Origin of the sequence: Streptomyces finlayi, from assembly GCF_014216315.1 — a bacterium.
GTDB lineage: Bacteria > Actinomycetota > Actinomycetes > Streptomycetales > Streptomycetaceae > Streptomyces > Streptomyces finlayi_A.
On the sequence record NZ_CP045702.1, the window covers coordinates 396,017 to 620,080 of the forward strand.

The 224,064-nt window shown below is 70.7% G+C and carries 211 protein-coding genes, 2 tRNA genes, 5 pseudogenes and 1 riboswitch (2 of these 219 only partly in view); of the genes and pseudogenes, 84 read left to right on the top strand and 134 right to left on the bottom strand.

The window, feature by feature from the left end; translation table 11 throughout:
* Window positions 1–446 carry the 5' portion of a dihydrolipoyl dehydrogenase family protein gene (locus F0344_RS01970; protein ID WP_185297109.1) on the bottom strand. The gene continues 994 nt to the left of window position 1, outside the view, so only the first 446 of its 1,440 coding nucleotides appear in the window; its start codon is at window positions 444–446; the stop codon falls past the left edge of the window.
* 115 nt (window positions 447–561) lie between these two features.
* Here F0344_RS01970 and trxA point away from each other — a divergent pair, with 115 nt between their 5' ends.
* Window positions 562–951: a thioredoxin gene (trxA, locus tag F0344_RS01975; protein WP_185297110.1), complete on the top strand. Its 390-nt coding sequence runs from the start codon at window positions 562–564 to the stop codon at window positions 949–951.
* A gap of 56 nt (window positions 952–1,007) precedes the next feature.
* On the opposite strand, the gene F0344_RS01980 is transcribed toward trxA, so the two are convergent.
* The 4 genes from F0344_RS01980 to F0344_RS01995 form a co-directional block, all read right to left on the bottom strand.
* On the bottom strand, window positions 1,008–1,430 hold the full coding sequence (locus F0344_RS01980; protein WP_219732102.1) for a helix-turn-helix transcriptional regulator: 423 nt from the start codon (window positions 1,428–1,430) through the stop codon (window positions 1,008–1,010).
* Between the two features lie 54 nt (window positions 1,431–1,484).
* Window positions 1,485–1,751 (bottom strand): hypothetical protein, encoded by a 267-nt coding sequence (locus F0344_RS01985; protein ID WP_185297111.1) that lies wholly within the window; start codon window positions 1,749–1,751, stop codon window positions 1,485–1,487.
* Window positions 1,752–1,812: 61 nt separating this feature from the next.
* Window positions 1,813–2,835 carry a LacI family DNA-binding transcriptional regulator gene (locus tag F0344_RS01990; protein WP_185297112.1) on the bottom strand — a complete coding sequence of 341 codons (1,023 nt, stop codon included), beginning with the start codon at window positions 2,833–2,835 and terminating at the stop codon, window positions 1,813–1,815.
* Window positions 2,836–2,911: 76 nt separating this feature from the next.
* Complete coding sequence (locus tag F0344_RS01995) at window positions 2,912–4,048, bottom strand: glycosyl hydrolase family 18 protein (protein ID WP_185297113.1); 1,137 nt, start codon at window positions 4,046–4,048, stop codon at window positions 2,912–2,914.
* A gap of 71 nt (window positions 4,049–4,119) precedes the next feature.
* Between F0344_RS01995 and F0344_RS02000 the strand changes: the two genes are divergently transcribed.
* On the top strand, window positions 4,120–4,587 hold the full coding sequence (locus F0344_RS02000; protein ID WP_185297114.1) for a type II toxin-antitoxin system PemK/MazF family toxin: 468 nt from the start codon (window positions 4,120–4,122) through the stop codon (window positions 4,585–4,587).
* Here F0344_RS02000 and F0344_RS02005 read toward each other — a convergent pair.
* Entirely contained in the window at window positions 4,572–5,408 is an 837-nt protein-coding gene (locus tag F0344_RS02005) for a TIGR02452 family protein (protein WP_185297115.1), read from the bottom strand. The two genes, F0344_RS02000 and F0344_RS02005, sit on opposite strands and share 16 nt — an antisense overlap.
* Before the next feature lie 148 nt (window positions 5,409–5,556).
* Between F0344_RS02005 and egtA the strand changes: the two genes are divergently transcribed.
* The 4 genes from egtA to egtD are packed head-to-tail and all read left to right on the top strand — an operon-like array spanning window position 5,557 to window position 9,930.
* Window positions 5,557–6,864, top strand: coding sequence for an ergothioneine biosynthesis glutamate--cysteine ligase EgtA (gene egtA, locus F0344_RS02010; protein ID WP_185297116.1), 1,308 nt, complete (start codon window positions 5,557–5,559; stop codon window positions 6,862–6,864).
* Window positions 6,861–8,216 (top strand): ergothioneine biosynthesis protein EgtB, encoded by a 1,356-nt coding sequence (gene egtB, locus F0344_RS02015; protein ID WP_185297117.1) that lies wholly within the window; start codon window positions 6,861–6,863, stop codon window positions 8,214–8,216. The genes egtA and egtB overlap by 4 nt, the downstream gene beginning before the upstream one ends.
* Window positions 8,216–8,971 (top strand): ergothioneine biosynthesis protein EgtC, encoded by a 756-nt coding sequence (egtC, locus tag F0344_RS02020; protein ID WP_185297118.1) that lies wholly within the window; start codon window positions 8,216–8,218, stop codon window positions 8,969–8,971. The genes egtB and egtC overlap by 1 nt, the downstream gene beginning before the upstream one ends.
* A complete protein-coding gene (gene egtD / locus F0344_RS02025) occupies window positions 8,968–9,930 on the top strand; it encodes an L-histidine N(alpha)-methyltransferase (protein WP_185297119.1) in 963 nt (320 codons plus the stop codon). The genes egtC and egtD overlap by 4 nt, the downstream gene beginning before the upstream one ends.
* Here the strand turns inward: egtD and F0344_RS02030 are convergent.
* The 4 genes from F0344_RS02030 to F0344_RS02045 all read right to left on the bottom strand — a co-directional run bounded on the left by F0344_RS02030 (window position 9,873) and on the right by F0344_RS02045 (window position 14,029).
* Entirely contained in the window at window positions 9,873–10,802 is a 930-nt protein-coding gene (locus F0344_RS02030) for a lysophospholipid acyltransferase family protein (RefSeq protein ID WP_185297120.1), read from the bottom strand. The genes egtD and F0344_RS02030 overlap by 58 nt on opposite strands.
* A complete protein-coding gene (locus tag F0344_RS02035; protein ID WP_185297121.1) occupies window positions 10,799–11,626 on the bottom strand; it encodes a GNAT family N-acetyltransferase in 828 nt (275 codons plus the stop codon). The genes F0344_RS02030 and F0344_RS02035 overlap by 4 nt, the downstream gene beginning before the upstream one ends.
* Before the next feature lie 285 nt (window positions 11,627–11,911).
* Entirely contained in the window at window positions 11,912–12,391 is a 480-nt protein-coding gene (locus F0344_RS02040) for a nitroreductase family deazaflavin-dependent oxidoreductase (RefSeq protein WP_185297122.1), read from the bottom strand.
* Window positions 12,392–12,775: 384 nt separating this feature from the next.
* Entirely contained in the window at window positions 12,776–14,029 is a 1,254-nt protein-coding gene (locus F0344_RS02045) for an extracellular solute-binding protein (protein ID WP_185297123.1), read from the bottom strand.
* Window positions 14,030–14,230: 201 nt separating this feature from the next.
* Between F0344_RS02045 and F0344_RS02050 the strand changes: the two genes are divergently transcribed.
* Window positions 14,231–14,446, top strand: coding sequence for a dodecin (locus tag F0344_RS02050; protein ID WP_185297124.1), 216 nt, complete (start codon window positions 14,231–14,233; stop codon window positions 14,444–14,446).
* 17 nt (window positions 14,447–14,463) lie between these two features.
* Here F0344_RS02050 and F0344_RS02055 read toward each other — a convergent pair whose 3' ends face one another.
* Window positions 14,464–14,952 carry a phosphatase domain-containing protein gene (locus F0344_RS02055; RefSeq protein ID WP_185297125.1) on the bottom strand — a complete coding sequence of 163 codons (489 nt, stop codon included), beginning with the start codon at window positions 14,950–14,952 and terminating at the stop codon, window positions 14,464–14,466.
* 103 nt (window positions 14,953–15,055) lie between these two features.
* Between F0344_RS02055 and F0344_RS02060 the strand changes: the two genes are divergently transcribed.
* Both F0344_RS02060 and F0344_RS02065 read left to right on the top strand, forming a co-directional pair.
* On the top strand, window positions 15,056–16,069 hold the full coding sequence (locus tag F0344_RS02060) for an MsnO8 family LLM class oxidoreductase (RefSeq protein WP_185297126.1): 1,014 nt from the start codon (window positions 15,056–15,058) through the stop codon (window positions 16,067–16,069).
* 97 nt (window positions 16,070–16,166) lie between these two features.
* Window positions 16,167–16,679: pseudogene (locus tag F0344_RS02065) on the top strand (ABC transporter); the annotation flags it as partial.
* Window positions 16,680–16,757: 78 nt separating this feature from the next.
* Here the strand turns inward: F0344_RS02065 and F0344_RS02070 are convergent.
* The 3 genes from F0344_RS02070 to F0344_RS02080 are packed head-to-tail and all read right to left on the bottom strand — an operon-like array spanning window position 16,758 to window position 20,159.
* A complete protein-coding gene (locus tag F0344_RS02070) occupies window positions 16,758–17,504 on the bottom strand; it encodes a succinate dehydrogenase/fumarate reductase iron-sulfur subunit (RefSeq protein ID WP_185297127.1) in 747 nt (248 codons plus the stop codon).
* Window positions 17,501–19,450 carry a fumarate reductase/succinate dehydrogenase flavoprotein subunit gene (locus tag F0344_RS02075; protein WP_185297128.1) on the bottom strand — a complete coding sequence of 650 codons (1,950 nt, stop codon included), beginning with the start codon at window positions 19,448–19,450 and terminating at the stop codon, window positions 17,501–17,503. Before F0344_RS02075 ends, F0344_RS02070 begins: the two co-directional genes overlap by 4 nt.
* Window position 19,451: 1 nt before the next feature.
* Window positions 19,452–20,159, bottom strand: coding sequence for a succinate dehydrogenase (locus F0344_RS02080; protein WP_185297129.1), 708 nt, complete (start codon window positions 20,157–20,159; stop codon window positions 19,452–19,454).
* A gap of 96 nt (window positions 20,160–20,255) precedes the next feature.
* On the opposite strand from F0344_RS02080, the gene F0344_RS02085 reads away from it, so the two are divergent.
* Window positions 20,256–21,158: a LysR family transcriptional regulator gene (locus tag F0344_RS02085; RefSeq protein WP_185297130.1), complete on the top strand. Its 903-nt coding sequence runs from the start codon at window positions 20,256–20,258 to the stop codon at window positions 21,156–21,158.
* Window positions 21,159–21,505: 347 nt separating this feature from the next.
* Here F0344_RS02085 and F0344_RS02090 read toward each other — a convergent pair whose 3' ends face one another.
* The 3 genes from F0344_RS02090 to F0344_RS02100 all read right to left on the bottom strand — a co-directional run bounded on the left by F0344_RS02090 (window position 21,506) and on the right by F0344_RS02100 (window position 25,681).
* Complete coding sequence (locus tag F0344_RS02090) at window positions 21,506–23,683, bottom strand: putative bifunctional diguanylate cyclase/phosphodiesterase (RefSeq protein ID WP_185297131.1); 2,178 nt, start codon at window positions 23,681–23,683, stop codon at window positions 21,506–21,508.
* Window positions 23,680–24,498, bottom strand: a complete 819-nt coding sequence (locus F0344_RS02095; protein WP_185297132.1) for an SAM-dependent methyltransferase — start codon at window positions 24,496–24,498, stop codon at window positions 23,680–23,682. The genes F0344_RS02090 and F0344_RS02095 overlap by 4 nt, the downstream gene beginning before the upstream one ends.
* 202 nt (window positions 24,499–24,700) lie before the next feature.
* Entirely contained in the window at window positions 24,701–25,681 is a 981-nt protein-coding gene (locus F0344_RS02100; RefSeq protein WP_185297133.1) for an SCO0930 family lipoprotein, read from the bottom strand.
* 792 nt (window positions 25,682–26,473) lie between these two features.
* Here F0344_RS02100 and F0344_RS02105 point away from each other — a divergent pair.
* Together F0344_RS02105 and F0344_RS02110 are read left to right on the top strand one after the other, a co-directional pair.
* The gene (locus F0344_RS02105) at window positions 26,474–27,241 is read left to right on the top strand and encodes a bestrophin-like domain (protein ID WP_185297134.1); all 768 of its coding nucleotides are present in this window, start codon (window positions 26,474–26,476) and stop codon (window positions 27,239–27,241) included.
* Window positions 27,242–27,595: 354 nt separating this feature from the next.
* Window positions 27,596–28,153, top strand: a complete 558-nt coding sequence (locus F0344_RS02110; protein ID WP_185297135.1) for a hypothetical protein — start codon at window positions 27,596–27,598, stop codon at window positions 28,151–28,153.
* A gap of 97 nt (window positions 28,154–28,250) precedes the next feature.
* Here the strand turns inward: F0344_RS02110 and F0344_RS02115 are convergent, their stop codons facing one another.
* Entirely contained in the window at window positions 28,251–28,730 is a 480-nt protein-coding gene (locus F0344_RS02115) for a hypothetical protein (protein ID WP_185297136.1), read from the bottom strand.
* A 346-nt stretch (window positions 28,731–29,076) separates the two neighbouring features.
* Between F0344_RS02115 and F0344_RS02120 the strand changes: the two genes are divergently transcribed.
* On the top strand, window positions 29,077–29,736 hold the full coding sequence (locus F0344_RS02120) for a class F sortase (RefSeq protein WP_185297137.1): 660 nt from the start codon (window positions 29,077–29,079) through the stop codon (window positions 29,734–29,736).
* Window positions 29,737–29,769: 33 nt separating this feature from the next.
* On the opposite strand, the gene F0344_RS02125 is transcribed toward F0344_RS02120, so the two are convergent.
* Window positions 29,770–30,627, bottom strand: a complete 858-nt coding sequence (locus tag F0344_RS02125) for a polysaccharide deacetylase family protein (RefSeq protein ID WP_185297138.1) — start codon at window positions 30,625–30,627, stop codon at window positions 29,770–29,772.
* 276 nt (window positions 30,628–30,903) lie between these two features.
* Window positions 30,904–32,115: a CapA family protein gene (locus F0344_RS02130; RefSeq protein ID WP_185297139.1), complete on the bottom strand. Its 1,212-nt coding sequence runs from the start codon at window positions 32,113–32,115 to the stop codon at window positions 30,904–30,906.
* Between the two features lie 257 nt (window positions 32,116–32,372).
* Here F0344_RS02130 and F0344_RS02135 point away from each other — a divergent pair, with 257 nt between their 5' ends.
* Entirely contained in the window at window positions 32,373–32,942 is a 570-nt protein-coding gene (locus tag F0344_RS02135) for a sigma-70 family RNA polymerase sigma factor (protein WP_185297140.1), read from the top strand.
* Here F0344_RS02135 and F0344_RS02140 read toward each other — a convergent pair.
* Entirely contained in the window at window positions 32,876–33,073 is a 198-nt protein-coding gene (locus F0344_RS02140; protein ID WP_185297141.1) for a zf-HC2 domain-containing protein, read from the bottom strand. The two genes, F0344_RS02135 and F0344_RS02140, sit on opposite strands and share 67 nt — an antisense overlap.
* A 111-nt stretch (window positions 33,074–33,184) precedes the next feature.
* Here F0344_RS02140 and F0344_RS02145 point away from each other — a divergent pair, with 111 nt between their 5' ends.
* Window positions 33,185–33,694 (top strand): hypothetical protein, encoded by a 510-nt coding sequence (locus tag F0344_RS02145; protein ID WP_185297142.1) that lies wholly within the window; start codon window positions 33,185–33,187, stop codon window positions 33,692–33,694.
* A 16-nt stretch (window positions 33,695–33,710) separates the two neighbouring features.
* Here the strand turns inward: F0344_RS02145 and F0344_RS02150 are convergent, their stop codons facing one another.
* The 11 genes from F0344_RS02150 to F0344_RS02200 form a co-directional block, all read right to left on the bottom strand.
* A complete protein-coding gene (locus F0344_RS02150; RefSeq protein WP_185297143.1) occupies window positions 33,711–34,898 on the bottom strand; it encodes a sensor histidine kinase in 1,188 nt (395 codons plus the stop codon).
* Complete coding sequence (locus F0344_RS02155) at window positions 34,895–36,385, bottom strand: sodium/solute symporter (RefSeq protein ID WP_185297144.1); 1,491 nt, start codon at window positions 36,383–36,385, stop codon at window positions 34,895–34,897. The genes F0344_RS02150 and F0344_RS02155 overlap by 4 nt, the downstream gene beginning before the upstream one ends.
* Entirely contained in the window at window positions 36,382–36,744 is a 363-nt protein-coding gene (locus F0344_RS02160) for a hypothetical protein (protein ID WP_185297145.1), read from the bottom strand. The genes F0344_RS02155 and F0344_RS02160 overlap by 4 nt, the downstream gene beginning before the upstream one ends.
* A gap of 62 nt (window positions 36,745–36,806) precedes the next feature.
* A complete protein-coding gene (locus tag F0344_RS02165; RefSeq protein WP_185297146.1) occupies window positions 36,807–37,559 on the bottom strand; it encodes a LytR/AlgR family response regulator transcription factor in 753 nt (250 codons plus the stop codon).
* A gap of 34 nt (window positions 37,560–37,593) precedes the next feature.
* A complete protein-coding gene (locus F0344_RS02170; RefSeq protein ID WP_185297147.1) occupies window positions 37,594–38,454 on the bottom strand; it encodes an Fpg/Nei family DNA glycosylase in 861 nt (286 codons plus the stop codon).
* A 55-nt stretch (window positions 38,455–38,509) separates the two neighbouring features.
* Entirely contained in the window at window positions 38,510–39,376 is an 867-nt protein-coding gene (locus tag F0344_RS02175; RefSeq protein WP_185297148.1) for an amidohydrolase family protein, read from the bottom strand.
* Window position 39,377: 1 nt separating this feature from the next.
* On the bottom strand, window positions 39,378–39,689 hold the full coding sequence (locus F0344_RS02180; protein ID WP_185297149.1) for an L-rhamnose mutarotase: 312 nt from the start codon (window positions 39,687–39,689) through the stop codon (window positions 39,378–39,380).
* A 1-nt stretch (window position 39,690) separates the two neighbouring features.
* Window positions 39,691–40,710 (bottom strand): aldo/keto reductase, encoded by a 1,020-nt coding sequence (locus F0344_RS02185; protein ID WP_185302470.1) that lies wholly within the window; start codon window positions 40,708–40,710, stop codon window positions 39,691–39,693.
* 203 nt (window positions 40,711–40,913) lie between these two features.
* Window positions 40,914–42,278 carry a wax ester/triacylglycerol synthase family O-acyltransferase gene (locus F0344_RS02190; protein WP_185297150.1) on the bottom strand — a complete coding sequence of 455 codons (1,365 nt, stop codon included), beginning with the start codon at window positions 42,276–42,278 and terminating at the stop codon, window positions 40,914–40,916.
* A 159-nt stretch (window positions 42,279–42,437) separates the two neighbouring features.
* Complete coding sequence (locus F0344_RS02195; protein ID WP_185297151.1) at window positions 42,438–44,507, bottom strand: SpoIIE family protein phosphatase; 2,070 nt, start codon at window positions 44,505–44,507, stop codon at window positions 42,438–42,440.
* Window positions 44,508–44,593: 86 nt separating this feature from the next.
* Complete coding sequence (locus tag F0344_RS02200) at window positions 44,594–45,721, bottom strand: DUF6777 domain-containing protein (RefSeq protein ID WP_185297152.1); 1,128 nt, start codon at window positions 45,719–45,721, stop codon at window positions 44,594–44,596.
* 181 nt (window positions 45,722–45,902) lie between these two features.
* On the opposite strand from F0344_RS02200, the gene F0344_RS02205 reads away from it, so the two are divergent.
* Genes F0344_RS02205 through F0344_RS02215 form a run of 3 tightly spaced genes read left to right on the top strand, consistent with a single transcriptional unit; the run spans window position 45,903 to window position 48,703 of the window.
* Window positions 45,903–46,739, top strand: a complete 837-nt coding sequence (locus tag F0344_RS02205) for a YndJ family protein (protein WP_185297153.1) — start codon at window positions 45,903–45,905, stop codon at window positions 46,737–46,739.
* Window positions 46,736–47,245 (top strand): DUF1990 family protein, encoded by a 510-nt coding sequence (locus tag F0344_RS02210; protein WP_185297154.1) that lies wholly within the window; start codon window positions 46,736–46,738, stop codon window positions 47,243–47,245. The genes F0344_RS02205 and F0344_RS02210 overlap by 4 nt, the downstream gene beginning before the upstream one ends.
* Window positions 47,246–47,272: 27 nt before the next feature.
* Window positions 47,273–48,703, top strand: a complete 1,431-nt coding sequence (locus F0344_RS02215) for a lipase maturation factor family protein (protein WP_185297155.1) — start codon at window positions 47,273–47,275, stop codon at window positions 48,701–48,703.
* A gap of 70 nt (window positions 48,704–48,773) precedes the next feature.
* Here F0344_RS02215 and F0344_RS02220 read toward each other — a convergent pair whose 3' ends face one another.
* Together F0344_RS02220 and F0344_RS02225 are read right to left on the bottom strand one after the other, a co-directional pair.
* The gene (locus F0344_RS02220; RefSeq protein WP_185297156.1) at window positions 48,774–48,947 is read right to left on the bottom strand and encodes a hypothetical protein; all 174 of its coding nucleotides are present in this window, start codon (window positions 48,945–48,947) and stop codon (window positions 48,774–48,776) included.
* A gap of 369 nt (window positions 48,948–49,316) precedes the next feature.
* The gene (locus tag F0344_RS02225) at window positions 49,317–50,813 is read right to left on the bottom strand and encodes an SDR family NAD(P)-dependent oxidoreductase (RefSeq protein WP_185297157.1); all 1,497 of its coding nucleotides are present in this window, start codon (window positions 50,811–50,813) and stop codon (window positions 49,317–49,319) included.
* Window positions 50,814–51,016: 203 nt separating this feature from the next.
* On the opposite strand from F0344_RS02225, the gene F0344_RS02230 reads away from it, so the two are divergent.
* Both F0344_RS02230 and F0344_RS02235 read left to right on the top strand, forming a co-directional pair.
* Window positions 51,017–51,931, top strand: a complete 915-nt coding sequence (locus F0344_RS02230; RefSeq protein ID WP_185297158.1) for an RNA polymerase sigma factor SigF — start codon at window positions 51,017–51,019, stop codon at window positions 51,929–51,931.
* A 126-nt stretch (window positions 51,932–52,057) separates the two neighbouring features.
* A complete protein-coding gene (locus F0344_RS02235) occupies window positions 52,058–52,513 on the top strand; it encodes an ATP-binding protein (RefSeq protein WP_185297159.1) in 456 nt (151 codons plus the stop codon).
* 1 nt (window position 52,514) lies between these two features.
* Here the strand turns inward: F0344_RS02235 and F0344_RS02240 are convergent, their stop codons facing one another.
* Complete coding sequence (locus F0344_RS02240; protein WP_185297160.1) at window positions 52,515–53,234, bottom strand: IucA/IucC family C-terminal-domain containing protein; 720 nt, start codon at window positions 53,232–53,234, stop codon at window positions 52,515–52,517.
* 208 nt (window positions 53,235–53,442) lie between these two features.
* On the opposite strand from F0344_RS02240, the gene F0344_RS02245 reads away from it, so the two are divergent.
* Window positions 53,443–54,630, top strand: a complete 1,188-nt coding sequence (locus F0344_RS02245) for a DMT family transporter (protein WP_374940052.1) — start codon at window positions 53,443–53,445, stop codon at window positions 54,628–54,630.
* Here F0344_RS02245 and F0344_RS02250 read toward each other — a convergent pair.
* The 4 genes from F0344_RS02250 to F0344_RS02265 all read right to left on the bottom strand — a co-directional run bounded on the left by F0344_RS02250 (window position 54,600) and on the right by F0344_RS02265 (window position 59,563).
* Window positions 54,600–55,889: a peptidoglycan DD-metalloendopeptidase family protein gene (locus tag F0344_RS02250; protein WP_185297162.1), complete on the bottom strand. Its 1,290-nt coding sequence runs from the start codon at window positions 55,887–55,889 to the stop codon at window positions 54,600–54,602. The genes F0344_RS02245 and F0344_RS02250 overlap by 31 nt on opposite strands.
* 155 nt (window positions 55,890–56,044) lie before the next feature.
* Window positions 56,045–57,556 carry a carboxylesterase/lipase family protein gene (locus tag F0344_RS02255; protein WP_185297163.1) on the bottom strand — a complete coding sequence of 504 codons (1,512 nt, stop codon included), beginning with the start codon at window positions 57,554–57,556 and terminating at the stop codon, window positions 56,045–56,047.
* Between the two features lie 142 nt (window positions 57,557–57,698).
* Window positions 57,699–59,174 (bottom strand): UDP-N-acetylmuramoyl-L-alanyl-D-glutamate--2,6-diaminopimelate ligase, encoded by a 1,476-nt coding sequence (locus F0344_RS02260; RefSeq protein ID WP_185297164.1) that lies wholly within the window; start codon window positions 59,172–59,174, stop codon window positions 57,699–57,701.
* Between the two features lie 236 nt (window positions 59,175–59,410).
* On the bottom strand, window positions 59,411–59,563 hold the full coding sequence (locus tag F0344_RS02265) for a hypothetical protein (protein ID WP_185297165.1): 153 nt from the start codon (window positions 59,561–59,563) through the stop codon (window positions 59,411–59,413).
* Between the two features lie 159 nt (window positions 59,564–59,722).
* On the opposite strand from F0344_RS02265, the gene F0344_RS02270 reads away from it, so the two are divergent.
* The 8 genes from F0344_RS02270 (at window position 59,723) to F0344_RS02305 (ending at window position 66,694) form a co-directional block, all read left to right on the top strand.
* Entirely contained in the window at window positions 59,723–60,256 is a 534-nt protein-coding gene (locus F0344_RS02270) for a DUF5709 domain-containing protein (RefSeq protein WP_185297166.1), read from the top strand.
* A gap of 99 nt (window positions 60,257–60,355) precedes the next feature.
* Complete coding sequence (gndA, locus tag F0344_RS02275; protein ID WP_185297167.1) at window positions 60,356–61,798, top strand: NADP-dependent phosphogluconate dehydrogenase; 1,443 nt, start codon at window positions 60,356–60,358, stop codon at window positions 61,796–61,798.
* A gap of 112 nt (window positions 61,799–61,910) precedes the next feature.
* Entirely contained in the window at window positions 61,911–62,171 is a 261-nt protein-coding gene (locus F0344_RS02280) for a hypothetical protein (RefSeq protein WP_258049603.1), read from the top strand.
* Window positions 62,172–62,175: 4 nt separating this feature from the next.
* Window positions 62,176–62,475, top strand: coding sequence for a hypothetical protein (locus tag F0344_RS02285; protein ID WP_374940053.1), 300 nt, complete (start codon window positions 62,176–62,178; stop codon window positions 62,473–62,475).
* Window positions 62,472–64,133, top strand: a complete 1,662-nt coding sequence (locus F0344_RS02290; RefSeq protein WP_185297168.1) for a PucR family transcriptional regulator — start codon at window positions 62,472–62,474, stop codon at window positions 64,131–64,133. Before F0344_RS02285 ends, F0344_RS02290 begins: the two co-directional genes overlap by 4 nt.
* A 135-nt stretch (window positions 64,134–64,268) precedes the next feature.
* Window positions 64,269–65,642, top strand: coding sequence for a diaminopimelate decarboxylase (locus F0344_RS02295; protein ID WP_185297169.1), 1,374 nt, complete (start codon window positions 64,269–64,271; stop codon window positions 65,640–65,642).
* 180 nt (window positions 65,643–65,822) lie between these two features.
* Window positions 65,823–66,242 (top strand): MarR family winged helix-turn-helix transcriptional regulator, encoded by a 420-nt coding sequence (locus tag F0344_RS02300; protein ID WP_258050226.1) that lies wholly within the window; start codon window positions 65,823–65,825, stop codon window positions 66,240–66,242.
* 2 nt (window positions 66,243–66,244) lie between these two features.
* Window positions 66,245–66,694 carry a MarR family winged helix-turn-helix transcriptional regulator gene (locus F0344_RS02305; RefSeq protein ID WP_185297171.1) on the top strand — a complete coding sequence of 150 codons (450 nt, stop codon included), beginning with the start codon at window positions 66,245–66,247 and terminating at the stop codon, window positions 66,692–66,694.
* Between the two features lie 427 nt (window positions 66,695–67,121).
* Here the strand turns inward: F0344_RS02305 and F0344_RS02310 are convergent, their stop codons facing one another.
* Together F0344_RS02310 and panD are read right to left on the bottom strand one after the other, a co-directional pair.
* Window positions 67,122–67,475: a GNAT family N-acetyltransferase gene (locus F0344_RS02310; protein ID WP_185297172.1), complete on the bottom strand. Its 354-nt coding sequence runs from the start codon at window positions 67,473–67,475 to the stop codon at window positions 67,122–67,124.
* A gap of 117 nt (window positions 67,476–67,592) precedes the next feature.
* Window positions 67,593–68,018 carry an aspartate 1-decarboxylase gene (panD, locus tag F0344_RS02315; protein ID WP_185297173.1) on the bottom strand — a complete coding sequence of 142 codons (426 nt, stop codon included), beginning with the start codon at window positions 68,016–68,018 and terminating at the stop codon, window positions 67,593–67,595.
* Between the two features lie 219 nt (window positions 68,019–68,237).
* Between panD and F0344_RS02320 the strand changes: the two genes are divergently transcribed.
* On the top strand, window positions 68,238–68,723 hold the full coding sequence (locus F0344_RS02320) for a DUF5753 domain-containing protein (RefSeq protein WP_258050227.1): 486 nt from the start codon (window positions 68,238–68,240) through the stop codon (window positions 68,721–68,723).
* Window positions 68,720–68,926: a DUF397 domain-containing protein gene (locus F0344_RS02325; RefSeq protein ID WP_185297174.1), complete on the top strand. Its 207-nt coding sequence runs from the start codon at window positions 68,720–68,722 to the stop codon at window positions 68,924–68,926. The genes F0344_RS02320 and F0344_RS02325 overlap by 4 nt, the downstream gene beginning before the upstream one ends.
* A gap of 20 nt (window positions 68,927–68,946) precedes the next feature.
* Here F0344_RS02325 and pglZ read toward each other — a convergent pair.
* From pglZ to F0344_RS02350, 5 genes and pseudogenes are all read right to left on the bottom strand, one after another.
* Window positions 68,947–70,549 (bottom strand): annotated as a pseudogene (pglZ, locus tag F0344_RS02330) (BREX-2 system phosphatase PglZ); the annotation flags it as partial.
* Between the two features lie 66 nt (window positions 70,550–70,615).
* Window positions 70,616–72,298, bottom strand: coding sequence for a SulP family inorganic anion transporter (locus F0344_RS02335; protein ID WP_219732103.1), 1,683 nt, complete (start codon window positions 72,296–72,298; stop codon window positions 70,616–70,618).
* A gap of 8 nt (window positions 72,299–72,306) precedes the next feature.
* Complete coding sequence (locus tag F0344_RS02340) at window positions 72,307–72,984, bottom strand: GAP family protein (RefSeq protein ID WP_185297176.1); 678 nt, start codon at window positions 72,982–72,984, stop codon at window positions 72,307–72,309.
* Window positions 72,985–72,995: 11 nt separating this feature from the next.
* On the bottom strand, window positions 72,996–74,432 hold the full coding sequence (locus tag F0344_RS02345; protein ID WP_185297177.1) for a DUF1254 domain-containing protein: 1,437 nt from the start codon (window positions 74,430–74,432) through the stop codon (window positions 72,996–72,998).
* 236 nt (window positions 74,433–74,668) lie between these two features.
* Window positions 74,669–75,847 carry a DUF1214 domain-containing protein gene (locus F0344_RS02350; protein WP_258049605.1) on the bottom strand — a complete coding sequence of 393 codons (1,179 nt, stop codon included), beginning with the start codon at window positions 75,845–75,847 and terminating at the stop codon, window positions 74,669–74,671.
* A gap of 39 nt (window positions 75,848–75,886) precedes the next feature.
* Here F0344_RS02350 and F0344_RS02355 point away from each other — a divergent pair, with 39 nt between their 5' ends.
* A complete protein-coding gene (locus F0344_RS02355) occupies window positions 75,887–77,047 on the top strand; it encodes an IS4 family transposase (protein WP_185297178.1) in 1,161 nt (386 codons plus the stop codon).
* A gap of 192 nt (window positions 77,048–77,239) precedes the next feature.
* Here F0344_RS02355 and F0344_RS02360 read toward each other — a convergent pair whose 3' ends face one another.
* Window positions 77,240–77,650: a DUF1254 domain-containing protein gene (locus F0344_RS02360; RefSeq protein WP_258049606.1), complete on the bottom strand. Its 411-nt coding sequence runs from the start codon at window positions 77,648–77,650 to the stop codon at window positions 77,240–77,242.
* Between the two features lie 535 nt (window positions 77,651–78,185).
* Between F0344_RS02360 and F0344_RS02365 the strand changes: the two genes are divergently transcribed.
* The 3 genes from F0344_RS02365 (at window position 78,186) to F0344_RS02375 (ending at window position 81,176) form a co-directional block, all read left to right on the top strand.
* Window positions 78,186–79,328, top strand: coding sequence for a S1 family peptidase (locus F0344_RS02365; protein ID WP_185297180.1), 1,143 nt, complete (start codon window positions 78,186–78,188; stop codon window positions 79,326–79,328).
* Window positions 79,329–79,361: 33 nt separating this feature from the next.
* Window positions 79,362–79,661 (top strand): DUF4383 domain-containing protein, encoded by a 300-nt coding sequence (locus F0344_RS02370; RefSeq protein WP_258049607.1) that lies wholly within the window; start codon window positions 79,362–79,364, stop codon window positions 79,659–79,661.
* A 678-nt stretch (window positions 79,662–80,339) separates the two neighbouring features.
* Complete coding sequence (locus F0344_RS02375) at window positions 80,340–81,176, top strand: class II fructose-bisphosphate aldolase (protein ID WP_185297181.1); 837 nt, start codon at window positions 80,340–80,342, stop codon at window positions 81,174–81,176.
* A 91-nt stretch (window positions 81,177–81,267) separates the two neighbouring features.
* On the opposite strand, the gene F0344_RS02380 is transcribed toward F0344_RS02375, so the two are convergent.
* On the bottom strand, window positions 81,268–81,792 hold the full coding sequence (locus tag F0344_RS02380; RefSeq protein WP_185297182.1) for a DoxX family protein: 525 nt from the start codon (window positions 81,790–81,792) through the stop codon (window positions 81,268–81,270).
* A 195-nt stretch (window positions 81,793–81,987) separates the two neighbouring features.
* Here F0344_RS02380 and F0344_RS02385 point away from each other — a divergent pair, with 195 nt between their 5' ends.
* Complete coding sequence (locus tag F0344_RS02385; RefSeq protein WP_185297183.1) at window positions 81,988–84,003, top strand: NADPH-dependent 2,4-dienoyl-CoA reductase; 2,016 nt, start codon at window positions 81,988–81,990, stop codon at window positions 84,001–84,003.
* Between the two features lie 34 nt (window positions 84,004–84,037).
* Window positions 84,038–84,601 carry a PadR family transcriptional regulator gene (locus tag F0344_RS02390; protein ID WP_185297184.1) on the top strand — a complete coding sequence of 188 codons (564 nt, stop codon included), beginning with the start codon at window positions 84,038–84,040 and terminating at the stop codon, window positions 84,599–84,601.
* Here the strand turns inward: F0344_RS02390 and F0344_RS02395 are convergent.
* Window positions 84,598–85,584, bottom strand: a complete 987-nt coding sequence (locus F0344_RS02395; RefSeq protein ID WP_185297185.1) for a hypothetical protein — start codon at window positions 85,582–85,584, stop codon at window positions 84,598–84,600. The two genes, F0344_RS02390 and F0344_RS02395, sit on opposite strands and share 4 nt — an antisense overlap.
* The gene (locus F0344_RS02400) at window positions 85,581–86,453 is read right to left on the bottom strand and encodes a phosphatase PAP2 family protein (RefSeq protein ID WP_185297186.1); all 873 of its coding nucleotides are present in this window, start codon (window positions 86,451–86,453) and stop codon (window positions 85,581–85,583) included. Before F0344_RS02400 ends, F0344_RS02395 begins: the two co-directional genes overlap by 4 nt.
* A gap of 164 nt (window positions 86,454–86,617) precedes the next feature.
* Here F0344_RS02400 and F0344_RS02405 point away from each other — a divergent pair, with 164 nt between their 5' ends.
* The 4 genes from F0344_RS02405 (at window position 86,618) to F0344_RS02420 (ending at window position 90,239) form a co-directional block, all read left to right on the top strand.
* Window positions 86,618–87,262, top strand: coding sequence for a TetR/AcrR family transcriptional regulator (locus F0344_RS02405; RefSeq protein ID WP_185297187.1), 645 nt, complete (start codon window positions 86,618–86,620; stop codon window positions 87,260–87,262).
* Between the two features lie 211 nt (window positions 87,263–87,473).
* Complete coding sequence (locus F0344_RS02410) at window positions 87,474–88,271, top strand: SDR family oxidoreductase (protein ID WP_185297188.1); 798 nt, start codon at window positions 87,474–87,476, stop codon at window positions 88,269–88,271.
* Between the two features lie 58 nt (window positions 88,272–88,329).
* Complete coding sequence (locus F0344_RS02415; protein WP_185297189.1) at window positions 88,330–89,343, top strand: SPFH domain-containing protein; 1,014 nt, start codon at window positions 88,330–88,332, stop codon at window positions 89,341–89,343.
* Window positions 89,340–90,239, top strand: a complete 900-nt coding sequence (locus F0344_RS02420) for an NAD(+)/NADH kinase (RefSeq protein ID WP_185297190.1) — start codon at window positions 89,340–89,342, stop codon at window positions 90,237–90,239. The genes F0344_RS02415 and F0344_RS02420 overlap by 4 nt, the downstream gene beginning before the upstream one ends.
* A gap of 103 nt (window positions 90,240–90,342) precedes the next feature.
* Here F0344_RS02420 and F0344_RS02425 read toward each other — a convergent pair whose 3' ends face one another.
* The gene (locus tag F0344_RS02425; RefSeq protein ID WP_185303021.1) at window positions 90,343–90,756 is read right to left on the bottom strand and encodes a hypothetical protein; all 414 of its coding nucleotides are present in this window, start codon (window positions 90,754–90,756) and stop codon (window positions 90,343–90,345) included.
* Between the two features lie 57 nt (window positions 90,757–90,813).
* Between F0344_RS02425 and F0344_RS35355 the strand changes: the two genes are divergently transcribed.
* Entirely contained in the window at window positions 90,814–90,963 is a 150-nt protein-coding gene (locus F0344_RS35355; RefSeq protein WP_374940054.1) for an SHOCT domain-containing protein, read from the top strand.
* Between the two features lie 93 nt (window positions 90,964–91,056).
* On the opposite strand, the gene F0344_RS02435 is transcribed toward F0344_RS35355, so the two are convergent.
* Complete coding sequence (locus tag F0344_RS02435; RefSeq protein ID WP_185297191.1) at window positions 91,057–92,679, bottom strand: cellulase family glycosylhydrolase; 1,623 nt, start codon at window positions 92,677–92,679, stop codon at window positions 91,057–91,059.
* Window positions 92,680–93,274: 595 nt separating this feature from the next.
* Here F0344_RS02435 and F0344_RS02440 point away from each other — a divergent pair.
* Window positions 93,275–93,715 carry a hypothetical protein gene (locus tag F0344_RS02440; protein WP_185297192.1) on the top strand — a complete coding sequence of 147 codons (441 nt, stop codon included), beginning with the start codon at window positions 93,275–93,277 and terminating at the stop codon, window positions 93,713–93,715.
* Between the two features lie 95 nt (window positions 93,716–93,810).
* On the opposite strand, the gene F0344_RS02445 is transcribed toward F0344_RS02440, so the two are convergent.
* From F0344_RS02445 to F0344_RS02455, 3 genes are all read right to left on the bottom strand, one after another.
* Window positions 93,811–93,957: a hypothetical protein gene (locus tag F0344_RS02445; protein ID WP_185297193.1), complete on the bottom strand. Its 147-nt coding sequence runs from the start codon at window positions 93,955–93,957 to the stop codon at window positions 93,811–93,813.
* A 199-nt stretch (window positions 93,958–94,156) separates the two neighbouring features.
* Window positions 94,157–94,230: transfer RNA gene (locus tag F0344_RS02450), tRNA-Pro, on the bottom strand.
* Window positions 94,231–94,280: 50 nt separating this feature from the next.
* On the bottom strand, window positions 94,281–96,932 hold the full coding sequence (locus tag F0344_RS02455; protein WP_185297194.1) for an ATP-binding protein: 2,652 nt from the start codon (window positions 96,930–96,932) through the stop codon (window positions 94,281–94,283).
* A gap of 110 nt (window positions 96,933–97,042) precedes the next feature.
* On the opposite strand from F0344_RS02455, the gene F0344_RS02460 reads away from it, so the two are divergent.
* Both F0344_RS02460 and F0344_RS36705 read left to right on the top strand, forming a co-directional pair.
* Window positions 97,043–97,528, top strand: a complete 486-nt coding sequence (locus tag F0344_RS02460) for a DUF309 domain-containing protein (protein ID WP_185297195.1) — start codon at window positions 97,043–97,045, stop codon at window positions 97,526–97,528.
* Entirely contained in the window at window positions 97,441–97,926 is a 486-nt protein-coding gene (locus F0344_RS36705; RefSeq protein WP_374940055.1) for a hypothetical protein, read from the top strand. Before F0344_RS02460 ends, F0344_RS36705 begins: the two co-directional genes overlap by 88 nt.
* A gap of 27 nt (window positions 97,927–97,953) precedes the next feature.
* On the opposite strand, the gene F0344_RS02470 is transcribed toward F0344_RS36705, so the two are convergent.
* Window positions 97,954–98,301, bottom strand: coding sequence for a hypothetical protein (locus F0344_RS02470; RefSeq protein WP_258049614.1), 348 nt, complete (start codon window positions 98,299–98,301; stop codon window positions 97,954–97,956).
* A gap of 21 nt (window positions 98,302–98,322) precedes the next feature.
* Between F0344_RS02470 and F0344_RS02475 the strand changes: the two genes are divergently transcribed.
* A complete protein-coding gene (locus F0344_RS02475; RefSeq protein ID WP_185303022.1) occupies window positions 98,323–98,559 on the top strand; it encodes a TetR/AcrR family transcriptional regulator C-terminal domain-containing protein in 237 nt (78 codons plus the stop codon).
* Here the strand turns inward: F0344_RS02475 and F0344_RS02480 are convergent.
* From F0344_RS02480 to F0344_RS02490, 3 genes and pseudogenes are all read right to left on the bottom strand, one after another.
* A complete protein-coding gene (locus F0344_RS02480) occupies window positions 98,546–99,805 on the bottom strand; it encodes an NAD(P)/FAD-dependent oxidoreductase (protein ID WP_185297197.1) in 1,260 nt (419 codons plus the stop codon). The two genes, F0344_RS02475 and F0344_RS02480, sit on opposite strands and share 14 nt — an antisense overlap.
* Window positions 99,802–101,254, bottom strand: a pseudogene (locus tag F0344_RS02485) (NAD(P)/FAD-dependent oxidoreductase). Before F0344_RS02485 ends, F0344_RS02480 begins: the two are co-directional and overlap by 4 nt.
* The gene (locus F0344_RS02490) at window positions 101,251–102,684 is read right to left on the bottom strand and encodes an FGGY family carbohydrate kinase (protein ID WP_185297198.1); all 1,434 of its coding nucleotides are present in this window, start codon (window positions 102,682–102,684) and stop codon (window positions 101,251–101,253) included. Before F0344_RS02490 ends, F0344_RS02485 begins: the two are co-directional and overlap by 4 nt.
* Before the next feature lie 361 nt (window positions 102,685–103,045).
* On the opposite strand from F0344_RS02490, the gene F0344_RS02495 reads away from it, so the two are divergent.
* The gene (locus F0344_RS02495) at window positions 103,046–104,053 is read left to right on the top strand and encodes a hypothetical protein (protein ID WP_185297199.1); all 1,008 of its coding nucleotides are present in this window, start codon (window positions 103,046–103,048) and stop codon (window positions 104,051–104,053) included.
* Between the two features lie 71 nt (window positions 104,054–104,124).
* A pseudogene (locus F0344_RS02500) lies at window positions 104,125–105,654 on the top strand (amino acid permease).
* Between the two features lie 30 nt (window positions 105,655–105,684).
* On the opposite strand, the gene F0344_RS02505 reads toward F0344_RS02500, so the two are convergent.
* Entirely contained in the window at window positions 105,685–106,458 is a 774-nt protein-coding gene (locus tag F0344_RS02505; protein WP_185297200.1) for a sulfite exporter TauE/SafE family protein, read from the bottom strand.
* Window positions 106,459–106,512: 54 nt separating this feature from the next.
* On the opposite strand from F0344_RS02505, the pseudogene F0344_RS02510 reads away from it, so the two are divergent.
* Window positions 106,513–106,974: pseudogene (locus tag F0344_RS02510) on the top strand (DUF2264 domain-containing protein); the annotation flags it as partial.
* Here F0344_RS02510 and F0344_RS02515 read toward each other — a convergent pair.
* The 4 genes from F0344_RS02515 to F0344_RS02530 form a co-directional block, all read right to left on the bottom strand.
* Entirely contained in the window at window positions 106,957–107,601 is a 645-nt protein-coding gene (locus F0344_RS02515) for a LutC/YkgG family protein (protein WP_185297201.1), read from the bottom strand. The pseudogene F0344_RS02510 and the gene F0344_RS02515 overlap by 18 nt on opposite strands.
* On the bottom strand, window positions 107,598–109,133 hold the full coding sequence (locus F0344_RS02520; protein ID WP_185297202.1) for a lactate utilization protein B: 1,536 nt from the start codon (window positions 109,131–109,133) through the stop codon (window positions 107,598–107,600). Before F0344_RS02520 ends, F0344_RS02515 begins: the two co-directional genes overlap by 4 nt.
* Window positions 109,130–109,897 (bottom strand): (Fe-S)-binding protein, encoded by a 768-nt coding sequence (locus F0344_RS02525; protein WP_185297203.1) that lies wholly within the window; start codon window positions 109,895–109,897, stop codon window positions 109,130–109,132. The genes F0344_RS02520 and F0344_RS02525 overlap by 4 nt, the downstream gene beginning before the upstream one ends.
* 269 nt (window positions 109,898–110,166) lie before the next feature.
* The gene (locus tag F0344_RS02530; RefSeq protein ID WP_185297204.1) at window positions 110,167–110,916 is read right to left on the bottom strand and encodes a FadR/GntR family transcriptional regulator; all 750 of its coding nucleotides are present in this window, start codon (window positions 110,914–110,916) and stop codon (window positions 110,167–110,169) included.
* Between the two features lie 237 nt (window positions 110,917–111,153).
* Between F0344_RS02530 and F0344_RS02535 the strand changes: the two genes are divergently transcribed.
* On the top strand, window positions 111,154–112,053 hold the full coding sequence (locus tag F0344_RS02535; RefSeq protein WP_258049615.1) for a DUF2510 domain-containing protein: 900 nt from the start codon (window positions 111,154–111,156) through the stop codon (window positions 112,051–112,053).
* Window positions 112,054–112,169: 116 nt separating this feature from the next.
* Here the strand turns inward: F0344_RS02535 and F0344_RS02540 are convergent, their stop codons facing one another.
* Both F0344_RS02540 and F0344_RS02545 read right to left on the bottom strand, forming a co-directional pair.
* Window positions 112,170–113,615: a glyceraldehyde-3-phosphate dehydrogenase gene (locus tag F0344_RS02540; RefSeq protein ID WP_185297205.1), complete on the bottom strand. Its 1,446-nt coding sequence runs from the start codon at window positions 113,613–113,615 to the stop codon at window positions 112,170–112,172.
* A gap of 587 nt (window positions 113,616–114,202) precedes the next feature.
* A tRNA-Pro gene (locus F0344_RS02545) sits at window positions 114,203–114,276 on the bottom strand.
* A gap of 128 nt (window positions 114,277–114,404) precedes the next feature.
* On the opposite strand from F0344_RS02545, the gene F0344_RS02550 reads away from it, so the two are divergent.
* A complete protein-coding gene (locus tag F0344_RS02550; protein ID WP_185297206.1) occupies window positions 114,405–115,103 on the top strand; it encodes a transketolase in 699 nt (232 codons plus the stop codon).
* Window positions 115,104–115,142: 39 nt separating this feature from the next.
* The gene (locus F0344_RS02555) at window positions 115,143–116,042 is read left to right on the top strand and encodes a transketolase family protein (protein ID WP_185297207.1); all 900 of its coding nucleotides are present in this window, start codon (window positions 115,143–115,145) and stop codon (window positions 116,040–116,042) included.
* A gap of 29 nt (window positions 116,043–116,071) precedes the next feature.
* On the opposite strand, the gene F0344_RS02560 is transcribed toward F0344_RS02555, so the two are convergent.
* The 8 genes from F0344_RS02560 to F0344_RS02595 form a co-directional block, all read right to left on the bottom strand.
* The gene (locus F0344_RS02560) at window positions 116,072–116,425 is read right to left on the bottom strand and encodes an MmcQ/YjbR family DNA-binding protein (RefSeq protein WP_185297208.1); all 354 of its coding nucleotides are present in this window, start codon (window positions 116,423–116,425) and stop codon (window positions 116,072–116,074) included.
* A gap of 365 nt (window positions 116,426–116,790) precedes the next feature.
* Window positions 116,791–117,372 carry a GAF domain-containing protein gene (locus tag F0344_RS02565; protein ID WP_185297209.1) on the bottom strand — a complete coding sequence of 194 codons (582 nt, stop codon included), beginning with the start codon at window positions 117,370–117,372 and terminating at the stop codon, window positions 116,791–116,793.
* Window positions 117,369–117,998, bottom strand: a complete 630-nt coding sequence (locus F0344_RS02570; RefSeq protein WP_185297210.1) for a GTP-binding protein — start codon at window positions 117,996–117,998, stop codon at window positions 117,369–117,371. Before F0344_RS02570 ends, F0344_RS02565 begins: the two co-directional genes overlap by 4 nt.
* The gene (locus F0344_RS02575) at window positions 117,976–118,347 is read right to left on the bottom strand and encodes a DUF742 domain-containing protein (protein WP_185302474.1); all 372 of its coding nucleotides are present in this window, start codon (window positions 118,345–118,347) and stop codon (window positions 117,976–117,978) included. Before F0344_RS02575 ends, F0344_RS02570 begins: the two co-directional genes overlap by 23 nt.
* A gap of 2 nt (window positions 118,348–118,349) precedes the next feature.
* On the bottom strand, window positions 118,350–118,784 hold the full coding sequence (locus tag F0344_RS02580; protein WP_185297211.1) for a roadblock/LC7 domain-containing protein: 435 nt from the start codon (window positions 118,782–118,784) through the stop codon (window positions 118,350–118,352).
* Between the two features lie 7 nt (window positions 118,785–118,791).
* Window positions 118,792–120,843 (bottom strand): sensor histidine kinase, encoded by a 2,052-nt coding sequence (locus tag F0344_RS02585; RefSeq protein ID WP_258049617.1) that lies wholly within the window; start codon window positions 120,841–120,843, stop codon window positions 118,792–118,794.
* Between the two features lie 346 nt (window positions 120,844–121,189).
* The gene (locus F0344_RS02590) at window positions 121,190–122,431 is read right to left on the bottom strand and encodes an MBL fold metallo-hydrolase (protein ID WP_185297212.1); all 1,242 of its coding nucleotides are present in this window, start codon (window positions 122,429–122,431) and stop codon (window positions 121,190–121,192) included.
* Between the two features lie 113 nt (window positions 122,432–122,544).
* A complete protein-coding gene (locus F0344_RS02595; protein ID WP_185297213.1) occupies window positions 122,545–122,988 on the bottom strand; it encodes a PPOX class F420-dependent oxidoreductase in 444 nt (147 codons plus the stop codon).
* A 348-nt stretch (window positions 122,989–123,336) separates the two neighbouring features.
* On the opposite strand from F0344_RS02595, the gene F0344_RS02600 reads away from it, so the two are divergent.
* Both F0344_RS02600 and F0344_RS02605 read left to right on the top strand, forming a co-directional pair.
* Window positions 123,337–124,551 carry a Glu/Leu/Phe/Val dehydrogenase dimerization domain-containing protein gene (locus F0344_RS02600; protein WP_185297214.1) on the top strand — a complete coding sequence of 405 codons (1,215 nt, stop codon included), beginning with the start codon at window positions 123,337–123,339 and terminating at the stop codon, window positions 124,549–124,551.
* A 113-nt stretch (window positions 124,552–124,664) separates the two neighbouring features.
* Complete coding sequence (locus F0344_RS02605) at window positions 124,665–125,276, top strand: TetR/AcrR family transcriptional regulator (protein WP_258049618.1); 612 nt, start codon at window positions 124,665–124,667, stop codon at window positions 125,274–125,276.
* A 75-nt stretch (window positions 125,277–125,351) separates the two neighbouring features.
* On the opposite strand, the gene F0344_RS02610 is transcribed toward F0344_RS02605, so the two are convergent.
* Window positions 125,352–126,353 (bottom strand): DUF6745 domain-containing protein, encoded by a 1,002-nt coding sequence (locus F0344_RS02610; protein ID WP_185297215.1) that lies wholly within the window; start codon window positions 126,351–126,353, stop codon window positions 125,352–125,354.
* 109 nt (window positions 126,354–126,462) lie between these two features.
* Complete coding sequence (locus tag F0344_RS02615) at window positions 126,463–126,789, bottom strand: hypothetical protein (protein ID WP_185297216.1); 327 nt, start codon at window positions 126,787–126,789, stop codon at window positions 126,463–126,465.
* A gap of 171 nt (window positions 126,790–126,960) precedes the next feature.
* On the opposite strand from F0344_RS02615, the gene F0344_RS02620 reads away from it, so the two are divergent.
* Genes F0344_RS02620 through F0344_RS02640 form a run of 5 tightly spaced genes read left to right on the top strand, consistent with a single transcriptional unit; the run spans window position 126,961 to window position 132,173 of the window.
* Window positions 126,961–127,911, top strand: a complete 951-nt coding sequence (locus F0344_RS02620) for an STM4015 family protein (RefSeq protein ID WP_185297217.1) — start codon at window positions 126,961–126,963, stop codon at window positions 127,909–127,911.
* 6 nt (window positions 127,912–127,917) lie between these two features.
* Window positions 127,918–129,051: an STM4014 family protein gene (locus tag F0344_RS02625; protein WP_185297218.1), complete on the top strand. Its 1,134-nt coding sequence runs from the start codon at window positions 127,918–127,920 to the stop codon at window positions 129,049–129,051.
* Window positions 129,052–129,085: 34 nt separating this feature from the next.
* A complete protein-coding gene (locus tag F0344_RS02630; RefSeq protein WP_185302476.1) occupies window positions 129,086–129,898 on the top strand; it encodes an STM4013/SEN3800 family hydrolase in 813 nt (270 codons plus the stop codon).
* Window positions 129,895–131,295 carry an STM4012 family radical SAM protein gene (locus F0344_RS02635; protein ID WP_185297219.1) on the top strand — a complete coding sequence of 467 codons (1,401 nt, stop codon included), beginning with the start codon at window positions 129,895–129,897 and terminating at the stop codon, window positions 131,293–131,295. The genes F0344_RS02630 and F0344_RS02635 overlap by 4 nt, the downstream gene beginning before the upstream one ends.
* An 8-nt stretch (window positions 131,296–131,303) precedes the next feature.
* Entirely contained in the window at window positions 131,304–132,173 is an 870-nt protein-coding gene (locus F0344_RS02640; RefSeq protein ID WP_185297220.1) for an STM4011 family radical SAM protein, read from the top strand.
* Window positions 132,174–132,331: 158 nt separating this feature from the next.
* Here F0344_RS02640 and F0344_RS02645 read toward each other — a convergent pair whose 3' ends face one another.
* Both F0344_RS02645 and F0344_RS02650 read right to left on the bottom strand, forming a co-directional pair.
* Window positions 132,332–133,186, bottom strand: coding sequence for an SGNH/GDSL hydrolase family protein (locus F0344_RS02645; RefSeq protein WP_185297221.1), 855 nt, complete (start codon window positions 133,184–133,186; stop codon window positions 132,332–132,334).
* Between the two features lie 185 nt (window positions 133,187–133,371).
* On the bottom strand, window positions 133,372–134,328 hold the full coding sequence (locus F0344_RS02650) for a M23 family metallopeptidase (protein WP_185297222.1): 957 nt from the start codon (window positions 134,326–134,328) through the stop codon (window positions 133,372–133,374).
* Between the two features lie 4 nt (window positions 134,329–134,332).
* Window positions 134,333–134,494, bottom strand: a riboswitch (cyclic di-AMP (ydaO/yuaA leader).
* A 509-nt stretch (window positions 134,495–135,003) separates the two neighbouring features.
* Between F0344_RS02650 and F0344_RS02655 the strand changes: the two genes are divergently transcribed.
* Window positions 135,004–135,816 carry a tyrosine-protein phosphatase gene (locus F0344_RS02655; RefSeq protein ID WP_185297223.1) on the top strand — a complete coding sequence of 271 codons (813 nt, stop codon included), beginning with the start codon at window positions 135,004–135,006 and terminating at the stop codon, window positions 135,814–135,816.
* A gap of 13 nt (window positions 135,817–135,829) precedes the next feature.
* Here F0344_RS02655 and F0344_RS02660 read toward each other — a convergent pair whose 3' ends face one another.
* The 18 genes from F0344_RS02660 to F0344_RS02745 form a co-directional block, all read right to left on the bottom strand.
* On the bottom strand, window positions 135,830–136,003 hold the full coding sequence (locus tag F0344_RS02660; protein WP_185297224.1) for a DUF6126 family protein: 174 nt from the start codon (window positions 136,001–136,003) through the stop codon (window positions 135,830–135,832).
* 65 nt (window positions 136,004–136,068) lie between these two features.
* Window positions 136,069–136,677: a helix-turn-helix domain-containing protein gene (locus F0344_RS02665; RefSeq protein ID WP_185297225.1), complete on the bottom strand. Its 609-nt coding sequence runs from the start codon at window positions 136,675–136,677 to the stop codon at window positions 136,069–136,071.
* Between the two features lie 70 nt (window positions 136,678–136,747).
* Entirely contained in the window at window positions 136,748–138,145 is a 1,398-nt protein-coding gene (locus tag F0344_RS02670) for an aspartate aminotransferase family protein (RefSeq protein ID WP_185297226.1), read from the bottom strand.
* Entirely contained in the window at window positions 138,142–140,052 is a 1,911-nt protein-coding gene (dxs, locus tag F0344_RS02675; protein ID WP_185297227.1) for a 1-deoxy-D-xylulose-5-phosphate synthase, read from the bottom strand. The genes F0344_RS02670 and dxs overlap by 4 nt, the downstream gene beginning before the upstream one ends.
* Before the next feature lie 149 nt (window positions 140,053–140,201).
* Complete coding sequence (gene hpnH / locus F0344_RS02680) at window positions 140,202–141,221, bottom strand: adenosyl-hopene transferase HpnH (protein ID WP_185297228.1); 1,020 nt, start codon at window positions 141,219–141,221, stop codon at window positions 140,202–140,204.
* 6 nt (window positions 141,222–141,227) lie between these two features.
* Window positions 141,228–141,881 carry a phosphorylase family protein gene (locus F0344_RS02685; RefSeq protein ID WP_185297229.1) on the bottom strand — a complete coding sequence of 218 codons (654 nt, stop codon included), beginning with the start codon at window positions 141,879–141,881 and terminating at the stop codon, window positions 141,228–141,230.
* Window positions 141,881–143,881: a squalene--hopene cyclase gene (gene shc / locus F0344_RS02690; RefSeq protein WP_185297230.1), complete on the bottom strand. Its 2,001-nt coding sequence runs from the start codon at window positions 143,879–143,881 to the stop codon at window positions 141,881–141,883. Before shc ends, F0344_RS02685 begins: the two co-directional genes overlap by 1 nt.
* Before the next feature lie 107 nt (window positions 143,882–143,988).
* Window positions 143,989–145,092, bottom strand: a complete 1,104-nt coding sequence (locus F0344_RS02695; RefSeq protein ID WP_185297231.1) for a polyprenyl synthetase family protein — start codon at window positions 145,090–145,092, stop codon at window positions 143,989–143,991.
* The gene (gene hpnE, locus F0344_RS02700; RefSeq protein WP_185297232.1) at window positions 145,089–146,477 is read right to left on the bottom strand and encodes a hydroxysqualene dehydroxylase HpnE; all 1,389 of its coding nucleotides are present in this window, start codon (window positions 146,475–146,477) and stop codon (window positions 145,089–145,091) included. The genes F0344_RS02695 and hpnE overlap by 4 nt, the downstream gene beginning before the upstream one ends.
* A gap of 124 nt (window positions 146,478–146,601) precedes the next feature.
* Complete coding sequence (gene hpnD, locus F0344_RS02705; RefSeq protein WP_185297233.1) at window positions 146,602–147,522, bottom strand: presqualene diphosphate synthase HpnD; 921 nt, start codon at window positions 147,520–147,522, stop codon at window positions 146,602–146,604.
* Between the two features lie 29 nt (window positions 147,523–147,551).
* Window positions 147,552–148,472, bottom strand: coding sequence for a squalene synthase HpnC (hpnC, locus tag F0344_RS02710; protein WP_185297234.1), 921 nt, complete (start codon window positions 148,470–148,472; stop codon window positions 147,552–147,554).
* Between the two features lie 406 nt (window positions 148,473–148,878).
* Window positions 148,879–149,664: an ABC transporter ATP-binding protein gene (locus F0344_RS02715; protein WP_185297235.1), complete on the bottom strand. Its 786-nt coding sequence runs from the start codon at window positions 149,662–149,664 to the stop codon at window positions 148,879–148,881.
* Window positions 149,657–150,586 (bottom strand): ABC transporter permease, encoded by a 930-nt coding sequence (locus F0344_RS02720; protein ID WP_185297236.1) that lies wholly within the window; start codon window positions 150,584–150,586, stop codon window positions 149,657–149,659. Before F0344_RS02720 ends, F0344_RS02715 begins: the two co-directional genes overlap by 8 nt.
* Before the next feature lie 106 nt (window positions 150,587–150,692).
* Window positions 150,693–151,565, bottom strand: coding sequence for a glycosyltransferase family 2 protein (locus F0344_RS02725; protein ID WP_185302477.1), 873 nt, complete (start codon window positions 151,563–151,565; stop codon window positions 150,693–150,695).
* Between the two features lie 20 nt (window positions 151,566–151,585).
* On the bottom strand, window positions 151,586–152,365 hold the full coding sequence (locus tag F0344_RS02730; protein ID WP_185297237.1) for a CDP-alcohol phosphatidyltransferase family protein: 780 nt from the start codon (window positions 152,363–152,365) through the stop codon (window positions 151,586–151,588).
* Complete coding sequence (locus F0344_RS02735) at window positions 152,343–153,404, bottom strand: iron-containing alcohol dehydrogenase family protein (protein ID WP_185297238.1); 1,062 nt, start codon at window positions 153,402–153,404, stop codon at window positions 152,343–152,345. Before F0344_RS02735 ends, F0344_RS02730 begins: the two co-directional genes overlap by 23 nt.
* Window positions 153,392–154,129 (bottom strand): phosphocholine cytidylyltransferase family protein, encoded by a 738-nt coding sequence (locus F0344_RS02740; RefSeq protein WP_185297239.1) that lies wholly within the window; start codon window positions 154,127–154,129, stop codon window positions 153,392–153,394. Before F0344_RS02740 ends, F0344_RS02735 begins: the two co-directional genes overlap by 13 nt.
* Window positions 154,126–155,901 carry a DUF5941 domain-containing protein gene (locus F0344_RS02745; RefSeq protein WP_258050231.1) on the bottom strand — a complete coding sequence of 592 codons (1,776 nt, stop codon included), beginning with the start codon at window positions 155,899–155,901 and terminating at the stop codon, window positions 154,126–154,128. The genes F0344_RS02740 and F0344_RS02745 overlap by 4 nt, the downstream gene beginning before the upstream one ends.
* Before the next feature lie 285 nt (window positions 155,902–156,186).
* On the opposite strand from F0344_RS02745, the gene galE reads away from it, so the two are divergent.
* From galE to idi, 4 genes are all read left to right on the top strand, one after another.
* Window positions 156,187–157,170 carry a UDP-glucose 4-epimerase GalE gene (galE, locus tag F0344_RS02750; protein WP_185297240.1) on the top strand — a complete coding sequence of 328 codons (984 nt, stop codon included), beginning with the start codon at window positions 156,187–156,189 and terminating at the stop codon, window positions 157,168–157,170.
* Between the two features lie 179 nt (window positions 157,171–157,349).
* Window positions 157,350–158,291 (top strand): cation diffusion facilitator family transporter, encoded by a 942-nt coding sequence (locus F0344_RS02755; RefSeq protein WP_185297241.1) that lies wholly within the window; start codon window positions 157,350–157,352, stop codon window positions 158,289–158,291.
* A 240-nt stretch (window positions 158,292–158,531) separates the two neighbouring features.
* Entirely contained in the window at window positions 158,532–159,815 is a 1,284-nt protein-coding gene (locus F0344_RS02760; protein ID WP_374940056.1) for a GNAT family N-acetyltransferase, read from the top strand.
* 168 nt (window positions 159,816–159,983) lie between these two features.
* The gene (gene idi / locus F0344_RS02765) at window positions 159,984–160,577 is read left to right on the top strand and encodes an isopentenyl-diphosphate Delta-isomerase (protein WP_185297242.1); all 594 of its coding nucleotides are present in this window, start codon (window positions 159,984–159,986) and stop codon (window positions 160,575–160,577) included.
* A 21-nt stretch (window positions 160,578–160,598) separates the two neighbouring features.
* Here the strand turns inward: idi and F0344_RS02770 are convergent, their stop codons facing one another.
* Together F0344_RS02770 and F0344_RS02775 are read right to left on the bottom strand one after the other, a co-directional pair.
* On the bottom strand, window positions 160,599–161,054 hold the full coding sequence (locus F0344_RS02770; RefSeq protein ID WP_185302480.1) for an ATP-binding protein: 456 nt from the start codon (window positions 161,052–161,054) through the stop codon (window positions 160,599–160,601).
* A gap of 136 nt (window positions 161,055–161,190) precedes the next feature.
* Window positions 161,191–161,853 (bottom strand): HdeD family acid-resistance protein, encoded by a 663-nt coding sequence (locus F0344_RS02775; protein WP_185297243.1) that lies wholly within the window; start codon window positions 161,851–161,853, stop codon window positions 161,191–161,193.
* An 80-nt stretch (window positions 161,854–161,933) separates the two neighbouring features.
* Between F0344_RS02775 and F0344_RS02780 the strand changes: the two genes are divergently transcribed.
* Entirely contained in the window at window positions 161,934–162,731 is a 798-nt protein-coding gene (locus F0344_RS02780; RefSeq protein WP_185297244.1) for an enoyl-CoA hydratase/isomerase family protein, read from the top strand.
* Here the strand turns inward: F0344_RS02780 and F0344_RS02785 are convergent.
* Window positions 162,718–163,353, bottom strand: a complete 636-nt coding sequence (locus tag F0344_RS02785) for a DJ-1/PfpI family protein (RefSeq protein ID WP_185297245.1) — start codon at window positions 163,351–163,353, stop codon at window positions 162,718–162,720. The two genes, F0344_RS02780 and F0344_RS02785, sit on opposite strands and share 14 nt — an antisense overlap.
* An 84-nt stretch (window positions 163,354–163,437) precedes the next feature.
* On the bottom strand, window positions 163,438–164,400 hold the full coding sequence (locus tag F0344_RS02790) for a GlxA family transcriptional regulator (protein ID WP_185297246.1): 963 nt from the start codon (window positions 164,398–164,400) through the stop codon (window positions 163,438–163,440).
* A 167-nt stretch (window positions 164,401–164,567) separates the two neighbouring features.
* On the opposite strand from F0344_RS02790, the gene F0344_RS02795 reads away from it, so the two are divergent.
* The 3 genes from F0344_RS02795 to F0344_RS02800 all read left to right on the top strand — a co-directional run bounded on the left by F0344_RS02795 (window position 164,568) and on the right by F0344_RS02800 (window position 168,254).
* On the top strand, window positions 164,568–165,431 hold the full coding sequence (locus F0344_RS02795) for an SCO6745 family protein (protein WP_185297247.1): 864 nt from the start codon (window positions 164,568–164,570) through the stop codon (window positions 165,429–165,431).
* Window positions 165,432–165,504: 73 nt separating this feature from the next.
* On the top strand, window positions 165,505–165,633 hold the full coding sequence (locus F0344_RS35360; protein ID WP_258049621.1) for an LPFR motif small protein: 129 nt from the start codon (window positions 165,505–165,507) through the stop codon (window positions 165,631–165,633).
* Between the two features lie 137 nt (window positions 165,634–165,770).
* A complete protein-coding gene (locus F0344_RS02800; RefSeq protein WP_185297248.1) occupies window positions 165,771–168,254 on the top strand; it encodes a Tex family protein in 2,484 nt (827 codons plus the stop codon).
* Between the two features lie 57 nt (window positions 168,255–168,311).
* On the opposite strand, the gene F0344_RS02805 is transcribed toward F0344_RS02800, so the two are convergent.
* On the bottom strand, window positions 168,312–169,949 hold the full coding sequence (locus F0344_RS02805; protein WP_185297249.1) for an ABC-F family ATP-binding cassette domain-containing protein: 1,638 nt from the start codon (window positions 169,947–169,949) through the stop codon (window positions 168,312–168,314).
* A gap of 122 nt (window positions 169,950–170,071) precedes the next feature.
* Here F0344_RS02805 and F0344_RS02810 point away from each other — a divergent pair, with 122 nt between their 5' ends.
* A complete protein-coding gene (locus F0344_RS02810) occupies window positions 170,072–171,004 on the top strand; it encodes an FAD-dependent oxidoreductase (protein WP_185302481.1) in 933 nt (310 codons plus the stop codon).
* Between the two features lie 44 nt (window positions 171,005–171,048).
* Here F0344_RS02810 and F0344_RS02815 read toward each other — a convergent pair whose 3' ends face one another.
* The 5 genes from F0344_RS02815 to F0344_RS02835 form a co-directional block, all read right to left on the bottom strand.
* Window positions 171,049–172,797 carry a BCCT family transporter gene (locus F0344_RS02815; RefSeq protein ID WP_185297250.1) on the bottom strand — a complete coding sequence of 583 codons (1,749 nt, stop codon included), beginning with the start codon at window positions 172,795–172,797 and terminating at the stop codon, window positions 171,049–171,051.
* Between the two features lie 74 nt (window positions 172,798–172,871).
* Window positions 172,872–174,215 carry a M14 family metallopeptidase gene (locus F0344_RS02820; RefSeq protein ID WP_185297251.1) on the bottom strand — a complete coding sequence of 448 codons (1,344 nt, stop codon included), beginning with the start codon at window positions 174,213–174,215 and terminating at the stop codon, window positions 172,872–172,874.
* Window positions 174,216–174,350: 135 nt separating this feature from the next.
* The gene (locus F0344_RS02825) at window positions 174,351–175,241 is read right to left on the bottom strand and encodes an oxygenase MpaB family protein (RefSeq protein ID WP_185297252.1); all 891 of its coding nucleotides are present in this window, start codon (window positions 175,239–175,241) and stop codon (window positions 174,351–174,353) included.
* Window positions 175,242–175,304: 63 nt separating this feature from the next.
* Entirely contained in the window at window positions 175,305–175,934 is a 630-nt protein-coding gene (locus tag F0344_RS02830; protein ID WP_185297253.1) for a TetR/AcrR family transcriptional regulator, read from the bottom strand.
* Between the two features lie 98 nt (window positions 175,935–176,032).
* The gene (locus F0344_RS02835; protein ID WP_185297254.1) at window positions 176,033–176,509 is read right to left on the bottom strand and encodes a macro domain-containing protein; all 477 of its coding nucleotides are present in this window, start codon (window positions 176,507–176,509) and stop codon (window positions 176,033–176,035) included.
* 168 nt (window positions 176,510–176,677) lie between these two features.
* On the opposite strand from F0344_RS02835, the gene F0344_RS02840 reads away from it, so the two are divergent.
* Window positions 176,678–177,409: a MerR family transcriptional regulator gene (locus F0344_RS02840; protein ID WP_185297255.1), complete on the top strand. Its 732-nt coding sequence runs from the start codon at window positions 176,678–176,680 to the stop codon at window positions 177,407–177,409.
* A 75-nt stretch (window positions 177,410–177,484) separates the two neighbouring features.
* Here the strand turns inward: F0344_RS02840 and F0344_RS02845 are convergent, their stop codons facing one another.
* The 4 genes from F0344_RS02845 to F0344_RS02860 are packed head-to-tail and all read right to left on the bottom strand — an operon-like array spanning window position 177,485 to window position 183,252.
* Window positions 177,485–179,656, bottom strand: coding sequence for a 3-hydroxyacyl-CoA dehydrogenase NAD-binding domain-containing protein (locus F0344_RS02845; protein ID WP_185297256.1), 2,172 nt, complete (start codon window positions 179,654–179,656; stop codon window positions 177,485–177,487).
* A 39-nt stretch (window positions 179,657–179,695) separates the two neighbouring features.
* A complete protein-coding gene (locus F0344_RS02850; protein WP_185297257.1) occupies window positions 179,696–180,910 on the bottom strand; it encodes an acetyl-CoA C-acetyltransferase in 1,215 nt (404 codons plus the stop codon).
* A gap of 36 nt (window positions 180,911–180,946) precedes the next feature.
* Entirely contained in the window at window positions 180,947–182,089 is a 1,143-nt protein-coding gene (locus F0344_RS02855) for an acyl-CoA dehydrogenase family protein (RefSeq protein ID WP_185297258.1), read from the bottom strand.
* A gap of 8 nt (window positions 182,090–182,097) precedes the next feature.
* Window positions 182,098–183,252, bottom strand: a complete 1,155-nt coding sequence (locus F0344_RS02860) for a CaiB/BaiF CoA transferase family protein (protein ID WP_185297259.1) — start codon at window positions 183,250–183,252, stop codon at window positions 182,098–182,100.
* 216 nt (window positions 183,253–183,468) lie between these two features.
* Here F0344_RS02860 and F0344_RS02865 point away from each other — a divergent pair, with 216 nt between their 5' ends.
* Complete coding sequence (locus F0344_RS02865; RefSeq protein WP_185297260.1) at window positions 183,469–184,659, top strand: saccharopine dehydrogenase family protein; 1,191 nt, start codon at window positions 183,469–183,471, stop codon at window positions 184,657–184,659.
* 10 nt (window positions 184,660–184,669) lie between these two features.
* Here the strand turns inward: F0344_RS02865 and mmpA are convergent, their stop codons facing one another.
* Both mmpA and F0344_RS02875 read right to left on the bottom strand, forming a co-directional pair.
* Complete coding sequence (gene mmpA, locus F0344_RS02870; protein WP_185297261.1) at window positions 184,670–184,813, bottom strand: morphogenic membrane protein MmpA; 144 nt, start codon at window positions 184,811–184,813, stop codon at window positions 184,670–184,672.
* Window positions 184,814–184,876: 63 nt separating this feature from the next.
* Window positions 184,877–185,554, bottom strand: coding sequence for an endonuclease V (locus tag F0344_RS02875; RefSeq protein WP_258049622.1), 678 nt, complete (start codon window positions 185,552–185,554; stop codon window positions 184,877–184,879).
* A gap of 31 nt (window positions 185,555–185,585) precedes the next feature.
* On the opposite strand from F0344_RS02875, the gene F0344_RS02880 reads away from it, so the two are divergent.
* The gene (locus F0344_RS02880; protein WP_185297262.1) at window positions 185,586–185,873 is read left to right on the top strand and encodes a YciI family protein; all 288 of its coding nucleotides are present in this window, start codon (window positions 185,586–185,588) and stop codon (window positions 185,871–185,873) included.
* A 21-nt stretch (window positions 185,874–185,894) separates the two neighbouring features.
* Here F0344_RS02880 and F0344_RS02885 read toward each other — a convergent pair whose 3' ends face one another.
* The gene (locus tag F0344_RS02885; RefSeq protein ID WP_185297263.1) at window positions 185,895–187,010 is read right to left on the bottom strand and encodes an oxidoreductase; all 1,116 of its coding nucleotides are present in this window, start codon (window positions 187,008–187,010) and stop codon (window positions 185,895–185,897) included.
* A gap of 181 nt (window positions 187,011–187,191) precedes the next feature.
* Between F0344_RS02885 and F0344_RS02890 the strand changes: the two genes are divergently transcribed.
* The 4 genes from F0344_RS02890 (at window position 187,192) to F0344_RS02905 (ending at window position 190,662) form a co-directional block, all read left to right on the top strand.
* Window positions 187,192–187,608: an SsgA family sporulation/cell division regulator gene (locus F0344_RS02890; protein ID WP_185297264.1), complete on the top strand. Its 417-nt coding sequence runs from the start codon at window positions 187,192–187,194 to the stop codon at window positions 187,606–187,608.
* Window positions 187,609–187,698: 90 nt separating this feature from the next.
* Entirely contained in the window at window positions 187,699–188,475 is a 777-nt protein-coding gene (gene ddaH / locus F0344_RS02895) for a dimethylargininase (protein WP_185297265.1), read from the top strand.
* Between the two features lie 116 nt (window positions 188,476–188,591).
* A complete protein-coding gene (locus F0344_RS02900) occupies window positions 188,592–189,563 on the top strand; it encodes an acyl-ACP desaturase (RefSeq protein ID WP_185297266.1) in 972 nt (323 codons plus the stop codon).
* A gap of 229 nt (window positions 189,564–189,792) precedes the next feature.
* A complete protein-coding gene (locus tag F0344_RS02905) occupies window positions 189,793–190,662 on the top strand; it encodes a chitosanase (protein WP_258050232.1) in 870 nt (289 codons plus the stop codon).
* Window positions 190,663–190,728: 66 nt separating this feature from the next.
* Here the strand turns inward: F0344_RS02905 and F0344_RS02910 are convergent, their stop codons facing one another.
* Complete coding sequence (locus tag F0344_RS02910; RefSeq protein WP_185297267.1) at window positions 190,729–190,983, bottom strand: WhiB family transcriptional regulator; 255 nt, start codon at window positions 190,981–190,983, stop codon at window positions 190,729–190,731.
* Between the two features lie 72 nt (window positions 190,984–191,055).
* Window positions 191,056–191,850 (bottom strand): VOC family protein, encoded by a 795-nt coding sequence (locus F0344_RS02915; protein ID WP_185297268.1) that lies wholly within the window; start codon window positions 191,848–191,850, stop codon window positions 191,056–191,058.
* A gap of 192 nt (window positions 191,851–192,042) precedes the next feature.
* On the opposite strand from F0344_RS02915, the gene F0344_RS02920 reads away from it, so the two are divergent.
* Window positions 192,043–194,226, top strand: a complete 2,184-nt coding sequence (locus F0344_RS02920; protein WP_185297269.1) for a DEAD/DEAH box helicase — start codon at window positions 192,043–192,045, stop codon at window positions 194,224–194,226.
* Window positions 194,227–194,233: 7 nt separating this feature from the next.
* On the opposite strand, the gene F0344_RS02925 is transcribed toward F0344_RS02920, so the two are convergent.
* A complete protein-coding gene (locus F0344_RS02925) occupies window positions 194,234–195,271 on the bottom strand; it encodes a multicopper oxidase domain-containing protein (RefSeq protein WP_185297270.1) in 1,038 nt (345 codons plus the stop codon).
* Between the two features lie 251 nt (window positions 195,272–195,522).
* Between F0344_RS02925 and F0344_RS02930 the strand changes: the two genes are divergently transcribed.
* Both F0344_RS02930 and F0344_RS02935 read left to right on the top strand, forming a co-directional pair.
* Window positions 195,523–198,009 carry a ThuA domain-containing protein gene (locus F0344_RS02930; protein ID WP_185297271.1) on the top strand — a complete coding sequence of 829 codons (2,487 nt, stop codon included), beginning with the start codon at window positions 195,523–195,525 and terminating at the stop codon, window positions 198,007–198,009.
* On the top strand, window positions 198,006–200,237 hold the full coding sequence (locus F0344_RS02935; protein ID WP_185297272.1) for an OmpL47-type beta-barrel domain-containing protein: 2,232 nt from the start codon (window positions 198,006–198,008) through the stop codon (window positions 200,235–200,237). Before F0344_RS02930 ends, F0344_RS02935 begins: the two co-directional genes overlap by 4 nt.
* A gap of 166 nt (window positions 200,238–200,403) precedes the next feature.
* Here the strand turns inward: F0344_RS02935 and ligD are convergent, their stop codons facing one another.
* Window positions 200,404–201,423 carry a non-homologous end-joining DNA ligase gene (gene ligD / locus F0344_RS02940; RefSeq protein WP_185302484.1) on the bottom strand — a complete coding sequence of 340 codons (1,020 nt, stop codon included), beginning with the start codon at window positions 201,421–201,423 and terminating at the stop codon, window positions 200,404–200,406.
* Between the two features lie 89 nt (window positions 201,424–201,512).
* On the opposite strand from ligD, the gene F0344_RS02945 reads away from it, so the two are divergent.
* Entirely contained in the window at window positions 201,513–202,574 is a 1,062-nt protein-coding gene (locus F0344_RS02945) for an ATP-dependent DNA ligase (protein ID WP_185297273.1), read from the top strand.
* Here the strand turns inward: F0344_RS02945 and F0344_RS02950 are convergent.
* The 17 genes from F0344_RS02950 to F0344_RS03030 all read right to left on the bottom strand — a co-directional run bounded on the left by F0344_RS02950 (window position 202,563) and on the right by F0344_RS03030 (window position 220,188).
* On the bottom strand, window positions 202,563–203,852 hold the full coding sequence (locus F0344_RS02950; protein ID WP_185297274.1) for a lytic transglycosylase domain-containing protein: 1,290 nt from the start codon (window positions 203,850–203,852) through the stop codon (window positions 202,563–202,565). The genes F0344_RS02945 and F0344_RS02950 overlap by 12 nt on opposite strands.
* Before the next feature lie 22 nt (window positions 203,853–203,874).
* On the bottom strand, window positions 203,875–204,624 hold the full coding sequence (locus F0344_RS02955) for a hypothetical protein (RefSeq protein WP_185297275.1): 750 nt from the start codon (window positions 204,622–204,624) through the stop codon (window positions 203,875–203,877).
* Between the two features lie 41 nt (window positions 204,625–204,665).
* Window positions 204,666–205,196, bottom strand: a complete 531-nt coding sequence (locus F0344_RS02960) for a nuclear transport factor 2 family protein (protein ID WP_219732104.1) — start codon at window positions 205,194–205,196, stop codon at window positions 204,666–204,668.
* A gap of 52 nt (window positions 205,197–205,248) precedes the next feature.
* On the bottom strand, window positions 205,249–205,860 hold the full coding sequence (locus tag F0344_RS02965) for a hypothetical protein (protein ID WP_374940057.1): 612 nt from the start codon (window positions 205,858–205,860) through the stop codon (window positions 205,249–205,251).
* A gap of 35 nt (window positions 205,861–205,895) precedes the next feature.
* Window positions 205,896–206,417, bottom strand: a complete 522-nt coding sequence (locus F0344_RS02970; RefSeq protein WP_185297277.1) for a hypothetical protein — start codon at window positions 206,415–206,417, stop codon at window positions 205,896–205,898.
* On the bottom strand, window positions 206,414–207,667 hold the full coding sequence (locus tag F0344_RS02975; protein WP_185297278.1) for an MCE family protein: 1,254 nt from the start codon (window positions 207,665–207,667) through the stop codon (window positions 206,414–206,416). Before F0344_RS02975 ends, F0344_RS02970 begins: the two co-directional genes overlap by 4 nt.
* The gene (locus F0344_RS02980; protein ID WP_185297279.1) at window positions 207,664–208,833 is read right to left on the bottom strand and encodes an MCE family protein; all 1,170 of its coding nucleotides are present in this window, start codon (window positions 208,831–208,833) and stop codon (window positions 207,664–207,666) included. The genes F0344_RS02975 and F0344_RS02980 overlap by 4 nt, the downstream gene beginning before the upstream one ends.
* On the bottom strand, window positions 208,830–209,996 hold the full coding sequence (locus F0344_RS02985) for an MCE family protein (protein ID WP_185297280.1): 1,167 nt from the start codon (window positions 209,994–209,996) through the stop codon (window positions 208,830–208,832). The genes F0344_RS02980 and F0344_RS02985 overlap by 4 nt, the downstream gene beginning before the upstream one ends.
* Before the next feature lies 1 nt (window position 209,997).
* Window positions 209,998–211,014 carry an MCE family protein gene (locus tag F0344_RS02990; RefSeq protein ID WP_185297281.1) on the bottom strand — a complete coding sequence of 339 codons (1,017 nt, stop codon included), beginning with the start codon at window positions 211,012–211,014 and terminating at the stop codon, window positions 209,998–210,000.
* The gene (locus tag F0344_RS02995; RefSeq protein WP_185297282.1) at window positions 211,011–212,042 is read right to left on the bottom strand and encodes an MCE family protein; all 1,032 of its coding nucleotides are present in this window, start codon (window positions 212,040–212,042) and stop codon (window positions 211,011–211,013) included. The genes F0344_RS02990 and F0344_RS02995 overlap by 4 nt, the downstream gene beginning before the upstream one ends.
* Window positions 212,039–213,349 carry an MCE family protein gene (locus tag F0344_RS03000; RefSeq protein WP_185297283.1) on the bottom strand — a complete coding sequence of 437 codons (1,311 nt, stop codon included), beginning with the start codon at window positions 213,347–213,349 and terminating at the stop codon, window positions 212,039–212,041. The genes F0344_RS02995 and F0344_RS03000 overlap by 4 nt, the downstream gene beginning before the upstream one ends.
* Entirely contained in the window at window positions 213,349–214,152 is an 804-nt protein-coding gene (locus F0344_RS03005; RefSeq protein ID WP_185297284.1) for an MlaE family ABC transporter permease, read from the bottom strand. The genes F0344_RS03000 and F0344_RS03005 overlap by 1 nt, the downstream gene beginning before the upstream one ends.
* A gap of 3 nt (window positions 214,153–214,155) precedes the next feature.
* Window positions 214,156–215,001 carry an MlaE family ABC transporter permease gene (locus tag F0344_RS03010; protein WP_185297285.1) on the bottom strand — a complete coding sequence of 282 codons (846 nt, stop codon included), beginning with the start codon at window positions 214,999–215,001 and terminating at the stop codon, window positions 214,156–214,158.
* Window positions 214,998–215,987 (bottom strand): ABC transporter ATP-binding protein, encoded by a 990-nt coding sequence (locus F0344_RS03015; protein ID WP_185297286.1) that lies wholly within the window; start codon window positions 215,985–215,987, stop codon window positions 214,998–215,000. Before F0344_RS03015 ends, F0344_RS03010 begins: the two co-directional genes overlap by 4 nt.
* A gap of 510 nt (window positions 215,988–216,497) precedes the next feature.
* Entirely contained in the window at window positions 216,498–217,838 is a 1,341-nt protein-coding gene (locus F0344_RS03020) for a DUF6801 domain-containing protein (RefSeq protein WP_374940058.1), read from the bottom strand.
* Between the two features lie 525 nt (window positions 217,839–218,363).
* Window positions 218,364–219,029, bottom strand: a complete 666-nt coding sequence (locus F0344_RS03025; protein WP_185297287.1) for a hypothetical protein — start codon at window positions 219,027–219,029, stop codon at window positions 218,364–218,366.
* 226 nt (window positions 219,030–219,255) lie between these two features.
* Window positions 219,256–220,188 carry a hypothetical protein gene (locus tag F0344_RS03030; RefSeq protein ID WP_185297288.1) on the bottom strand — a complete coding sequence of 311 codons (933 nt, stop codon included), beginning with the start codon at window positions 220,186–220,188 and terminating at the stop codon, window positions 219,256–219,258.
* A 631-nt stretch (window positions 220,189–220,819) separates the two neighbouring features.
* On the opposite strand from F0344_RS03030, the gene F0344_RS03035 reads away from it, so the two are divergent.
* The 4 genes from F0344_RS03035 to F0344_RS03050 form a co-directional block, all read left to right on the top strand.
* Window positions 220,820–222,034, top strand: a complete 1,215-nt coding sequence (locus F0344_RS03035; RefSeq protein ID WP_185297289.1) for a helix-turn-helix domain-containing protein — start codon at window positions 220,820–220,822, stop codon at window positions 222,032–222,034.
* Window positions 222,035–222,231: 197 nt separating this feature from the next.
* The gene (locus F0344_RS03040) at window positions 222,232–222,495 is read left to right on the top strand and encodes a hypothetical protein (RefSeq protein WP_185297290.1); all 264 of its coding nucleotides are present in this window, start codon (window positions 222,232–222,234) and stop codon (window positions 222,493–222,495) included.
* 60 nt (window positions 222,496–222,555) lie between these two features.
* Window positions 222,556–223,392, top strand: coding sequence for a hypothetical protein (locus tag F0344_RS03045; protein WP_185297291.1), 837 nt, complete (start codon window positions 222,556–222,558; stop codon window positions 223,390–223,392).
* Window positions 223,393–223,447: 55 nt separating this feature from the next.
* On the top strand, window positions 223,448–224,064 hold the start of the coding sequence (locus F0344_RS03050) for an MDR family MFS transporter (protein WP_185297292.1). Its footprint extends 1,474 nt past the window's final position; 617 of the gene's 2,091 nt are visible here — the first part of the coding sequence; its start codon is at window positions 223,448–223,450; its stop codon lies off the right edge, out of view.

The following is a 224,064-nucleotide window of genomic DNA, read 5'->3' on the forward strand; positions in this document are numbered from 1 at the left end:
GTGCAGACGGCCACGGCGTGCCGGGCGGTGAGCCGGTGCTCCGTTCCTTCGCTCGTGGTGACGGACACCTGCCTGGCGCCGGTGAGGCGGCCCGTACCCCGGTAGAGGCGCACGCCGATGCCCTCCAGCCACTCGGCCTGCCCGTCGTCCTTCCAGTGGGACGCGCACGCGTCGCGGTGGGCCAGAACCGCGTCCGTGTCGAGCGGCCCCCGCCCGGCGCCGGAGAGGCCCGGAACCCGCCGGGCGTCCGCCCGGGCGACCACCGGGCGCAGCAGGGCCTTGCTCGGCATGCACGCCCAGTAGGAGCATTCGCCGCCGACGAGCTCCGACTCGATCACGGCCGTGCTCAGTCCTGCGGCCCTGGCCCGGTCGGCCACGTTCTCACCGACCGGACCTGCGCCGATCACCACGACGTCGTATTCGGCGTTCTCCACCACATCAGTCATGCGGACAGTCTGGTCGTGGGTGTGCGCGACGGCCACATGGGCAGGCGGAATAGGGCCAGTCCACTCACCGTTGTGCTCGACAGGTCCGAACGGGCCCAGGAAGAGGTATCAGAGTATGAGCACCGTAGAGCTCACCAAGGAAAACTTCGATCAGGTCGTGAGCGACAACGACTTCGTACTGATCGACTTCTGGGCTTCCTGGTGTGGCCCGTGCCGGCAGTTCGCCCCGGTGTACGACTCGGTCTCCGAGCGTCATCCGGACCTGGTGTTCGCCAAGGTCGACACGGAGGCACAGCAGGAGCTGGCGGCGGCTTTCGAGATCCGGTCGATTCCGACGCTGATGATCGTCCGGGAGAACGTCGCGGTCTTCGCGCAGCCCGGCGCGCTTCCCGAGGCGGCCCTCGAGGACGTCATCGGGCAGGCCAGGAACCTGGACATGGACGAGGTACGCAAGTCCGTCGAGGAACAGCAGAAGACGCAGACGCAGGAGCAGAACCAGGCGTAGGCCCGCTCACGCGTCCAGTGCGCCCCGGTCTCCGCCGACCGGGCCGCACGTGCGCGTTACCGGAGGTCCGTGTTGCTGAGCGGTTCCCTGTTTCTGACCGGCCGGGTGTGGATCTTGGAGACGCACGCCGGGACGCCCTCGCCCTGCTCGTGCCCCCGGGCCCGGTACGCGCTGGGGCTCTCGCCCACCAGTTCGGTGAACCGTGTGCTGAACGTCCCCAGCGAGGTGCACCCGACCGCGAAGCAGACGTCTGTCACCGACATGTCGCCGAGGCGCAGCAGCGCCTTCGCCCGCTCGATCCTGCGGGTCATCAGATAGCTGTACGGCGTCTCCCCGAACGCGGCGCGGAAGCTCCGGGAGAAGTGGCCGGGCGACATGTGGGCCGCGAGGGCCAGGGCGGGGACGTTGAGCGGCTCCGCGTAGTCGCGGTCCATCTGGTCGCGTGCCCGGCGGAGCCGGACCAGGTCCGAAAGCGTCACCCGTCCAGGATCGCACGGGCGTCCGTGCGGTGCGGGTCCGTCCGCTGGAAGGCTTCAGTCGTCGCTCTTCTGGGCGATCCGGACCGTGAGCCCGTAGTCCACCTCCGCACCGTCCACCAGCAGGGCTTCCACGGTGTGCGTCGCCGGGTCGATGTCCGCCTCCATGCCGTCCCCGGTGTAGCGGGGGTAGCCGGACGCCCCGGTGTCGCCGGTGGCCGCCACGACCGCCGAGCGGATGGGGGTGCCGGGTTCGGATTCCCCTTCCTCCGACTCGGTGAACTCCGGGACCAACAGGATCTCGTAACTCTGCGGATGGCTCATGCCCAAGACGCTAGACATCCGGTGTGCGTGGCGCACGTCGTCGCGCCGCGGGGAGCACCGTTCAGCTGGACTCGCGGGGTACGGCCGTGGCGCGCAGCAGGTCGTGGCGTTCCGGGGTTCCGCCGGGGTGGCGCACCAGCCGGTCGATCAGTTCGGCGGGGGCCTGCCCTGCCGCCAGTTCCATCCGGACGCTGCTGAGCCGGGGGCGGAGCAGTCTGCCGAGCATGAGATCGTCCGCACCGATCACGGCCGTCTCACCGGGGACCGGGATGCCTGCGTCCTGGAGTGCCCTCATCAGGAGCATGGCGTACTCGTCGTTGTAGGCGAACACGGCGTCCAGGCCCAAGGTCCGCCAGCGGGACGCGAGTTGGGCTGCCGATTCCTCCTCGTACCGCAGGGGCAGCGGCTGTACGTGCGCGCCGGCCGCCTCCGCGGTGCGGCGGGCGCCCACCAGCCGTGGTTCGCCGAAGAGGGCGAGGCCCGGTTCCTGGGGGAGGACCACGCCGATCCGGCGGCGGCCCCGGGCCAGCAGATGGGCGACCGCGCAACTGCCGACCACCCGCTGGTCCATGACCAGGGCGTGCGCTCCGTCGACCGGCTGCGGGCCGAGCGTGATGACGGCCTTGGCACCGGAACGGGTGAGGACGTCTATGCCGTACGGGGTGAGGGCGGGCCCGCCGGGCGAGACGACCGCGACGGGGCGCAGTTCGGCCCACGCCCTGGCCGCCTCGTCCGCGTCGAGGCCCCCGCTGCCGTACTGCACGACGGTGTAGTCGAGGCGGCGCAGATCCGACTGGAGCGCGTGGAAGAACCGCTGGTGGAGCGGGCCCGCCGGGATGTGCCAGGTGGGCAGGAGCACCATCCGGCTGTGCCCGGCGCGCAGGCTTCGGGCTGCCGCGTGCGGAACGTAGCCGAGGTCGGATGCCGCTTCCCTGACCCTGCGGCGGGTCTGTTCGCTGATCCGTACGGTCGCGTTGTTGTTCAGTACGTAGGACACGGTGGCCCGCGAGACTCCGGCCAGGCGCGCCACGTCGGCGCTGGTCGGCACGGAGGTCATGGTGGGCTGCTCGGGTAACTGGCTCATGGCGTCCGGCAGTCTTCCAGACCGGTTCGCCGTGCCCGTGCGCCGGGGCACCTGTCAGGGCGCCGGCCGGCCGGGCTCAGCCCCGGGCCAGTACCGGCCACACGTCGGGGTCCTCGAAGTTCAGGGCCCAGATCGCGGTGTTGCGGACACCGTGGCGGCGCAGCACCGGCATGTGCGCGGCGACTCCGCGGGCGTCCTGGTACCAGACCTCGCGGCGCTCGTCGCCGTCCAGATAGCTGAAGTGGGGTGTTCCGGAAGCCTTGTCGAACTGGTAGGGAGCCCCCTCCTTGCGGCGGAGGGCTTCGGCCGTCTTCCACGTCACGTGTCCGGTCCTGGCCTTGCTGGCGGGATCGGACGGCCAGTCCCAGCCGTAGGCGGGCAGTCCCATCTCCAGCTTCTCCGCGGGGACGAGGGCGGTGGCGCGGGTCAGGATGTCGTCGTACCAGGCGGTGTCGGAGATGGGGCCGGGTGTGCCGCTCGACCAGTGGAGGTTGTAGCCCATGATCCGCATCCGGTCGGCGACGCGGCCGATCGCCTCGTAGTCCCAGATGCGCCCGGTGGTCCTGGTCTTCGGGAACACCGTGATCACGCACTGCTTGCCCAGCTTGTGGAGGCGTGCGCAGAGGTCGGTGGCGAGGGCGGTGAAGCCGTCGCGGACCTGACGGTAGGTGCTCTCACCGGTGGCGGCGATGGACTCGTAGTCGAGGTCGAGGCCGTCGTAGTCGCGTGTGCGGACCGTACGCATCAGGGCGTCGGCGTGTTCCTCGCGCTGTGCGGGGTCGGTGAGGATCGAGGCGAGGGCGCCCTTCTTCATCGTCTCCATGACGGTGGGTACGACCTTCGCCCCGGCGCGGTGCAGTCCGTCGATGACGCGGCGCTCCCCCGCGCCAGGGTGCGGGTCGATCCGGCCGGCCGAAACGGCCTGGTACCAGAAGGGGCTGACGGTGTGCAGTTGCTCCGAGTGGCGCAGTGCGTCCTGGTACGCGCCCTCCTGGTCCCAGTAGGGCAGCCACGCCGACACGGTGCGCGGGAGGGCGGCCCCACCGCCCGCGGGGGGCTCGGGCTCCGGGCCCGGCGCGTTCGCCGGGAGGGACGGGGGCGGTGACTGGGCTGACGCCACGGCAGAGGCCGTGGGGAGCAGGGCCGCTGCGAGCAGCCCGGCGATGGTGAGGGCGACGGTACGGGAGGGATGTGCGAGGACTCCGATGACCATGTGGTCGAGCTTGATGCCCTTTCAGCCGCCCCGCTCCATGGAATGGGCCGTACAGGTTCTACGGTGTCGGGATGACGTTCCTCCACAGCTCAGCCACCACTGACAGCTCGTCCGACTTTCCCGGCCGCAACGGTCCGACCGCCACGGTGGAGGCGGACCCGCGCGACACGGGCCCGGTCCGCACCGCCTACGCGCCCAACCGGGACGGTGATCCCGACCCGGGCGAGATCGTCTGGACCTGGGTGCCGTTCGAGGAGAACAACGGGGAGGGCAAGGACCGGCCCGTGCTCGTGGTGGCGCGCGAGGAGGGCGGGACGCTGCTCGCCGTACAGCTCTCCAGCAAGCAGCACGACCTGGACCGGGAATGGGTCGCGCTCGGCGCGGGGCCCTGGGACAGCTCGGGGCGTCAGTCCTGGGTCGACCTGGACCGGCTGCTGCGGGTGCAGGAGGACGGGATGCGACGGGAGGCCTGTTCGCTGGACCGGGAACGGTTCGACCGTGTGGCCGAGCGGCTGCGGGAGCGTTACGGCTGGCGCTGACCGGCGAACGTCCGGGTGAACGCCGCCCGGGTGGCGGAGTCGGGGCCGCGGTCGAGGATGCCGAAGACGATCTGTTCGAAGTGGCCCGCGAACCGGCCACCGGCGCCGAGCAGTGTGTGGAAGGCGCCGGCCACGTCCGCGGGGTCGTTCTGGAACACGCCGCAGCCCCAGGCGCCGAGCACGAGCCTGCGGTAGCCCCGCACCGCTGCCACTTCGAGGACCCGTTCGGCACGGCGCACGAGGACGGCCGGTATGCGGTCCGCCTCCTCGGGGGCCGTGCGGCGGATCACTCCGGCGTTGGGTGCCGGAGAGGTGAGGAAACCCACGGTGTACGGGGTGTCGAGGAGGTGCCCCCGGTCGTCGCGGAAGACCGGGACGCCGGGTGAGTGAATCACCCGGTCGGTGTAGAAGGTGCTGCGTTCGGCACGGTGGTGCGCGTAGAAATCGGGCACCCGCAGCAGGGTCGCGTAGAGCGCCGAGCCCCGGCACAGGGCTTCTTCCTGGGCCTGTGCGCCGTTCAGGTAGCCGCCGCCGGGATTGCGGGCCGAAGCGTACGTCAGGACGCCGACCTTGCCCCTCGCCTCGCCGGTCAGCCGCTGCGCGGCCTGCAGGCTGCTCTCGGCGGTCACCTCGAAGGCCGTGACACGGTCGGTGTCCAGGACGGCGACGGGGACCGGCTCCGGGCCGTACAGCCGGGTGCCGGAGAGCGCGGCGGTCAGAGCGCGTTCGATGCTCACCTCACGGCCCGCGGGCGTGCGGTAGCGGCCGGCCTCGACGACGGCCTCGGTCTCTCGCGCGATACCGCGCAGTCTCGCGCTCATCGGCGCGTCCCCGTGTGGTGCATACGGGGCATGCTCGGTGTTGCACCGGCATGGGCGCAAGCGGATTCACGAACGCCGGGGGCACTCTTGTGCGATCTCCCGGAAGCGGTTTGGGTGGTACGGAGAGACCCGGACAGGAGGACCGCACATGCCCCCGGAATCCCCCGGAGCAGACCGTCAGGCGGAGCGCGGCGCACCTCTCGGTGAGAGTGAGGCCGAGGATTTACTGCGCGGCATCTGCTTCAAGACAGGCCCCCCGCGCAAGGTCGGCGTGGAACTCGAATGGCTCATTCACGACCGTGAGAATCCCGAAACCCCAGTCGCGGAGGACCGGCTCGGCTCGGCTGCCGACGCCGTACGCGCCCTGCCTCTGAGCGCGTCCCTGACCTTCGAACCGGGCGGCCAGCTGGAGCTCAGCTCCGCCCCCGCCGACTCGCTGATGGAGTGCGTCGACGCCATCAGCGCGGATCTTTCCGCGGTGCGCGCCACACTCGGGCTGGCGGATCTCGTCCCTGTGGGCCTGGGCGTCGATCCCTGGCATCCTCCGCGCCGTCTGCTGCGGGAGCCTCGCTACGCCGCCATGGAACGCGCCCTGGACCGCTCGGGCCCTTCCGGGCGCGCCATGATGTGCACATCCGCGTCCATCCAGGTGTGTCTGGACGCCGGCGAGGAGGAGCCGGGGCCGCTCGGGTACGGGCGCCGCTGGCATCTGGCGCATCTGCTGGGCGCCGTGCTCGTGGCCGCGTTCGCCAACTCGCCGTTCCGGGAGGGACGGGCCTCGGGGTGGCGTTCCGCCCGGCAGGCACTCTGGGCGGATCTCGATCCGGAACGCTCGCTCGCCCCGTCCGGCCGTCTCGCACCGCGCGACGCCTGGACGGCCCACGCACTGGACACCCCCGTGATGTGCGTCCGGAGCGACGAAGGCCCCTGGGAGGTCCCCGACGGACTCACCTTCCGCGCCTGGATGCGCGGCGACGGCCCGCGGCCACCCGTACGGGCCGATCTCGACTACCACCTCACCACCCTCTTTCCGCCGGTCCGCCCGCGCGGACACCTCGAACTGCGCATGATCGACGCGCAGAGCGGTGAGGACGGCTGGCTCGTGCCGCTGGCCGTCACCACGGCCCTGTTCGACGATCCGGAAGCGGCGGAATCCGTGTACCGCACGGTGAAGCCGCTGGCCGAGACGGCGGGCCCGCTGGCCGCTCCCCGCAATCCGCTGTGGACCGGCGCCGCCCGTGACGGTCTGAGCGACCCGGAGCTCGGGGCGACGGCCATCGCCTGCTTCGAGGCGGCTCTGGACGCGCTGCCCCGCATCGGAGCGGGCAAGGCCGTCCAGGACACCGTCGCGGCCTTCCACGACCGGTTCGTCGCCCGGGGACGCTGTCCGGCCGACGACCTGACCGACCGCGCACCCGACGGCACGCCGCTCCAGGGAAGGGGCATCACCTCATGACCGACCTCTCCGCCGACGGCTTCCCGGCCGACGCCGCCGCCGTGGGCCTGGACCCCGAAGCGCTCAGGCAGCGCGCCCTCGCCGCGCTCCTGACGGCCCGCGAGCGCACCGCCCTGCTCACCGACAGCGTGGACGACGGCGAACTGATGGCGCAGCACTCCCCGTTGATGTCTCCGCTGGTCTGGGACCTGGCGCACATCGGAAATCAGGAGGAGCAGTGGCTCCTCCGGGCCGTCGGGGGCCGCGAGGCGATGCGCCCTGAGATCGACGGCTTGTACGACGCCTTCGAGCACTCCCGGGCGAGCCGCCCCTCGCTGCCGCTGCTGCCGCCCGCCGAGGCGCGGGCCTACGCCGCGGACGTACGCGGCCGGGCTCTGGACATCCTCGAGGGGACCCCGCTGCACGAGGGGGGCGGACCGCTCGCACGGGCCGGGTTCGCGTTCGGAATGATCGCGCAGCACGAACAGCAGCACGACGAGACCATGCTGATCACCCACCAGCTGAGGGCGGGCCCGGCCGTGCTCTCCGCGCCCGAGCCGCCCGGGCCCGCCGACCCGACCGGACTGCCTGCCGAGGTCCTCGTGGCCGAGGGGCCGTTCACGATGGGCAGCTCGGCGGACCCCTGGGCGCTGGACAACGAACGGCCCGCACACCGGCGCGAGGTCGCGGGCTTCTTCATCGACACCTCTCCCGTCACCTGTGGTGACTACGAGCGGTTCATCGAGGACGGCGGCTACTCCGAACGTCGCTGGTGGGCACCGGAGGGCTGGGACATGATCCGGGCGAACGGGCTCACGGCACCTCTGTTCTGGCTCCGGGACTCCGGGCAGTGGCTGCGCCGCCGCTTCGGGGTGACCGAGCCGGTACCGCGGGACGAGCCCGTACTGCACGTCAGCTGGTACGAGGCGGACGCGTACGCCCGCTGGACGGGCAGGCGGCTGCCCACGGAGAGCGAGTGGGAGAAGGCGGCTCGTCACGACCCGGCCTCGGGCCGCTCGCTGCGCTATCCGTGGGGCGACGAGGACCCGGCCCCGGACCGCGCCAATCTGGGCCAGCGGCATCTGCGCCCGGCCCGGGCGGGTGCCTATCCGGCGGGCAGGTCGCCGCACGGCGTGGGCCAGTTGATGGGCGACGTGTGGGAGTGGACGTCGAGCGACTTCCTCCCGTACCCCGGTTTCGCGCCCTTCCCGTACCGGGAGTACTCCGATGTGTTCTTCGGCCCGGAGCACAAGGTGCTGCGCGGAGGTTCGTTCGCCGTGGACGCGGTGGCCTGTCGCGGCACTTTCCGCAACTGGGACCTTCCGGTGCGCAGGCAGATCTTCTCCGGCTTCCGCACCGCGAAGGACGCCTGATGTGCCGTCACCTCGCGTACAGCGGGGTGCCGGTGGCTCTCGGCGAGGTCCTGGTGTCGCCCGGACACTCCCTGGTGCGCCAGTCCTGGGAGCCACGCCGGCAGAGGTACGGAACCGTCAACGCGGACGGTTTCGGGGTCGGCTGGTACGCGGAAGGGGACCCGGTGCCGGGTCGCTACCGGCGCCAGGGGCCGGTCTGGGGCGACGAGACCTTCGCCGACCTCGCCCGGGTCGTACGGAGCACGGCGTTCCTCGCCGCTGTCCGCGACGCCACGGCAGCGGGCGCGGACGGCGAGGCGGCTGCCGCGCCGTTCGCCGCGGACGGCCTGCTGTTCAGCCACAACGGAGCGGTGAAGGGCTGGCCGGACTCCTTGGCGGCACCGGCCGGAACCCTGCCCGCCGCCGCACTCCTCACCCTCGCCGCCCGCAGCGACTCGGCACTGGTCTGGGCACTCGTGCGCCACCGGATCGCCGAGGGGGACTCCCTCACCCAGGCCGTATCCGACACCGTCACCGAGGTCGCGGCCTCGGCCCCCGGTTCCCGGCTGAACCTGCTGCTCACCGACGGTTCCACGATCGTGGCGACCGCCTGGGGCGACACCCTTTGGTACCTCACGGAGCCGGGCCGCCGCACGGTGGTGGCCTCGGAGCCGTACGACGACGAGCCGCTGTGGCGCGAGGTTCCCGACCGCACCCTGCTGACCGCGACCCGCAGCGACGTAACTCTGACCCCGCTCAAGGAGCCCACCGCGTGAGTCCCTTTCAACTGACCCGCACCCTGCCGGTGGACGCGACGGACGCGGCACTGCGTGCCGACGTGCTCAGCGGCCTGAACCGGCAGCCGAAGACGCTGCCGCCCAAGTGGTTCTACGACGCGCACGGCAGCGACCTGTTCGAGGAGATCACCCGGCTCCCCGAGTACTACCCGACGCGTGCCGAGCGCGAGATCCTTGTCGCCCGCGCCGCGCAGATCGCGGAGGCGTCGGGGGCCAGGACCCTGATCGAGCTGGGCTCGGGCTCGTCGGAGAAGACCCGGCATCTGCTGGACGCCCTCCCGGGGCTGCACACCTACGTACCCGTCGATGTCAGCGAGAGCGCGCTGCGAGGCGCGGCAGACGTCCTGCTCGCCGAGCGGCCCGGTCTGTCCGTGCACGCGCTCATCGCGGACTTCACCCATGTCCTGCGCCTCCCCGATACGCCGGGGCCCCGGCTGGTCGCGTTCCTCGGCGGGACCATCGGGAACCTGCTGCCGGAGGAAAGGGAGCAGTTCCTCCATTCCGTACGGGAGTTGCTGTCTCCCGGCGACAGTCTGCTGATCGGCACGGATCTGGTGAAGGACGAGGCCACGCTCGTCGCGGCGTACGACGACGCGGCCGGGGTGACGGCGGCCTTCAACAAGAACGTGCTGTCCGTCATGAACCGTGAGCTGGGGGCCGACTTCCCGCCCGGCGACTTCGATCACGTCGCGGTGTGGGACCCGGACACGGAGTGGATCGAGATGCGGCTGCGCGCCCGCCGGGCTCTCACGGTGAAGATCCCGGAGGTGGACCTCGTGGTGACGTTCGCGGCCGGGGAGGAGATGCGCACGGAGGTGTCGGCCAAGTTCCGCGAGGAGCGGGTGCGGAGCGAACTGGCGGATGCGGGGCTGCGGCTCGATCACTGGTGGACCGACGCGGCGGGCCGCTTCGCGCTGTCCCTGGCCACGGCGTTCTGAGCGGCGCGGGCGAGCGCGCGCCTGCCGGGTGCCGCCGCCGCGGGAATCGGCGGGAGCAGGTGGATCTCCGCGGTGAGTCCGGCGGCCGTGACCACCCGCCAGAGGGAAGCGGCGAGGAGATCGTCGCCGACGAACGCGACCGCGCCGGTGTGAACCGGGTCCCCGCCCGCAGAGCCCGCTGACCGGTGCCCGCAGGGCCCGGCCGGGGCCCCGTCCACCAGGGCGGGGCCCCTTCGCACGACGCGGTAGCCGAGGTGCACCGGGCGGACGGTGGCGCCCGCGTCGATCGCCGCCTGGAACACCGCGGGTCCGAACCTCCCGCCGGGACCCCGTCCGCAGCGGGTGGTGCCCTCCGGGAACACCACCACCCGGGACCCGGTCCTCAGCGCCTCCGCCACGGTGCGTACGGCCTCCGGCAGCGCGCGCAGGCGGTCCCTTTCGATGAAGAGCGTGCCTCCGAGGGCGGCGAGGGGGCCGAGCACCGGCCAGTCGCGTATCTCCCTCTTGCCGAGCATCCGGCCGGGGAGCACAGCCGCCACGAGCGGGATGTCCAGCCAGGAGACGTGGTTGGCGACCACCAGTTCGCCCGCCGGGTGCTCCCCCCGTCGGCCTGCCCCGGCCACCGCGGGCTCCCCGGTGATCCGCACCCGCACCCCGAAGGCCCGCACCACGCGGTACGCCCACCAGCGGATCAGCCGCGCACGGTGAGCGGACCGGAGGAGCAGCACGGCCGGGACGCACACCACTCCGCAGAGGGTGAGCAGGCTCCCGGCCAGGAGCAGGACGGTGGCGGGCAGCGGCCCCCGCCTCTCGCCCGGGTGGCCGGCGCAGCCCTGCGGTGTGCAGGGGGCGACGGGCAGCCAGCCGCTCATCGCATCGGGGCGAGCGAGAGGAAGTGGCGCAGATAGCGCGGGTCCGTGCGGCGCAGGGAGAGCAGGACGTAGAGGTCGGCCACGTTGAAGTCGGGGTCGTACGCGGGTGCTCCGCAGACCCAGGCCCCGAGGCGGAGGTAGCCACGGAGCAGCGGCGGCAGGGCGGCGCGCGGCGCCGGAGCTCCGGCGGGTCCGGTGGCGCTCCAGAGGCGGTGCGGGGTGACCCAGTACTCCTGGGGCGCCAGGTGCTTCGTCCGGACGGTGTCCCAGCCGGCGGCGGCCAGCGCGCCGCCGTCGGCGAGGGGTATGGAGCAGCAGCCGGCGATCCAGTTGTGGCCGCCGCGTTCCATGTAGCGGGCCAGTCCGGCCCAGATGAGGGCGATGACGGCGCCGTCCCGGTGCGCGGGGTGGACGCACGACCGGCCGACTTCGACGAGGTCGTCCCGGATGGGCGCCAGCCTGCTGAGGTCGAACTCGCTCTCCGCGTAGAGGCGTCCGGCTGCACGGGCCCGCTCGGGGGGCAGCAGGCGGTAGGTGGCCACGACGTCTCCGGTGGCCGTCTCGCGTACCAGGAGGTGGTCGCAGTAGGCGTCGAAGGCGTCGCTGTCGAGGCCGGGCTCGGGGCTGTCGAGCAGGGCGCCGAGTTCGCCCGCGAAGACCTGGTGACGCAGCCGCTGGGCGGCGCGTACGTCTTCCTGGCCGGCGGCGAGGGACACCCGGTAGGCCGGGACGGGCGGGGGGACGGGGGCGGGTTCGGCGGCCGGGGTCGGGGCCGGGGCGAACGGGGCGCGGGAGGCGAGCGGGGTGAGCGGCAGCGCGGTCATGGCAGTCTCCGGGGACGGATCAGCGAGGGCGGCTGCCGGGCCGCCGCGATGCCGCGACGGCCCGGCCCCTTACTTCTTCCGTGACCGGCTGGAATCGACGTGACCGCAACGGAGAGCGGGGATGTGCGACGGCTGAATCCCGGGCGCGTGCCCCTCCTGCGGAACCGGTGCGGACCAGTGCGGATCGGTGCGGATCGGTGCGGACCAGTGCGGACCAGTGCGGACCAGTGCGTCAACAGAATCCTGGGGGCCGTGGCCGCGTGCCGGACGGGCCCCGGGCCGGTGTCAGTGCTCCTCGGCCACCGGCTCCAGGACGAAGAGCGGGATCTCGCGGTCCGTGTTCTTCTGGTAGTCGTCGTAGTCCGGGTACGCCTCGACCGCCCGTCCCCACCACACGGCCTTCTCTTCCCCGGTCACCTCGCGCGCCAGCATGTCCTGGCGCACCGGTCCGTCCTGGAGTTCCACCCGGGGGTCGGCGACCACGTTGTAGTACCAGACCGGGTGCTTGGGGGCTCCGCCCAAGGAGGCGACCACGGCGTAGTTGCCGTCGTGCTCCACGCGCATGAGCGGGGTCTTGCGGATCTTGCCGCTCTTCGCGCCCCGGGTGGTCAGGAGGACGACGGGCAGGTCCCGCCGCTTCTCGTCGTCCGGACCGACCAGGCTGCCCAGCGTCGTCCCTTTCGTGCCACCGGAGCTTTCGTACAGTGCCACCTGGTCCCTGACCAGTTTGTTCGCGCTGGGCTCGTACTCGCCTTTGAGCGGCATGCTGACTACCTCCGTGCTGTGGGGAATGTACCCCGCGATGGTTCCCGCCCCGGCCGGGTACGAACGTGCTGCTCAGGCGTTCGGTGCCCTCCCGGGCCGGGTTTCCGCCCGGCTCGTGTGAGACCTCGGCCTGGGCCAGGAGTTCCCTGGGCTCGGCTCCGTCAAACTCGGTGGCGGCTAGGTCCTGTCTGGAGTTCCAGCGCGGGAGAAGGAGCGGCGTCCGGTGCCGTCGAATCCAAGGCGGAGGAGGGAGCGATGGCGGAGCCCTCGCGACTGACGACAACGCCGGAGGCGGCGGTGCCGGACGCCGCGACGCCGCGGGGGAACTCCAGACAGGACCTAAACCCGGCCGGGAGGGGGCCGGTCACGCGCGCGAGGAGGTGGTCAGCCGCGCGCGAGGATCGCCGTGATGCGCTCCGAAGCCGCGGTGGCCTCCGCGACCGGGTCGCCGCCTTCGAGTACGGCGGTCATGTACGGCTTGATCGGGTTGGCGGCCTCCACGGCCGCCCACTGGGGTGAATTGGGGGTGGCGCGGCCCCGGGTAGCTCCCTCGGCCATCGCCGCGGTGCCTTCCTGGCCTTCGATGACGGGGGCGAGGCTCGGCTTGTTGGGGACGTAGCTCATGGTCCTGGCCAGTTCCGTCTGCCACTTCCTGCTCGCGAGCACCTTGATCACGTCGATGCCCGCTCTGCGGTGCTCCGCCTTCTTCGGCACGATCAGATCGGAACCGCCGGTGAAGACCGAGCCCGGGGCCCTGGCCGTCTTGCCGGGTATGGGGAAGTAGCCGATTTTTCCCTTGAGTCCGGGATTCTTCTGCTCGATCAGGGCGGCGCTGCCGGGGACCGAGATGATCTGCGCGACATCGCCCCTGGAGAACACCTCGGTCTGCGGGGGCTTCTCCTCGTCGGCGTTCTTGGGTCCGTTGCCGAGGGCCTGGAGTTCCTTGTAGAAGTCCATTCCCTTGAGCGCGGCGGGCGAGTGGAGCGCGCCTTGCCAGTCGCCGCCGTTCTCGTCGGCGAGTTCACCGCCCTCGTCCCAGATGAACCCGGCGAGTACGTACCAGTTCTGTCCGGCGAGATAGATGCCCTGGGTGCCGTAGCTGTTGAGCTCTTGCGTGTCCTCGATCCATTCACGGCGCGTGGTGGGCGGTGTCCTGACACCCGCCCTGGCGAAGAGCTCCTTGTTGTAGACCACCACGCGGTTGGCCGCGTACCAGGGGATCCCGAACTGCACGCCGTTGATGCTTCCGGGTTCGGCGAGGCCGGGCAGCCAGTCCTCGCTGCCGAGGTCACGCATCGATTCGAGGGTCAGATCGCGCAGTCCGCCGCTCTCGGCGTACTGCGCGACCTGCGTGTTGCCCACCTCGATGACGTCCGGCGCGTCGTCGCTGTCGAGGGCCGCCATGACCTTGGGGCCGATACCGCCCCACTCCTGAATCCTGAAGTCCAGCTGGACCGAGGGGTTGTCGCTCTCGTACGACGCCGTGAAGCGGTCCAGGAAATCCTGCGAAACGCTGTCCTTCATCAGCCACACCGTCACCGTGACATCACCTCCGCCCGCACCGGGAAGAAGGCCGCAGCCACTCAGAGCGACGGAGGATGCGAGCGCGACGGCTCCGGCCAGCAAGCGGTTCTTCACGTGGTCACCTTCTGCGAAACGGCACGACGGAACAGAGACCCGGTGTGGGGGACTGCGGGCGGCGCTCGCACGGGCGTGTGGCTGGATTTTGGTATGGACCAATGGGTAGGTCAAGGGCCGGTCAAAGGCGGCTCAGCGGACCCGGCGCCTCGCGCACCGCGCGCCGGTGAGGCACCGTGGAAGCACGAGAGGAGACATTTGATGTCCAATCACACGTATCGGGTCACGGAAATCGTAGGAACCTCCGAGGAAGGTGTGGATGGCGCGATCCGCAACGGCATCGCGAGGGCCTCGGAAACGTTGCACAATCTCGACTGGTTCGAGATGACGCAGGTGCGCGGTCATATCGAGGACGGCCGGATCGCGCATTACCAGGTGGGCCTCAAGGTGGGCTTCCGGCTCGACGAAGGCGCCTGACAGGGACTGCTCCGTGATCAGGTGCGTCCCTCGCGTTCCTGCGCGTCCTCCAGTAGGGGTGAGGGCGTCGCCCAGCGGGCTCTCACCACGTCGAAACCGGCCGCCTCGGCCGCGTCGCAGACCAGTTCGTCGTCGTCGACGAGGACCCGGACGTCACGCTCCCGGCCAAGCCGCTTCAGGATCTCCAGCTTGGTGCGGCGGGCCGGGCGCCGGTCGTCGTTGCGGCGCATGTGGACGCGCCCCTCCGGCAGCCCGTGCCGCGCCAGCCAGGCCAGGGTGTCGCGGCGGCAGCGCTCCGGCCGGCCGGTCAGATACACGACATCGCACTCCCGCGCGCTCGCCACCAGCAGCCGGATGCCCTCCGTCAGAGGAGGGTCGTGGACGGCGGCGGAGAAGAAGCCCTGCCAGTCGCGCCGGGCGCCCTCCAGGAAATGCTGCCGGTGGGCGGTGTCCGCCAGTGTCCCGTCCAGATCGAATACGGCCAGCGGCCGGGCGTCGTCTCTCATCCGGCTGAGCCTAGAAGACCCGGACCGCCCGCGCTCCTGAGCAGGCGCGCGGATCGCTGGGCATCCCCGGGAATCCCCGGGGAGCACACGCGTTGAACGAGACGTGAGCTCTGTGACCGCACGCATCCCTTTCTCCGTCCTGGACCGCTCCCGCACGCGCGAAGGGCACGACGGCGCCGAGGCGCTGCGCGACACCGTACGGCTGGCCGGCACGGCCGAGGCCCTCGGCTATCACCGCTTCTGGGTCTCCGAGCACCACAGCGTGCCCGGCGTCGCGGGTTCGGCGCCGACCGTGCTCGCCGCGGCCGTCGCCGCCGCCACCTCGGTCATCCGGGTGGGCACCGCTGGAGTGATGCTGCCCAATCATCAGCCCCTCGTCGTGGCGGAGCAGTTCGGAGTGCTCGCCTCGCTGTTCCCGGGGCGGATCGACATGGGCCTGGGGCGGTCGGTGGGCTTCACGGACGGCATCCGCAGGGCGCTGGGCCGTGACAAGGAGGACGCCGACGACTTCGCCGTACACCTCACCGAGCTGCTCGGCTGGCTGGACGGCAGCCAGCGGACGTATCCGCAGGTGCACGCCCGCCCGGCCGAGGGGCTGCGCATACCGCCGTACGTCCTGGCGACGGGCGAGGGTGCCACGATCGCCGCGGCGGCCGGTCTCCCCCTGGTCGTGGGCGATCTGCGGGGCCGGGAGAAGCTGGTGCGTGTCATCGAGGACTACCGCAGGGACTTCCGCCCGTCCACCTGGTCACAGACCCCCTATGTCGTCGTGGCCGGCACGGTCGCCGTCGCCGGGACGGAGGCGGACGCCCGGCGGCTGCTCGTCCCGGAGGCCTGGTCCATGGCCTACTCGCGGACTCACGGCTCCTTCCCGCCACTCCTTCCGGCCGAGCGGATCGAGTCGCTGACGATGACCCCGAAGGAAAGGGGCTTCTACGAGAGCGGGCTGCGGGGGCACGTGGCCGGCACCGAGGAGCAGGTCGCCGCGGAACTGGAACTGGTCATCAAGGAGACCGGGGCGGATGAGGTACTGGTCACCACCAGCTCGTACGACCGCGAGGGCCTGGTGGACTCGTTGCACCGGCTCGCACGGGTCGCCGGCCTGCGCGGCATGTGATGCCGCCCGTCCCCGCTCACCTCCCTTACGCCTGGAATCAACCGTTCATGCCGTTTGCCGATCGGTTCGGAGTCGCACCCATGCACACCCCCACGATCCGCAGACCCTGGACGTCACGCTGAACGGCCTGACGATCGCACAGGTGCTGGACCTGACCGTGGAGTCCGCGGCCACGTTCTTCGCCGGGACCCCGGCGGCCGGGCGCAGCCTGCGCACGCTGCTCGATGTGGGCCTCGGCCATCTGCGGCTCGGCCAGCCCGCGACGGAGCTGTCCGGCGGTGCGGCCCAGCCCATCAAGCTCGCCACGGAACTCCAGCGCTCCCGTCGCGGCCACACCCTGTATCTGCTGGACGAGCCGACGACCGGGCTGCATCCCGCCGATGTCGAGGTGCTGATGCGGCAGTTGCACGGCCTGGTCGACGCCTGCAACACGGTGGTGGTCGTCGAGCACGACATGGCCGTGGTGGCGGGGGCCGACTGGGTGATCGACCTGGGCCCCGGCGGTGGCGACCAGGGCGGCCGGATCGTCGCCCTGGGCACGCCGGCGGAGGTCGCAAGGACGCGGGGAAGCCGTACGGCACCGTATCCGGCCCGGGCGCTGGGAGTGTGACCGAGCGCGTCAGGAGAAGACGCGTGTGGGGATCGACGACCGGCTTCCGGCGTCCGATGGCGACGGGGACCGGCGCCGCTACCGCCGGACCTTGCGGGCGGCCCGGAGCCACTCCTTGTTCATCGCGGCGATCGACGGCAGCGGGATGCCCTTGGGGCAGGCCGTGGCGCACTCCCCGGTCAGGGTGCAGCCGCCGAAGCCCTCCTCGTCCATGGTGGCGACCATGTCCAGGACGCGGGTCTCACGGTCGGGCGCGCCCTGGGGCAGCACGTTGAGGTGGTTGACCTTCGCCGAGGTGAAGAGCATCGCCGAGCCGTTGGGGCAGGCCGCCACGCAGGCGCCGCAGCCGATGCACTCGGCGTGTTCGAACGCGAAGTCGGCGTCCGGCTTCGGCACGGGGGTCGCGTGCGCGTCGGGAGCGGTGCCGGTAGGAGCGGAGATGTAGCCGCCGGACTGGATGATCCGGTCGAAGGCCGAGCGGTCGACGACCAGGTCCTTGACGACCGGGAAGGCGGAGGCCCGCCACGGCTCGACGTCGATCGTCTGGCCGTCCTGGAAGGACCTCATGTGGAGCTGGCAGGTGGTGGTGCGCTCCGGGCCGTGCGCGTCACCGTTGATGACGAGACTGCAGGCACCGCAGATGCCCTCGCGGCAGTCGTGGTCGAAGGCGACGGGTTCGTCCCCCTCGACGATGAGCTCCTCGTTGAGGGTGTCGAGCATCTCCAGGAACGACATGTCCGGGGAGATCCCGTCGATCTCGTAGGTGGTCATGGCGCCGGGCGTGTCCGCGTTCTGCTGGCGCCAGACGCGCAGGGTGAGCTTCATGCGTAGCTCCGCTGAGTGGGGTGGACGTACTCGAAGACGAGGTCTTCCTTGTGCAGGACGGGTGCGTCGCCCGTGTCGGAGAACTCCCAGGCGGCGACGTACGAGAACTCCTCGTCCCGGCGGGCAGCCTCGCCCTCGGGGGTCTGTGACTCCTCGCGGAAGTGGCCGCCGCAGGATTCGGCGCGGTGCAGGGCGTCGAGGCACATGAGCTCGGCGAGCTCCAGGTAGTCGACGATGCGGTTGGCCTTCTCCAGCGACTGGTTGAACTGTTCGCCGGTGCCGGGCACCTTGATGCGGCGCCAGAACTCCTCCCGGATCCGCGGGAGCCGGTCGAGGGCCTTGCGCAGGCCTTCCTCGGTGCGGGCCATTCCGCAGAACTCCCACATGAGTTCACCGATCTCCCGGTGGAAGGAGTCGGGGGTGCGGTCGCCGTCGACGGCGAGGAGCAGGTTGATCCGGTCCTCGGTCTCGGCGACCGCCGCGGCGACGTCCGGGTGTGTGGCGTCGACCTCGTCGGTGTGCGGATTGCGGGCCAGGTAGTCGTTGATCGTCGACGGCAGGACGAAGTAGCCGTCGGCGAGCCCCTGCATCAGCGCCGAGGCTCCGAGGCGGTTGGCACCGTGGTCGGAGAAGTTCGCCTCGCCGATCGCGAAGAGGCCGGGAACGGTGGTCTGGAGGTCGTAGTCCACCCAGAGCCCGCCCATCGTGTAGTGCACGGCCGGGTAGATGCGCATGGGTGTCTCGTACGGGTTCTCGGCGGTGATCTGGGCGTACATGTCGAAGAGGTTTCCGTACTTCTCCTGGACCTTCGCCTTTCCCATCCGGGCGATGGCGTCGGCGAAGTCCAGGTAGACGCCCTGCCCGCCGGGGCCGACGCCACGTCCTTCGTCGCAGACGTTCTTCGCGGCCCGTGAGGCGATGTCGCGGGGCACGAGGTTTCCGAAGGCCGGGTAGACGCGCTCCAGGTAGTAGTCGCGCTCGTCCTCGGGGATGTCGTTGGCGGGCCGTTCGTCGCGCTCGGCCTTCGGCACCCAGATGCGTCCGTCGTTGCGCAGTGACTCGCTCATCAGCGTCAGCTTGGACTGGTGCTCGCCGGTGCGCGGGATGCAGGTGGGGTGGATCTGGGTGAAGCAGGGATTGGCGAAGTACGCGCCGCGGCGGTGGGCGCGCCAGACGGCGGTGGCGTTGGAGTTCATGGCGTTCGTCGACAGGTAGAAGACGTTGCCGTATCCGCCGCTGGCCAGGACGACGGCGTCGGCGAAGTACGTGTCGATCCTCCCGGTGATCAGGTCGCGGGCGACGATGCCGCGGGCCTTTCCGTCGACGACGATCAGGTCGAGCATCTCCGTACGGGCGTGGAGTTCGACGTTGCCGGCGGCGATCTGCCGGGCGAGTGCCTGGTAGGCGCCGAGGAGCAGCTGCTGCCCGGTCTGGCCGCGGGCGTAGAAGGTGCGGGAGACCTGGACGCCGCCGAAGGAGCGGTTGTCCAGGAGCCCGCCGTACTCGCGGGCGAAGGGCACACCCTGGGCGACGCACTGGTCGATGATCTCGACGGAGATCTGGGCGAGCCGGTGGACGTTGGACTCACGGGCCCGGAAGTCGCCGCCCTTGACGGTGTCGTAGAAGAGCCGGTGCACGGAGTCGCCGTCGTTGCGGTAGTTCTTCGCGGCGTTGATGCCGCCCTGGGCGGCGACGGAGTGGGCGCGGCGGGGTGAGTCCTGGAAGCAGAACTGCACGACGTGGTAGCCCTGTTCGGCGAGCGTGGCACCGGCCGATCCGCCGGCGAGACCGGTGCCGACGACGATGACGGTGTGCTTGCGGCGGTTGGCCGGGTTGACGAGCTTGGCTTCGAAGCGGCGGGTGTCCCAGCGGTCGGCCACGGGGCCCGTGGGAGCCTTCTCGTCGACGAGCGGCGCGCCCGTCCCGTACTGCGTGTAGTCGCTCATTTCAGCTCACCACTCCGGTCATGACGGCGACGGGCACGGAGACGAATCCGGCAGTCAGCACCAGCGCGAGGGTGTTGGCCGTCGTCTTGAGGATGCGGTCGCGGGTCGCGTTGCCCACGCCGAGGGTCTGTGCGGCGCTCCAGAACCCGTGCCGTACGTGCAGGCCGAGGGCGAGCACCGCGGCGATGTAGATGACGTTGCCGTACCAGGTCGAGAAGGTGTCGATGACGTTCTGGTACGGATGTCCGGACTGGAATCCGCCCGGGTGCACGGTGCCGGTGGTCAGGTCGAGGATGTGCCAGACGATGAACAGCGCCAGGATGATTCCGCCCCAGCGCATGGTGCGCGTGGCGTAGCTCGCGCGCGGCTTCCTGTGGACGTACTTGCTGGGGCGGGCCCTGATGTCGCGGCGGCTCAGCTGGTACGCGGAGACCGCGTGCAGGACGACGGCGGCGACCAGTCCCACGCGGACGAGCCAGAGCGCCCACTCGTGGTGGAGGACGGGCTCCCCCATGGTCCGCAGCCAGTGGGCGTAACGGTTGAACTCCCCGGGCCCGAAGAAGATCTTCAGGTTCCCGATCATGTGGGCGACCAGGTAGAGGAGCATGACCAGGCCGCTCACGGCCATGATCGTTTTTTTGCCGACGGTTGAGTCCCAGAGCGTGCGCGTCATGGACGGCCGCCGGTCCGTCCGTGTTGCCAATGCCATGGACACGACGCTAAGGCCGCAGGGTCTCATCAGTCCAAGACATAGAATGGCTCATTTCCATAGGCTTTCCCTATCGAGCCCGGCTATCGTCGGCTTATGCAGTTCCAGCAGCTCGCCTACTTCGTCGCCGTGGCCGAGGCCAGGCACTTCACCCGCGCCGCCGAGGAGGTACACGTCTCTCAGCCTTCGCTCTCCCAGCAGATCAAGGCGCTGGAGAGCGAGCTGGGCGCCGAACTCTTCAGCCGAGCCCGGGGCAACATCGCCCTGACCGACGCGGGCGAGGCACTGCTTCCGCTGGCCCGCCGGATCCTCGCCGACGCGGATACGGCGCGGCACGAGGTGCAGGAACTGGTCCAGCTGCGCCGGGGCCGCATCAGGCTCGGGGCCACACCCAGTCTCTGCACGGGCCTGCTGCCCGGCGTGCTGCGGGCCTTCCACGATCTGCACCCCGGAATCCAGCTGCTGCTGGAGGAGGGCGGCTCGCACGATCTCGTACGGCAGCTGGCGCGTGGGGCACTGGATCTCGCGCTCGTCGTGCTCCCCCTGCCCGCCGCGTCACCCGCGCTGACGACGGTGGAGCTGCTGCAGGAGGACTTGGTCGTGGTGTCGTCGGCCGCGGGGCCGGCCCCGGGGCGGAAGGGGCGGGTGCGGATCGCCGATCTCCAGGGCGAGCCGCTGGTGATGTTCCGGCACGGCTATGACCTGCGGGAACTGACCGTCGCCGCGTGCCGGGCCGAGGGCTTCGAGCCGTCGTTCACGGTGGAGGGCGGCGAGATGGACGCGGTCCTCGGCTTCGTACGGGCGGGGCTCGGCGTGGCCGTGGTACCGAGCATGGTCGCGAACCAGGCCGGGCACGACCTGCGGACGACACCGTTGGCCTCGCCGGGGCTGCGCCGGACGATCGCGCTGGCCCACCGCAGTGACGTGGCACCGCCGCGGGCTGCGCGGGAGCTGCAGAGGGTGCTGCTGGGGCGGGGGCGTGCGGGCGGTCACGGGTGAGGCTGAGCGTCGGAGGTGCGGGCGCGGGTAGGTGTGTGTTCGCGGCGGCTTCGCCCCCGCCCGCCCGTCCTCGCCCGCCGGACGGGCTTGATACGCGTCGCGGACAGGCTTGATACCGCGTCGCGGACGAGCCTGATACGCGTCGCGGACGAGCCTGGCTTCGCCGTGTGTCAGGGGCGAAACCAGGCCCGCCCGGCGTGTGACGGCAGCCTTCCGGCCCGTCCGGCGTGTGACGGCAGCCTTCCGGTCTGTCCGGCGTGTGAGTGGAGCTTCTCAGGCCGCCCGGAGCTTGAGGACAGTCCGGCCCGCCCGGCAACTGGGGCGGAGCCGTACCGCGCCCCGCCCCCTCACACCGCGTCGGCCAGCAGCAGGGCGTGGATGCGGTCCGGCGCGCCCGGACGGGCGTAGTACCAGCCCTGGGCCGTGTCGCAGCCCAACTGACGTAGCTGCTCCGCCTGGGCGCCGGTCTCCACTCCTTCCACCGTCACGGCCAGATTCAGGCTGTGGGCCAGCGACACGATGCCCTCGACGATCTTCAGGTCGACCGGGTCGGCGGGGTGCTGCTGCATTCCCTGCGTGAACGAACGATCCAGCTTGAGCACGCTCACCGGAAGCCGCCGGAGGTTCGCCAGGTTCGAGTAGCCCGTGCCGAAGTCGTCGAGCGCTATGTCCACGCCCATCTCGGCCAGTTGACGCAACGGCTTGAGCAGATCGTCGTCCGCGCCGATCAGTGCCGACTCGGTGACCTCCAGGCACAGCGCGCCCGGCTCCAGACCTGAACGCTCCAGTACGTCCACGGTCTCGGCGACCAGCCGCGGATGGTGCAGCTGGGTCGGCGAGAGATTGACGTTGATCCTCAGCGGCCCTCCGTCGCTGTGCCGTTCCTTCCAGAAGTTGGCCTGCCGCACGGACTCCTCCAGCACCCAGCGCCCCAACGGCACGATGAGACCGGTGTGTTCGGCGAGCGGGATGAACCGGTCGGGGCCGAGCACGCCGTGCTGCGGATGGCACCACCGCACCAGCGCCTCCGCTCCGTGCACGCTGCCGTCGCCGAGGTGCACCAGGGGCTGGTACTCGATGAAGAACTCGCCCCGGTCCAGCGCCGCAGGCAGCGCCGTGGTCAGCCCGTGCCGGGTGATCGCACGGGCGTCGGCCTCCGCGTCCGCCAGTTCGAAGCGGTTGCCACCGGCCGACTTCGCCCGGTACATCGTGATGTCCGCACTGCGCAGGACCTCTGCGGCGGTACGTGCCCCCGCGGCCGGTCCTTCGACGACGCCGATGGAGCCCCGCACCGTCAGCTCGCGGCCGTCGAGCCGGATCGGCGTGGCGAGCACGCCGAGTATCCGGCAGGCCAGCTCGTCGACCTCGTCCTCGGTGTGCGGCCCGGTGGTCAGGGCGACGAACTCGTCGCCGCCGAGCCGCGCCACCATCTCGCCCGGCGCGGTCGCACAGCTCTGCAGCCGGTCCGCGACCTCGACGAGCAGCCGGTCCCCCGCCGCGTGGCCCAGGCTGTCGTTGATCGCCTTGAAGCCGTCGAGGTCGAGGTAGCAGAGCCCGAAGCGGGTCCCGCCCTTCGCCGCGAGGGTCTTCTCCAGCCGTTCGAAGAACAGGGTGCGGTTCGGTAGCCCGGTGAGCGCGTCGTGGGTGGCCTCGTAGCGCAGCCGCAGGTTGAGCAGGCGGCGCTCGGTGGTGTCCTCCATGAGCGCCAGCTGGTATTCGGGCCGGCCCTCGGAGTCCCGCAGCAGCGAGACCGTGAGGTTGGTCCACAGGACGGTGCCGTCGTTGCGGTAGTAGGGCTTCTCGACGTGGTAGTGCTCGCGTTCGCCCCTGACCAGCTCGTTGTAGTACTTCCACACGTTCGGTGAGTCCTCGGGGTGGACCCACTCGGGCACCTTGTGGCTGCGGACGTGGTGCTCGAGGCCGCCGAACATCCGGGTGAGGGTGTCGTTGACCTCCAGGATGTTGCCCTCCAGGTCCGCGATGCCGATGCCGATCGCGGCGTCCTTGAACACGGCGCGGAACCGTGCCTCGGTCGCGTGCAGGGCGTGTTCGGCATGGGAGCGGGCGGCGAGCGCCGAGCGGGCGATGGCCTCCTGTTCGGCGAGGGTCCGCTCGCGCAGCGCCAGCGAGAATCCGCCGGCGAGCGCGTGCTGCATCCGTGCGCAACGGGCCCGGCTGTCCTCGGTCGAGAACGCCGGCGTTGCGTTGCTTCCGCAGTAGAGCACCAGGTACGAGTCGATGACGCCGAGCGTCGAGCTGAGCGCGTCGGGATCCGTGCAGTGCGCGGCGACCAGCGCGGCCCCGATCCCGTGCGCGGGCGCCGGGTCGAAGGGCCGCGCGTGCAGGATCTCGCTCAGCTCGCGTGCCAGCGGCAGCAGATGCTGTTCGAACTCCTGGCGGGTCATGGAGGTGGCCGTGGACGGAAAGATCGCCCGGCTCCAGATCGTGGCGAATCTCCGGAGCCGGCCCTCGGGACCGTCCGGTTCCGCGTCCGGGGTGCCGGACGCCTGGGCAGGGATGCTCACGCCTTGCGTCCCACTCCTGCGAAGCCCGAGAAGGCGAACGGGTCTTCCTGGCCCTCCGTCACGGGCGCGTCCGGACGCCACTCGGGCATCGAGACGAGGCCGGGGTCGACCAGTTCGTACCCCTCGAAGAACCGGCTCACCTCGGCGCGCGAGCGCATGACGAGCGGGTTGCGGATGTGGCGGTAGACGCCGACCGCGCCGCCGGCCTCTTCCTCGGTGAGCGGTATCCCCTCGTACGAGGCATGGGTCATCACGAGCAGACTGCCGGGGGCCAGCGCCTCGCGCAGTTCGGCGACGGCGGTGTACGGGTCGTCGGCGTCCTCGACGAAGTGCAGTACCGCGACGAGGAGCAGCGCCACCGGACGGTCGAAGTCGAGGAGTCCGGAGATCGCGGGGTTCGTCAGGATGTCCTGAGGGCGGCGCAGGTCGGCTGCGGCGATCACGGTGTTGTCGACGCCCTCCAGCACGGCCTGGCTGTGTGCGACGGCGACCGGGTCGTGATCGACGTACGCCACCTTGGCCGCCGGGTCTCCGGCCAGGGCGACTTCGTGGACATTACCGAACGTCGGAATGCCGGAACCGATGTCCAGAAACTGACTGATGCCCTCGGTTGCGGCGTACTGCACGGCCCGGCGCATAAAGGCGCGATTCGCCTGCATGATCTTGGGAAGGCCCGGCATGAACTCCATGGCCTTACGGGCCGCTTCCCGGTCCACCTCGAAATTGTGCGAGCCGCCCAGATAGAAGTCATACATGCGGGACACGCTCGGCACTGAAATGTCAATGCCTTGCGGTGCCCAGGCGGGACGCTCCATCGATGTCTCCAACAAGTCGCCACGGCGATCCGGCCATGTTCATGGTCAGTGTTGACCAGAGGCTACTGACCGACCGCCAGGAGAGCGAGCGGAAACGGAAATTCGCGGTCCGTTATTGGTCACACTCCAGAGGCATGTGCGGCGGTCCGTCGCTGCGGGTGAACATTCGGCGACGGACCGGCACACCGGCCCTGGGATTCTCCTACTTGGACGCTCCGACCAGTTTGGCGTCGGGTGACACCGCGTACCATGTCCCCCCGACACCCTGCCCGTTGGTGTCTCCGGGCCTGACGTCGCCGGAGAAGGTGTAAATCGGCCAGCAGTCGAGCGTCTGTTGCTTGATACCGTCGGGCCGGTCGAAGGTGACATAACCCTTCGTCGTGATGTCCTCCACCTCATTCTTGGCCACAGGTTCGACCACGGGCCACTTCTTGAGGCAGTCATCGGCGCATGCTGATTTCATCGGCCACGCAGTGTCCTTCTTGAACCGGTACACGGTCATTCCGCGCTTGTCGACGACGATGTCGCCGAGTTTCGGGTCCTTGCGGACCGAAAGTCCCGCGAGGCCGGCCGGCTCCGCGGCGCCGCCCGCTCCGGCGTTCACGGCGGCGGCCTTCTTCCCGTCGGGTGCGGCGGCGAACCACGTGCCGCCGACGCCCTGCCCGTTGACGTCTCCCGGACCGGTGTCCTTGGCGTACCGGTACATCGGCCAGCCCGCGACCGTCAGTTGCCTGCTCCCGTCGGCGCGTACGACCGATCCGAGCAGTGCGGCGTCGGTACCCGCCGCGGCGACCGCGTTGCCCGCGGCCACGACCGGCCAGGTCTTCGCGCACTCGCCCTCGCAGTTCGACGCGGGTGGGTTCGCGGTGTCCTTGTCGAAGCGGTAAAGCGTGAAGCCCGCGCTGTCGGTGAGCACCTTTCCCAGGTTCTTGCTGTTCCGGACGGCGAGCTGCCCGGCTTCCTCGGGCGGGGCCGCCTCTCCTGCGGCGGTGTTCCCTGCGGTGTCCGAGCCGTAGCCGCCGTCGGAGCCGTATCCGCCGTCGGCCGGCTGCTCGGCGGGGACGGCGTTGCCCACGACCTGCCCGTTCGGACCGGCGGTGCCCTTCTCCTGACCGCACGCCGCCGTCAGGGCGAGCAGGGCCGTCGCCGTCACCGCGAGCGAGGCGTTGCGCCAGGTGTTCATGTCGACTCCCGTTGTCCGTATGCCGGTTGCGACGCGAGCCCGCGCCGTTCATGGCCCTAGGTACGGGTGGCCGGCCCCTCCGCGTTCAACGGGACGCCCAGAATGTTTCCCTGCCCGCAAACGCGAACCGAACAAGGTCCACACCATCAGGGGAACCCTCGCCCGTCCGGGCGTGTCCGGCCCGGGCCGGGCCGATGATCCCGCTCGTGTACGGATCTCGCATCGGGCGGCTCTCGGCAGCCGCCGCACTCGTTTGGCTGTGCGCGGTGCCCGTGCCCGCGACCGGTGACAGCTGCGCGGTCGCCTCCACCGGGCAGGACGACGGCAGTTCGTCGGTCGCCGTGGCAGGCGGGGGGAGCTGTAAGCCACCGCCTCCCGAGCCGCCTCCACCCCCGCCTCCGGAGCCTCCGCCGGCTCCCCCTCCACCACCACCCCCTCCGGAGCCACCACAGCCTCCTCCGCCTCCTCCGCCTCCTCCCCCGCCGCCGGCTCCTGAGCCACCACCTCCTCCGCCTCCTCCCACGCCGCCTCCACCTGCCCCCGAGCCACCACCACCGCCGCCGCTCCCAGCCCTCGCTCCGCCGGAACCGAAACCCGCGCCGCCGCCCTCGGCGCGCCCGAAGCCCCCTCCGCCCAGGACCGTGGCCCTTCCCACCTACCGCAATACCGCCCGTAAAGCACCGCGAAGCGGCCCGTCCCTGGTCTCGCTCACCCTGCTGATCACCGCTCCCGCGGTATTCGCAGTCGCCGTTCTGCGGCCGCGCTCGTCCCGTTGATCCACGGAGATACTGCATGTCGGAATGGCTTGTTCTGACCATTGCCATGGCCTCGGCCTGCGCAGTCGTGCTCACCATCGCGGTCCTCAACAACCGGCGCATCGGCGAGGACGACGACCCGTCCGAGACGCCGGACGTCATCGAGTACATGACGATGATGATCGGCGTGGTGTACGCGATCGTCCTCGGCCTCGCCATCGCGGGCGTCTGGGAGGGGCGCAGCGCGGCCCAGGAGTCCGTACGCCTGGAGGCCCAGGCCCTGCACGAGGTGAGCGCACGCTCCTCCGTCTATCCGGTGGAGGTCCGCGACCGTATCCGCGCCGATGTCGATGCCTATGTCGCCTATGTGATCGACGACGAGTGGAAGGCCATGACCGATACCGGGAGCCTCACGGAGCGGGGCACCCGGCTGCTGGACCGCGTCCGGGCCGATGTGACCGAGTACCAGCCGCGGACCGATCACGAGGGGCAGGCGTACCAGCCACTGGTGGACCAGGTGGCCGCGGCCGATGACGCACGCGGCTCCCGGGGGCAGAGCGCGGGGGCCACGATGCCCGGGGTGGTGTGGTTCGGCCTGATCACCGGGGCGATGGTCACGGTGGGGCTGATCTTCACGCTGCAGATCCGCAGAACGTTCCGCGAACTGCTGCTCGCGGGCCTCTTCAGCGTGCTGATCGCCTTCCTGCTCTTCCTGATCTGGGACTTCGACTCACCCTTCGGGCGGGGCATCTCGGCCACCACCGCACCGTTCGTCGATCTGTTTCCGGACGCCGCTCGCGATTAGGTCCTGTCTGGAGTTCCCCCGCGGCGTCGCGGCGTCCGGCACCGCCGCCTCCGGCGTTGTCGTCAGTCGCGAGGGCTCCGCCATCGCTCCCTCCTCCGCCTTGGATTCGACGGCACCGGACGCCGCTCCTTCTCCCGCGCTGGAACTCCAGACAGGACCTAGCCACCGGACCCCCGCCCTCCCCCGGCCGGCACCTCTCCGGTGCGCCCGGCCGGGGGACAAAGGTGCCCCATTCGCCGGACCCCGATCGCGGGTGATATGAGGCACTTCTAGCGTTTCGGGCATCGAGGTGCATTTCTGCTGCTATGTGGAAACCGTTCCGCAACTGCTCCTCGGGGACCCGGAGGATTCACCATGCGCGCGATACGTGTCGCACCCACTGCCCTGCTCGGCTCCGTCGCTCTCGTCCTGACGGCCCCGGCCACGGCCGCATACGCCGCCACGAACGGCCCGGACACGTCGTTCACCCCGTCGGTCACCCCCTCGGTGATAGCGCCGGGCGGCCAGGTCACCCTGGGCGCCATGGGGTGCGACGTGGCCGCCACCGCGTCATCGGGCGTGTTCGACACGACGACGATCCCCAGTGGGCAGTCGGCCACGGCCACGGTCGACTGGGACGCCAAGCGGGGGGCGGTCTACGAAGTGCGGTTCAGCTGCGGCGGCACCGTCCGCATGGTCGACCTGACCATCACGGGCGGTGCTACGAGTACACCCACGAGGACACCCACGAGCACGCCCACCAGGACCGCTCCGGCCAGTCCCACCGCGGTCGCCCCCAGTGGGGTGCAGGGCGGTCTGGGCGGCAGCGTCGACGGCATCGACGCCGGCGAGGTCGCTGCCGGCGGCGCCCTGGTGCTGGCAGCCGCGGGCGGCGCCGTGTATGTCATGCGCAAGCGGCGAGGCAGCCACTGACCGGCCCATGAACCGCCGGACGCACGACAGTCGCCCCGGGTCCTGATCCAGGACCCGGGGCGACGGGCGTATCGGGCCGGGCGGGAGGTTCGACGCCCTAGACGGCCGCATGACCGGTCCGCCGGCGACGGACGATGAAGACGGCGCCACCGATGGCCGACGCGGCCACCAGTCCACCACCGATCTGCATCTCGACCGAGCTCGGGCCCATGGAGCCGCCGAAACCGCCGTTGGCCCCCTGACCGGCGAGCACGGTGAACTTCTGCGTGGCCACCCGGGGGTTGTCGCTGCACTTCACCGAGAGGTTGTAGTGCCCCGGGGTGGCGTTGGCCCGGATCTGGGCGGTGGCGTATCCGGTGGAACCAGCGGACAGGGTCGTCGTCGGGAAGGCGTTCGACCACACCTTGCCGCCGTGGCCACAGCCCATCGCGCTGACCTGCATAGTGGCGCCCTGGTGCACCGAGAACGGGTTGACGGTGACGTTGGTCGGACCGTTGGTCGCGGCAGCCATCGGCGCCGAGAGCCCGACAGCCGCGAAGGCGGTCGCGGTCACCGCGAGAGCGCGTGAAGCACGCATCGTTGAACCTCCAGCGGGAAGCGCCCCGGAGTCATGTCCTCCGGAATGGATCGACGGTTACGCGTCCCATGACGAACACTCACCAGTTCTTCGGGTTGTCGCACTTCGGCACTGCTCCACCCTGGTGAGCCGACACACCGCGCGGAAGCCAATAAATCTGACGGAGCCGCAGGTCACGGGCCGTCAGAAGTTTTATCTGCTCATTACTCCGAAGGGCCCGATCCGAACGCCTCAAGGGTGACGGGCCCGCTGACACCCTGTCCGGCCGCCACCCGTTCGCCCTTCCCTGATCGCCGTCGCCGCGCCCCGCCCTTAGCGTTCCAATCGTCGCGACGAAGGGAGAACCATGGGCCGGGACCAATGGGGAGCCGAGCGGACCAGGCGCGCGCCGTGGGGCGCGATCGCCCTGGTGCTGCTCACGGGCCTCGCCCTCATGCGGAACGGCACCGATATCGCCGCGGGACCACCGCAGCCCGCGGCCGCCGCCTCGCTGAAGGAGCGTCAGGACCCCGCTGCGGCGCCGCTCGCGGGTGAGCCCGTCCAGCCGCTGCCGTACGCGCCCGCGGCCCGCGTGAAGATCGGCTCGATCCGCGTGGACGCACCGATGATCGATGTGAATCTGGACCCGAACGGCTGGATCGAGGCGCCGCCCCCCGAGGACCCCAACCTCGCGGGCTGGTACCAGAACGGCATCTCGCCCGGCCAGCGGGGCACCGCCGTGGTCGTCGGCCACGTCGACAACAAGTCGGGGCCCGCCGTCTTCTACGGTCTGGGCGCCGTGAAGAAGGGGCAGCGCGTCGAGGTCGCCCGGTACGACGGCCGGGTCGCGGTGTTCGAGGTGTACGGGGTCGACGTCTTCGCCAAGAACGACTTTCCCGGTGCCCGGGTGTACGGCGACACGGGTCATGCGGAGCTCCGGGTCATCACCTGTGGCGGCGCCTACTCGAAGGCCGGCGGCTACGACGGGAACGTGGTCGTCTTCGCCCGGATGGTCGCCACACGCTGAACCGTGAGCGCGCGCTCCCCCGCCACCACCTGTTCACATCCTGTGCGGAACGGTGATGCGGTAGCCGTCGGCGAGCAGTTCGGGCAGGTACCGGCGCAGGGCGGCGACACTCTGCGAACGGTCGCCGCCCGCGTCGTGGGAGAGCACGACGACGCCGGGCGCCGCACCGTCCAGGACCCGGCGGACGATGGTGCCGGTGCCCGGGGCCGTCCAGTCCAGGGTGTCGACGGTCCACGCGAGGGGTTCCATGCCAAGCGCGGCCCCGATCTCGAACGAGTTGCGGTTCCACGCCCCGTACGGTGCCCGGTACCAGAGCGGCGCTTCGCCGAGCGTCTTCTCGACGATGTCGCTGGTACGGCCCAACTCGTCGCGGATACCGGCCCGGGACAGCCCGGGGATCAGCGGATGGGACCAGGAGTGGTTGGCGACGACGTGCCCGTCGTCCGCCATCTCGTGCAGCAGGTCCTGGTTGTCGACGGCCATCTCGCCGCAGACGAAGAACATCGCCCGGACCCGGTGCTTGCGAAGGGTGGCCAGGATGCCCGGGGTGTACCGGGGATCGGGGCCGTCGTCGAAGCTGAGCACCATGGAACGCCCGAGGTCCGGCAGCTCCTCCAGCGGCCTGGTGCGTACAGGAGGCGCGGCCCTCCGGAACCGGGGCGGGGTGCGGTCCGTCATGGGCTGGAGGCGGTACGCCGATGGCCTCGCCCCCGCCTGCGCGGGCGGCCCCGCGGCTCCTCCCCCCGCGGGCGGCGCGCCCCCGGGACGGAGGGGGGTGGCAGCGGGGTCCGCGGCGATCAGGTGCACGGTGGCGGCGGCTCCCAGACCGAGGGCCAGCCGGAGCAGTGCACGTCGGTCCGGTCGTTGCTGAGGCTGCTGATCGGATTTCATGACCAACTGCTCGCACGCCCGTCCACCCGCACGCATCCCCGACACCGTGAGCAGGTCGTTTTGCACCCGATGGGACCAGCGAACCGCCGCTGTTTTGGCACCGGGCCCGGTGGGGGCACTCCTGGCTGCGCGGGCAACTGGGCGGCGACCACGTGCCGGGATGGCCGGCGTCGGACGTCGGGGACGTCGCCGTGGTCATCTGGGGCGACTCCCGCCGGCACGACTCCTGTGTGGTATCGACCGGCTGCGGCGCGGGCCGGCTGCTGGCGACGGAGGTCACTTCCCCATGGTGAGTCCGTCCTCGGCGGCGCCGCGGCCGAGGACGATGTCGCGGATGCGGTCGCGCACCTCGCGGTGGTGGCCGGCGCCCTCGTCGATGGCGGCGTTGAGGCTCACGACCCGGCCCGCGGTCGTGTCGTACCACTGGGGGACGAACTCGGCCTTCTTCACGGTCCAGCGCTTCCCCGGCCGGGCGGGCGGTTCGAAGGTGAAGCGGCCGATGGAGCTCTGGTTGCCGCGCGGGTCCTGGGCCCCTTGGTAGTTGATCATCGCACCGGCGATCTGGTCGCCCATGCCGTAGATGACCCAGGTGCCGTTGACCTTCTCGTACGCCTGCGGGACATGGGCGTGAGTGCCCAGGATCAGGTCGATGTCCGGGCGGCCCTCGGACGTGGCGGCGGTGAGCCGGCGGCCGAGCGTGAGCTGCTTCTCATCGGGTTCGTCCTGCCACTCGGTGCCCCAGTGCAGGGACACGGCCACCACGTCCGCGCCCGCCTTCCGGGCCGCCCGGGCATCAGCGACGATCTTCTGTTCGTCGATCAGGTTGACCGCCCAGGGCCGCCCTTCGGGCAGGGGGATGTCGTTGGTTCCGTAGGTGTACGCGAGATGGGCGACCTTGGCGGCGTGCCGGCCCGGGCCCGCCTTCAGGAGGGTGGGCCGGGCGGCCTCGGCGGCGGAGCGGGCCGAGCCGGCGTGTGCGATGCCCTCCTTGTCCAGGGCGGCGAGCGTGCGGTCGATGCCGCCCGCACCGTCGTCCAGCGTGTGGTTCGACGCGGTGGAACAGGAGTCGAAGCCGGTGGCGCGCAGGCCCTGCGCCACCTCGGGCGGCGATTTGAAGGAGGGGTAGCCGGTATACGGGCCGCCGTCCTGCCCGTACACCGTCTCCATGTGACAGATGGCCAGGTCCGCCCGGGAGACGACGGGGGCGGCGCCCTTGAGCATCGGGCCGAAGTCGTAGCCCAGACCGCCGGCGTCCGCCGCGGCCCGGTCGATGACCGAGGAGTGCGGCAGGACGTCGCCGGCGGCCACGAGGGTGAAGGCACGCGCCTTGTCCGCGGCGATGCCACCCGCTCCCCGGCCTGCCTCCCCGGCGGTCGCCCGCAGCCCGGCCGCCTCGCCCGGGGCCGGAGACTGCTGCGCGCTACACGCTGTTGCCGCGAGCAGCACGGTGACGGCGGCCACGGTGCTCTGTCGGATGCGCTTCGTCATCTGCCCGGCTCCCAGCTCGACTCATTTCGGACGATTGACTACATATATAGTCATATCGTCGAGTCAAGGATCAACGACCCGCGTCTCCGTGAATCGGCCTTTTCGCCGTCGTAGGACCGTTCACCGCACCACTCGCCGCTCCGTGCGACCGCTCGTCGCAGACCTCGGTGCGCTGCCTGTTCCTCCTCGCCCGGATGCGTTCGTATACGGCAGGTGGCAGCGAGGCGGCAGAGCCTCTCCGGGAAGGGACGTTCACCATGACCACGACGAAGACGGGCGAGCGTGCCCTCGCGGATCTCCAGCGGGAACACGGCCCCGCACTGTTCCACTTCCTGCTGGGGCTGACCTTCGGCGACCGGCAGCGCGCGGAGGATCTGCTCCAGGAGACGCTGGTTCACGCCTGGCAGCACCCGGAGGCGTTCGACGCCCCCTACGACTCGATGCGCCCCTGGCTGTTCACCGTCGGCCGGCGCCTCGCCATCGACGCCCGCCGGTCGCGCCTGGCCCGTCCGGCGGAAGTGAGCGACGCCGTACTCGAAAGCGCACCGGCGCCGCAGGACACCGCGGACTCGGCGGTCCGCGCGCTCGATGTGCGCGAGGCGGTGAAGACGCTCAGCCCGGAACACCGCGCGGTGCTGGTGCAGATCTACTTCCGTGGGATGAGCGTGGGCGAGACGGCGCGGGAACTCGGCATACCCGCGGGCACCGTCAAGTCCCGTTCCTACTACGCGCTGCGGCTCCTGTCGCGCAGTCTGCCCGGCTACTCCAGCAGGTCCTCCTCGTTGAGCAGGCCCAGGATGGCGGACGCCTCCGCGACCTCCACATAGGCGCCCGCACAGCCGTCGCAGTGCTGAAGATGCCGGGAGACCCGTACGCACTCCCCGGCGGCGAGCGCGTCCAGGACGTACGCGCCGAGCAACTGCCGCACATGCGGGACCTCGGCACGGTCGGCGTCCATCTCAACCTCGCATCCGTTGAACGAACTTGCTCTTCTGCCCACGCGAGGCATGCGCCCCCGGTTCAATGCTCCCTGAAGCCCAGTACAGAGTATGGAAAGAGGCGAGACGGGATGCGTCCGGAACGCACGGATGGGGCAGGCGGGGACGGGCTGCTGATCCCGATGGCCTGGCTGTACGCCGAGTACCTCGCGGACGAACTGCTGGTGACCGGCGACCTCATGGAGCCGACGACGCTGGAGTACCGGGCCGGGCGGGAGGCGCTCGCCCTGACGATCTTCCTGTCGGACGACGCGGTGGACGACGCGCTGCCCGCAGCGCGGGTGGACGAGTTACGCCTGCTGACGGCGTACGGAACGGCCTGGCGGCCGTGGATCTGCGAGCACCTGGGCGAGCTGGACCGCCGGGCGGCTACCGACGGGCCGCCCGATCCCGGGCTCGCGCTGGCGCGCGCGGCCTGGCGGTGGCTGGAGGAGACCGAGCTGCTCGCCGCGGACCTCGACGCGATCGGCGCGCCGTCCTGGGCGCCGACGGGCCGCGCGGAGGAGGAGGCCGCCCAGGTGTGGACCCCGGCGTGGCAGCTGGGACTGCCCCTGGGCCACCTGGCCGTCCACCTCTACTGACATACCGCGGGCGGAATCAGGAACCGTGCACGCCCGCGCGGTACTTGGGCAGCCGCAGCGTGATCTTCATGCCCGCGCCGACGCCGGTCTCGATGACGAGCCCGTAGTCGTCGCCGTACACCTGCCTGAGCCGCTCGTCCACGTTGAGCAGTCCGATGCCGGTCGAGGCGCCGCCCTCGCCACGCAGGATCTGCCGCAGCCGCTCCGGGTCCATCCCGGTGCCGTCGTCCTCGATGACGACCTCCGCCTCCGACCCGGCGTCCAGGGCGCTGATCCTGATGCGGCTGTCGCTCACGGCTCCTTCGAGACCGTGCTTGACCGCGTTCTCGACCAGGGGCTGGAGGCAGAGGAAGGGCAGCGCGACGGGCAGCACCTCGGGGGCGACCTGAAGCGTGACGGACAGCCGTTCGCCGAAGCGGGCCCGTACCAGCGCCAGATACTGGTCGATCGAGTGCAGCTCGTCGGCGAGGGTGGTGAACTCCCCGTGCCGACGGAACGAGTAGCGGGTGAAGTCGGCGAACTCCAGCAGGAGTTCGCGCGCCTGCTCGGGGTCGGTGCGGACGAACGAGGCGATCGCTGCCAGGGAGTTGAAGATGAAGTGCGGGGATATCTGCGCCCGCAGGGCTTTGATCTCGGCCTCGATGAGTTTCGTACGGGAGCGGTCGAGTTCGGCGAGCTCCAGCTGTACGCACACCCAGCGGGCCACCTCTCCCGCCGCCCGCGCCAGCACCGCCGATTCACGCGGGGCGTAGGCGACGAGCGTGCCGAGCACGCGGTGGTCGACGGTCAGCGGGACGGCGACGGCCCAGCGCAGCGGGCAGTCGAGGTCGGCGCAGTCGGTGTGGAACGCGGTGTCCCGGCCGCCGGCGATGAGCCCCTGGAGGTGCTCCATCACCTCCTTGCCGTGATGGTCCCCTTCGCCGTCCCACACCAGGACCCGGTCGCGGTCGGTGAGGCAGAGCGCGTCCGTTCCCAGCAGGGAGCGCAGCCGCCGCGCCGACCGCCGCGCGCTCTCCTCGGTGAGACCGGCGCGCAGGGGAGGTGCCGCTAGGGACGCGGTGTGCAGGGTCTCGAACGTGGCGTGTTCCACCGGTGTGCCGACGTCACTGGTGCGTACGGGGCGGCCCGTGCGGCCGAGCAGGTAGCCCGTGCCGAACAGCAGCAGGGCGATGACGGTGACCACCGCGATTCCGGCTCCGGTCATCGCTCACGTCCCGAGGTCAGGGCTTCCGGCAGATGGAAGCGGGTCATGGCGGCGTTGGTGCCGGGCGGGATGCGGCCGGGGGTGGCCAGCGAGACGAGGATCATCGCGAGGAAGCCGACGGGTACCGACCAGACGGCGGGCCAGGCCAGGAGGGCGTGCGGCCAGCCGGGCGGGCGTACCGCCCCGCTCACCGTGATGCCCACCGACAGGAGCGCCGAGCCGCCGCCGAGCAGCAGTCCGGCGATCGCACCGGGCGGGGTGAGCCGGCGCCACCAGATGCCCAGCACGAGCAGCGGGCAGAAGGACGAGGCGGAGACGGCGAACGCCATCCCCACCGCGTCGGCGACCGGCACGCGGCTGACGAGCAGCGAACCGGCCAGCGGCACGGCCATCGCGAGGAGGGTGGCCAGCCGGAAGTGTCGTACACCGCGCGAGGGGAACACGTCCTGGGTGATCACTCCGGCGACGGCCATCGTCAGCCCGGAGGCGGTCGAGAGGAACGCGGCGAAGGCGCCTCCGGCGATGAGGGCGCCGAGAAGGTCCCCGCCCAGGCCTCCGATGACCCGCGCGGGAAGGAGGAGCACAGCGGCGTCGGCGTCCCCGCCGTGCATCAGTTCGGGGGCGTACAGCCTGCCCAGCGCCCCGTACACCGGCGGCAGCAGATAGAACGCGCCGACCAGGGCGAGGACGGCGACGGTGGTGCGGCGGGCGTCGCGCCCGTTGGGGCTGGTGTAGAAGCGGACGACCACGTGGGGCAGTCCCATGGTGCCCAGGAAGGTGGCCACGATCAGCCCGTAGGTCGCGTACAGCGGATGGTCGGCGCGGAAGACGGAGAGTTGTTCGTCGAACGAGACCCGGGGGCGGCCGTCGCCCTGCCAGGCCAGGACCAGGAAGATCGCCGGCACGAGGAGGGCGGTCAGCTTCAGCCAGTACTGGAAGACCTGGACGAAGGTGATGGAGCGCATGCCGCCCGCGGCGACGGCTATCACCACGACGGAGGCGACGAGCACGTCGCCGAGCCAGCCGGGCGCTCCGGTGAGGATCTGGAGGGTGAGCCCGGCGCCCTGGAGCTGCGGTACGAGATAGAGCCAGCCCGCACCGACGACGAACACGCTGACGAGTCTGCGTACCTGACGGGATTGGAGCCGCCCCTCGGCGAAGTCGGGCAGGGTGTACGCGCCCGAGCGGCGCAGCGGAGCGGCGACGAACACCAGCAGGACCAGATATCCGGCGGTGTAGCCGACCGGATACCAGAGCATGTCCGGCCCGTGGACGAGGACGAGACCCGCGATCCCGAGGAACGAGGCGGCGGAGAGGTACTCGCCGCTGATCGCCGCCGCGTTGAGGCGGGGCCGTACGGTCCTGGAGGCGACGTAGAAGTCGGACGTGGTGCGCGAGATACGGAGTCCGAATCCGCCCACGAGGACGGTGGCGAGCACGACGAGCGCGACCGCCACCACCGACGCCAGATGGTCGGGCCGGCTCACTGTGCGGGGCGGCCTTCCACGAGCCTGGCGAAGTCCCGCTCGTTGCGCTCCGCACGCCGCACGTACCACCAGGCGGTCAGGGTGAGCGGCGGATACGTGGCGAAGCCGAGCACCGCCCAGACGACGGCGGCACTGTCCAGCGCGGCGAAGACGAGGGGCAGCGTGCCGGCGACGAGGGCGAGCACGCCGAAGGCGGTCAGCCCGGCGCGCAGCTGGCTGCGCATCAGCGAGCGCACGTAGGCACCGCCGAGCGCCGTCTGCTCGTCGATCTCCGACTGGGCGCGGTAGCGGGGCAGCGGGCGCACCCGCCGGGACTCCCCCGTCACCACTTCGCGCCGGGGTGTGGGCTCTGCGGACATGGGGCCGGAGTGTAGGCGCCACGGGAGCGCTCTGGGAAGGGCGGACCCGGGGTCGGTGCTGGTCAGCGGCCGATCTGGCGCATCAGGAGGTCTCTCAGGGAGCGGCTGTGGCGGCGGCTCACGGCGAGTTCCGCCTCGCCGACGCGGACGCTCATGGTGCCGGCGTCGAGGCGGAGTTCGTCGATGCGGTTCAGCGCCACGAGATGACGGCGGTGGATGCGTACGAAGCCCCGCGAGCGCCAGCGTTCTTCGAGGGTGGTCAGCGGAATCCGGACGAGATGGCTGCCGGAGACCGTGTGGAGCCGTGCGTAGTCGCCCTGCGCCTCGGCGTACGTGATGTCGTCGATGGGGACGAAGCGGGTGACTCCGCCCAGCTCGACCGGAATCTGGTCGGTGGCGCCGTCGTGGACGGGCGCGGACCGGTCGCCGACCTGCTCGGCGACGCGGCGCACGGCCTCGGCGAGGCGCTCGCGGCGCACGGGCTTGAGGACGTAGTCGACGGCCTTCAGATCGAAGGCGTGCACGGCGAAGCCTTCGTGGGCGGTGACGAAGACGATGAGCGGGGGCGCGGCGAATCCGGCCAGCAGCTGGGCGACGTCGAGCCCGGTGAGGCCCGCCATGTGGATGTCGAGGAAGACCACGTCGATGGCGGACGGGTCGTCGGGCGCAGCGTCGACGGCACCGCCGATACGGCGCAGCGCCTCGGTGGCCCCGGTGGCTCCTTCGGCGCTGCGGATGCGGGGATCGGCGCGCAGGAGGTAGAGGAGTTCCTCCAGAGCGGGTTGTTCGTCGTCGACGGCGAGTACGCGCAGCATGAGGCCGGAGTTTAGGGGGTGCCGGAAGCGGGCCCTACTTCAGCAGGCGCGAGAGGCGGCGGTCGGCGAGCGGTTTGCCGCCGGTCTGGCAGGTGGGGCAGTACTGGAGCGAGGAGTCGCTGAAGGAGACATCCAGGATCGTGTCGCCGCAGACGGGGCACGGCAGACCGGTGCGCCCGTGGACCCTCATTCCGCTCTTCTTCTCGGCCTTGAGCCTGCCCGCTTCGAGTCCGCTGGAACGCGTGACGGCGTCGGTGAGGGTGGCGCGCAGCGCGGTGTGCAGAACGGTGATGTCGTCCTCGCTCAGACTCGTGGTGAGTTTGTAGGGGGACATCCTGGCCACGTGCAGGATCTCGTCGCTGTACGCGTTGCCGATGCCCGCGATGAGCGACTGGTCCCGCAGGGCTCCCTTGATCCGGCGGCGTTCGCCGGCGAGCAGGGCGGCGAACGCCTCACGGTCGAACGAGTCGTCGAGCGGATCGGGCCCGAGGCGCGCGATGCCGGGCACCTCGGCCGGGTCGTGCACCAGATGGACGGAGAGCCGTTTCGTCGTGCCCGTCTCGGTGAGGTCGAAGCCGTCGCCTCCGGCGAGGACCACGCGCAGCGCGAGGGGGCCCTTGCCGGGCCGTGGCGAAGTGGCGGGAAAGCTGTCCTTCCACTGGAGCCACCCCGCCCTCGCGAGGTGCGTGACCAGGTGCAGGGCCCCGGCGGTGATGTCCAGAAACTTGCCGTGCCGGGCCACGCCCGTGACAGTCGTGCCTTCGAGGGCCGACACCGGCGGGTCGTACGTCTTGAGGACACTGATCGCGAGCGGCAGGACCCGGGTGATCTCCTTGCCGACCAGGTGGTCGCCGAGGAAGACCCGCAGCGCTTGGACCTCCGGCAGTTCGGGCATGTCTCCAGCCTGCCGCAGCACCGGGGCGTACGCCTCCCCGCGCGCCGTCGGCGGCTCAGCCCAGGCCGTACACGCGGGTGGCTGTGCCGGCGAAGACGGCCCGTCGTTCAGGGCCCGAGAGGGCGGTGGTCAGGGTGCGGGCGGCATCGGCGACCTCGGCGTAACTCGCCGCCAGCCGGCACACCGGCCAGTCCGAGCCGAACATCAGCCGGCCGGGGCCGAAGGCGTCGATGACCGTCTCCGCGTACGGCCGCAGATCCTCGACGGTCCAGTGGTGCGGGTCGGCTTCGGTGACCAGACCGGAGAGCTTGCAGACGGTGTTGGGCCGGGCCGCCAGCGCCCGCAGACCGTCCGCCCAGGGCTGCGTACGCCGCTCGGCGACGGGTGGCTTGCCGGCGTGGTCGAGTACGAAGGTGAGCCCCGGGAGCAGCGCCGCGGCCTGCGCGGCAGCGGGCAGCTGGTGGGGCCGGACGATCAGGTCGTAGACCAGTCCCGCGTCGGCGACGGCGGACAGACCGCGCTGGACGTCGGGGCGCAGCAGCCACCGGGGGTCTGGCTCGCCCTGCACCTGGTGCCGGATACCGACGAGCCGGTCGCCACCGGGGAGCGCCCGGAGGGCGGCGAGCGTGTCGGTGATCCCGGGTGCGGTGAGGTCGGTCCAGCCGACGACCCCGGCGACCAGGCCGCTGTCCCGCGCGAGTGCGAGGAATTCCGGGGTCTCCTCGGCGACGGTGACGGTCTGGACGAGCACGGTGGCGGTCACACCGGCGGCCCGGGCCTCGGGCTCCAGGTCGGCGAGGGTGAACGTACGCCGGAGGGGAGCTAGTTCCTCTCCCGTGATCCAGTCCTGATCACGTACGGAGAGGTCCCACACGTGGTGGTGGGCGTCGACCACACCCGTGGAGGGCCCGGAGGGTGTCACGTCACAGCTCCCAGGCGATCGGCAGTCCCGCTCCGGCCCCGTCGGACGTGTAGTCGTGAGCGACGTCGAGGAGCTGGTCCATCCGGGCCTGCCAGGCCACGTTGACGGGCAGTTCCTCCAGTTCGGCGAGAAGGCGGGTGTAGTCCTCGCAGTCGATGAGGTGGAAGAGGTCGGTGCCGCTGCGCCAGATCGTCCACGCGGTGGCGCCGGCCGCCCGGATCGCGGTGGTGAGCTCCTCGGGCACCTCGCGGTGTGCCGCCTCGTACTCCGCTGTGCGGTCGGCGCGGACCTTGGTGTGCAGGGCGATCCTCATGTCAGTTCCCTTCCCGGTGGCCGTCGCCGCCCGGTTCGTCGTTCAGGAGTCCTTCGGCGCGCAGCTCGTCCCAGAGCGCGTCCGGGATCTCCGCGCGGAGCAGGGCGGCCGCGTCCCGTACTTCCTCCGGCGAGCGGGTGCCGACGAGCACTCCGGCGACGGCTGGGTGGGCGAGCGGGTAGTGCAGGGCGGCGGCGCGCAGCGGGACTCCGTACCCCTCGACGACGGCCTTCATCCGCAGGGCCCGGTCCAGGAGCTGGAGCGGCGCTGCCGCGTAGTCGTACGTCGCGCCGGGGCGGGGGTCGGCGAGGAGGCCCGAGTTGAAGACACCGCCGACGACGACGCTCCGGCCGCGCGCGGCGGCCTCCGGCAGCAACGCGGTCAGTGCGCTGGGGTCGAGGAGGGTGTAACGGCCCGCGCAGAGCACGGCGTCGACGTCGGTGTCGCGCAGGAAGCGGGTCAGCATCGCGGTCTGGTTCATGCCCGCGCCGATGGCTCCGACGACACCCTCCGCCCGGAGCTTCTCAAGCGCCGGGTACGCCTCACGGAAGGCGGCTTCCCCGTGGTCGTCGGGGTCATGGAGGTAGGCGATGTCGATGCGGTCGAGGCCGAGGCGTTCGAGGCTGTCCTCGATGGAGCGCCGCACGCCGTCGGCGCTGAAGTCCCAGCGGCGCCGGTGCGTGGTGCGTACCGCGAACCCTTCGGAGAGCCCGTCGGAGAGCCCGTCGGCGGCCGGGACCCCACCGGCGGGAACCGGATCGAGTACCCGGCCGACCTTGGTGGACACGACGTAGGCGTCGCGCGGCCTGGACCGCAGAGCCTCGCCGAGCCGCCGCTCGGAGAGACCGAGTCCGTAGTGCGGTGCGGTGTCGAAGTAGCGGATGCCCTCGTCCCAGGCCGCGTCCACGGCCGCTGCCGCCCGCGCGGGGTCGACGGCGGTGAAGAGGTTGCCGATGGCCGCCGCCCCGAAGGAGAGCCGGGTGATCTCGACCGCACTGCGCCCGAGCCTGTGCCGTTGCATGTCGCTGCCCTGCATGTCGCTGCCGTGCATGTGTCTGCCATCCCTGCCGGTGATCGCTGGGCGTTCACAGCGAATATTCATCGGATCACTGGGCCGCGTCAACACCTGGAACATGAGAAGAACCGGACTCCTGCGCCACGTTCCAGGAAATCAGTCCGATCTATCAGCCCTGATCGTCAGGCCTGGCGAACTAGCCGTGGGGATCAAGCCGTGGGATCCGTGGGGATCAGCGAGCGCAGTCCGGTCAGCTCTTCCTCGATCGCTGACGCCAGCCGGTCGAGGTCCGGCAGCGCCTTGCCGTCGGCGACCAGGCCGACCTGGACCCGACCGCCGTAAGAGGACAGGGCCACGGCCAGCGCCTGACCACGGGCCAGGGGCGCCATCGGGTAGACGGCACCGAGGGGGCAGCCACCGAGCGAGAGCGCCGAGCGCGGCAGGGGGACGCTGGTGACCAGGACATCGAACAGGATCCGCGCCGCGTTCCCCGCCAGGGGCGCACCGAACCGGTGGACCAGCGGCGGAAGTTGATCGGCGAGCACGGCGACGGCTCCGGCGCCTCGCAGTGGCCCCGCCGACTTGTTGCGGTCCATGGCGGTCCGCACCGCACGCAGGCGCGCCCGGGCGTCGGGTTCACGGACCGGAAGCCCGAGGAGATAGGCCGACAGCCTGTTCCCGTTGCTCTTCGTCGCACCCGGTCTGCGCCGGGAGACGGGCACCAGGGCGCGGGGGTCCGACCCCGGCAGCTCCTCGCCGCGCGCGAGCATCCACCGCCGCAGCCCTCCGGCGACCACGGCGAGCAGTACGTCGTTGGCGGTGCCACCCTCCGCCCGGCGGATGTCCTGCACCACGTCGGCGTCCAGTTCCGCCGTGGCCAGTCGGCGGGTGCCGCTGGAGCCGGCGGTGAGCGCACTCGACACGTGCAGGTCGAGACGGCTGTTCCGGACGACGGACGCGCCCACCCCGAGCGCCCGCCCGACCTCCCCGATCCGGTCCAGAGCCATGCCGGCCACCTGGCGGGGGCCCGGCATCCAGGACCGCGGCGGCACGGGGACGTGCCGCCGTACCGCGCCACGTCCGGCCGCGGCTCCGGCCGCGGCGATCTGGTCGAAGATCCCGGCCCCGATGGCGACGGCCCGCATCCCGTCGGCGAGGGCATGGTGCAGCTTCACCAGCACGGCGAACGGCCCGTCGTCCGCCCCGCTCAGCAGATACATCTGCCAGGGTGGCAGCCCGCGTTCGAGCGGCTGCTCCATCAGCTCCCCGGCGAGCCGGGTCGCTTCCACCATGAAGTCACCCTCGTCCAGGACCACCCGTACGACATGGCGGTTCACGTCGAAATCCCTGTGCGCCGACCAGGCCGAGCCGCCGACGGGCAGCAGGACGTCCCGCACCCGCATGCGCAGCCGGGGGATCGCGGCGGCGCGGGTGCCGAGGAGGCCGAGGATGTCGTCCGGGCCGACACCGGGCGCCGGGGAGAACACGGCGAGTGCGCCGAGGTGCATCGGGTGCGCGTCGGATTCGAGGTGCCAGAAGGCGAGATCAAGCGGGGCCAGGAGCTCGGTACCCAAGGGGTCCTCATGTCATGGAAGGCAGAACTGCGGGACCGGGAGTCTGAAAGGAGAACGGTGCGCGCAGCCTGCGCGCCCCACCGCACCCTCGCAGTCAACCGCTGGCGAGCGTTTACGGTCAAGTACAGACATGTCACGTAACGTTACATTCGGGTAGGGCTACCGGCGTTCGGGGACGAGGAACTCGCACCACACGCACTTGCCGGTGCCCCGGGACTCCACACCCCAGACATCGGCCAGTCGGTCGACCAGCATGAGCCCACGCCCGGAGACCCCGGACTCCCCCGCGTCCCTGCGCCGGGGCAGCGCGCTGGAGCGGTCCTCGACATCGACCCGCAGCCGCCGCTCGGGGGCCGCGACGACCCGGATCGTCACGATCGCCCCGCCGTCGGTGTGCATCAGCGCGTTGGTCATCAGCTCGTCGGCTGCGAGTTCGATCTCGTCGGCCCGTTCCGCCGCACCCCAGGCCCGCACGGCGGCCCTGATCGTGTGACGGGCGGAACTCAGCGCCTCCGGATCGTTCTGTGCGACGTGCTGCTGGAGCCGGCCGCCGGGCTGCGGCGCGTGAGCCGCCTTGCGGCGCAGCAGGAGTATCGCCACGTCGTCCTCGCCGCCCCGCTCGTCCACGGCGTCGCAGAGACGGTCGGCCAGGGTTTGGAGGTCCCGGGGCCCGTTGGTGACCAGGTCGACCACGAGCTGCATGCCCTCGTCGAGATCGGAGCCCGGCAGTTCCACCAGGCCGTCCGTGTACAACAGCATCGTCTGACCCGGGTCGAGCTCGACGGTGCTGACCGGGTACTCGAGCCGCCCGAACTCCGCCGAGAGGCTGAGCGGCAGCCCGCCCTCGACCGGCAGGCGGCGACAGCTTCCGTCGACGTCCCGGATGAGCGGGTCGACATGTCCGGCACGGACGAGTTGCACCACGCCGGTCCGCAGGTCGACCTCGGCGTAGCTGCACGTCGCGAATCGGTCGGTGTCGAGTTCGTGCAGGAAGACGGAGGCCCTCGCCATGACGGCGGCGGGGCTGTGCCCTTCGGCGGCGTAGGCGCGCAGCACGATCCTGAGCTGCCCCATGACGGCGGCGGCGTGCGTGTCGTGGCCCTGGACGTCTCCGATGACGGCCCCGACCCGGCCGCCCGGCAACGGAATCACGTCGTACCAGTCGCCGCCGATGTCCCGGCCGAGCCGCGCGGAACGGTAGCGGACGGCGACCTGGGCACCCGGCACCTCGGGGATCCTGCGGGGCAGCATCGCCTGCTGGAGACCTTCGGCGAGGTCGTGCTCCTGCTCGTACAGCATGGCGCGCTGGAGGCTCTGGGCGATCGAGCTGCCCAGGGCCACCAGCAGATTTCGCTCGTCGGGGGTGAACCCCGCCTTGTCGTTGTAGAGGAGCCCCAGTGCCCCGATGGGCCGGGCCTGGGCGATCAGTGGCAGATAGGCCGCCGAGGTGATCCCGAGCTGGCTGATGTGCGGCCACAGGACCGGATACGAGGCGGCGAAGTCGGCGGCCGACTCGATGAAGCGGGGTACCAGGGTGCGGACGACCTCACTCATCGGGTACGGCTCGTCCGTACGGGTGTACCGGGTGCCCGGGACGTAGGCACCCTCGGGCCCGTCGGCCACCAGATGGATCCGCCCCGACTCCAGCAGGCCCATGACGAGACTGGCCGCGCCGAGGTTGGCCAGGCCGCCCTGGGAGTTCTTCAGTACGTCGGTGACGTCCTTGACGGTCCGGGCGTGTGCAAGAGCGGCTGTCGTGCCCTCCACCACACTGGTCCGCTTCCGCCGCTCCGCGTCCAGCTCCTGGCGGGCCGTCGAGTCGGAGAGCTCCTGGGTGGCGTCGCGGACGATCCCGATGATGCGGCGGGGCCGCCCGGTGCCGTCCCGGCAGATGAAACCCTGGGTGTGGGTCCAGCGCAGCGTGCCGTCGCGCCGCAGGATACGGAAATACGCACCGTAGTTGCTGCGCCCGCCCTTGAGGGCTTCGGAGACCATCCCGTCGAGGCGTACGCTTTCGTCCGTCGGCACCCGGGTGGAGAGCGTCACGGGCCGGTCGTCGTACTCCTCGGCGGGCATGTCGAACACGTCGAGTGCGGGCTGGTCCATGTGTAGGAGTCCGCTGTCCAGATCCCAGTCGAAGCTGCCCATTCGGTTCAGGGCGAGGCTGAGGTCCGGGTGGGCGGGCCAGTCTTCCGGGAGTGACAGGGCACCCGCTACCCGATCATCCATATAGGCCACTCTGCCATCGATTGTCTGATTCTTCGAGCGATTCGGCCGACGGCGGCCCATAACCCTCCTCACCCTGCCCGCCACCGTCATCCCACGAGGGACGCGGCGGCGTCAGGCCCACCGGACACCGGCGGCGCCTCTCCGTCCGGGCCCTGGTCACCGTCGGAGGGAGCCTCTTGCCACAGGCCGGATCCGCCCGGTTCCCCCGCGGCTCCCGAGTCGCCGGACCGGTCCGGCGGGGCTTCGTACAGCTCGTCGGCAGGCGCCTCCATGACTTCTTCCCGCGGCACGTCCTCGGGTGCTTCACCGACTTCCTCCGTCGGCTCACCGGGAGGCACGGCGGAGGGAGGTTCAGGAGACGCGGGCGCCGAAGGCTCCGGGCTGGCCGTGGAGGTGTCCGGAGAGGGCACGATGCCGTCGCCCGGCTCGAAGGGGGGCGGATCCTCGGGGGTCCTGTCCTGCGCCCCGTCGTCTCCGGCCGGCCGCTCGATCCAGGTGCCGTCGGCGACGTCGACGATGACGAGGTCCCTGATCGCCCGGATGCTGGGCTCGATGACCAGGACACGGTTCGGGTCGTAGTCCGCCCATTCCTTGCCGCGGTACGCCAGGGAACCCTTCATCACGACCGGTGCGCCGAGCGGGTTGCCGCACACGCAGCGGACACGGGGCGTGCCATGGGTGTCGGTCAGCACGGCGGTGCCCGCCTGGAGCACGGACTGGAACGCGGTGGGCGAACCGGCCTCCTTGTCGTAGCCGTGACCGGTCACGCGGATGTCGGTGCGCAGGAGGACGGGAGTGAGCCCGCGCAGGAACGCCGGGATCTCCTTCTGCCGGATTCCCGCGGCCTCGGCGAAGGCGCGGGCCTTGACCGCGTCCCCGGCCAGGAAGCGCACCTGCTGCTCGACGTCGCAGCTCGCCACGGACCTGGTGCCGCCGTACAGCCCGGGGGTGGCCCCGGACACGGCGCGCTCGGTCACTTCGGTGAGGGCGGCGGGCGACGCGGTGGCCGCCGGGGGCGGGGACCCGGCGGTCGATCCGGTGAACGGGGCGGGACCGGGCGACACCGCCGACTGGAGGAAGAGCTCCTTGGCCCCCGCCGTGCCGGGGGTGCCGCTCTCACCGCCCCCCGCACCCTGGCCGCAGCCCGCGACGAGGAGGACACCGACGGACAGGGCTACGGACGCGGTACGTCGCGGACGCTGGGGTGAGCGCACTGAGCTCTCCTGCTTCACCTCGAACCGATGGGTCCCCCTCATCTGTGCCGTACCACGCGCCGGTCCGCAAGCCGAACGACCACCTCCCGCACCCTCACCCACTCGGGGTTGAACGCGTTCAAGAAAGCCTCTAGTCTCAGCATGCCAGTTGAACGCGTTCAAGAAATGGGGTGGGCTGGCCATGTCCGTTCTGGTGAACCTGATAGTGATGCTGGGCATGCTCGTCGTCGTGCCGGCCGGGCTGCGACTGATGGACGCCCCGGAGCTCGACCGGATCCGGCGGCTGTGGCCGTTCCTCGCCGCCCCGGGCGCCCTCGCCCTCTGGCTGCCGCGCGGTCTCCCCGCCGCCGCGCTCGCCACCGTCTACGCCCTGGGGGCCGTGGCCCTCGCACTGCACGCGCCGCTGCGCGCGGCCCGCACCCGCAGCGCACACCCCACGGAGATCGCCCTCTACACCGCACTGGTGACCCCCTCGGTCGCCGCGCTGGCCCTCGTCGCCGAGCGCTCGGGGCACGAACTCTTCGGCTTCGGCCTCGGCATCCTGGCCCTGACCGTGCCGCACTTCCACTTCGCCGGGTTCGCCGCCGCACTGGTCGCCGGACTGCTCTGCCGGACCACCGGCACACCGGCGGGCCGGTTCGCCGCACTGAGCGTGCCGCTGGGCACCCTGCTCGTTCTCATCGGCTACTTCATCGGGGACTGGGCCGAACTGGCCGGGGCAGTCGTCCTGACGGCCGGGATGTGGACGGTCGCCCTGCTGACCCTGCGCACCGTCCGCACCGGCGGCCCGGACCGCACCACCCGGGCACTGCTCCTGACCTCGGCCGCCGTCCTCGTCGCCACCATGGTGCTCGCGCTGAGCTGGGCGCTCGGCGAGGCCACCGGAATCCCCCACCCCTCGCTCACCTGGATGGCCGCTACACACGGCCTCGGCAACGCACTGGGCTTCGCCCTCTGCTCGGTACTCGCCTGGCGCCGGCTCCAGGACCGCACCCTTCCGGAAGGCGGAACCGCATGAACACCTTCACCTACCCCGAAGTCGGCGCCACCCTCCTCGGCCCGCTCCCCGACGGCTACCACCACCTCCACCACCGCACCCGGGTCGGCAGGGGCCGCGCGGACTTCGAAGCGGCGGGAGCCGCCGTCACCGGCTGGCGCATGCACCGTGCGGCGGGAGCGGGGATCAACGCGACAACGGCGCGGGCCGAGGCAGGAACGGGCGTCACGGTCTCACTGGGCATCGGCCCGCTCCGGGTCACCGCCCCCTGCGAGGTGGTCTGGGCGACGTACGGGAGCGAGCGCATCGGTTTCGCCTACGGCACCCGGGGCAGCCATCCGGAGCGCGGCGAGGAGTGCTTCGTGGTGGACCTCGCCGACGACGGAACGGTGTGGTTCACGGTCATGGCCTTCTCCCGCCCGGCCAGTTGGTACACCCGCCTCGCGGGACCCCTCGTCCCGCCCGTCCAGCACTGGTACGCACGCCACCTCGGCCGCAGCCTGGGCCGGATCGTCGCCGCCCGCTGAGCGGGGCCGTGGCCGATACTGGAAGCGATGGAGTGGTTCACCGCAGAGGGGTACTGGCTGAGCCGGCTGATCTTCCAGCGGGCTCTCGCCGTCCTCTACCTGGTCGCGTTCCTCGCCGCGGCGCTCCAGTTCCGGGCGCTGATCGGCGAGCGCGGAATGCTGCCCGTGCCCGCCCTCCTGCGGCGGACCCCGTGGCGGGCCGCCCCCGGCCTCTTCCGGCTCCACTATTCGGACCGCTTCTTCGCCCTCGTGGCCTGGACCGGCTGCGCGGTCGCCCTGGCACTGGTCGTGGGCGTCGACGCCCATCTGCCGCTCTGGGCGGCGATGCTCCTGTGGGCGCTGCCCTGGGTGCTGTATCTGTCGATCGTCCAGGTAGGTCAGGTCTGGTACGGATTCGGCTGGGAGTCGCTGCTCCTGGAGACCGGATTCCTCGCGATCTTCCTGGGCAGTGGTGACACGGCGGCGCCGGTGCTCGTGCTCTGGCTGCTGCGCTGGCTCCTGTTCCGTGTGGAGTTCGGCGCCGGGCTCATCAAGGTCCGCGGTGACTCCTGCTGGCGGCGGCTGACCTGTCTGGAGTTCCATCACGAGACCCAGCCGATGCCGGGCCCGCTGAGCTGGTTCTTCCACCACCTGCCGAGGCCCGTGCACCGGGTGGAGGTGGCCGCGAACCACGTCACCCAGCTCCTGGTCCCGTTCCTGCTCTTCACCCCGCAGCCGGTGGCGAGCGCGGCCGCGGTCCTGATGATCGTCACCCAGCTGTGGCTGGTGCTGTCCGGGAACTTCGCCTGGCTGAACTGGCTCACGATCACGCTCGCCCTGTCGGCCGTCGACTGGTCGTTCGTCGCCGGAGCTCCGCCCGCGCAGTCCGCGCCGCCCCTCTGGTACGAGGTGGTGGTCATCGCCGTCACGGCACTGATCCTGGCCCTCAGTTACCGGCCGGCCCGCAATCTGATCTCCCGCAACCAGGTGATGAACCGGTCCTTCGACCCGCTCCACCTCGTCAACACCTACGGGGCCTTCGGGAGCATCAGCCGGGTGCGCCTGGAAGTCGTCGTCGAGGGAACCGCCGAACGGGTGATCCACGAGGGCACGCGCTGGCAGGAGTACGGCTTCCACGGCAAGCCCGGCGATCCCAGTCGCCTGCCGCGCCAGTTCGCCCCGTACCATCTGCGGCTCGACTGGATGATGTGGTTCGCCGCGCTCTCCCCCGCCTACGCCCGGTCATGGTTCGGGCCGTTCACCGAACGGCTCCTGGAGAACGACCGCGACACCCTGGGCCTGCTGCGGCACAACCCGTTCCCGGACAGCCCGCCCGCACACGTGCGGGCCCGTGTGTACCGCTACCGCTTCACCTCGTGGCGCGAGCTGCGGGAGACCGGATGCTGGTGGCACCGCGACTACGTGCGCGAGTTCATGCGGCCGGTCTCACCTGCGGGCGGGCCGGGCGGACGGCACTGAGTCCCGCCCCTCCCCCGGTGGGAACCGGGGGAGGGGCGGGACTCATGGAAGAGAGCGCCGGTGCGAGCGGTCAGTCGATGCCGGGGAGGATGTGCGGCTCGGCGAGGTCGTCCTCGTAGCCGGCCAGCCGGATCGGTGCGGACCTCGCCCAGACCTCGATGTTCCGGAGTCCTTCGGGCTTGCGGGCCCGCGCTCCGTACCGTTCTTCCGGTCGCTTCTCGTACTTCGTCAGTTCTGGTGTCACCGCGCACTCCTTTGTGTCGCGTAACCCCGGGCAATGGAGAGGCAACGGCCGAAACCATGCGTCGGCCACCCGGGGCAGGGGCAGGAACAGCTCGGTCGCGGTGGCGCCCGTAGGGGGCGGGACGGCGGTCCGGTTGCAGACCTGTCCCAGGACGGCCAAGGAATCTTTGTGGATTCCCCAGTGGCGTCCGTTCACCCCAGACTAACCAAATGAGCGCGACCGCGCTCGACAGAACGTATGGCCTAGGTCACTTTCGGCCAAAGACGCCACCCGATCAGGGGCCCAAGGACGGCATATCCGTTCATACCGTGACAGAAAAAACGGCGGCCCGTGGAGCACGGACCGCCGTCGTCGTCGTTCGCGCCGGGTTCACCAGTTCCCGGGCGCGTAGTCCTTGAGGAAGCAGCCGAACAGGTCCTCGCCGTGCTCACCACGCACGATCGGGTCGTAGACTCGGGCCGCGCCGTCGACCAGGTCGAGCGGGGCGTGGAAGCCCTCCTCGGCGAGACGCAGTTTGTCGAAGTGCGGGCGCTCGTCGGTGATCCAGCCGGTGTCGACCGAGGTCATCAGGATGCCGTCGGTCCGGAACATCTCCTGGGCGCTGGTCCGCGTGACCATGTTCATCGCGGCCTTGGCGGCGTTCGTGTTCGGGTGCCCCGCGCCCTTGTAGCCGCGGCCGAAGACGCCTTCCATCGCGGAGACGTTGACGACGTACGCGCGGCCGCTCGCCGACTTCTTGGCCGCGTCGGCCATCGCCGGGCGGAGCTTGCTGATCAGGATGAACGGCGCCGTGTAGTTGCACAGCTGGGTTTCGAGCAGTTCCACCGGGGAGATCTGCTCGATGGTCTGCACCCAGGTGTTGCTGTCGACGACGTCGGGGAGCAGACCACCCGCGTCGATGGCGCTGCCGTCCAGGTGCCGGGCGACGCTGGCGTTGCCCGCGACCAGTGCGAGATCGGCGACCTGCTGCGCGTCGAGGCCGGAGATCCCCGCGGGCAACGCGGCCAGACCGTCCACCGCGCCGGAGCCGAAAGCGCCGATCACGTGGTGGGCGGGGAGTTCCCCCGCGGGAAGCGGGGCGCTCTCGCCCTCGACCAGCGCGGCGTAGGCGGCGGGCAGGCGGCGCACGGTCTGCGTCGCGTTGTTGATGAGGATGTCCAGCGGCCCCTGCTCCGCGACCTGGTCCGCGACGGCGACCGCCTGTGCGGGGTCGCGCAGGTCCATGCCGACGACCTCCAGCCGGTGCAGCCAGTCCGCCGAGTCGTCCATCGCCTTGAAGCGGCGGACGGCGTCCCTGGGGAAGCGGGTGGTGATGGTCGTGTGCGCGCCGTCGCGCAGCAGCCGCAGCGCGATGTACATGCCGATCTTGGCACGGCCGCCGGTGAGCAGGGCGCGCTTGCCGGTGAGGTCCGCGCGGGCGTCGCGCTTGGCGCGGTTCTCGGCGGCGCAGCTCTGGCAGAGCTGGTGGTAGAAGTAGTCGACCTCGACGTACCGCGTCTTGCAGGTGTAGCAGGAGCGGGGCCGCTCGAGTATCCCGGCGATCCTGCCCGCCTCGGTGACCGACGAGGGCAGGATGCCCTCGGTCTCGTCGTCGATGCGCACGGCGGAGCCGGTGGCGGTGGCCTCGGTGACCGCCTTGTCGTTGGCGGTCTTGGCCGCGCGGCGCTCCTGCCTGCGGCGCTGTTTCACGGTGCGGTAGACACCCGCGGTGGCGCGGCGCACGGCGATCGCGTCCGGATGGTCGACGTCGATGGTGTCGAGCTCGTCGAGCACACTCAGACAGACGGCGAGCCGGTCGGGGTCGATGCCGGGACCGAACTCACCGGCTCCGGGATCGAGCTCCGGGCTGTCAACTGTCACGGTCATGGCCGTTCCTCTGTCACTCGAAGATGCCGGCCACAGGCTGCGCCAGGCCGCGTTGCTACGGGCCGAACGCCCCGCTCAAGTTTGCCACGGCCCGGCACGGCCCGGATTCGGCCTCCGAGGACGTCTTTGAATCCGGAAGGCATGACTTCGCTTGAGCCGGGCATACGAGGTTCCACACCATCGGCAACCAGGAGGACGACACCATGACGGCGATGTCAGTGCGAACCACCGGAGCGACCGGCGCAGCCACGCCGACGCATCACCAGGTAGGTACGCGGACATATGCCTCGACTGCCGCCGGTACGGGCACACTTCCGTGGATCGAGGACACCGGCAAGGTGGCACCGCAGGACGCCCGCGCACTGTCCCGGATGTTCTTCGACGAGTTGCGGACCCTTGATGAGGGGACGCCCGAGTACCAGTACGCGCGCAACACCCTCATCGAGATGAATATCTCCCTGGTGCGCTATGCCGCGTCCCGCTTCCGCAATCGCGGCGGTGACGACGGCGAGGACATCATCCAGGTGGGCACGATCGGTCTGATCAAGGCCATCGACCGGTTCGACCTCTCCCGGGAGGTCGAGTTCGCGACGTTCGCCGTGCCGTACATCGTGGGCGAGATCAAGCGCTTCTTCCGCGACACCACGTGGGCCGTCCATGTGCCGCGCCGCCTGCAGGAGCTGCGGGTCGATCTGGCCAAGGCCAAGGAGCAGCTCGCGGCGGAGCTGGACCGCGATCCCACGGTCGCGGAGCTCGCCGCGCATCTGGACCTTCCGGAGGAGGAGATCATCGAGGGTCTCGTCGCGGCCAACGGCTACTCGGCCGGCTCCCTGGACACCCCGTCGGCGGATGGCGAGTCCGGTCAGGACCAGCGGGCGTACGCCGATCTGCTGGGCGAGACGGACCCCGGCATGGAGACCGTGGAGAACCTCCACGCGCTGGCTCCGCTGCTGGAGAAGCTCGACGACCGTGAGCGCAAGATCGTGCAGATGCGCTTCGGTCAGGAGATGACGCAGTCCCAGATCGGGGAACGTCTGGGGGTTTCCCAGATGCATGTGTCGCGCCTGTTGAACCGGATCGTGCAGCGGCTGCGTACGGGAATGTGCGTGGAAGCCTGAACCGCCACGCGGCGGAGTGAGATGCGTCTAGGATCTGGGGCATCCCCCGGAGTGGGATCTCTCGACGCGGGTAGACGAACGGCGAGAAAAGGTCTCCGACCTCCCTGCGGCGCCTTGGCTGGAGCTATGAATGAACAGGCCACCTCACGGCCGGACGACCCCGGTCAGGGGTTCCGGTGCACTGAGGTACTGCACACCGCCGAGGTGTTCGCGGGCGAGCCGGGCTGCATAGCGCAGGCCCGCGCACTGGCCGACCTGTTCCTGACCCGGCTCGTGGCGGAGTGGCTCGCGGTCCTGCGTGAGCACACCCGCAGCGATCTGATGCTGGCGGTCAGCGAGCTGATCACCAACGCGGAGCGCTACAGCCACGGTCCGTACCTGCTGGAGCTGGAAGGCACCGCGCAGAGCATCAGCGTCACGGTGTACGACAGCAGCACGGCGCTTCCCGTCCTCTACGCCCCCGATCCCGCCCGCCTCGGCGGCCACGGGATGGAGATCGTCGTCGCCCTGTGCGACCGGGTCACCGCCGAGCGCGTTCCCGTCGGCAAGCGCATCCGCGCCGAGTTCCAGCTCAGCACCTGAGTCACCCGCTCCCCGCGCGGGCCGGCCGGCGGTCGAAGACGCAGTCGCCGCAGAGACCGCCGTCCGGGCACCGGTAGTACAGACAGCAGCTGCGCCGCCGGAACGCCGGGCCGTGCGGGGTGCCGGTGGAGGACAGGTCGGGGTGGTCGAAGAGCTCCGCCGCCAGGGCGCGTGCCCGTGCCGCCACATCGGGGCGGCCCTGGGTCCGCGCCCAGGCGACCAGTTCCCGTACGGCGCCGGCGAGCGCCGAGCCCGCGTTGCCCCACAGCAGCCGCGCCGAGATCGTCCCCTCGGCGCGCAGCGCTTCGGCGAGCGGCGCGAGGTGGCCGGCCTGGACGATTTCCCGGATCCGGCGGGCGGTGCCCTCGGGAGTCCCGCTGTTCTCCGCCGGCTCGGCGTCCGACAGCCACAGATCGTCGGGCACGGAGTGCGCCGGGTCCCAGAGGAGCCGGTCGGGCGAGAGGTCGGGCAGCCGGCCGGTCAGGGCGGCGGGGCCCAGTGCGACGGACCAGAGCCGTGCGGCCAGTGCCAGGTGGGCAAGGGAAGCGGCGACTCTGCGTTCGGGGGTACGCAGCCGGCCGGCGACCGTGTCGACACGAGCCGTGAGCGGTGCGAGATGGCCCGCGTAGAGGCGGGCGAGCGGCAGGTGGGAGCCGCCCGGTACGGGCGTGGTGCGCAGGGCGAAGAAGCCACCGGGGCCGGACGCCTCGGTCCGGTCCATGGTCCGCTCCCCCGTCCCGCCCGGCCACCCACCGTGCCGGATCCGGGGCTCACCGTACCCGTCGGACCCGAACTTCTGACGTCCCCGGCCAGGAGGACTACCGTCGGGAGGAGGACACCGGACCTCCTGACGTACTACTGGAGCAGTACGTCGAGTCGCCGCCTCTGGGACGACGACTCGGCGACTCCGACAGGACATCGTGGTCTACATGAGTTTCCTCGCGCTGTCTGTGCTGCTGTCACTGGTCTCCGCGGTCGCCTACGCGGCCGGGGCGATCATCCAGGAGCGCGTCGCCGCGGGCGGTGACGGCCGCTCGTACGCGGCACTCGTGCGCAACGCCGCCTGGTGGGCGGCTGTCGCCCTGAACGGCCTGGGCGCGGTGCTCCACGTGGTGGCCCTCGCCTACGGCCCTCTCAGCCTCGTCCAGCCCCTCGGTGCCCTCACGATCGTCTTCGCCCTGCCCATGGCCGCGCTGTTCGTGGGCCGCAGGGCCGGGTCGACGGCCTGGCGCGGGGCCGTGATGGCCACGGTCGGTCTCGCCGGGCTGCTGGCCCTGACCGGGAGCGCCGAGTCGCGTGCGCTGGGCGCTCCGGAGCAGTTGCTGCTGGCCTCGGTGACGTTCGGCGGGGTGGCGGCGCTCTTCCTCGTCGCGAAGGGGATGCGCCGCCCGATGGCGCGCAGTGTCCTGCTGGCCACCGGCGCCGGGGTCGCGTTCGGCATGGGCTCGGTGTTCACCAAGACCGTGGCAGTGGAATGGACGTCCGGTTCGGTGGGTTCGGGGCTGCCGACCCTTCTGGTGATCGCGGGTCTCGCGGCCGCGGGACTCCTGCTGTCCCAGTCCGCGTACCGGGGCGCCGGTCTGACCGCGCCGCTGGCGATAGTGACGGTGGTGAATCCTGTGGTCGCCGCGGCGGTGGGAATCACGCTGTTCGGCGAGGTCTTCCGCTACGGCATGACGGGGACCCTGCTCGCGCTGGTCTGCGGTGCGGTGACGGCGGGAGGTCTGATCCTGCTCACCACGGGGCGGCTCGGGACGGAACGGACGGACGCGCCGAGGGAAACCGGACGGACAGCGGCGGGGAACGCGGTGCCGGACGAAGGGGGCGATGCGGGCCGGGCACTCCCCACGCCGCGGAGCCGTGCCGGCCTTCTGCCCGCACTCGTGAGCCCGCCCGGACCGTCGTCGCCCGTCGGCGTGCTCGCCACGGCTTCCGACCGTACGTCCGCCGTGCCTGCCGCCACGGCTTCCTTTCCGGCGCCCGGCTCCCTGCCGCCGACCATCACACTGCCGCACGGGGGCAAGGTGGGCGGCGTGGGGTTCACCGGCGCTCCGGCGGCCGACGGCTCGCGGCGGACCGGCTCGGTTCAGATCTTGACGCCGCCCGCCCTGAGGTAGGCCAGCGGGTCGATGTCGGACCCGTAGCCGGCTCCCGTACGGATCTCGAAGTGCAGGTGCGGGCCGGTGCTGTTGCCCGTGGAGCCCGAGCGTGCGACCCGCTGGCCGCTGCTCACCTGCTGGCCGGCACGTACGTGCAGCGCCGACAGATGCGCGTACTGGCTGTACCTGCCGTCGCCGTGCCGGATGACGACCTCGTAGCCGTACGCCCCCGCCCAGCCCGCCGAGACCACCTTCCCGGCGGACACGGCCTTCACCGACGTACCGGTGGGCACGGGGAAGTCGACGCCCGTGTGGTAGCCGCTGGCCCAGGAGCCGGACTGGCGGTACGGAGTGCCCGCGCGGGCCGCCACCGGCGCGCTGAGACCGGACTGCTTCTCGGAGCGCTCCGTGGACCGCTCCGAACGCTCGCTCTTCTTCGGCGCGGGCTTGGCCGCGGGCTTCGGCGTGGACTTCTGCGCGGGCTCGGCCTGCCGCTTCGGTTCCGGCGTGGCGGTCTGCTTCGGTTGCGGCCTGGCTTCCCGCTTCTGCTTCGCTTCCGGCTTCGGCTTCGCCGCGGGGGCCGCCTGCTGCTTCGGGGCGCTGCCCCGCGCCCTGGCCACGTCCAGGCTGAGCCGCTGCCCGGGAAGGATGAGGTCGGGGTCGTCTCCGACGACCTGCCGGTTCGCCGCGTAGAGACGCTGCCAGCCACCGCGGACCTGCTCGGCGGCGGCGATGCCGGACAGCGAGTCACCACCGGCCACCGTGTAGGACTCCCGCTGACCGGGCACGGTCGTCGGTGACGCGGGTGCGGCCTGGGGCCGGGCGTGCGGGGTGGTCTTCCCCGGCGCCTCGACCCGCTTGGTTCCCTGCGACTGCGGGGAGATGCCGGGGGCGTCGCCCCCGCGGGTCAGACCCGCGCGTACGGAACAGGCCGGCCAGGCTCCCGGCCCCTGCCCGTCCAGCACCTTCTCGGCGACCGCGATCTGCTGGTCCTTGGTCGCGAGGTCGGCGCGGGCCGCGTAGGCCGTACCGCCGTACGCGGCCCAGGTGGACCCGCTGAACTGCAGGCCGCCGTAATAGCCGTTGCCCGTGTTGATGTGCCAGTTGCTCGTCGACTCGCAGACGGCGACCTTCTCCCACACGTCGGTCGGCGCGGCACCCGCCGACGCGGCGGTGATGAGCGGGAGCGCGATGCCCGCGCCGCCCGCCGTCACCGTGAGCGAGGCACGGTTGATGCGGCTGGGCTGATATCTACGGTGTCGTCCGTTCGCGGCCATGACGTGGCTCCCCCCACTGCAGTAGGACATGTCGCAATCGGCCAACTTAGGTGCAGCGGGAGGGTGATGACAAGGGATCCAGGGGCGCGCAGGGGGCGTATCGCCGCACGCCCGGCACATCGTCACGTGTGCGGCGCGGCGGTGCGCGCAGGCGTTCACGGCGCCAGCAGCGGATATCCCGCCGTACGCCACAGTTCGCGGAACGCGTCGACGGGAGTTCCGGCCGCGTCCGCTTCGGCGCCCCAGACCATCACCGCACCGGCGGAAGCGCCGGTCCGGGCCCAGCCGGGGTCGCCGGTGGCGGCGAAGTCGGCCCAGGACCGCATCATCCGGGCGGACAGGGTGTGATCGGCAGGTCCCGGGGGGCCGCCGATCAGGAAGTGGACGCTCTTCTCGTCGAGGGTGCCGAAGGCGAAGGGGATGTCCGCGCAGTGCCAGGCGCGGACCGGACCGCCCTCGCCGCCCCGGCGCCGGTCGAAGCGGGCCAGGTACGCCGTGCCGCCCGCGCGGGCGTGGGACTCGGCCAGTCTGCTGCTGTACTCGGCGAACAGCAGATCTCCGTACACCGCGAGGAAGATGTCGAGGACCGGGGCGCCCGGCATCAGCGCGCGGTAGCCGTCGACGAGTTCCGCCGCCAGTCCGAAGTCGGCCGCGAAGGCGGCGAGCCGGCTCTCGCTGGTGATCTCGGCACTGCTGCCCACGGCATCGAGCAGTCGGCACTCCTCCGTGGTGTGACAGACCATCAGGTCCACCTCGCGGCCGGCGCCCGCGGCGATGGCGGTGAGAGGGTCCGCCCGCAGGGTGTCGCCGTCCACGACGGGCCCGTAGATCGCCGGGTCGTAGTGGCGCTGTCCCGAGTCCGGATTCCGGCGGTAGCCGTCGGCGACCTGGTCGGAAGCGGCGACGAGCGTTGCCGGGGAAGCGGAGCGGAGGCCCGCCCGGGTCGGGGGGACTCCCGCCGCCGCGGCGACCTCGGCGGTGGTCCGCGCGGCGGCCGCCACCGGTGCGCAGGCGTTGACGGCGCTGTGGGCGACGGCCCGGCGGAAGAGGCCGCGTGCCCGCTCCGTCACCATCAGACAGGCGACCGCTGTCGCACCCGAGGACTGACCGGCCACGGTGACCCGGCCGGGGTCCCCGCCGAACGCGCCGATGTTGTCACGTACCCACTCCAGTGCGGCGATCTGGTCGAGCAGTCCCCGGTTGTCCGGGCAGACGTCCTCGCCTCCGCTGACCGGGACGTGGCCGAATCCCTCGAAGCCCAGACGGTAGTTGAGGGTGACGACGACCAGTCCCTGCCCGGCGAGCGCGGCGCCGTCGAAGTCGGGCTGCGCGGAGGAGCCGAAGACGTAGGCGCCTCCGTGAATCCACACGAGGACCGGGAGGGCGTCGTGGCCGGCTCCCGGGGTCCAGATGTTGAGGGTGAGGATGTCCTCGTCGCCGGGCGACCATGCGGGCGCGCCGGGAAGTTCGGCCGACTGCGGTGCGACGGGGCCGAACTCCAGACAGTCCCGTACGCCGTTCCAGGCGGGCGCCGGGCGCGGGGCCATGAAGCGGTGGGCGCCGAACGGCGGTGCGGCGTAGGGGATGCCGAGCACGGCGACGGTCCCGCCGTCAGCGGTGACCGGCCTGCCGCGTACCGGTCCGGCCACCGTCGTGAATACCCTCATCGCCACTGCCTCACTCGTGCTGTGCACCCTCCCCGGGCGCCGTTTCAGCATGTCAGGGGGCCGGCCACGGAGGCCAACACCTTGATCGTCGCGATTGACGCATCCGGGGTGTGAGTGAGCGGGCGGTGAGCCGAGCCGGGGGCTACACCTCGGTGAGTTCCCGCACGGTCGCCATGTCACTGAACGGCAGCAGTGCGTCACCGACGATCTGATGCGGCTCGCTCCCCTTGCCGGCGATCAGGACGATGTCGTCCGGGCCCGCGACGGAGAGGGCGAAGGCGATGGCCTCACGCCTGTCCACGAAGCGTTCGAAGGGGGTTCCGGTCGCCGTGAGGGCCGGGGCGATCTGGTCGAGGATGCCTTCGGGGTCCTCGTGGCGGGGGTTGTCCGAGGTGAGGACGCAGAGTTCGGACCCGGCCCCGGCGATCGTTCCCATGTCCGCCCGCTTTGTGGTGTCCCGGTCGCCGCCGCAGCCGAAGACGGTGATGACGCGGGCCTTGGCGAATCCGCGGATCGTCGTCAGGACCTTGCTCAGGGAGTCCGGCGAGTGGGCGTAGTCGACGATCACGGAGGTCCCTGACGAGGTCGTGACCCGCTCGAAGCGGCCCGGGATCTGGGGCATCTGTTCGAGCGCGGCGACCAGTCCGGCCAGGTCGTGGCCGAGGACGTGGCAGGCGGCCACGGTGGCGAGGGCGTTGGCCACCGAGAAGCGGCCCGGCGAGGGGATCGCGGCCGGATACTTGCGGCCGTCGTGGTGCAGGGTGAAGCGCGTACCCGAGGCGTCGACCGTCAGGTCCGTGGCCCGGAAGTCCGCTTCCGCGTCGAGGGCGTACGTGGTCACGGGGCCGGGCGCCGCGTCCCGGATCGCGGCTCCGACCGGGTCGTCGACGTTGATCACGGCATGGCCGCACAGGCCCTGGAACAGCCGCAGTTTGGCGTCCCGGTAGTTGTCCATCGTTCCGTGGTCGTCCAGGTGGTCCTGGGTCAGGTTGGTGAAGACGCCGACGTCGATGAACGTACGGTCCACCCGGTGGGTCAGCAGACCCATCGAGGTGGCTTCCAGCACCACGGTGCCGACCCCCCGGTCGCGCATGCAGCCCAGGAGGTACTGGAGGTCGGGCGTCTCGGGGGTGGTCAGGACCGACTGCGGCATCGGGATCAGCTCGTCACCGATCCGGCTGCCCGCCGTGCCGATGACACCGGCCTTCGCGCCTTCGGCGATGCGGAGCACGGATTCGACCATGTACGAGACCGACGTCTTCCCGTTGGTACCCGTGATCGCGATCATGTCCATCTGCCGGCCCGGCTCACCGAAGTAGCGTGAGGCGACGACCGCCGCCGCCGCCCGGATGTCGGGCACCCGGACCACGCACACGTCCGCCGCGGGCGCCGGGTGCTCGGACACCTCGGGGCCGACGAGGACGGCCGCCGCGCCTCGGGCGACCGCCGGTGCGACGGCTTCGGGGCCCCCGCCCTGGTAGCCGGGTACGGCGACGAACAACGAACCGGGCGCGGCCAGTTCGGCGTCGAAGGTGGTGCCCGCCGTGATCGACGTCCGGGCGGGGTCGCCCTGGAGAATCTGGTGGTCCTGTCCGGCCAGCAGCTCGCTCAGCTTCACAGTGATCCCTTCGAAGTGGCTCGGCCGGTGGTGCGGCCGTCGCCGGACAGCAGCACCGGCGGTGTCCGGGGGCTGCGTGGTGATGTGGAGCCGTAGTGGATCGCGCGTCCGGACGAACGGGACGCGAAAGTTCAGCGGGACAGGACGCCCGCGTGTTCGGGAGAGAGCAGCGGTCAGGCGCGGAGCCCCTGCCGGAACCGCTGGCGGTCACTGACCGTGACCGATGGAGAAGATCGCTAGCCGTGACCGTGCAGAGCGGTACGGCCGGTCCCGGGCGAGCCGGTACCGGCGGTGCTCACCGGCCCGGTGGACACCGGACGGGCCAGGGCCGGGAGCAGCACGGAGGCGGCCTGCGGCAGGCTCTTCCTCGTGGCGCGTGTACGACCCATGAGCCGAGTGTACGTCCGGTCGGACCTTTCCGGTTCCGCTCCCGGGTCCCTCACGGCCGCCTCCCGGGCCAGGGGTGGAGGGCGTTCCGTTGGCGGCTCCTCGCCGACCGGAGTGGAATTGCATACAGGGGACGTCGCCCCGGAGCGAAAGGACATGCCATGACTGACACCGAGCGGGGGGACGATGTCTACCAGCCCCAGGAACCGGAAGCCTCGGACCCGAACGAGCTGCTCAATGTCGAGGACACCCTGGACACCTCGGGCGTCACCGATCTCCTCGACGCGGGGTACTCCCCGCCGGAGCGCCCGTGGGCCGTCGACGACGAGGGCACCACCGCGGCGGAGCAGCACGACGGGCAATCGCTCGACCGGCGGCTCGTCCGGGAGCTTCCCGAAGTCTCCGACGCGGACCGGGGCCCGGGCGACCTGGCCGAGGGTGACGGGGAGCTCTGGGACGCCGAGGTCGGCGTCTTCCGGGCCGGACGGCTCACCCAGCAGGCGGACGGCAGCGTGCCCCACACCCTGACCGCTCAGGACGTGGGAATCGACGGCGCCGCCGCGTCGGCGGAGGAGGCCGCCATGCATGTCGTCGCCGAGGAGGAGGAGGAGGAGGAGGAGGAGGAGGAGGAACCGCTGGACGGAACCCCGCTCGACGACGAGTCCCCACCGGCGGGAGAGATCTCGACGCGCTGAACCCTTCAGTGTCACAACGCGCCGGACCCGTCGGCGTCACTCCGCGTATCCACCGCGCGAACACCGCCTCGGCCCCTCAGAGTTCAGGAGCACTCACAGATGACCGGCACCGCTCAGATCGGCGTCACAGGGCTCGCGGTCATGGGCCGCAACCTCGCCCGCAACTTCGCCAGGAACGGCTTCACCGTCGCCGTGCACAACCGTACGACCGCCCGGACCGATGAGCTGGTCAAGGAGTTCGGGGACGAGGGCGCGTTCGTTCCCGCGCGTACGCCGGAGGAGTTCGTGGCCGCACTGGAGCGCCCGCGCCGCCTCGTCGTCATGGTGAAGGCGGGCGATCCGACCGACGCCGTGATCAAGGAGTTCGCCCCGCTCCTGGACGAGGGCGACGTGGTCATCGACGGGGGCAACGCCCACTTCGAGGACACCCGCCGCCGCGAGAGGGAACTGCGTGAGCGGGGCATCCACTTCGTCGGCGCCGGCATCTCGGGCGGCGAGGAGGGTGCGCTGAACGGGCCGAGCATCATGCCCGGCGGCTCCACGGAGTCGTGCGCGACCCTCGGGCCGATGCTGGAGAAGATCGCCGCCCGTGCCGAGGACGGCACTCCCTGCACCACGCACATCGGTCCCGACGGTGCAGGGCACTTCGTGAAGATGGTCCACAACGGCATCGAGTACGCCGACATGCAGCTGATCGCGGAGGCGTACGACCTGCTGCGGGCCGTAGCGGGCTACTCCTCCGCGCAGATCGCCGAGGTGTTCCGCACCTGGAACACCGGCCGCCTCGACTCGTATCTGATCGAGATCACGGCCGATGTCCTGGCTCACACGGACGAGGCGACCGGTAGGCCGTTCGTCGACATCGTGCAGGACCGGGCGGAGCAGAAGGGCACCGGCCGCTGGACGGTGCAGATCGCGCTCGACCTGGGTGTTCCCGTGTCCGGCATCGCCGAGGCCGTCTTCGCGCGCTCGCTCTCCGGCCACGCGGATCTCCGCGAGGCCGCCCGCGGTCTGACGGGCCCGACGGCCGTGCCGCTCAGCGGGCCGGAGGCCGCCGCCTTCGCCGACCGGGTCGAGCAGGCCCTGTACGCCTCCAAGATCGTTTCCTACACCCAGGGCTTCCACCAGATCCGGGCGGGCAGCGAGGCGTACGGCTGGGGCATCGGCCTCGGGGCCGTGGCGGCTGTCTGGCGGGCGGGGTGCATCATCCGGGCGGCGTTCCTCGACCGGATCAGGTCCGCGTACGACGCGCGGCCCGAGCTGCTGAGCCTGCTCTCGGACGAGCCGTTCGCCCAGGAGATCGGGGCCGCCCAGGACGACTGGCGGACGGTGGTCGCCGAGGCGGTGCGCCAGGGCGTGCCGACGCCGGGATTCGCGGCCGCCCTCTCGTACTACGACGGTCTGCGTGCCGACCGGCTGCCCGCGGCGCTGACCCAGGGGCAGCGGGACTTCTTCGGCGCGCACACCTACCGGCGCACGGACCGGGAGGGCTCCTTCCACACGCTCTGGGGCGGCGACCGCTCCGAGGTGTCCACGGGCTGAGGGGTTCGCCCGGGCGGCCGCCCGGCCGGAGTGCGGGCGGTCCGCGGACGTGCGTGAGTGGCGGTGAGTGCCTGTCGTCCCGCACCGCCGACACCACCCATGGAGTGCGCGCATGCCCGACGCCGTCCCGGGCCCGGTCGCGGTCCAGCCCGTCGTAGCACCGTTGACGCATGCCGCGCTGATCCTGGTGGGCACGATCGAAGCGGGCGGCGGGGACGCCGTGCGCGACATGCTGCCGGATCTCCCACCGGTGGCCCGTTCGCTCGGCTTCCGGTATCCGGACGCGACGCAGGGTTCCGCTACTTCGACCACCGCGATCTGCTCGGTTTCGTGGACGGCACCGACGGACGCGGGCGCAGGGCGGAGAGGGTGACACAGTGGACGAGAATCACACGGAGCAGGCGGGTGAGCTCCGGTACGCCTGCCATCTGCTGGAGAGTGCCATCGACGAGCTCAACCACTCCGGCCTTCAGGACCCCGGCGCCCTTCTGCTGCTCCGCACGGCGGCTATCGCGCCGTACATGGACGTGGGCACCCGCGCCCGTGCCGTCCAGGCGGGTGGACCGGCGCCGGCCCTCGCCCCGCGGGTGTCCGACGCGGAGCTGCCTGGGAGCGCCACTCCGGGCCCCGCACCCGTACGCCTCCAGCAGCCCCGGTCGCACGGCGCCGCGACGTGACAGCCGAACCGCCCCACCACGTACCGGCGCGGGGGAGCACGCTGCGCGACCTTCTCGCATTCGACGACAGCGGGACGCTGCGGCTCCTGCTCGCGCCCGCCGGTCAGGATGTCGCCGTGCGGGGCGTGGTGTTCGGCGACGAGGTGGGCACGCGGTCGGCCGAGGGGTGTGCCGTGCTCGTGGTGGGGCCGCCGGTCTCCTGCGCCGAGGCCGTGGCCGCGGTGCGCGGGGCGGCCGCCCGCGGCGCCTGCGCCGTGGTGCTGCGGGAGTCGCAGGGCGTGCTCCCGGCACCCGACGTGCTGGCGGCGGCCGAGGAGTCGGGGCTCGCACTGCTGTGCCGGGCGCCGTGGGCGGACTGGACCGACACGGCGGCGCTGCTGCGTTCCGCGCTGTCGTACGCGGGGACGGAGCCCTCGGGCGAATCGCCGGAGGAACCGGCGGAGTCCGAGGACACGGTGGGCGGTCTGAGCGCCCTCGCCTCGGCCATCGCCGAGTACACGGGCGGTGCGATCACCATCGAGGACACCCGCTTCCGGGTGCTGGCCCATTCCGCCACCGGGCCCGAAACCGACGGGGTCCGCCGCGCCACGATTCTCGGCGGCCGGGTCCCCGAACGGCGAGTTGCCGAGCTCCGCCGGAGCGGGATCCTGCACGCACTGTGGACCTCCCGTGACGTCATCCACCGCCCCGCGCACGGCGACAGTCCCGAGCGCCTGGTCATCGCCGTACGCAACGGCCTGGAGGTGCTCGGCTCGATCTGGGTGGCCTCCGACGGACGCGGCCTCTCCCCGCACGCGCCGGACGCCCTGCGCCGGGCGGCGGAGGCCGCCGCCCCGCACCTGGTCCGGCACCGGCTGCGCGAGAGCGCGGCCGTACGCCGCCGTGACCACGCCCTGCGCGGACTGCTGTACGGGCTGGGCGACCAGCGCACGCACGCCTGGTCGCTGGGCCTCTCCGCCGACGCGCCCTGTGCGGTGCTGGTCGCCGAGCGGGCCGACGGCGCCCGACCGTCCGCCGACCGCACCCTGGACGTACTGGCTCTGCAGGCGTCCTCGTACCGTTCCACGGTGCTGGTGCTCCGCGAACGGGACCGGTTGCTGATCCTGCTGCCCGTCGGCCAGGCCCAGGACCGCGATGTCGCACGTCTCGCCAGGGAACTCGACACGCTCGCGGTGTCGCTGCCCGCAGGTGTCACCGTCCGGGTCGGGGCGGGCCCGGTCGTCGCGTCCGCCCTCGGCGCGGCCGCTTCGTACGAGGAGGCGGTCCTCGTCGTCCGGGTGCTGCGCGAGCGCCGGAGCCGTGGCGGGACGGAGGGCGAGGCGCGCTGCGCCACAGCGGCCGAAGCCGGCCCCTCACTCGACGTCCTGCGGGTCCTGGACGCCGTACGGCCGCTGTGGGAGGCGGGCGCCGGACCGGTGCACGATCTCGTACGGACGGACCTGGCGGCGGGGGGCGAACTCGTGCGCTCACTCGCCGCCTACCTCGACGCTTCCGGCGATGTCACCCGCGCGGCGCGGCGGCTCGTCCTGCACCCGAACACCCTTCGTTACCGGCTGCGGCGCGCACGGGAGCGCTTCGGCGTGGACATCGACGACCCCGACACGAGGCTGCTCCTCACGCTCGCGGTACGCCTCACGGGTGGTTCACCAAGGCCGTAGACTGAACGTTTCAGTATGTTTCGGTATGTTTCAGTACGTTTCGGTAGGACCGTTGCCCGTACGGCCAAGGTGTCCGCGCAATCCTTGGCCCGCTCGACAAAGACCTGTGGGGCCGCTGTCAACAACTCTCGCGGAATGACACAGATGACTCCCCCGGCTTCCGGCGCTCCGGCCGGTTCCGCCGGTTCCGCCCGCATCGCAGCCGCCGTCCGCCAGGCCGTGGCGGACGGCATCCTGGGCGAGGAGCAGCCCGTCGTCGGCTTCGTCGACACCGACGGAGTACGCGAATCCGTGGCGGCCCTGCGGGACGCCTTTCCCGTCATGCCCGGCACCCTCCACTGCTTCGCCGCGAAGGCCGCCTCGCTCATCCCCGTACTGCGGCTGCTCGCCGACTGCGGCATGGGATGCGAGGTCGCGAGCCCCGGTGAGCTGCGGCTCGCGCTCGACGCGGGATTCGCGCCCGCGGACATCGTGCTCGACTCCCCCGCCAAGACGCGCGAGGAGATCGGGCTCGCGCTCACCCTCGGCGTGGCAGTGAACGCCGACAGTTTCGACGAACTGCGCCGTATCGACGGACTGCGCACCCCCGGCTCGGCCTCCGTCCTGGGGATCCGGGTCAACCCCCAGGTCGGCAGTGGCTCCATCGGTGAGATGAGCACCGCGACAGCGACCTCGAAGTTCGGTGTGGCGCTCCGCGACGAGGGTGCCCGCGAAGCCGTCGTACGGGCCTTCGCCGCACGGCCGTGGCTGACCAGGCTGCACGCCCATGTCGGCTCCCAGGGCTGCTCGTTGGAGCTCATCGCACGGGGCGTCGCGGAGACGTACGAGCTCGCCGAGGAGATCAACGGCTCGCTGCGCAGGCAGCAGGTCACCAGCATCGACATCGGCGGCGGTCTGCCCGTCAACTTCACCGACGACACGGTCCGGCCCTCGTACGCCGCGTACGTGGCCGCACTGCGGGAAGCCGTGCCCGGCCTCTTCGACGGCCGCTATGCCCTGGTGACCGAATTCGGCCGGTCGCTGCTCGCCAAGAACGGCTTCATCGGAGCCCTCGTGGAGTACACGAAGGACGCGGGCGGGCGCAGGATCGCCCTCACCCACGCGGGCGCGCACACCGCCACCCGTACGGTCTTCATGCCCGACGCCTGGCCCCTGCGCGTCGGCGCGTTCGACGCACAGGGGCGCCCAGGCACCGGGCCGCTCATGGTGCAGGACATCGCGGGCCCGTGCTGCTTCGCAGGGGACGTCCTCGCGCACGGCCGGGAACTGCCGGAGCTGCGGGAGGGCGACTTCGTCGTGCTGTACGACACCGGGGCGTACTACTTCTCCACGCCGTGGGCGTACAACAGCCTGCCCAGGCCCGCGGTGTACGGCTTCAGCCACGGGACGGACGGCGAACGGGTGCGGTTCGCCCCGGTGCGCGACGCGCAGTCGCTGGACTCGATCGCGGCGGAGAGCGGCCTGGCCCATGCCGATGCGCTGACGGGACCGGGAGCCACCGCTATTTAGTAGCCATGTACATAGTAGCCATGTACTCTATTTCTCATGAGCAGCACGCACGATGGCGGCACGCACGGCACGCACGGCGACGGCGACGGGCATGATGGCGGCACCCACCGCAACGGCACTCACGGCGCGAGCCGGCCATCCGGTGGGCCGACTCCGGGGTTTCTCGTCTGGCGCCTCTCGATGAAGTGGCGCGTCGCCGTGGACCGCGCCCTGGCACCCCTGGGACTGACCCACGCGCAGTTCTCGCTCCTGGGGTCACTGATGGACCTCCAGCAGGCCGGGACCCGGCCCAGTCAGCGCCGGCTGGCGGACCACACGGGTCTCGAAGCGCTCTACGTCTCGAAGCTGGCCCGGACGCTGGAAGCGGCCGGCCTCCTGGAGCGCACCACCGACCCGGCCGACACCCGGGCGGTGCGGCTGTCACTCACCGAACAGGGACGCACGCTCACCTCGCGCGCGGTCGTTCTCGTACAAACCCTGATGGACCGGCTCCTGGAGCCGCTGGGCGGGCTGGAGGGTCCGGAGGCGGCCGCCTTCGCCCGTGAACTGACCGCGCTGCTCGACGTACCCCTGCACGCACCATCGACGAACGAGGAGTAGCCATGCCCAGCACAGTCACGGTCAACGGCCAGATCATCGGCCAGGCCCACTACGCCACCCGGGCCGTTCTCGAACGGCTGCTGGCCGGGTCCGGGACGACGTTCCACCAGTGCGTGGCCCTCAACGCGACGGCGGGCGACGGCGGCACGACGGGACGAGCGGAACTCGTGGCCCGGCTGACCGGCACGCTCAAGACCGACCGGGCGACGGCCGAGGCCGCACTCGGGGAACTGACCGGGGCCGGGCTGCTCGAAGAGACACCGGGGGACGACGGGGCCCACCTGGCGCTCACCGAGGCCGGCCGCGCACGCCAGGCGGCCATCCGGACGGGCACCGCCGCCATCGCGGAGCGCCTGTACGCCGGTCTTCCGGCGGAGGAGCTGGCGGCGGCGGGCCGCGTGCTCACCGAACTGACGGTCCGGGCGAACGCCGTGCTCGCCGACCCCGTCTGACCGGCCGCTCCCTCAGCGGGTCGGCTGCGGCGAGGGCTCGGGGTTCGGGTCCGGACCCGGTACCGGGTTCGGGTCCGGGTTCGGGTCCGGGTTCGGGTTCGGGTCCGGGTTCGGGTTCGGGTTCGGGTTCGGGTTCGGCGAAGGCGGCTGCGGAATGGGGTCCGGCGCCGGGCCCGGTGGTACGGGGCCGGGCGGCACCGGACCGGGAGCGGGCGGCCCGGGAGCCGGCGGCGCGGGCGGCGGTTCCGGCAGCGGTCCGGGCGGGCCCGGAACGGGGTTGGGCGTGGGTGGGGGTGGCAGCGGGTCGGGGTAGGGGTGTGTCATCTCGGTCCTCCAGCCTCCGGAGTCGTACGGGTGGAACGCGTCTCCACCGTCTCCCGGAGCGGTTGCCCGCGCCTGCCGAGCCCATACCCCCGAACCGGCTCTTTCAGAACATTTCGGGGTGCGACCTGAGCTGCTTCTCAGCTTCCCGTACCAGCTCGGCCGACGCCTCGGGCGCCTCGTCGGGGTGCCGCAACGCCCACTTCGCCGCGTACGGACAGAGGGGTACGACCGGGACGCCCTCACGGGCCGCCATGGTGTAGAACTCCCGGACGAGGGCGCCCGCGATGCCCTTGCCCTCGTGCTCCGGCTCGACCACCGTGTGGACGGCGACGAGGGCTCCGGGAGCGGGGTCCATCACGAAGTACGCGATGACCCCGGCGGCCCTTCCACCCTCGAACCCCACGAGCCTGCCGTGGTCCCGGTCGTCTCGGATGTCGAGTGCGACGTTCTCTGCCATGGCGGCTTGCTCCCTCGTGCGTGCGGATCCGACCCGGACGGATCAGGGCTGTACGGATCAGGGCTGTACGGGTCAGCGCCGTACCGGTCAGCGCTGTGCGGGCCGGAACCGCGATGGTCAGGACCGCGCGGGGACCGAGTGCGGGCTGCGCTGCGTGGGCGTGCCCGGCACCGGCGCCGACGCGTGCGTGCCGAGCGCGACGATGCGGTTGTCCGCGTCCACGTGGACGATGCTCGGAGTCAGTGAGCGGGCCTCGGCGTCGTCGACCTGCGCGTAGCTGATCAGGATGACCAGGTCGCCGGGGTGGACCAGGTGGGCGGCAGCACCGTTGATACCGATGACACCGGAGCCGCGCTCGCCCTCGATGACATACGTCTCCAGGCGGGCCCCGTTGTCGATGTCCACGATATGCACGAGCTCACCGGGCAGCAGATCGGCGGCTTCCATCAACGCGGCATCGACCGTCACGGAGCCGACATAGTGCAGGTCAGCCTGGGTGACGGTGGCGCGGTGGATCTTGGACTTGAACATCGTACGAAGCATGAAGAAACTCCCGGATTGTCTGCTCCCTGCCTGCTTTCCGCAGGTCAAGGGCTATCTCCGGAGCGTACAACGATTCGCATGTTCGGTCAGCTGTCCCCAGGTGTTGCAGGGCTCACGCTGACCCGGTGCTGACTTTCATGACGCAACATCAGGCGGGCTGCGTCGGCTGCGGGTGGACCACGGCCGCGAGGGCTGACCTCGACCTGGCCCTCGGGAGGCCTGCTCCAGACCCAGCAGTACGCGGAGGCCCTGCTTGAAGCACATTTCCCGCCGCTGGACGAAGAGACCATCGAGCAGCGAGTAGCAGCCCGCTTGTCCCGACAGGCGCTGCTGACGCGGAGGAACCCTCCCATCGTCTTCGTGTTCGTCGTGGAGGAGGCTGCGGTACGACGAATGGTGCGCAGCGTCGAAGTGATGCGCGGACAGTTGGAGCACCTGTTGCAGTGCTCGGCCATGCGCAACGTCGAACTACAGATCATGCCCACAGCTCGGGGCGCCCACAGCGGGTTGAACGGCGGGATGGTCCTGCTGGAGTCCGCCGACCGCAAGCAGTACGTGTATGTCGAGACCCAGGACATCGTCAGCGTCAGGTCAGACCGCCACGAGGTGAGCGAGTTCTGGATGCGATATGGAATGCTGCGGACGCAGGCCCTCAGCACCGAGAAGTCCTCACGCCTTATCGAGCGCATGGCAGGGGAGCTATGAGCACTGATCCGCACGCCGACCAGTTCGGCGAACTCGGTTGGTTCAAGAGCAGCTACAGCGGTACGAGTGGCGGCGACTGCGTAGAGGTCGCCACCACACCCGCCGCCATTCACGTCCGGGACTCGAAGAGGCCCCGGGCTGCCTCGCTCACCTTCTCCGCAAAGCAGTGGAGCGCGTTCGCCGCCTACGCCGGGCAGGCGTAGGCGAGCGAGCTGCCTCACCTCTAACGCAGCTCGCACTGGTCTCTCAGCAGGGCCGTGTGCAGCCGTAGCGTGCGGCCGTCGGGGAGGGTTGCCAGGACCTGGACTCCGTCGTAGTTGAGGAGCTGCCGCAGGACGGCCGCGAAGCCGTCGCCACGTGTGGGCGGCAGGCCGACGCGCTGGGCGAGGGCCGTGACCGGGAGGGTGCCCGCGTCGACGAGGGTCGCGAGCGCCTTCCTGATCTGTTCCTGCGGCGGTTTGCGGGCCAGGAGTCCGAGCTGGGCCTGGTAGGTCTCCGAGGCGAGGAGGCCGTTGACCAGGGTCTCGTCCGGAGAGACCAGGGTGGGGGTGACGAGGGTATCGTCGCCGCACGCCGTGACGGCAACCTCGAAGAGGGCTTCGTGCGTCTTCGCGAGTTCGGCCTGTTCCTTCTTCGGCTTGGCCGCTGTTCTCTTCGCCGGAACAGCGGCCGGGGCCACCACATGACGGACTGCGACAGGGTCAGTGGTCCGCGTGCCGGTGGACCACCACTCCGGCCGCTGCTCGCCCAACTCCCGCCACCCCTGAGGTGGTTGCGCGCCGAAGGGCAGGAACGCGAGCACCGGGATGGTGAACTCGGCGAGCGACGTTCCTCCGTGGTAGCCGGCCTTGAGTGAGGTGTAGCGGGAGTCGGCGTCCCACAGGGCGACAATGGTCGCGCCGGGCTCGGGCCAGACGACCCGGGGACCGGACAGCGGGATCTCCTGCTCGGCGAGCAGGCCGCCGTCGGGGAGGCGGTGCCGGGCGGACGGCGGTTCCGCCACCCGCACCCTCACACCATGCCGGTCGACGACGTGCCCGTGGTCGCTGGTGAGGACGACCGCCATGCCCTGGGCGGCAGCCACCCGCAACACGTCACACAGCCCGGCGACATGGTCGACGTGCCAAGCGCCGTCGCCGAGCTTCTGCTCCTTGGCGAGCCGGTCGTCGATGGTGTTCAGGACGACCGCGACGTGCGTCCTGCCGTCGGTGAGCGCGTCGGTCAGGGCGGGACCGAAGGTGTCCCCGTCCTGCTCGGCGCGCAGATCGTCCTTGTGGAAGACGGCGGCCGAAGCACCGCCCCACAGCTTGTGTGTGGGAAACAGCCGCTTCTCGTCGGCCTGGGTGCCCTTCATCAGCCGTCCCGCGAACAGGGAGGTGCGGGACACGGCGGTCAGGGTGGGCAGTGCGGCGGCCATGGCGCGGCGCTGGGGCCCGCCATGGGGCAGCGGGTCGAACTCGGCCCAGGTGCGGCGCAGTTCCTCGCCGAGTTCGTTGGCGATGGCGGCGCTCATGCCGTCGAGGTCGAGGAACAGCACGCGCCGTCCCTCGCCGTGGCGGACGACGGGCTTCACGACCTGGTCGAGGAAAGTCTCTACGGACAGCATCGAACCGGGCTGGGTACCGGCCGTCGATCGCCCGGCGCCGTACACGGACCCGCGTACCGAGAGCGTCGTACGCGGACTTGAGCACCGGGTCGGGGTCGCCGCCGGCCTCGATGTGTTCGAGGGCCAGGTCGGCCCAGCCGGTCTCGGTGCCGAGCCGCTTTATGGCGTCGCCCACGGTGGGTGACTCGGCGGGCGGTTCGGTGGCCAGCCAGCGGGCTGCTTGAACAGCGTGCGGCGCTCGATCTCGTCGTCCTGGTGTTCGCTGACCGGTGATCCGCACGTCGAGTCAGGTGCCGGTCTCGGCCGCGTCGACCGCCGCCCGCACGGTGGGATACACGCGCCTCAACTCCGCCCGTCCTTCGGCCGTGCGCAGCACGTCCCTCACTTGACCCACGTCGCGGGCGAGCAGGAGCCGGACCCCGCGGGCCTCGAGTTCCTCCGCCAGGTCGTCGAGCATGCGCACTGCGCTGACGTCGACGAAGGGAACCGTTTCGGCGTCGATCACGACCGCCGTCACCCCTTCCCGGGCGGCGGTCTCTCGTACCTTGGACTCCACCCGCTCGGCGTTGGCGAAGTAGATGCCCGCCTCGACACGCAGCACGACCACACCCGGGATTCCGCGGCTCTCGGCGTGTCTGTCGAGCGCGGCGAAGTGGCCGTTCCCGGGCATCTGGCCCAGTTCGCTGATGTGCGGGCGCGAGGAGCGGTAGAGGAGCAGAAGGAAGGAGACGCCGATGCCGATGAACAGGCCGGGCAACGTGTCGAAGGCCATCACTCCGAGCATCGCCGCGACCGCGGCGGTGAAATCAGGTCGCGCGGCGACGCCGTAGTCCTGACCGAGCCTGTGGGTGCAGACGCGATAGAGAGAGACCAGTGAGCGGAGGTCGACGAGGTCGATCAGCGCAGCGATCACCACGCCCGCGAGCACTGCCTCGGGAAGCTGCTCGAAGAGGCCGGTGAGGAAGAGGAGCGTGATCACGGTCAGGGCGGCCACGACGATCCCGGACAGCTGGGTGCGTGCGCCGGCCGACCAGTTCACGGCGGTTTTCGAGAGGCTGCCGTTGACGACCATGCCGCTGGAGAGACCGGCGCCCAGGCCGGCAGCCCCGATCCCGATCAGCTCGCGGTTGGCATCGACCTCGTAGTGGCCGCGGGCGGCGTAGGTTCTCGCGGCTCCGAGTCCCTCGGCGAAGGCGACGAGCATCACGCCGACGCTGCCGGCGGCGAGGCCGCCGAGGTCGCCGGCCTGAACGTCGGGAAAGCCGAACGAGGGGAGACCGGTCTCGATGCTGCCGACGACGTCGACACCGTGGTCGTCCAGGTCGAACGCGGCGGCGGCGGCGATTCCCAGCGCCACCACGATCAGTGAGCCTGGCACGACCGGGGCGACACGTCTGAGAACGACGATCAGGACGAGGCTTGCGAGGCCGACCAGGACGGTGAGGCCGCTGGTTCCGCCGAGATCCTCGATCAGGGCCCACACCTTCTCGAAGAAGTTCCCCGAGCCACCCTCCACACCGAACAGCTTCGGCAACTGGCCGGCGATGATCGTCAGTGCCAGGCCGACGATGAAGCCCTTCAGTACGGGCTCCGAGATGAAACTGGCGACGAAGCCCAGGCGCAGGAGGCCGGCGAGGAGCGCCGCGATGCCCACCGTGACGGCCAGGGCCGCTGTCATCGCGACGAAGTCCGCGCTTCCGGCGCCGGCGAACTCGCCGACGACCGCCGCCGAGAGCGCCGCCGTCGCCGCCATCGGCCCGGTGACCATGTGCCTGGAACTGCCGAGGGCCGCGTAGAGGACCAACGCGGCCGGCGCGGCGTAGAGGCCGACCACCGGCGAGACACCCGCGATCGTCGCGTAGGCGAGCGCCTCGGGCACGAGAACCGCCCACACGGTCATCCCGGCCAGCGCGTCCCGCCCCAGCCACTCCCTCCGGTAGCCCCGCAGTGAAGGGAACAGCCAGTGCATGTCCGCCCTCATGAGGAAAGATCACTTATTGCGTCGCCTACCAGCTTCGCGGCGAAGAGCAGGCAGATCACGGCCATGATCGCCATGTTGTTCCGCTCCATCCAGAGCTTGAGACCGTCGAGGATGTGCTTCGAACGCTCCTTGAGGGCGAAGTAGAGCACGACCGGTGTTCCGGGCCCGAGCGCCCCGAGCACCACGTAGACCGCCAGTGCCACGGCCTGTGCGCCGGCGGAAGTGTCCGTGCGCGCGATCGTCGACGCCGCGGCGATCGAGAGCAACAGGTTCTTCGGGTTGAGGGCGGACAGTGCCATCCCCAGTGCCAGCGCCTTGACAGGAGTGAACGAGTCGACCGTCTTCATCCACTTCGGCAACGTCACCTCCTCTTCGCCGCGAGGTCGGCCGCGCCACTCCTTTACCGCCACCCACAGCAGCAGCACGCCGAGCGCCAGGTCGAGCGCGCTGACCCAGTCAGCCGGCTGCCCCTGGTCGCTCGGGCCCGCGCCGCCGGAGACCAGCAGCACGATCGTGCCGACCACGGCCAGGCCCAGTGCCCAGCCCAGAACAAGCGCCGGTCCGTTGGAGCGCGCCTTGGGGGTGGCGAGCATCAGCACCACACCGATGATCGGGAACGCGCTCAGCGCCACGGCGACGCCGTAGGACAGAATCTGACCGATAGCCTCACCCACGGCCGCCTACCTCACGCCGGTTCGATCTCGCCCGGCCGCCAGCTCTTGTCGAACCAGCTTTCGAGTGGGCCGTAGAGGCGGAGGATCATGAACCAGCCCTTGCCGGGTACGGTCTGGACCCAGTTGCCCTCCCGGCCCTGCGGCGCCGTCGGGCCGAAGTGGATGACCGTGTCGCCGTTGTCCTCGGGCCGGACGGCGTCCGAGAGGCTGTTCACGCTCGGGTACGGGCGGTCGGTGCGCAGCATGGAACGGGTCTGTGGGTCGTAGACGTTGACGGCCCAGAAGTTCTTCACCGGGATGCCGCTCGGCAGTCTGAGCGTGTAGGCGTGCCCGCCGTCGAGCCAGGCGCCGGTGGAGTCCTCCGCCGTGTAGGCGTACTGCGATCCGGCCCCGACGGCCGCCGCCGCCATCGCCGGCGAGGTGCCCGCCCCGACGTAGTGGAACACCGCCCGGGCGTCCAGCAACCGGGCACCCTCCGCCGACAGGAACTCGTAGCTGCGCGACGGCCACGGGTTCTTCCACGACGAGCTGCCAGGGTAGTGGTAGAAGCTCGGGTCACGCGGCTTGAAGGCCAGCGTCCTTACCATGCCCGAGGCGATCCGCGCGGCGGTGTCGAGGATCGAGCGCATCCGGTCGTCCGGCTGGAACGGCTTGCCGGGCACGATACCGATCGCGGCGAGCTGACCGGCCCGTTCGGGATCGAGTGCCTCGGGCGGCTCCGACTGAACGAGGGTGTCGATCTCCTCGAAGAACGAGAAGTCGTTCGCGTGGACGGTGTTGAAGTCCGAGTCCGCGAAGTTGACGAAACGCTGCTCGGGCGGGTCCGCCGCGGCGGAGAGCGGGTAGATCCGCGTCCGGAGCAGGCTCTCCTCACCGCCCAGCGCACGCATCAGCACCCAGGAGGAGAAGGTTGCCGGCCGGGTGACGAGGTATCCGTCGGGGACGTCACCATCGTAACCCGGCGGCAGGAAGAGGTACTTGCCTCCCTCTCCCTTGTCGCGTCCGGCGATGCCCATGTCGGTGACGTAGCGCTGCCACAGGTCGTTGACGAAGCACAGCGAGTTCGGCGGCGCCTCGATCACGGTGGGTCCGTCCTGGTCGAGCGCCAGGCAGGTCATCCCGTACGTCGTCTCCGTGTTCGCCGTGAGCACCAACGGTGCCGAACTGCAGCGCGGGGAGGTGAAGCCGATGGTGCGGGAGTCGATGCCGAGGCCGGCGAGGCCGCGCCGCATGGCCACCATGGAGGCGCCGGGTACGCAGTTGAGGAACGCCTCGATCCCGCGCAGCAGATCCAGCGTGTCATAGCTACGGGTGACCGTATCGGGCAACGGCATGCCGTCGAAGAACTGCAGCGCGCCGAAGACCGTCTCCACCTGATCCGGAGTGCTGATCGACGCAAGGGTCTGGGCCGACGTGCCCGGGCTGGGGGCGTCGCTGACTTGGGGCATGGGGTTCCTCCTGTACAGGTCGTTCCTTGAGAACTGCGCACCAGTGGTTCTTCACGCTGTCCCGGTAGGCGAACTCCGGGGCCGGCCGATCACGTTCTCCCGGGCAGGCCGCGGGTCTCCTCGCAGATCACCCCCGCATGAAGTCGCGCGCTCCACCTCGGCCGACGAACAGCCGCCGGCCGCAGGACCGGAGGTGGTCGAACAGCTCCGGCATCGGCCGCAGCCGCACGCCGCGGTCAGTCCACCGCCTCGATCTCGCCCGGCCGCCAGGTCTTGTCGAAGAACGGCTGCAGGGGGCTGTAGAGCCGCAGGACCGTGAACCATCCCTTGCCCGGCGTGGTCTGGATCCAGTTGCCCTCCGGCACGCCGTGGGGCCGGTCGGGCCCGAAGTGCACCGTCGTCGTGCCGTCGGCATCGGCGCTCGCTGCCGGGCTCGGGTAGTCCTGGCTGCCGGCCCGGGGGAACCGTTGCGGCGTGTCGAGCATCGAGCGTGTCTGGTTGTCGTACACGGTGCACGACCAGAATCTGGCGGCGGGGATGTCCGACGGCAGCACCAGACGGTAGTTCCTGCCTCCGTCCAGGGACCGGCCCTCCCGGTCCGCGAAAGCGAACACATACTGTGAGCCGACGCCGGTCAGCGGCGTCGAGAACGCCGGACTGACGCCCACGGCCAAGTACCACCACCAGGAGCGCCGGTTGAGCATCCGGGCACCGTCGCCCTGACGAGGCTGGACACCCTTGTCGGTGACCACGGCGGGCGGGGTCAGGAAGTCATGGCCGGACTCGAGCAGGACGTTGAGCCACTGGGAGGACGCACCGTAGTAGTGCGCCCCCTCGGCCGGGCGCGGGAGGAAGGCGAGCGTGCGGGCCGTGGCGTTACCCACCGCGGCCGCTTCGCTGAGAATCCCCCGCATACGGGTGTCCGGCTGGAAGTCTTTGCCCTTGACGATCCCGATCGCGGCGAGAGCACCGGCGATCTCGGGATCGAGAGCCTCGGCCGGCTGATCATGGACAAGTTCACTCGCGAGGTCGAAGTACGTCGCGTCCGAGGGCGGGATCGTGTTCATGGAGAGCCCGGTGCCTTCGACGAAGCGGGGCGGAGCGGGCTTCTGGAGCGCAGCGGTCCAGGTCTGCGCGGTCCACGGGAGCGGCGGGGCCGTGCCCCCGGTGACGATCTCCGCGAGACTCGTTCCGTACAGTCCCGGGACGTAGCGGTAGAGGCGCAGCCCCTCCTTGACGCGCTCCGCTACCGGCTTCGGGTCGTCGCCCTCCAGGAACGCCCGCCCGCCCAGGAGCAGCCGCGTGGTGCGGGTCCGGCATGTGAAGAAGCCGCTCTCGGGCAACGGGCCTTCATAGCCGGGCGGCACGAAGAGATATCTGCCACCCACCCCGCGATCGGGTCCGGGCAGGCCCAATGGTCCTGAGTTAGCTGCCCGGGGTGCGATGATCTTGGGGTGGAGCGGATTGAGGGTGTGGCCGCGGGGCGGCTGACGGATGACGTGTCGATCGGGTTGCTGGCGGCGGTGTTCCCGGAGGAGGCCGTGCGGGCGGCGATCGATGAGGCGGGGGCGCGTGAGGAGCGAACGCGGTCGTTGCCGGCGAAGTTGATGATGTATTTGTCGCTGGCGTTGTGGTTGGAGCCGGGCAAGGGGTACGTGCGCACCCTGCGGGGCCTGCTGGAGGGGCTGCGGTGGTCGCGGGGCGGCTGGGGCGAATACCGGGTGCCCAGTGACGGGGCGATCTCGCTGGCCCGTTACCGGTTGGGTGAGGCGCCGTTGCGGAACCTGTTCGACGAGGTCGCAGCCCCGGTGGCCGATGAGCGCACCCCGGAGGCGTTCTGGCGGGGGCTGCGGTTGATGGCGGTGGACGGCACGGTCTTCGATGTGCCCTCGGGGAAGCGGAACGAGGCGGCGTTCGCGGTTCCGGCCGGTGGAAGCCGGCCGCAGGTCCGCCTGGTGGCGCTGGCCGAGTGCGGCACGCTGGCCCTGACCGGGGCGGCCTTCGACTCCATCGCGGTCGGTGAACGCACCCTGTTCACCCGCCTGTTGGACCGGTTGGCGCCCGGCATGCTGCTGCTGGCCGACCGCGGCTTCCCCTCGTTCGGCCTGTACCGGGCTGCCGCCGCGACGGGCGCACAACTGCTGTGGCGCGTCTCGGCTTCCTTCACCCTGCCCGTCAAGAAACGGCTGGCCGACGGCACGTACCTGTCCGAACTGCGCGGCGAGCGGAAGTCGCAGCGGGTCACGGTACGAGTCATCGAGTACTCCGTCGCCGACGACGGCGGAATCAGCGAGGTCTTCTGCCTCATCACCACCCTGCTGGACCCTGAGCACGCGCCCGCTTTGGAGCTGGCCCGCAACTACGCCGAACGCTGGTCGGTGGAAGTGCTCTTCAAACTGCTCAAGGTCGACCTGCGGCAAAGTGGCGGCATCCTGCGCTCGGGCAAACCCGAGGGAGTACGACAAGAACTGTGGGCGCTACTCTGCGTCTACCAGGCCCTGCGCACCCTGATCGCCAGGGCCGCCGTGATCGCGGGCATCGACCCCGCCCGCATCAGCTTCCCGCCCGTCCTGGACGCCGTCAAAAGCTCCCTCAGGACGGCTTTTTCCCCCTGACCAGCTCGCGAAGGCCCTGCACTTCCTCATAGCCGACCTCCCCGGCATGCACATCCGAGACCGCCCCACCCGCACCACGCCCCGCACCACGAAACGCCCCCATCTCAGCTACCAAACCCGCAGCTCAACCGACCCCGGAACCCGGCGCGTCACCCGCACCATCGTGCTCCACACACTGACACCCGACCCGATCTAACTCATGGCCATTGCGGGCAGGCCCGCGTCCGTGACCCAGCGGAACCACATGTCGTTGACGAAATTGAGGGTGCCTGGCGGCATTTCGACGACCATGGGTCCCTCGGTCAGGTCGAGGAACGTCACGAAGTAGACGGTGTCCGCGTTTCCGGTCAGCACCAGGCTCTTCGCATCCATGAACTCCGAGCAGATCATGACGTCGTGGTCTCGGATACCCGCATCGAGAAAGCCCTTGCGGAACGCCCACATGTCGACACCGGAATACGCGTTGAGGAATGCGCTGACCGCGTACACATGGTCCAGATGGTCGTAGACGCGATTCGCGGTCTCTTCGGTCGGCATACCGAGTGGGAACTCCAGAGAGCCCAGGTGTGTCTCGACCTGCTCGGGAGTCGAAATCGATTCCATGAACTGTGGTGAGATCCGTGTGGCTTGCTGCAAGGACTCGCTCCTGTCTCGGTTCCCGTGGAAAGGGCGTCTCACCGACCATGATTCCTGCCTGTCGGCGGGACAGCACTTCGCCTGGGCCATTCGAGGGCCTTCGACATCGAGCGGTGTGCCGGTCGGCCTGCGGCGGGGTTCACGGCGAACAGACTGCGGGTGAAACGCCCCCTTCAGACCGACTCGCACTGTTCTCCGCCAGCACGCGACGGGAGGAAGTCGAGGGCGCGACCGGACCGGCCCCGTGAACCACGGCCGACGACCGTCCGTGCCGACCCACCCGGCCGCGTCGCGTGCGGAGTTCCACGTGGGAAGACGCCGGACTCGGACCGGCCGCTCCGTGGCGACACAGAGGGCCGCCGGTCGCACCGGCGAACGCGCCGGAGCAACCGGCCTGCGTCCGGTTTTTGGTATGGACCTGACACCGCATCGCCGCTAGCGTCACCTGCGGCGCTTGGTGAGAGCGCTCTCAGCACGTTCCATCCCCACCTCTGGAGGCCTCGTGAAACGCACGACCCCCCTACGCGCCGCCGCAGCGGCCCTGTTACTGGCCGTCGGACTCGGCGGTGCCCACGCCGGAGCCGCCCACGCCACCCCCGCCGCCGCCCCGCCCCCGGCCTCGGCCGGACTACTGGAAGCCATGAACCAGGACCTCGGACTGACCGCACCGCAGGCACAGGAGCGGCTCCGCGCCGAGAAGGCGGCCGCTGCCGTCGAACAGGCGGCACGGCAGACCGCGGGCGGCGCGTACGGCGGATCGTGGTTCGAACCGGCCACGGGGCGGCTCGTCGTCGCCCTCACCGACCGCGCCGAGGCTGTCGACGTACGCGCGCTGGGCGCCGATACCCGGATCGTCCGCCACAGCGCCGTCGCACTGGACCGTGCCAAGTCCCGGCTGGACGCGCTCCACGCACCCGCGGGCGTGGCCGGCTGGCATGTCGACCCCGAGGCCAACAGCGTTGTCGTCACGGTCGTGCGTGCCGAGCGGAACGCGCCCGCTGTTCGCGCCTTCGTCGAGCAGGCCCGCGTGAAGGGGCCCGTCACCGTGGCCGAAACGGCCGCGGCGCCCCGTACGTACGCGGCGGGCACTGTCGGCGGTGACCCGTACTACACGGGCAACGTCCGCTGCTCGATCGGCTTCTCCGTGCACGGCGGGTTCGTGACGGCCGGTCACTGCGGAGGGGCCGGGGCCGCGGTGCGTGGCTGGGACGGGTCCGCCATGGGTACGTTCCAGGGCTCTTCGTTCCCCGGCAACGACTACGCGTACGTGAGCATCCACAGCGGCTGGTGGACCGTACCGGTCGTCCTCGGCTGGGGCACGGTCCCGGACCGTCTCGTACGCGGCTCCGCCGAGGCCCCGGTCGGCGCCTCGATCTGCCGCTCGGGCTCCACGACGCGCTGGCACTGCGGCACCGTCCTGGCCAAGAACGAGACCGTCAACTACAGCCAGGGCGCCGTCCACCAGATGACGAAGACCAGCGTCTGCGCGGAGGGCGGGGACTCCGGCGGCGCCTTCATCAGCGGTGACCAGGCCCAGGGCGTCACCTCCGGCGGCTGGGGCAACTGCTCCTCCGGCGGCGAGACGTGGTTCCAGCCCGTCAACGAGATCCTCGGCAGGTACGGACTGACCCTCCACACGGCCTGACCGGTCGCCGGTGCACGGCCACGTGTCACGGCCGTGCACCGGGACCCGAGCCGTACCGCCAATCTCATCCATCTCCTCTTCGGTGTGGCGGGCATCGCCATGGCGCGAGCCGCATCCACCGCCCGCACGTTCCTGATCGGCGGCGGTGTGATCTACCTGGCCCTGTGGGTGTACGGCCTCGTCATCGACCAGGACAGCGGCGCCAACTTCGTCCCGTTGAACAACGCGGACAACTGGCTGCACCTGGTACTGGGCCTCGCCATGACCGCCCTGGGCATCAATGCTGACCCGCCGCGTCCGGCCGACCACCGACCGGTGACCGAGGAGACCTAGGAGACCGAAAGCCGATGTCCGCGTCTCCCACGGAGAGCGTGGCACCTGTGCCGGGTATCCGTGCCGGGTGCACCTGATCGTCGGTGACCTGCCTGCCGCCTGCACCTTCTACTCGTCCGCTCATCCGCGTCCACGGTGGCTCGCCGAATTCATGGTCGACGACGTCGAACGCGCCGTCGTCGCCGCGATCGCGGCGGGCGGCAGCAGACCTCTTCCACCGGTCACCACCTGGTCCTCGCAGGGGTTCTCACGCACCCTGCAGAACCCCGATGGAGGACTGTCACCCACCGCACGGACTGACCGCACCGGCCGGTCCTGTTTCTCCGCGCACCCCTCGCGCCTTCTAAGCCTGCTTCGCAGCGGGAACGCGCCTGCTCACAGCGGAAATCCGCGGTTCCCTCGCCCACGTGGTCATCCATGGGCGGGACGTCCCGTCCACGGCCCCGACCGCCTTCCTTGCCCATCCGGGAGGGCCAGCCGTCTGTCGCGCCCAGATCCGGCCATTTACCGCCTCGACGACGGTCCACACCTCTCCACGGACGCTTCAAACTGCTCACACTTGCTTGAAACTAGCTGCAATCGAGCAGATATTGACATCCTGAGTGCAGTGCGGCACCGTACTGACCACGCAGCCGGCCCGTACGAAGAGTGCCGCTCACGCTTCCGTGGAGAAGACCTGTGCCCCTCACCCCGACCGACGCCGTCACCGGCTCCGCCTACGCCCGCCGGTCAGGTGTCGGTGCCTTCAACGTCGTACAGATCGAGCACGCCGAGGCCATCGTCGCCGGGGCCGAGCGCGCCGGTCTGCCCGTCGTCCTCCAGATCAGCGAGAACACGGTGCTCTACCACGGTGCCCTCGCCCCGATCGGTCTCGCGTCCCTCGCGCTCGCCCGGGCGGCAGGCGTGCCCGTGGCGGTGCATCTCGACCATGCGCAATCGCCCGAGCTGGTGCACGAGGCGGTCCGACTGGGCTTCACCTCCGTCATGTTCGACGCCTCCGAGCTCGCCTACGAGCAGAACGTCGCCGCCACCCGGGAGATCACCGACCACTGCCACCGCGCGGACGTCTGGGTCGAGGCCGAGCTGGGTGAGGTCGGGGGCAAGGACGGCGCCCACGCCCCCGGAGTACGTACCGATCCCGACGAGGCGCGCGCGTTCGTGGCAGCGACGGGCGTCGATGCCCTAGCCGTCGCGGTGGGCAGCTCGCACGCCATGCTCACCAGGGACGCCGTACTCGATTTCGCACTCATCGAGCGCCTCCGGGCAGCGGTCGGCGTTCCGCTGGTGCTGCACGGCTCCTCGGGCGTCGGTGACACGGACCTGGTCAAGGCGGTGGCGGCGGGCATGACGAAGGTGAACATATCCACGCACCTGAACAAGCTGTTCACCCGCACCGTGCGCGAGCAGCTTGCCTCGGCGCCGGATGTCGCCGACCCGCGGAAGTACCTCGGCCCGGCCCGTCAGGCCGTGGAGTCCGAGGTGGCCAGGCTGCTGGACGTACTCGCGGCGCGGTGACGAGGCCGCTCCCTCACGGCTCCCCGTCCTCCACGAACACCAACTGCGCCACGGCGAGCGTCACCTCGCCGGTCGCGGTGGGTCCGCCGGCCTACTCCTCCTCGGCCTGCGCCGCCTGCCCCTTGGCGCGCTTGCCGACGACGGCCGCCGCGGCCGCCGCGCTGCCCGCGAAGGCCAGGGCCACCACCCAGGGCCGGTCGAGTACGTGACAGGTCACCTCGTCGAGGGAGTACCGGCCCGGGCCGGTGAGCCCGATCGCCGCGGCGGTGAAGCCGAGGAACGCCGGGTACTCGTATCCGCCGCCCTGCGCGAAGAAGCCCGCCGGAGCGTGCACGGCGACGGCTCCCGCCATGGCGCCGGCAGCGGCGGCGCCCGCCGCGGGTGTCGCGAGGCCGAGGGCGAGCAGGACTCCGCCGCCCGCCTCACCGAGCCCGGCGGCCACCGCGCTGTGCTTGGGCGGATGGAAGCCCATGGCCTCCATGGCGGCCGTGGTCCCCTGGATGCCGCCGCCACCGAACCAGCCGGCCAGCTTCTGTGTGCCGTGGGCGGCGAGGACCGCCCCCGTTCCGACGCGCAGAACGAGCAGGCCGAGGTCTCGCCGGCTGACGCAAACCATGGGTTCTCCCGGAGGTGGGGGACTGACCGGTACCCCTCCACTCTCACCGGACCCGGCCGCCGAGGTGCGGTCCGGCTACGCCGTACGGGCGGCGCGTCCGCCTCCAGTGCGACGTAGGCCATTATGCAACTTGTTGCACAATGCCCGTCGTGTGGTCTACAACTGGCTCGACGACACTGCGCGAGGAGACGCCGGATGAGCCCGTACCCCACTCTGCTGAGCCCGCTGGACCTCGGTTTCACCACCCTCCCCAACCGGGTGCTCATGGGATCGATGCATATCGGTCTGGAGGAGGTGGAGCGCGGTTTCGAGCGCATGGCCGCCTTCTACGCGGCCCGTGCCCGGGGCGGGGTAGGCCTCATGGTGACCGGGGGCATCGCGCCGAGTGCCCGCGCCTGTTCGTTCCCCGGCGGCGCGAAGATGACGACCGAGGCGGAAGCCGACCAGCACCGGCAGGTGACCGATGCCGTGCACGAGGCCGGTGGCCGGATCGCGATGCAGATCCTCCACTTCGGCCGGTACGCCCATCACGCCGACCTGGTCGCACCCAGCGCGCTCAAGGCTCCGATCAGCGGTTTCACCCCGCACGCGCTCACGGACGACGAGGTCGAGGAGACCATCGAGGAGTTCGTCCGGGCAGCCGAACTGGCGCAGCGCGCGGGCTACGACGGTGTCGAGATCATGGGCTCAGAGGGCTACCTGATCAACGAGTTCATCGTCGCCGCCACCAACCGACGCACCGACCGCTGGGGTGGCAGCTACGAGAACCGCATCCGGCTGCCCCTGGAGATCGTGCGCCGCGTCCGCGAGCGCGTCGGCACCGACTTCATCCTCATCTACCGCCTCTCGATGCTGGACCTGGTCCCCGGCGGTTCCACGCTGGAGGAGGTCATCCGGCTGGCCCGCGAGGTGGAGGCGGCCGGCGCCACGATCATCAACACCGGAATCGGCTGGCACGAAGCGCGCATCCCCACCATCGCCACGTCGGTGCCACGCGGCGCCTTCACCTGGGTGACGGAGAAGGTGCGCGGTGCCGTCTCCGTACCTCTGGTGACCAGCAACCGCATCAACACCCCCGAGGTCGCCGAGGAGATCCTGGCGGCCGGCCGCGCGGACATGGTGTCGATGGCCAGGCCGTTCCTCGCCGACCCCGACTTCGTCGCCAAGGCCGCGGCCGGCCGCGCCGACGCGATCAACACCTGCATCGGCTGCAACCAGGCGTGCCTGGACCACATCTTCAGCCTCAAGATCACCTCATGTCTGGTCAATCCGCGCGCCTGTCACGAGACCGAGCTGGTGCTCCTGCCGACCCGGACCCGTAAGAACGTCGCCGTCGTCGGTGCCGGTCCTGCCGGACTGGCCTGTGCGGTCACGGCGTCGGAGCGCGGGCACGCGGTGACGCTGTTCGACCTGGCCGACGAGATCGGCGGCCAGCTCAACGTGGCCCGCCGCGTCCCCGGCAAGGAGGAGTTCAACGAGACCCTGCGCTACTTCCGTACGCGTCTTCGGGAACTGGGCATCGAGGTCAGGCTCGGCACCCGGGCCACGACGGACCTCCTCGAAGGCTTCGACGAGGTCGTCGTAGCGACCGGGGTGGAGCCCCGCTCCCCCGCGATCCCGGGCGTCGAGCACCCGAGTGTGGTCAGCTACCTGGACGTCCTGCGGGACGGGGCGCCGGTCGGCGACCGGGTCGCGATCGTCGGGGCGGGCGGAATCGGATTCGATGTCGCCGAGTTCCTCACGGACGGCGGTGACGCGGCCTCGCTGGACCCGGAGGTGTTCTTCCGGCAGTGGGGCGTCGACACCTCGTACGCGGACCGGGGCGGGCTCCGCGCCCCCGAGCGGCCGAAGCCGCCGCGCACCGTCCACCTCGTCCAGCGCAAGGCGAGCAAGGTCGGCGCCGGTCTCGGCAAGACGACGGGATGGATCCACCGCACCGAACTGCGCCACCGGGGCGTCTCGATGATCGCGGGCGCGTCCTACGACCTCATCGACGACGAGGGTCTCCACCTGACCGTGGACGGCGAACAGCACGTGCTGGCCGTGGACACCGTGGTCCTGTGCGCCGGTCAGGAACCGCGTCGCGGCCTGTACGAGGAACTGGTCGCCGCAGGACGCCCGGTGCACCTCATCGGCGGCGCGGACGTGGCGGCCGAACTGGACGCCAAGCGGGCAATCCGCCAGGGCACGGAGCTCGCGGCGGCCCTGTGACCGGACGGGCCCGCCTCTCCCTAGGATGCACTCCATGTCACTCCCGCACGCGATCCTCACCGCCCTGCTCGAAAAGCCCTCGTCGGGGCTTGAGCTGACGCGCAGGTTCGACCGGTCGATCGGTTACTTCTGGTCGTCCACGCATCAGCAGATCTATCGCGAGCTGGGAAAGCTGGAGCAGTCCGGGCAGATCCGGGCCCTGCGGCCGGCTCAGCCGGCCCGTGGGCAGAAGAAGGAGTACGAGGTCCTGCCCGCGGGCCGCGAGGAGTTGGCGGCCTGGGTCGCCCTCCCCGAGGACCCCCGGCCGGTCCGCGATCCTCTGCTGCTGCGCATGCGGGCGGCAGCGGTGGTCGGGGCCGAGGGCCTCGGGGCGGAGCTGCGCCGCCATCTCGCGCTGCACCGGCACCAGCTGGAGGAGTATCTGCGGATCGAGGAGCGGGACTTCCCGCCCGAGCGGACCGCCGACGAGGACCGGCTGCGACATCTGGTGCTGCGCGGCGGAATCGATATGGAGACTTTCTGGATCGGCTGGCTGACCAGAGCCCTCGCCGACGAGCCGGTGCTCTCGCCGGAAGGCGGTACGCCGGAAGGCGGTTAGGCGCCGCCCACCGAAGAGCTCACCGGCTCGGCGGCCAGCGGTTGCCGGTCCACGGTGCGGGGGCTGGCGATGATCACCCTCGACTGGGTGGGAGCGGGCGGTGACGCGGTGACCCCCGGGGCCGGGGCCGGGTCCGAGGCCGGGGCGGAAACGGCGGCCTCCGCGGTGGCCCGGCTGAGCAGGATCACCCCGCGTACGGCGGCGGCCGAGCCGAGCAGGGCCGGAATCAGGCTGATCGCACCGCCCTGTAGCCGCTCCCCCAGCAGGGTCATGCCGACGGCGGCCGCAGCCACCGGATTGGCCAGCGTGACGACGGCCAGCGGGGCGCCGAGGCCGCTCCGGAACGCGGTCTGGGCCAGCAGCAGACCGCCCATCGCGAAGACCGAGACGAACAGTGCGACCGTCACCAGCCGCCAGCTGATGAGCGGCCCCGCCGTGTGATCCGTGACCGCCACGGTGAGGGTCTGGGTGAGCGCCGAAGCGACCCCCGAGGTGATCCCGGCCGCCGTGGCGTGCCGCAGGCCGGGCCGGGTGCCGGGCCTGCCGAGTACGGCGACGATCACCATCGTCGCCGTACCCACGCCGAGTGCCTCCGGCAGCGTCAGGGTCTGGCGCGCGCCGCCACCGCCCGCGGCGAGCAGCAGCGCGCCGAGGCCGAGCAGCGTGAGGACCGTACCGCGCCATTCGGTCCGGGTGACGCGTCGCCCGGCGGCCCGTGCGCCGAGCGGAACCGCGGCGACGAGTGTGAGCGCACCGAGCGGCTGCACGAGCGTCAGCGGACCGTACTTCAGCGCGACGACATGCAGCAGGGCGCCGCCGGCGTTCAGAGCGACGGCTGACCACCAGGCACCCCGGCCCAGCATGCGCAGCACGCCGTCGGCCGGGGCGGTGCGTCCGGCCAGCCGTGCCTGCGCCACGGCGGCCAGCGCGTAGGCGGCGGCGGAGACGAGGGACAGTCCGACCGCGATGAGCGTGGCGTTCATCGAGGGCCTCCGGACCGGGCGAGCGCTGTCGCCCCATGGCGCGCCGACGCACCGGCCCCGGCCGTTCCCGCCGCAGCCTGCGCGGAAACCCCGGACGCCGTGACGGCGGTGGAGGGCCACGGGATGTGGGCCCCGGCCGGAGTGGCTCGCGGCAGCCGGAGTGCGGCGAAGGCTACGGCGAGCAGGGCCGATACGACGAGGGCATCGAGCCAGTAGTGGTTGGCGGTGCCCACGATGACGAACAGCGTGATGGCGGGATGCAGCAGCCACAGGTGGCGCCACCGGGAACGGGTGGCGGCGATCAGTCCGACGGCGACCATCACGGCCCAGCCGAAGTGCAGCGAGGGCATCGCGGCGAACTGGTTGGCCATGGAGTCGGTCGCGGGCGTGGCTCCGTACACCGTCGGGCCGTACACCTGGCCGGTGTCGACGAGGGCGGCGGCGTCCAGCATCCGGGGCGGGGCGAGCGGAAACAGCAGGTGGAGCGCGAGCGCGGCACCGGTGAGCACGGCAAGGACGCGGCGCGACCAGACGTAATGACGCGGGCGGCGCCAGTACAGCCACACCAGGAACAGCAGCGTGGCGGGGAAGTGGACCGTCGCGTAGTAGGCGTTCGCCGCACGGACCAGTCCGTCGCCGTGCAGCAGCAGACCCTGCACCGCTCCTTCGCCCGGGAGACGCACGAGGCGCTCGAGGTCCCAGACGTGCCCGGCGTTGCGGAACGCTTCCTCGACATGCCCGTTCGCGCCGTGGCGGCCGAGCTTGTAGACGACGAAGAGTCCTACGACGAGAAGAAGCTCGCGGAAGAGGGGCGGTCGGGCAGAAGTGTCCGGCTCCCGTGTCGCAGGCTCGCTGCGGGCGCGTATCACCCGGTGCCCCTTTGCTGACGAAGCGCTGTTACGGCGGCACGCTCCCCCGTTCATGCCGAATCGATACGCCAGCGTACCGATACGTTCGCGTATCGGTACACCACCGTATCGGTACACTGACGTATCGAAGGATCTCGTCGCACGGACGCTGAGAGGGAAAGCACATGCCGTCGCACGACACCGCACAGGAGCCAGCAGCCACATCCCGCCGATCGAAGATCACGCCGGAGCGAGCGCAGGAGCTGTACGCGGCGGTGCTGGATCTCATCCGGGAGAGCGGCTACGAGGCGCTGACCATGGAGGGGGTCGCCTCGCGGACCCGGTGCGGGAAGTCGACGCTCTACCGGCAGTGGGGTTCCAAGCCCGAGCTGGTCGTGGCCGCCCTGCACGGCACCAGGCGCATGCTGCTTCCGCCCATCGACACGGGCTCCCTCGTCGGCGACCTGCGGGAAGCCGCTCGAGCCATCGGCGCGGCCTCGGGTCATGACACCCCGCTGTCGCACGCGCTGAGCCACGCCGCCCTGCAGAGCCCCGAACTGCTGTGCGCCCTGCGCCAAGCGCTGATCCTGCCGCAGATCGCCGCGATCGAGGAGATGGTCGAACGCGGCCGTGCTCGCGGCGAGATCGCCGCCGACTCCCCTGCGGCAGAGTTCGTGGCGGCGCAGCTCCTGGGGGTCATGCGTGCCCGGCCCCTACTGGAGGGCCGGTACGCCGATGAGGCGTATCTCACCCGCTTCGTGGAGAGCTCAGTCCTTCCCGCCCTGGGGATCGACGCCGAGGAGAGCGAGAAGTCCCCGCCCGGGGCCTGATGAACGTGGGTCGTCGCCCCCGGCGGAGGACGACGGCCCGCCCGCGCCGCACCGTGGGGACGGAAGCGGCGCACCGTCCGGCCGGCCGGTGGCCTCGATCGAGGCCACCGGCCGACCGCGCTTCCCCCGCATCGCACCCCCTCCCCAACCAAACAAACAGTTGGTAGATTCGTCGGCCGGGCAGCCCCCTACCCCGAGGCAGAGGCGGATCATGGACTTCGGCAACCCGATCGACTTCACCGGGCGCGCGGTCATCGTGACCGGCGGAACCAAGGGCATCGGCGCGGCCGTCGCCGGGGCCTTTCTCGCCGCGGGCGCGGAGGTCCTCGTATGCGGCCGGAACACGCCGGACACCCTGCCCGGCGGGGACGGGCGGCAGTGCGCGTTCCGGGCGACGGACGTGCGCGACCCGGAGGCGGCGGCGGCGCTCGTGGACGCGGCCCTCGCCCGGTTCGGCAGGCTGGACGTACTGGTCAACAACGCCGGCGGGGCGCCGGCCGCGGACGCGGCGACCGCATCGCCGCGCTTCGTCGAGAAGATCGTCGCCCTCAACCTGCTCGCCCCGTTCTACGTGGCGCAGGCCGCTAACCGGGTCATGCAGAGCCAGGACGGCGGCGGCTGCGTGATCAACATCGGCAGCGTCGCCGCCCGCACCCCACAGCCCGGTACCGCCGCCTACACGGCCGCCAAGGCGGGTCTGCTGGGCCTGACCCGGGCCCTGGCCCTGGAGTGGGCCCCCCGGGTGCGGGTCAACCACATCACCACGGGCCTCATCCGGACCGAGAGCGCGGCGGGCGTGTACGGGGAGGACGGCGGAGCGGCCGTGGCGGCCGTCGTTCCGATGCGACGGATGGCGGTGCCCGATGACGTCGCGCGGGCCTGCCTGTACCTGGCGAGCAGCCTCTCGGCCTACGTCAGCGGTGCCGATCTGGCGGTGCACGGGGGCGGCGAGATCCCCGCCCGCCACCTGGTGGCCGACGCCACCCGACCTCCCTTTTCGTCCTCTTGACGACATGAACGCGTCCCGTTATCGTCTACCTGACGACAACAGAGGGAGCGGAAATCGGATGGCCGACATCACCAGGCGCTTCGGCTGGCGCCACCTGCGCTCCGCGCCGACCGCGCACATCCGCCACCACAAGCGTGGCCGGCTCAGCCACGACGGCACCGGGCTCAGCTTCTGGTACCGGTCGCTGACCGCGGCACTCTCCGAGGTGCCCGTCGACGACCGGGAGCTCGCCATGGCCTTCCACGCCCGCACGGCCGACTTCCAGGACGTCACCGTGCAGGCCACCGTGACCTACCGGATCAGCGACCCCGCCGGAGCGGCGGCCCGGCTGGACTTCTCCGTGGACCCGGACACCGGCGCGTGGCGCAGTGCGCCGCTGGAGCAGATCGGCACCCTGCTCACGGAGACCGCACAGCAGCACACGCTCGACGCCCTGGCCCGTACACCGCTGGCCGCCGCACTCGTCGACGGCGTCGCGGCGGTACGGAAACGGGTCGCCGCCGGCCTCGCCGCCGAGCCCCGCCTGCCCGACACCGGCATCGACGTGGTCGCCGTGCGCGTGGTGGCCATCCGTCCCGAGGCGGAGGTCGAGCGGGCACTGCGGACCCCGGCCCGCGAACAGATCCAGCAGGAGGCCGACCGGGCCACCTACGAGCGCCGGGCCGTCGCGGTCGAGCGCGAACGGGCCATCGCCGAGAACGAGCTCGCCAGCCAGATCGAACTGGCCCGCCGGGAAGAGCGGTTGGTGGACCAACGCGGTATCAACGCACGACGGGAGGCCGAGGAGAAGGCGGCGGCGGACGGGGTACGCACGGAGGCCGAGGCAGCCCGCAAGGTGCGCCTCACCCGCGCGGACGCGGAGGCGGCCCGCGATATCGGTGCGGCCCGAGCCGAGGCGCAGGCCGCCTGGCTGCGCGTGCACGCGGATGTCGACCCCGCCACCCTGCACGCCCTGGCAGCGACCCGGCTGGCGGAGAACCTGCCACGCATCGACAGCCTCACCCTCTCCCCCGACATCCTCACCGGCCTGCTCGCGAAGCTCGGCCGCCCGGAGCCCGGGACCCGGGCGTGAGCCTGGCGCCTCGGGCCGTGCTCGTCCACCGCACCACGGAGTACGAGGAGTTGCTGGCCCGGCACGGCACACACGGCCAGGCCGCCTTCTTCCTGTCCGCGCGCGGCCGGTCCATCGAGGAAGTGACCCTGCGCCACCACCGCACCCAGCAGGCGCTCACGGACGTGTCGGCGGCCGTCCCGCTCCAGTGGCGGCGGTCGCGGGTGGAGCGCAAGGATCTCGACCGATTCCTCTTCGGCCCCGAGGACGTGGTGATCGTGGTCGGCCAGGACGGGCTGGTCGCCAACGCGGCCAAGTACCTGTCCGGCCAGCCGGTGGTGGGGATCGACACCGATCCCGGCCGCAATCCGGGAGTTCTCGTACGCCACCGTGTGCGGGATGCCGCGGCCCTGCTCCGGTCGGCGGCGGCCCCGGGCGCCCAGGTGGACTCGCTCACCATGGTCGAGGCGGTGGCCGACGACACCCAGCGGCTGATCGCGCTGAACGAGATCTACCTCGGGCCGCCCGGCCACCAGACCGCCCGCTACCGTCTGGCCTCCGACGGTGCCCCGCGCGCCGGGGAGGCCCAGGCCTCGTCGGGCGTCCTGGTCGGCACCGGTACGGGCGCGACGGGCTGGCTCCGCTCGCTCTGGCTGGAACGCGGCAGCGAACTGAGCCTGCCGGCCCCCTCGGATCCCCGGCTCCTCTGGTTCGTGCGCGAGGCGTGGCCCTCGCCCGCGACCGGCACCTCGCTCGTTGCGGGGGAACTGGAGCGCGGGCAGGGACTGGAACTGACCGTCGAGTCGGACCGGCTGGTGGTCTTCGGCGACGGGATGGAGGCCGACGCACTGGAGCTGACCTGGGGCCAGACGGTCCGCCTCGGCATCTGCACCACATCGCTGCGCCTCGCCGTCTGAGCCGCCACCCCGGGCCGGGGGGACCCTGAGCGGCCGACAGCGTGTCAGGACCTGGGCGCTCCGAGGAACTGGGCGGCCGTCGCGAAGCGGTGCTCCGTCGGCTTCAGCACTTCGTAGAAGTAGCCGAGCACACCGTGTTCGCCGTCCCCGTGAGCACCGCCGACAGGAAGTCGAGGCACCCCACGTCATGGTGCTCCCGCAGCGGGCCCTGCCCCTCGTTGTAGAGCACGGTCCACTCGTCGGGGTGCTGACCGGGCCGCACCAGCCAGTAGAGGAAGGCCCCCGAACCCTCCTCGCATCCCCACGGCAGGATGCGAGCCCCCACCTCCCGGAGTCCCTCCAGAACCCCGTACCGTTCCGTCGCCTGCGCGCGCAGATCGCACTTGGTGTAGGCGGAGCCCGGTACGAGCAGCCAGACCGTCTCGTCGAAGACGCCGTCGCCGTACGCTTCGACGAGCCGCTTGTAGTCGGCGGGCAGAGCCGTATCGACGCTGCGTTCGGCCCGCGCCCAGTCCACCGCGGGTGGCGGATCGGCCGGCGGCGGACAGAGACGAGTGAGAGCACCGAAGGCATCGTGGGCGGTCGTGCACGGCAGGCCGCCGGCAGCGAGGGCGAGGGCGGCACCAGCCATGTGACGGACCTGGCGAGGCTCGCCCAGCTCAAGGACAAGGGTGACCTGACTCCGGAGGAGTACGAGAAGGCGAAGGCGAAGCTGCTCGTCTGACCCCTTCCGTACGACGAGGGGCCGTGCCGGGTGTGATCCGGTACGGCCTCTCGCTGTACGGGCGCCTCGCGACCCCCGCCGGAACCTGCGGGGTCAACCGTTCGCGCAGAGAGCGCTGTTGAGGCTGAACGCGGCCGGAACACCGTTCGCACCCGTGGAGGAGCCGCTCATCCCGAAGCTCACCGTGCCACCGGCGGGGATGGTCTCGGTCCACGACTCGTTCGTCGCGCGCAGCTGCCTGCCGTCCTGGACGACCTTCGCGTTCCAGGAAGAGGTGAGCGTCTGGCTCCCCGGGAAGGCGAAGTCGAGCCGCCAGCCCTTGATCGCTTCCGTTCCGGTGTTGCGGATGGTGACGTCGGCGTTGAACACGTGGCCCCAGTCACTGAGGCGGTAGGTGACCGCGCACTTCCCGGTGGCGGGTCCCGCTTGGGTGGTGACACGCACAGACGCGGAGCGCGGGGAGCGGTTGCCGGCCGCGTCACGCGCGTACACGGCGAAGGTGTGGCCGGTGGCGGAGGCCAGGCCACTGAGACCGGCGTTCGTGGTGGTCGTGGTGGTGACGCGGGACTCCTGGGTGCCGTCCACCCGTACGACGTCGTAGGCCGTGACACCGGTGTTGTCCGTAGCCGCTGCCCAGCTGAGGCGGACGCTGTCGGACGTCACGTCGGACGCGGACGGGGCACCGGGCGCTGTGGGTGCCTGGGTGTCTCCGGTGGCCGCCCCGAAGACGCTCGCCTCGTCAGAGGTCTGCTTGATGCCGTCGGAACCGTTGAAGACGCGCTGGCCCCAGGGGGACAGCCGGCTCGCGTCGAAGCCGGTGGCCATGTCGAGGTATTCGACGCCGCCGCCGTTGCCGCTCCAGGACCATCCGAGGTAGCCGAGACCGAGCTGTTCGGTGGTGGCGAGGATCGCGTCCTCGTCCGGATTGCCGTCGGAGTGCGCGTCACCGAACTCGCCCACGACGATGGGCAGGCCGCGCGACACGAACCGGTTCAGGTAATCGCTGACTTCGGGCGCGGCGTCGAAGACGCCGTACATGTGAATGGAGAAGACGGTGTTCCGCCTCGGGTCCGCGGCGAACACACTCGGCGCGTTGTCGCGCATGGTGAACGACCAGTCCTGGCCCCAGTTCGGTGCGTCCGCCATGAGCGTGTGCTCGAATCCGGCGGTACGCATGCGCCCGATCGCACGCGAGGTGTCGGCGGTCCAGGCGGCATATCCGGAGTTTCCGTGCGGCTCGTTCCCGAGGTTCAGGATGACGTACTTCTCCTGCCCCTTCACCGCCTCCTGGACATCCACCCAGTAGTCGACCGCCCGGTCCAGGGAGACCGCTCCGTCCTGCTCGCCGTAGCCCGTGGTGTCGTGGGCTTCCAGGACGCAGATCAGTCGGTTCGCCCGGCACTGCGCGACGACGGCCTTGACGTCGGCCGCGCCGTTCTTCGTCCAGCGGTCGCCCGTACTCAGCACGACACGGACGGAGTTGGCGCCCAGCGCCTTGACGTCGGCCAGCGCCCGCTCGGTACGCCCCGGATACCAGGCGTGGGCGTGGTTCACGCCCCTGAGGACGAAGTCGTTGCCGTTCGCGTCCAGCAGCCTGCCGGCACTGACATGGAACCCCGCAGCCGCTTCCACGGCCTGCGCGGCGGGTGGGGCGGCGAACATCGAGGCGGCGACGGCCAGCAGCGCTCCCGCCGCGGTGGCCAGCTTCTTTCTCATCCCTGCTCCCAACTCGGTGCGCGCACGGCCGGACCGAAGGCGCGGGCGTGCGGGCATTTCCTGTATGGAGGGTGCTGTACTCCCCGGCACCCGCGGAGAAGACCTTGTCCGAATGAGACAAGAGCCGGGTTGATTCCCGCTGTTCGGCCTGTTCAGCCATGGAATGCGGCTCACGCCGAGCATCGGGAAGAGCGCCCGCCCGACCGATAGCTGCGCGCATTCACACTCAAGTGGGCTGACTGAAGAGCTGGTTGAATGATCGGCCTGGCGGCTGAGAAAGAGATTATGGGCTTCTCACGAGCCACACAACACTTGGAGCCGAACCGGTTAAGTCACGATGTCGTTCAGCTGTGCGCGCCGGTGTCGACAGGGGCCGGCGACCCGGGTTACGGCCGGAGAACCGGCACCCGGGCCGCACCACCGGACGGGGACGGCCCAGCCGCCGCGGCTCCGGCGGCGCCGGCACCGGTCTGAGCGCCGTTTCCCAGGCGATCAGCACCGAAGGCGTGGACGTGCGGGGCTCCTACGTGGCGGCGACAGGACTTTGCCGGGCCCTGGTGCGCGGGATGGTGGCCGGGCAGGCTAGTTTGCTCGGGTGAGTCTCCTTGATGATGTGGCCGAGCGCGACGGCTGGCTGTGCTGGGTATGTGACGAACCGGTCGATCCCGACGAGTCGGTGAACGACCCGCGAGGGCCCAGCGTCGACAGCCGGACCGCCGACCGGAAGACCAAGGTCGCCGAGCGGCTGGCGCACCGCGGGTGCAACTCCCGCAAGGGCGCGGTCAAGGTGGTCATCGCCTGGCCGGAGCGCCTGTACGTGGTCGAACCCGCGCCGCTGATCACCGTTGCCGGGAGGCTGGAGCGCAAGGCGGGCCGCGAGATGGTGGGCCGTTGTCCGACCAGGCGGGATGCCCAAGAGGCGGCGGACTGGCTGGTGGACCGGTTCTCCCGACTGGTACCGGGGCTGCCGATCACCGCCGGCATCGAGGCGGGCGGCGGCCAGTTCCTCGTCATCCTGACCGCCGGCCGGCGCTGACCGGGGATCACCGGCGCCCACTCGCCTCTCGCTGAACCGTCGGCCCCACGTCGACCCGTCCAGGCACGGGCGCAGCTCGCTGTCCGACGCTGCGGTCACTCTCCGTCGCCGTCGTGGGAGGCTGCGGCAGGGGCGTCGGGCGGGCCGACACCGCTGACCGTGTGAGTGGCGGACCAGCCGGTGTCGTCGCGGTTGGCCGGGCAGGGCCCGCCGCCGTGGCTGCCGCGCGGGAAGATCCACATGGGCTTGCCCTGGGTGCTGGGCGCCGGAGCGTGGCTGGTGCGCCAGGTCGGGTGGCCCCAAGCGCGCCCAACGCGACGCTGTTGTCGCGCTCACCCGCTGACAACGGTCAGAGGAAGCCGGTTCCCAACTGGTCCCGAAAAGACCAAGGGCCGGTTTCGGATTTCTCCGAAACCGGCCCTGATCTGCGACTGTCTCCAGTCGGGACGACAGGATTTGAACCTGCGACCCCTTGACCCCCAGTCAAGTGCGCTACCAAGCTGCGCCACGTCCCGATGCGTTTCCTCCCGGTTGCCCCGGGTGGCCGCGCATGAGAAACATTACCTCACTCCGAGGACCGCAACGACGCCCGTGCCTGCTGGGCGCGGGTCTCGAGGCCTTCCGCTCCGCAGGACATGGCCATCTTCTGGGCTCTGGCCAGTTCCCGGGGCGAACGGATCGCGAGCCCGTAGTCGAACCGGGCCAGCGCGTGCTCGTACGCGGACGTCGTCGGGTTCGCCTCCAGATGGCGGACCGCTTCGGCCAGCAGGTGCTCCGCCTCCTCCGCCGGTGCGAAGAGGGCCACGCAGCGCAGCGCCTCGCCGATCGCGGTGTCCGTCCCGAACCGCTCGGCATGGACGCGTGCACCGGCGGCGAGCCGGGCGCCGCGCGCAGGGTCCACGTCGACCAGGGCACGGGCCAGATCGCAGGCCCAGGGCGCCCACACGACGTTGAAGCGTTCGCGCGCCTCCATCGCCGCCCCCGCGGCTTCGAGTTCGGCGATGGCCTCCTTCAGACGGCCTTCGGCGAGCAGCAGCCGGCCGCGGACGCACGGGCCGTCGGGCAGCACCATGGCACTCGGGTACGGCGCGGCGAAGTCGTACCGGTCGGCGACCAGCCGGGCCTCGGATATCCGGCCGCGCGCCACCAGCGTGTCGATGAGCAGACAGGCCGCGTCCCAGTGGACGGGCAGCCCGCTGCCGACACGGTCGGCGAGGCGCAGTCCCTCGCGCAGGAAGCCCTCGGCCTCCGCGAGACGCCCGCGCCGGCGGTGGACGAGCCCGAGGAGTGTGTGCGCGAAGGCGAGGTGCGCACCGCTCCAGCCGGAGATCTCGAAGGCCCGCACGGCTTCGCCGAACAGTTCTTCCGCACGGTCGAGCTCGTCCGTGAACGCGTAGGTGATGCCGACCAGGGTGGGGAGTTCGAACCCCCACTCCGTGTCGGTCCAGCCGAGGCCGCGCGTCGGGTGTCCGTCGATGAGGGCTCGTTCGCACAGGTCGATGACGAGCTGCGCGTTCTCGCCACGGAGCATGGCGTCGAAGGCGCGCAGGATCAGCAGGGCCCGTTCGGCGTTGTCCCGGCCGGTGAGATGGTCCGCGTTGCGGGAGAGCCTGCGCGAGCGGGCGGGCCCGTCGTCCTCGACGGCCTGCATTCCCTCCCACAGGAAGTGCCCGGCCTGCAGTCGCATCAGACCAGGGCCCGGGGCGGTACGGGACGCCTCGGCGGCGAGGGAGATCGCCGCCTCCTTGAGCTGGTTGTTGTGGGCGAGCGCTGCCGCGATCCGGAACGTGGCGTCGATCCGCAGATCGTCGCCGAGCCCCGGCATGTCGAGGGCCGAGCGCAGGTGCCGCACCGTGGTGGGCGGCGAGCTGAGCAGCGTGGCGCAGCCCAGCTCGTACAGCAACGCCGCCTTGTCCTGGGGACGCGGCGGCTCCTCCAGCGCCCGTTCGAGGCAGCGCCTGGCCGCTTCGGGTGCACCGACGGCAAGGTGCTGGCCCGCGGCTTCGCGGAGCTGCGCGACCAGTTCCTGATCGTCGTCCGGGTGCACTTCGAGGAGGTGGCGGGAGGCCGCGGCGGCGCCGAGACCGGCCCGGGTGATCGCCCAGGCGGCCCTGCCGTGGAAGGCGGTGCGCGTGGCCGGCGGAATGGAGCGGTACACGGCGGTCGCGATCAGCGGATGGACGAACTCCAGCGGATCGAAGCCGCTGACGATACGGGCGTCGCGCAGCCGTGCCGTGCAGTCCGCGGCTTCCGCCGAGCTCATTCCGGCGAGGGTCGCGGCCACCTCCTGGGAGATGTCGGTGCCGAGGACGGCGGCGGCCCAGGCGAAGCGGTTGGCGTTGGTGCCCAGCCTTTCCAGCCGCGCCACGAGCCCGCTGCCGCGCGCGGAGGCACCCAGCTCGCGCAGCAGGCCCGCCGATTCCTCGACCGGTGGCAGCTCACGGTCCTGGGCCTTGGCGACGAGTTCGACGGCCTCGTACGGGTTGCCACCGGTGACGGCCCACACCTCGCGGCAGAAGGGGTCGTCGGCGTGCTCACCGAGTCCGGCGCGGACGAGTTCGGCCGTGGCGTCCGGGGTGAGCGCGCGCAGGGCGACCCGGACGAGCCCGTTGTACCCCGTGGGCTCGGTTTGCGCGGCGGTGAGGGAGGCGTTGCGCTCGGCCAGCTCCTGCGGACGGTGGGCCTGGACGACGAGGACCGGCAGTTCACTCAGGCGCGCGGTGAACGAGGCGAGCCAGGCGAGGGATTCGCCGTCGGCCCAGTGCGCGTCGTCCACCATGAGCAGCAGCGGCCGGTGGCTGAGCCGGGAGGCGAGCCGGCCGACGACATAGTCGAGGCCGTCGCGGACACCCTGCGGGTCGGGCTGGGGTCCGGTCGGCTCGGCGAGGCCGAGCGCGGGTGCGGTGATCTCGTACCAGTCGCCGAACAGGGCGCGCCTCTCGTCCTCGGGGAACTGGTCCAGCGCGGGCTGCAGCAGTTGGCGTACGACGTGGAACGGTACGGAGGTGACGGTCTCGCCGCCTCGTGCGGACCAGACGGTGCACCGGCCGGCGGCGATGTTGCGGACCTCGGCGAGCAGGGCTGTCTTGCCGATGCCCGCCTCACCACTGAACACCAGCAGCCCACCTGATGCCTGGGCGCCGCACAGGGCGTCCACGGCTTGTGCGGCAGCGGCGAGTTCCGGCTCGCGCTCGTACAACGGCCGGGACGGCTTCATGCCCACCCTTCCCAAAGTCCGGCAATGACGACTGCCGAGACTAGTCGGGCGGAGTGCCTCGCGGACAGGGTTCTGAGGAGTTCCTCGCAGGTGCGAGGCACAATTGGACCGTGGACGAGACTCGTAGGGACCGCGATTCCGAAGGCCGGGCGCGCAGCGCACGCCCCCGGGACGGGCTGGGGCGCCCCCTGCCCTACGGGGCGCCGGGCGTTGAACGGCAGCCCGAGGGCGTGGTGCGCACGCCCGGGGAAACGGTGCGGGAGGCACAGCGGCTGCTGGACGCGGGCATGCCGTTCCACGCGCACGAGGTGTTCGAGGACGCCTGGAAATCGGGTCCTGACGCGGAACGCGAGTTGTGGCGCGGCCTGGCCCAGCTCGCCGTGGGCCTCACCCACTGCGCCCGGGGCAACGCGTCGGGCGGGGCCCGGCTGCTGCGCCGCGGAGCGGCCGCGATCTCCGCCTACCTGGAGCCACGTCCGCACGGCCTGGGCATCGGCGCCCTGATCACGTGGGCCGAGGAGCTGGCCGACCGGGTGGAGGCGCGGAGCCGGAAGGCGGTGGACGCCGCGGTGGAGGCACCCCGGCTCCGCCCGTAGACCTGCCCGGTGCCGTCCCCGGGCGAACCGGTGAGCGATTACGATCCGTCGTCATGAGCACTTCTGACGGGGACCAGCACGAAGAGCGTGACCAGGGCACGGACACGGACGCACCGATATCCGAACGGGTCTCCGCCGACAACAGACTGACTCCCCGTCAGGCTCGCCATCTGCGTATCGCCCTCTCTTCTGCGGGCATGGCGGCCATGGCCGTGGTCCTGGCCCTGCGCATCGCGAGCCGGTCCTCCGTCCTGGTCGTCGGCGTGTACGGCCTGGCGCTCATCCTCTGCGGAATCGTGATCGAACTCAGCAGAAACGGCCGCACCCGCCTGGCCACCTGGCTCCTGGGCACCGGGCTGGTGGCGGCGGTGGGCGCGGACTGGCTGCTGATTCCCTGAGCCCGCCCTCCTGGAGCGGGTGTCAACTCACCGTGACGGGGTGTGCGTGCGGGCTGAAGACGTCCGGCAGCCGACGATCGCCGGGGCCTCGCACACGAGTTCGACGTCGGTGAGGGCCTCCACCATGAACAGGGCGAAGTCGATCCGACGCGTGAGGTTGCCTGCGAGGACGGGGTCGCCCACCCGCCGGCTCCAGACCGGCAGGCCCTGGCTCGGTCCCTCTTCGAGGTTGCTTCCTCGTACGACCGTCCAGAGGGTCTCGCTGGCGAACACCCGGCGGCACGCCTCCACCTGGTCGTCGATGTCCCCGATGCGGAGGAGTCGCGCCACGGGGCCGAAGACCTTGGGGAAGGCGCGGAGTTTCAGTGAGTACACGTCCTTGCCGTCGCGGGTGATGTGCCAGCCGCAGGAGAACACCCTCTGCAGGAGTCGAGCCTGCCCTTCGACTCGCCCCAGGATCTGGAGGACGTGGCGGAGTCGATCATCGAGCAGCTGCCCGCCGGCACGTATCCCCATCTCACCGAGATGATCACGGACCACGCGCTGCGGCCGGGTTACGCGTACGCGAACGAGTTCGCGCCCGGGCTCGACCTGATTCTCGACGGGCTGGAGAGGTCCCTCAGAGCGCGGTGACGTGCACGGGCTCACCCTGCGGGTCGATGCGTTCCAGCCACCCCGCGCCCAGGTGGAACGGACGGCCAGGCAGGACGGGCAGCAGGAGTCGTTGCCGGTGCAGTTCGCGGCCGTTCTGGCTGACGACGAGATGTGGCCGAGGCAGACGACGCCCGGTACGCAGGATGAAGCGGCCACCAAGGGGGAGAGCCGCGTCCGGACGGATGCGGTTCGGCGCGGCCCAGAGGAGCGGGGCGTCTGCCTCCAGGGACACCGTGCGTCCGTCGGGCCGGTCCCGGCCTGCCAGGAAGCGCAGTACGGGCACAGCGGCGGCACGGCCTTCGGCCGCGGCGAGACCCGCGCTCTCCGCGGCGTGCAGCAGGTTGCCGACGGCGAAGACGCCGTCCCGGGAGGTGCGGAATCCCGTGTCGTACGCGGGGCCTCGCGTGCCCTGGTCGAGTACCAGCCCGCCACGCCTGGCCAGTTCGTGTTCGGGTACGAAGTCGCCGGTGAACACGACGGTGTCGCACCGCAGGGTCGTGGTGCGGCCGTCGGCGTGGCGCAGCTCCACTCCCGAGAGCCGGGGCCTGCCGGTCAGGCCCGTGACGGTCGCGCCCGTGAGAAGCGGGAATCCGGCGCGTTCGCGGACGAGGGCGGGCAGCGGGGGCGGGGGCTGGTCGGTCACCATGGCGACGACCTCCAGACCGGCGGCACGCAGGGTGTCAGCCGCGGCGTGGCCGACGGGTTCGTTGCCGATGACGACCGCGCGGGTGCCGATGTGCTGTCCGTGGAGGTGGACGGCCCGTTGGAGTTCGCCCGTCGTGTAGATGCCGGCCGGGCGGCTGCCGGGGATCAGACGGGCGCTGCGGGGGCGCTCGCGGGCGCCGGTGGCGAGGACGAGAGCGCGTGCGGTGATCCGTTCGAGCCCTGTGCGACCCGTGGTCTCGACGGTGAGGGGACCGTCCCAGCCGGTGACGCTGACGTGGGTACGCAGGATGGCTCCGGCCCCGGTCGCCGCCGCCGCACACGCGCGGGCGAACGCGGGACCGGACGTTGCGCCTCTCGGACCGGTCGCCGCGCCTCCTCCCGTGTCACGGCCGCCGAATCCGCCGCGGTGGCAGTGGCGGGGCATCCCGCCCGCTTCCCGCTCGCGTTCCAGGACCTCGACGTGACCGGCGCCCGAGGCTGCGAGTTCGGCAGCCGCGGCGAGGCCCGCGGGCCCGCCGCCGACGACGAGTACGTCCACGGACCGTTCGAGCCGGGTCACGGCCGGGCCTCCTCGTACAGTGCGCGGACCGCCGGCCCGCAGGTGAAGCCCTGGCAGCGGCCGTTCCCCGCGCGGGTGCGGCGGCGGAGGCCGTCCGGGGAGCCGGGTGGGATCGTGGAGCACAGGGCGTCGCGGATCTCGCCCAGGGTGACCTGTTCGCAGTGGCAGACGAGGGTGCCGTACGCGGGGTCCGCGGCGATCAGCTCTGCGCTCCGGTACGGGCGGGGGGAAGGCTTCGCCCAGGTTGGGCAGGGTGACCGGAGGGAGTTCGCGCGGTGTGCCGAGTTCGAGCCCTGACTCGGCGAGGAGTCCGGTGACATGCGCGCCGATCGCCATGGAGGCCGTGAGGCCGGTGGAGCGGATGCCGCCGACGGTGACGTACCGGCGGGCCGGATGGTCCTGAATCCGGTAGTCCTCGCTTCCGGTGGCGGCCCGCAGTCCGGCGTAGACGGCGGTCACCTCCTCGTCGAGCAGGGCGGGCAGGATTCGGCGGCCCTTCTCCCGGAGGAGGCCGATGCCGTCCACGGTGGAATCGGTGGCGCTCTTGTCGTCGATCTCCTCGGAGGTCGGGCCGAGCAGCACGTTGCCGAAGACGGTCGGCGCCACCAGGACGCCCTTTCCCGCGGCGGTGGGCACGGGCAGGAGGATGTGGCCGACCAGATCGCGGCCGAGCTTGTCGAAGACGAGGAGCTCGCCGCGGCGCGGGGTCACGGTGAAGTCGTCGTACCCGAAGTGCCGGTCGATCTCGTCGGCGTACAGTCCGGCCGCGTTGACCAGATGACGGGTGCGCAGGATGCCCCGTGAGGTGGTGAGGCGATGGGTGCCGTCTTCGTCCGCCACGTGCCGCACACGGCAGTCGAGGTGCAGGTGGACACCGGCCCTCACAGCCTGTGTGGCGTAGGCGAGCGGTGTCGACCAGGGGCAGATGATGCTCTCGTCGGGGATCTCCAGTGCCCCCAGCGCACCCGGCCCGAGATGGGGTTCGCGTGCCGCCAGATCCTCGGTTCCGAGCATGCGCGCCGCGTGGTACCCATTGCGTTCGGCCTTCGCCAACAGCGCCGGAAGCTGGACCAGTTGCTCTTGGTCCCAGGCGATGAGGAGGGCGCCGACGCGTTCGACGGGGATACCGGTCTCCGCCGCGTAGGTGGTCAGCAGGCGCCGGCCCTCCCGGACGAGCCGGGCTTCCAGCGAGTCGGGGACGGCGTCGAAACCGGTGTGCAGGATGGCGGTGTTGGCCTTGGACGTGCCGTTGCCGATGTCGTGGGAGGCCTCGACGAGCGCGATGCGCAGCCGGTAGCGGGCCAGTTCGCGGGCGATGGCCGCGCCGACGACTCCCGCGCCGATGACGGTGACGTCGTACGGCTCGTCGGCCCCACCGGACCCGGTCGGCTCTCCGGCCCGGGTGATCGTGACCTCGTACGCGCCGTCCCCGGCGGTTTTGGCCGTCATGAGTGCTCCAGCAGCGTGTTCACCGCCGCGCGGAACCGGGCACGGCGTGCCGCCGCCTCGTCCGCGCCGATCCGGGGTTCGTAGAGCGCCGATGGTTCCCACACCGGCAGTGCGTCCGCGACCGACAGGCCGGGATCGAGGCCGAGGCGGGCGACGGCTCCCGCGCCGAGCGCGGTGACATCCGGTCGGCCGGACACTTCGACAGGTCGTTGCAGCAGATCGGCCTGGGTCTGCATGAGCAGTGCCGAGCGGGTGAGGCCGCCGTCGACTCGCAGCACCGACAGGGGGGAGCCGAGGTCGGTGGCGGCGGCGTCGGCGAGTTCGGCGACCTGTGCCGCGATGCCCTCGCACAGGGCGCGCACGAGATGGCCGGCGGTGGTGTCCAGGCCGAGGCCGGTCACCGAGCCGCGCAGGTCGCCGCGCCACCAGGGGGCGGCGAGACCCGCGAGCGCGGGTACGAACGTGACGCCACCGGCATCGGGTACGGACAGGCCGACCGGGTCGAGGTCCGCCGCGCCCGCGATCACTCCGAGACCGGTGAGCCAGCGCACGGCCGAGGCGGCGGTGTAGATCTGTCCGTCGAGGCAGTAGCTCGTACGGCCGGCGAGCCGCCAGGCGACGCAGCTGACCAGGCCGGAGGTGCCACGGCGCGGGGCCTGCCCGGTCTGGGCGAGGAGAAAGACCCCGGTGCCGTACGTGCATTTGGCGGTGCCCGGCTCCAGGGCGTGCTGGGCGAGGAGGGCGGCCTGCTGGTCGACGAGGAGACCGGTGAGGGGGATGTCGGCCCCGAAGGCGGTCGTGGTGCCGACCTGCCCGTCGGCGTCGACGACGGTCGGGAGCCGTTCACCGGTGAGGCCGAAGATCTCCAGTGCGGTGGGCGACCAGTCGACCCGGTCCAGGTCGAGGAGCTGGGTGCGTCCGGCGGTGGACGCGTCCGTGACGAAGGCTCCTGTCAATTGGTGGACGAGCCAGGAGTCGCTGGTGGTGACGACTCCTTCGCGGGTCAGCTCGCGCCGTATCCAGGCCATCTTCGGAGCGGCGAAGTAGGGGTCGAGCGGCAGGCCGGTGAGGTGGCGTAACTCAGCTCCGCGGGGCGCCAGTTCGTCGCAGACCACGTGGGCCCGCCGGTCCTGCCAGACGAGGGCTTCGGTGAGCGGGCGGCCGGTGGCGGGATCCCAGGCGAGGACGGTTTCGCCCTGATTGGCGAGGCCCACGGCAAAGACCGGCTCGGCGGCCTCGTGCAGCGCCTGGCGGCCCGCGTCGAGGACCGAGCCGAGCAGCTCCGCGGGGTCCGCCTCGACCACTCCGCCGGCTCCGTAGCGGGGCCGTACGGGAGCCGAACCGGAACCGATCACGCCACGCTCCGGGCAGATCACCAGGGCCTTGGTGCCGGAGGTCCCCTGATCGACGGCGAGCACCGGGCCTGTCATCACCACTCCAGTCGTACGCAATCCGCCGCAATCGTGATCACTGGCCGTGCCCACACAGAATTGTGCAGACCACGGCTCACGTCAACCCTGGAGCGAACGACCCCTGATCTTCGGCAACTTCCGTGGGTGTCGGGCGACTTGGCCGCCGAACCCCTTAAGATCCGGAAGTCCGCCCCGGGGAGCGCGCGAGATTCTCCATGCTCGTCTCCGACCAACAAGCGGACGCCCCGGGCAGTGCGCTGTCCGGAGCCAGGCCGACCCCCCACGCCTTGAGGACCTATGACGACCAGAGCATGCCCCTTACCGCGGCGCCCGGCGCATCGCCTCGCCTCGTCAGGCCGTACCGGGGCGGGGCGAGCCGATGGCCCCCGCTGAGTTCCGACCGGTCTATCACCCCGCCGGCCACGATCACGGTCTGCGCGGGGCGTTGCAGGAGCTGCGGACCGGACGCTGGCTCTCGATGCGCGATCTGCTGGAGAGCACGCCGGACTGGGCGCTGTGGACCCAGCGGACCCAGGTGCTCGCGACCGCGGCCGCAGGCTCCGATGCCGTCGATGCCTGGCAGGCCGAGGAGCCGCTGAGTGTCGCCGCCATCATCATGCACGCCCGGGTCCTCGTGGAGCGTGCGGTACGCGCCCACCGGGAAGGACACTCCAGGGCGCGCGAGTTGTGGCAGGAGGCGTGGGAGGGCTGCCGGTCCGCCGCGCATGCCACTCCCCCGGACCCCGTGCCGTGGATCTGCCTGCTCGCCCTCGCCCAGCTCGACGAACGGCAGCGGCTGCAGGAACACCGTCTGCCGCCGCCGGGGCCGATGCTCTTCCCCGGCCCCTGGGGTCTGCTCGCCGAGGCGGACAAGCGTGATCCGTACAACCGCGAGACGTACCACCGGATGCTCCAGTTCGTGTACGCGCGCCGGGCCGGCGGGACCCTGTCGGAGGCGGTCGACTTCGCCCAGTGGGCGGCCTCTTCGGCGCCCGACGGCTCCCCGCTCCACGTCCTTCCGCTGTACGTGAGGGTGGAGCGCTACCGCCGCGAGCACGGCCACGAGAAGGCGCTCGACCTCCACTGGGTCACCGAGGACGGCGAACGGGACGCGCAGCGGGCACTGCATCGCTGGTTCCACCGCACGGAGCCCGCCGCCCGGTCGCTCCTCGACCTCAACCACCTGGCGCACGCGCTCTGGGGTTCACTCCAGTTCACCGACGCCGCCCCGGTGTTCCGGGCTCTCGGTCCGTACTACACCTCGGTCCCCTGGGCGTACCGCACCCGGACGCCCGACGACCCCGCGGGGGCGGAGGAGGTGTTCCTGCGGGCCCGCAGCAGATGTCTCACCGCGGCCTGTACTCCCGCCCGCGGCCCGCACGGCTGAGGCGCGGGCGGGCCGCACGGCAGTTTTGCGCACGTCACATCACCAACAGTCCCCCACCGGAGGATTTCCTCATGTCCATACCCGCCCAGACCCGGTCCGGCACCCCGGCGGAACCCCCGAAGGACGAAGAACAGCGGCTGCGGGAACTGGGATACCAACCCGTTCTGGCGCGTCGTATGGGCGGCTTCGGCAACTTCGCGATCAGTTTCTCCGTCATCTCGATCCTGTCCGGCTGCATGACCCTGTACGGCTTCGGCATGTCCACGGGCGGTCCGGCCGTGATGCTCTGGGGCTGGGTCGGTGTCGGGCTGTTCGTCCTGTGCGTCGGCATGGCGCTGGCCTAGGTCACCAGCGCGTACCCGACCTCCGGGGCGCTGTACTACATGGCCGACCGGCTCGGCGGCCGTAAGTGGGGCTGGTACACCGGCTGGCTGAATCTGCTCGGTCTGCTGGGCGCGATCGCCGGAATCGACTACGGCGCCGCCCTGTTCACGGGGGCGCTGCTCAACCTCCAGTGGGGTTTTGATCCGACACCCGGCTCGACCATGGTCATCTTCCTCTGCATCCTGTTGCTGCACGCCGTACTGAACCTGTTCGGGGTACGCCTCGTGAGTGTGCTCAACTCGATCAGCGTGTGGTGGCACCTCGGGGGTGTCGCCGTGATCGTGAGCGTGCTGGCGATCGTGCCGTCGAACCACCAGTCGCCGTCGTTCGTCTTCACCGAGTTCGTCAACGGCACCGGCTGGGAGAACCCGCTCTACGTGGCGGCGATCGGGCTGTTGCTGGCCCAGTACACCTTCAGTGGGTACGACGCCTCCGCCCACCTGTCCGAGGAGACGTCCAACGCCTCCGTCACGGCGGCCAAGGGCATCGTCCGGGCGATCTGGGTGTCCTGGGTGGCCGGTTTCGTCCTGCTCGCCGGTCTGACTTTCGCCATCCAGGACTACGCGGGTACGCAGAACAGTGCGACGGGTGTGCCGCCCGCGCAGATCCTCATCGACGCACTCGGCACAGCGGGCGCCACGGCCATGCTGCTCATCGTCATCGCCGCCCAGCTGTTCTGCGGGAACGCCGAAGTCGCCGCCGCCAGCCGGATGGTCTTCGCGTTCAGCCGTGACAACGCGCTGCCGGGCTCGGCCCTGTGGCGCAAGGTGAGCGCCCGCACGCAGACGCCCGTCCCCGCCGTGTGGCTGTCCGTCTGTGTCGCCGCGCTTCTCGCGGTGCCTTCGCTGTACTCCGCCACCGCGTACGGGGCGGTGACGGCGATCAACGTCATCGGCATCACACCCGCCTACGCCATCCCCATCTATCTGAAGCTGCGGGCCGGGGACCGTTTCGAGCGCGGACCGTGGCATCTGGGCCGCTGGTCCAAGCCGATCGGCTGGATCGCCGTGGTCTGGGTCGGTATCGTCTCCGTGCTGTTCCTGCTGCCGCAGTCCGCTCCGGTGACGCTCGAGTCGATGAACTACGCGTCGATCGCCCTCGTCACCGTGCTGGTCCTGGCGACCGTGTGGTGGTTCGTCGCCCGTCGTTCGTACGGCACTCCGAAGGCGTACGGGAACGCCCGTGAGCAGGCGGAGATCGCCGAGGGCATCGTCTGACCAGGGGACCGCATCCGTCGGGCGGGTTCCTCAGCGCAGCAGCAGATGGAGCCCGCCCAGCACGGTGGCCCCGATGACGAGCCGCTCGAAGAGCGTCTGATTGATCCGGTCCACGCACTTGCGGCCGATGTAGGCGCCCGGAACGACGAAGAGCACCATGCAGGCGTCCAGCAGCAACGAGTGCGCGTCGATGAGACCGAGGCCCACGCTGAACGGCACCTTGGTCACGTTGACGATCAGGAAGAACCAGGCCGACGTGCCGAGGAAGCCGAGCTTGCGGAATCCGGCCGAGAGCAGGTAGAGCGACATGACGGGGCCGCCCGCGTTGGCGACCATGGTCGTGAATCCACCGAGGGCGCCGTAACTCCGGGCCTTGAGCCGTGCGGCGCGCGACAGGCTTCCGGCCTGCTCGTCCTGCGGCGCACGCATACCGTTCCCGGTCGTGCGCCGGCGCCAGATGGTGACGCCCGACATGAAGAGCAGGATCGCGCCGATCGAGGTGCGTACCGCCTCGTCACCGGCCCACATCATGAAGAACGTTCCAGCCACGACACCTACGGCCACGGCGGGGAAGAGCCGGAGCAGCGTCGGCCAGTGGGCGTGGCGCCGGTAGACGGCCACGGCGAGGAGATCACCGGCGATGAGGACCGGCAGCAGCACCCCGGTCGACTCGCGTGCCGGAAGCACGGCTGCGAAGACCGCGAGGCTGATCGTGTTGGCTCCGCTGACGGCCGTCTTGGAGAAGCCTACGAGGGTGGATGCCGCCGCGAGGGCGACCAGTTGCCACAGGGTGAGAGTGTCCATGCCGGATCAGATAGTAGACATCACCGGTCTGAGTGGGAAAGGCCGCGCCTCCGGATGAGCCATCCGTTTGCACGCCCCGCCGAAGACCGTGGAACAAGCCCTTACACCGGTTACACCCGGGCGCACTGGGAAGCCGCCGCCGACGGTCTGCTCGACGTGGCCTGGCGGTGGGCCACGCCCGGACGTGCCCTCCTTGACCTTCCGGGCCGGCCCTCCTCTTCCGGGGTCCGCTCCGACGGGCTCGAGGGATACGCCCGTACGTTCCTCGCCGCCGGCTTCCGGGTCGCCGGCGCGCAGGGCAGGGGTCCGCACGGCTGGCTCGAGCGGTACGCGGACGGGCTCGCCGCGGGGACGCTGACGCCCGGCCGGGACGACACCGAGTCCTGGCCACTGATCCTGGACCACCACGTACAGGGGCAGCCGATGGTGGAGTCGGCGTCCGTCGCCATCGGGCTGCGGCTCACCCGGCCCTGGCTCTGGGACCGGCTGGACGCCGTGCTACACGTCCGTGCGGATCACGACCACCAGCGTGCGCGGGCCGTGGACACCCTCGACCCGCTCCAGCTCGATGTCCGAGGTGGCCGACGGTCCGCTGATCAGGGTGGTCGGCCGTTCCGGCACCAGCCGGGCGACGGCTTCCGGGACTCCGGCCTCGACCGTGGACAGGTCGACGACGCACACGTGGACGTCGGGGACGAGCGAGAGCGCACGGCGGCCCTGGCCCGGCGAACCGTCGAGAAAGATCGTGCCGGTCTCGGCGCAACTGACGGCGGAGGCCGTGACCACGGCGTCCAGCGCGTCGAGACCCGGCGCGGGGATGTCGGCGGAGTCCTGCTGGACCTCACCGTCGTAGCGGCCGAGCCACTCCTCGTCGAGCCCGTCCGGCACACCGGTCCGCCGGGCGTTGAGCTCACGCAGCACGTCGGCGACGACGTCGGCGGTGCGCTCCGCGGTGCAGGTGTGCACCCGCGCCTTGTAGTCGACGAGCCGGCGGGTCAGCAGGGCGAGGCGTTCGTCGTCGGGAAGGGTGCGTCCGGTGCGGTAGGCGCGCGGGATGGTGATCTCGGGCACGGGGGCAAGCGCGAGGGCGTCGCGGACGCGGCCGAGCACGGTCTCCCGGGCGCCCGCCTGAGGGGTGGTCACTTGGCCTCCTCCCCGGAGGATTTGGTGTGCTCGTCGGCGGCGGCGCGCATGGTCGCGGCGCCCTCTTCGGAGGCCAGCCAGGAACGGAAGGTCTGCTTGGGCGGCGCCGGGGTGTCCCGGCTGTCGCTCCAGCCCCTGAAGGGGGCCGGCAGACGGGAGATCGTGCCGTCCCGGCCTGCGGCGGCCCGGCCGACTCCCGACGCCCTCTGAGCGGCCCTGAACAGCTTCGGCCGCTTCATCACCCCCGCGGCGGCCTTCATGGCGAGCTTCTCCGCCGTCGTACCGGACTGCTCGGTGTTCTGATGGCGCAGTTCGACGAGCATCGAGGGAATGTCGATCTTCACCGGGCAGGCGTCGAAGCAGGCACCGCAGAGGCTGGAGGCGTACGGGAGCGAACTGTTGGGGTCGTCCTCGGTGGCGTGCATCCCGGCGAGCTGCGGGGTGAGGACCGCACCGATCGGTCCGGGGTAGGTCGATCCGTACGCGTGCCCGCCCGCCCTCTCGTACACCGGACAGACGTTGAGACAGGCCGAGCAGCGGATGCAGTTGAGCGCCTCACGGCCGATCCTGTCGGCGAGCGCGGCGGTGCGCCCGTTGTCGAGGAGGATCAGGTGGAAGTCCTGCGGGCCGTCGCCGGGTGTGACACCGGTCCACATCGAGGTGTACGGGTTCATGCGCTCGCCGGTCGAGGATCGCGGCAGCAGCTGGAGGAAGACCTCGAGGTCCTGGAAGCGAGGCAGCACCTTCTCGATGCCCATGACGGTGATGAGGGTGTCGGGCAGGGTCAGGCACATCCGGCCGTTGCCCTCGGACTCGACCACGGACAGCGTGCCGGTCTCCGCGATACCGAAGTTGGCGCCGGAGACAGCCACCTTCGTCGTCATGAACTTCTCGCGCAGATAGGCGCGGGCGGCCGCGGCGAGGTGGGCGGGCACGTTGTCGAGGTCCGGGTCGACGCCCGGGATCTCGTCGAGGAAGATCTGCCGGATCTCGTCGCGGTCGCGGTGGATCGCCGGCACCAGGATGTGTGAGGGCTTGTCGTGGGCGAGCTGCACGATGAGCTCGGCCAGGTCGGTCTCGTACGGGGTGATGCCGATCGATTCCAGGTGTTCGTTGAGGCCGGTCTCCTGTGTCGCCATCGACTTGACCTTGATGACGTCGCTGCTGCCGGTCTCCTGGATCAGGCGGGCGACGATCTCGTTGGCCTCGTCGCCGTCCCGTGCCCAGTGGACCGTGCCGCCGTGCTCGGTGACCTTGAGCTCCAGCTGTTCCAGGAGCTCGGGCAGCCGGTTCATGGTGTCGGTCTTGATGGCGGCGCCCGCGTCGCGCAGTTCCTCCCAGTCGGGGAGTTCGCCGGTGACGTGGAGGCGCTTGCCCCGGATGGTGCGGGTGGCCCTGCCCAGATTGCGGCGCAGCTGTTCGTTGCGCAGTTCGCCGTGGGCGGCCTCGGGGAACGTCCGCTCGCCGCGCAGGTTGCCCGTTCCGTACGGGGATCGGGGCGGGGTGGCGGGCATGCCGAGGAACGTACTCATGCGGCGGCCTCCGTCAGGACGTACGGCGAGGTGCGGGTGGAGGCGAGGATCTGCGCGAGGTGAAGGGTCCGCGTGCCCGCCTTGATACGGGAGAGTCCGCCGCCGATGTGCATCAGGCAGGAGGAGTCGCCCGCGGTACAGACGTCGGCGCCGGTGGTCGCGATGTGGCGCATCTTGTCCTGGAGCATCGCGGTGGAGGTCTCGGCGTTCTTGAGCGCGAAGGTGCCGCCGAAGCCACAGCAGGAGTCCGCTTCGGGGAGCTCGACGAGGTCGATGGAGTCGACGGCACGCAGCAGGCACAGCGGCTTGTCACCGACGCGGAGCATCCGCAGGGAGTGGCAGGTGGGGTGGTAGGTGACGCGGTACGGGAAGTGGGCGCCGACCGAGGAGACGTCGAGGACGTCGACGAGGAACTCGGAGAGTTCGTACGTCTTGGCCTTGACGGTGGCGACTGCGGCACGCAGCGAGGCGTCACCGTACCGCTCGGCGATGATCTCGTGCTGATGGCGGACCGAGCCGGCGCACGACCCGGACGGCATCACCACCGCTTCGATCGAGGAGTCGCCGAACTGGTCGGCGAAGTTGCGCACCAGCGGGACGGGCTCGCGCTGGTAGCCGGTGTTGACGTGCATCTGACCGCAGCAGGTCTGATCCGGCGGGAACACCACGTCGTGGCCCAGACGGGCAAGCAGGACCGCGGTTGATTTCACCGCCTCGGGGAAGAGCGTGTCTCCCAGACAGGTGGCGAAGAGTCCGATGCGCATGGGGGCCTCCCCGATCGTTTTTATGGTCGGACCATACTAGCCTCGGGCCGAATGAGGAAGCGCGGGGCACGCGAAAGCGGGGACGGTCCGTCCTGCACCGTCCCCGCTCGCGTACCGCCCGCCGGGCGTGGGCCTGCTCGGCCGGTGCCGAGTCCTGCGGTGCCCTGCCCGGTTCCGCCCAGTCCTGATCGGTCTGCCCAGTCCTGCCCGGTCTGTCCAGTCATGCTCGGTCCAGTCCTGCTCGGTCCTGTTGTCCTGCTCGGTTCCGCTCAGCCCTGCCCGGTCCTGTGCTCCGTGGAGGGCTCGTCGACGAGCGTGCCGTGGAGGCCGCGGATGTGCTCCTCGACCAGGTCGGCCGCCTCGCCCCCACGTCCCTCGCGCACCAGCCGCAGTAGTTCCAGGTGATGGGCGTTGAGAGCGGCAGCCGCCGCCGGCCAGTCCTCGGCTTCTTCCAGCGCCCGCAGGATCAGCGGCCGCACCGACTCGCGCACCGCCGACGTCAGCGTGGACGTCAGTTCGTTGCCCGAGCTGCGGGCGATCAGGACGTGGAAGCGGGTGTCCAGATCGTTGAACTCGGGCACGCCGACCTCCGGTTCCCCCATCCGCAGGACCAGCTGCTCCGCGGCGTCGAGGTCGTCGGCCGGGGCGTTCCGCGCGGCGGCCTCGAAGCTGGAACGCTCCAGTACGACGCGGGCCTCCAGTACGTCGTGCAGGCTGTAGCTGCCGAGCGCGAAGTGAAGCCGCAGCAGTCGGCCGAGCGCGTCGTCCGGGTTGCGCACGATCCGCGCCCCGGAGTCCGGCCCCCGGCCGGGCTGGGCCACCAGCACGCCGATGGTCTCCAGGACCCGCAGCGCCTCACGCAGCGCGGAACGGCTGACCCCGAGCACCGGCGCCAGTTCCCGTTCGGGGGGCAGCCGGTCCCCCGCTTTCAGCTCGCCCGCGAAGACCCGCTCCTCGATGCTCCGCAGCACGAGTTCATGGGTGCGGGACTGCCTGACGGGTTGCCACTCGACGGGCATCCGCTACTCCCTGGTCCGGGCGATACGCATGATCCGACTATGTCACACAGGTGATGTGGTCGGACCAAACGTGACGTGTCCCCCGCGCCTGCCAGGAGATCACCCGAGAAGTCCGGGCGAACACCCCTTCAGCGCAAAGAGCTCCAGGTCCGACCGCCACGCCGCCGCTCCCACGTCCTGGCCACTCCCCGGCCCCAGTTCATGTGATTCTCACTCTGTCCGTTTAATGTGCTCACCGTGACCCAGATGACTCCGCCCGGCTGGCATCCAGATCCCGGGCATTCAGGAATCGGCCCCGCCCAGGAACGTTGGTGGGACGGGAGCCGCTGGACGGACCAGCTCCGCGTGCCGCCCGCGACGGTCCGGCGGCGCCGGATGCGCGTCGGCGCCGGTATCGCCGCCGGTGTGGTGCTGCTCGCCGCCGTCGGAGGCGGGGCGTTTCTGCTGGGGCAGGACTCCGGCGACCGGACGGAGAGCGCCGCCGCCACGTCCCCCCCTTCCGGCACACCCTCCACCAAGCCCGGCAAGCCCGGTGCACCCGAGGGCGGCGAGGGCGGCGGCCGGGCTCCCGAGCAGCAGGCCCCGCCGACCGAAGAGGGGTACGCGACGGACTTGGCGAGCGGGATCAGCATCCCGGTTCCCGATGGCTGGACCGGTACGTCGGGCGTCGTCGGCGCCGGGCTGACCACCGGCGAGCACGCGTGCCCCGGCGACGCCGAGCAGAAGTGCGTACGCGGCGGGGTGTTCTCCGCACCGGCGGCCGCTCTGGAGCTGAAGGCGACCACGGCGGAGGAAGCGGCGAAGGAAGACATCGCGGCCAACGCCGAGGAGTCGTACGGCGAGAAGATCTACGAAGGGATCACCTCGCACCGGACGCTCAAGTCCGAGGCCGTGACCGTGGCCGGCCGGAAGGGCTATCTGGTGCGCTGGGAAGTGGTGACGAAGAAGGGCGACGACGGATACGTCGAGTCGCTGGCCTTCCCCTCGCCCACCGCGAAGAATCAGCTGGTCGTCATCCGGTCCGGTTTCGACATCAACGACAAGGCACCGAAGCTCTTCGTCCTTGACGACATAACCAAGGGCATCAAGGCCGCTGAGAACGCCGGTCCGGGGTCGGGCTCCGGCGAGACCGCCTAGTCAGGCCCGCGCACCGTCGGCTCGGCACGCACAGAGGCCTTACACGCACAGAGGCCGTACCGGATCGCTCCGGTACGGCCTCTCGTGCAACGCGTTTTTACCGCAGGAGTTCCTGATCAGACGACCGGAACCGGGAAGGTCGGGTACTCCACACCGGAGACGTGCTGGACGACCCGGATGACCTGGCACGAGTAGCCGAACTCGTTGTCGTACCAGAGGTAGAGGATCGCGTCGTCGCCCTCGACCTTGGTCGCTCCGGCGTCGACGATCGAGGCGTGCCGCGACCCGATGAAGTCGCTCGACACTGCGTCGGGGGCGGTGGTGAAGTCGATCTGACGCTTCAGCGGCGAGGTCAGCGACACGTTACGAAGGTAGTCGAGGACCTCCTCGCGGGTCGTCTCGCGACCGAGCCGCAGGCTCAGGATCGCAATCGAGACGTCCGGCACCGGGACGCGGATCGAGCTGCCGGTGATCCGCGCGTCGAGGTCGGGCAGCGCCTTGGCCACGGCGGCGGCGGCACCCGTCTCGGTGATGACCATGTTGAGCGGCGCCGAACGGCCACGGCGGTCGGAACTGTGGTAATTGTCCAGCAGGTTCTGGTCGTTGGTGAACGAGTGCACCGTCTCCACGTGACCGCGCAGGACGCCGTACTCTTCCGCCATCGCCTTCAGCGGCGGTACGATCGCGTTCGTCGTGCACGACGCGCAGGACAGGATCCGCTCGTCCGGCTTGATCGTTTCGTGGTTGACACCGTGGACGATGTTGGGGACGTCGCCCTTGCCCGGAGCGGTCAGGACGACCTTGTCGATCCCGGGACGCAGGTGGTTCGACAGGCCCTCGCGGTCACGCCACTTGCCGGTGTTGTCGATCAGGATGGCGTCCTTGATGCCGTACGCCGTGTAGTCGACCTCCGACGGGTCGTTGGCGTAGATCACCTTGATCTCGTTGCCGTTGGCGATGATCGTGCTGCTCGCCTCGTCGACGGTGATCGTGCCCTGGAACTGGCCGTGGATCGAGTCGCGCCGCAGCAGCGAGGCGCGCTTGACGATGTCCTGTGCGCCGCCCTTGCGGACGACGATGGCACGCAGCCGCAGGCCGTTGCCGGAACCGGACTTCTCGATGAGCAGCCGGGCGACGAGACGGCCGATGCGGCCGAAGCCGTAAAGGACGACATCGCGCCCCTCACGGCGCTCCGCCTTGTTGGCCCCCGTGGCGCCGGCGACGGCCTCCGCGGTGAACTCCGCGACCGAGAGACCCCGGCCGTCGGCCTTGTACGTCACGGCGAGCATGCCGATGTCGATCTGCGAAGGACCGAGATCCAGCGTGGTGAGGGCCTGGAGGAACGGCAGCGTCTCGGTGACCGAGAGCTCCTCGCCGTCGATCTGGCGGGCGAACCGGTGGGTCTTCAGGATGCTGACCACCGACTTGTTCACCAGGGAGCGGCTGTGGAGGAGGACTGTGACGTCCCGCTCCCTGTGCAGCTTCCCGATGACGGGGATCATCGACTCCGCGATCTCTTCGCGGATCATCCAATTGGTGAACGAGTCGTCATTGACAGTCACAGGTTGCATCTTTCGAGCTAGGCGGCGCTCATATGCTAACCCCATGCGATTTTGATCGTTCAATGGGTGCCACCCCCAGCGGAATGCGACGCGCGGGCCGGGCACGGTGGGCGCTTCGGACCGACAGCGGCGCTGTGCGCCCGCTGCGGCGGATGCCCGTAGACCTCGGCGCGGTCCTGACCGACCGGTGGCCCAACCGGTGCCACCAGTGCGACACCTGGTGGAGCCAGGGCGGCATCCGTCGTCCTGTCGCTGTCGATGCCGGGACGTCGCCGTCTTCACAGGCAAGGGCACCGAGGCACGCCAGAGTCCGGATCCACGCCCTGCGGTGCGTCGCCGGCCGCCGCACGGCTGACCACCATCCAGCGTTGCCTCCACCCGGACACACAAGATGAAGGCCGCTGGAACCGCGAACCGCGATCTCCGCACGTTCGAGCGGGCCGCGTGCACCGCGCGCCCTGCCGGGCACGAACGGACGCTCACACGCTGACGCCGGTCAGGGAACGCCGGTACCCGACCGGCCCCGAAAATGATCGAGGGCCGGTTCGGATTTCTCCGAAACCGGCCCTGACATCGACTCTCTCAAGTCGGGACGACAGGATTTGAACCTGCGACCCCTTGACCCCCAGTCAAGTGCGCTACCAAGCTGCGCCACGTCCCGATGCCCGTCTGACCTGGGGTTTCCCCTGGGCCGAACGCGCATGAGAACAATACCGCACTTGAACCGGTGGTTACGAACGCCTTGTGGGCCTTGACCTCAACCGAACTTGATGTCGGACGCTCGTCCCCATGACGAAGACCACCGTCGGGCCGGCGCCCGACTATCGCGACCTGAACCGGCTGATGAGCCTCATGACGGGCGACGAGAAGCACGGGCCCGCCGCCACCTCCACGCTGGACGCCCTGTGGGTGCTGTACAGCCGGGTGCTGCGCGTCACGCCCGGCACCGTCGACGATCTGGAGCGGGACCGGTTCCTGCTGTCCAAGGGGCATGGGCCGATGGCGTACTACGCCGTGCTCGCCGCGCACGGATTCTTCGACGAGGCCCTGCTGCCGGGCTTCGGTTCGTACGACTCGCCCCTCGGGCACCATCCGGACCGGCTGCTCGTACCCGGGGCCGAGATCGGCAGCGGGTCCCTGGGGCACGGGCTGCCACTGGCCGTGGGGAGCGTGCTGGGACTGCGGGCCCAGGGGCTCACCGGTCCGCGGGTCTGGGTGCTGACCGGGGACGCCGAACTGGACGAGGGCAGCAACCACGAGGCGATCGCCTACGCCGGCCCGGCCGGGCTGGAACAGCTGCACACCCTCGTGATCGACAACGCCTCGGCCACCTACGGCCGGCCCGGAGGCATCGCCTCCCGGTTCGAGAGCGCCGGATGGTCCGTGGGAACCGTGGACGGGCGGGACCACGAGGCGCTGTACGCGGCCTTCACCGCCCCGCATCCCGGACGGCCCCGGGCAGTGGTGGCGACGGTCGCCCCCAAGTGACGCGCACGACACACACCGGACTACGGAGAAAGAGTTCTCATGGACACCATGCGTGACCGATTCATCGCCACCACGTCGCGACTCCTCGACGATGACCCCCGGCTGGCGCTCGTACTGGCGGAGATCAGCCGGGACGGCTTCGACCGGGCCGAGCGCACCCACCCGGACCGGGTGATCAACGTGGGCATCCGGGAGCAGCTGCTGATCGGCGCGGGCGCCGGAATGGCACTGACCGGGATGCGGCCGATCATGCACACGTTCGCGAGCTTCCTGGTGGAGCGTCCCTTCGAACAGGTGAAGCTGGATCTCGGGCATCAGGGAATGGGAGGGGTGTTGGTCAGCGCCGGGGCCTCGTACGACTGGCCGGCGGGGGGCTTCACCCACATGTCGCCGGGAGATGTCGCGCTCCTCGACACCCTCGACGGGTGGACGGTGCATGTGCCGGGCCACCCCGACGAGGCCGAGGCACTGCTGCGGCTCGCGGCCGCGGGGGACGACCGGGTCTACGTCAGGCTCTCCCTCCAGTCGAACCGGACCGGGCGCCCGGTGGGCGGGGCCGGCTTCTCGACGGTGCGCGAGGGTGGCGGTGGTGTCGTCATCGCGGTCGGCCCGTCACTCGACAACGTCCTCGAGGCGACCGAGAGCCTGGACGTGACGGTGCTGTACGCGACGACGGTGCGCCCCTTCGACGCGGCGGGGCTGCGCCGGGCGGTGGGTGCCACCGTGGGCGCGGACGTGGTGATCGTCGAGCCGTATCTGGCCGGCACGTCCACGGCTGCGGCGAACGACGCACTCGCAGATCTCCCCCACCGCGTGCTCGGCCTGGGGGTGGGCCGGGCGGAGCTCCGCCGGTACGGGCAGATGGACGAACACCTCGTGGCCCACGGACTCGACCCGCGGGGGCTGCGGGAGCGGATCAGCGCGTTCGTCCGGCGGTGAGCGACTCCGTGCCAGGCCCGGAGCGCCCCCTACGGTGTCAACTCCGGGTGGGCGTCGAGCAGTTTGCGCGGGGCCGCCTGCCGCCACGAGTCGGCGAGGATCGCCCTCAGCTCGCCGGTGTCCTCAAGGGCGGCCAGGCGCACCCGCACCCAGGCGTAGTGGTTGTCGTGGCCCTCGCGGGTGAAGAACTTCTCCGGCTCGGAGGCGATCAGCTCGGCCCGGTCCTCCATGGGGCACTTCACCCCCATCGTGGTGTCGTCGTCGCCGAGCCCGGCGAAGATCTTCCCGGCCACCCGGAACGTGGGATGCCCCCAGGCCAGTTTCTCGGCCGTGTCGGGCAGGGACAGGGCGATGGTGCGGACGTCATCGGCGGTGGTCGTCATCCACGGTCTCCGATCCGGTGGCCCCAGCGGCTGCGAGGCGGGTCGGGTCCGACCGTAGCGTCCGGCACCGCTCAGTGAGCGGCCACCGGTTCCCTCTACCGGGCGAGCGTGGCGTCCACCGTCGCGGGAAGCGAGCCGGGGACGACTCGGTAGGCGCTGATCAGCGACGCCTACGACGACGCGGGGACCGCCGTGGCCGCCGCCACGGCGTTCTCTGCGGGCGCGTCGGAAAGCCATCGCGAGCAGCTGCACTCTCCGGCGAACGCCTGTCGGGCGTGGGCGGTCGCCCAGCCTCAACACTTCTCCTGATCCAGGGGCACCGGTGGTGGAACCGCCACGGGGAGGCTACGGCCGACCGGATGCGTTCAGCCGCCACGGCGCTCCCTGCGGTCGATGTGCCCGACGAGCTCCTGGGCCAGCGACTTGATCGTGGCGAGCCCGGCCCGGCCCCAGGGGCGCGGCACGGTGTCGACCGCGCACACCGTGCCGAGGGCGAGGCCCGTCCCGTCGATGAGCGGCGCCCCGAGATAGGAACGAATGCCTATTTCGTCGACGACGGGATTGCCCGCGAAGCGCGGATAGTCGCAGACGTCGTCCAGCACGAGGGCTTTGCGGCGCACGAGCACGTGCGGGCAGTAGCCGTGGTCGCGGGCCATACGGCGCCCGCTCCGGCCACTGCCCGCGGCGGCGGCACCCAGGTCGCAACCCGTCCGCGTCCCCGCAGGGGTGTGCAGTCCCGCGAAGAACTGCCGGTTCTCGTCGATGAAGTTGACCATCGAGTACGGCGTCTCGGTCACCGCGGCCACCTTGTCTGCGAAGGCGTCGAAGCTCTCGAACGAGGCGTCGTCACGCTCCCCCAGGTCCAGCCTGCGCAGCCGCTCCGCCCGGGCCGGCCCGTCCGGGTCGGCCGGGGTGAGCAGAAGACGGCCGGTCGCGAATCGGGTCACGGATGGACTCCGAAGCCGGCTACCTGCGCGGTCGCCCGGGCGTCGGTGGCGTTGATGAGGTGCTGGACGAGGGTGACCAGCGCGCCGGTACCCGAACTGGCGATCCGGGCGTCGCAGAGGACCACGGGCACCTCGGGGCCGAGGTCGAGTGCGGCCCGCACCTCGTCGGGCTCGTACCGGTAGGCACCGTCGAACTCGTTGACCGCAACGATGAATCCGATTCCGCGCCGCTCGAAGAAGTCGACGGCGGCGAAGCACTCGGCGAGCCGCCGGGTGTCGGCGATCACGACCGCGCCCAGCGCTCCCTTGGAGAGCTCGTCCCACATGAACCAGAACCGTTCCTGGCCGGGGGTGCCGAAGAGGTAGAGCACGTGCTGCGCGGAGAGCGTGATGCGGCCGAAGTCCATGGCCACGGTGGTGGCCGTCTTGGACTCGATGCCCTCCAGGCTGTCGGTCGCCACGCTGACCTGCGTCAGCAGTTCCTCGGTGCTCAGCGGTGCGATCTCGCTGACCGCGCCCACGAACGTCGTCTTGCCGACGCCGAACCCGCCCGCGACCAGGACCTTGAGGGCCACGGGAAAGAACTCGGAGCTTCCGGTGCTGTCAGAGCTGTCGTCGTAGGCCATCGAGCACTGCCTCCAGCAGGGATCGGTCGGTGGGCGTGTCATGAAACGCGGGGGCGTGCGCGGTGACCGCGCCGCAGTCGACCAGGTCGGACAGGAGCACCTTGGTGACGACTGCGGGCAGCCGGAGGTGGGCGGCGATCTCGGCCACGGACGTGGGACCGTCGCACAGCCCCAGAGCCACGGAGTGTTCGGGCCCCAGATGGATCTGGGGTGTGCTCCCGGTGGCCATCACCAGCGACAGCAGGTCGAGCACAGTGGTCGGCCGTGTGCGGCCGTTGCTCACGGTGTACGGGCGGATGAGCCGGCCGGCCGCGTCGTCGAGCAGTGGCCCGTCCTGCGGGGCCGACACCCTCACAGCCCCGGGGTGTACAGTGCCCCGGCCGCTTGCCGTACCGGGGTCATCAGATAGGGCCGGACGCTCTTGATGAGCATGGCCATCTCGTAGCCTAGGACCGCCGCGTCCGCCTCGCGTCCCGCCAGTACGGCGAGACAGGTCCCTGACCCGGCGGTGGAGACGAAGAGCAGCGTCGAGTCGAGTTCGACGACCACCTGCCGTACGTCACCGTTGTCACCGAAGCGGGCTCCGGCGCTGCGGCCGAGGGAGTAGAGGCCGGCGGCCAGGGCCGCCATGTGGTCGGCACTGTCGGGGTCCATGCCATGGACGGATTTCACCAGCCCGTCGGCGGAGAGCAGGACCGCGCTGCGCGTATAGGGCACGCGCTGGACCAGCCCGCTCAACAGCCAGTCGAGGTCGGCGACCTGACCGGACGGCATTTCGCTCGCCATGGTGCATCTACTCCTTGGGGACGTTCTGGGCGGGGGTGTTCTGGGCGGGCGTGTGAGCGGGCACGTAGGGATCGGCCTCGTAGGGGGCGGCCTCGTAGGGGGCGGCGTGCCGCTGGTCCATGTGCCGCTGGTCCGGCGCAAAGGCGTCGGACAGGTGAGGGTCGAGCAGGTGCGGCTCGGGATGCTCCGGTTCGTCCGGCTCTGGCCGACGCGGGTCGGGCAGCTGCACGTCGAGCACGTGCGGATCGGGATACGACGTCCGGAGCGGCTCCGGTCCCTTTCGCGGTCCCGGACCGCGGACCGGCAGGGGCACGGGTCGTTCGTCCCGTTGCGCGGCGGGGGCCGGTGCCACCGCCGCAGGAACATCCCCGCTCACCCCGTACGCGGTGTCGGGCACCGTGTCCTCGGCCGACCTCGCCTCGGCGAGGTCGACTCCTCGCCGGAAGGCGGCGACGAGACCGGGGTCGTGCAGGGCGTGTTCGTCCTCGACTCGGGGAACGGGTGCCTCCCGCAGCTGCGGGACGAGGTGTTCCTGGTTGCTGCGCCGGGGAAGCTGCGGGCGGCCAGGGGCTCCACCACCGGCTCCGGAGGCTGGTCCCGTGACGGCACCGAGGTGGTTTCCGGCCGTCTCCGGGCGGTCGGCACGCTCGGCGCGGAGCGGCTGCGGCGGGGGCGGCGGCGCCTGTGACTGCGGGCTGCGCGGTTGGGGTGGGTACGGATGTCCCGTCCCCACCTGCCCGGTGCCCTCATCGGCGGGTGGCCTGTGTACGGCTCCGGGCGGCGGGACCGGTGCCGCCCCGGGGTGCATCGCTCCTTCGGTATCACCGTCGACACCCAGCAGGGCCTGCGGCAGGATGAGTACGGCTTGCGTGCCGCCGTAGATGTTGCTCTGCAGCCGTACGGCGATTCCGTGGCGGCGGGCGAGCGAGGAAACGACGAAGAGGCCGATTCTGCCGTCGTGCAGCAGGTGGCCGACATTGACCTGGTCGGGGTCGGCGAGCAGGGCGTTCATGCGCTTCTGCTCGGCCACCGGCATCCCGAGCCCCCGGTCCTCGACCTCCACGGCGAGCCCCGCCGTGACGTGCTGGGCGCGCAGCAGCACCTGGGTGTGCGGGGCCGAGAACACCGTGGCGTTCTCGACGAGTTCGGCCAGCAGATGGATCACGTCGGCGACGGCGTGGCCGCGCAGCGTGCCGTCGATCGGCGGCACGAGCTTGACCCGTGGGTACTGCTCGACCTCGGCGATCGCCGAACGCAGCACCTCCGTCATGGTGACCGGGTTGCTCCACTGCCGCCGGGAGACGGCACCGCCCAGTACGGCGAGGTTCTCGGCGTGCCGACGGATACGGGTGGCCAGGTGGTCGACGTGGAAGAGGCCCTTGAGCAGGTCCGGGTCCTCGACCTCGTGTTCCAGTTCGTCCAGGATCTGGATCTCGCGGTGGACGAGGGACTGGAGACGCCGGGCGAGGTTGACGAAGACCTCGACCTTCTGTTCGTTTCCGTTGCTGCCGAAGAGCCGGGACGCCTCCACGACGGCCGCCACGGCTCCGTCCTGCGAGCGGCCCAGTTCCTGGGCGAGCAGGTCGAAGGCGTCGGACCCCGGGTCGCTGGACCGCGGGGGGCGACGGGCGGGCACGGGTTCGCCGTTGCGGAGCCGTTCCACCACGCGCTTCAGGTCGGCCTGGCCCTGGGCGCTGGACCGCCGCAGTGCCTGACAGCGGTCGAGCACCCCGGAGGCGACCCGGCTGGCGCCGAGAAACGCCGCCGCGACGGCCGCGACAGCCAGCGCGCCCGATCCGCCGAGCGCGGCCCAGAGACTGGCGGAGGGGCGTTCGCCGGAGGCCCGGATGGTGAAGATGACGGCTGCGGCGCCGCTCAGCACGGCGGCGATCGTCGGCAGAAGCGCGGTGCGGAGCAGTTGGGGGCGTATACGGGCATCAGGTGGCGCCTGCACGGCGCGCGGCCTGGCCGTGGCCGAATGGGAGCGGGCGCCCGGGCGGCCGTGCCGCCCGCCCTCTCGGCGTTCCGGTCGCGCGGTGGGTGCGCGAAGTTGAGACATCAGCGTCCTCGGTACGTGGGGCACCAGGAATCGGCGTTCAGTGGTGACACCTACGGCAGTCGGTCAGGCTCGGGTCAGCGGCTGGGCAGGCTCGCAGGAAAGGAGCCCACCGTTAATCACCGAGCACACACGGTAGTCGTCAACCGCGTGGGCGCGGCGTGCAGTTGTCGAACTTGCCCGCCATGCGTCCCGCTCTGGTATGACGCCTCGTACGCGCGGACGAATATGCGCAATTGACCCCGCCCCGGCAGAACGGGGGCGGGGTCAATGCGATGACTGGGCTCACGGGCGACGAAACCCCGGCCGTAAGGGGACGGACGGTACAGCTACCGGACGCACCGTACGGTCAGCGGCCGCCGGCGAGGTCGAGGTCGCCGCGCGGGACCGCCTCGGCCGGTTCCGCCGGCCCGGGACGGCGCCACGGATGGGCGAGCGGGGCGGACACGGCTCGCCACCAGGGGGCGACGGGCAGGGCCCCACCGGGCTCGAAGGACTCTCCGGGCAGGGGGAAAGCGGCCGCCTGTCCGGCGTCCTCGGCGGCGTCCTTCGTCCACTCGGCCGGCTCGGCCCAGGCGTGCAGAGCGAGGTTGAACGTACCCCAGTGAATCGGCATGAGCACCCCGTGCGGCGTGTGTCCCTGCAGGTCGAGGTGGGCCCGCAGGCCCTGCGCCGGAGTCATGTGAATGTCCGGCCACGCACCGGGAAGAGGCGTCGTACCCGTGTGCGCCTTGGACCAGTGCTGCGAGTACGCACCGATCTGGATCATCGTCGCGTCGAAGGGGCCGTGCTCGGCGCCGATGTCCGCGAAGCCCGGGAAATAGCCCGTGTCACCGCTGTGGTAGATCCGGTGCTCGGGACCCGCGACCACCCAGGACGCCCAGAGCGTGTGCTGCTGGTTCCGCAGACCGCGGCCGCAGAAGTGACGCGCGGGCGTCGCCGTGAGGCTGATGCCGGCCACCTCCGTGCTCTCGTTCCAGTCCAGCTCGCGGGTCCGGTCGGAGGACACCCCCCACCGCTCCAGGTGGGCGCCCACGCCGAGCGGGACCGCGAAGACCGTGTCCGTGCCGGCCAGTGCGCGGATGGTCGGCAGGTCGAGGTGGTCGTAGTGGTCATGGGAGATCACGACGACGTCGACGGGGCCGAGCGCGGTCAGCGGCAGCGGCACCGGATGCAGGCGCTTGGGGCCGGCGAAGGCGAAGGGGGAACAGCGCTCGCCCCAGACCGGGTCGAAGAGCACCCGGCGGCCGTCGATGTCCGCCAGCACACTCGAATGCCCCATCCAGGTGAGCCTGAGGCCGGAGACGGGCGGCTTCGCGAGATCGGCGGCGGTGGTGGCGTGCAGGGGCACGGCACCGGCCGGCGACCTCGGAATCCGCTCCTCCTTGCGGAAGTAGCCCTTCGCGAACTCCAGCTTGGAACCGGTCGTGGGCGTCCTGACCCCCTCCGGGTTCCGGAACACTCCGTCGACGAAATTGGGCGAGCGGAGAATGCGTTCCATACGGGCCGCGGCCGGATCGGCTCCGAAGGCCGCAGAGCGCATCGAACGGAGTCTCGCGCGGAGCGAGGGCTGATGATCGGCGCCGGTCACAAAGTCTCCCGAGGGGGTAGATTTCATCTCATTATGTGTGCGCCGCTCGTCTTGGCGAGACCAGGGCGGTGAACGGAGGAATACGGACTGCGCCACAGACTGTGCGCGCGATGTCAGGCACCCAGCTGCCCATACGCATGTTCGATATGCAGGGTCAGGAGAACTCTCTGGTCGCGGACCATGGCCTGCCGGTAGTCGTCCCAGTCGGGATGCTCGCCCCTGAGCTCGCGGTAGAGCGCGATCAGCGCCTCCACGGTCGCGTCCCCGGGGGCGGCTGCGGCGGGGGTCAGTTCGGCCTTCGCGTCCGCGACCGTCCAGGCCCAGCGGTCCTCACTGGTGACGTGATAGCTCGCCCGCGGGTCCCTGCGGAGATTGCGGGTCTTGGCCCGGCCCTCGGTGACGGAGACTCGGATCAGCCGGTTCTCGGGGTCGAAGGCGTGGCTGACGTTGGACAGCTGCGGCCTGCCGTCCCGCTTGAGCGTCACCAGCACCCCGGAGTCGTGCTCGCCGATGAGTCGCAGCAGTGCGTCGTCGTACCCGGTTTCGAGTCCAGTCATGTGAACTCCAACGTCCCCGCACGCCAAGGGATTCCGCGTACGGACCAGTGACCCGTCATCCGTCCGCGTCCCATGCCCCATCCGGCGGGACCCCGCCCGTCCACGGGGTGAACAGCGGCGCACACGTATCGCCTGACCCGCAGCACCGCCGAGGGAGACAGCCGTGAACGCTCCTCGTCTCACTGGACCCGGAGCGCGCTTCGAAAGATGTCCGCCGCCGGGGCGGCTGAGCGGGGATGACGGAACACACGCCCCTTTGACAGGAGGCGACCCCCCTCCGGATACTGACCGGCGATTCAGTAATACGGCCGACGGGGCGCCCCGTGGCCCGACCGAGGAGCCCGCCCCATGCCCGCGCCGAATCCGCCGGTACCCCTGCCCGCCCCGCTCGTCTCGCTGACCTGGACGGACCATGTCACCGGCCGTCGGGGCTATCTGGTCGTCGACCGGCTGGTGCGCGGTGTCTCCAGCGGCGGACTGCGGATGCGGGAGGGCTGCACCCTCGACGAGGTGACCGGCCTGGCCCGCGGTATGACGATGAAGGAGGCCCTGCACTTCGACGCCGGCAACGAGCGGGCCAGGTACATCCCGCTCGGCGGCGCCAAGGGCGGGATCGACTGCGACCCGCGGGCCCCGGAGGCGTACGGCGTCCTGGTCCGGTATCTGCGCGCCGTGCGCCCGTACATCGAGAGTGTCTGGACGACCGGCGAGGACCTCGGGCTCACGCGGGACCTGGTCGACCGGGCGGCGGCCGAGGCGGGGCTCGTGTCGTCGGTCCAGGCCGTCTACCCGCTGCTCGACGACGAGCCGGCGGCGCGGCGCCGCCTGGCGGACGCCTTCGCCGTGACGGTGGACGGCATCGGACTCGACGAGCTGGTCGGTGGCTGCGGAGTGGCCGAGTCGGCGCTGGCCGCGCTGGACCGGGCGGGCGTGGCCCATCACGGGGTGCGCGTCTCCGTCCAGGGACTCGGCACCATGGGCGGGGCCACGGCGCGCTTCCTGGCGCGGGCCGGGCTGAAGGTCGTCGCCGTCGCCGACATCAAGGGCACCCTCGCCAACCCAGCCGGGCTGGACATCGAAGCGCTGCTCGGCGCACGGGACGCGTACGGAACGGTGGACCGCTCCGTGCTGCGTGAAGCCGACCTGGAACTTCCGGCCGACGCCTGGCTCTCCGTGGACGCGGACCTTCTGGTCCCGGCGGCCGTCTCGTACGCGATCGACGCCTCGAACCAGTCCCGGATCAAGGCCCGTTGGATCGTCGAGGCGGCGAACATGCCCGTCCTGCCGGAGGCCGAACTGCTGCTCACGGAACGCGGCATCACGGTACTGCCCGATGTGGTCGTCAACTCCGCTACCAACGCCTGGTGGTGGTGGACGTTGTTCGGTGACGTCGGAGCCGACGCCGAGGAGGCGTTCGCGCACATCCGCCGGTCGATGCGCGCACTGATCGAACTGATGCTGGTCCGCGCCGAGTCCGACACCTCGACTCCGCGGGCCGCGGCCCATGCCCTGGTCGCCGACCGCTTGCCGGTGATGGCGGAGCGGTTCGGCTGGTACCGGTGACCCGTCCGCACGCGCCCCGGGACAGCGGTCGCACAGCCGCTGTGACGCTCTTCAAGAGCACTTCTGAATCGCCCCGCCCTGGACGCGGGCAGCCGGTTCGTTAGGCTGACCGCGTGGCGAGAGTGCGGTTGGGTGTGGCGGAGCGACGCGAGGAGCTGTTGCGTGCTGCTGTCGAACAGATCGAGGTACGCGGTGTGTCCGCTGTACGGATCGCCGATGTGGCGTCCGTCCTCGGAGTGAGCAACGCACTGGTGCTGTACCACTTCTCGACCAAGGAGAAGCTGGTCGCCGCCGCGTTCGCGTACGCGGCGGAGTCGGATCTCGCCCATCTGCGCAAGCTGCTGGCGCGCCGAACCAGCGCCGTGCGGCGCCTGCGGGCGGCCGTCCGGTGGTACGCGCCGACCGGTCAGGCCAAGGGCTGGCGGCTGTGGATCGAGGGCTGGGCCGCGTCGTTGCGCGATCCAGCGCTGCGCGATGTCGCCGGCGATCTCGACCAGCAGTGGAAGGCGGAGCTCGCCGAGGTCATCGAGGAGGGCGCCGCCGCCGGTGAGTTCCACTGCGACGACCCGATGTCCGTGGCCTGGCGGCTGACCGCGCTGCTCGACGGCCTGGCCGTCCAGATGACCTCGTACGCGGGTCCGCTGTCGCGGGCCACGATGCTCCAGTGGACCGACGAGGCACTCGCCCACGAACTGGGTCTGGAACGCACGGCACTGACCGCCTGAGCGGCTCCCCCTCCCGCTTACCCCCCGTTTCCTCGTATCCTCCCGCCCCTCCTCTGCCTCCCGTGCGCAACCGGCTCAGGTCTGGCGGACCGGTGCGTACGCCTGGCCGTCCAGTCCGAAGGTCCAGGCGACTCCGTCCTTCGCCGTCCTGGTCCCGGGCGGCACCCGGAGCCAGTACGTCCGGTGGGTGCCGTCGGGCTCCGGGGTGGAGTTGACCACCTCCACCATCACCACGTCCTCGTCGCCGTCCATGGCGATCCTCCAGAGAATCCCCGTCTCGTCCCGGTGCACGGGCTCGGCGCCGGACTCCGCGAGGTAGCGGTCGTAACCGTAGAACTCCAGCATCACGCGGCGCAGTTCCGCGTTCTCCTCGCCCCGTATCCGTTCGGGTGTGAGCGTCGCCAGGCCCGCGAGGAATTCGGCGGGCACCGGCATGCCCCGCCAGGCGTGAAGCGCGAAACCGTCGGCGTAGGAGAGCGCCGGGCCGTCCCCGCGGTCCAGCCGCCCCGCCTCGTCGCGGTGGAGGGCGACCGGCCTCTCGCTGATCACGACGGCGCGCTCGTACGGCCACCACCACCCGGCGTTCCTGGCGGCCTCCGCCAGCCCGGTCAGCCGGTCTCCCCGCCCGTCGAAGGCGGCCAGCCAGGCCGCGTCGTGCTGTCCGAGGACCGCGTCGAGCAGCACGAGCCGCACATCGGACTCGTCCTCCGGGCGCTCGCAGAGATCCGCCACCACTCCGGTCCGTATCCGTTCGGCCAGCGCCGCGGTGGTCTCCCAGAGCTGGGCGCCGGTGGCGGACCAGAGCGCCGACCAGCCCGCCGGGCCCAACTCGTCGTACGTCCTGCGGCGCTCGTCCGCCCACGGGCGGGTGCGGACCTCGTCCCGCACCGAGCGCCCCGCCCCGATGAGCTTCTCCACCGCTTCGACGGCCGCCCTGGGCGAATCGGCCCAGACGATGGTGTCCGGTTCGGCCAGCCCCGCGCTGCGGTAGGCAAGCCGTACGCCGTTCTCGGCGGCCGACCGGTCGGCGGCCCCCGTCGCCGCCGCCACAGCCCGCCAAGCGTTCACATACTGCATCGGTCGTTCCCGTCCCCTGTTGACTGGTGTCTGGTTTCTGTTGCCTGGTGTCTGTCCCCTGGCCCCTGCTCGTCGGCCGCTGCTCCAGGAGTGCGCGCCTGAGTGCGGGTCAGTCCGCGACGATGCGCACCGCGCCCGGTGCGTACTCCCGCTGGCGCACGACGCGGAACCACCCCCTGGGCAGCGGTATCACCGCGTGTTCCTCGTGCACCACCCGTCCGCCTTCCGGCAGATGGAGCAGCATCGGGCCGAACGGTCCCGCCTCCCGCATCAGCCGGCCGGGCCCCACCACGGCATGCGCATGGCCCGTCACCTCGCCCAGTGCGAGCACCAGCCGACCCCGCCCGTCCCGCAGTTCTCCCGGCGCCGCCACCAGGTGCGCGGGCACCGCCGACTCCTCCAACTCCACGATCAGCACATCGCCCTGCCGGTACACAGACGTCTCCCCTCCGGACCGGCACCCCTGTGCCGGCCACGTGGAAAACGCTACGACGGGGGTCTGACAATCGAGCACCGAGACCCGTCAGCCGTCCCCGGTCGCGGGGTTGTCAGTGCGCCTTGATACACCTTGCGGACATCAGCCGCCCAGCGACAGGAGCTCTGGACCATGTCCGATGTCGACCACCTGCAAGAGTTGTCCGGCCTTCCCGCCGTCGATTTCGAAGCCGGGACCGCTGTCGTCCGGCCGGCGGCCGGCGCCGCGGCCTGGCGCATCGGTGTCGAGCCGTACGAGGACGAGGACCGGACCTGGGAGGAAGAGTTCAACGCCTTCCTCGACGAGGTCGACCCGGCAGGGGTCCGCGCCCTGATCATCGGCCAGTGGGGCGAGTCCTACGACAAGGACTCCTCGTACCCGGTCGGTCTCGTCGTCGCGGCCGCCGACCGGCTGACCTCGCTGGAGGCGGTCTTCGTCGGGGACCTGGTGCAGGAGGAGGCGGAGATCTCGTGGATCGAGCAATCGGACGTCACCGCGCTGCTCACCGCTTTCCCTCGACTCGAGGTCCTCGGAGTGCGCGGTGGGACGGGGCTGCGGTTCCCGCCGGTCAAGCACGAGAGTCTGCGCGGCCTGATCATCGAGACCGGCGGTCTGCCCGTGGAGGTGATCCGCGGCGTGCAGGACAGCGAGCTGCCCGCCCTGGAGATGCTGGAACTGTGGCTGGGTGTGTCCGCGTACGGAGGCGATGCCACGGTGGCGGACCTCCAGCCCTTGCTGTCCGGCACCCGGTTCCCCGCGCTGCGCCATCTCGGTCTGCGCAACAGCGAGTTGCAGAACGAGATCGCGACGGCGATCGCCTCGGCCCCGGTCGTCGCCCAGCTCCGTACGCTGGATCTGTCCTCCGGCACGATGGGCGACGAGGGTGCTGCCGCGCTCCTCGAAGGTCAGCCGCTCACCCACCTCGACGCACTCGATCTGCATCACCACTTCCTCGGTGAGCCGATGGAACGCCGTGTCCGTGAGGCCCTGGAACCGCACGGGGTGCGGGTGGATCTGTCGGACCGCAACACCCCTTGGGACAACCGAGGTGCCGAGGGCCGCTACACCACCGTGGCGGAGTGATCTGACATGCGCAGCCGGGCGCCGCGCTTCGCGGTAGTGGGTATTCCGGGAAATCGCCGCGTCTCTCTGTTCCAGGACGCGGTGCGCGCCGCCGGGCTGCCGGAGGCACGGGTGATCTCCTGGCGCGCCGTGCTGCGTGGCGAGGCGGTCTTCCTGCCGGGGGAGTCCGTCCGGATCGACTCCCCCGGTGAGGACGCCGAGGTGGAGCGGCTGCTGCGTGGGGTCGACGATCCAACGAGGGTGGAGGGTTCCGCACGGTGGTATGCCGCGTTCACCACCGCCGTACGGGACGTGGCCCGGGCCGCCGAGGTGGCCGGGGCCGTGCTGCTCGACGATCCCGGGGACATCGCGGTGCTGTTCGACAAGCGGCTGTGCCACGGCGTGCTGAGCGACGCCGCGGTGCCCGTACCGGCGTCGCCGACGTCCGGGCCACTGGCGCCCGCCGTGCGTGGCTGGAGCGATGTACGTGAGCTGATGCGGGGGCACGGCATGAAACGGGCCTTCGTGAAGCTCGCCCATGGTTCGTCCGCGTCCGGGGTGCTCGCGGTGGAGACCACCGGCGACGGCCGGGTGCGGGCGGCCACCTCGGTCGAGCGGGACTCGGCGGGACGCCTGTTCAACTCGCTGCGGGTGCGCCGCTGCACCACGGAGGCCGAGGTCGCCGCGGTCGTCGACGCCCTCGCACCGGACGGGCTGCACATCGAGCGCTGGCTGCCGAAGGCTTCGCAGCACGGCCGGGCCGCCGACCTGCGGGTCGTCGTGGTGGCGGGCCGGGCGACACACGCGGTCGTACGGACCAGCCGCTCCCCCATGACCAACCTTCACCTCGGCGGCGAACGCGGCGACCTCGACGCGGTCAGAGCCGCTGTCGAGGCGGCCGGCGGCAGCTGGGCCGCTGCCCTCGCCGTCGGCGAGCGGGCCGCCGGCTGCTTCCCCGGCACGCTGTGCGTGGGCGTCGATCTGCTCCCCTCCACCGGCTGGCGGCGCTTCGCCGTCTGCGAGGTCAACGCCTTCGGTGATCTGCTGCCCCGCCTGACCGGCCTGCCGGGCAGCGGCGCCGAGCACCAGGACACCTATGCGGCGCAGGTCGCGGCCGTACCGAACCGAGCAAGGAACCACCGTGTCGACGCTGTCCACTGACCCCGCCCCGCCACGGCCGGGGGCCGAACCCGATATGAGCCGGATCGTGGGCAGCCACGATCTGCTGTTCGTGACCCTGGACACCCTGCGTCACGATGTCGCGGCGGAACTGGCCGCGGCCGGGCGCATCCCGCACCTGGTCCGTCATCTGCCCGGTGGCGTGTGGGAGAAGCGGCATGCTCCGGGGAGCTTCACGTACGCCTCCCACCAGGCGATGTTCGCCGGGTTCCTCCCGACGCCGGAGGCGCCGGGCCCTCATCCACGGCTGTTCGCGGCGCGCTTCGCGGGCAGCGAAACCACGGCGGACGGCACCTTCGTCTTCGACACCCCCGACCTGGTCTCCGGGCTCGCCGGTGCCGGCTACCGCACGGTGTGCATCGGTGGCGTCGGCTTCTTCAACAAGCGCGGGCCGCTGGGATCCGTCCTTCCGGACCTGTTCCAGGAGAGCCACTGGGCGCCCGCCTTCGGTGTCGCCTCCCCCACCTCGTTCGAGGAGCAGGTGACCCACGCCGAGCAGGTGGTCGCCCAACTCCCCGAGGACCAAAGGCTGTTCCTCTTCGTGAACGTCGCCGCCCTGCACCAGCCCAACTGGTTCCACCGGGACGGTGCCACACCCGATGCGGGTGACTCACGGGAGACCCACGCCGCCGCGCTGGAGTACGTCGACCGGCACATCGGACGGCTCTTCGCCGCGGCGAGCAGCCGCCGCCGGTGCTTCGCCATCGTCTGCTCGGACCACGGCACGGCCTACGGCGACGACGGATACACCGGTCACCGCATCGGTCACGAAGCCGTCTGGACCGTGCCGTACGCCCATTTCTTCCTGGAGCCGGGAGCCACCCGATGACCACCAGCACCGCCGCCACCGCCACTGCCGCCGCCCCACCGGCCACCAGGCCGTACCAGAGCTACGTCTACGCCTACCCGCACAAGACCGCGTACCGCCCGCTCGAAGAGCACCCCGCCGGACGGCGCCCGCTGAGCGAGTTGTGGGCAGCGGAGCGCAAGGACGCGCTCTCCCTGTACATCCACATTCCGTTCTGCGAGGTCCGCTGCGGCTTCTGCAATCTGTTCACGCGGATCGGCGCGCCAAAGGAGCTGACGACGCGCTATCTCGACGCGCTGGACCGTCAGGCGACCACGGTTCGTGACGCGCTGGGCGACGTGGACCCGGTGCGTTTCGCCGCCGCCGCGTTCGGCGGCGGCACGCCCACCTTCCTGACGGCGGCCGAGCTGGAACGGCTCTGCGACATCGCGGAGAAGCGGATGGGAGCCGACCTCCGGTCCGTCCCGCTGTCCGTGGAAACCTCGCCCTCCACGGCCACGGCGGACCGGCTGGCCGTCCTCGCCGAGCGGGGGGCGACGCGTGTGAGCATCGGTGTGCAGAGCTTCGTGGACGCGGAGGCCCGTGCCGCGGTCCGCCCGCAACGCCGGGCCGATGTGGAAGGGGCCCTGGGCCGCATCCGCGATGCCGGTATCCCGGTGCTCAACATCGATCTCATCTACGGCATCGACGGCCAGACCGAGGTCACCTGGCGCGCTTCCCTGGACGCGGCGCTCGCCTGGCGCCCCGAGGAGCTGTATCTCTACCCGCTGTACGTGCGCCCGCTGACGGGGCTCGGCCGTCTGGGCGCCGCGACACCGCCCGGGGCGCAGGCCGCGGCGGACGCGGCCTGGGACGACCAGCGGCTGCGGCTCTACCGCGCCGGCCGCGACCATCTCCTCGCCGAGGGCTACGAGCAGGTGTCGATGCGGATGTTCCGCCGTACCGGCGCCCCGCACGAGGGTCCGGACGACTACGCCTGCCAGACGGACGGGATGATCGGCCTCGGCTGCGGCGCCCGTTCGTACACCTCGTTCCTCCACTACTCCTTCGACTACGCCGTGGAGATGCGGGAGATCCGGGGCATCATCGACGCCTTCACCACTGCGGAGGACTTCTCCCGGGCGGAGGTGGGGCGGTACGTCGACGACGGCGAGGCGCGCAGGCGCCATCTGCTGCAGTCCCTGCTCCAGGCGGAGGGTCTGCGGTGTGCGGAGTACCGGGCGCGGTTCGGGACGGACCCGTACGAGGACTTCCCCTCCGAGCTCCACCGCTTCGCGGCGCGCGGCTGGCTGGCCGGGGCGGGGAACGACGGCCTCCTCCGCCTCTCCCCGGAAGGTCTGGCGCACTCCGACGCGCTGGGACCGGAGCTGTTCTCCCCCGCTGTACGGGCCGCGATGGCCGCGTACGAAGTGAAGTGAGCCCCTCCATGGACCTGACTGTTCTCTACCGGGGCCCCCTGGCTTCGTGCGACTACGCCTGCCCGTACTGCCCGTTCGCCAAGCGGCGCGACACTCCCGCGCAACTGCGCGCCGACCGCGCGGCCCTGGAGCGCTTCACCGCGTGGGCGGCGGCCCGGACGGGCGACCGGCTCTCGGTGCTCTTCACGCCGTGGGGCGAGGGGCTGGTCCGGTCCTGGTACCGCAGTGCTCTGGTCGAGCTCTCGCGGCTGCCGCACATCGGCCGGGTCGCCATCCAGACCAACCTCAGCTGCCGTACCGGCTGGCTGGCGGACGCCGACCTCGACAAGGCCGCGCTGTGGTGCACGTACCACCCGGGCCAGACCCCGTACGAGCGGTTCCTCGGCAAGTGCCGTGAGCTGGCGGAGCTCGGAGTCCGTCACAGCGTCGGCATCGTCGGGCTCGACAGCCATCTCGACGAGGCGCGGCGGCTGCGAGCCGCGCTTCCCGACGAGGTCTACCTCTGGGTCAATGCCGCCGAGGGCCACCTGTACACGGACGAGGAGGCGGACCGCTGGACGGCCCTGGACCCCCTGTTCCCCTACAGCCGGCACCCCCACACCTCGGCCGGGCTCCCCTGCCGGACCGGTGAGTCGGTCATCTCGGTGGACGGCGACGGCACGGTGCGACGGTGTCATTTCGTCCGTGCCGAGCTCGGCAACCTCTACGACGGCAGTTACCGCCGGTCCCTGGGCCCGCGCGGCTGTCCCCTCGCCGTCTGCGACTGCCACATCGGCTATGTGCACCTGGAGACGCTGCCGTTGTACGACGTCTTCGCGGGCGGTGTGCTGGAGCGGATACCGTCCCGGCGCACCCTCCCCCTTCCCGAGCTGTCCTAGGTCCTGTCTGGAGTTCCAGCGCGGGAGAAGGAGCGGCGTCCGGTGCCGTCGAATCCAAGGCGGAGGAGGGAGCGATGGCGGAGCCCTCGCGACTGACGACAACGCCGGAGGCGGCGGTGCCGGACGCCGCGACGCCGCGGGGGAACTCCAGACAGGACCTAGAGCGGCAGCAGGTCCGGGCGCTTGGCCTCGACGTGGTCCCCGGAGGACTCGCCGCGCAGCCGGCGCCCGATCCAGGGCACCAGGTACTCGCGGGCCCATTGGATGTCGTCGCGCCGGTCGTCGAACGGGCGGCGCAGCGCCTGCGGCGGCCACGACTGGCCGGGGTCGGCCGGCACGTCGATGCCGAGGACCTGGGCGGCGCGGAGCGCGACCCTGGTGTGCCCCTCCGGCGACAGGTGCAGCCGGTCGTTGTCCCAGGCCCGGCGGTCCTGCACGGACCGCAGCGACCACAGGTCCAGGACCGGGCAGTCGTAGCGGTCGGCGATGGAGCGTACATGGGCGGTGTAGGTGGCGATCTTGCCCCGCAGGTGACGCAGGACCGGCATGTGGCGGGGGTCGAAGCCGGTGGTGATCATGACGGTGCCGACCCCGTCGGCCAGTTCGGCGACGGCGCGCTCGAAACGCTCGGCCACGTCGTCGGGGTCACTGCCCGGCCGCAGGATGTCGTTCCCGCCCGCGCAGAAGCTCACGAGGTCGGGAGCCAGTTCCTTGGCCCGCGGGACCTGTTCCGCGACGATCTGGTCGAGGAGCCGCCCGCGTACGGCGAGGTTGGCGTACCGGAAGTTGCCGTGCCGTGAGGCGGTGAGGCCGCTCCCCTCGTAGGGGGCCGGGAGCTGATCCGCCAGCAGCACCGCGAAACGGTCCGCCCAGCCGACGAAGGTCCCGTCGGGTCCGGGGTCGCCGACGCCCTCGGTGAAGCTGTCGCCGATCGCCGCGTACGACCCTATGACGCTCTTGACGCCGATGACGTTCTGGAGACCGCGCTGACTGAGTTTCGAATCGTCTGCCACAAGGTCGTATCCTGCACCCGCGAATGTGACCTACGCGACCGTAATAATGGGTTGACGGGTGGTGAGATAAACCACCCGGTCAGTTCTTGGTAAAGCCGGAATAAGTAGCGGTCGCCGCACTGCCCTGAGGACACGAGGAAGGGCGGTGCGCCGCCGCGCACCGCCCTTCCTCACTGCTGCTCGTCTCAGAGGGAGACGCCGTGCTGACGCAGGTACGAGACCGGGTCGACGTCCGAGCCGTAGCTCGGGCCGGTGCGGACCTCGAAGTGGAGGTGCGGGCCGCTGGAGTTGCCGGTGGAACCGGAGAGGCCGATCTGCTGACCGCCGGTCACCGTGTCGCCGGCCGAGACGCTGAGCGAGGTCTGGTGGGCGTACTGGGAGTACATGCCGTCCTCGTGCTTGATGACGACCTCGTTGCCGTACGAACCGCTCCAGCCGGCCGAGACCACGGTGCCGGGGCCTATGGCCCGGACACTGGTGCCGGAGGCGGCCTGGAAGTCGGCACCGGTGTGGTAACCACTGGACCACATGGAGCCGGAGGCGCGGTACGGCGTGGTGACGGTGGCGTTGGCCACGGGGGCCGCCCAGCCGGAGCTGTTGCCCTCCGAGGCGCCGGTGTCCGCCGGTGCGGCGGTCTCCACGGACGAGGAGGCCGAGTCGGAGGCCGTGTCCGCCTTGGGAGCGATGGCCTCGGGTGCGGCGCTCGCGGGGGCTGCGGCCTTCGGCGCGGTGGCCCTGGGAGCGACGGCCTTCGAAGGAGCGGCCTCGGCCGAGCCGGATGCCTTTGCGCCCAGCGTGAGTTCGGTGCCGGGGAAGATCAGGCTCGGGTCCTTGCCGACGACCTCACGGTTGTCCTTGTACAGCTTCTGCCAGCCGCCCTTGATCTTCTGCTCGGCGGCGATCTTCGACAGATAGTCGCCGGAAACCACGGAGTAGGTCTTCGGGGCGGTCTTGGACACGACGACGGGCGCGGTGTGCGCCGCGGCGACCGAGGCGGCGGCGGGCGCGGCCTGCTCGGCGGCGCTCGCGCCGGTGGCGCCGATCAGCGGGAGCGCGAGGACGGCTCCGCCGGTCCCCGCGGCGAAGATGCCACGGGCTATCGAGCCGGACTTCGTACGACGGTGCTTACCCTTTGCGGGCATGGGGCATTCCTCTCCGGCGCCTACGAGGTGAGCTGTCGGGTTCGGGCTGGAGATGCCCGGTCGCGCTGGCGCGACTTCACCCCGAGTCGTTCCGGAATTCTCCGGACCGGCGGCTTACCTGGGTCCCCCGCTCCTGCCACACGTGAGTGGATGCGGATTCCGGGCGGCGGCAGGATTAGGCGGTCCGTCCGGATTGACGGTGACCGTAAGCGAGTAAGGACGGCCGGAACAAGCCATGTCCGGCCTGCCGGAATGCGGGAATCAATTCCGGCACGGATTTACGGTCACACTCCGTGGATTACGGATCTTCGCATTCCGTGCGGCGGACGGAATGCCCGTCGGGAGGGCCACCACACACCGTCACGGATATGATCCCGCTCACCTGCCGACCACCATCTCGCCCATAAGCAGGGCATGTTCTGGCAAACACGCCAATACGGACACACCCCGCCCGCGGGGCGCGACGGACTCTCGAAAAGATGGCGCCCAAATCGGTTACATTGCCAGCATTTCAGACGATTCTCCCCGCCCAGGCCGTGCGGGTCGCGCCGGCAGAGGTGCCGCGTGCAACGACGACCTCGCGGCAAGATGATTGCCTGAGGAACCAATGTCGTATCGTCACATCCGTGCCCTCGTCGGCGAGCAGCGCCGACGCCAGACACTTCAGGAGCCACCGTGACGCAGCAGCTGCCGCAGGTCCCGCCGTCGCACACTGAGCTGACCGGTGTCCGCAACTTCCGTGACGTCGGGGGCCTGCCGACCGCGGACGGCCGCCGGGTGCGGTTCGGGCGGCTCTACCGCAGTGGTCACCTGGCGCACGCCACCGAGCAGGACGCGGCGTTCCTCAACGGACTCGGGCTGCACACGATCTTCGACTTCCGCAACGCCGCCGACCGCAAGCTCGACGGCCACGACGTGGAGCTGGCAGGCGTGCGCAACGTCAGCATCCCGCTGTCCGACCCGGCCGACGGCGCCGAGTTCTGGCGCCTGGTCCGGGACGGCAACATCGAGCAGCTGCGCTCGATCCTGGCGGACGGCAAGGGGGCGGACCGCATGATCGCCTCGTACCGCTCGATCATCAGGGACCGCACGGGCGAGCACAGCCGGATCCTGCACGCCCTGGCCGAGGACAGTGTCCCCGCCCTGATGCACTGCGCCGCGGGCAAGGACCGGGCGGGACTCTCCATAGCGGTGTCGCTGCTCGCCGTCGGTGTGGAGCGCGAGGCCATCGAGGCGGACTACCTGATGTCGAACGACGCCCACCGCCGGTACAAGGTGAAGCGCAGCGACACCTCGGCGACCGGGATGTCCGACGAGGTCATGGAGCTTCTGAACCCGCTCTTCGGTGCACGTGCCGAGTATCTGGCGGCGGCCTTCAGCACCATCGAGGAGACCTGGGGCGGCACCGAGCGTTACCTCGGCGAGGGGCTGAAGCTCTCCCCGGAGACGCGTGACCTGCTGCGGGAGCGCCTCACCGAGGAGGCCTGACCACTCCGCGGCGTCAGCGCTTGCCCGCCACCTCGAACAGCAGGTAGAGGAAGGCCGCGAAGACGTGTCCGGCGACCAGATAGGCGACCAGCCTGATCACCACGCCACGCGGGAACTTCCTCTCCTGTGTCTCGTAGCCCTTCCGGGACCTCGGGCTGAGCGGATCGTAGTGCTCTGAATCGGACATGACAGTCCTCTTTCTGGTGTCGGGGTCAGCCGTCCGGCCTCGGAGTCAGCCGTTGGCGCCGGTGATCAGCGGTGGTGTGGTCCGCTGCCCAGGCAGAGCTCGGCGACCGGGCTCTGCAGCAGGGTATGGAGGAAGAGCAGCTCGGCGCCGCCGCGGTCGGCGGCGGCGATCCGGTGCGGGGTCAGCGAATCGAAGTGCGCGCTGTCACCGGCTTCCAGGTCGTGCTCGGATTCGCCGAGGACGACCCGCAGCCGCCCTTCCAGGACGTACAGCCATTCCTCGCCGGGGTGGACGCGCACCAGATCGCCCTGTGTGCCGTACGGCACCTGGACGCGGAGCGCCTGCATGGCCCGGCCGGAGCCACCGGCCCGGCGGTACATCCAGCCGTCCGCCTCGGCGCCGGTGAACGGGCCGCCGCGGACGATCGCGTCACGTTGGGCCGGCGCCTCGCCGAGGAGCTCGGAAACCGTCGTACCGTAGACGCGGGCGAGTCCCAGCAGCATGGGCAGCGAGGGCTGCCTGCGGCCGGTTTCGAGCCGGGAGAGATGGGCGGGCGAGAGCCCGGCCCGCTGGGCGGCGGTCTCCAGGGTGAGGCCACGGCCGCGGCGCAGGTCGCGCAGGCGCGGAGCGACCCCGGGGAGTTCGCCGGCCGCCCCTCCGTCAGGAGGATTCATGCCTCCATTGGGCCAGGAATTTTCCTCGGAGGCAAACATTTTGCCTCCGAGGCAAACCCGGGCTCTTCGATCAACGGTGGGCGACGGCCTGCTTCACCAGGGTTCTGCCGAAGTCCCACATCAGCCCGCCCCCGCTGTGCGCGTCGTCCATCACCGCCGTGAAGGCGCTCACGAACCGCTCCACCTCCGGCTCACCGATGACCAGCGGCGGGATCAGCTTGATCACTTCGAGGTGGTCTCCGGACACCTGGGTGAGGATCCGGTGCTTCTGCAGCAGGGGCACCACGACCATCTGCGCGAAGAGTCCCTTGCGGGCCGCCTGCAGCATGGTCCAGCGGCTGCGCAGTTTCAGTGAGGACGGCCGTCCGAACTCGATGCCGATCATCAGTCCGCGTCCGCGCACCTCGTGCAGCAGCTCGTAGCGGCCGACGAGCGCGGCCAGCCGCTCACGGAGCGCATCGCCCGTGCGACGGGCGTTCGCCACCGTCTCCTCGTCCTCCATCACCGCGAGGACGGCGAGCCCGGCCGCCATGGCCTGTGCGTTGGAGCCGAAGCTCGCCGAGTGGACGAGCACGCGGTCCATGGAGGAGTAGACCCGCTTGAAGATCCAGTCCTTGCCGAGGGTCGCCCCGACGGGCACATAGCCGCCGGAGAGCGCCTTGGCGACACAGACGAGGTCGGGTTCGACGCCTTCCTCGTGCTGGTACGCGTAGAAGTCCCCGGTCCTGCCGAGGCCCGTCTGCACCTCGTCCACGATGAGCAGCGCCTTGTGCCGGTGCAGCAGCTCCTGTGCGGCGCGCAGGAAGCCGGGGGGTGAGGCGTGCACGCCCTTGCCCTGGACGGGCTCGACGACGAGCCCTGCCACGTCGCCGCGCTTCAGTTCGCGCCGCAGTGCGTCCAGATCCCCGAGCCCGATCGCGGTGTCCGGCAGCAGCGGGGCGAAGCCGTCCCGGAAGCCCGCCTCCCCGTTGACCGAGAGGGAACCGGTGGTCAGACCGTGGAACGCGTGCGTGCAGTACAGGACCCTGGGCTTCCCGGTGGCGTACCGGGCGAACTTGAGGGCCGTCTCGACGGCCTCCGTACCGCTGTTGCCGAAGAACACCCGGTCCAGATGCGGGCTGTGGGCGAGCAGCTTCTCGGCGAGCAGACCGGGCAGTGGCTGGCAGTCGAAGCGGGTGAGGTCGGCCAGTGAGGCGTCCAGGACGTCGTGCAGCGCCTTGCGCACGACGGGGTGGTGCCTGCCGAGCCCCATCACCCCGAATCCGGCGAGCATGTCGAGGTAGTCGTTGCCTTCCGCGTCCCAGAAGTACGCGCCCTCGGCCCGTTCGTAGACCTTGTCGAAGCCGATGGTGCGGAGCATCCGCGGCAGCTGGTGGTTGAGGTGCCTGGTGTGCAGCTCGTAGCGCTCGCCGCCGCGTTCGGCGAGGAGCCGGGTCAGATCGAAGCCCTCGGGCGCGTCGTCCTTCATACCCCGCTCTCCTTCGGTGCCGGCCGCCGCGCCTTCGCCGGCCGTGCGGCGAAGAAGGCACTGATCTGTCCGGCGATCTCCACCGGGGTGAGCCCGATGTCGGCGAGCACCTCGCCACGTTCGGCATGGGCGAGGAACTGCTCCGGAATGCCGAACGTCCGCAGCGGTACGTCGATCCCGGCGTCGCGCATCGCCAGCCCGACGGCCCAGCCGACGCCGCCGCTGCGGCTGTTGTCCTCCACCACGGCCACCAACCGGTGGCCCGCGGCGAGCGGTGCGAGCCGCTCGTCCACCGGCTTCACCCAGCGCGGGTCGACCACCGTGCAGCGGATGCCGGCTCCGGCGAGCAGGTCGGCGGTCCGGAGACAGACCTGGGCGAGCGCACCGACCGCGACGAGCAGGACCTCGGGGGCCTCGGCGCGGTGCAGGACGTCCATGCCGCCGATCCTCCCGATGGCCGGGACCGGCTCGCCCACGCGCTCCTTGGGAAACCTCAGCACGGTCGGTGCGTCGTCCACGTCGACGGCTTCGCGCAGTTGCGCGCGGAGCTGGCCGGCGTCGCGCGGGGCGGCGATCCGCAGCCCTGGGACCACCTGGAGCACCGACATGTCCCACATGCCGTTGTGGGAGGGGCCGTCGGTCCCGGTGACTCCTGCCCGGTCGAGGACGAAGGTCACACCGCACCGGTGCAGGGCGACGTCCATCAGCAGCTGGTCGAAGGCCCGGTTGAGGAAGGTCGCGTAGACGGCGACGACCGGGTGGAGCCCGCCGGTGGCCAGGCCCGCAGCCGAGACGGCCGCGTGCTGCTCGGCGATCCCCACGTCCCAGACGCGGCCGGGGAAGGCCTCGGCGAACCTGGTGAGTCCGACGGGGTGCAGCATGGCCGCGGTGATGGCGACGACATCGGGCCGCTCGGCCCCGATCGCCGCGATCTCGTCACCGAAGACGGAGGTCCAGGAAGGGCCGGCGGGGACGACGAGCGGTTCGCAGGTGAGCGGGTCCATCACGCCGACGGTGTGGAAGCGGTCGGTGTCGTCACAGAGCGCGGGCGGGTAGCCCCGCCCCTTCTCGGTGATGCAGTGCACGAGCACCGGCCCGTGGAAACGCTTCGCGCGCCGCAGCGCGGACTCGACGGCGGCGGTGTCGTGTCCGTCGACCGGGCCGACGTACTTCAGGCCCAGGTCCTCGAACATGCCCTGCGGGGCGAAGGTGTCCTTGAACCCCTTCTTGGCGCCGTGCAGTGAACCGTAGAGCGGTGGCCCGATGACGGGGGTCTGCTGGAGGAACTCCTTGCCCCAGGCCAGGAAGCGCTCGTAGCCGTCGGTCGTACGGAGGGTGGCGAGGTGGTCCGCCATCCCGCCGATGGTCGGGGCGTACGAGCGCTCGTTGTCGTTCACCACGATGATCAGCGGGCGGTCCCCGGCGGCCGCGATGTTGTTCAGCGCCTCCCAGGCCATTCCGCCGGTGAGTGCGCCGTCGCCGATGACCGCGACGACATGGTGAGGCCGCCCCAGCACCTCGTTGGCCTTGGCCAGACCGTCGGCCCAGCCGAGGACGGTGGAGGCGTGGGAGTTCTCGATGACGTCGTGCTCGGACTCCTCGCGGGACGGGTAGCCGGACAGACCGCCTTTTCCGCGCAGCTTGGCGAAGTCCTGGCGCCCGGTGAGGAGCTTGTGCACGTAACTCTGGTGCCCGGTGTCCCACAGGATGCGGTCCACCGGTGAGTCGAAGACCCGGTGCAGGGCGACGGTGAGCTCCACCACTCCGAGGTTGGGTCCGAGGTGGCCACCAGTCCTGGACACCGCGCCGACCAGGAACGCCCTGATCTCGGCGGCGAGTTCGTCGAGTTCGGGTCCGCTCAGTGCCTTGAGATCCTGTGGCCCCTTGATGGTTTCCAGAAGCGTCACGCTCGGGCCCCTCTCTGGTCCGGTTTTCAGCTCATGGTCGGGCCGCCGCCGGCCCGGCCCGGAAGCGCCGCGAGGGGCGGCGCCTCACGAGCGGGCGTGCCGCCGGCGCGAGGAGATCCAGTGCGACTGGTTCTCCAGGGGTCAAGGCGTCACCTGTTGCCGCCGATGGTCTCCCGTGCGGCGCGCAGGGACTCCTTCAGCGATCCCATGGTGGCGAGGACGGCAGTGGGCTCGTAACCGCAGTGCGCCATGCAGTTGGCGCAGCGCGGGTCCTTGCCCCGTCCGTACTTGTCCCAGTCGGTCTCGTCGACGAGTTCCCGGTACGTCGGCACGTACCCGTCGCTCATCAGATAGCAGGGGCGCTGCCAGCCGAAGAGCGAGTAGTTCGGGATCGCCCACGCCGTGCACGGGAAGTCGGCCTTGCCCTCCAGGAAGTCCAGGAAGAGCGGCGAGTGGTTGAGGCGCCAGCGGGCCCGGTTGCCGCCCGCGAACGCCTTCTTGAACAGCTCCCGGGTCTGTTCGACCCCGAGGAAGTGCTCCTGGTCGGGGGCCTTCTCGTAGGCGTAGGCGGGCGAGATCATCATCTCGTCGACCTTGAGGTCGTCATTGAGGTAGTTGAGGACCTCGATGATGGTCTGCGGGGTGTCGGTGTTGAAGAAGGTCGAGTTGGTGGTGACCCGGAAGCCGCGGCGCTTCGCTTCCTTCATGGCCGCCACCGCCTCGTCGAAGACGCCTTCCTTGGCAACGGACTCGTCATGCCGCTCGCGCAGTCCGTCGATGTGCACGGCGAAGGCGAAGTACGGTGAGGGGGTGAACTTGTCGAGCTTCTTGCGCATCAGCATCGCGTTGGTGCAGAGGAAGACGTACTTCTTCTTCGCCACCAACTGCCGCACGATCTCATCGATCTGAGGGTGCATCAGAGGCTCGCCGCCGGCGATGGACACCATCGGTGCGCCGGATTCGAGCACTGCGCCGACGGCCTGGGCCACCGGCATGCGCTGTTTGAGCACGCCGGCCGGATGCTGGATCTTTCCGCAGCCCTCGCACGCCAGATTGCAGGCGAACAGGGGCTCCAGCTCGACGATCAGCGGGAACTTGTCCCGTTTGCGGAGCTTTTGTTCGATGAGATACGTCGCAACCTTGATGGACTGACGGAGCGGCATGGCCATCTGGGCTCACCTCCTGGGGAGCAGCAAAGATCGGTGCCATTCATGGAAAGCCGGCAGGACAGCACGAAGAACACGGAAGGCCGATATTCCACCGCGAACCGTGCCGATGCGGACGAGCTCGTGCTCCGGAGCGTCCACGACCACCCGTACGGCCGCAACCGGACGCGGACCTTCGCGCCGGGCGGTACGCAGCGTGGCGGCGGACTCCATGTCCACCGCGATGGCTCCGGTGGACCTCAACTCGGCCCGCTCGGGTCCGCGTACGACATGGTCGGACCCGGTCAGCGGGCCGGTGTGGACGGTGCGGCCGGGCAGCGACCTGGCCAGGGCGTCGACGAGGACGTCCGTACCGGCACAGACCGTGCTGCCACCGGCGTCCCGGGTCTCCTCGGCCACCACCAGGTCACCGGGATGCATACCGGGTGCCAGGCCGGCACAGAAGCCCGCGGCGATGACCGCGGCCCCGGCGTCCCGTTCCCGGCCCAGCGCGCGCCCCACGGCCGCCTCGGCCGCCCTGGGGCCCATCCCGGTCCTGATCACCGTCACGGGGCCACAGGCCCCGCCGCCCCTGCCGCTGCGCAGGGCGAGGTGCTCGATGGAGAGCGCGCAGGCGATCAGGAGCGGGTGCGTGGGGCCCGCCGGCTCCTTCGTATGGCCCATCAGGCCCCCTTGCGGACGGGGGCACGGTCGGCGAACGGGTCGCCGTACACGTATCTGCCGAGCGCGGTGAGCGGGAAGACCTGCCGGTAGAGGTGATAGTTGATGGAGAAGTCCCACGGGAACCCGGTCCCGGTGAAGTAGGGCTCGTCCCAGGAACCGTCCGCCTGCTGGGTCGCCGCCAGCCAGGTCACGCCCCGCTCCACCGCTCTGCCGTCACGCTCTCCGGCGGCGAGGAGCGCGAGGAGTGCCCAGGCCGTCTGAGAGGCGGTGGACGGGCCGTGCCCGATCCACTTCTCCTCCTGGTAGGAGCGCAGATCCTCGCCCCATCCGCCGTCGTCGTTCTGGACGGACTCCAGCCAGCTCACGGCCCGGCGGACCGAGGGGTGCGAGGCGGGGATCCCGGCGGCGATCAGCGCGGGCACCACGGACCCGGTTCCGTAGATGTAGTTGACGCCCCAGCGCCCGAACCACGCCCCACCCGCCTCCTGTTCGGCGAGCAGCCACTCGATTCCCCGCCGGGTGCCCGGATGGTGGGCCCTGCCTTCGACCGCCAGCATCTCCACGACGTGCCCGGTGACGTCGGCCGACGGCGGGTCGATGACCTCACCGAAGTCGCAGAACGGCAGCCGGTTGGGGAACGGGCTGGTGTTGTCCGCGTCGAAGGCACCCCAGGCCCCGTTGCGGGACTGCATGCCCAGATTCCAGCGCACGCCCCGCTCGATGGCGGCTTCGATGCGCGCGGCGTCGGGGTGGCGGACCCGGCGCAGCGCGAGGACGACCTCGGCAGTGTCGTCGATGTCCGGGTAGTTGTCGTTGTGGAACTCGAACGCCCATCCACCCGGGGCTAGTTCGGGCTTGCGTACCGACCAGTCGCCGGGCCGGACGATCTCCTCGCCGAGCATCCAGTCGGCGGCCTTGACCAGGGCGGGATGGTCGGGGCTGAGCCCGGCGTCGGCGAGCGCGATGGTCGCGAGGCAGGTGTCCCAGACGGGGGACTGGCACGCCTCGATCATGCGCGCGCCGTCCTCGCGCCAGACGCTGAACCGGTCGAGCGAGGCGAGTCCGGCCCGCATGACCGGGTGGTCGAGGTCGTATCCGAGCAGGTGCAGCGCGATCACCGAGTACACGGCGGGCGGCTGGATGCCGCCCCAGCAGCCGTCGTTCTCCTGGCGTTCGATGATCCACCGGGCCGCCGCGTTCATGGCGACGCGCCGCAGCTTGCGCGGGGCGACCTTGTGGTACAGGTGCATCACCTTGTCGAGCTGCTGGAAGATCCCGTCCCAACTCGCCCTCGGAGCAGCGGGCTTGGGCGGGTTCGGGCTGCTGGGGTCGGTGTGCAGCTCGTCCAGGGCGAAGGGGGCGGGCCGCACCGGCCGCTTGGCCGATACGATGGTGAGCGGCACGATGGTCTGCCGGGCCCAGCAGCCGAAGTCGTAGATGTTGAGCGGTACCCACTTGGGGAAGAACATCAACTCCGGTGGCAGCTCCGGCAGATCGTCCCACTTCCACCAGCCGAAGAGGGCGAGCCAGATGCGGGTGAAGACCCTCGCACCAGCGATGCCTCCCTGTTCCCGGACCCAGCCGGCCGCCCTGGCCATGTGCGGGTCGTCCGGCCGGTCTCCGGCCAGCCGCAGTGCCACGTACGCTTCGATGGTGGCGGACAGGTCGCCGGGTCCCTCGTAGAAGGTCGCCCAGGTTCCGTCGCCGAGCTGTTCGCCCCGGATGAAGCGGGCGGTGGCCTCGATCGTGGCGGGGTCCTGGATCCCGAGGAACTGCCGCAGCAGCAGGTCCTCGGCGTCCATGGTCACATTGGTGGCGAGGTCACCCTTCCACCAGCCCTGCTCGTCCTGCCTGCCGAGGAGATGCTCCACCGAGCGTTCCGCGGCCCGCCGCGCGGCGGTGAGTACGTCGTCCGCGGCGATGGTTGTGTCGGTCGGATGGCTGGCCGAGGCTGCGCGGAGGTTCGCGGCTCCGGTGCTTCCGTCGGTCGTCGCTGTCATGGCTTCCCCTTCGTGCAGTTGGTCCTCTGCTGTGCTGGGGTCTCCGTCGGCCGGCACCCGTGACGGGTGCCGGCCGGCGACTGCGAGTCATATGGAGCGGATGGTCATCATCTCTTTCGTACGACGACGAAGTCGGCGAGCGCCGTGAGCTGCGCCCGCACCTGTTCAGGCATGTCGACACCGTGCAGAGCCTGGATGGCGACCGCGTGCTGCCGACGGGCTTCCTCGGCGGTCCACTCACGGCCGCCCGCCTCCTCGATGAGCGCCGCACGGGCGGCGAACTCCTCTTCGGAGAAGCTCTCGAAGTCGGTGCTCTTCGCGTCGGCGGCGAGCAGTTCGCCCAGGCGCTCGGAGGCCGGGCCGCCCGCGGCGAGCGCGGCGACGACCGGCAGGGACTTCTTGCGCTGGCGCAGATCGCTCCAGGTCTGCTTGCCGGTGGCCTCCGGGTCGCCCCAGATGCCGAGCAGGTCGTCGACGGCCTGGAAGGCGAGACCGAGGTGGTAGCCGTACGCCTCCAGGGTGTCGGCGGTGCGGTCGTCGGCGCCGCCCAGGACCGCACCGATGGAGACGGCGCAGGCGAGCAGGGCGCCCGTCTTGTTGCCCTCCATCTCCAGGCACTCCTCGACGGTGACCCGCTCGCGGTGCTCGTAGGAGATGTCCTGGGCCTGACCGTCGATCAGCTTCCGGGTGGCGGTGGTCAGCCGGCGGGCCGCCCGGCCCGCCTCGACGGTGCCGAGCTCCAGCAGGATCTCGTTGGCGAGCGCGAACAGCGCGTCGCCGACCAGGATCGCCTGGGCCGGGCCGTGCACCTTCCATACGGTGTCCCGGTGGCGGCGCTGCTCGTCACCGTCCATCAGGTCGTCGTGCAGCAGCGAGAAGTTGTGCACGAGTTCGACCGCCACGGCGCCGGGCAGACCGGTCTCGGCCGACGCACCCGCCACCTCGGCGGACAGCAGGGCGAGCGCGGGGCGCACCGCCTTGCCGCCGTCGCCGTCGGCGGGGCGGCCCTGGGCGTCGATCCAGCCGAAGTGATAGGCGGCGACGGTGTCCATGGGCGGCGCGAGCCGGTCCACGGCAGCCCGCAGCACCGGCGCTGACATGGCCCGTCCGCGCTCCAGAAGCGCGGTGACGTCCGCGGTGTGTGCCACGGTGTCGATAGCCGGATTCGCCGGGGTCACTGACTCTCCTCTTGTTCCGGTGGTACTGCTCATTCCGCCTCCTGCAGCGGATGTTCATGGGAGCGGCCGAGAGCGCCGAGGGCGGCGTCCGCGGCGCTGATTCCGCTGCGCACCGCGCCCTCCATCGTCGCGGGCCAGCCGGTTGCGGTCCATGCTCCGGCCAGATGGAGACCGGGAGCGCGGGTCCGGGTGCCCGGCCTGAGCCGGCCGACACCGGGGGTGGGAGCGAACGTCGCGGTGCGCTCCCGGGTAACGAAGAAGTCGCGGATACCTGCCCCGCGAGCGGCCGGAAGAAGCCGTTCCAGCTCGGGCAGATAGCGCCGGCGAAGTTCGGCGACGGGGAGGTCGATCTCGTCCTGGGCCGCCGACTGGGACACCGCGAGATACTGACCGGCACCCCGCAGCCCGGAGGACTCGGTGCGGTCGAAGACCCACTGGACCGGCGAGCCGAGTGCGGCGAAGAACGGCCTGCGCAGCACCTTGCGGTCGTAGACGACGTGCACGTTCAAAATGGGCGCGGTGCCGATGTCCAGCAGCCGGTCCGGATCGTGCAGCGCGCCTTCGGGCAGCAGGCCGTGGGTCTCGCCCTGGGGCACGGCGAGGACGACGTTCTCCGCCTCGATCCGCTCGCTGCCCGTCTCCACGGCCCAGCGGCCGTCCTGGGTCCGGGCCAGGGACTCGACCCGGGTACGCAGCTCCGTCCGCACTCCGGCGGCGTCGAGCGCCTTGCGTGCGAGGGTGTCGTGGAGCTCGCCGAGCGGCACGGCCGCCCAGCCGATGTCGGCCGCGCCGGGCTCGGACAGCAGCCCCGTCTTGAAGACCATGGCGGCCAGCGCCATGGAGGCGTTCGCGGCGGTGGCGTTGAGCGTGGCCACGCCGACGAGGTCCCACAGCGCCTCGATGGTGCGGGGTGACTGACCGTGGCGGCCGAGCCAGGTACCGAAGTCGATCCCGTCGAGTGCCGGGTCCGCCGGGTCGAGACGGCCGAGTGCGAGTGCGGCGCGACCGACGCTCGCCTTCTCGGCGATCGAGAGGTGCGGGTAGGCGGCGAGCCCCGCCGCCAGATGCAGGGGTACGGGCAGGCCGGTACGGCGCAGCCTGCCGAGGCGGGGGCCCGCGGCCCTTCCGACGTCGAGCACGGGAACATCGAGGCGGTCCTGGAGCGGGGCGAGACGGGCACCGTCGATCCGGTCGAGGAACCAGCGGTAGCCCGTGCAGCAGCGCAGGTAGACGTGCTGGCCGTTGTCGACGCTGAGCTCTCCGCGGCGGAAGGAGAAGGCGAGGCCGCCGAGCCGGGGCCGTCCTTCGAGGAGTGTCACGTCGACTCCGCCGTCCGCGAGACGCAGGGCCGTGGTGATCCCGGCGAGGCCGCCACCGACCACCACCGTGCGGGAGGAGTGCGTGCTCCGGTCGCTCACGCGTCCCCCTCTCGCCGGTTCTCCGCCACCCAGATCGTCGCAGTCAGGGACGCGTCAGGCCACTGGAGGGTTGCCCGAGGTTCCGGATTGCCGCCGCACCGGTGGGTGCGTCCGTCGGAAGGCATCAGGCCCGTCCCCTCGTCGTGAGGCGTGAGACGTGGCGCGCGTCGAGACCGGACAGGCCGCGCACCGCCACGTACGCCTTCTCGTGTCCCGGCAGCGAGACCCGGCCGCGCAGCACGGCCTCCGGGTCGCGCTCGATCCGATCCAGGAGGCGGCGGTAGATCCCGGCCATCGCGGCCACGCAGGCGCCACTGCGGCGGTCGAGCATGGGCAGCAGCCGGTAGCCCTCCGCGAACAGGGCGCGGGCGCGCCGCACTTCGAAGTGCACCAGACCGGCGAAGTCGGAACCGGGCGGCGGGGTGGCCCGGTGGAATCCGGCGGAGCAGCCGAACTTGTCCAGGTCCTCGGCGGGCAGATACGTCCGGCCGTTGGCGGCGTCCTCACGGACGTCGCGCAGGATGTTGGTGAGCTGGAGCGCGAGGCCGAGCGTGTCGGCGTACTCGGCGGCACGGCCCGCGTCGGGGGTGCCCGGTGCCGTACCGAAGACGCCCAGGCTCAGCCGCCCGATGGCACCTGCGACGCACCGGCAGTACGTCGTGAGGTCGTCCCAGGTCTCGTACGTCGCGCCGCGCACATCCATCAGCACGCCGTCGATGAGCTCGTCGAGCCCGCCGAGCGGCAGGGGGAAGCGCCGGGCCGCGTCGGCGAGCGCGACGGCGACCGGGTCGGTGTCGTCCTCCTCGACGGCGCCGTTCCTGATGCGGTCGAGCAGTTCCCGGGTGCTCTCCAGCCGGGTCCGCTTGATCTCCGGGGCCAGCTCACCGTCGCCGATGTCGTCGACCCGACGGGAGAAGGCGTACAGCGCCGACATGGCCTGGCGCTTCTCGTTCGGCAGCAGTCTGATGCCGTACGCGAAGTTGCGGGCCTGCTGTCCGGTGACGGCCTCGCAGTAACTGTATGCGGCCTGTACCGGTGGCGACATGTACGTCGTCTGTCCCTCCACGGTCCGGCTCACCCCTCTCTACGCGCTCTTCGCAAGACAACTCCCACTTCGCGCAGCAAGCTGGGCGTGGTGGGCTTGGGCGGTCCGGGCAGTACGTCGAAGCCGGCGGCCCCGACAGCGGTGAGCGCGGCGCGCCCCCCGGCGACGAATCCGGCGAGCAGCAGCCTGAGTCTGCCGTGGACGCTACCCACGAGTGGGGTGCCCTCATCCAACAGGTCACGGGCGCGTTCGGCCTCGTACGCGACGAGGCTGCGCACCGATGCGTTGCCGGACGGTGCGGCCAGGTCGGATTCGCCGACGTGGAAGCGGGCCATGTCCTCGGCCGGGAGATAGATCCGGTCGCGTCCGAGGTCCTCGGCGACGTCCTGGAGGTGCTCGACGATCTGCAGGGCGGTGCAGACGGCGTCGGAGCGGCGGACGCGTTCGGGGCTGGCGGTGCCGGTGATCTGGAGGACCAGCCGGCCGACGGGGTTGGCGGAGAGCTCGCAGTAGGCGAGGAGTTCCCCGTACGTCCCGTAGCGACGGATCTTCTGGTCCTGCCGGTTGGCCTCGACGAGCCCGAGGAACGGCTCGGGGGTGAGCGCGCGGCGCCGCACGGTGGGGCGCAGTGCGCGCAGCAGGGGGTGGTGCGGGCCGTCGCCGGTGGTGGCGAAGACCCGGTGCAGGTCGGCCTCGAAGGCGTCGATCATGGCGAGGCGGTCGTCGGTCTGCGCCGGGTCCAGGCCCAGGTGTCGGGCGTCCGCGCCGCCGGGGGCGAGGTCGCCGTCACCGATGTCGTCGACGAGACGGGCGAATCCGTAGACGGCCATGAGGTCGTCGCGCCAGGCCCGGGGCAGGAAGAACGGAGCCACGGGGAAGTTCTCGTCCGCGGCCTTGCCGAGCGTGCCGGCCGCCGCCGCGTCGGGGCGTGCCCGATAAGTGCGCGTCACCGCGTACCGCCCGGCGCGGGGACGGCGAGACCACGTCGGAGCTGGAGATTCACCGTCATTGCCGTCACATCTCCCGTTCTACACTGCTGACCCAAAACAACCCTTTTCGGACACGCCGCTCACTCTGTCCGGTGCAGGGGACCAGCAGGGCCGCTCACCCTGGGCCGTATCGCCCCACTTGCCACGAATCAGCACCGGTACAGCTTACGTTGTACAGCTCACACCGTCCCGGCGGGGTGTTCGGCGCGTTACAACAAGGCTGCTGTTTCAGCCAACCCTCCCCTGCACCAGAGGACTTGACGTCATCCGGCGGGAGGAGACGAGACGCGGTTGCGCGCACCGGCCGCGCACACCGCTGTGGCCTCCGCCCGAGCTGCTCGGGCGGAGGCCACAGAAACGGCGGGCGCTACTTGCTGGTCTCCCGCTCGTACGCCTTCAGTACCTCTTCGGTGGGCCCGTCCATCAGGAGTTCACCCTTCTCCAGCCACAGCACACGGTCGCAGGTGTCCCTGATCGACTTGTTGTTGTGGCTGACGAGGAAGACGGTGCCCGCTTCCTTGCGGAGTTCACGGATGCGCTCCTCGGAGCGGATGCGGAACTTGCGGTCACCGGTCGCCAACGCCTCGTCGATCATGAGGACGTCGTGGTTCTTGGCGGCGGCGATCGAGAAGCGCAGCCGGGCGGCCATACCGGAGGAGTACGTCCGCATCGGCAGCGTGATGAAGTCGCCCTTCTCGTTGATCCCGGAGAATTCGACGATCTCGTCGTAGCGCGAGCGGATCTCCTCGCGGCTCATCCCCATCGCCAGGCCACCGAGGACGACATTGCGCTCGCCGGTCAGATCGCTCATCAGCGCCGCGTTGACGCCGAGCAGCGAGGGCTGACCGTCGGTGTAGACCTTGCCGTGCTCCGTCGGGAGGAGTCCGGCGATGGCACGGAGCAGCGTCGACTTGCCGGAGCCGTTGGTTCCGATGAGGCCGATGGCCTCTCCCCGGTACGCGGTGAAGGTGACACCCCGTACGGCGTGGACCGTACGGACGCCGCGCGACTCGCCCTTGCCGCGGCGCACTATCCGGCTCAGCGCCGCGGTGGCGCTGCCCTTGCCCCCGGACGCACCGTTGACGCGGTACACGATGTGCACGTCGTCGGCGATGACGGTGGGGATCTTCTCCTGGATCTTGTCCTCAGCCACGGCCGTACCGTTCCTCTGCCTTCCAGAAGTACACGAAGCCCGCGACGCCCACGAAGAGCGCCCAGGCGAGCCCGACGGCCCAGACGTGCTGCGGCAGGTTCTCCGAGCCGTAGCCGTCGATGAGCGCGAAGCGCACCAGGTCCATGTAGATGGCCGCCGGGTTGTACTGGAGCACGTCGGCGATCCACTGCGGCTTGTCCGCGAGCATGACCGGGATGGAGAACATGACACCGGACGCGTACATCCACGTCCGCATCACGAAGGGCATCAGCTGGGCCAGGTCGGGCGTCTTGCTGCCCAGTCTGGCCATGGCGAGTGCCAGACCCGTGTTGAAGAAGAACTGGAGGAACAGGGCTGGAAGGACCAGCAGCCAGGAGAGCGACGGATAACTGCCGAAGCCCACGGCCACGGCGATCAGCACGATCATCGAGAACATCAGCTGCTGGAGCTGCTGGAGCGAGAAGGAGATGGGCAGGGAGGCGCGCGGGAAGTGCAGCGCCCGGACCAGTCCGAGGTTGCCGGAGATGGACCGGACTCCCGCCATGACCGAGCTCTGCGTGAAGGTGAACACGAAGACGCCGGTCACCAGGAACGGGATGTAGACCTCCTGGCTCATCCCCCTGCTGGTCCCCAGGATCACCCCGAAGATCAGGTAGTAGACCGCGGCGTTCAGGAGCGGTGTCGCCACCTGCCACAGCTGGCCGAGCTTGGCCTGGCTGTACTGAGCCGTCAGCTTCGCTCTGGAGAACGCCATGATGAAGTGGCGCCGGCCCCAGAGCTGCCGGATGTACTGGGTCAGCCCCGGCCGGGCGCCGCTCACCGTCAGGCCGTACTTGTCGGCCACCTGGGCCGCTCTGAGGCCCTCGTCGGCGGACGGCTGGGCGCTCAGCGCGACCGAGCCGTCATGGGTTGTGTCACTCACAAGTTGAAACTCTCGTCTTCAAGATGCGCAGCCAGTCGCGGGCGCGGCTCAGGCGGACAGGTCCCGGAAAGAAAACGTTCGCCTCATGCTCTCAGAGGCGAGCTTCTCAGATCACGGGAGGGCGGCCCAGTCTGGTCAGCCGCCACACCGTACGCCACTTCATCGGACGGCGGGGTCCGCAGGGCGTCGCCCAGCCTTCCCGGAAACCACCGAACCATGCCTTGAGTGCGGGACCGGACGGCCTGCGGACCAGGGTCAGCAGGAGCCAGACGCCGACGTAGACGGGGACCAGGGGCGCGGGAAGGTTGCGGCGGGCCAGCCAGACCCGGTTGCGGGCCACCATACGGTGGTAGACGGCGTGCCGTGAAGGAGCGGTGGTGGGATGGTTGAGCACCATGTCCGCGCGGTAGTCGATCATCCAGCCGGCGTTCAGTGCCCGCCAGGCGAGATCGGTTTCCTCGTGCGCGTAGAAGAAGTCGTCCGGCAGCCCGCCGACCTCGGCGAGAACCTGGGTGCGTACGGCGTTGGCGCCGCCGAGGAAGGTCGTCACCCGCGACGAACGCATCGGATCGGACGCGCGGAGCCGGGGAACGTGCCGGCGCTGGGTGACTCCGGTGTCCGGGTCTGCGATCCGGAAGGTGATGATGCCCAGTCTGTCGTCCGCCGCGAACGCCTGCCGGCAGAGTTCGGCGGTGTCGGTGTTCGGGAGGAGTCCGTCGTCGTCCAGGAAGAGCAGGGCGTCGACGTCGGCGCCGGACGGGCCGAAGGCTTCGATGCCGACGTTACGGCCGCCGGGAATCCCAAGGTTCGCCGGAAGTTCCACTGTGCGTACCCCTGCGGGTACGTCCGGCACGGGGGCTCCGTTGCCGACGACCACCACCTCGATCCGGTCGCCGTCCTGCCGGGCGACCGAATCGAGGAGGGCACGCAGCTCGGCGGGCCGGTTCCCCATCGTGATGATGACGGCGCCGAGTTTCATGTCCGCGCGGGCTCCCGTGCTCACTTCAGCCTGCTGGACGCCAGCACGGACACGAGGTGGAGCAGCGTCTGCAGGAGCGCGATCCCGGCCAGGACGGCGACGCCCAGGCGTGAGAAGAACAGGTCGTCCCTGATGCTGTCCGCGATCGCCGCGGCCAGGATCAGCAGCGACGCCTCGACGCCGAGGACCAGCCGGTGGAACTTCAGCGCGGCCGCCGCCTTGCGGGCCAGCGCCATGCCGGAGGAGCGCGGCTCGGAGGCCGACTCCTGCACCGGCGGCTTCCCGCCCTGGTGACGGGCGACACCGACGAGGTCGGTCTCGGCCTTGATCAGGATCGCGCCGAGAGCGGCCAGGGTGCCGAGGAAGGCCCACAGCCAGTCGATCCGGCCCTCGCCCCACAGATCGGCGGCACGCAGACCGAAGCCGACCAGGACCGCCGCGTCGCACAGATAGGCGGCGACCCGGTCGAGGTAGACGCCGGCGAGCGAGTACTGCTTCTTCCAGCGGGCGACCTCGCCGTCGACGCAGTCGAGCAGCAGGTAGAGCTGGACCATCAGCACACCGAGAAGTGCGCCCGTGATGCCCGGGACGAGCAGCGCCGGGGCGGCGAGCGCGCCCGCGACGGTCATCACGTACGTCAGCTGGTTGGGCGTGACCCTGGTGTTCACCAGATGCCGGTCGATGCGCAGGGAGACCTCGCGCATGTAGAGCCGGCCGGCCCAGTGCTCACCGCTGCGGCGGTCCTTCACACCCGGGGGGTGTACGACCGGTCGGAGCTCAGCTACCGATGGCTTTTGCATAGTCGGCGTATGCGTCCTTGATCTGGTCGGTGGAGAGGTTGAGGTGTTCCAGGATCGTGAAGCGTCCCGGCCGCGTCTGCGGGGCGTACTCGACGGCCTGCACGAACTCGTCGGCGCTGAAGCCGATCTCGCCCGGCAGGACAGGCAGCCCGTGCCGGCGCAGCACGTCGGCGAAGAGACCGGACTCCTCCACGGCCCCGCGCAGGTGCATCGCGAAGGCCGCGCCGAGGCCGACCTGCTCTCCGTGGCTCGCCGCGCGCTTCGGGAAGAGCAGGTCGAAGGCGTGGCTGATCTCGTGGCAGGCGCCGGACGAGGGGCGGGTGTCGCCGCTGATCGACATCGCGATGCCGGAGAGGACGAGCCCTTCGGCGAGGACCGTGAGGAACTCGTCGTCGCCGACGCCACCGGGGTGGCGCAGGACGGCTTCGCCCGCGGTACGGGCCATGGCCGCGGCCAGTCCGTCGACCGCTTCGCCGGTGACCTGGCGCGAGAGTTCCCAGTCCGCGATCGCGGAGATGTTGGAGATCGCGTCACCGATGCCGGACCGGACGAAGCGGGCGGGGGCCGCACGGATCACATCGAGGTCGATGACCATGGCGATGGGCGTGGGGACTCCGTAGGAGCCGCGTCCGTTGTCGTTGTCCAGGGTGGACACCGGGGAGCAGATGCCGTCGTGCGAGAGGTTCGTCGCGACGGCCACCATCGGCAGGCCGACCCGGGCCGCGGCGTACTTCGTCACGTCGAGGATCTTGCCGCCGCCGAGGCCGACCACGGCGTCGTACCGCTTGCCCTTGATGCCGTCGGCGAGCTTCACCGCGGAGTCGATGGTGCCGTCCGACACCGAGTACCAGTCGGCCCCCGGAAGCAGGGGCGACAGCTTCTCCCGGAGCTTTTGTCCCGAGCCGTCGCTGACGGCGAAGGCGAGCTTGCCGGAGGAGGAGATCCGCTGGTCGGCGAGGAGACCGGCGAGGTCTCCTATCGCCCCCCTGCTGATGTCGACGACGACCGGTGAGGGAATGAGCCGGGTCAGTACTGGCACGCGATCTCCCGGCCCCTGGCGAGGTCATCGTGGTTGTCGATCTCGACCCAGGTCACTTCGCCGATGGGCGCCACGTCGACGGTGAAGCCTCGGTTGACGAGCTCCTGGTAGCCGTCCTCGTAGTAGAGGTCCGGGTCGCGCTCGAACGTGGTCTTCAGCGCGTCGGCGAGCTCTTCGGCCGCCTCGGGCTCGATGAGCGTGACCCCGATGTACTCGCCGGTCGCGGTGGCCGGGTCCATCAGCTTCGTGATGCGCTGAACGCCCTTGTCGCCCTCGGTGACGACCTTCATCTCCTCGTCGGCGAGCTTCTTCACCGTGTCGAGGGCGAGGATGATCTTCTGGCCCTTGCCGCGGGCGTCCAGGAGGGTCTTCTCGACGGAGACGGGGTGCACGGTGTCGCCGTTGGCGAGGATGACGCCCTGCTTCAGGACCTCACGCGCGCACCACAGGGAGTAGGCGTTGTTCCACTCCTCGGCCTTGTCGTTGTCGATCAGGGTGAGCGTCACGCCGTACTTCGCCTCGAACTCCGCCTTGCGGGCGTAGACGGCTTCCTTGCGGTAGCCGACCACGATCGCGACCTCGGTGAGGCCGACCTCGGCGAAGTTGGCGAGCGTGAGGTCGAGGACCGTCGTGTCACCGTCGACAGGGACGAGCGCCTTGGGAAGCGTGTCCGTGTAGGGGCGCAGACGTCGTCCTGCACCGGCTGCCAGTACGAGGCCGATCATGCGAGTTCTCCTTCGTCGTGTACGGCGGGGGCCGAGGAGGACACCCAGAAACGGATGGACTCCACGAGCACCACTAGAGCCACGGCCACCGCGAGCGCGGTGAGAGCCGTGGTGAAACCTGAGGTGTGCGTCAGCACGGCGGCGAACACGGCCACCACAACGGTCCGGCCCTCGTGTCCACCGATCGTCCGCACCAGCCACTGGGGCGGCGCGCCGGTGCCGCCGCGAATGCGGTACACCGTGTCGTAGTGATGGTAGGCGACGGCCGAGACCAGCCCGAAGGCTGCGGGAACGGCGTGCGGTACGTCGCTGCGGGCCGCGAGCACGAGCACCGTGACGTACTCCGCCGCCCTGAAGACCGGGGGCACGAGCCAGTCGAGCGCGCCCTTGAGAGGCCGCGACACGGCGATCCCCGAGAGGACGGCGTAGAGCGCTGCCGCGGCCACGCTGAGCCAACTGCCGTACGGCAGGAAGAGGGCAGCCGCGATGACCGCGGCGGCGCCGGTGAGCGCGACCAGCGGGGCGGTGAAGCCACCGGGCGGACGCGGAATCACGGCGGCGACGGCGCGGGCGAGCGGGCCGGAGTCCGCCAGGTCGGCGAGCGCCCGGGCGGCCCGGTCGGTGCGGTGCGCCTTGCGGGTCAGTGAACGCAGCAGACGGCCGGCGGTGGTGTAGCAGGCGGCCAGGGAGCAGCCGACGAGCAGGGCGTAGAAGACGATCCGGGGGCTGGTCACCGCGGTGAGCACGGCGATCATGGCCCAGCGCTCGCCGATCGGCAGCACTATCATCCGCCGCAGCCAGACCGTCCAGCCGACGCTGTCGAGCCGGTCGGAGAGTGCCGCCGTGGGGCTGGTGTTGGAGACCGCGTCGTGATTGGCCTCGTTGAACGAGAAGTCGACGATATGGCGGCACGCCTGGAGCACCATCGCGCCGAGCGCGAGGACCCATACGTCGTCGCCGCCGCGGGCCGCTCCGAGCGCGAGGCCCGCGTAGTACGCGTACTCCTTGGCCCGGTCGAAGGTGGCGTCCAGCCAGGCGCCCATCGTCGAGTACTGGAGCGAGTAGCGGGCGAGCTGCCCGTCGGTGCAGTCCAGGACGAAGGAGAGGAGGAGGAGCACTCCGGCGGCGACATAGCCGCCGCGCGTGCCGGTCGCCGCGCTGCCGGCCGCGATCAGCGCGGTGATCAGCGAGGCCGTGGTGACCTGGTTCGGGGTGAACCCGCGCCGCGCGCACCAGCGGGCGATGTAGCGGGAGTAGGGGCTGATGAAGAAGGTGGTGACGAATCCGTCGTGGGCCTTCACCGCGTTGCGCAGCCGTACCGCCTCGTCGTCGACGGCCGCGACGGCTCGCTGCGCGGTGGCGCGTGCCTCGGGGCCGGTGGGGACGGCGGCGGTGAGCGAACCGAGTTCGGGTCGCTGCACCGGGGTGCCCTCGGTCTCCAGGGCCACGGCGAGCCGGCCCGGGACCGTACGGTCCTCGGCTTCCGGGTCGGCGGGCACGGGCCCGACGGGGCTTCCCGCGCCGACGGCGGCCACGGTCCTGTTCAGGGCACGCACGAGGGCCGGCCGGGCCTCGGGCTGCGCGGTGAGCGCGCCGGGGACGGTGGCGGCGGCGAACCGGGGGTCGGTCAGCCCGAGCCGCAGCGCGTGGACGTGACCCACGAACCGGGGGTCGACCAGCGCGACGCGTCCGCCGGCGGGGACCGCCGCGAGCAGCTCGGCGGCCTGGGTGGCGTCGTTGGCGGCCCGTACGTCAAAGCCCAGGGACCGCAGATCGTCCTCGAGCGACGATCCGGGTACCGGCGCACCGGTGAGGATGGCGGTCGACAGACGAACTCACTCCTTGGCGCTGACGGGAACGGCACGCGACTGTGCGGCCCGGAGGCGGGCCCGCGGCACGTCGGCTGAGGCTATCGGATGAACGGAAGACCGAGTTCACCGCCCGTTCAAGCCCTGTTCGGGACGGTCGGGCACTATCCGGCGCCGTTCGCGATCATCATCGTCGATCAACACCTCGGCCCACAAACCGCGGTGGGGACAGCGCATAGGCTGATGCCCATGACGTGGTTGATTACAGGCGGAGCGGGTTACATCGGGGCCCATGTGGCGAAGGCCATGGCCTCGGCCGGGGAGCGGGTCGTCGTGCTCGACGACATCTCCACGGGCATCGCGGAGCGGCTGCCGGCGGACATTCCGCTGGTACGGGGTTCGGCGTCGGACCGCGCGCTGCTCGACCGGGTGCTCGCCGAGCACGCGGTGACGGGTGTGGTGCATCTCGCGGCGAAGAAGCAGGTCGGTGAGTCGGTGGAGCAGCCGCTGCTCTACTACCGGGAGAACGTCGCCGGGCTGACCGTGCTGCTCGAAGCCGTCGTCGCCGCCGGGGTGCGGCGCTTCCTCTTCTCCTCGTCCGCCGCCGTCTACGGCGTCCCCGACGCGGATCTCATCACCGAGGACACCGCGTGCGCGCCCATCAATCCCTACGGTGAGACAAAACTCGCCGGGGAGTGGCTGGTGCGGGCGACGGGACGGGCGCACTCCCTGTCGACCGCCTGCCTGCGCTACTTCAACGTGGCGGGCGCGGCGGAGCCCGAACTGGCGGACACCGGCGTCTTCAACGTCGTCCCGATGTTCTTCGACCGCCTCACGCGCGGTGAGGCCCCCCGGATCTTCGGCGACGACTACCCGACACCGGACGGCACCTGTATCCGGGACTACATCCATGTCTCCGATCTCGCCGACGCGCACCTCGCGGTCGCCCGGAAGCTGGACGCGGGGAAGGGAGCGGGGGATCTCACGGTGAACGTGGGCCGGGGCGAAGGTGTATCGGTGCGTGAGCTGGCCGATCTGGTGGGCGAGGTCACCGGCCGTCCCACCGATCCCGTCGTCGAGCCGCGCCGGGCCGGGGACGCGGCCAGGGCCGTCGCCTCGGCGGCCCGGATGTCGCAGGAGCTGGAGTGGAGCGCGCGTCGCGGAGTGCGTGAGATGGTCGAGTCCGCCTGGGCGGGCTGGTGCCTGCGGCACCCGGAGGCCCGCGTCCTCTGATCCGTACACGCGGCCCTCACGCAAGCACCGCACGGCTCTGACCTGCGCAGCGTTTCCGCAGGTCAGAGCATATGACAACGGTGTTCAGTCCCGTGTTGCCCCATACCCCCCGCCCGTAGTTCACTGAACCCCGTGGGCGGATCCCGCCCGCGTCGTTCCACCGGACCGGAGGCATCTTCATGGGGGTTGGCCACGACCACGGGCACACGCACGGCGGGCCGCCTCCCACGGGCACGGCGGCCGCCGCGTACAAGGGACGACTGCGGATCGCCCTGGGCATCACGCTCGGCGTCATGGTCGTGGAGATCGTCGGTGGTCTGCTCTCCGACTCGCTGGCCCTGATCGCGGACGCGGCCCATATGGCGACCGATGCGCTGGGGCTCGGCATGGCTCTGCTCGCCATCCACTTCGCCAACAGGCCGGCCGGGCTCCAGCGGACGTTCGGCTTCGCCCGCGCCGAGATCCTCGCCGCGCTGGCCAACTGTCTGCTGCTGCTCGGTGTCGGCGGCTACCTGGTCTTCGAGGCGGTGGACCGTTTCATCACGCCCGCCGAGACCAAGGGCGGACTCGCCATCGCCTTCGCCGCCGTGGGTATGGCCGCCAATCTCGTCTCCCTGTCCCTGCTGATGCGCGGGCGGAAGGACAGCCTCAATGTGCGGGGCGCCTATCTGGAGGTGCTGGCGGACACGCTCGGCTCGGTCGCCGTGCTGGTGTCGGCGGGCGTCATCATGGCCACCGGCTGGCAGGCCGCCGACCCCATCGCCTCGCTGGTGATCGGTCTCATGATCGTTCCCCGTACGGTGAAACTGCTGCGGGAGACGCTGAACGTGCTGCTGGAGGCGGCGCCCAGGGACGTGGACATGGGCGAGGTCCGGGCACACATCACCGCGCTGCCCGGGGTGCTGGACGTGCACGATCTGCACGCCTGGACGATCACTTCGGGGATGCCGGTCCTCTCCGCCCATGTGGTGGTGAGCCAGGAGGTGCTGGACTCGATGGGGAACGAGAAACTTCTCCACGAACTCCAGGGCTGCCTCGGTGATCACTTCGACGTGGAGCACTGCACCTTCCAGCTGGAGCCGGCCGGGCACGCCGAGCACGAGGCGAGACTCTGCCTCTGACACCGGTGCCACCCCCGGACGGCCGGTGCTAGGGTTTCCGAGTTCCACGGGTCTCCCCGGGGAAGGGAACCCCGAACCAGAGACACGTGAGATCCGAGAGGAGCTGAGGTTGATGACTGTCATGACGACGGCTGCCCCGCGCCGCGTCCGGTCCTTCCTCATCTCCCGGGTTCCCGGCTGAGCACCCCGACCCACTGTCGCCACCTCGGCCGGAGCCCTCTCACCCAAGGGTTTCCCACGTTGACCGACCACTCCAGGTCCGACATTTCCGACGCCTCCGCACACTTCGAGGCGTTCTTCTCCCTGCATCACGGCCTTCCCCGGCAGAGCCCGGGCTCCGATGCCACCACCCGGCGGCTGCTCGCCCTCGCGGGACCGCAGCCGCCCCGTCCGCGCGTCCTCGACCTGGGCTGCGGCCCCGGCCGGGCCGCCCTGCTGCTCGCGGCGGAGGCGGGCGCCGAGGTGACCGCCGTCGATCTGCACGAGCCCTTCCTCGACGAACTGCGCGAGGCCGCCCGGTCCCGGGGGCTCGGCGACCGTATCCGTACGGTCAGGGCCGACATGGCCGACCTCACGGGTCCCGATTTCCCCGACGGATCGTTCGACCTGGTCTGGGCCGAGGGTTCCGCGTACGTCATCGGCTTCGACACCGCCCTGCGTGACTGGCAGCGCCTGCTCGCTCCGGGCGGCTCACTGGTGATGACCGAGTGCGTCTGGACGACTGACGCGCCCACCGACGCGGCCCGCGCGTTCTGGGAGCGGCACGGTTCGCTGCGCCCGGTGACCGCGAACACGGCGGCGGCGGTCGCGGGCGGGTACCACGTGCTCGGGTCGCTGGTGCAGCCCGAGAGTGACTGGGACGAGTACTACGTCCCGCTCGCCGGGCGCATGGGCACCGCCGATCCCTCGGCTCCCGGTATGGCGTGGGCGCTCGCGTCCACCCGTGAGGAGCTCGCCATGCGGCGCGAGCACGGCGCGGAGTACGGGTACGCCGGCTACGTACTGCGTCCCGCCGATCCTCGCTGGCCGGTCCGGCCGGAGACGGCGGCGGACCGGGGCGCCGTGCACGCCGTCAACGCGGCGGCGTTCCCGACATCCCGGGAAGCCCGGCTCGTCGACGCCCTGCGGGACGACCCGGAGGCGTGGCTGCCGGGTCTCGCGTACGTCGCGGAGGCGCCGGACGGTTCCGTGGCGGCCTACGCCCTGCTGACCCGGTGCCGGGTCGGTGACACCCCCGCTCTCGCACTGGCCCCGGTGGCCACCTCGCCCGCGCACCAGCGGCAGGGCGCGGGCCGTGCGGTGGTGCGGGCGGTGCTGGACGCGGCCCGGCTGCGGGGCGAGCCGCTCGTCCTGGTCCTCGGGCACCCGGACTACTACCCGGAGTTCGGTTTCGTGCCCGCGTCGCGGTTCGGGATCCGGCCCGGGTTCGAGGTACCTGACGAGGCGATGATGGCGCTGGTGCTCGACGATTCCGTGCCGGTGCCGAGGGGCATGATCCAGTACCCGGTGGCCTTCGGAGTCTGAGCCTCGTGTTCCGCTTCCGGCCGGGGCCGGGTCCCCCTGCCGCGCCACGACGGCGCGGCAGGGGGACATGCCCGGAGCCGAAGTACTGACAAGCGGCTTTTGTGCGGCAGACTTGACCGGACTCCAGGGTCCGGCGCACGGGGCCGGGGACCAAAGCGAAGGATGGGTATGCCGACCACACCAGCCACCGCGGCGCACAGTTCGCCGAACGGCACTGCACAAGCGATCATGCTCGAACTGGTCGACGAGAGCGGCACCACCATCGGCACCGCGGAGAAGCTCGCCGCCCATCAGGCGCCGGGCCAGCTGCACCGGGCGTTCTCCGTGTTCCTCTTCGACGAGCAGGGGCGGCTGCTGCTCCAGCGCCGCGCGCTCGGCAAGTACCACTCCCCCGGCGTCTGGTCGAACACCTGCTGCGGTCACCCCTACCCCGGGGAGGCGCCCTTCGCCGCCGCCGCCCGGCGCACGTTCGAGGAACTGGGGGTCTCCCCCACACTGCTCGCCGAGGCGGGCACGGTGCGTTACAACCACCCGGACCCGGCTTCGGGACTGGTGGAGCAGGAGTTCAATCATCTGTTCGTGGGCATGGCCCAGGACCGGCTGGAGCCGGACGCGGAAGAGGTCGGCGAAACGGCTTTCGTGACCGCGCGGGAGCTGGCGGAGCGACACGCGCAGGCGCCGTTCTCGGCGTGGTTCACGACGGTGCTGGATGCCGCACGGCCGGCGATCAGAGAGCTGACGGGGCCGTCCGCGGGCTGGTGACGGTGCTCCTGTACGGGGCGGTCAGAACTGCGTCTTCAACGGCAGTGCCGCCCAGATGATCTTTCCGCCGCCTGCGGTGTGTTCCACGTCGCAGGTACCGCCCGCCTCGGCGGTGACCTCCCGGACCAGCAGCAGACCGCGGCCGCCCGTCTGGGCGGAGTCGGTCTCCAGGGCGATGGGGCGGTACGGATGGTTGTCCTCGACCGACACTCTGATCCATTCGGCACCGATGGCCACCTCGACCGCGAGTTCGGGCGAGAGCAGCGCCGCGTGCTTCACCGCGTTGGTGACCAGTTCCGAGACGATCAGCAGCAGACCCTGGAAGATGTCGTCCTCGACGGGCACGCCCTGGCGGTTCACCAGGTCCCGGACGGCGTGCCGTGCCCGGGGCACCGAGACGTCCACCGCGGGGGCGGTGAAACACCATACCCCCTCGTACGACGCGGTATGGGCCGGGACACTCCCTGGGCTCTCCATGATCCGGTACCCACTCTCGACTCGCACATCACTGACTGTCGAGTAATGAGTGTTGGGAACCGTTTGGTACACACCATGCCACTGATCGCAAATAGTCACTTATCGACGACATTTGATCAGAATGAGTATGACGGCGTCAGTTGTGGGACCTCTTCTGATGGCCTTCTGATGTCTTGCCCTTGCCCTCGGCGCCCTGTGTGCGCTCGGTGGGCTCGGTGGCCTTCCTCTCCGCCGCCATCTGATCCGAGACCAGCCCGACGACGCGCCGGCCGCCGACCCCGAAGGCGACCAGACCCAGGCCGTCGAACAGCAGCGCGAGCGAGAAGAAGGTACCCAGCACGTAGAGACTGCTGTGCGGCCAGTCGAAGAGCACGAGCAGCCCCAGGAGCAGACCGAAGGCGCCCTGGAGAAGCGTCCAGCCGAACTGCGGGCCCCGGACGACGACACTGCCCACCAGGCGGAACACACCGCCGGTGAGGAAGAGCAGTGCGGCGAACATGGTCAGCGCCTCCGCGGTGCCCTCCGGGTGACGGATCACCACGACGCCGGCGGCGATGTTCAGCGCGGCGACCACCACACCGAGCCAGAAGAAACTCGTGCCCCTGGACTGGATCGCGTGGAGCAGTCCGACCAGGCCGCCGATCAGCAGCAGCCAGCCGAAGAGCAGCATCGAGGTCAGAGTGGCCACGCCCGTGTAGACGAGACCCACCAGTCCGGCGACGACGAGCAGAATGCCGAGCAGGGTGAGCCAGCTGAAACTGCGGCTGAGCTTCTTGCCCTCGGCTGCGGGACCGGTCATCAGCAGCTCCTCACCACGCGTGTCCGCTTCGCGACCCCTTCTTGATCATAGGTTCGAACGGTCCGGATAGCATCCGGCGCATGGACCGTACGGATCAGCCCCGGCTGGAAGACACCGTGACTGACGGGATCGCCACCGTCGTCATCAGCAATCCGGCCAAGCGCAACGCGATGACGGCGGACATGTGGCAGGCGCTGCCCGTCCTGCTGGAGCGGCTGGCCGCCGACCGCGCGGTGCGGGCGCTCGTACTGACGGGCGCCGGTGACACGTTCTGCGCGGGCGCGGACATCTCCTCGCTCCGGTCCTCCGTCCAGGAACCGGGAGGCCACCCGCAGGCCCTCGCGGTGCGGGCCGAGGAGGCGCTCGCCGCCTTCCCCCGGCCGACGCTCGCCGCCGTGCGGGGGTTCTGCGTGGGCGGCGGCAGCCAGCTGGCGGCCGCCTGCGATCTCCGGTTCGCCGAGGAAGGCGCTTCCTTCGGTATCACCCCGGCCAGACTAGGCATCGTCTATCCCTCGTCGTCCACCCGGCGGCTGGTCTCGCTGGTGGGGCCCGCCACGGCGAAGTTCCTGCTGTTCTCGGGCGAGCTGATCGGTACGGAACGGGCGCTGCGCGCCGGGCTGGTCGACGAGGTCCTGCCGGCCGGTGAGCTCGGTGAGCGGGTCGATTCCTTCGTGCACCTCCTCGCTTCCCGCTCCCAGCTGACGCAGGCGGCGGCGAAGGAGTTCGCCTCGGGGCGCGAGGACCGGGACCCCTACTGGGCGGATCAGGCGCGCCGCAGCGGCGACACCGCCGAGGGCGTCGCCGCGTTCCTGGAGCGGCGGGCGCCCGTCTTCACCTGGACCACGGGGCCCGTGGACGGCGCGGCTACCGGAGGATGAAGCGGTTCTTCGTACGGAACTCCTCGACCAGGGCCGCCGGGGCCTTGGCCGGAGACCCGCAGTCGTACGGCGGCTGCGGGTCGTACTCCGTCAGGAGCTGCACCGCCCGCGCGTGTTCGTCACCCGCGATCCGGCCGACCAGGGTCAGGCCCATGTCGATGCCGGACGAGACTCCCGCCGCCGTGACGTACTTGCCGTCGGTCACGACGCGTTCGGCGGTCGGCTCGACGCCGTAGGCCTTCAGGCTGTCGAGGGCGAGCCAGTGCGAGGTGGCGCGGCGTCCACTCAGCAGTCCGGCCGCTGCCAGCAGCAGCGAGCCGCTGCACACGGAGGTCGTCCAGGTGCTGGTGGCGTCGGCCGAGCGCAGCCAGCCGAGCAGCGCCTCGTTCTCCATCTGGTCACTCTGGCCGGGGCCACCGGGGACGACCAGAACGTCCGGGGACGGCACTTCGGCGAGCGTCCGGTCGGCGACGAGCGAGAGGCTCCCGCGGTCGTTGCGCACAGGACCGGTCCGCTCGGCGACGAAGACCGTCTCGGCGCCGGGGGTGCGGCAGAGCATTTCGTACGGGCCGACGGCGTCGAGTGCGGTGAAGCGGTCGAAGAGCAGGATGGCGATCTGCATGGCGGGTTCCTCTCGGGATGGTGGTGTCCGACCGGCCTGGCTGGTTCCGTCCGGGCCGGCGGGGTCCGTCGTGTCGCCCCGCGGTCAGGGCGCGGCGTGGGACGGGCGGAAGCGGCGGCGGTATTCGGCGGGCGCGGTGCCGAGTGCCTTGACGAAGGCGCGGCGCATGGCCTCCGGCGTGCCGTAGCCGCTGGAGTGCGCGATCCGGGCGACCCCGTCCGTGGTGTCCTCCAGCAGCCGGCGGGCCTCTTCGAGACGTACGCGGTCGACGTAGCGACCCGGCGTCATCCCGGTCTCCGCCTGGAAGGCGCGGGCGAAGTGCCGGGGTGAGAGCCCGGCGCGGGCGGCGAGCGCCTCCACGGAGAGGTCGCCGGCGGGGTGCTCGGTGATCCAGTGCTGGATGTCCCGCAGAGGTTCGCGGCGGGCCGTCTGCGCGGTGAGCTGGGCGCTGAACTGGGCCTGGTTCCCGGGCCGTCGCAGGAACACGACAAGATGGCGGGCCACGGTGAGCGCCACCTCGCGGCCGTGGTCCTCCTCGACCAGGGCGAGCGCGAGATCGATGCCCGCCGTGACTCCGGCGGAGGTGGCCAGTGTCCCGTCACGTACGAAAATCGGGTCCGGGTCGACCTCCACGGCCGGATAGGTGCGCGCGAGATGATCGCAGAACGCCCAGTGCGTCGTGACGCGGTGCCCGTCGAGCAGTCCCGTCTCGGCGAGCAGCAGCGCGCCCGTGCAGACGGAGACGAGCCGGTCGGCGTGCGGGGCGTGGCCGCGGAGCCAGTCGATCAGTGCGGGCTCGGGCTCGCGCGTGCCCTGGCCGCCGGGAACGAGGAGCGTGTGGGGCGGTGGGGCGTCGGCGAGCGCGGTGTCGGGGACGAGGGTGAGCCCGCTGGTACTGCGGACCGGGGCGCCGTCCAGGGAGGCGGTGCGCAGCTCGTACGTGACCCCGGGGAACCGGGAGGCACCGGCGAAGACCTCCACCGGGCCGGTGACATCGAGGCTCTGGACGCCGTCGAAGAGAACGACGAGTACGGATCGCTGCTTCATGCGGCTCATCCTGAGCGGGCCGGCCCGATGGCCGCAATGACGAACAACCCTCCTTTCCTGCCATGCCGCCCGCTGGTCAGCCGTAGGCCGCTCGGGGACCACCCGTCCTCCAAGGATTCACGGCGAACGGCTTCCGCGCCGTACCGACCAGTCGGTAACGTACGGGCATGAGCACTCTTCCTCCCCGCGCCGGACGCCGCTGCCACAACGCCCTCAACCCGCTGCACTCCACGGTCTACTTCTCCCCCGACCTCGGCAAGGAGATGGGCGAACTGGGCATCGTCGACTCCGACGCCGCCTACTTCGCCGCCCGCGGCGCCGCGATGGGCGCCGTCGGAGCCGGTACCGTCAGCGCCGCCTTCTACAACTTCAACCACGAGCTGGTGGCACGCCATCTGCCCGCCGTCTGGTCCGTCGCCTCCCCGCAGGCGGTAATCGACGCGCGGCTGCGGGCAGCCGACACGACACTCCGCAGGCTGCTGGGCGAGGAGGTCATCGCCTCGGCGGAGCTCGCCGAGGCCGCGCGGCTCGCCCTGCGTGCCACCGAGGGCTGCACCCGCCACGCCCGGCCGCTGTACGCCGCCCACGCCGATCTGCCGGTCCCGGACGCGCCGCACCTCGCGTACTGGCACGCGGCGACCCTCCTGCGCGAACACCGGGGGGACGCCCATCTCGCCGCGCTCCTCGCCGCCGGTCTGGACCCCGTGGAGGCCATGGTCAGCCACACCGCGACCGGCAAGGGAATGGCCCCGCGCTGGATCCTCGCCACCCGTGGCTGGCGCCGCGCCGACTGGGACGCTGCCGCCGAGCGGCTGCGCGGACGCGGTCTGCTGGACGACGCGAACGAGCTGACGGAGGCGGGCACGGCTCTCCGGGCCGGCCTCGAGGAGGCGACGGACCGGATGGACGCCGCACCGTACGAACGCCTGGGCGCCGAGGGCGTCGAGCGGCTGACCGAGCTCGGGCGCGGCTACCTGTTCGCGGCGGCCTCGGCCGGAGCGTTCCCGGACGGCCTCGTCGGAAAAGGCTGATCCAGGAACGTTTACGAGCCGCGGTCAGGGTCACGCGCACAGGACACCGTTCACCGCGACGAAGGAGAACACCATGCGCACGATCGCAGACATCTTCCGCACCATCGGCTCCGCCGTGGCCACCGTCGTGACGCTGCCCTTCCGGCTGGTGGCCAAGCTCTTCGGCGGCGCGTCGCGCGGCGGCCGGAGCCGGCGCGCCTGAGCCGGCGGTCCGCGCGGCGGCCTTCGACGAGGTCACGCGACACGACCCCCGGCCACCCGGCACAATGCAGGCGAAGGGGACCATCCCCAGCAGGTACAGCCAGCACAGCCAGTACGAGAAGGCGAGTCGGGAAAACCGTGACGACGTCCATCGAAGGCAGGATCGCCGAGGAGCTCGGCGTACGTGAGCGTCAGGTGAAGGCGGCCGTCGAGCTGCTCGACGGCGGGTCGACCGTGCCGTTCATCGCGCGCTACCGCAAGGAAGCCACCGAAATGCTCGACGACGCGCAGCTGCGCACGCTCGAGGAACGGCTGCGGTATCTGCGGGAGCTGGAGGACCGCCGGGCGGCGATCCTCGAATCCGTACGCGAGCAGGGCAAGCTCGACGAGTCGCTGGAGGCGCGGATCCGGGCCGCCGACACCAAGGCGCGGCTGGAGGACATCTACCTCCCGTTCAAGCCGAAGCGCCGGACGAAGGCACAGATCGCCCGCGAGGCGGGGCTCGCGCCGCTGGCGGACGGGCTGCTCGGCGACCCGTCGGTGGATCCGCTCGTGGCCGCTGCCGCGTTCGTGGACCCGGACAAGGGCGTGGCGGACGGGGCGGCGGCCCTGGACGGCGCCCGCGCCATCCTCGCCGAACGGTTCTCCGAGGACGCCGACCTCACGGGCGAGCTGCGTGAGCGCATGTGGTCGCGCGGACGGCTCACGGCGAAGGTGCGGGAGGGCAAGGAGGAGGCCGGGGCGAAGTTCGCCGACTACTTCGACTTCGCGGAACCGTTCACCGTGCTGCCCTCGCACCGGGTCCTGGCCATGCTGCGGGGCGAGAAGGAGGACGTGCTCGATCTCGTCCTGGAGCCCGAGGAGCCGGAGGCCGCGGAGCGGCCGGGCCCGTCGGCGTACGAGAACATGATCGCCCGGCGCTTCGGGATCAACGACCGGGGGCGTCCGGGCGACAAGTGGCTCGCCGACACCGCGCGCTGGGCCTGGCGCACCCGCATCCTGGTCCACCTCGGGATCGATCTGCGGTCGCGGCTGCGTACGGCGGCGGAGGACGAGGCGGTACGCGTCTTCGCGTCGAACCTGCGCGACCTGCTGCTCGCGGCACCGGCCGGGACCCGGGCGACGCTGGGACTCGACCCCGGTTTCCGTACCGGCGTGAAGGTCGCCGTCGTCGACGCGACCGGCAAGGTGGTGGCGACGGACGTCATCCATCCGCACGTTCCGGCCAACCGGTGGGACGAGTCGCTGGCGAAGCTGGAGCGGCTGGCGAAGGCCCACTCCGTGGACCTGATCGCGATCGGCAACGGCACGGCGTCACGCGAGACCGACAAGCTCGCCGGTGAACTGTGCGAGAAGCATCCGGAGCTGAAGCTCACCAAGGTGATGGTGTCGGAAGCCGGCGCCTCGGTGTACTCGGCGTCCGCCTTCGCCTCGCAGGAACTCCCGGACATGGACGTGTCGCTCCGTGGCGCGGTCTCGATCGCGCGGCGCCTCCAGGACCCGCTGGCCGAGCTGGTGAAGATCGACCCGAAGTCGATCGGAGTAGGCCAGTACCAGCACGACCTGTCCGAGGTGAAGCTGTCGCGCTCGCTGGACACGGTCGTCGAGGACTGCGTGAACGGGGTCGGCGTCGACGTCAACACCGCTTCCGCGCCGCTGCTTTCGCGCGTTTCCGGCATCGGTTCGGGTCTCGCCGAGAACATCGTCGCGCACCGGGACACCCATGGACCGTTCCGCTCGCGCCGGGCGCTGAAGGATGTGGCGCGGCTGGGTCCGAAGGCGTACGAGCAGTGCGCGGGCTTCCTCCGCATCCGGGGCGGGGACGATCCGCTGGACTCGTCGAGCGTGCACCCCGAGGCGTACCCGGTGGTGCGGGCGATGGTGAAGACGACGGGCAGCGAGGTGGCGTCGCTGATCGGCAACGCGGGTGTGCTGCGCACGCTGCGGGCCGATGACTTCGTGAACGAGAAGTTCGGTCTGCCGACGGTCACCGACATCCTGAAGGAGCTGGAGAAGCCGGGCCGTGACCCTCGTCCGGCGTTCAGGACGGCCACCTTCAAGGACGGCGTCGAGAAGATCGGCGATCTGGCGTCCGGGATGGTGCTGGAGGGGGTCGTCACGAACGTGGCGGCGTTCGGGGCGTTCGTGGACATCGGGGTGCACCAGGACGGCCTGGTGCACGTGTCGGCGATGTCCAGGACCTTCGTGAAGGACCCCAGGGATGTCGTGAAGCCGGGCGACGTCGTGAAGGTCAAGGTCATGGACATCGACATTCCGCGCAAGCGGATCTCGTTGACGCTGCGGCTGGACGACGAGGCGGTGTCCGCCGGGCAGGCGGGACAGCAGCCCGGCGAGGGCGGGGAGCGGGGCGCACGGGCCGGCCGGCCGCCTAGGCCCCGTCAGGGTGAGCAGGGCGGGCGCGGCGCAGAGGGCGGTGGCCGGGGCAGCGGTCAGAGCACGGGCCAGGGCGTCCGGGGCGGTCAGGGGCGTGACCGGCGCGGGGGCGGCGGCGCGGGCGGTGCGCGCCAGGCACCGGCTGCCGTGCCTGGGAACAGTGCGATGGCGGACGCGTTGCGGCGGGCGGGGCTGGCCGATCCGAAGCAGGGCGGCAGGAAGCCGTAGCGGGTGGACGGGGAGGGGCGGTCGCCGCTGTGCGCGGCCGTCCCCTCCCCAGCCCTTTCAGATCTCCGTCACCTTGCCGTTGGACACCTCGAGGCGCCGCGTCGTGCGGACCGACTCCAGCATCCGGCGATCATGTGTGACCAGCAGGAGCGTGCCGGTGTAGGAGTCGAGTGCCGACTCCAGCTGCTCGATCGCCGGCAGGTCCAAATGGTTCGTCGGCTCGTCCAGGACCAGGAGGTTGACGCCCCGGCCCTGGAGGAGGGCGAGTGCCGCGCGGGTGCGCTCGCCCGGGGAGAGTGTCGTCGCGGGGCGGGTCACATGGTCGGCGCGCAGGCCGAACTTGGCGAGCAGCGTGCGGACTTCGGCCGGTTCCGTGTCGGGAACGGCCGCGCAGAACGCGTCGATCAGGCTCTCCGAGCCGTGGAACAGCTTGCGGGCCTGGTCGACCTCGCCGACCACGACACCCGAGCCGAGCGTGGCGTGCCCGGAGCCGAGCGGGAGCCTGCCGAGCAGGGCGGCGAGCAGGGTGGACTTGCCCGCTCCGTTGGCTCCGGTGATGGCGACCCGGTCCGCCCAGTCGATCTGCAGCGTCGCCGGTCCGAAGGCGAAGTCGCCTCGTACGACCTCGGCGTCGCGGAGGGAGGCGACGACCGAACCCGAGCGCGGGGCGGAGGCGATCTCCATCCGGAGCTCCCACTCCTTGCGGGGCTCCTCCACCACATCGAGCCGCTCGATCATGCGCTGCGTCTGCCGGGCCTTGGCGGCCTGCTTCTCGCTGGACTCGCTGCGGAACTTACGGCCGATCTTGTCGTTGTCCGTGGCCTTGCGGCGGGCGTTCTTGACGCCCTTGTCCATCCAGGAGCGCTGCGTCTGCGCGCGTCCTTCCAGCGCTGACCGCTTGTCGGCGTACTCGTCGAACTCCTCGCGGGCGTGCCGGCGAGCACGGTCGCGCTCCTCCAGGTAGGCCGCGTAGCCGCCGCCGTACAGGTTGATCTCCTGCTGCGCCAGGTCCAGCTCCAGGACCTTGGTGACCGTACGCATCAGGAACTCGCGGTCGTGGCTGATGACGACCGTGCCCGTCCGCAGTCCGGCGACGTACCGCTCGAGGCGTTCCAGGCCGTCCAGGTCCAGGTCGTTGGTGGGCTCGTCCAGCAGGAAGATGTCGTAACGGGACAGCAGGAGCGAGGCGAGTCCGGCGCGGGCGGCCTGGCCGCCGGAGAGCGCCGTCATCGGGAGGTCCAGGCTGATGGTCAGGCCGAGGTCGGCAGCGACCTCCTCGGCCCGCTCGTCGAGGTCGGCGCCGCCGAGCGAGAGCCAGCGTTCCAGCGTCTCGGAGTACGCGTCGTCCGCACCCGGAGCCCCGTCGACGAGGCCCTGGGTCGCGGTGTCCATCGCTTCCTGGGCGTCGGCGACGCCGGTGCGGCGGGCGAGGAAGGCCCGGACCGTCTCATCCGGGCGCCGCTCGGGTTCCTGCGGGAGGTGCCCGACGGTGGCGGTGGGCGGGGAGAGGCGCAGCTCGCCCTCCTCCGGGCTGTCGAGCCCTGCGAGGAGGCGGAGCAGGGACGATTTACCGGCGCCGTTGACTCCGACGAGACCGATCACATCGCCGGGAGCGACGACGAGGTCGAGCCCTGCGAAGAGAGTGCGGTCGCCGTGTCCGGCGGCGAGATCCTTGGCGACGAGAGTGGCAGTCATCAGAGCTCGATCCTAAACGGCGTGCGGGAGGACGCAGCAGCCGACCGGTATGCGAGGCGATCCGTTAGCGTCCTCTGTCAGTGCGGACCGCACGCGTGCGGTCCGAGACGGAGGGGGCAGCGGTGACAGCGGTGGCGGATGTGATCGTGTTGGGGAGCGGGGTGATCGGGCTGACCACCGCGGTGGTGCTGGCGGAGTCCGGGCGCCGGGTCCGGGTCTGGTCGCGGGAACCGGCCGCGGTGACGACGTCCTCGGTGGCCGGCGCGCTGTGGTGGCCGTACCGGATCGAGCCGGCGGCGCAGGTCGGGGACTGGGCACTGGCCACCCTGCGGGTGTACGAGGAACTGGCCGCCCGGCCCGCGGAGACCGGCGTCCGGCTGGTCGCCGGAATGCACAGGGGTGAGCGCTTCGCCGGACTGGGGCCGTGGGCGAGGCAGATCAACGACGCCACCGAGGTGGCGGACGGGCTTCGTGCCACGCTGCCGCTGCTCGATATGCCGGTGCATCTGGACTGGCTGGAGCGGCGCCTGGCAGCGGCCGGGGGCACGGTCGAGCGGCGTACGGCGACGAGCTTCGAAGAGGCTGCGGCCGAGGCGCCGGCAGTCGTGAACTGCACGGGGCTGGATGCGCGCGAGCTGGTTCCGGACGCCGGGCTGAGGCCGGTCCGCGGCCAGCTGACCGTCGTGGAGAACCCAGGCATCGGGGAGTGGTTCACGGAGGCGGACCCCGCGTCGAGCACGACGACGTACTTCTTCCCGCAGCCCGGTGGGCTGGTGCTCGGTGGTACGGCCGAGGTGGACGACCGACGCACGGAGCCCGATGCCCGTACGGCCGAGGAGATCGTGGCGCGCTGCGCCCGGATCAGGCCGGAGATCGCCGGGGCCCGGGTCATCGGGCACCGGGTGGGGCTGCGGCCGGCCCGCGATACGGGGGTGCGGATCGAGGCCGGGCCGCTGCCGGGCGGTGGGCACCTGGTGCACAACTACGGGCACGGGGGCGCCGGTGTGACGGTCGCCTGGGGCTGTGCGCGGGAGGCGGCCCGGCTGGTGGGCTGAGTCACCGACCGCCGCGGGTGGCGGCCCGCCACCCGCGTCCTCGGTCAGGCTTCCGGGCCGGTCTTGTCGGTCCTGGCCTGCTTGTTCCGCTCCGTGGTGATCCGGCTCTCGCCCGGGCCGATCCTGATCTCGAAGTCACCGTCGTACTTCGTGTGGCCGGCGATGACCGCTGACTCGACGGCTTCGATGCCGAACTCCTGGCGGACGATCATCGGGTCCTGCCGCAGGTCCCGCATCAGGGCCACACACATACCGATCATGACCAGGGTGAACGGCGCGGCCACCAGGATGGTGAGGTTCTGGAGACCTGCGAGCACGTCACCCTTGCCGTCGCCGACGAGCAGCATGATGGCGGCTACGGCTCCGGTGACGACGCCCCAGAAGATCACGACCCACTTGGCGGGTTCGAGGATGCCCTTCTGCGAGAGCGTGCCCATCACGATGGAGGCGGCATCGGCGCCGGAGACGAAGAAGATGCCGACCAGAACCATCACCAGGATGCTCATCAGGGTGGCGACCGGGAACTGCTGGAGGACGCCGAAGAGCTGGGCCTCCGGGGTGGTGGCATCGTCCAGCTTGCCGGCTTCCTGCAGCTTGATCGCCGTACCGCCGAAGACCGCGAACCAGACCAGGCTGACCGTGCTGGGGACCAGAATCACGCCGCCGACGAACTGACGGATCGTCCGGCCCCGGCTGATCCTGGCGATGAACATGCCGACGAACGGTGTCCAGGAGATCCACCAGGCCCAGTAGAAGACCGTCCAGCCGGCGAGCCAGTCGGCGACCGCCCCCTTGCCGGTGGCCTCGGTGCGCCCTGCGAGCTGGGCGAGGTTGTCGAAGTAGGCGCCGACCGAGGTGGGCAGCAGGTCGAGCACGATGATCGTGGGACCTGCGATGAACACGAAGATCGCGAGCGTCACGGCGAGCACCATGTTGATGTTGGACAGCCACTGGATGCCCCTCTCGACGCCGGAGATCGCGGAGAAGACGAAGGCGACCGTCAGTACGCCGATGATCGCGATCAGGAGACCCGTACCCGTCTTCTCCTTCCAGTCGAGCTCGTGGACCCCGCTGCCGATCTGGAGTGCGCCGAGCCCGAGCGAGGTCGCGGAACCGAACAGCGTGGCGAAGATCGCGAGAATGTCGATGAGGCGGCCGGCGCCACCGTGCGCGCGCCGTTCCCCGATGAGTGGTTCGAAGACCGCACTGATCGTCTGTCGCCTGCGCCGCCGGTAGGTGCTGTACGCGATCGCGAGCCCGACCACCGCGTAGATCGCCCAGGGGTGCAGCGTCCAGTGGAAGAGCGTGGTGGCCATCGCCGTCTGCATCGCCTCCGCGGCGTCGGCGGGGTGCGTACCGGGCGGCGGGTCGATGAAGTGGGCCAGCGGCTCACTCACTCCGTAGAACATCAAGCCGATACCCATACCGGCACTGAACATCATCGCGACCCAGGAGATGGTCCGGAATTCGGGCTTCTCCCCCTCCTGCCCGAGCTCGATCTTCCCGTAGCGGCTGATCGCGAGCCACAGGGCGAACACGACGAATCCGGACGCGGCGAGCATGAAGGCCCAACCACCGTTGTGGATCAGCCCGTTGAGCAGCCTGCTGGAAACGCTCTCCAGCGAATCGGTGGCGGTGGCGCCCCAGACGACGAAGGCGAGAGTGAGTACCGCCGTGACTCCGAAGACCACCCGGTCGGTCGTGGGATGCCCGCCGTGATGCGAGCCGGCGGGGAGATTCGCCGTGACGGCCAGCTCTCCCCGCGCATCCGCTCTCTGATCGTCCTGCGACACAAGTGGCACCTTTCACGGAGTCCGAAAAATCGCTCTCCGTAGGCAGTACCACACAGGGCGCTGATCCTCAGGGATCAACAAGCCGTAACGGCTTGACCGTTTGTGAGATGATATGTCGCCCGCTCGTCGAGGAGTAGCGGAACGAGATTGCGCGCCGACTGCCTCAGCGGTACATACGCTCCGTCACCATCGGGACGGGAGGTGATCCCGTGCAGCGCCAGTTCGTCCCCCACTTCGGCGTGCTGGGCCGCGGTGAGCCGGTAGCCGCAGGGCGGGTCCTGGATGATCTCGTCCGGTCCGGCCGGATCGTTGTCGGCGCCGCCGAGACGGACCGGGCCCCGGTCGGCGGACCCGGCGGCCCGGGACGCCCCGGTGGCTGCCTCGATCCGGCCGCGCTGCTCGGCGTCGAAGGTGAACAGACCGTCGAGTGCGGCCTGCTGGGACTCGACCCTGCGTCGCTGGTTGAGCGCCCGGTCGGCCTTCTCGGCGTCGGAAAGCGCGTCGACGCGGGACTCGATGAGCAGACCCACCGCGTGCTTGATGCCGGAGGCGTTGCGCAGGATGCGCTCCTGCCCGTCACCCGCGGTCTGCTTGATGGGGTCCCCGGTGACCGGATCGGTCCAGATCCCGTAGACGCCGCTGCTGTAGCCCGACCGCTCGGCCACCGGCCTGACGTACCGGTCGGACAGGGTCTGTGAGGCGTCGTGCACCCCGTCGTGGACGTTGAGGTTACGGGGCCAGAGGACGAAGAGGTCCTTGTCGTAGTACGGCGGGGTGGCCCCGTATTCGTGCAAGTCGTAGATCATGTCCGGGCGTTGGTCGCGGATGACAGCGGCCGTCGCACGGCCCTCGACGGTCCGGAGCGCGATGTGGTCCCGGTTGATGTCGACGCCGTCCGCGTTGCCGCGGGTGTTCGCCGCCCGTCCGTCGGGGTTGGCGGTCGGCAGGACCAGCACATTCGTACGGGACAGGAAGGTGCCGGTAGCCCGGTCCCGGGCGAAGGCGAGATCCCGGACGGTGGAGAGACATGCCTCACGGCCGGACGGCTCGTCGCCGTGCTGACTGCAGATCAGCAGCATCGTGTGCGCGGCCGGCCGGTGGGCGCCGATGCGGACGAGCTGGAGGGGACGTCCCTGTTTCGTCGTGCCGATCCGCTGGATCGCGACACGGTCGCTCGCCCGGTCGACCGCGGCGAGGAACTCCTGCTCCTCGGGCTGCCCGGTCCAGCGGGCCCCGTTGCTCGTCTCGAATCCGGTACGGGGCGCCGAGTCGGCGGCCTCGGCGGGGACGGTGGCGAACGGTACGGCGAGAGCCGCCGCGGCAAGGGTCAGGGCGAAGCCGCGCAGACCGGCGCGGCGCCCGCGGGAAAGCCGCGGTGCTCGGGTGCTGCGGAGTGCACGGGCGATGCGAGGGGTCATCTGCGGCTGCCTCCCGGGATGCGGTGGCGGGCACGAAGACGCCCGCGCGCGTATCAGCGTGTGCGGAAGGTACCTCGGTCAACTCCTGTGCAACAGGGGGCGATCACGCGGCGGTGTGCCGGTGAGGCCGCTCGGCTACCGGTGCGCGCCGCTCGCCGACCTGTGCGCCGCCCTCGCCCTGCGGGCGAGCGGCAGATAGCGCAGCCGTTCCGGAAGGGCGGGGACCACCCGGCGTACGACGCCGCAGAACTGACGCAGCCTCCGCTCGTCCCCAGGGGTCCACTCCAGTCCGATCGTCGCCCGGGCCTCCGGCGGCATGAGGCCGACCGTGACGAAGCTGCGGAACCAGGCCAGCGGCGGAAGCACCACCGGCCACAGGATCCGGAGCAGGAGCCGCACGGGCAGGGGGCCGCGGTCCGGCGGAGGAACGGAAGCGTCGGTGGCCACCAGTTCACGGACGACGGCGGTCGCCTCGACCTCCTCGGCGAGCATCCTGCGGTAGTACGGCCAGAACTCCTCGACCGTCTGCGGCATGTCCCGGTCGCGGATGCCGAGTATCCGGCCCACCTGGAGCCATTCGCGGTAGAGCGCCCGCTCCTGCGCCTCGGTCATCGGGCGGACCAGATAGCGCGCCGCGTGACGGTAGACGGGGAAGCCGGTGGCGTGGACCCAGGCGTAGTTCGCGGGCGTCAGCGCGTGGTAGCGGCGGCCCCGGGTATCGGTTCCCCGGATGGTCCGGTGCAGTGCGCGGAGGCGGCGCCCCTCCTCGGCCGCCGCCTCGCCGCCGTACACCCAGAGCTGGAGCGAACGCAGGGACCGCTCGCCGCGCCCCCACGGGTCGGTGCGGAAGACGGAGTGCTCGTCGACGCCCGCGCCGACCGCCGGGTGGGCGACCTGGAGGGTGAGGGCGGCGGGGAGGATCAACAGGGAGCGGATGTCACCGGTCAGGCTCCACAGCACGCCGCCCGGCGGGGGTGGGGAGGGAGCATCGCCCGTGTCCGGGACCTCGGCTGCTGTGCTGTCCATACTCCAGTATGCGATCACGGGCGATCACGGGCGATCGAGGTGCCCACGGGTGCGCCCGGCCCGTCAGAGGGCCAGCAGGGGGACCAGGCAGCGGCGGGCGAGGCGGCGGAGCTGCTCGTCGTCGTCGATGACGAAGGTGCCCGCCGGGTTGAGCAGGAAGGAGACGATGACCCGCACCGCCAGTTCGGCCGCGGGTGCCGTATCCGCCTGTGGCCGTGCGCGCGCGTACGCGCCGTGGCTCAGCCGGTCGGTCAGATACCCGCGCAGGGCGATCAGTACGGGGCCGTCCTCCGCGGTCAGGAGCGGCAGCACGACCTCGGGCTCGATCCGCAGCAGTCCGGTGACGAGCGGGTGTTCGCGGACATGCCGGAAGACGGCGACGAAGCCCTCCACGAGCCGGTCCTCCCGGTCCGGCAGTGCAGTGACCACCTCGTCCACGTCCACGACGAAGCGGCGGTACTCGCGCAGCAGGCAGGCTGCCAGCAGGTCGTCCCTGCCCCCGATCCGACGATGGACGGTGAGGCGGGAGACCTTGGCCCGTGCGGCGATCCGGTCCACGGTCGTACGCCGGACTCCGTGGGTCATGAACTGCTCACGGGCCGCGTCGAGTATCTGCTCGCTCAGGGCGTCGGACGGTGGCGTCTCCGTGAGCGCGCGGGCGAGCAGCTCCTCGTTCGTGTTCCGTCGCGCCATGGGCCCTCCCCCGATCCGCCCCCGGTGCTCTCCACGATAACCAGGTCGACACATGGACATGGAGACATTCGGACACCAGGTGGCGTACGCCGTATCCGTCAGTCGTGGTCGTACACGGTGACGGATATGCCCCGCTCCACCAGTCGCTGCTCGATCAGCGGCTCGATCCTGGACCACCTTCCGCCCGCGAGCCCGCAGCCGATGCGCGGCATGTGGACCGTGGCCTCCAGCTCGGCGGCCCGGTCGGCCACCTTCTCCAGGGCCGCGTCGATCGCCTCGTAGCGCACGGGGACCCCCTTGCCGCCGGTGCGTATCCCGCGCTGACCCACCATGTTCGCCACCCAGACGTACGGAGTGGTCCGCACGAACTGAACGGCTCCCAGAGCGAAGTCGTTGACCGCCCGCTCCCGGTGCCAGCGGCGGAACGCCGCCTCGGGCTCCGGCCAGCGGCGGGAGACGGCGAGGACGAACCCCTTGCCCCAGCCGCCGAGGTCGTTGCAGACGTGCGTGATCACCTTGACGCCCTTTCCCTGCGGCGCGGTGGCATCACCCCGCACATACCTGATCTGCGACATGCCCCCACCGTAGGCGGAGCCTCTGACAGCCGGACCGGGCGTCGGCCTCCGGAGCCACCGAATGCCGCCGCGCACTTTCACAACAGTGGTGAGACAGCAATACTGTTGAACCTATGGGTGCGCAGCTCGCGCCACCCGCGGGACGAGCGTGAGGAGCGAGGAGCCGACATGGCGACCGGGACCGAGGAGCCGACGCTCACCGTCGACGAGCTTGCGGCGCGCGCCGGGGTCACGGTCCGCACCGTGCGCTTCTACAGCACACGGGGGCTGCTGCCGCCGCCGGTGATCGGACCGCGCAGGGTCGGGCACTACGGGCGCGACCACCTCGCGCGGCTGGCCCTGATCGAGGAGCTTCAGCACCAGGGGATGACGCTGGCCGCGATCGAACGGTATCTGGAGCAGTTGCCGCCCGATCTGAGTGCGCGGGACCTGGCGATCCACCGGGCGCTTGTGGCGTCCTGGGCTCCCGACACCACCGAGGACATGACGCGGGCGGAGCTGGAGCGGCGTGCGGGCCGGGCGCTCACGGAGCCGGATCTCGATCTGCTGACGGCGATGGCCGTGCTGGAGAGGCCCGGGGACGGCGAGGACGTCTTCCGGGTCGATCCCGGGCTGCTCAGGCTCGGGGTGGAACTCCTGGACGTACCGATCGCGCACGAGACCATCCTGGCCGCGCGGACGGTGCTGCTGGAGCACACCCGCTCGGCGGCGCAGGAGCTGACCCGGCTGTTCCGGGACGAGGTGTGGAGTCCGTACCGGGAGCGGGAGGCCGACCCGGAGCACGTCTCGGCGATGAAGTCGCTGTCGGCCCATATGCAGCCCATGGTGGTGCAGGCCCTGTTGACCGCGTTCCAGCGTTCGTTGAAGGAAGAGCTGCGGGCCGCGTTCACGGCGCGGTAGCACCGGGAGGGCGCGGCCCGCAGGCAGTAGGTCCCCAGGCAGTGAGTCCCCAGGGTGGGTCGGTCGCGGGGTGGGTCAGTCGTGGAAGGTCTCACCCTTCTCGGCCTTCTCCACGAGCAGGGCGGGCGGCAGGAAGCGGTCGCCGTACTTCTCGGCGAGTTCCCCGGCGCGCGCCACGAAGCCGGGCAGGCCGCCTTCGTACCCGTTGATGTACTGGAGCACTCCCCCGGTCCAGGCCGGGAAGCCGATGCCCATGATGGAGCCGATGTTGGCGTCGGCGACCGTGATGAGGACCTCCTCCTGAAGGCAGCGGACGCTGTCCAGTGCCTCGGAGAAGAGCATGCGCTCCTGCATGTCGGCGAAGGGGATGGCCACGCCGGGCTTGGCGAAGTGCTCGCGCAGGCCCGGCCAGAGGCGGGTCCGCCGGCCTTCCGCGTCGTACTCGTAGAAGCCCGCGCCGCCGCTGCGTCCCGGGCGCCCGAACTCGTCGACCATCCGGTCGATGACGGCGTCCGAGGGGTGCTCGGCCCAGGTGCCGCCGGCCTCCTCCACGGCCTGCTTCGTCTCGTTGCGGATCTTGCGGGGCAGGGTCAGCGTCAGCTCGTCCATCAGGGAGAGCACCTTGGCCGGGTAGCCGGCCTGCGCGGCGGCCTGCTCGACGGAGGCCGGTTCGGCGCCTTCGCCGATCATGGCGACGCCCTCGTTGATGAACTGGCCGATGACGCGTGAGGTGAAGAAGCCGCGCGAGTCGTTGACGACGATCGGCGTCTTCTTGATCCGGCGCACCAGGTCGAAGGCGCGGGCCAGGGCCTCGTCGCCGGTCCGCTCGCCCTTGATGATCTCGACGAGCGGCATCTTGTCGACGGGCGAGAAGAAGTGCAGTCCGATGAAGTCCACCGGCCGCGAGACGCCTTCGGCCAGGACGGTGATGGGCAGCGTCGAGGTGTTGGAGCAGAGCAGGGCGTCCGGCTCGATGATGTCCTGGATCTCCTGGAAGACCTTGTGCTTGAGCGAGGTGTCCTCGAAGACGGCCTCGATCACCGCGTCGCAGCCCGCGAGGTCGGCCGGGTCGCCGGTCGGGGTGATCCGGGCCAGCAGCTCGTCGCGCTTCGCCTCGGTCGTACGGCCCCGGGACAGCGCCTTGGCGAGCAGCTTCTCGCTGTACGCCTTGCCCTTGGCGGCGGCCTCGGTGCTGACGTCCTTGAGGACGACGTCGATGCCGGCGCGCGCACAGGAGTACGCGATGCCCGCGCCCATCATCCCGGCACCGAGGACGGCGACCTTGCGGACCGGGCGCTCCGGGATGCCCTTGGGGCGGCTGGCACCGGAGTTGACGGCCTGGAGGTCGAAGAAGAAGGCCTGGATCATGTTCTTCGCGACCTGGCCGGTGACCAGCTCGGTGAAGTAGCGGGCCTCGATGGTCTGCGCGGTCTCGAAGTCGACCTGTGAGCCCTCGACGGCGGCCGCGAGGATGTTGCGCGGCGCGGGCATCGGCGCGCCCGCGAGCTGCTTCCTCAGGTTGGAGGGGAAGGCCGGCAGATTGGCGGCGAACCTCGGGTTGGACGGGGTGCCGCCCGGGATCTTGTACCCCTTGACGTCCCAGGGCTGCTGCGACTCGGGGTGCGCGTCGATGAACGCGTGCGCCTTGGCGAGCATCTCCTCGGGGGTGGCCGCGAGCTCGTGGACCAGGCCGTTCTCCTGCGCGCGCCGCGGGGTGTACTGGGTGCCCTGGAGCAGGACCTTGAGCAGCGCGTCGGCGATGCCCATGAGCCGTACGGTGCGGGTCACGCCGCCGCCCGCGGGCAGCAGACCGAGGGTGACCTCGGGCAGGCCGATGCGGGAGCCGGACACATCGAGGGCGATGCGGTGGTGGCTGGCCAGCGCGATCTCGTAACCGCCGCCCAGGGCAGCTCCGTTGATGGCGGCGACGACGGGCTTGCCGAGGGTTTCGATGCGGCGCAGGGAGCGCTTGATGGCGGTGCCCGCGTCGAACGCGTGCTGGGCGTTCTCGGGGCCGACCTTGATCATGTCCTTGAGGTCGCCGCCCGCGAAGAAGGTCTTCTTGGCGGAGGTGTAGATGATGCCCCGGATGGACTCCTTCTCTGCCTCGGCGCGGTCGGCGACGGCCGCGATGGAGTCCTTGAACGCCTGGTTCATCGTGTTCGCGGACTGGTCGGGGTCGTCCAGTACGAGGGTGACGACGCCGGTCTCGTCCTGTTCCCAGCGGATGGTCGTGCTCTCGGTCATTGGCTTGTCTTCTCCGTAAGCAGGGGTGGCCGGGGACGGTCAGAGACGCTCGATGACGGTGGCGATGCCCATGCCGCCGCCGACGCAGAGGGTGATGAGGCCGTACCGCTTGTCGCGCCGCTCCAGCTCGTCGACGAGCGTGCCGAGGATCATCGCGCCGGTGGCGCCGAGCGGGTGGCCGAGCGCGATGGCGCCGCCGTTGACGTTGACCTTGTCCAGCGAGAGACCCATGTCCTTGACGAAGCGCAGGACGACGCCGGCGAAGGCTTCGTTGATCTCGACGAGGTCGATGTCGTCGATGGTCAGCCCGGCCTTGGCGAGTGCCTTGCGGGTGGCGGGCGCGGGCCCGGTGAGCATGATGGTCGGCTCCGAGCCGGAGACGGCGGCGGAGACGATGCGGGCGCGCGGGGTGAGCCCGTAGCGCTCGCCGACCTCCTTGGAGCCGATGGCGACGAGGGCCGCGCCGTCGACGATGCCGGAGGAGTTGCCCGCGTGGTGGACGTGGTCGATCTTCTCGACCCAGTGGTACTTCTGGAGCGCGACCGCGTCGAATCCGCCCATCTCACCGATCGTGGCGAAGGACGGCTTGAGCGAGGCGAGCGAGTCGGCGGTGGTGCCGGGCCGCATGTGCTCGTCGTGGTCGAGGACGACGAGGCCGTTGCGGTCCTTGACGGGCACGAGGGAGCGGGCGAAGCGCCCTGCCTTCCACGCTTCGGCCGCGCGCTCCTGGGAGAGGGCCGCGTACTCGTCCACGTCACGGCGGGTGAAACCCTCGATGGTGGCGATGAGGTCGGCGCCGATGCCCTGCGGGGCGAAGCCGGTCTCGTAGTTGGTCATCGGGTCCATGGCCCAGGCGCCGCCGTCGGAACCCATCGGCACGCGGGACATCGACTCGACGCCCCCGGCCAGTACGAGGTCCTCCCAGCCGGAACGGACCTTGGCCGCCGCCAGGTTGACCGCTTCGAGGCCGGAGGCGCAGAAGCGGTTCTCCTGGACGCCCGCGACGGAGTCCGGGAGCCCGGCCGCGATGGCGGCGATCCTGGCGATGTCGGAGCCCTGGTCGCCGAGCGGGCTGACCACACCGAGGACGATGTCGTCGATGGCCGCCGGGTCCAGGTTGGGGAACCTGTCGCGGATCTCGTGGATGAGGCCGACGACCAGGTCGATCGGCTTGGTGCCGTGCAGGGCGCCATTGGCCTTGCCGCGGCCCCGCGGGGTGCGGATCGCGTCGTAGACGAACGCTTCGGTACTCAAGACAGCAGCCTTTCGAGGGTGGTTGCGCAGCGGAGGTCAGGCGAGGATCGAGCGGCCGATGATTTCCTTCATGATCTCGGTCGTGCCGCCGTAGATGGTCTGGATACGGCCGTCGGTGAACGCCCTGGCCACCGGGAATTCGGCCATATAGCCGTATCCGCCGTGGAGTTGGAGGCAGCGGTCGGCGACGCGCTTTTGCAGTTCGGTGGCCCACCACTTGGCCATCGACGCGTGTACGGCGTCGAGTACGCCGTCGGAGTGATCCACGATGCAGCGGTCGAGGAAGGTCCGGGTGACGGCGCACTCGGTGGCCATCTCGGCGATCTCGAACCGGATGTGCTGGAGCTTGGAGAGGGGCCGGCCGAACGCCTCGCGCTCCTTGACGTACCGGGTGGTGATCTCCAGGAGGTGTTCGGCGCCGGCGATCGCGGCGACCGCGATCCCCATCCGCTCCTGGGCCAGGTTGGTCATCAGGTGGATGAACGCGCCCTCCCGCTCACCGAGGAGGTTCTCCTTGGGCACCCGGACGTCGTTGAAGAACAGCTCGGCGGTGTCCTGGGACTTCTGGCCGATCTTGTCGAGGTTGCGGCCCCGCTCGAAGCCCTCCGCGCCGCGCTCGACAACGATCAGGGAGAGCCCTTTCGCGCCGCCCTCGGGCGTGGTCCTGGCGACGACGATGACGAGGTCGGCGAGGATGCCGTTGGAGATGAACGTCTTCGAGCCGTTGAGCAGCCAGTGGTCCCCCCTGTCCTCAGCGGTGGTACGGATGCCCTGGAGATCGGAGCCCGCGCCCGGCTCCGTCATGGCGATGGCGCTGATGATCTCGCCGCTGCAGAAGCCGGGCAGCCAGCGCCGCTTCTGCTCCTCGGTGGCCAGCCCGGTGAGGTAGGGGCCGATGATGTCGTTGTGCAGGCCGAGCGCGAGACCCGGGGCGCCCGCCCGGGTGAACTCCTCGGCGAGGACGGCGCTGTAGCGGAAGTCGGTGGTGCCACCGCCGCCGTACTCCTCGGGGACGGCGAAGCCGAGCAGCCCCTGCCGTCCGGCGGCGAGCCACGCCTCGCGCGAGACGATGCCGTCCTTCTCCCACTGCTCGTAGTGCGGGAGGACTTCTTTGGTGAGGAAGGTGCGGACCGTCTCGCGGAACGCGTCGTGCTCTTCGGTGAAGATCTGCCGCTGCACTGGGCCCCCTAGAGCCGGTTGTCGTCGGTGGAGCTGGTGCGGATGCCCGGCACGTCCCAGTCGCGGGCCACGTCGTCGGTGTCGGCGCCCGGCCGGGCGGGACCGCTGCGGACGGAGGCCGGTGTGGCGGAGAAGCGGGGCGCGGGCGCGGGCTGGGTGAGTCCGCCGTGCTCGACGAAGGTGGAGCGGGCGGCGAGGTGCGGATGGTGCGGGGCCTCGCGGAGCGACAGGACGGGGGCGACGCAGGCGTCCGTACCCTCGAAGACCTCGGTCCACTGCGCACGCGTGCGGGTCAGGAACCGCTCGGCCACGGCGGTGCGCAGCTCTCCCCAGCGGGTGAGGTCCCAGCGGTCCGGAGCCTCGTCCGCGATGCCGAGGAGCGTGATGAACTCCTCGTAGAAACGCTGTTCCAGCGGCCCCACCGCCATGTACTGTCCGTCGGCCGTCCCGTAGGTGCCGTAGAACGGGCAGCCGCCGTCCAGCAGGTTCGAGCCGCGGTGGTCCTGCCAGCTGCCGGCCGCGAGCATCCCGTGGATCATGGTGGCGAGATGGGCGGCACCGTCGACGATGGCCGCGTCCACGACCTGGCCGGCGCCCCCCGGCGTGCGGGCGTGCTGGAGGGCGGCGAGGACACCGACGACGAGATAGAGGGAGCCGCCCGCGTAGTCACCGACCAGGTTGGCGGGGACGGTCGGGGGCTCGCCGGGCTTCCCGATCATGGAGAGGGTTCCGGTGAGGGCGATGTACGCGATGTCGTGGCCGGCGCGCGGGGCGAGCGGCCCGTCCTGGCCCCAGCCGGTCATCCGCCCGTAGACGAGCTGCGGGTTGCGGGCCAGACAGGCGTCGGGGCCGACGCCGAGCCGCTCGGCGACTCCTGGCCGGTAACCCTCGACCAGGATGTCGGCGCGCTCGACGAGGTCCAGCACCTTGGCGGGTCCGTCCTCGGCCTTGAGGTCGACGAGGACCGAGCGCTTGTTGCGGTTGGTGAGGTCGAGGGCGGGGTCGATGCCGATCCCGGCACCGCCCGGCCGGTCGATCCGGACCACGTCGGCGCCGAGGTCGGCCAGGAGCATGGCGGCGAACGGGCCCGGTCCGATGCCGGCAAGTTCGACCACACGGACCCCGGTCAGCGGGCCGTGCGGAACGCGCTCTGCCCTTGCCATCAAGCCCCCAGAGGTATGACACAACCGATGTAACATCAACGATGCTATGAACGCGGCGCGCTCCGCACAACCCCCTGGGCCGAGCAAGCGCTTAGAAGGTTGAGTCCGACCCGGTTCTCGGATCTTCCCGCGCGGACGCATCCCGGGGCGTGTCGCCACGGCGGCCTCCGCTACCCTCTGCCTGCTACATCGGCGCCGGCCCCTGCGGAGGCACTCGTGAACAGGCAGAACGGGGCAGAACGCCCCTATGACGTCGTCCTTTTCGGCGCCACCGGCTTCGTGGGGGTGCTGACGGCCGAATACCTGGCCGCGCACGCCCCCGACACGTGCCGCTGGGCGCTCGCCGGCCGGAACCGGACGAAGCTGGAACAGCTCCGCGCGCGCCTCACGGCCATCGATCCGGGCTGTGCGGATCTGCCCCTGCTGCACGCGGACGCCGACGACGCGGAGTCGTTGCGCGCACTGGCCGAGTCCACGCATGTGGTGGCCACGACGGTGGGACCGTACGTCTGGTACGGGGAGAAACTGGTGGCCGCCTGCGCGGAGGCCGGGACGGACTGCGCCGACCTCACGGGCGAGGCGGAGTTCGTGGACCGGATGTATCTGGAGCACGACGCACGGGCCCGCGAGACGGGGGCGCGGATCGTGCACGCCTGCGGCTTCGACTCCGTACCGCACGACCTCGGGGTGTACTTCACCGTCCAGCAGTTGCCGACGGGAGTGCCGCTGACCGTCGACGGCTTCGTACGCAGCAACGCCGCCTTCTCCGGCGGTACGTTCGCCTCGGCCCTGACCGCGATGGGCCGCGGCCGGCAGCTGCTGCGGGCCGCGAAGGAGCGCCGGCTGCACGAGCCCCGGCTGGTCGGCCGCCGGGCCCGGTCCCCGCTGGGGACTCCGCACTTCAGCGGGGAGACCGGCACCTGGGCGCTCCCGCTGCCGACCCTGGATCCGCAGGTCGTGGCCCGTTCGGCGAGGGCTCTGGAGCGGTACGGCCCCGACTTCCGCTACCGGCACTTCGCCTCGGTGCAGCGGCTGCCGATGGCTGTCGGCGGCGCAGCGGCCGTCGGGGCGCTCATGGCGGCCGCGCAGATTCCCGCGGCCAGGGACTGGCTCATGGAGCGTTACGAACCGGGACAGGGGCCCGACGAGAAGCGCAGGAGGAACAGCTGGTTCACGGTGCGCTTCGTCGGGGAGGGCGGCGGACGCCGGGTCTTCACGGAGGTGTCCGGCGGCGATCCGGGCTACGACGAGACGGCGAGGATGCTGGCCGAGTCGGCGCTCTGCCTGGCCCTGGACGACCTTCCGGCCACCTCGGGGCAGGTCACCACCGCGGAGGCGATGGGCGATGCGCTGCTGGCGCGGCTGACGGCGGCCGGGATGGGCTTCCGGGTGGCCGCGGTCCGCTGAGACCGGCCGGTCACAGGAGCCAGGACGCCAGGGTGTAGAGCATCGCACCGGCCCAGACGAGCCCCGCGACGCCACCGAGGAGCATGCCCACCGCGATACGGCGCTGGGCATGCTGGACGGGTACGGCTCGGATGTTCGTGCGATGCGTGTTCATACGTTCCAGCCTGCCGATCATGAGCGGCGGGCGCCATCCGTACGGATACTCAGGCGGCCGTACTCAGGCGGTCGCCTCGCGCAGCGTCTGGCGGCAGAGGGCGTCGGCCCTGCGGGTGGTCTCCGGCTGCCGGAACCGCCGGGCGAGCCGGAGGGTGTGCGCGCAGGCGTTGTCGAGGCTGATCCGGTGGCCGACGGAGACGAACACCGGCTTGGTTCCCTCCTGCGTACGCACGGCCCGGCCCACCTCGTCCTCACCGTCCAGGAGCGGCGAGGTGTCGCCGCGCAGGGGCCCCGGCGCCTCGTAGTGGAAGGTGAACGGGTTCTTCCCGACGCCGATGACCGGCAGCCCGGTGAGCACGCCCAGATGGCTGGCCAGCCCGAACCGGCGAGGGTGCGCCAGCCCGTAGCCGTCGCAGATGACGAGCCCGGGGTCGACGGTCAGGGACTCCAGCGCCTCCAGCACGGTGGGCATCTCACGGAAGGCCAGGAGCCCGGGGACGTAGGGGAAGGTGACCGTGCCGACGGCGGTGGCCTCGTCCACGACATCGAGCGTCTCGGCGTCCAGGACGACGGCCGCGGCCACCACGACGTCCTTCTTCTCGTCGTAGGCGACATCGACGCCGGTCACCAGGCCGGTGCCGGGCGGCGGCCCGGGTTCGTCGAGCACCACCCGGGCGCGCAGGGAGTCCTGAATGGCCCGGGCTTCGGCCTCGTCGGCAGGCATGTGGAAGGTAGTCATAGTGGGGTCCAGCTTAGGTAGCCTGGCGATCATGTTCGTACTCGAGTTGACCTACACCGCCCCCGTCGAGCGCGTCGACGCGCTCATGGCGGAGCACATCACCTGGCTGGACGCGCAGTACGCCGCCGGAGCCTTCCTCGCTTCGGGCCGTAAGAATCCCCGGGACGGCGGCCTGATCCTGGCCGTTGGGGACGACCGCGCGCAGATCGAGAAGATCGCGGCGGCCGACCCCTTCGCGGCCGGAGGTGTGTGCGCCTACCGGATCACGGAGTTCATCGCAACGAAAACGTCACCGGAGCTTGCGCCGTACCGGCAGTAGCCGGCCCGGGAGGAAGTGCCCTCAGCTACCGGAACGGCTGAGGAAGGCCACCCGGCCCTTCTCCCCCGACGCCCAGCAGCCGAAGTCGGCCGTGCAGTCCACCGTGTCGTACGAACCGGTGTCGACCGTGCGCCAGGTCCGGCCGCCGTCCAGCGTGAGGTCCGTACCCGTCGGCCCGACCGCCAGTGCGCCGGACCGGCTGTGCGGCAGCCAGGCGACGCCCGAGCGGTAGGCCGGGGGTGTGGTGGCGGACTGCCGCCAGCCGCGGCCCCCGTCGGCGGTGACCGCGGAACTCCGCGGCGACTGCTGGTCGGCGCGGTAGTCGCCACCGACCGCGATGCCGTGCGTGCGGTCGCGGAACGCCAGGCCGAACACGCCCCGAGCCGGGTCGCCCGCCGGAATCGTCGACTCGGTCGCGGTCCAGGTCAGGCCGCGGTCCCTGGAGTGCAGGACGCGTGCGGTGGCCGCGCCGCCGGTGGCCAGCCAGACGTCCTCGGGCCCCGCGCTGACCAGGCACTGACCGCTCGCGGCGAAGCCGGCCTCGCCTGGCTGGGCGGCCGGCATCCCGGCCGGGGGCAGCACCTCCCAGCTGCGGCCGCCGTCGTCGGTGGACAGGATGCGGAACTTCCCGTCCACCGGATCGCTCATCGCGAGACCGTGCCGGTGGTCGAAGAAGGTCATGCAGTCGTAGAAGGCACGGGCGTCGGTGTTACGGAAGGACTCCATCCAGGTCGCTCCGCCGTCGTCCGTGCGAAAGACCCTTGACGCCTCGCCCTCACCGATGGCCAGCGCCACGGCGCGACGGCTGTCGAACGCCTCGACGTCACGGAACTCCAGCCCGGCCGCCCCGGACGGCGACACGTCGCGCCAGTGCCTGCCGCCGTCGGACGTACGCAGGACTGTCCCCCGCGATCCCGCCACCCAGGCGGATGTACGGCTCACCGCGGCGAGTCCACGGAAGCGTGCCGTCGTGCCGGTGTCGGTGAGGGACCAGCTCGCGCCGCGGGCCTCCGGAGCCGCTGGTGCGCCCGCCGCTTCGGGTGCGGCCTGTGCGGTCGGTGTGCCCAGAGCGGCGGTAACTGCCGCCCCGCACAGCCCCATTGCTATCAGTCGTCTCGTCTTTCCCATGACCTTCATGGCGCTGGAAGCTAACCCACGGGCGGCGGGCCGTCCAGCGTGCATCGCGCGGAAGGGGGCACATGCGGGAACGAGGTGTGCGGTGACGCAGCTCACGCCGTACCCCAGTGCACGGAACAAGGAGTTCCATCGTCTACTCCAATGCCGGGAACCGTTCACCGCGTGCGAGAGGGAGCAGGTCGTGTCCAGCGTTATCGAGCAGTCCGTACAGGCCCGCATGGTGGCATCCGCTCCGCGGATGGAGACTCTGCCCGCCACCCTGCAGTACGACCGCGAGGACCCGTTCGCCGTACGTATGGCGTTCCCGGGCCCCGCGACCCTTGAAGGAACAGAGGTTTCCTGGCAGTTCTCGCGCGAACTGCTCGCGACGGGCATGGACGCCCCCGCCGGCGTCGGCGACGTACGGGTGCGGCCCTTCGGCTACGAGCGCACGGTCCTGGAGTTCCACGCCGTCGAGGGTGTGGCGATGGTGCACGTGCGGACCGCGGAACTGCGCCGGTTCCTGGCGCGCGCACAGGAGTTGGTACCGGTCGGCGACGAGCACCGCTACCTGGACCTCGACCGGAATCTGACCGATCTGCTGGACGGCTCCTGCTGATTCCCCGGGCGGACGCTGGTCGTGGAGGACGATGGGCAGCGCGTCGAACTACCGGTCCCCCACCCCCTCCAGCTTCGAGGAGCAGCGCTCATGCCCAGCACCAAGGCTCTCGTGCGACCAGTGAGTCCCCGTCTCGCCGAGGGACTCGTCACCCATATCGAACGGGCACCGGTCGACCACGCCCTCGCCCATGAGCAGTGGGGCCGCTACACGGCCGCCCTGCGCGAGAACGGCTGGGAAACGGTCGAGGTGGCCGCAGCCGACGACCACCCGGACGGTGTATTCGTCGAGGACACCGTGGTGGTGTTCCGCAACGTCGCCCTGATGGCCCGGCCGGGAGCGGAATCCCGCAGGGGTGAGACACCCGCTGTCGAGGAGGCGCTGGTAGGGCTCGGCTGTTCGGTGAACCGGATCCGCGAGCCGGGCACGCTGGACGGCGGCGACGTTCTCAAGACCGGCGACACGGTCTACGTCGGGCGGGGCGGCCGGACGAACGCGGAGGGGGTGCGGCAGCTCAGGGCCGCCTTCGAACAGCTCGGAGCCCGGGTCGTGGCCGTACCGGTCAGCAAGGTCCTGCACCTCAAATCCGCCGTGACGGCACTCCCGGACGGCACGGTCGTCGGATATCCGCCCCTGGTCGACGAGCCCTCGCTCTTCGGCCGCTTCCTGCCGGTTCCGGAGGAGGCGGGCGCGCATGTGGTGCTGCTCGGCGGCGGGAGGCTGCTGATGGCGGCGAGCGCGCCCAAGTCCGCCGAGCTGTTCTCGGAGCTCGGTTTCGAACCGGTCGTGGTGGACATCAGCGAGTACGAGAAGCTCGAAGGCTGCGTGACCTGCCTTTCCGTACGCGTCCGCGACCTGCACACATAACGGGGCGTAACCGGACGCCGCCGGGGACGGGCTTGGCCGGGGCCTTACCCGCGCTTTAACCTACGGTCACGTAACCTACGAAGCCGTAGGTAATTCTCCCGTCCCCAGGAGCCCCCGTGACGATCACCTCTCCCCATCTCGGCAGTTCGAAGGCGTGGACAGACGCCCAGCTGCTGTACGCACTGGAGGAGGTGGTGGAGAAGGAACTCAACCGCCATCTCAAGGTCGCCAAGGACTGGATGCCGCACGAGTACGTCCCGTTCTCCGACGGCCGCAACTTCCCCGGCGTCTTCGAGGACGGCCAGGCGTGGGAGGCCAAGCAGTCGAAGGTGACCGACATCGGCAAGATCGCCCTCGTCGTCAACCTGCTGACCGAGGACAACCTCCCCAGTTACCACCACGAGATCGCCTCCCTCTTCGGCCGCGACGGCGCCTGGGGCACCTGGGTGCACCGCTGGACCGCCGAAGAGGGCCGGCACGGCATCGTGATGCGTGACTACCTGCTCACCTCGCGTGCCGTCGACCCGGACAAGCTGGAGCAGTTCCGGATGGCGCACATGGCGGAGGGCTTCGAGTCCGACAACCGCCACTCGATGCTGCACTCCGTCGCGTACGTCGCGTTCCAGGAGCTGGCGACCCGCGTCTCCCACCGCAACACCGGCCACCAGTCGGGCGACCCGGTCTGTGACCGGATGCTCGCGCGGATCGCGACCGACGAGAACCTGCACATGGTGTTCTACCGCAACCTGCTGGGCGCGGCCTTCGAGCTCGCCCCGGATCTGACGATGCAGTCCGTGCGCGATGTCGTGGTCGACTTCCGGATGCCGGGACACGGTATGCCCGGCTTCGAGCGGGCCGCCGCGCAGATGGCGATCGGCGAGATCTACAACATGCGGATCCACCACGACGATGTCATCCAGCCCGTGCTGCGCTACCTCAAGGTCCTCGAGATCGACGGGCTGGGCCCGGAGGGTCTCAAGGCGCAGGAAGAGATCGGTCTGTACATGAGCGGCCTGGACAGCGAGGCGTCGAAGTTCGACGAGAAGCTGGCCGCCCGCAAGGAGCGGATGGCCGCACGCGGCAAGTGAGCCACCCCCGTGTGAACCGGGTTGTGTGAGTGAGGGCGTCGGGCCTGTGCCCGGCGCCCTCACTCCGTCGCGGTGACCTGCGCGTACGCCGCGTCCCGTACATCGGCGACCGGGTGCTGGCGCAGCAGTCTCAGCTGGGTCCGCCAGGGGCCCGTCCAGGCGGTGCGCCGTGCGGGGGGTGGGCCGACCCCAGAGGTTTACGGACCGTACTCTGTGCCGGGTGAAGCCAGTGACGCGTCTCTTCCTCTTCGGGGCACCGTTCGCCATCGCCGCATCCATCGTGTTCGGCAGCGACGGCGACTCGTCGCTGCCCACGGCTCCGCCGCAGGCGGCGGAGCCCGCACCGGCCAAGCAGAAGGCGCAGGACGCGGAGATCGCGGAACTGCCCGCCGGGCTCGCGGAACCGCGGATGAAGGAGATCGCCTCGCAGCTGGTGGCCAGCGCGGAAAGCTCCACGCTGGACTGGCGCAGCCGGTACGGGACCATCGAGGACATCGGGGACGGCACCGGATACACGGCGGGCATCGTCGGCTTCTGTTCCGGGACGAACGACATGCTTCAGCTCGTCGAGGCCTTCACCGAGGAACACCCGGACAATCCGCTCGCCCCGTTCCTCCCCGCACTGCGCGCGGTGGACGGCACCGACTCGCACGCGGGCCTGGACCCGGGCTTCACCGCCGCGTGGAAGGAAGCCGCCGCGGACGAGGCGTTCCGTGACGCCCAGGAGGAGTTCCGGGACCGGCTGTACTTCGAGCCCGCGGTACGGCTCGCGAAGCTGGACGGGCTCGGCACGCTGGGGCAGTTCGTCTACTACGACGCGATGGTCCTGCACGGCCCGGGGATCGAGGCGACGGGCTTCTACGGAATCCGCGAGGCGGCTATGGCCACCGCGGACACGGCGGCCGAGGGCGGCGACGAGTCCACCTACCTCCACGCCTTCCTGGACGCGGGCAGATCGGTGATCCAGGCGAGGAAGACCCAGCGCGACACCTCTCGGATCGACACCGCGCAGCGCGTGTTCCTGCGCGCCGGCAATCTGGAGCTGCGGGCGCCTCTGGTGTGGCAGACGTACGGCGAGACCTTCCGCATCCCTTCCTGAACGGCCCGCGCACCGCGCGGCCGTTCCGTCCCGGGCGGCCGGACCCGGGCGGCCGGACCCGGGCGGTCAGGCCCGGTCGCGCGCTCCTCTGCGCATCCGGTCGCGCTCCTTCTCGGAGAGCCCGCCCCAGACGCCGAACCGCTCGTCGTTGGCGAGCGCGTACTCCAGACAGGCGACCCGGCCCTCGCAGGCGTTGCACAACTGCTTGGCCTCGCGCGTCGAACTGCCCGGGGCCGGGAAGAAGAACTCGGGCCCCGTCTGCGCGCACAGCGCCGTCTCCCGCCAGGCGAGCACGTCGTCGGTGATGGTGTTGATCAGCATGGTGACCACACTGCCGGGTGGCGATAAACAACCGATCAACGGCACGTCAATGCGACGCACCGCGCCGGACGCCTATTCCCGCGGCATCGGTCCGGGCCGGATCACGGCGAACGCCGCGCCGAACGGGTCGGCGAGATGGGCGACCCTGCCGACGCCCTCGATGTCCTGCGGCGCCACGGTCACGCTGCCGCCCAGCCGTTCGGCCTCCGCCGACGCCGCGTCACAGTCCTCCACCGTGAAGTACGGCAGCCAGTGCGGACCCTGGTCGGCCTCGGGCCGCACATCGCCCAGCCGGACGAGTCCGCCGAACGCGGACTCCCGGCTGCCGCCCGACGGTCTGACCGTGGTGTACGGGTGGCCGGGAAGACTCATCTCGTCGGCCTCCCAGCCGAAGAGGGTCTGGAAGAACGCGGCTGCCGCCGACACGTCGGGGGTGTGCAGCTCCGACCAGAGCAGGGAGCCCGGTTCCTGGATGACGCCCAGGCCGGTGTTGGTCCCCGGCTGCCAGACACCGAAGTAGGCCCCCTCGTTGTCCGTGAAGCCGGCCATCCGCCCGAATTCGCGCACGTCCATCGGCTCGAAGAGTACGTTGCCGCCTGCTTTCGCCACGGCCTTGGCGGAGGCGGAGGCGTCGGGCGACTGGAAGTAGACCGACCAGGCGGACTTCGCCTGGTCCTCCGGCACGGTCATCACGCCCGCGGCCGCTTGCCCGTTCAGCGTGTACATCCCGTACTCGCCTGTGTCGGGGCCACCGGGCACCAGTTCCCAGCCGAAGAGGCCGCGGTAGAACGCGGTGGCCCCGTCCAGGTCGGGCGTGCCCAGATCGATCCAGTTGGGGACTCCTGTGACAAAGCTGGGGTTGAGCATGATCGGCCCCTTCAGCGAGCCGGCTGCCTCGCTCGTCTCGTCGCACGGGGGAATTCCCCGCCCGACAGAGTCTCGCACCGGGCACTGACAACCGCAGTCCGGCAGGGCCGGAAGGGGCAGGGGTCCGTGGGACCATGAAGGCCGCGGTGCCGGCAGGGCCGTGGGCGCAGCGGGACGTGACAGAGGGACACCATGACTGAGGCCGGGGCGGCGCATACCGAGGCACCCACGGGACGGGCCGCCCGGGAGCTGTTCGGCCGTGCGGAGCGGTTGCTGGAGACGGCCCGCGCGGTACTGGCCGATCACGGCCGGGCCGTCGACGCCGTGCGCGGCGCACTCGATCCGCTGCTGGACGCTCTGGTCGGGCGGGAGCTGGCGGCCATCCCCGTATCGCGGCTCAAGGACGTGACCGAGGGACGGCTGCGGATCGGCGCGGTCGAGGAGGCCGGTTACGGGACGGTCGGCCAGGTGCACGCGGCGAGCCCCTACGAGCTCCGGCAGATCCCCGGTGTCGGGGCGCAGACCGCCGACCAGGCGCTGGCCGCGGCCCGCCAGATCGCGCACGCGGTCCGTGACACCGTCTCGGTGCGCGTCGACGTGGACGCGCCGGACGAGCCTACGACCGCGCTGGTGGTGGCCCTGAACCGGCTGGTCGAGGCGGGTCCGGACGTCCGCCGGGCGTGCGACGCCGCACGTGGACTCGTCGCCCGCCTGGAACCCCTGCTGGCCACGGCCGGACCGGCCGGGGGCCGGCTGCGGATGCTGTTCACGGGCCGGGCGGCCCGCGAGCGGGCACGGGCCGCCGCCCTCTGCGTACGGACCGCCGTGGCCGAGGCGCAGGAGCGCGAACTGCCGCTGCTGTTCGGGCAGGTGTCGGTCGATCTGCTGCGGGCACCCGAGTCGGCGCCCGGAGCCTGGGTCGACTTCGAGCTGCGGTCCGCCGAGTACTACAGCCTGCTGGCCGAGATGTCGGGCACCGGGCCCGACCGGGACGCCGCCGAGGGCTTCCTCCCGGCGGGGATCGCGGACCGGGTACGCGGCCTGCGGCTCGACGACGCGCATCTAAGGGTCTCGCTGCGCGGTTACCAGTCCTTCGGCGCGCGGTTCGCGCTGGCGCAGAAGCGGGTGATCCTCGGCGACGAGATGGGCCTCGGCAAGACGGTCCAGGCCATCGCGGCGCTCGCCCATCTCACCGCGCGGGGCGAGACGCACTTCCTGGTGGTGTGCCCGGCGAGCGTCCTGATCAACTGGACGCGGGAGATCCGCGCCCGCTCCACGCTGCGCGCGCTCCCGGTGCACGGTCCGGAGCGGCGTGAGGCGTTCACCGAATGGTGCGAGAGCGGTGGGGTCGCGCTCACCACCTTCGACGCCCTGCACACCCTGCCGGACGCCTGGGGCGGGGCGGTGCGGCCGGGGATGCTCGTGGTGGACGAGGCCCACTTCGTCAAGAACCCGGCGACCCGCCGGGCCCGGAGCGTGGCCGGCTGGGCGGAGCGCACCGAGCGGGTCCTGTATCTGACCGGCACTCCGATGGAGAACCGGGTCGAGGAGTTCCGCAGCCTCGTCCGACAGCTCCGGCCCGAACTGGCCCCCGCCGTCTCCACGACCCACGGCGCCGCCGGTTCGCACGCCTTCCGCAGAGCCGTCGCCCCCGCCTACCTGCGACGCAACCAGGTGGACGTGCTGAGCGAACTCCCCGCACTGGTCCAGGTGGACGAGTGGGAGGAGTTCAGCGAGGAGGACCTCGGCGTGTACCGCGAGGCCGTGGACTCCGGGCAGTTCATGCGGATGCGCCGCGCCGCGTACGCGCGGCCCGCCACCTCCGCGAAGCTGAACCGGCTGTGCGAGCTGGTCGCGGAGGCGGAGAGCAACGGGCTCAAAGTGGTGGTGTTCTCGTACTTCCGCGAGGTCCTGGCCACGGTCGAGGAGGCTCTGGGCGAAGGCGTGTTCGGTCCACTGTCCGGCACTGTGCCGGCCGCCCGCCGCCAGGAGCTGGTGGACGGGTTCGGCGCGACGGAAGGGCACGCGGTCCTGCTCAGCCAGATCCAGGCCGGGGGTGTCGGACTGAACATGCAGGCGGCCTCGGTGGTCATCCTGTGCGAACCGCAGATCAAACCGACGATGGAGCACCAGGCCGTGGCCCGGGCCCACCGTATGGGCCAGATACGCACGGTCCAGGTGCACCGGCTCCTCGCGACCGACAGCGTCGACCAGCGCATGCTGGACATTCTGGCGCGCAAGGACCGGCTCTTCGACTCGTACGCGCGGCGCAGCGATGTCGCCGAGGCGACGCCCGATGCCGTCGACGTGTCGGACGGGTCGCTCGCCCGGCGCATCGTCGAGGAGGAACAGCGCCGACTGGCCGCGGAGCGCTGACCACGGCTCAGTGCCGGTGCTTCTCCGCGCTGTCCGCGTCGTCACCGGCCGCCTTGTCGGCCTTCTCCCCGGCCGCCGTCCCGGCCCCGGCCACGTGGTGCGGTTCGTAGCCCGGGACCGTGCCGTCCGTCTTGGCGACCAGCAGCAGTCCCGCCATGCCCATGTCGGAGTGGCTCTGGACGTGGCAGTGGTACATCCAGGCCCCCGCTCCCACGTGTTCGCCCGCGATGATCTGGAAGCCGAAGGAGTCTGCGGGCCCGCAGATCTTCGTGTCGATCACCCGGCTGGGGTCGTCGGGCCCGGTGAGCGCCCCGGTCCTGTTGTCGGCCCAGCGATGACCGTGGATATGGAACGTGTGGTAGTACTCGCCGTGCGTGATCATCACCACTTCGACCCGCTCGCCGACCGTGGCCTCGAAGTTCGGAGCGAGGTGCGCCGCCTTGTTGTTGATCGTCATGTCGTTGAAGACGATCGTGAACGTCCTGTCCGGCAGGACGTCGCCCCTGCGGCGGACGACCAGGGGCCCGTACAGCCCCTTCCGGATGCCGCCGGTGCCGTGATCCGTACCGACGACGTGATCGTGGTAGTGCCAGTACCCGGCGCTGCCCGCCCGCCAGGTGCCGTCCTTCCGGCGGCCCGGGGCGTGGGTGCGCCAGGTGTACGTGCGGGTGCCGCCCGGTTCGACGTGGGACCTGTTCATCCGGGTGCCGTCGCTGGCGATGTCGTAGTCGACGCCGTGGACGTGCAGGCTGGCGTCGACGTCCGTGGTGTTCTCGAACTCGATGTGCAGGGTGTCGCCCTCGTTGAGTTCGATGAGCGGCCCGGGGACCGACGCCTTGCCCTTCTCGAAGCCGTAGCCGAGCGAGCCGTCCGGCATCTTCTCGGCGTACATCCTGATCCGGCGCACCTCGCCCCCGGCCGGGGCGGTCCTGGGCGCGGTCTCCGCGGAGCCGGCCTCACCTGCCAGCGACAACGATGTCACCCCCGTTGCCGCGGCTGCCGCACCGCCCGCCAGCACGCGCCGGTTGAAGGTCCTTCGGTCCATGTCGAACTCCCCACTGCGAAAGGGCAACTGACGGGCTCTCGGAAACGGGCGGGGGCAGAGGCGCCTCCCTGGACGGCCCATACGGTAGCCGGGCGGTCTTCGTTTATCCACACCCAGGACAAAGTTCGTGCCATTGCTGCCATAGCTCTTGGCGAGTCACGAAAAGAGGTCTAGCTTCGGGCGCTGTTGCAGTGACCGAAGAGTTGAGTGAACCAGAGAGTTGCAGTGACCAAAGAGGGATGGGTGACCACATGCAGCGCACACCACATCACCGGTCCGGAGCACGACGAGGTGTCGCGGCGGCCGTGGCGGCCGGCGCACTGACCGCTTCCCTGCTCGGGGGCGGTGCCGCCGGCGCCGGGCCCTATCCGGAGCCGGCCGACCGGGCGACAACGTTGTCTCTGCCGTCGCCGCCCGGCGGCGCCAACGTCAGGGTGCTCGTCTTCCACGCCTCGGCGGGTGAGGAGTCCCCGACCGTCGACGCGGGTATCGCGGCGATCGAGAAGATCGGGCTCAGCGGCCCGGTCTCCGGCCGCTTCCGGACCGTCGCGACCGACGACGCGGGGGTCTTCACCGACGAGCGACAGCTCGGCCGGTACAACGCGGTCGTCTTCCTGACCCGGGGCGACGTCCTCGACCCGGAGCAGGAAGCGGGCCTGGAGTCGTACATGGAGGCGGGCGGAGGATTCCTCGGCATCCATGACGCGGCGCGCACCGAGCCGTACTCGGACTGGTTCACCGGCCTGGTCGGAGCACGGCCCGCGGCCGGCGGCCCGGCCACCGCCCAGCGCGCGACGGTCGAGATCGGTGACCGGCAGCACCCGGCGACCAAGAATCTGCCGCTGGAGTGGAAGCGGCCCGACAAGTGGCTGAACTGGACGAAGAACCCGTCCGGTGACGTGCACACCGTGGCCCGTGTCCGCGAGAGCACCTACAAGCCGGGCGCGAGCGCCAACGGCTGGGACCACCCGGTCTCCTGGTGCCGCGACTACGACGGCGGGCGTTCCTTCTACACGGGCATGGGCGGCACCGTCGACAGCTTCGCCGAGACGGACTTCCGCGAGCATCTGCGCGGCGCCCTCGCCTGGACCTCCCGCATCTCGCAGGCCGACTGCAAGGCCACCATCAACGGCAACTACCGGGCGGAGCGGGTCACCAAGCCCAACCAGCCCGGGCAGAACGACCAGATCGGCGAGCCGCACGGGCTGGTCACGGCCCCCGACGGCCGGGTCTTCTACATCGGCCGCGGCGGCGCCGACAGCAGTGCGCCGGTCGTCATCGACTGGAACAACCCCGACATCGGCAAGGGCCAGGGCGAGATCCACGTCTACGACCCCGCGACCAGGAAGGTCACCCTCGCCGGAGCGCTGACCGTCTTCGGCAACAAGGGCGGCGGCGACGAGACCGTCAAGGTCGAGGAAGGCCTCCTCGGGATCGAACTCGACCCGGACTTCGCGGAGAACGGCTGGGTGTATCTGCACTACACCCCGCACGCGAAGATCGACCGCGACAAGCGGATGGCGGTACGTCAGGTCTCCCGCTTCACCTTCGACCCGGCGACGAACAAGCTGGACACGGCGTCCGAGAAGGTGCTGCTCCAGTGGCCGGTCCAGATCCACAGCTGCTGCCACGCGGGCGGCGGGATGGCCTGGGACTCCAAGGGCAACCTGTACATCGCGACCGGTGACAACAACTCGTCCGGCTCCAGCGGTGGCTACTCCGGGAACAACCCGGCACCCAACTACAAGGGCGTGTCGTACGCCGACGCCCGGCGCACCTCGGGCAACACCAACAACCTCAACGGGAAAATCCTGCGCATCCACCCCGAGGCCGACGGCACGTACACCCTGCCCGACGGCAACCTCTTCACCGGCAAGGAGCCGGACGAGGGCGGCGGCAAGACCCGCGGCGAGATCTACGTGATGGGGGTGCGCAACCCGGCCAGGATCTCCGTCGACCCGGCGACCGACACGCTGTACGCGGGCTGGGTCGGCCCCGACGCCGGTGCGCCCAGTACCACCTGGGGTCCCGCCAAGTACGACACCTTCGCCGCCATCACCAAGGCCGGCAACCACGGCTGGCCGTACTGCATGGGCAACAAGCAGCCCTACCGCGACCGCGGCCTGCCCGATCCGTCCGTACCGCTCGGCTGGTACGACTGCGACGCACCCAGGAACGAGTCGCCGAACAACGACGGCCTGGTGAAGCTGCCCCCCGTCACGTCCAACACCATCTGGTACTCCCCCCAGGGCGGCGGCATCGACTACCCGCGCGACGCCGACGGTGTCCCGAGCTACAGGGCCGAGGAGCAGAAGCAGCTCCTGCCATGGCTCAAGGGCGGCGGCCAGGCCACGATGAACGGCCCGGTGTACCGGTACGACGCGGCGAGCACCAGCGCCGACAAGTGGCCCTCGTACTGGGACGGCAAGTGGTTCGTCGGTGACTTCTACGACGGTGACCAGCCCCGGCACGCGGTGCTCACCGACCCGAAGACGGTAGGTCAGGGCGGCCTGCCGACACATGCCGAGTCCCTGAAGAAGATCATTCCGGTGGGTGCCGACGGCATCCGCAACCTCATGGACTGGAAGTTCGCCCCGGACGGTTCGCTCTACGTCCTGGACTACGGGCGCGGCTTCTTCACCTCGGACTCCAAGTCCGCGCTGTGGCGCGTGACGTACACGGGCGGCGGGCCGACCCCGGCCGCCGCCGATCTGGCCAGGAAGGCGGAAGTCCAGTGAGCCACCGTCCCCTCTTCGCGCGGTCCCGGTACCGGCCCGCCCTGCTGTGGCCGGCCCTGCTCTCCTCGTTCCTCCTGGTCCTCGGGCTCACCTCGACGGCCGCGTACGGCCGTGCGGACGACCAGGAGGCGGCAGCGGCGGACCAGGTGCTGACCTGGACCGCGGGCGACCCCATCGACCGCTATCTGTCCGCCCCCAGGACGGCGGTGGCGGGCGCCGCGACCATCGTGTTCGAGAACAGCGCGGCTACCGGCAACACGACGGGGATGCCGCACACGCTGACGTTCAGCGTCTCCGACCCGGAGTTCAACAACGACGTCCAGCTGAACATCCTCGCCAACCCGAGCGACGGCGAGGGCGGCAAGCACACCGCTCAGGTCACGCTGAGCCCCGGCCGGTACTTCTACCACTGCACCATTCCCGGTCACGGCTCGATGCAGGGCATCCTCACCGTGACCGAGGGGACCGGCGAGGACACCACCGCGCCGGAGACCTCGGCGAAGGTGGACGGTGACAGGAACGCCGACGGCGCGTACATCGGTCAGGCCGCCGTCAGCGTGGCGGCGACCGACGCGGGTTCGGGCGTCGGCACCGTGGAGTACGCGCTCGGCGCGGACGGCGCCTGGCAGCCGTACACCGTGCCCGTCGTGGTGAACCAGGTCGGCACGCACAAGGTCCGCTACCGGGCCACGGACAAGGCGGGCAACGTGGCGGCGGAGAAGGCCGTCGACTTCGCCGTGGCGGCACCGCCCACGGACGACGCGACCCCGCCGGAGACCTCGGCGACCGTATCGGGTGAGAAGGACGCCCAGGGCGCGTACCTCGGGATGGCCACGGTCACCGTGACGGCGTCCGACACCGGTTCCGGCGTGAACACCATCGAGTACGCCATCGGGGCGGACGGTGCCTGGAAGCCGTACACCGCCCCGGTGATGGTGCATGACATCGGCACGCACAAGGTCCGCTACCGGGCCACCGACAAGGCGGGCAACGCGGCCGCCGAGAAGGCCGTGGACTTCACGGTCGTCGAGCCGCCGACGCAGGACGCGACACCGCCGGAGACGACGGTGGCGCTGACCGGCGAGAAGAACTCGGACGGCGCGTTCATCACCAGTGCGAAGGCGACGGTCACCGCGACCGACGCCGGGTCCGGTGTCGACAGGGTCGAGTACTCCCTCGACGGCGGCCCGTACCTGGCCTACACCGCTCCGGTGCTCGTCGACCGGATCGGCTCGCACACCTTGGCCCACCGGGCGACGGACAAGGCGGGCAACACCTCCGAGGCGAGGCAGGTGTCGTTCACGGTCGCCGAGGGCGGCGGCGTTCCGGCGCCGGACTGCCCGGAGTTCGACGAGCGGCTGACGGTCATCGTCGGCACGGTCGACAGCGGCGTCCCGAACCGGGTCACCGGCAACCGGTGCACGATCAACGAGCTGATCGAGGACGAGAAGGACTGGTCCTCGCACGCGCTGTTCCTCAAGCACGTGGACACCGTCCTCGACAGGCTCCTGTCCGCCGGCGTGATCGACGCCCGCGAGCACCGCACGATCTACCGGGCGGCGAAGCAGTCCGGCATCGGCAGGCCGGGCCAGGTCGAGGGCTACCGGAAGCTGTTCGACGGCACGGCCGCGTCGCTGGCCAAGTGGGAGCAGGTGGGCGGCGGGAAGTTCGGGCTCAACCCGGACGGCACGATCACCAGCTCGACGACGGTCCCCGGCATGGGCATGCTGTGGTTCCCGGGCAGGCAGTTCGGTGACTTCTCGCTGAAGCTCCAGTGGCGGGACGACGCACCGGGCACGGGCAACGCGAACAGCGGGGTGTTCGTGCGCTTCCCGCACGTCCACGACAACCCGGAGGAGTCGCGTCCGGAGTGGGTCGCCATCAAGTACGGCCATGAGGTGCAGATCAACGACCGGCCGGACGGCGACATGTACAAGACGGGCTCGCTCTACGGCTTCGACCGGGTGGGTCTCGGCGGCGCCGGGGTCACACCCAAGGGCAGCTGGAACGACTACGAGATCCGGGTGGTGGACCAGCACTACTCGGTCTACCGCAACGGTGTCCTGATCAACGAGTTCGAGAACTCCGGCGGCCAGCTCTTCGAGCCGCCGCGCGGTGACGACCCGGGGACCGACGGCCGGCGGTTCGCCTCCGGGTATGTCGGACTCCAGGTGCACGGCACGACGGACGTGGTGTCGTACCGCGACATCCGTATCAGGGAGCTGTAACCCGCGATACGGCGTCAGGGGGCCGCGGTCACATGCCTGTGCGTGTGACCGCGGTCTCCGCCGTGCCGCAGTGTCCGCCACATCGCCGCATCACCGTGTCCGCCGTGTCACCGTGTCCGCCGTGTCCGCCGTGTCACCGTGTCCGCCGTGTCGCCGTGTCCGCCGCTCAGGCGGTGGCGTCGTCCTCGTCCTCGTCGTGCCGGGCGCGGCTGGGCTGCACGCGCTTCGGTTCGCCCGGCATCTTCGGGTACTCCGGCGGATAGGGCATGTCGCCCAGGCTCCGGTCCCGCTCGTCCCGCTCGGCGAGTTCCAGCACCTTGTCCAGGCTGAAGGCGTGGGCTTCCATGTCGGCGTGGAGGTCGCCGACCTCCGCGTACCGCTTGGGCATGGTCCTGATGTCGAAGTCGCGCGGCTCGACGTCGTCGATCTCCTCCCAGCGCAGCGGTGCGGAGACCGGGGCGTGCGGGAAGGGGCGTACGGAGTAGGCGGAGGCGATCGTACGGTCACGGGCCGTCTGGTTGTAGTCGACGAAGATGCGTTCGCCGCGCTCCTCCTTCCACCAGGCGGTGGTGACCCGGTCCGGCATACGCCGTGCCAGGTCCCGGCCGATGGCGATGGTGGCGCGGCGGACCTCGGTGAAGGTCCATCGGGGCTCGATCGGTACGAAGACGTGGATGCCGCGCCCCCCGGAGGTCTTGGGCCAGCCGCGCAGCCCGTGCTCGTCCAGGACGGCACGCAGTTCACGGGCGGCGGTGACCGCGTCGGCGTAGTCCGTACCGGGCTGCGGGTCGAGGTCGATGCGCAGCTCGTCGGGGTGTTCGGTGTCGTCTCTGCGGACCGGCCAGGGGTGGAAGGTGAGCGTTCCCAGGTTGGCCGCCCAGAGGACGGCGGCGACCTCGGTGGGACAGATCTCGTCGGCGGACCGTCCGCTGGGGAAGGCGATGCGGGCGGTCGGGATCCAGTCGGGGAGGTTCTTCGGCGCGCGCTTCTGGTAGAAGAACTCGCCGGTGACCCCGTCCACGAAGCGCTGGAGGGTGGTCGGCCGGTCGCGCAGGGCGCGGGTGATCCCGCCCCCGACCGCGAGGAAGTACTCGGCCACGTCCCTCTTCGTATAGCCCTTGTCCGGAAAGTAGACCTTGTCGGGGTTCGACAGTCGTACCGGCCTTCCGCCTGCGTCCAGCTCCACCGCTGCTCCCATGTCGGCCACGGTAGGCCGGGCTCACCTCTGCCGCACATCGGGAGACGTGGAGGGAGGTATGGGTGACAATCGGGCGCATGGACCTTCCGGTGATGCCGCCCGTGAAACCGATGCTCGCCAAGTCCGTCTCCACGATCCCGCCCGGGATGCACTACGAGGCGAAGTGGGACGGATTCCGGGCGATCGTGCACCGGGACGGTGACGAGGTGGTGATCGGCAGCCGGACCGGCAAGCCACTCACCCGCTACTTTCCCGAGCTGGTCGTCGCGCTGCGGAAGAATCTGCCGCCCCGCTGTGTGCTCGACGGGGAGATCGTCGTCATCCACGGCGACCGGCTCGACTTCGACCGGCTCAGCGAGCGCATCCACCCGGCCGACTCGCGGGTGCGGATGCTGGCCGAGCGGACCCCGGCGGCCTTCGTCGCCTTCGACGTCCTGGCGGCGAACGAGGCGTCCCTGCTCACGGCCCCTCTGACCGACCGTCGGGCGGTGCTGGAGGCAGCGCTCTCCAGTGCCTCGGCGCCGGTGTACCTCGCTCCCGCCACCACAGACCTGGCCACCGCCCAGGAGTGGTTCCAGCACTTCGAGGGCGCCGGCCTCGACGGTGTCGTCGCGAAGCCGCTCGATCTGCCCTACCGGCCGGACATCCGGGCGATGTACAAGATCAAGCACGAGCGGACGGCCGACTGCGTGGTGGCGGGCTACCGCGTCCACAAGAGCGGCCCGGTCGTCGGCTCGCTGCTGCTCGGCCTGTACGACTCCGACGGCGTCCTCCAGCACGTCGGAGCCTGCGCCGCCTTCTCGATGCGGCGACGCGCGGAGCTCGCGGAGGAGCTGGAGCCGCTGCGCAGCGGCGTCGAAGGTCACCCGTGGGCGGCCTGGGCCGAGGCCGCCGCGCACGAGGGGGCCCGGCTGCCGGGCTCGCCGAGCCGCTGGTCGGGGAAGAAGGACCAGTCGTGGGTGGCGCTGCGTCCGGAGCGGGTCGTGGAGGTGGCGTACGACCACATGGAGGGCGACCGGTTCCGGCACACCACCCAGTTCCGCCGGTGGCGGCCGGACCGCACGCCCTCCAGCTGCACTTACGCGCAACTGGAGGAAGTGGTGCGGTACGACCTGGCCGAGGTGCTGTCAGGCCGCTGACGCGGCCGTGCCCGCGCAGGGGTCCGGATCGCCCGTCCGCGTGCCGGTCCCGGGCGCCGTGGTGTCGGACGGATCGGGCGACGGGGAGTCCGTGGGGCAGGCGGGGGCCGTGGTGGTCGGATCGGGGTCCGGGGACGGCGGCGGCGTGGTCGGCGACGGTGTGACCGGAGGCGTCGTGGGGTCCGTGGGGCTGGGGCTGGGGCTCGGGGATCCGGAGTCCGTGGGGTCGGGGCCGGGGTCCATGGGGCCCGTCTCCGTCGGGTCGGGGCTCGGGCTCGGCGGCCTGCTGGGGCCGGGAGGAGTGGGCAGGGGCGGCGGGGTGGTGGGCTGCGGTCCGACGACGATGCCGCCCCCGCCGTTGCCGGGACCGCCTGTGCTGCCGGGGCCCGTGCCTCCCGGACTCGCGGGGGCGCCCGGGCCGCCGACGGGGGACTTGGGCTCGGCCGGGCCGCCCGGGCCTGGGCTCCGGGGAACGGGCCCCTCGCCGTCGTCGACCGGGTGGGCGCCCTGACGGTAGTACTCCAGCCAGGACAGCACCGTACGCAGATAGGTGTCCGAGTGGTTGTAGCTGAGGATCGCCCGGTCCAGGTCGGCCCGTGTGTTCAGGTTCCGTGTCCCGGCGCAGAGGTAGTGACCCGCCGCGAGTGAGGCGTCGTAGATGTTGTCGGGGTCGCGGCGGCCGTCACCGTTGCCGTCCTTCCCCCAGTGCGCCCACGTGGAGGGGATGAACTGCATGGGCCCGACGGCCCGGTCGTACCGGGCGTCACCGTCGTAGGCACCGTCGTCGGTGTCGCTGATGTTCGCGAAGCCCACTCCGTCGAGCACGGGGCCGAGGATGCTGCCGAGCGTGGTGCCACTGGAGTCGACCCGGCCTCCGCTTGCCTGCCCGGACTCCACCTTGCCGATCGCGGCGAGGAGTTGCCAGGGCAGATTGCATCCTGGGTCGCTGCGCCCCAGAGCGGCCTCCGCCCTGCGGTACGCGGCGAGGACCGTGGCCGGGATGCCCGCCTCGGCCCGTGTCGCCAGGACGTCCACGGGCCCGGACCTCGCACCGCCGCCGGGCGGCGGCTCCGGTGTCTTCAGCGGTGGCAGCTCGGTGTGGTACGAGTCGTCGTTGGGCACCTGGGTCCAGACCACGTCGTCCTGAGCGGCGGCCTTCTCCGCGTTCAGCGGCTGACCGGTGAAGCCCGGTGCCTGGGACGCGGTGAGCGCGGCCATCGCGGCGACGGCCGTGGCCGTACCGGTGAGTCCGCGGCGCATCGTGCCGTTGATCCTCATGCGTGCTCTCCTCTCCCCCGGATCACTGAGTGAACGTATCGATGGCGGAGATCCGCCAGTTGTCCCCGCGGCGGACGGCGTCCACGGCGAACATCGCCGCCGCGTACGTGGTCTCGTCCGCCTTGCCCGTACGGGTGTTGCTCTGATCGGCGAAGACCAGCAGCCGGGCACGGTCGCCGTCGAGCAGCTCCACGCCGCTCTCCGTGACGGTGGTGGTGAGGACGAGCTTCTGCTTCGGCGCCTGCGCCCGTACCTCGGCGAGCATCTCCTCGTGCTGGCCGACGGCCCTGCCGACCAGGTACTTCTTCGCGGCCTGCCGCGCGGTGGCGGGCGAGGCGTAGTCGTACGAGAAGACGGCTCCGACCGCCTCGGTGATCTGGCCCTTCACCTCGCTTGTCCGGCCCATGTCGGTGAGTGCGGTGTTCTGCCGGGACGGGTCCTCGCGCAGCCGGTCGGCCGAGGTGAAGGACCAGGCGGCGAAGGCGCCGAACGCCAGGGTGAGGGCGCACAGGACTGCGGGCAGCCGGACGCGGACCATGCGCGGGAGCCACGTGGGCCGTGGTTCCGGTGGCGCTTCGCCGGGCGCATCGCCCGGCGTCTCGTCCTCCGCGTCGTCGGTTCCGCTTTCGGCGTCCTGCGGGCTCCCGGGTCCGTCCGGCTCTTTGGGGCCCGGCTTCGGAGCGGGGGTGGCCGCGGGGGTGGTCGTGGTCCGCTCGGCGGCCGCGGTGGCCAGGCGGCGCTGACGGTTGACGAGGTGACGTGTCGTCGGCATGTCCGGGGTCCTCTCGGTGGCGGGGGCTGGCTTCGGACGCGTCAGCCGGCCGTGTTGCCGACGGGCGCCTGGCCGAGTGCGCTGAGCTTCCACCCCCCGGACGTCCGGGTGAGCTGCCCGAGCATCCTGCTCTCCTTCACCGCGGGCTCTCCCTTCGGTGCGGTCACGGTGACCCGCAGTGCCACCATCACCGCGGCCTTGCCGGACCGGTCATCGAGTTCGGTCACCGCGCCGGACAGGACCGCGGCCGTGCTGACCGTCTTCGCGGCCTCGATCTGCTTCACGAACGCGGCCCGGCCCTCGACGAGTTGCTGGTGCAGATCGCCCGTGGTGGAGTCCTCCCAGCTGTCCAGGCCCTCGTCCACCTTGTGGTGGTCGAGGGTGTTCATGTTCTGCACGGCCTGCTCGCCGGCGGCCAGCACGTCGTCGCGGGCCTGCGCGTACGCCGCCGAGTCGTCGTGGGCGGCTTCGTACCGGGACACGCCGCCCCAGCCTGCCGCGCCCGCTGCCGCGACCGTCAGCACGATCGCCGCCACCAGCAGCGGATTGCGCGTCGTCCGTACCCGTGCCATTGCTGTCTCTCCCCTGCCTGCGGATCTGGTCCGTTCCGAGTCGCGTGCCGTGCTACCGGGAGGTGATCTCTACGATGTACCAGCGCCCGTCGCGGAGTTCGGCCGAGACGGAGAGCTGGGCGGCGGCCGTGGTGGGCGCCTTGCCCCGGCGTTCGTAGACCTGGTCGAGGAAGACCAGGAGGTGGGCGCTGCTCCCGGTCAGCCGGGTCACTCCGGCCCGTACGACCTGGGTGGTCAGCGTCAGCTTCTGGTCGGCCGCCTGCTTCTCGACCTGGCCGAAGAGTGCGGCGTACTGCGTCAGCGCCTTCCCCGCGAGGACCTCCTTGGCCGATGCCTTGGTGGCGGCGGTCGCCCCGGGGCTGTACGAGAAGACCGTGCCGAGGGCGTTGCTGACGTCCCCCACGACCTCGGTGGTCGCCTCCGTGTCCGTCAGCGCCCGGTTGGACGTGGCGGGGGTGTCCCTCAGCTGCCGGCCCTCGGCGAAGAGCAGACCACCGGCGACGAGCAGGGCGACCGCCAGAACCGCACCGGCGATCCGGGGCCACCGGCGGCCGGACGCCGGTCCGGGGCTCTCCCTCTCGTCCGGGTGGCCGTCGGCCGGCGCAGCGGCTCGCACCGCGTCCGTCGCCTCGGTGTCCTTCGTGTCCTTGGTGTCCACGTCCACGCCGGTGCTCCCTGTCGCCGTCCCCGCCCTCTCGTTCATGCGCCGCCGCCGACCGGGATCGCCGTCAGTGACTTGACCTTCCAGCCGTCGCCGGTCCGGGCGAGGGTGGCCTCGAAGCGTTTGCGCTGAGTGCCGCCCTTGCCGGTGCGCGGGCTGACCTCCACGTCGACCGTCGCGATCAGCGCCGCCGTGCCGGTCCGCTCGTCGAGCGCGGTGAGCGCCGCGTCGGTGACCTTTCCGCGGGCCGTGGCCCCGGACTCGGCCAGTTCCTGCGCGTCCTTGCCCCTGGTCCGTTCCAGCTGCTCGTGGAGCGGGCCGGTCGAGGAGTCGAGCCAGGCCGAGAGCCCCGTCCGCACGCTCCCGGCGTCGCTGCCGTCGAGGCTGTTGAGGCGGGCCAGGTGGCGCTTCCCCTCGGCCAGTGCGGCATCGCGTGCCTTGGCGTACGCGAGCGTGTCGTCGCCGCGGGCCTGGGCGTAGGACCAGCCGCCCAGTGCGCAGATCAGTACGGCGGCGAGCAGCGCGGCCCAGCCCGCGGGGTTCTTCGAGCGCCGCGTCATCGGCCGCCTCCGAGTCCGAGCAGGCCGGCCATACCGTCGGCTCGGGGAGCGTCGCCCGCGGTCGCGCCGAGTGCGCCGGGAAGCGCACTGTCTGTTCCCGATCCCGGGAGCGAGCCCGGCTTGACCGGATCGGGCACGGGACCGCCCCTGGGGGCGTTCGCGCTGCCCCGGACGTTGATGCCGGTTCCGGGTGACGAGGTGCACCGGGCCTTGGTGTTGACCGTGGCGGCGGGCCCGGTGTCGAGGCCGTCGCGGTAGACCGTGCCGCCGTATCCGGCGGTGCAGGGCAACGGCTCGAAGAAGGTGACCGACATACCGAACCGGGCGCCGTCCTCGTCGATCGCGCTCGCCCCGGCGGCCGCGACCGCGGGGAGCTTCACGAGCAGTTCCTCCAGTCCGCGCTGGCGGGTGACGGTCACCTCCGAGGTGGTGAGGAGGTTGGCGACGACCACGCCGAAGCTCGGGTCGAGATCGCGGAGCAGTCCGCTGATCTGTCCGGCGGCGTCGGGGGCGGCGGCGATCAGCCTGCGCAGATCGGTGTCGGAGCCCTTGAGTTCGGCGGCCAGTTCCTTGGCCCCCGAGGCGAAGCCCTTGAGGGCCTCGCCCTCTTCGGCCTGGGTGCGCAGGACGGTTTCGCCGTCGGTCATGAGCTTCGTCGTGACCGGCAGGGCGTCGTCCGCCGCCCGCACGAACTCAACTCCGGTGTCCAGGAGAACCTGGAGGTCGTCACCGCGTCCGTTGAACGCCGCGCCGAACTCGTCGACGACCGTCCGCAGATTCTCCAGGTCGATGGAGCTCGCCAGGTCGTTGACGCCGGTGAGGACGTCGGTGGGCGGCGCCGGGATGGTGGTGTCGGCCTGGTCGATGACCGAGCCGTTCCCGAGGAACGGGCCGTCCTCACGGGTGGGCCGCAGATCGATGTACTGCTCACCGACGGCGGAGAGGTTGGCGACGACGGCCCGCAGACTGTCCGGGATGAGCGGTGCGTCGTCCTCGATGCGCAGTTCCGCCTCGACTCCGTCGTCGGTGAGCTCGATCGGCCCCACGCGGCCCACGGACACTCCGCGATAGGTGACGTTGGAATGGGTGTACAGGCCGCCGGTCTGCGGGAGCTGCACCGTGACGGTGTAGTAGCCGCGCATGCCGACGTAGTGGCCGAGGTCCGCGTACCGCACGCCCAGGTATCCGAGTACGAGTACGGCGATGAGCAGGAAGGCGATGTTCTTCAGCCGGATGCCGAGAGTGATCATCGTGCGCTCCCCTGCGAGGTCGCCGGGACGGACGGGAGGGGCAGCGGCAGCGCCGCGACGGACGAAGTCTCCGGGGTGCCCGGGGGTGGCTCGGCCGGGGGCTCGGTCGGGGTGTCGGAGGGAGCGAGCGCGGGGATGATCCGGGTGCCGGGAATCGCCGTGACATCGAGGTAGACGTTGAGGTAGTCACCCTTCACCCCGCGCAGCACCTCGTCGGTGAACGGATAGGTGAGGAGCACCTGAAGGGAGTCGGGCAGGTCCTGGCCGGAGTCGGCGAGTGCCTTGAGGGTGGGGGCGATGGCCTTGAGGTCGGCGATCATGTCGGCCTTGCTCTTGTCGATCGTGTCGACGGCGACGGTGGAGAGCGTGTCGAGCGAGCGCAGCATGGTGAGAAGGGAACCCCGCTGCTTCTCCAGGACCTTCAGGCCGGGGCTGAGCCCGGTGAGGACCGTCCCGACGTCCTGTTTGCGCACGGCGAGGGTGGCCGCGAGGCGGTTGACCCCGTCGAGTGCCGCGGTGATGTCCTCCTTGTTGGCGTCCAGGTTGGTCACCAGGGTGTCGACGCGGCCGAGCATCGAGCGGATCTGCGGTTCCTGCCCGGTGAGTGCCTTGTTCAGTTCGGTGGTGATGGTCTTGAGCTGGTTGATACCCCCGCCGTTGAGGAGCATCGACATCGCGCCGAAGACCTCTTCGACCTCCGGGTTCCGGTTGGTGCGGCCGAGTGGGATCCGGCCGCCGTCGTCCAGCGTTCCCCGGGCGGTCCCGGCGGCCGGCGGGGAGAGCTGGACGAACTTCTCGCCGAGGAGGCTGGACTGTTCCAGTCGGGCGTACGCGTTCTCGGGGAGCTCGATCTTCCCGTTGAGGCGCATGGTGACCTCGGCGGTCCAGCTGCCGGGCGTGAGGGAGATCCTGGTGACCCGCCCGACCGCGACGTCGTTGACCTTCACCGAGGACTGCGGGGCGAGGCTGAGGACGTCCCCGAACTCCGCGGTGATCTCGTACGGATGGTCGCCGAGGTCGGCGCCGCCGGGCAGTGGCACCTGGTCGATGCCGGTGAACTCCGGTACGTCGACGGTCGTCACCAGCAGGACGGTCGCGACGCCGGCGGCGAGCAGGGCGGCGACTCCGGTCGCACGGGGCCCGGGTCTGCGGAGGGCACGGCTCATCGGTTCGCCCCCTTCTGCGTCGTGGACTTCTCGGGGGTGGACTTCTCGGGGGTGGTCTTTTCCGGGGTGGTCTTTTCCGGGGTGCCGTAGACAGTGCCGATCTCGGGGAGCGGCAGCACGGGCAGTTGCTTGCGGCGGTCGGTGTCCACCGGCCGGAGACCGGTGAGCCCCGGGCTTCCGGTCGCGGAGGAGACGAGTGGGCCACCCATGGACAGTTCGTTCAGGTTGGTCCGGCCGTTGAGGGTGCGGGTGGCCGGGTCGTAGACGTTCAGGACGTTGCCTGCCGCCAGCGGAAGGGTGTCCATGGCTTCGGCGAGCGAGGCGCGCTGGTCGACGAGGGCCTGGGTGAGCGGCACCAGGGCGTCCACGTTCTTCTTGAGTGAGCCGCGGTTCTCCTGGATGAAGGTCTTGACCTGGCCGAGCGCCGTGCCGAGTTCCCTGAGTGCCGCGCTGAGGTTCTTCTTGTCGTCGGCGAGGAATCCGGTGACGGAGTTGAGCTGCTGCTCGGCGGCCCGCACATCGCCGTCGTTGTCCTTGAGCATCGTGGTGAACGTCTGGAGGTAGGAGAGCGTGTCGAAGAGGTCGCCGCTGCTCCTGTCCAGGGTCTTCGTCGCCTTGCCGAACTGCTCGATGGAGTCCCCGATGGCCTTTCCGTTGCCGTCGAGGTTCTTCGCCCCCGTGTCGAGGAGTCCGGCGAGGGCGCCGTCGGCGTTGGCTCCGTCCGGGCCGAGCGCCGTGGAGAGTTCGGTGATGGAGGCGTACAGCTGGTCCACCTCGACGGGGGTGGCGTTGTTCGCGGCGGGCAGCACCGCGTTGTCGGCGAGCTGGGCTCCCCCGTCGTACGCGGGTGCCAGCTGGACGTACCGGTCGGCGACGAGGCTGGGGGCGACGACGACGGCGTGCGCTCCCTCGGGGACCTTGACTCCCTTGTCGAGCCGCAGGGTGACCTTGACCTCCTCGCCCCGCGGCGTTACCGATTCGACGGTGCCGACCTTCACGCCGAGGACGCGCAGATCCGATCCGGCGTACACCCCGGTGGCCTGGTCGAAATAGGCGGTGATGGTCGTCTTCCCCTCGTCGTCCAGGGCCATCACCCCGGTGGTGGCCACGACGGCGACGACGGCCAGTCCGGCGCCGATGGAGACGATGCGCGTGAGTCTCATGTCAGCGGCCGCCTTGCTTCGGAGGCATGCATCCGGGCACCTCGGGGTTCTGGGGCGGCAGGTAGTTCTTCGGGACGACGCCGCAGACGTAGTTGTCGAACCACCGGCCGCTGCCGAGGGTGTTGCCGACGAGCCGGCTGTACGAACCGGTCAGCGACAGCACCTTGTCCAGGCTCTTGCGGTTCTTCACGAGGACGGCCGTGACGCGGCCCAGTGAGTCGAGCGTGGGCTTCAGCTGCTTGTTGTTGTCCGCTACGACTCCGGTGAGCTGGGTGCCCAGGTCACGGGTTCCGGTGAGCAGGAGGTGGATCGAGTCGCGGCGCGCCTGGATCTCGCCGAGGAGGAGGTTGCCGTCCTCCAGGAGGGTCTCGAAGCTGCTCTTCTTGCCGGCGAGGGTCTTGGTGAGCTGCTTGCTGCCCTTGAGGAGGGTGACGAGCTGGGCGTCGCGCTCGGAGACCGTCCGGGACAGTGCGGAGAGTCCGTCGGCGGCGCTGCGTACGTCGGGCGGCGAGTCCTTGAAGGTCGTGGAGATCGTCTCGAAGCTCTTGGCGAGCTGGTCGGTGTCGATCTCGCCGATGGTCTCGCCGAGTCCGTTGAACGCCTGGGTGACGTCGTACGGGGACGTGGTTCGGCTCGCCGTGATGCGGGAGCCGGGGTCCTGCGGGGCGTCGCCCAGCGGATCGACGGCCAGGTACTTCTCGCCGAGGAGGGTCTTGATGGCGATGCCGACGGTGGAGGAGTTGCCGATCCAGGCGTCCTTCACCTCGAAGTCGACCTTCACCTTGTTGCCGTCGAGTGAGACTCCGGTGACCTCGCCGACCTTCACGCCGGCGATTCGTACCTCGTCGCCGTCGGCGAGTCCGGCGGACTCGGTGAAGTCCGCGCTGTAGGTGGTGCCGCCGCCGATGAAGGGCAGCGAGTCGGCACGGTAGGCGCCGAGTCCGACGAGGGTGAGGACGAGGAGTCCGACGATGCCGACGGCGACGGGGTTGCGTTCCCGCACGGGCTTGATTCTCATGCCAGGCACCTCGGTTGGGTGATCGCGATGCCGGTGGGCGGCGCGCTGCCGTCCTCTGTCGTGACCCCGCTGACCTTGGCCTCGCAGAGGTAGAGGTTGAGCCAGGAGCCGTACGAGGTGAGGCGGCCGATGGCTGCCATCTTGGCCGGGGTCTTCTGGAGGAAGCGCTCGATCTGCGGTGTGCCCTTGACCAACTGGTCCGAAAGGCGGCCGAGTTGCTTGATGTCTTCCTTGAGCGGCTTGCGCCCGTCGTTGATCAGGTCGGCGGTGACCGTGGTGAGGGCGCCCATCGCCGTGACCGCCTCGCCCAGGGGTTCACGGTCGCCCGCGAAGCCCGTGACGAGCTTCTCCAGGGTGACGACGAGGTCGTCGAAGCCGGCCTCGCGGTCGTTGACCGTCTTCAGGACGGTGTTGAGGTTCGTGATCACCTGGCCGATCACCTCGTCCTTGGCGGCGACGGTGCTGGTGAGCGAGCCGACGTGCTGGAGGATGCTGTCGACGGTGCCGCCCTCGCCCTGGAGCACCTGGACGATGGAGCCGGCGAGCTGGTTGACGTCCGGCGGGGAGAGCCCTTCGAACAGCGGCTGGAAGCCGTTGAAGAGCTGGGTGAGGTCCAGGGCCGGGGTCGTACGGGAGAGGGGGATGGTCGCCCCCGCGGCGAAGCTCTCGCCGACCGGGCCCACCCCCTGGTCGAGGTCGACGTACCGCTGGCCGACCATGTTCAGGTACTTGATCGAGGCGGTCACGGAGGCGGGGAGCCTGCGTCCTTCGCGCACGGCCAGTCCGACCTCGGCGACCCGTCTGTCGGCCACCTCGATGGACTCCACCTGCCCCACCTCGACTCCGGCGATCCGGACGCTGTCACCGACGATCAGCCCCGTGGCGTCCGTGAACCTGGCCTTGTACGTCGTGGTGTCCCCGACGTCCGTGTTGGCGATGGACAGGGCGAGTACGGCGGTGGCCATGACGGTCACCAGGACGAAGACGATCGATTTCGCGAGCGGTCCCGCGAGGGAGCGGCGCTTCACTTGAGCTTCACCTCCGCACCGCGGAAGGCCGGACCGATGAGCACGCTGCTCCAGTCGGGCAGGGTCTGCGGCTGGACTTTCAGTGAGGGAGCGACCAGCTCGTTGACGAGCCGGGACTCCTGAGGGGAGTTGGGCATTCCGAGGGCGGTCTCCGCGGCCGGGGGGCCACCGGTGGCCGGGGGCCCGCCCGTGACCTCCTCGGCCGGGTGTGTTCCACGGGCGTCCGCGGTCGGCACGCTCTTGCCGACGTACGGGACCGAGTAGCAGTGCGGTCCGCCGGTGGCGTCGTAGACCGGGGCGTCCCTGCCCGGTACGTACTTCCCCTTGGACGGCACGGCCTTGACGGTGACGTGCAGCCCCGGCTGCTCGGTGCCCTTGCCGAGTGCCTTGTCCATGGCCGGGATGAACCCGGTCATGGTCCGCAGCGTGCAGGGGAACTCGTCCGAGTACCGCGCGAGGAGTTCGAGCGTGGGCCTGCCGGACGCGGAGAGCCGGATGAGGTTGTCCTTGTTCTTGCGGAGGAAAGCGGTGAGGTCCTGCGCCGAAGCGGTCGTGGACCCGTACAGGTCCGCCAGTTCCGCCTGCTGTTCGGCGATGGTGGAGCTGGTGGTGGTGAAGTCGGTCAGTGCGTCCAGGACATCCGGCGCGGCGTCCCCGTACACCCTGCTCACCTTGACGAGTTCCCTGATGTCGGCGTTGAGGGTGGGGAGCTGGGGGTTGAACCGGGCCAGGTGCCGGTCGAGCGTGACGAGGGTGTCGCCCAGCTTGTCGCCGCGTCCTTGAAGTGCCTGCGAGACGGCGTTGAGGGTGGCGGACAGCTTCTCCGGCTTCACGGCGGTCAGCAGGGGGAGGACGTTGTCGAGGACCTGTTCCAGCTCGATGGCGTTGCTGGAGCGGTCCTGGGGTATGACGGCGCCGGCCCGCAGGGCCTGGGTGGACGGGATGGCCGGCGGTACGAGAGCCACGAACCGTGCGCCGAAGAGCGTGGTCGGCAGCATCTGGGCGGCGACGTCCTCGGGTATCTGTCCGAGCTTGCCGGGCTGGATGTCCAGGGTGAGCCTGGCCCCGTTCCCGTCCCCGTCGGCCGTGATGTCACGGACGTGGCCGATGACGACGCCGCGCAGTTTGACGTCGGCGTTGTCGTGCATCTCGTTGCCGACGGGCCCGGTGTGCACGGTCACGGTCGCACTGTCGGTGAAGTCCTTCTCGTACACCGACACGGACACCCACACCAGTACGGCGGGCACGAGCAGGAAGGTCACTCCGGCGAGTCTGCGGCCGGCCGTCCGGGTGCTCCGGGTACTCATCAGCCGGCCACCTTCACCGTAGTCGTGGCGCCCCAGATGGCGAGCGAGAGGAAGAAGTCGGTGACGCTGATCAGCACGATCGCGTTCCGCACCGACCGGCCCACGGCCACGCCCACTCCGGCGGGGCCGCCGGTGGCGTGGAAGCCGTAGTAGCAGTGGGCCAGGATCACCAGGACACTGAAGATCAGCACCTTGAGCACCGACAGCAGCACGTCCTCCGGGGAGAGGAAGAGATTGAAGTAGTGGTCGTAGGTGCCCGCGGACTGGCCGTTGAAGAGGACCGTGATGTAGCGGGACGCCACGTACGAGGAGAGCAGTCCGATCGCGTACAGCGGGATGATCGCGACGACGCCCGCGATGATCCGGGTGGTCACGAGATAGGGCATGGAGCGCACGCCCATCGCTTCGAGGGCGTCGACCTCCTCGTTGATCCGCATCGCGCCGAGCTGGGCCGTGAAGCCCGCGCCGACCGTCGCGGAGAGCGCGAGTCCGGCTACCAGGGGGGCGATCTCACGGGTGTTGAAGTAGGCCGAGATGAAGCCGGTGAAGGCGGAGGTGCCGATCTGGTTGAGGGCCGCGTATCCCTGGAGACCGACGACCGTGCCGGTGAACAGGGTCATGGCGATCATCACGCCGACGGTGCCGCCGATGACTCCGAGGCCACCGCTGCCGAAGGCCACTTCGGCCAGAAGCCGCTGGACCTCCTTGAGATAGCGGCGGAGCGTCCGCGGGATCCATACCAACGCCCTTACGTAGAAGGTGAGATGGTCGCCGGACTTGTCGAGCCGGCTGAGCATCGCCATCGGTCAGCTCCCCTTCGCGGGGACGATCTGGAGGTAGATCGTCGTGAGGACCATGTTCACGAAGAACAGCAGCATGAAGGTGATGACGACGGACTGGTTGACCGCGTCGCCGACGCCCTTGGGGCCGCCGCGAGGATTGAGTCCCCGATAGGAGGCGACGATGCCGGCGATGAAGCCGAAGATGAGCGCCTTGAACTCACTGATGTACAGGTCGGGGAGCTGCGCGAGCGCGGAGAAGCTGGCGAGGTACGCACCCGGGGTGCCGTCCTGCATGATCACGTTGAAGAAGTAGCCGCCCAGGGTGCCGACGACCGAGACCAGGCCGTTGAGCAGGACGGCGACGAGCATCATGGCGAGGACGCGGGGGACGACGAGGCGCTGGATGGGCGAGACGCCCATGACCTCCATCGCGTCCAGCTCCTCGCGGATCTTCCGTGAACCGAGGTCGGCGCAGATCGCCGAGCCGCCGGCCCCGGCGATCAGCAGCGCCACGATGAGCGGGCTGGCCTGCTGGATGACGGCGAGGACGCTGGCGCCGCCGGTGAAGGACTGGGCACCGAGCTGCTCGGTCAGCGAGCCGACCTGAAGGGCGATGACCGCGCCGAAGGGGATGGAGACGAGGGCGGCGGGCAGGATGGTGACGCTGGCGACGAACCAGAACTGCTCGATGAACTCCCTTACCTGGAAGGGTCTGCGGAAGACCGCCCGGGTCACGGTCGCCGCCAGGGCGAACAGCTTGCCGGTCTCGCGCAGCGGGGCCAGCAGGCGCGTCGGAGGTATCTGCTCGGGCGGCTTCGGTACGTTCTCGGCGGGCGGGCCGGAAGGCCGCACCGGCAGCGGAGCGGTCATGGGCGGACACCGCCCGCGGCCGGGGTGTAGCTGTTGAGGATCGCCGTACGGGCGGCCTCCGGCAGCCGGTCCATCATGGCGACGACCCGCTCCCGGCGGCGCAGGGCGCCCTGCCGTACGGGCATGCCGGGCGAGGGCTCCAGCTGCGGGACGACGGTGCGGGGGCCGGTGCGGGGGCCGCTCCCGTTGCCGTTCATCTGCTCGGCGGCGAGAGTGGCGGCGTCCTTCTCCTCGGACATCCCGATGGGGCCTTCGCGGCGCCCGGCGAGGAACTGCGAGACGACCGGCACATCGCTCGTGAGCAGCACCTCGCGTGGCCCGAAGGTCACGAGGTTGCGGCAGAACAGCATGCCCATGTTGTCCGGGACGGTGGCGGCGATGTCGAGGTTGTGGGTGACGATGAGCATCGTCGCGTCGATCTGCGCGTTGAGATCGATGAGCAGCTGGGAGAGATAGGCGGTGCGGACCGGGTCCAGTCCGGAGTCCGGTTCGTCGCAGAGGATGATCTGCGGGTCCAGGACGAGCGCGCGGGCCAGGCCGGCGCGCTTGCGCATGCCGCCGGATATCTCACCGGGCAACTTGCCCTCGGCGCCGAGCAGTCCGACGACGTCGATCCGCTCCATGACGATGCGCCGGATCTCGGACTCCTTCTTGCGGGTGTGCTCACGCAGAGGGAAGGCGATGTTGTCGAACAGCGACATCGAGCCGAAGAGCGCACCGTCCTGGAACATGAGCCCGAAGAGCTTCCGGGTCTCCATGATCTCCCGCTCGGGGCTGTTGACCATGTCGACGCCGTTGACGAGGACGCGGCCCTGCTCCGGCTTCAGAAGACCGATGATGGATTTCAGGAAAACGGTCTTTCCGGTTCCGGAAGGTCCGAGCATCACGCTCACCTCTCCGGCCGGAAGAGTGAGGCTGACGTCCTGCCAGATGTTCTGCTTGCCGAAGGACTTCGTCAGGCCCTCGACGACTACTTCGATTCCCATCGCCCCTCCCTCGAAGTGGTGGTGAACACGGTCATCTGTCAGCGCTCCGGCTCTGAGAAATCCAATGGCGGCTCGTCGCACATGCACCAGGAGGCGCACGTTATGTCCGCCGAAACCGCCAGGACAAGCTGTCGGACAGCGGAAATCGTCGGATGTCGATCTCTGGCTGGATTGCTTGTCACTGAATGACAAACCCGCGCTGCTGCTTTGTCGTCAACTGCGCAAGCATCCGTGTGTGCCGGGGACCCGCGATCCAGGAAGCCGGAGCCGCAGGACCCCGGCATGAGCAGGTGGGGACGTGCTTCCGATCTGCCCAATCGGGACGCTACGGGTCAGTAACCTGACCGCGCAATACTGGATACGCACTTTCCTCGAACGTTGCGCGGGCACCGGATTTACTTGTCAGCGGGTGAGTGACCGGCACAGGAAAACTGTCGGGAAATGAGAAATAAGCAGAGGCTCTTCCGTGACCCGTGGGACCGGAAGAGCCTCTGCGATACCGGTGGGTGCTCAGCGCTCGGGCTTGGGCACGGCCGGCGGGCAGTTCACATCAGGATTGGTCGCCACGCACAGGGGCGCCTGCGTCATCTTGGTGTAGTTGTCCGCCTTCTTGCCCGCACTGGAAACGGCAGCGGTGAAAACGGCGTCGAGGTCCTCGTCGACTCCGCAGCCCTCGAACGGCGGAATGTGGGCGTAACCGGTGAGGGGTCCTCCGAAGGCCACCAGGTATCCGAATCGCGGATAGCTCTGCCCGTATCCCCTCAGCACCTGCTCGAAGGGCCTGGCCGTCCGGCAGTCGGGGCCCACGTCCAACGGGACCCCGTTCACCTCGACGTCGGTCAGCCGCATCGACAGCTGAGCGGTGATCGTCGTCTCCTCCGGCCAGGCCGGCGAGTCGGTCACCGTATGGCTGTGGACGTGGGCGGGGTCTCCCACCTGTTCGAGGATCATGGTGGCGGTGGTCGGCATGAAGCCGTAGGTGAGGAAGGTGGCCCTGCTCGGCGGGAGCTGCCGCTTGCCCTCGTGGTCGAAGTCCACCGAGGACGTCACGTCGATGGTGCTGGCGCACCCGTCGGCGATGTACCGCTTGTTCAGGACGACCTTCATGAAGGCCGGTCCGAGTGCGGTCGCTCCGTCGAGTTTGGCGGCGTTGGCGTAGCCCGCCGCGTATGCCTCAGCGGTGGTCATCACCCACTCGGGCGGAATCTCGACCGGACAGTTCGCCGGGGGCTCGTCGCCGTCCAGGGATTCGAGCCGTCGGTCCGTGAGCCCCTGGATCCTGTCCCTCAGCGAGGGCGTGAAGCCGGGACCTGCCGCCGGAGGGAGATCCTCGGGCGGCGGGGCGGCCGGGCTGGTCGTGACGGGCCCGGGAACGGCCGGGACGGTGGCCCCGCGGACGGTGATCTCGCCGAGGGTTCCCTCCTCCTCTCCGCCCTCCTCGCCGGCCGCGGGCTCGCACCGGACGGCGAGCCCGGGGGGCGTGGTGGGAGCGCCCTCGGCGGTCAGGGGGGTGAAGTCGAGGCCGAGGCCGGCCGGTGCCATCGTCGCGCGGCCGGGGCTGCCGAACGACACCGTGGGCACGTCGCCGGTGGCGACGAGTACCGCTCCGCCTTCGGCCGGCACGGCCACCGGCTCGGCCTCCAGGTCCTTCCAGGCGGCGTCGGCCGACTCGGTCCCCTGGGCGTTGCGGACCGTCAGCTCCGCGACCGTGGAGAAGGTGGCCGCCTCGGTGTCGATGAACTGCCGCAGCGCGGCCGGTGGCAGTTCCACCTCGACCGTGACACCTTCGGGCTGGATCTTCTCCCCGGTCCGCACCACGGAGGGGAGCTCGGCGGAGACCCGGACAGCCACCTCCTGCGTTCCGGACGGGAAGGAGCAGGCGTAGGAGAGCAGGACCTCTGACTCCTGGGGGCGGCCGCCGATTCGGCACTCGGAATGAGGGCGGTGGCGACCACGAGCGCCCCGCCCACCGCGAGGTGGAGCGGGCGCCTGGCTGCGGCCCGCGGGTCGACAGTCATGCAGATGAGTCCTTCCGGCACGCGTGGACCCGTTGTCGCCGGGGCCGCTCAACCGGGGTCCACCACTCGGCGACGGTCCATCGGACAGATGGAGCACGGTCTCTACCGGCGGGTACGGTACGCACGCCGGTACCTCTTGGGAAGAGCCCGCCTCGTAATCGGCAGTACGGCATCCGGGCTTTGGCGCCGCGTGACAAAGCGGGGCCGCCGAGTTGTCAGTCCGTGCGTATAGGCAGGCGCGGTGCGGGTGCGCGGGCGCCGTGCGGGTGCCCGGCCACCGGATGCGGGTGGCCGGGCACCTCTTTCACCTACGGGCGGTCATCGCGTCGCCCGGTATACGACGATCAGCCGCCTTCGGTCAGTTGCCGACGATGACCGGGGACTTGTTCGTCGCGGTGCTCACGATGGTGTACAGACCCGCGAAGCTGGCCGTCGCACCGACGATGCCGCAGCCGCCGCCCACCTTGTTGCTGATGGTCAGAGTGAGGCCGCCACCGGCGGTGCTGAGGGTGCCGTTGGATCCTCCCACCGTCGGGTTGTTGTACTTGGCCGCGACCTTGCCGGTCACGTTGAACGTGCAGGGGCCCAGCACGCTGGTGCCGCTCACGGTCGCCTTGATCGCCCGGATCTCACCCGTGACCTGACCGGTGCTGTTGGTGCCCGCACCGGCTGTGTAGTTGAGGCCCCAGATCTCCCACGGCGGCGTGACGTTGGTGGTCACGTTCCAGGTGCTGCTGAAGGGGCCGGTGCAGGGCGAGTTGAAGGAGATGGAGGTGATGTTCGCGAGCTTCGCCGGGCTGCCGGCGACCGGTGAGGTGGGTGCCGACCCCGCCGCGGCGGACGACGCACACTGGATCTTGTTGCCGTTGTTGTCCGTGAGGACGGTCAGGCCGGAGCTTCCCTTGAACGCGCCGGTCGGTGTGATGGTCCAGCTGGTCGGCGCGGCGATCGCGGACGGCGCGGCCAGGGCCACCGCCGCGGCGGCGGCACCTACTGCGGTGAGAATGCGGGTTCGCTTGAACATGGACTTCTCCTGTCCCGTTGGGGATAGGCCGGGCGGGCTGCGTCCGGGGAAAGCAGCCGATCCGGCGCGGGCTTTCGTGGGGAAGTGCACCCTCTCATCGGGTGAGAGGGGGTCGATGAGAGCACGAGAGAATTCGTTTACCGGCCCGCGTACTTCTTGGATTCAGCGGGCTCGGTAATGCGCATTCGATTCCGTGCCGTGCCGGCCGGCGTATGCGCCGGCCTCGTCAGCGCACCGCGGAGTGCCAGAACCGCGACAGCGCCTTGCCCTCGTCGGGGGCCAGGGACGCCGGGTCGTAGGGGCTCCCGAAGTACGTCGTGGTGTCGTTCAGCTTCACACTGTTGCTGCCGGACGCGGACGGCAGGCCGGTCTTGAGGTTGACCGCCCAGTTCAGGAGGCCGGCCCCGCAGCCGTTGGCGCCGGGGACGGCGAAGGTGGTGTCGGCCTGGTCGGCGCCGGAGAAGGTGTAGCGGCCCATCTCGCCCGTGTCGCTCGGCGTTCCGTCGCCCTCGAACTGCTGGAGGGAGAGGGTCGGCGCCGTCATGTTCCGGGGCTTCAGCAGCACCGGGTTCGAGGTGGAGCCGATGTAGCACGTGTCACCGAGGAACGGGTTCTTCAGGTGGATCCGCACCGGGATGGTGAGAATGGGCTCGCCGGTCGAGAACGCCGCGGCCATGTTGAAGTCCCGGGGCGCGCCGGCCGGTTCGATCGTGGCAGTCACCTTGTTGAGGTTGGCATCGGTGAGCTGTCGGCAGATGGACGAGACCAGCGGAATCCCGCTCGGACACATGAGGCCGAGAAGGCCGCCCGGGATGGCCGCGGAATCGGCGACGAGCGCGCCCTCGGGAGGCGCCACGAGCGTGGTGGTCCCGTCGCTGCGCTGGATCACACCGAGCTGCAGGTCGGTCCTGGTGGTCGGGACCTGCGACGAGCCGAGCTTGATGGAGCCGCTCGCGGAACTGGATGAGATGCAGGTGGCGATGGTGTTCACACCGTCCGCCGCCAGCATGGCGGGGGCGTCCACCGGACAGCGGTTGAACGGAGCCCAGTGGCCGTTCAACTGGGCGGCCGCGGTGGCCGAACCGGTGGAGAGTACGGCGGCGAACGCCGTGAAGCCTGCCAGCAGCCCCACACGCGTTCTGTTGGACACGGATCTCATGTCGTCCCCTCATTTGACGTGCCGACGTGATGACGGCGTTGTGCACGGAGTCGGACTCGGCGCTATCGGTTTTCGGCAATACACGTCGGCGCGTAACGGTCCCGCAGCCGGAAGATCTGGGCGGCAGATTTTGGGCAGATTTCGCATCCCAATGAGCCAAGCCGTGATGTTACTCACCGGAAACAGGGCGACACAATCCTGCGGCTTAAGATCTTTTTCAGGACCCGGATTTTAATAGAGAAATGAGCACCCGACCGTCCCGGAATTATCAACGGGTGCGTACGCAGAGGGAAAAAGCGCGCCTCTCCCCGATCAAGAACCCGGTCGGCGGTGCGCAGAGGACGAGCTGCGCGCACCGCCGAAGCCGGGAGGCCACTCGGCAACCACGAACGGGGCGACGGGGCCGAAATGCATTGCCCGAAAATGAGCGCTCCCACCTCGTCCGCGCCGAAGTTCCGCGACGCGGCCGAGATACATGCCCCCTGCGCTCCGATCTTGTCCAAGTAGTGGGCACGCCCCTTGACTTGGTCTATCTTCGTCGCGGACTTGGTACGCACCTGTCGGTTCGTGGGAGCGCTTTCCCCCCACCGCCTCACCCCACCACCGGGCGCCGAGAGCAAGGGGACACGTCATGCCACATCTCATACAGCCGTTGGACATCGGAGATCCCCTGGGGCCCCTCCCCCAGGAATTTGCCGCGATCATGCGTCCCGAACTTCCCAGCCTGATCAAGGAGATCGGCGTCGAGGTCACGCGGGCCTATCCGGAATACGCCCGTCTGCTTGAGGGGCCCAATGGCCAGACCATCCGCGTCGGCGTTGAGCAGAGCCTCGCCTCATTCGTGGACCTGGTCGCCGAACCATCCACCTCGACCACGCTCCGGGACGACATGTGCCGCCGTTTCGGCCGCTTCGAGGCGTACGAGGGCCGCACCATGGACACGCTTCAGGGTGCCTACCGGCTGGGCGCCCGGGTGGCGTTGCGGCGGGCCAAGAAGGTCGGCCGCAGCTACAACTTCTCGCCGATGCTGATGCTGAGTTTCGCCGATGCCGTGTTCGCGTACATCGACGAACTGGAATCGCTTTCCCGCGAGGGCTTCCTCGAGGTGCAGTCGCAGTCCGGCGAGCAGAGCGAGGCGATGCGCCGCCGCCTCCTGCATCTGATACTGACCGGGAGCCCTGTCCCGCGTACCGCCATCGCCGAACTCTGCGAGCAGACGGGGTGGGTGCTGCCCGAACAGGTCACCCTGGTCGCCATCCGCGCCCCCGCCGGCCTCGACCGTTTCAACGCGGACCGCGACATCCTGGCCGATCTCAGCGACCCGCAGCCGCACTTACTGGTTCCCGGTCCGCTCGACGACGCCCGAAGACTCATGCTGGAACAGTCCCTGCCCACCACCCGGGCGGCGATCGGCCTCACGGTCCCGACCGCCCTCGCCCCGGACTCGCTCCGCTGGGCGCGCCGGGTGCTCGAACTCGTCGACGCGGGCGTGATCGACGACGCGCCCTTCGTGCACTGCGAGGACCACCTCACCACGCTGTGGCTGCTCTCCGACCAGGCTCTCCTCGACCAGCTCACCGAACGCGAACTGGCGCCGGTCGGCGGGATCAGCACCGCCCGGCGGGAGCGGCTGATCGAGACGCTGAGCATCTGGCTGGACACCCGCGGAACAGCCGCCCAGATGGGCGAGTTGCTGGGCGTGCATCCCCAGACGGTCCGGTACCGCATGCGTAATCTGGAGTCGATATTCGGTCAACAACTGGTCGACCCGGAGGCCCGGTTCTCCACCGAGGCGGTACTGCGCGCCCTGCGGCTGCGGGCGCGCAGCGAGCGCGACACCCACTGATCCGGATCACATCTTCGGCCACGGGTCAACTTACCTGCAAGTAAGACGAAATAGACGGTCAGTCCCAAACGGTTGCGACACGGAGACGTACTCGACGAGAAACCCGGAACCGCGTCCCGTACACATGGAGGAGTCCGGCCGCCCACCCGGCGGCCGGTCCCACCGCCTCCTGGCAACCATCCGAGAAGGAACCCCACATGACCGCCTCGCACCTACTCGTCCCCGTACCGATCCCCGACCGGGTCGCCGTGCTGATCGGGTCCTGCACGCCTCCGCACATCCTGCGGGCCGGATTCGAAGCCGACTGCGCGGCGCGCGAGGTCCGCAGGTTCCGCGGGCCTCGCCTCGGCATCGAGGACCAGGCCGACCGCGAGCAGGCCCTCTCCGAGCTGGCCCGGGCCAACAAGGTCCTCTGCGCCTACCACCCGCGACTGGCGGTGCACGCCGGCTCGGTGTGGTGAGGACAATGGCGGGCAGCGGCGGCGCCCGTCCGCCCGCTCCGAGCTTCCCGGGAGAACACCGTGTCCACCGCATCCGCCGGCACCCGCGCCCGCATCCTCTACGTCACCGACTACACCTATGAGGCACGGGGCCGGCGCTACTGCGACGAGGACATCTATCTGAGCGGGCGGATGGGGGAGGAGTTCGACGTCGTGGTCTGCCACCCCCGGGACGCGGCCGCCATGCTGGACGGCTTCGACGCCGTGGTCATACGCAACAGCGGTCCTGTGATGCATTACCAGGAGACGTACGACGCCTTCCGCGCCCGTGCCCGCGAGCTGAAGGTGCCCGTGTACAACCCGCTGGACGGACGCGGGGACATGGCCGGCAAGCAGTACCTGGTCGACATGAGCCGGGCCGGCCTTCCCGTGATCCCGACCGTGGACCGGGCCGCCGACCTGCGACTCCTGCCGGAGGCCGCCGAGTACGCCGTGAAGCCGAAGGCGGGGGCCGACTCCGTGGGCCTGTTCTTCACCCCCGTCCCCGTGCTGCCGGAGGGATCGGACGGCACGCTGCTCGTACAGCCGAGGATCGACTTCCGCTACGAGGTGTCCTTCTACTTCATCGACCACGACTTCCAGTACGCCCTGTACGCGCCGGACACCGAGCGGCGCTGGGTCCTGGAGCCGTACGCGCCGAGCCCGGCGGACCTGGAGTTCGCCCGTACGTTCGTCCGGTGGAACAGCCTCACGCACGGCGTCCAGCGGGTCGACGCCTGCCGGACCCCGGAGGGCGAGCTGCTGCTCGTCGAGCTGGAGGACCTCAATCCGTATCTCTCGCTCGACCGGGTCACCGAGGAGGTCCGGGAGGCGTTCGTCGCCGGAATGAAGGCCTCCGTACGCCGTCTGCTGGCCTGACCCGTCCGGTCCTCCCCCACATGCGCGCCCCCGGGGCGGATGTGAGGGTGCAGGCGTGACCACTGCCAGCGAGACCGCCCCCGCCGCGCAGAGAGCTCCCGCGCCCCCACCCGTGCTCGACCGGCGCCGGCGGAACATCATCTTCGCCACCATCGTGCTGGGCATGCTGCTGGCCGCGCTGGACCAGACGATCGTGGGGACGGCGCTGCCCACGATCGTCTCGGACCTCGGGGGCGCCTCCCACATGTCGTGGGTGGTCACCGCCTATCTCCTGGCCGAGACCGTGGCGACGGTCCTGGTCGGCAAGTTCGGTGACCTGTTCGGGCGCAAACTGGTCTTCCAGGTCTCGGCGATCGTCTTCATCACCGGTTCGTTCCTGTGCGGTCTCGCCTCCGACATGGTGCTCCTGATCATCTGGCGGGGTGTGCAGGGCATCGGCGCGGGCGGACTGATGGTCACGTCGATGGCGTTGATCGCCGATGTGATCCCGCTGCGCGAACGGGGCAAGTACCAGGGCGCGATCGGCGCCGTCTTCGGGATCTCGACGGTCATCGGACCGCTGCTGGGCGGGCTGTTCACCGACCATCTGACCTGGCGCTGGGCGTTCTACGTCAACGTGCCGATCGCCATCGTCGTGGTCATCGCCGCCGCCCGCAACATCCCGTCGGTGAA

What these genes read in the sequence shown, in the direction of transcription:
- trxA (WP_185297110.1), top strand. Translation starts at nt 562, where the DNA reads ATGAGCACCGTAGAGCTCACCAAGGAAAACTTCGATCAGGTCGTGAGC.
- F0344_RS01985 (WP_185297111.1), bottom strand. Translation starts at nt 1,751, where the DNA reads ATGAGCCATCCGCAGAGTTACGAGATCCTGTTGGTCCCGGAGTTCACC.
- F0344_RS01990 (WP_185297112.1), bottom strand. Translation starts at nt 2,835, where the DNA reads ATGAGCCAGTTACCCGAGCAGCCCACCATGACCTCCGTGCCGACCAGC.
- F0344_RS01995 (WP_185297113.1), bottom strand. Translation starts at nt 4,048, where the DNA reads ATGGTCATCGGAGTCCTCGCACATCCCTCCCGTACCGTCGCCCTCACC.
- F0344_RS02000 (WP_185297114.1), top strand. Translation starts at nt 4,120, where the DNA reads ATGACGTTCCTCCACAGCTCAGCCACCACTGACAGCTCGTCCGACTTT.
- F0344_RS02005 (WP_185297115.1), bottom strand. Translation starts at nt 5,408, where the DNA reads ATGAGCGCGAGACTGCGCGGTATCGCGCGAGAGACCGAGGCCGTCGTC.
- egtA (WP_185297116.1), top strand. Translation starts at nt 5,557, where the DNA reads ATGCCCCCGGAATCCCCCGGAGCAGACCGTCAGGCGGAGCGCGGCGCA.
- egtB (WP_185297117.1), top strand. Translation starts at nt 6,861, where the DNA reads ATGACCGACCTCTCCGCCGACGGCTTCCCGGCCGACGCCGCCGCCGTG.
- egtC (WP_185297118.1), top strand. Translation starts at nt 8,216, where the DNA reads ATGTGCCGTCACCTCGCGTACAGCGGGGTGCCGGTGGCTCTCGGCGAG.
- F0344_RS02030 (WP_185297120.1), bottom strand. Translation starts at nt 10,802, where the DNA reads ATGAGCGGCTGGCTGCCCGTCGCCCCCTGCACACCGCAGGGCTGCGCC.
- F0344_RS02035 (WP_185297121.1), bottom strand. Translation starts at nt 11,626, where the DNA reads ATGACCGCGCTGCCGCTCACCCCGCTCGCCTCCCGCGCCCCGTTCGCC.
- F0344_RS02040 (WP_185297122.1), bottom strand. Translation starts at nt 12,391, where the DNA reads ATGCCGCTCAAAGGCGAGTACGAGCCCAGCGCGAACAAACTGGTCAGG.
- F0344_RS02050 (WP_185297124.1), top strand. Translation starts at nt 14,231, where the DNA reads ATGTCCAATCACACGTATCGGGTCACGGAAATCGTAGGAACCTCCGAG.
- F0344_RS02055 (WP_185297125.1), bottom strand. Translation starts at nt 14,952, where the DNA reads ATGAGAGACGACGCCCGGCCGCTGGCCGTATTCGATCTGGACGGGACA.
- F0344_RS02070 (WP_185297127.1), bottom strand. Translation starts at nt 17,504, where the DNA reads ATGAAGCTCACCCTGCGCGTCTGGCGCCAGCAGAACGCGGACACGCCC.
- F0344_RS02075 (WP_185297128.1), bottom strand. Translation starts at nt 19,450, where the DNA reads ATGAGCGACTACACGCAGTACGGGACGGGCGCGCCGCTCGTCGACGAG.
- F0344_RS02080 (WP_185297129.1), bottom strand. Translation starts at nt 20,159, where the DNA reads ATGGCATTGGCAACACGGACGGACCGGCGGCCGTCCATGACGCGCACG.
- F0344_RS02085 (WP_185297130.1), top strand. Translation starts at nt 20,256, where the DNA reads ATGCAGTTCCAGCAGCTCGCCTACTTCGTCGCCGTGGCCGAGGCCAGG.
- F0344_RS02095 (WP_185297132.1), bottom strand. Translation starts at nt 24,498, where the DNA reads ATGGAGCGTCCCGCCTGGGCACCGCAAGGCATTGACATTTCAGTGCCG.
- F0344_RS02100 (WP_185297133.1), bottom strand. Translation starts at nt 25,681, where the DNA reads ATGAACACCTGGCGCAACGCCTCGCTCGCGGTGACGGCGACGGCCCTG.
- F0344_RS02105 (WP_185297134.1), top strand. Translation starts at nt 26,474, where the DNA reads ATGTCGGAATGGCTTGTTCTGACCATTGCCATGGCCTCGGCCTGCGCA.
- F0344_RS02110 (WP_185297135.1), top strand. Translation starts at nt 27,596, where the DNA reads ATGCGCGCGATACGTGTCGCACCCACTGCCCTGCTCGGCTCCGTCGCT.
- F0344_RS02115 (WP_185297136.1), bottom strand. Translation starts at nt 28,730, where the DNA reads ATGCGTGCTTCACGCGCTCTCGCGGTGACCGCGACCGCCTTCGCGGCT.
- F0344_RS02120 (WP_185297137.1), top strand. Translation starts at nt 29,077, where the DNA reads ATGGGCCGGGACCAATGGGGAGCCGAGCGGACCAGGCGCGCGCCGTGG.
- F0344_RS02125 (WP_185297138.1), bottom strand. Translation starts at nt 30,627, where the DNA reads ATGAAATCCGATCAGCAGCCTCAGCAACGACCGGACCGACGTGCACTG.
- F0344_RS02130 (WP_185297139.1), bottom strand. Translation starts at nt 32,115, where the DNA reads ATGACGAAGCGCATCCGACAGAGCACCGTGGCCGCCGTCACCGTGCTG.
- F0344_RS02135 (WP_185297140.1), top strand. Translation starts at nt 32,373, where the DNA reads ATGACCACGACGAAGACGGGCGAGCGTGCCCTCGCGGATCTCCAGCGG.
- F0344_RS02140 (WP_185297141.1), bottom strand. Translation starts at nt 33,073, where the DNA reads ATGGACGCCGACCGTGCCGAGGTCCCGCATGTGCGGCAGTTGCTCGGC.
- F0344_RS02145 (WP_185297142.1), top strand. Translation starts at nt 33,185, where the DNA reads ATGCGTCCGGAACGCACGGATGGGGCAGGCGGGGACGGGCTGCTGATC.
- F0344_RS02150 (WP_185297143.1), bottom strand. Translation starts at nt 34,898, where the DNA reads ATGACCGGAGCCGGAATCGCGGTGGTCACCGTCATCGCCCTGCTGCTG.
- F0344_RS02160 (WP_185297145.1), bottom strand. Translation starts at nt 36,744, where the DNA reads ATGTCCGCAGAGCCCACACCCCGGCGCGAAGTGGTGACGGGGGAGTCC.
- F0344_RS02165 (WP_185297146.1), bottom strand. Translation starts at nt 37,559, where the DNA reads ATGCTGCGCGTACTCGCCGTCGACGACGAACAACCCGCTCTGGAGGAA.
- F0344_RS02170 (WP_185297147.1), bottom strand. Translation starts at nt 38,454, where the DNA reads ATGCCCGAACTGCCGGAGGTCCAAGCGCTGCGGGTCTTCCTCGGCGAC.
- F0344_RS02180 (WP_185297149.1), bottom strand. Translation starts at nt 39,689, where the DNA reads ATGAGGATCGCCCTGCACACCAAGGTCCGCGCCGACCGCACAGCGGAG.
- F0344_RS02185 (WP_185302470.1), bottom strand. Translation starts at nt 40,710, where the DNA reads ATGCAACGGCACAGGCTCGGGCGCAGTGCGGTCGAGATCACCCGGCTC.
- F0344_RS02195 (WP_185297151.1), bottom strand. Translation starts at nt 44,507, where the DNA reads ATGGATGATCGGGTAGCGGGTGCCCTGTCACTCCCGGAAGACTGGCCC.
- F0344_RS02205 (WP_185297153.1), top strand. Translation starts at nt 45,903, where the DNA reads ATGTCCGTTCTGGTGAACCTGATAGTGATGCTGGGCATGCTCGTCGTC.
- F0344_RS02210 (WP_185297154.1), top strand. Translation starts at nt 46,736, where the DNA reads ATGAACACCTTCACCTACCCCGAAGTCGGCGCCACCCTCCTCGGCCCG.
- F0344_RS02215 (WP_185297155.1), top strand. Translation starts at nt 47,273, where the DNA reads ATGGAGTGGTTCACCGCAGAGGGGTACTGGCTGAGCCGGCTGATCTTC.
- F0344_RS02225 (WP_185297157.1), bottom strand. Translation starts at nt 50,813, where the DNA reads ATGACCGTGACAGTTGACAGCCCGGAGCTCGATCCCGGAGCCGGTGAG.
- F0344_RS02230 (WP_185297158.1), top strand. Translation starts at nt 51,017, where the DNA reads ATGACGGCGATGTCAGTGCGAACCACCGGAGCGACCGGCGCAGCCACG.
- F0344_RS02235 (WP_185297159.1), top strand. Translation starts at nt 52,058, where the DNA reads ATGAATGAACAGGCCACCTCACGGCCGGACGACCCCGGTCAGGGGTTC.
- F0344_RS02240 (WP_185297160.1), bottom strand. Translation starts at nt 53,234, where the DNA reads ATGGACCGGACCGAGGCGTCCGGCCCCGGTGGCTTCTTCGCCCTGCGC.
- F0344_RS02245 (WP_374940052.1), top strand. Translation starts at nt 53,443, where the DNA reads ATGAGTTTCCTCGCGCTGTCTGTGCTGCTGTCACTGGTCTCCGCGGTC.
- F0344_RS02250 (WP_185297162.1), bottom strand. Translation starts at nt 55,889, where the DNA reads ATGGCCGCGAACGGACGACACCGTAGATATCAGCCCAGCCGCATCAAC.
- F0344_RS02255 (WP_185297163.1), bottom strand. Translation starts at nt 57,556, where the DNA reads ATGAGGGTATTCACGACGGTGGCCGGACCGGTACGCGGCAGGCCGGTC.
- F0344_RS02265 (WP_185297165.1), bottom strand. Translation starts at nt 59,563, where the DNA reads ATGGGTCGTACACGCGCCACGAGGAAGAGCCTGCCGCAGGCCGCCTCC.
- F0344_RS02270 (WP_185297166.1), top strand. Translation starts at nt 59,723, where the DNA reads ATGACTGACACCGAGCGGGGGGACGATGTCTACCAGCCCCAGGAACCG.
- gndA (WP_185297167.1), top strand. Translation starts at nt 60,356, where the DNA reads ATGACCGGCACCGCTCAGATCGGCGTCACAGGGCTCGCGGTCATGGGC.
- F0344_RS02280 (WP_258049603.1), top strand. Translation starts at nt 61,911, where the DNA reads ATGCCCGACGCCGTCCCGGGCCCGGTCGCGGTCCAGCCCGTCGTAGCA.
- F0344_RS02295 (WP_185297169.1), top strand. Translation starts at nt 64,269, where the DNA reads ATGACACAGATGACTCCCCCGGCTTCCGGCGCTCCGGCCGGTTCCGCC.
- F0344_RS02300 (WP_258050226.1), top strand. Translation starts at nt 65,823, where the DNA reads ATGAAGTGGCGCGTCGCCGTGGACCGCGCCCTGGCACCCCTGGGACTG.
- F0344_RS02305 (WP_185297171.1), top strand. Translation starts at nt 66,245, where the DNA reads ATGCCCAGCACAGTCACGGTCAACGGCCAGATCATCGGCCAGGCCCAC.
- F0344_RS02310 (WP_185297172.1), bottom strand. Translation starts at nt 67,475, where the DNA reads ATGGCAGAGAACGTCGCACTCGACATCCGAGACGACCGGGACCACGGC.
- panD (WP_185297173.1), bottom strand. Translation starts at nt 68,018, where the DNA reads ATGCTTCGTACGATGTTCAAGTCCAAGATCCACCGCGCCACCGTCACC.
- F0344_RS02325 (WP_185297174.1), top strand. Translation starts at nt 68,720, where the DNA reads ATGAGCACTGATCCGCACGCCGACCAGTTCGGCGAACTCGGTTGGTTC.
- F0344_RS02335 (WP_219732103.1), bottom strand. Translation starts at nt 72,298, where the DNA reads ATGCACTGGCTGTTCCCTTCACTGCGGGGCTACCGGAGGGAGTGGCTG.
- F0344_RS02345 (WP_185297177.1), bottom strand. Translation starts at nt 74,432, where the DNA reads ATGCCCCAAGTCAGCGACGCCCCCAGCCCGGGCACGTCGGCCCAGACC.
- F0344_RS02360 (WP_258049606.1), bottom strand. Translation starts at nt 77,650, where the DNA reads ATGGAATCGATTTCGACTCCCGAGCAGGTCGAGACACACCTGGGCTCT.
- F0344_RS02380 (WP_185297182.1), bottom strand. Translation starts at nt 81,792, where the DNA reads ATGGTTTGCGTCAGCCGGCGAGACCTCGGCCTGCTCGTTCTGCGCGTC.
- F0344_RS02385 (WP_185297183.1), top strand. Translation starts at nt 81,988, where the DNA reads ATGAGCCCGTACCCCACTCTGCTGAGCCCGCTGGACCTCGGTTTCACC.
- F0344_RS02390 (WP_185297184.1), top strand. Translation starts at nt 84,038, where the DNA reads ATGTCACTCCCGCACGCGATCCTCACCGCCCTGCTCGAAAAGCCCTCG.
- F0344_RS02395 (WP_185297185.1), bottom strand. Translation starts at nt 85,584, where the DNA reads ATGAACGCCACGCTCATCGCGGTCGGACTGTCCCTCGTCTCCGCCGCC.
- F0344_RS02405 (WP_185297187.1), top strand. Translation starts at nt 86,618, where the DNA reads ATGCCGTCGCACGACACCGCACAGGAGCCAGCAGCCACATCCCGCCGA.
- F0344_RS02410 (WP_185297188.1), top strand. Translation starts at nt 87,474, where the DNA reads ATGGACTTCGGCAACCCGATCGACTTCACCGGGCGCGCGGTCATCGTG.
- F0344_RS02415 (WP_185297189.1), top strand. Translation starts at nt 88,330, where the DNA reads ATGGCCGACATCACCAGGCGCTTCGGCTGGCGCCACCTGCGCTCCGCG.
- F0344_RS02435 (WP_185297191.1), bottom strand. Translation starts at nt 92,679, where the DNA reads ATGAGAAAGAAGCTGGCCACCGCGGCGGGAGCGCTGCTGGCCGTCGCC.
- F0344_RS02445 (WP_185297193.1), bottom strand. Translation starts at nt 93,957, where the DNA reads ATGTGGATCTTCCCGCGCGGCAGCCACGGCGGCGGGCCCTGCCCGGCC.
- F0344_RS02455 (WP_185297194.1), bottom strand. Translation starts at nt 96,932, where the DNA reads ATGAAGCCGTCCCGGCCGTTGTACGAGCGCGAGCCGGAACTCGCCGCT.
- F0344_RS02490 (WP_185297198.1), bottom strand. Translation starts at nt 102,684, where the DNA reads ATGACAGGCCCGGTGCTCGCCGTCGATCAGGGGACCTCCGGCACCAAG.
- F0344_RS02495 (WP_185297199.1), top strand. Translation starts at nt 103,046, where the DNA reads ATGGCCCCCGCTGAGTTCCGACCGGTCTATCACCCCGCCGGCCACGAT.
- F0344_RS02505 (WP_185297200.1), bottom strand. Translation starts at nt 106,458, where the DNA reads ATGGACACTCTCACCCTGTGGCAACTGGTCGCCCTCGCGGCGGCATCC.
- F0344_RS02520 (WP_185297202.1), bottom strand. Translation starts at nt 109,133, where the DNA reads ATGAGTACGTTCCTCGGCATGCCCGCCACCCCGCCCCGATCCCCGTAC.
- F0344_RS02525 (WP_185297203.1), bottom strand. Translation starts at nt 109,897, where the DNA reads ATGCGCATCGGACTCTTCGCCACCTGTCTGGGAGACACGCTCTTCCCC.
- F0344_RS02530 (WP_185297204.1), bottom strand. Translation starts at nt 110,916, where the DNA reads ATGCCCGTCGAGTGGCAACCCGTCAGGCAGTCCCGCACCCATGAACTC.
- F0344_RS02550 (WP_185297206.1), top strand. Translation starts at nt 114,405, where the DNA reads ATGACGAAGACCACCGTCGGGCCGGCGCCCGACTATCGCGACCTGAAC.
- F0344_RS02555 (WP_185297207.1), top strand. Translation starts at nt 115,143, where the DNA reads ATGGACACCATGCGTGACCGATTCATCGCCACCACGTCGCGACTCCTC.
- F0344_RS02560 (WP_185297208.1), bottom strand. Translation starts at nt 116,425, where the DNA reads ATGACGACCACCGCCGATGACGTCCGCACCATCGCCCTGTCCCTGCCC.
- F0344_RS02570 (WP_185297210.1), bottom strand. Translation starts at nt 117,998, where the DNA reads ATGGCCTACGACGACAGCTCTGACAGCACCGGAAGCTCCGAGTTCTTT.
- F0344_RS02580 (WP_185297211.1), bottom strand. Translation starts at nt 118,784, where the DNA reads ATGGCGAGCGAAATGCCGTCCGGTCAGGTCGCCGACCTCGACTGGCTG.
- F0344_RS02585 (WP_258049617.1), bottom strand. Translation starts at nt 120,843, where the DNA reads ATGTCTCAACTTCGCGCACCCACCGCGCGACCGGAACGCCGAGAGGGC.
- F0344_RS02595 (WP_185297213.1), bottom strand. Translation starts at nt 122,988, where the DNA reads ATGACTGGACTCGAAACCGGGTACGACGACGCACTGCTGCGACTCATC.
- F0344_RS02600 (WP_185297214.1), top strand. Translation starts at nt 123,337, where the DNA reads ATGCCCGCGCCGAATCCGCCGGTACCCCTGCCCGCCCCGCTCGTCTCG.
- F0344_RS02610 (WP_185297215.1), bottom strand. Translation starts at nt 126,353, where the DNA reads ATGCAGTATGTGAACGCTTGGCGGGCTGTGGCGGCGGCGACGGGGGCC.
- F0344_RS02620 (WP_185297217.1), top strand. Translation starts at nt 126,961, where the DNA reads ATGTCCGATGTCGACCACCTGCAAGAGTTGTCCGGCCTTCCCGCCGTC.
- F0344_RS02625 (WP_185297218.1), top strand. Translation starts at nt 127,918, where the DNA reads ATGCGCAGCCGGGCGCCGCGCTTCGCGGTAGTGGGTATTCCGGGAAAT.
- F0344_RS02630 (WP_185302476.1), top strand. Translation starts at nt 129,086, where the DNA reads ATGAGCCGGATCGTGGGCAGCCACGATCTGCTGTTCGTGACCCTGGAC.
- F0344_RS02635 (WP_185297219.1), top strand. Translation starts at nt 129,895, where the DNA reads ATGACCACCAGCACCGCCGCCACCGCCACTGCCGCCGCCCCACCGGCC.
- F0344_RS02640 (WP_185297220.1), top strand. Translation starts at nt 131,304, where the DNA reads ATGGACCTGACTGTTCTCTACCGGGGCCCCCTGGCTTCGTGCGACTAC.
- F0344_RS02650 (WP_185297222.1), bottom strand. Translation starts at nt 134,328, where the DNA reads ATGCCCGCAAAGGGTAAGCACCGTCGTACGAAGTCCGGCTCGATAGCC.
- F0344_RS02660 (WP_185297224.1), bottom strand. Translation starts at nt 136,003, where the DNA reads ATGTCCGATTCAGAGCACTACGATCCGCTCAGCCCGAGGTCCCGGAAG.
- F0344_RS02665 (WP_185297225.1), bottom strand. Translation starts at nt 136,677, where the DNA reads ATGAATCCTCCTGACGGAGGGGCGGCCGGCGAACTCCCCGGGGTCGCT.
- F0344_RS02670 (WP_185297226.1), bottom strand. Translation starts at nt 138,145, where the DNA reads ATGAAGGACGACGCGCCCGAGGGCTTCGATCTGACCCGGCTCCTCGCC.
- hpnH (WP_185297228.1), bottom strand. Translation starts at nt 141,221, where the DNA reads ATGGCCATGCCGCTCCGTCAGTCCATCAAGGTTGCGACGTATCTCATC.
- F0344_RS02685 (WP_185297229.1), bottom strand. Translation starts at nt 141,881, where the DNA reads ATGGGCCATACGAAGGAGCCGGCGGGCCCCACGCACCCGCTCCTGATC.
- shc (WP_185297230.1), bottom strand. Translation starts at nt 143,881, where the DNA reads ATGACAGCGACGACCGACGGAAGCACCGGAGCCGCGAACCTCCGCGCA.
- F0344_RS02695 (WP_185297231.1), bottom strand. Translation starts at nt 145,092, where the DNA reads ATGAGCAGTACCACCGGAACAAGAGGAGAGTCAGTGACCCCGGCGAAT.
- hpnD (WP_185297233.1), bottom strand. Translation starts at nt 147,522, where the DNA reads ATGTCGCCACCGGTACAGGCCGCATACAGTTACTGCGAGGCCGTCACC.
- F0344_RS02725 (WP_185302477.1), bottom strand. Translation starts at nt 151,565, where the DNA reads ATGAAACTCGGCGCCGTCATCATCACGATGGGGAACCGGCCCGCCGAG.
- F0344_RS02730 (WP_185297237.1), bottom strand. Translation starts at nt 152,365, where the DNA reads ATGCAAAAGCCATCGGTAGCTGAGCTCCGACCGGTCGTACACCCCCCG.
- F0344_RS02740 (WP_185297239.1), bottom strand. Translation starts at nt 154,129, where the DNA reads ATGATCGGCCTCGTACTGGCAGCCGGTGCAGGACGACGTCTGCGCCCC.
- galE (WP_185297240.1), top strand. Translation starts at nt 156,187, where the DNA reads ATGACGTGGTTGATTACAGGCGGAGCGGGTTACATCGGGGCCCATGTG.
- F0344_RS02755 (WP_185297241.1), top strand. Translation starts at nt 157,350, where the DNA reads ATGGGGGTTGGCCACGACCACGGGCACACGCACGGCGGGCCGCCTCCC.
- idi (WP_185297242.1), top strand. Translation starts at nt 159,984, where the DNA reads ATGCCGACCACACCAGCCACCGCGGCGCACAGTTCGCCGAACGGCACT.
- F0344_RS02770 (WP_185302480.1), bottom strand. Translation starts at nt 161,054, where the DNA reads ATGGAGAGCCCAGGGAGTGTCCCGGCCCATACCGCGTCGTACGAGGGG.
- F0344_RS02775 (WP_185297243.1), bottom strand. Translation starts at nt 161,853, where the DNA reads ATGACCGGTCCCGCAGCCGAGGGCAAGAAGCTCAGCCGCAGTTTCAGC.
- F0344_RS02780 (WP_185297244.1), top strand. Translation starts at nt 161,934, where the DNA reads ATGGACCGTACGGATCAGCCCCGGCTGGAAGACACCGTGACTGACGGG.
- F0344_RS02785 (WP_185297245.1), bottom strand. Translation starts at nt 163,353, where the DNA reads ATGCAGATCGCCATCCTGCTCTTCGACCGCTTCACCGCACTCGACGCC.
- F0344_RS02790 (WP_185297246.1), bottom strand. Translation starts at nt 164,400, where the DNA reads ATGAAGCAGCGATCCGTACTCGTCGTTCTCTTCGACGGCGTCCAGAGC.
- F0344_RS02795 (WP_185297247.1), top strand. Translation starts at nt 164,568, where the DNA reads ATGAGCACTCTTCCTCCCCGCGCCGGACGCCGCTGCCACAACGCCCTC.
- F0344_RS35360 (WP_258049621.1), top strand. Translation starts at nt 165,505, where the DNA reads ATGCGCACGATCGCAGACATCTTCCGCACCATCGGCTCCGCCGTGGCC.
- F0344_RS02805 (WP_185297249.1), bottom strand. Translation starts at nt 169,949, where the DNA reads ATGACTGCCACTCTCGTCGCCAAGGATCTCGCCGCCGGACACGGCGAC.
- F0344_RS02820 (WP_185297251.1), bottom strand. Translation starts at nt 174,215, where the DNA reads ATGACCCCTCGCATCGCCCGTGCACTCCGCAGCACCCGAGCACCGCGG.
- F0344_RS02825 (WP_185297252.1), bottom strand. Translation starts at nt 175,241, where the DNA reads ATGGACAGCACAGCAGCCGAGGTCCCGGACACGGGCGATGCTCCCTCC.
- F0344_RS02830 (WP_185297253.1), bottom strand. Translation starts at nt 175,934, where the DNA reads ATGGCGCGACGGAACACGAACGAGGAGCTGCTCGCCCGCGCGCTCACG.
- F0344_RS02835 (WP_185297254.1), bottom strand. Translation starts at nt 176,509, where the DNA reads ATGTCGCAGATCAGGTATGTGCGGGGTGATGCCACCGCGCCGCAGGGA.
- F0344_RS02840 (WP_185297255.1), top strand. Translation starts at nt 176,678, where the DNA reads ATGGCGACCGGGACCGAGGAGCCGACGCTCACCGTCGACGAGCTTGCG.
- F0344_RS02845 (WP_185297256.1), bottom strand. Translation starts at nt 179,656, where the DNA reads ATGACCGAGAGCACGACCATCCGCTGGGAACAGGACGAGACCGGCGTC.
- F0344_RS02860 (WP_185297259.1), bottom strand. Translation starts at nt 183,252, where the DNA reads ATGGCAAGGGCAGAGCGCGTTCCGCACGGCCCGCTGACCGGGGTCCGT.
- mmpA (WP_185297261.1), bottom strand. Translation starts at nt 184,813, where the DNA reads ATGAACACGCATCGCACGAACATCCGAGCCGTACCCGTCCAGCATGCC.
- F0344_RS02875 (WP_258049622.1), bottom strand. Translation starts at nt 185,554, where the DNA reads ATGACTACCTTCCACATGCCTGCCGACGAGGCCGAAGCCCGGGCCATT.
- F0344_RS02880 (WP_185297262.1), top strand. Translation starts at nt 185,586, where the DNA reads ATGTTCGTACTCGAGTTGACCTACACCGCCCCCGTCGAGCGCGTCGAC.
- F0344_RS02885 (WP_185297263.1), bottom strand. Translation starts at nt 187,010, where the DNA reads ATGAAGGTCATGGGAAAGACGAGACGACTGATAGCAATGGGGCTGTGC.
- ddaH (WP_185297265.1), top strand. Translation starts at nt 187,699, where the DNA reads ATGCCCAGCACCAAGGCTCTCGTGCGACCAGTGAGTCCCCGTCTCGCC.
- F0344_RS02910 (WP_185297267.1), bottom strand. Translation starts at nt 190,983, where the DNA reads ATGCTGATCAACACCATCACCGACGACGTGCTCGCCTGGCGGGAGACG.
- F0344_RS02915 (WP_185297268.1), bottom strand. Translation starts at nt 191,850, where the DNA reads ATGCTCAACCCCAGCTTTGTCACAGGAGTCCCCAACTGGATCGATCTG.
- F0344_RS02920 (WP_185297269.1), top strand. Translation starts at nt 192,043, where the DNA reads ATGACTGAGGCCGGGGCGGCGCATACCGAGGCACCCACGGGACGGGCC.
- F0344_RS02925 (WP_185297270.1), bottom strand. Translation starts at nt 195,271, where the DNA reads ATGGACCGAAGGACCTTCAACCGGCGCGTGCTGGCGGGCGGTGCGGCA.
- F0344_RS02930 (WP_185297271.1), top strand. Translation starts at nt 195,523, where the DNA reads ATGCAGCGCACACCACATCACCGGTCCGGAGCACGACGAGGTGTCGCG.
- F0344_RS02945 (WP_185297273.1), top strand. Translation starts at nt 201,513, where the DNA reads ATGGACCTTCCGGTGATGCCGCCCGTGAAACCGATGCTCGCCAAGTCC.
- F0344_RS02950 (WP_185297274.1), bottom strand. Translation starts at nt 203,852, where the DNA reads ATGAGGATCAACGGCACGATGCGCCGCGGACTCACCGGTACGGCCACG.
- F0344_RS02955 (WP_185297275.1), bottom strand. Translation starts at nt 204,624, where the DNA reads ATGCCGACGACACGTCACCTCGTCAACCGTCAGCGCCGCCTGGCCACC.
- F0344_RS02960 (WP_219732104.1), bottom strand. Translation starts at nt 205,196, where the DNA reads ATGGCACGGGTACGGACGACGCGCAATCCGCTGCTGGTGGCGGCGATC.
- F0344_RS02970 (WP_185297277.1), bottom strand. Translation starts at nt 206,417, where the DNA reads ATGACGCGGCGCTCGAAGAACCCCGCGGGCTGGGCCGCGCTGCTCGCC.
- F0344_RS02975 (WP_185297278.1), bottom strand. Translation starts at nt 207,667, where the DNA reads ATGATCACTCTCGGCATCCGGCTGAAGAACATCGCCTTCCTGCTCATC.
- F0344_RS02980 (WP_185297279.1), bottom strand. Translation starts at nt 208,833, where the DNA reads ATGAGCCGTGCCCTCCGCAGACCCGGGCCCCGTGCGACCGGAGTCGCC.
- F0344_RS02985 (WP_185297280.1), bottom strand. Translation starts at nt 209,996, where the DNA reads ATGAGACTCACGCGCATCGTCTCCATCGGCGCCGGACTGGCCGTCGTC.
- F0344_RS02990 (WP_185297281.1), bottom strand. Translation starts at nt 211,014, where the DNA reads ATGAGAATCAAGCCCGTGCGGGAACGCAACCCCGTCGCCGTCGGCATC.
- F0344_RS03000 (WP_185297283.1), bottom strand. Translation starts at nt 213,349, where the DNA reads ATGAGTACCCGGAGCACCCGGACGGCCGGCCGCAGACTCGCCGGAGTG.
- F0344_RS03005 (WP_185297284.1), bottom strand. Translation starts at nt 214,152, where the DNA reads ATGGCGATGCTCAGCCGGCTCGACAAGTCCGGCGACCATCTCACCTTC.
- F0344_RS03010 (WP_185297285.1), bottom strand. Translation starts at nt 215,001, where the DNA reads ATGACCGCTCCGCTGCCGGTGCGGCCTTCCGGCCCGCCCGCCGAGAAC.
- F0344_RS03015 (WP_185297286.1), bottom strand. Translation starts at nt 215,987, where the DNA reads ATGGGAATCGAAGTAGTCGTCGAGGGCCTGACGAAGTCCTTCGGCAAG.
- F0344_RS03025 (WP_185297287.1), bottom strand. Translation starts at nt 219,029, where the DNA reads ATGTTCAAGCGAACCCGCATTCTCACCGCAGTAGGTGCCGCCGCCGCG.
- F0344_RS03030 (WP_185297288.1), bottom strand. Translation starts at nt 220,188, where the DNA reads ATGAGATCCGTGTCCAACAGAACGCGTGTGGGGCTGCTGGCAGGCTTC.
- F0344_RS03035 (WP_185297289.1), top strand. Translation starts at nt 220,820, where the DNA reads ATGCCACATCTCATACAGCCGTTGGACATCGGAGATCCCCTGGGGCCC.
- F0344_RS03040 (WP_185297290.1), top strand. Translation starts at nt 222,232, where the DNA reads ATGACCGCCTCGCACCTACTCGTCCCCGTACCGATCCCCGACCGGGTC.